This is a genomic window from Streptomyces sp. NBC_00178 (genome assembly GCF_036206005.1).
In the GTDB taxonomy this organism is placed as follows: Bacteria; Actinomycetota; Actinomycetes; order Streptomycetales; family Streptomycetaceae; genus Streptomyces.
The window spans coordinates 3,997,501-4,218,334 of sequence record NZ_CP108143.1; the positions used below are offsets into that span (position 1 = coordinate 3,997,501).

Annotated in this window: 225 protein-coding genes, 1 tRNA gene, 2 rRNA genes, 2 pseudogenes and 1 riboswitch (2 of these 231 running past the window's edge); of the genes and pseudogenes, 110 read left to right on the forward strand and 120 right to left on the reverse strand. The window is 71.8% G+C overall.

What is annotated here, in order from left to right; all coding sequences use genetic code 11:
* The 3 genes from OHT61_RS17305 to OHT61_RS17315 all read left to right on the forward strand — a co-directional run.
* Positions 1–1,042 (forward strand): 23S ribosomal RNA (locus OHT61_RS17305); it begins 2,084 nt to the left of the window's first position.
* 79 nt (positions 1,043–1,121) lie between these two features.
* A 5S ribosomal RNA gene (rrf, locus tag OHT61_RS17310) occupies positions 1,122–1,238 on the forward strand.
* Between the two features lie 227 nt (positions 1,239–1,465).
* Entirely contained in the window at positions 1,466–2,014 is a 549-nt protein-coding gene (locus OHT61_RS17315) for a GNAT family N-acetyltransferase (RefSeq protein ID WP_329039447.1), read from the forward strand.
* 24 nt (positions 2,015–2,038) lie between these two features.
* On the opposite strand, the gene OHT61_RS17320 is transcribed toward OHT61_RS17315, so the two are convergent.
* The 11 genes and pseudogenes from OHT61_RS17320 to OHT61_RS17370 all read right to left on the reverse strand — a co-directional run bounded on the left by OHT61_RS17320 (position 2,039) and on the right by OHT61_RS17370 (position 15,437).
* On the reverse strand, positions 2,039–3,562 hold the full coding sequence (locus OHT61_RS17320; RefSeq protein ID WP_329039448.1) for a type IV secretory system conjugative DNA transfer family protein: 1,524 nt from the start codon (positions 3,560–3,562) through the stop codon (positions 2,039–2,041).
* Between the two features lies 1 nt (position 3,563).
* Entirely contained in the window at positions 3,564–4,982 is a 1,419-nt protein-coding gene (locus OHT61_RS17325; protein ID WP_329039449.1) for an ATP-binding protein, read from the reverse strand.
* A gap of 18 nt (positions 4,983–5,000) precedes the next feature.
* Entirely contained in the window at positions 5,001–6,551 is a 1,551-nt protein-coding gene (locus tag OHT61_RS17330; RefSeq protein WP_329039451.1) for an SCO6880 family protein, read from the reverse strand.
* On the reverse strand, positions 6,548–7,882 hold the full coding sequence (locus OHT61_RS17335; protein WP_329039453.1) for a hypothetical protein: 1,335 nt from the start codon (positions 7,880–7,882) through the stop codon (positions 6,548–6,550). The genes OHT61_RS17330 and OHT61_RS17335 overlap by 4 nt, the downstream gene beginning before the upstream one ends.
* A complete protein-coding gene (locus tag OHT61_RS17340) occupies positions 7,872–8,747 on the reverse strand; it encodes a hypothetical protein (protein WP_329039455.1) in 876 nt (291 codons plus the stop codon). The genes OHT61_RS17335 and OHT61_RS17340 overlap by 11 nt, the downstream gene beginning before the upstream one ends.
* A 183-nt stretch (positions 8,748–8,930) precedes the next feature.
* Entirely contained in the window at positions 8,931–9,239 is a 309-nt protein-coding gene (locus tag OHT61_RS17345) for a hypothetical protein (protein WP_327122284.1), read from the reverse strand.
* A gap of 355 nt (positions 9,240–9,594) precedes the next feature.
* On the reverse strand, positions 9,595–10,227 hold the full coding sequence (locus tag OHT61_RS17350) for a DUF402 domain-containing protein (protein WP_329039457.1): 633 nt from the start codon (positions 10,225–10,227) through the stop codon (positions 9,595–9,597).
* Entirely contained in the window at positions 10,224–11,123 is a 900-nt protein-coding gene (locus tag OHT61_RS17355) for an aldo/keto reductase (protein ID WP_329039459.1), read from the reverse strand. The genes OHT61_RS17350 and OHT61_RS17355 overlap by 4 nt, the downstream gene beginning before the upstream one ends.
* Before the next feature lie 119 nt (positions 11,124–11,242).
* Positions 11,243–11,743, reverse strand: a pseudogene (locus tag OHT61_RS17360) (AAA family ATPase); the annotation flags it as partial.
* Between the two features lie 88 nt (positions 11,744–11,831).
* A complete protein-coding gene (locus tag OHT61_RS17365) occupies positions 11,832–14,414 on the reverse strand; it encodes a polysaccharide lyase family 8 super-sandwich domain-containing protein (RefSeq protein WP_329039461.1) in 2,583 nt (860 codons plus the stop codon).
* Between the two features lie 177 nt (positions 14,415–14,591).
* Positions 14,592–15,437, reverse strand: a complete 846-nt coding sequence (locus OHT61_RS17370; protein ID WP_329039462.1) for a helix-turn-helix domain-containing protein — start codon at positions 15,435–15,437, stop codon at positions 14,592–14,594.
* Between the two features lie 204 nt (positions 15,438–15,641).
* On the opposite strand from OHT61_RS17370, the gene OHT61_RS17375 reads away from it, so the two are divergent.
* The gene (locus OHT61_RS17375; protein ID WP_329039464.1) at positions 15,642–16,106 is read left to right on the forward strand and encodes an ATP-binding protein; all 465 of its coding nucleotides are present in this window, start codon (positions 15,642–15,644) and stop codon (positions 16,104–16,106) included.
* 79 nt (positions 16,107–16,185) lie between these two features.
* Here the strand turns inward: OHT61_RS17375 and OHT61_RS17380 are convergent, their stop codons facing one another.
* The gene (locus OHT61_RS17380) at positions 16,186–16,812 is read right to left on the reverse strand and encodes a histidine phosphatase family protein (RefSeq protein ID WP_329039467.1); all 627 of its coding nucleotides are present in this window, start codon (positions 16,810–16,812) and stop codon (positions 16,186–16,188) included.
* A 208-nt stretch (positions 16,813–17,020) separates the two neighbouring features.
* Between OHT61_RS17380 and OHT61_RS17385 the strand changes: the two genes are divergently transcribed.
* From OHT61_RS17385 to OHT61_RS17405, 5 genes are all read left to right on the forward strand, one after another.
* The gene (locus tag OHT61_RS17385; RefSeq protein WP_329039468.1) at positions 17,021–17,398 is read left to right on the forward strand and encodes a hypothetical protein; all 378 of its coding nucleotides are present in this window, start codon (positions 17,021–17,023) and stop codon (positions 17,396–17,398) included.
* Positions 17,395–19,170: an alpha/beta hydrolase gene (locus OHT61_RS17390; RefSeq protein WP_329039469.1), complete on the forward strand. Its 1,776-nt coding sequence runs from the start codon at positions 17,395–17,397 to the stop codon at positions 19,168–19,170. Before OHT61_RS17385 ends, OHT61_RS17390 begins: the two co-directional genes overlap by 4 nt.
* Before the next feature lie 648 nt (positions 19,171–19,818).
* Positions 19,819–20,808, forward strand: a complete 990-nt coding sequence (locus OHT61_RS17395) for a bifunctional lytic transglycosylase/C40 family peptidase (protein ID WP_329043299.1) — start codon at positions 19,819–19,821, stop codon at positions 20,806–20,808.
* Between the two features lie 299 nt (positions 20,809–21,107).
* On the forward strand, positions 21,108–21,839 hold the full coding sequence (locus OHT61_RS17400; RefSeq protein WP_329039471.1) for a phosphatase PAP2 family protein: 732 nt from the start codon (positions 21,108–21,110) through the stop codon (positions 21,837–21,839).
* Between the two features lie 340 nt (positions 21,840–22,179).
* On the forward strand, positions 22,180–25,113 hold the full coding sequence (locus tag OHT61_RS17405) for a tetratricopeptide repeat protein (protein WP_329039473.1): 2,934 nt from the start codon (positions 22,180–22,182) through the stop codon (positions 25,111–25,113).
* Between the two features lie 130 nt (positions 25,114–25,243).
* On the opposite strand, the gene OHT61_RS17410 is transcribed toward OHT61_RS17405, so the two are convergent.
* On the reverse strand, positions 25,244–25,453 hold the full coding sequence (locus tag OHT61_RS17410; protein WP_329043459.1) for a hypothetical protein: 210 nt from the start codon (positions 25,451–25,453) through the stop codon (positions 25,244–25,246).
* 153 nt (positions 25,454–25,606) lie between these two features.
* On the opposite strand from OHT61_RS17410, the gene OHT61_RS17415 reads away from it, so the two are divergent.
* Positions 25,607–26,488, forward strand: a complete 882-nt coding sequence (locus OHT61_RS17415; RefSeq protein ID WP_329043302.1) for a hypothetical protein — start codon at positions 25,607–25,609, stop codon at positions 26,486–26,488.
* 271 nt (positions 26,489–26,759) lie between these two features.
* Positions 26,760–27,002: a hypothetical protein gene (locus OHT61_RS17420; protein WP_443049466.1), complete on the forward strand. Its 243-nt coding sequence runs from the start codon at positions 26,760–26,762 to the stop codon at positions 27,000–27,002.
* A 15-nt stretch (positions 27,003–27,017) separates the two neighbouring features.
* On the opposite strand, the gene OHT61_RS17425 is transcribed toward OHT61_RS17420, so the two are convergent.
* Positions 27,018–27,365 (reverse strand): metal-sensitive transcriptional regulator, encoded by a 348-nt coding sequence (locus OHT61_RS17425; protein WP_329039477.1) that lies wholly within the window; start codon positions 27,363–27,365, stop codon positions 27,018–27,020.
* A 221-nt stretch (positions 27,366–27,586) separates the two neighbouring features.
* On the opposite strand from OHT61_RS17425, the gene OHT61_RS17430 reads away from it, so the two are divergent.
* Together OHT61_RS17430 and OHT61_RS17435 are read left to right on the forward strand one after the other, a co-directional pair.
* Complete coding sequence (locus OHT61_RS17430; RefSeq protein ID WP_104787723.1) at positions 27,587–28,207, forward strand: DUF47 domain-containing protein; 621 nt, start codon at positions 27,587–27,589, stop codon at positions 28,205–28,207.
* A 5-nt stretch (positions 28,208–28,212) separates the two neighbouring features.
* A complete protein-coding gene (locus OHT61_RS17435) occupies positions 28,213–29,211 on the forward strand; it encodes an inorganic phosphate transporter (RefSeq protein WP_329039481.1) in 999 nt (332 codons plus the stop codon).
* A 171-nt stretch (positions 29,212–29,382) separates the two neighbouring features.
* On the opposite strand, the gene pstB is transcribed toward OHT61_RS17435, so the two are convergent.
* The 13 genes from pstB to mshD all read right to left on the reverse strand — a co-directional run bounded on the left by pstB (position 29,383) and on the right by mshD (position 42,426).
* Positions 29,383–30,159, reverse strand: a complete 777-nt coding sequence (pstB, locus tag OHT61_RS17440) for a phosphate ABC transporter ATP-binding protein PstB (RefSeq protein ID WP_329039484.1) — start codon at positions 30,157–30,159, stop codon at positions 29,383–29,385.
* 26 nt (positions 30,160–30,185) lie between these two features.
* Positions 30,186–31,274 (reverse strand): phosphate ABC transporter permease PstA, encoded by a 1,089-nt coding sequence (pstA, locus tag OHT61_RS17445; RefSeq protein ID WP_329039486.1) that lies wholly within the window; start codon positions 31,272–31,274, stop codon positions 30,186–30,188.
* Positions 31,271–32,263, reverse strand: a complete 993-nt coding sequence (pstC, locus tag OHT61_RS17450; protein WP_329039489.1) for a phosphate ABC transporter permease subunit PstC — start codon at positions 32,261–32,263, stop codon at positions 31,271–31,273. Before pstC ends, pstA begins: the two co-directional genes overlap by 4 nt.
* A gap of 135 nt (positions 32,264–32,398) precedes the next feature.
* Positions 32,399–33,538 (reverse strand): phosphate ABC transporter substrate-binding protein PstS, encoded by a 1,140-nt coding sequence (gene pstS, locus OHT61_RS17455; protein ID WP_329039492.1) that lies wholly within the window; start codon positions 33,536–33,538, stop codon positions 32,399–32,401.
* Between the two features lie 293 nt (positions 33,539–33,831).
* Positions 33,832–34,017, reverse strand: coding sequence for a hypothetical protein (locus OHT61_RS17460; RefSeq protein WP_329039493.1), 186 nt, complete (start codon positions 34,015–34,017; stop codon positions 33,832–33,834).
* Positions 34,018–34,316: 299 nt separating this feature from the next.
* Positions 34,317–35,099, reverse strand: a complete 783-nt coding sequence (map, locus tag OHT61_RS17465; RefSeq protein ID WP_329039494.1) for a type I methionyl aminopeptidase — start codon at positions 35,097–35,099, stop codon at positions 34,317–34,319.
* Positions 35,100–35,211: 112 nt separating this feature from the next.
* Positions 35,212–35,622 carry an NUDIX hydrolase gene (locus OHT61_RS17470; RefSeq protein ID WP_329039496.1) on the reverse strand — a complete coding sequence of 137 codons (411 nt, stop codon included), beginning with the start codon at positions 35,620–35,622 and terminating at the stop codon, positions 35,212–35,214.
* A complete protein-coding gene (locus OHT61_RS17475) occupies positions 35,619–36,611 on the reverse strand; it encodes a CHAD domain-containing protein (protein ID WP_329039498.1) in 993 nt (330 codons plus the stop codon). The genes OHT61_RS17470 and OHT61_RS17475 overlap by 4 nt, the downstream gene beginning before the upstream one ends.
* On the reverse strand, positions 36,598–38,844 hold the full coding sequence (locus tag OHT61_RS17480) for an RNA degradosome polyphosphate kinase (RefSeq protein ID WP_329039500.1): 2,247 nt from the start codon (positions 38,842–38,844) through the stop codon (positions 36,598–36,600). Before OHT61_RS17480 ends, OHT61_RS17475 begins: the two co-directional genes overlap by 14 nt.
* A 276-nt stretch (positions 38,845–39,120) precedes the next feature.
* On the reverse strand, positions 39,121–40,113 hold the full coding sequence (locus tag OHT61_RS17485; RefSeq protein ID WP_329039502.1) for a hypothetical protein: 993 nt from the start codon (positions 40,111–40,113) through the stop codon (positions 39,121–39,123).
* A complete protein-coding gene (locus OHT61_RS17490; RefSeq protein ID WP_329039504.1) occupies positions 40,110–41,003 on the reverse strand; it encodes an ABC transporter ATP-binding protein in 894 nt (297 codons plus the stop codon). Before OHT61_RS17490 ends, OHT61_RS17485 begins: the two co-directional genes overlap by 4 nt.
* A complete protein-coding gene (locus tag OHT61_RS17495; RefSeq protein ID WP_329039506.1) occupies positions 41,003–41,410 on the reverse strand; it encodes a GntR family transcriptional regulator in 408 nt (135 codons plus the stop codon). Before OHT61_RS17495 ends, OHT61_RS17490 begins: the two co-directional genes overlap by 1 nt.
* Positions 41,411–41,502: 92 nt before the next feature.
* Positions 41,503–42,426, reverse strand: a complete 924-nt coding sequence (gene mshD / locus OHT61_RS17500; protein WP_329039507.1) for a mycothiol synthase — start codon at positions 42,424–42,426, stop codon at positions 41,503–41,505.
* Positions 42,427–42,677: 251 nt separating this feature from the next.
* Between mshD and OHT61_RS17505 the strand changes: the two genes are divergently transcribed.
* Positions 42,678–44,501: a bifunctional metallophosphatase/5'-nucleotidase gene (locus OHT61_RS17505; RefSeq protein ID WP_329039508.1), complete on the forward strand. Its 1,824-nt coding sequence runs from the start codon at positions 42,678–42,680 to the stop codon at positions 44,499–44,501.
* A gap of 177 nt (positions 44,502–44,678) precedes the next feature.
* Positions 44,679–45,572: a phosphatidylinositol-specific phospholipase C gene (locus tag OHT61_RS17510; protein WP_329039509.1), complete on the forward strand. Its 894-nt coding sequence runs from the start codon at positions 44,679–44,681 to the stop codon at positions 45,570–45,572.
* Between the two features lie 73 nt (positions 45,573–45,645).
* Here the strand turns inward: OHT61_RS17510 and OHT61_RS17515 are convergent, their stop codons facing one another.
* The 7 genes from OHT61_RS17515 to OHT61_RS17545 form a co-directional block, all read right to left on the reverse strand.
* A complete protein-coding gene (locus OHT61_RS17515) occupies positions 45,646–45,861 on the reverse strand; it encodes a hypothetical protein (protein WP_329039511.1) in 216 nt (71 codons plus the stop codon).
* Between the two features lie 205 nt (positions 45,862–46,066).
* The gene (locus OHT61_RS17520) at positions 46,067–47,488 is read right to left on the reverse strand and encodes a sensor histidine kinase (protein WP_329039512.1); all 1,422 of its coding nucleotides are present in this window, start codon (positions 47,486–47,488) and stop codon (positions 46,067–46,069) included.
* The gene (locus tag OHT61_RS17525) at positions 47,485–48,216 is read right to left on the reverse strand and encodes a response regulator transcription factor (RefSeq protein WP_329039514.1); all 732 of its coding nucleotides are present in this window, start codon (positions 48,214–48,216) and stop codon (positions 47,485–47,487) included. The genes OHT61_RS17520 and OHT61_RS17525 overlap by 4 nt, the downstream gene beginning before the upstream one ends.
* A 75-nt stretch (positions 48,217–48,291) precedes the next feature.
* Positions 48,292–48,471, reverse strand: coding sequence for a hypothetical protein (locus tag OHT61_RS17530; RefSeq protein WP_329039515.1), 180 nt, complete (start codon positions 48,469–48,471; stop codon positions 48,292–48,294).
* Between the two features lie 12 nt (positions 48,472–48,483).
* Positions 48,484–49,584 (reverse strand): S1C family serine protease, encoded by a 1,101-nt coding sequence (locus OHT61_RS17535; RefSeq protein ID WP_329039516.1) that lies wholly within the window; start codon positions 49,582–49,584, stop codon positions 48,484–48,486.
* Between the two features lie 98 nt (positions 49,585–49,682).
* Positions 49,683–50,726, reverse strand: a complete 1,044-nt coding sequence (locus OHT61_RS17540) for a LacI family DNA-binding transcriptional regulator (RefSeq protein ID WP_329039517.1) — start codon at positions 50,724–50,726, stop codon at positions 49,683–49,685.
* Between the two features lie 24 nt (positions 50,727–50,750).
* On the reverse strand, positions 50,751–51,554 hold the full coding sequence (locus OHT61_RS17545; protein WP_329039519.1) for a response regulator transcription factor: 804 nt from the start codon (positions 51,552–51,554) through the stop codon (positions 50,751–50,753).
* A gap of 296 nt (positions 51,555–51,850) precedes the next feature.
* Between OHT61_RS17545 and OHT61_RS17550 the strand changes: the two genes are divergently transcribed.
* From OHT61_RS17550 to OHT61_RS17580, 8 genes are all read left to right on the forward strand, one after another.
* Positions 51,851–52,768: an alpha/beta hydrolase gene (locus OHT61_RS17550; RefSeq protein WP_329039521.1), complete on the forward strand. Its 918-nt coding sequence runs from the start codon at positions 51,851–51,853 to the stop codon at positions 52,766–52,768.
* Between the two features lie 41 nt (positions 52,769–52,809).
* Positions 52,810–53,064, forward strand: a complete 255-nt coding sequence (locus OHT61_RS17555; RefSeq protein WP_329039523.1) for a MoaD/ThiS family protein — start codon at positions 52,810–52,812, stop codon at positions 53,062–53,064.
* A gap of 10 nt (positions 53,065–53,074) precedes the next feature.
* On the forward strand, positions 53,075–54,337 hold the full coding sequence (locus tag OHT61_RS17560) for a hypothetical protein (RefSeq protein ID WP_329039525.1): 1,263 nt from the start codon (positions 53,075–53,077) through the stop codon (positions 54,335–54,337).
* Positions 54,338–54,492: 155 nt separating this feature from the next.
* A complete protein-coding gene (locus OHT61_RS17565) occupies positions 54,493–55,188 on the forward strand; it encodes an LmeA family phospholipid-binding protein (protein WP_329039526.1) in 696 nt (231 codons plus the stop codon).
* 250 nt (positions 55,189–55,438) lie between these two features.
* The gene (locus tag OHT61_RS32530) at positions 55,439–55,519 is read left to right on the forward strand and encodes a putative leader peptide (RefSeq protein ID WP_350310325.1); all 81 of its coding nucleotides are present in this window, start codon (positions 55,439–55,441) and stop codon (positions 55,517–55,519) included.
* A 141-nt stretch (positions 55,520–55,660) separates the two neighbouring features.
* The gene (locus OHT61_RS17570) at positions 55,661–56,500 is read left to right on the forward strand and encodes a sulfurtransferase (protein ID WP_329039528.1); all 840 of its coding nucleotides are present in this window, start codon (positions 55,661–55,663) and stop codon (positions 56,498–56,500) included.
* A gap of 48 nt (positions 56,501–56,548) precedes the next feature.
* Positions 56,549–56,836: a DUF1416 domain-containing protein gene (locus OHT61_RS17575; RefSeq protein ID WP_014154938.1), complete on the forward strand. Its 288-nt coding sequence runs from the start codon at positions 56,549–56,551 to the stop codon at positions 56,834–56,836.
* Positions 56,837–56,954: 118 nt separating this feature from the next.
* Complete coding sequence (locus tag OHT61_RS17580; RefSeq protein ID WP_329039531.1) at positions 56,955–57,215, forward strand: DUF3099 domain-containing protein; 261 nt, start codon at positions 56,955–56,957, stop codon at positions 57,213–57,215.
* Positions 57,216–57,234: 19 nt separating this feature from the next.
* Here OHT61_RS17580 and OHT61_RS17585 read toward each other — a convergent pair whose 3' ends face one another.
* Positions 57,235–57,597, reverse strand: coding sequence for a DsrE family protein (locus OHT61_RS17585; RefSeq protein ID WP_329039537.1), 363 nt, complete (start codon positions 57,595–57,597; stop codon positions 57,235–57,237).
* A gap of 123 nt (positions 57,598–57,720) precedes the next feature.
* On the opposite strand from OHT61_RS17585, the gene OHT61_RS17590 reads away from it, so the two are divergent.
* The 6 genes from OHT61_RS17590 to ygfZ all read left to right on the forward strand — a co-directional run bounded on the left by OHT61_RS17590 (position 57,721) and on the right by ygfZ (position 62,572).
* Positions 57,721–58,494: a hypothetical protein gene (locus OHT61_RS17590; protein WP_329039539.1), complete on the forward strand. Its 774-nt coding sequence runs from the start codon at positions 57,721–57,723 to the stop codon at positions 58,492–58,494.
* Positions 58,491–59,315, forward strand: coding sequence for a hypothetical protein (locus OHT61_RS17595; RefSeq protein WP_443049467.1), 825 nt, complete (start codon positions 58,491–58,493; stop codon positions 59,313–59,315). The genes OHT61_RS17590 and OHT61_RS17595 overlap by 4 nt, the downstream gene beginning before the upstream one ends.
* Positions 59,312–60,223, forward strand: a complete 912-nt coding sequence (locus tag OHT61_RS17600; RefSeq protein WP_329039541.1) for a hypothetical protein — start codon at positions 59,312–59,314, stop codon at positions 60,221–60,223. The genes OHT61_RS17595 and OHT61_RS17600 overlap by 4 nt, the downstream gene beginning before the upstream one ends.
* 253 nt (positions 60,224–60,476) lie before the next feature.
* Positions 60,477–61,049, forward strand: coding sequence for an FABP family protein (locus OHT61_RS17605; RefSeq protein ID WP_329039543.1), 573 nt, complete (start codon positions 60,477–60,479; stop codon positions 61,047–61,049).
* Between the two features lie 65 nt (positions 61,050–61,114).
* Complete coding sequence (locus tag OHT61_RS17610) at positions 61,115–61,576, forward strand: Fur family transcriptional regulator (RefSeq protein ID WP_329039545.1); 462 nt, start codon at positions 61,115–61,117, stop codon at positions 61,574–61,576.
* Between the two features lie 30 nt (positions 61,577–61,606).
* Entirely contained in the window at positions 61,607–62,572 is a 966-nt protein-coding gene (ygfZ, locus tag OHT61_RS17615; RefSeq protein ID WP_329039547.1) for a CAF17-like 4Fe-4S cluster assembly/insertion protein YgfZ, read from the forward strand.
* 39 nt (positions 62,573–62,611) lie between these two features.
* On the opposite strand, the gene dtd is transcribed toward ygfZ, so the two are convergent.
* Positions 62,612–63,061 carry a D-aminoacyl-tRNA deacylase gene (gene dtd, locus OHT61_RS17620; protein WP_329039548.1) on the reverse strand — a complete coding sequence of 150 codons (450 nt, stop codon included), beginning with the start codon at positions 63,059–63,061 and terminating at the stop codon, positions 62,612–62,614.
* Between the two features lie 115 nt (positions 63,062–63,176).
* On the opposite strand from dtd, the gene OHT61_RS17625 reads away from it, so the two are divergent.
* The 3 genes from OHT61_RS17625 (at position 63,177) to OHT61_RS17635 (ending at position 66,209) form a co-directional block, all read left to right on the forward strand.
* Positions 63,177–63,845: an RsiG family protein gene (locus tag OHT61_RS17625; protein WP_329039549.1), complete on the forward strand. Its 669-nt coding sequence runs from the start codon at positions 63,177–63,179 to the stop codon at positions 63,843–63,845.
* 53 nt (positions 63,846–63,898) lie between these two features.
* Positions 63,899–64,876 (forward strand): asparaginase, encoded by a 978-nt coding sequence (locus OHT61_RS17630; protein WP_329039551.1) that lies wholly within the window; start codon positions 63,899–63,901, stop codon positions 64,874–64,876.
* A gap of 79 nt (positions 64,877–64,955) precedes the next feature.
* Entirely contained in the window at positions 64,956–66,209 is a 1,254-nt protein-coding gene (locus OHT61_RS17635) for a GNAT family N-acetyltransferase (RefSeq protein ID WP_329039553.1), read from the forward strand.
* A 25-nt stretch (positions 66,210–66,234) separates the two neighbouring features.
* Here OHT61_RS17635 and OHT61_RS17640 read toward each other — a convergent pair whose 3' ends face one another.
* From OHT61_RS17640 to OHT61_RS17655, 4 genes are all read right to left on the reverse strand, one after another.
* On the reverse strand, positions 66,235–66,510 hold the full coding sequence (locus OHT61_RS17640) for a DUF6510 family protein (RefSeq protein WP_327116238.1): 276 nt from the start codon (positions 66,508–66,510) through the stop codon (positions 66,235–66,237).
* A gap of 61 nt (positions 66,511–66,571) precedes the next feature.
* Entirely contained in the window at positions 66,572–67,276 is a 705-nt protein-coding gene (locus tag OHT61_RS17645) for a ferredoxin reductase (protein ID WP_329039556.1), read from the reverse strand.
* Positions 67,277–67,279: 3 nt separating this feature from the next.
* Positions 67,280–67,879 carry a molybdopterin-dependent oxidoreductase gene (locus OHT61_RS17650; protein ID WP_329039558.1) on the reverse strand — a complete coding sequence of 200 codons (600 nt, stop codon included), beginning with the start codon at positions 67,877–67,879 and terminating at the stop codon, positions 67,280–67,282.
* A 354-nt stretch (positions 67,880–68,233) separates the two neighbouring features.
* A complete protein-coding gene (locus tag OHT61_RS17655; RefSeq protein WP_329039559.1) occupies positions 68,234–68,398 on the reverse strand; it encodes a hypothetical protein in 165 nt (54 codons plus the stop codon).
* Positions 68,399–68,658: 260 nt separating this feature from the next.
* Between OHT61_RS17655 and OHT61_RS17660 the strand changes: the two genes are divergently transcribed.
* The 4 genes from OHT61_RS17660 to OHT61_RS17675 all read left to right on the forward strand — a co-directional run bounded on the left by OHT61_RS17660 (position 68,659) and on the right by OHT61_RS17675 (position 72,409).
* Entirely contained in the window at positions 68,659–69,588 is a 930-nt protein-coding gene (locus OHT61_RS17660) for a GntR family transcriptional regulator (protein ID WP_329039560.1), read from the forward strand.
* 51 nt (positions 69,589–69,639) lie between these two features.
* On the forward strand, positions 69,640–70,419 hold the full coding sequence (locus OHT61_RS17665) for an HAD family hydrolase (RefSeq protein ID WP_329039562.1): 780 nt from the start codon (positions 69,640–69,642) through the stop codon (positions 70,417–70,419).
* Between the two features lie 69 nt (positions 70,420–70,488).
* Positions 70,489–71,589: a phosphotransferase gene (locus tag OHT61_RS17670; RefSeq protein ID WP_329039564.1), complete on the forward strand. Its 1,101-nt coding sequence runs from the start codon at positions 70,489–70,491 to the stop codon at positions 71,587–71,589.
* Between the two features lie 187 nt (positions 71,590–71,776).
* Complete coding sequence (locus OHT61_RS17675; protein WP_329039565.1) at positions 71,777–72,409, forward strand: TetR/AcrR family transcriptional regulator; 633 nt, start codon at positions 71,777–71,779, stop codon at positions 72,407–72,409.
* A gap of 26 nt (positions 72,410–72,435) precedes the next feature.
* Here the strand turns inward: OHT61_RS17675 and OHT61_RS17680 are convergent, their stop codons facing one another.
* From OHT61_RS17680 to OHT61_RS17695, 4 genes are all read right to left on the reverse strand, one after another.
* Entirely contained in the window at positions 72,436–72,783 is a 348-nt protein-coding gene (locus OHT61_RS17680; protein WP_329039567.1) for a deoxyxylulose-5-phosphate synthase, read from the reverse strand.
* A gap of 138 nt (positions 72,784–72,921) precedes the next feature.
* A complete protein-coding gene (locus tag OHT61_RS17685; protein ID WP_329039568.1) occupies positions 72,922–73,266 on the reverse strand; it encodes a hypothetical protein in 345 nt (114 codons plus the stop codon).
* A gap of 96 nt (positions 73,267–73,362) precedes the next feature.
* The gene (locus OHT61_RS17690) at positions 73,363–73,731 is read right to left on the reverse strand and encodes a hypothetical protein (protein ID WP_329039570.1); all 369 of its coding nucleotides are present in this window, start codon (positions 73,729–73,731) and stop codon (positions 73,363–73,365) included.
* Positions 73,731–74,324, reverse strand: coding sequence for a DinB family protein (locus tag OHT61_RS17695; RefSeq protein WP_329039572.1), 594 nt, complete (start codon positions 74,322–74,324; stop codon positions 73,731–73,733). Before OHT61_RS17695 ends, OHT61_RS17690 begins: the two co-directional genes overlap by 1 nt.
* A 156-nt stretch (positions 74,325–74,480) precedes the next feature.
* Between OHT61_RS17695 and OHT61_RS17700 the strand changes: the two genes are divergently transcribed.
* Complete coding sequence (locus tag OHT61_RS17700; RefSeq protein ID WP_329039574.1) at positions 74,481–75,023, forward strand: HAD domain-containing protein; 543 nt, start codon at positions 74,481–74,483, stop codon at positions 75,021–75,023.
* Positions 75,024–75,733: 710 nt separating this feature from the next.
* Here the strand turns inward: OHT61_RS17700 and OHT61_RS17705 are convergent.
* Positions 75,734–76,255, reverse strand: a complete 522-nt coding sequence (locus OHT61_RS17705; protein WP_329039576.1) for a hypothetical protein — start codon at positions 76,253–76,255, stop codon at positions 75,734–75,736.
* Between the two features lie 193 nt (positions 76,256–76,448).
* Here OHT61_RS17705 and OHT61_RS17710 point away from each other — a divergent pair, with 193 nt between their 5' ends.
* The 3 genes from OHT61_RS17710 to OHT61_RS17720 all read left to right on the forward strand — a co-directional run bounded on the left by OHT61_RS17710 (position 76,449) and on the right by OHT61_RS17720 (position 78,226).
* On the forward strand, positions 76,449–76,952 hold the full coding sequence (locus OHT61_RS17710) for a helix-turn-helix domain-containing protein (protein ID WP_329039577.1): 504 nt from the start codon (positions 76,449–76,451) through the stop codon (positions 76,950–76,952).
* A gap of 27 nt (positions 76,953–76,979) precedes the next feature.
* Positions 76,980–77,654: a hypothetical protein gene (locus OHT61_RS17715; RefSeq protein ID WP_329039578.1), complete on the forward strand. Its 675-nt coding sequence runs from the start codon at positions 76,980–76,982 to the stop codon at positions 77,652–77,654.
* A 236-nt stretch (positions 77,655–77,890) separates the two neighbouring features.
* On the forward strand, positions 77,891–78,226 hold the full coding sequence (locus OHT61_RS17720; RefSeq protein ID WP_329039580.1) for a DUF2516 family protein: 336 nt from the start codon (positions 77,891–77,893) through the stop codon (positions 78,224–78,226).
* Here the strand turns inward: OHT61_RS17720 and OHT61_RS17725 are convergent.
* From OHT61_RS17725 to OHT61_RS17735, 3 genes are all read right to left on the reverse strand, one after another.
* Entirely contained in the window at positions 78,208–79,545 is a 1,338-nt protein-coding gene (locus OHT61_RS17725; RefSeq protein WP_329039582.1) for a PP2C family protein-serine/threonine phosphatase, read from the reverse strand. The genes OHT61_RS17720 and OHT61_RS17725 overlap by 19 nt on opposite strands.
* Before the next feature lie 360 nt (positions 79,546–79,905).
* Positions 79,906–80,973, reverse strand: a complete 1,068-nt coding sequence (locus OHT61_RS17730; RefSeq protein ID WP_329039583.1) for a C40 family peptidase — start codon at positions 80,971–80,973, stop codon at positions 79,906–79,908.
* Between the two features lie 260 nt (positions 80,974–81,233).
* Positions 81,234–82,019, reverse strand: a complete 786-nt coding sequence (locus tag OHT61_RS17735) for a class I SAM-dependent methyltransferase (RefSeq protein ID WP_329039584.1) — start codon at positions 82,017–82,019, stop codon at positions 81,234–81,236.
* Positions 82,020–82,203: 184 nt separating this feature from the next.
* On the opposite strand from OHT61_RS17735, the gene mshA reads away from it, so the two are divergent.
* From mshA to OHT61_RS17750, 3 genes are all read left to right on the forward strand, one after another.
* The gene (gene mshA, locus OHT61_RS17740) at positions 82,204–83,553 is read left to right on the forward strand and encodes a D-inositol-3-phosphate glycosyltransferase (protein WP_329039587.1); all 1,350 of its coding nucleotides are present in this window, start codon (positions 82,204–82,206) and stop codon (positions 83,551–83,553) included.
* Positions 83,554–83,752: 199 nt separating this feature from the next.
* A complete protein-coding gene (locus tag OHT61_RS17745; protein ID WP_329039588.1) occupies positions 83,753–84,259 on the forward strand; it encodes a YbjN domain-containing protein in 507 nt (168 codons plus the stop codon).
* A 347-nt stretch (positions 84,260–84,606) separates the two neighbouring features.
* Positions 84,607–85,389: a hypothetical protein gene (locus tag OHT61_RS17750; RefSeq protein ID WP_329039590.1), complete on the forward strand. Its 783-nt coding sequence runs from the start codon at positions 84,607–84,609 to the stop codon at positions 85,387–85,389.
* 144 nt (positions 85,390–85,533) lie between these two features.
* Here OHT61_RS17750 and OHT61_RS17755 read toward each other — a convergent pair whose 3' ends face one another.
* Both OHT61_RS17755 and OHT61_RS17760 read right to left on the reverse strand, forming a co-directional pair.
* Positions 85,534–85,776, reverse strand: coding sequence for a hypothetical protein (locus OHT61_RS17755; RefSeq protein ID WP_329039592.1), 243 nt, complete (start codon positions 85,774–85,776; stop codon positions 85,534–85,536).
* A complete protein-coding gene (locus OHT61_RS17760) occupies positions 85,773–86,021 on the reverse strand; it encodes a hypothetical protein (RefSeq protein WP_329039594.1) in 249 nt (82 codons plus the stop codon). Before OHT61_RS17760 ends, OHT61_RS17755 begins: the two co-directional genes overlap by 4 nt.
* Before the next feature lie 266 nt (positions 86,022–86,287).
* Between OHT61_RS17760 and OHT61_RS17765 the strand changes: the two genes are divergently transcribed.
* Positions 86,288–86,569 carry a ribosomal protein L7/L12 gene (locus tag OHT61_RS17765; protein WP_329039595.1) on the forward strand — a complete coding sequence of 94 codons (282 nt, stop codon included), beginning with the start codon at positions 86,288–86,290 and terminating at the stop codon, positions 86,567–86,569.
* Positions 86,570–86,666: 97 nt separating this feature from the next.
* Here the strand turns inward: OHT61_RS17765 and OHT61_RS17770 are convergent, their stop codons facing one another.
* Positions 86,667–87,428: a phosphoglyceromutase gene (locus tag OHT61_RS17770; RefSeq protein WP_329039597.1), complete on the reverse strand. Its 762-nt coding sequence runs from the start codon at positions 87,426–87,428 to the stop codon at positions 86,667–86,669.
* Between the two features lie 197 nt (positions 87,429–87,625).
* On the opposite strand from OHT61_RS17770, the gene OHT61_RS17775 reads away from it, so the two are divergent.
* Positions 87,626–89,026 (forward strand): MDR family MFS transporter, encoded by a 1,401-nt coding sequence (locus OHT61_RS17775; protein ID WP_329039599.1) that lies wholly within the window; start codon positions 87,626–87,628, stop codon positions 89,024–89,026.
* Between the two features lie 73 nt (positions 89,027–89,099).
* Here OHT61_RS17775 and OHT61_RS17780 read toward each other — a convergent pair whose 3' ends face one another.
* The gene (locus OHT61_RS17780; RefSeq protein WP_329039601.1) at positions 89,100–89,240 is read right to left on the reverse strand and encodes a hypothetical protein; all 141 of its coding nucleotides are present in this window, start codon (positions 89,238–89,240) and stop codon (positions 89,100–89,102) included.
* Positions 89,241–89,643: 403 nt separating this feature from the next.
* Positions 89,644–90,321, reverse strand: a complete 678-nt coding sequence (gene phoU, locus OHT61_RS17785) for a phosphate signaling complex protein PhoU (RefSeq protein ID WP_329039603.1) — start codon at positions 90,319–90,321, stop codon at positions 89,644–89,646.
* A 199-nt stretch (positions 90,322–90,520) separates the two neighbouring features.
* Between phoU and OHT61_RS17790 the strand changes: the two genes are divergently transcribed.
* On the forward strand, positions 90,521–91,789 hold the full coding sequence (locus tag OHT61_RS17790; protein ID WP_329039605.1) for a sensor histidine kinase: 1,269 nt from the start codon (positions 90,521–90,523) through the stop codon (positions 91,787–91,789).
* The gene (locus OHT61_RS17795; protein WP_327116183.1) at positions 91,786–92,466 is read left to right on the forward strand and encodes a response regulator transcription factor; all 681 of its coding nucleotides are present in this window, start codon (positions 91,786–91,788) and stop codon (positions 92,464–92,466) included. The genes OHT61_RS17790 and OHT61_RS17795 overlap by 4 nt, the downstream gene beginning before the upstream one ends.
* Before the next feature lie 88 nt (positions 92,467–92,554).
* Here the strand turns inward: OHT61_RS17795 and OHT61_RS17800 are convergent, their stop codons facing one another.
* Positions 92,555–93,217, reverse strand: coding sequence for a DUF461 domain-containing protein (locus OHT61_RS17800; RefSeq protein ID WP_329039607.1), 663 nt, complete (start codon positions 93,215–93,217; stop codon positions 92,555–92,557).
* Between the two features lie 750 nt (positions 93,218–93,967).
* Here OHT61_RS17800 and OHT61_RS17805 point away from each other — a divergent pair.
* From OHT61_RS17805 to rlmB, 9 genes are all read left to right on the forward strand, one after another.
* A complete protein-coding gene (locus OHT61_RS17805; RefSeq protein WP_006380568.1) occupies positions 93,968–94,450 on the forward strand; it encodes a CarD family transcriptional regulator in 483 nt (160 codons plus the stop codon).
* Positions 94,451–94,818: 368 nt separating this feature from the next.
* Entirely contained in the window at positions 94,819–95,583 is a 765-nt protein-coding gene (gene ispD / locus OHT61_RS17810; protein WP_329039608.1) for a 2-C-methyl-D-erythritol 4-phosphate cytidylyltransferase, read from the forward strand.
* On the forward strand, positions 95,573–96,088 hold the full coding sequence (gene ispF / locus OHT61_RS17815) for a 2-C-methyl-D-erythritol 2,4-cyclodiphosphate synthase (protein WP_329039610.1): 516 nt from the start codon (positions 95,573–95,575) through the stop codon (positions 96,086–96,088). The genes ispD and ispF overlap by 11 nt, the downstream gene beginning before the upstream one ends.
* 151 nt (positions 96,089–96,239) lie before the next feature.
* Positions 96,240–96,860: a GNAT family N-acetyltransferase gene (locus OHT61_RS17820; protein WP_443049620.1), complete on the forward strand. Its 621-nt coding sequence runs from the start codon at positions 96,240–96,242 to the stop codon at positions 96,858–96,860.
* Positions 96,861–96,957: 97 nt separating this feature from the next.
* Entirely contained in the window at positions 96,958–98,475 is a 1,518-nt protein-coding gene (locus OHT61_RS17825) for an ABC transporter substrate-binding protein (RefSeq protein ID WP_329039615.1), read from the forward strand.
* 4 nt (positions 98,476–98,479) lie between these two features.
* Complete coding sequence (locus tag OHT61_RS17830) at positions 98,480–100,192, forward strand: ABC transporter permease subunit (protein ID WP_329039617.1); 1,713 nt, start codon at positions 98,480–98,482, stop codon at positions 100,190–100,192.
* Positions 100,189–101,448, forward strand: coding sequence for an MFS transporter (locus tag OHT61_RS17835; protein WP_329039619.1), 1,260 nt, complete (start codon positions 100,189–100,191; stop codon positions 101,446–101,448). The genes OHT61_RS17830 and OHT61_RS17835 overlap by 4 nt, the downstream gene beginning before the upstream one ends.
* A 60-nt stretch (positions 101,449–101,508) precedes the next feature.
* Positions 101,509–102,909, forward strand: a complete 1,401-nt coding sequence (gene cysS / locus OHT61_RS17840) for a cysteine--tRNA ligase (RefSeq protein WP_329039622.1) — start codon at positions 101,509–101,511, stop codon at positions 102,907–102,909.
* A gap of 106 nt (positions 102,910–103,015) precedes the next feature.
* Complete coding sequence (rlmB, locus tag OHT61_RS17845; protein WP_329039624.1) at positions 103,016–103,972, forward strand: 23S rRNA (guanosine(2251)-2'-O)-methyltransferase RlmB; 957 nt, start codon at positions 103,016–103,018, stop codon at positions 103,970–103,972.
* 30 nt (positions 103,973–104,002) lie between these two features.
* On the opposite strand, the gene OHT61_RS17850 is transcribed toward rlmB, so the two are convergent.
* Both OHT61_RS17850 and OHT61_RS17855 read right to left on the reverse strand, forming a co-directional pair.
* On the reverse strand, positions 104,003–104,626 hold the full coding sequence (locus OHT61_RS17850; protein WP_329039627.1) for an NUDIX hydrolase: 624 nt from the start codon (positions 104,624–104,626) through the stop codon (positions 104,003–104,005).
* 29 nt (positions 104,627–104,655) lie between these two features.
* On the reverse strand, positions 104,656–106,137 hold the full coding sequence (locus tag OHT61_RS17855; protein ID WP_329039630.1) for a hypothetical protein: 1,482 nt from the start codon (positions 106,135–106,137) through the stop codon (positions 104,656–104,658).
* 163 nt (positions 106,138–106,300) lie between these two features.
* On the opposite strand from OHT61_RS17855, the gene OHT61_RS17860 reads away from it, so the two are divergent.
* On the forward strand, positions 106,301–107,941 hold the full coding sequence (locus OHT61_RS17860; RefSeq protein ID WP_329039632.1) for a DoxX family membrane protein: 1,641 nt from the start codon (positions 106,301–106,303) through the stop codon (positions 107,939–107,941).
* 147 nt (positions 107,942–108,088) lie between these two features.
* On the opposite strand, the gene OHT61_RS17865 is transcribed toward OHT61_RS17860, so the two are convergent.
* The 3 genes from OHT61_RS17865 to OHT61_RS17875 form a co-directional block, all read right to left on the reverse strand.
* Positions 108,089–108,808 carry a nucleotidyltransferase family protein gene (locus OHT61_RS17865; protein ID WP_329039634.1) on the reverse strand — a complete coding sequence of 240 codons (720 nt, stop codon included), beginning with the start codon at positions 108,806–108,808 and terminating at the stop codon, positions 108,089–108,091.
* A 36-nt stretch (positions 108,809–108,844) separates the two neighbouring features.
* The gene (locus OHT61_RS17870) at positions 108,845–109,258 is read right to left on the reverse strand and encodes a hypothetical protein (RefSeq protein ID WP_329039636.1); all 414 of its coding nucleotides are present in this window, start codon (positions 109,256–109,258) and stop codon (positions 108,845–108,847) included.
* Between the two features lie 226 nt (positions 109,259–109,484).
* A complete protein-coding gene (locus tag OHT61_RS17875; protein ID WP_099174120.1) occupies positions 109,485–110,621 on the reverse strand; it encodes an ABC transporter ATP-binding protein in 1,137 nt (378 codons plus the stop codon).
* A gap of 176 nt (positions 110,622–110,797) precedes the next feature.
* On the opposite strand from OHT61_RS17875, the gene OHT61_RS17880 reads away from it, so the two are divergent.
* Positions 110,798–110,871, forward strand: a tRNA-Thr gene (locus tag OHT61_RS17880).
* Between the two features lie 103 nt (positions 110,872–110,974).
* Here OHT61_RS17880 and OHT61_RS17885 read toward each other — a convergent pair.
* The 6 genes from OHT61_RS17885 to OHT61_RS17910 form a co-directional block, all read right to left on the reverse strand.
* Positions 110,975–111,109 (reverse strand): hypothetical protein, encoded by a 135-nt coding sequence (locus OHT61_RS17885; protein ID WP_329039640.1) that lies wholly within the window; start codon positions 111,107–111,109, stop codon positions 110,975–110,977.
* A 381-nt stretch (positions 111,110–111,490) separates the two neighbouring features.
* On the reverse strand, positions 111,491–112,537 hold the full coding sequence (locus OHT61_RS17890) for a CU044_5270 family protein (protein ID WP_329039641.1): 1,047 nt from the start codon (positions 112,535–112,537) through the stop codon (positions 111,491–111,493).
* Positions 112,534–113,172, reverse strand: a complete 639-nt coding sequence (locus OHT61_RS17895) for an RNA polymerase sigma factor (protein ID WP_329039643.1) — start codon at positions 113,170–113,172, stop codon at positions 112,534–112,536. The genes OHT61_RS17890 and OHT61_RS17895 overlap by 4 nt, the downstream gene beginning before the upstream one ends.
* Before the next feature lie 475 nt (positions 113,173–113,647).
* Positions 113,648–114,013 (reverse strand): hypothetical protein, encoded by a 366-nt coding sequence (locus OHT61_RS17900; RefSeq protein ID WP_329039645.1) that lies wholly within the window; start codon positions 114,011–114,013, stop codon positions 113,648–113,650.
* A 76-nt stretch (positions 114,014–114,089) separates the two neighbouring features.
* Positions 114,090–114,776, reverse strand: a complete 687-nt coding sequence (locus tag OHT61_RS17905; protein ID WP_329039647.1) for a TNT domain-containing protein — start codon at positions 114,774–114,776, stop codon at positions 114,090–114,092.
* A gap of 353 nt (positions 114,777–115,129) precedes the next feature.
* A complete protein-coding gene (locus OHT61_RS17910) occupies positions 115,130–116,530 on the reverse strand; it encodes an NAD(P)/FAD-dependent oxidoreductase (RefSeq protein WP_329039650.1) in 1,401 nt (466 codons plus the stop codon).
* A gap of 63 nt (positions 116,531–116,593) precedes the next feature.
* On the opposite strand from OHT61_RS17910, the gene OHT61_RS17915 reads away from it, so the two are divergent.
* Both OHT61_RS17915 and OHT61_RS17920 read left to right on the forward strand, forming a co-directional pair.
* On the forward strand, positions 116,594–117,502 hold the full coding sequence (locus tag OHT61_RS17915) for an aminoglycoside phosphotransferase family protein (RefSeq protein WP_329039652.1): 909 nt from the start codon (positions 116,594–116,596) through the stop codon (positions 117,500–117,502).
* Between the two features lie 39 nt (positions 117,503–117,541).
* Positions 117,542–118,018 (forward strand): GNAT family N-acetyltransferase, encoded by a 477-nt coding sequence (locus OHT61_RS17920; protein WP_329039654.1) that lies wholly within the window; start codon positions 117,542–117,544, stop codon positions 118,016–118,018.
* Between the two features lie 99 nt (positions 118,019–118,117).
* On the opposite strand, the gene OHT61_RS17925 is transcribed toward OHT61_RS17920, so the two are convergent.
* Complete coding sequence (locus tag OHT61_RS17925) at positions 118,118–119,317, reverse strand: FAD-dependent oxidoreductase (protein ID WP_329039656.1); 1,200 nt, start codon at positions 119,315–119,317, stop codon at positions 118,118–118,120.
* A gap of 99 nt (positions 119,318–119,416) precedes the next feature.
* On the opposite strand from OHT61_RS17925, the gene OHT61_RS17930 reads away from it, so the two are divergent.
* Positions 119,417–120,115, forward strand: a complete 699-nt coding sequence (locus tag OHT61_RS17930) for a pentapeptide repeat-containing protein (protein WP_329039658.1) — start codon at positions 119,417–119,419, stop codon at positions 120,113–120,115.
* A 47-nt stretch (positions 120,116–120,162) separates the two neighbouring features.
* Here OHT61_RS17930 and OHT61_RS17935 read toward each other — a convergent pair whose 3' ends face one another.
* The 3 genes from OHT61_RS17935 to OHT61_RS17945 all read right to left on the reverse strand — a co-directional run bounded on the left by OHT61_RS17935 (position 120,163) and on the right by OHT61_RS17945 (position 122,683).
* The gene (locus OHT61_RS17935) at positions 120,163–120,660 is read right to left on the reverse strand and encodes a hypothetical protein (RefSeq protein WP_329039660.1); all 498 of its coding nucleotides are present in this window, start codon (positions 120,658–120,660) and stop codon (positions 120,163–120,165) included.
* 122 nt (positions 120,661–120,782) lie between these two features.
* The gene (locus OHT61_RS17940) at positions 120,783–121,430 is read right to left on the reverse strand and encodes a response regulator transcription factor (RefSeq protein ID WP_329039661.1); all 648 of its coding nucleotides are present in this window, start codon (positions 121,428–121,430) and stop codon (positions 120,783–120,785) included.
* Positions 121,427–122,683: a sensor histidine kinase gene (locus OHT61_RS17945; RefSeq protein WP_329043304.1), complete on the reverse strand. Its 1,257-nt coding sequence runs from the start codon at positions 122,681–122,683 to the stop codon at positions 121,427–121,429. Before OHT61_RS17945 ends, OHT61_RS17940 begins: the two co-directional genes overlap by 4 nt.
* A 353-nt stretch (positions 122,684–123,036) precedes the next feature.
* On the opposite strand from OHT61_RS17945, the gene OHT61_RS17950 reads away from it, so the two are divergent.
* Together OHT61_RS17950 and OHT61_RS17955 are read left to right on the forward strand one after the other, a co-directional pair.
* A complete protein-coding gene (locus OHT61_RS17950) occupies positions 123,037–123,594 on the forward strand; it encodes a GlcG/HbpS family heme-binding protein (RefSeq protein ID WP_329039665.1) in 558 nt (185 codons plus the stop codon).
* A 115-nt stretch (positions 123,595–123,709) separates the two neighbouring features.
* Complete coding sequence (locus OHT61_RS17955; protein ID WP_329039668.1) at positions 123,710–125,128, forward strand: M1 family metallopeptidase; 1,419 nt, start codon at positions 123,710–123,712, stop codon at positions 125,126–125,128.
* A gap of 44 nt (positions 125,129–125,172) precedes the next feature.
* Here the strand turns inward: OHT61_RS17955 and OHT61_RS17960 are convergent, their stop codons facing one another.
* Both OHT61_RS17960 and OHT61_RS17965 read right to left on the reverse strand, forming a co-directional pair.
* Positions 125,173–126,750, reverse strand: coding sequence for a M4 family metallopeptidase (locus tag OHT61_RS17960; protein ID WP_329039671.1), 1,578 nt, complete (start codon positions 126,748–126,750; stop codon positions 125,173–125,175).
* A gap of 206 nt (positions 126,751–126,956) precedes the next feature.
* Complete coding sequence (locus OHT61_RS17965) at positions 126,957–127,532, reverse strand: TerD family protein (protein ID WP_329039674.1); 576 nt, start codon at positions 127,530–127,532, stop codon at positions 126,957–126,959.
* Between the two features lie 173 nt (positions 127,533–127,705).
* On the opposite strand from OHT61_RS17965, the gene arfB reads away from it, so the two are divergent.
* Positions 127,706–128,140 carry an alternative ribosome rescue aminoacyl-tRNA hydrolase ArfB gene (gene arfB, locus OHT61_RS17970; protein ID WP_329039677.1) on the forward strand — a complete coding sequence of 145 codons (435 nt, stop codon included), beginning with the start codon at positions 127,706–127,708 and terminating at the stop codon, positions 128,138–128,140.
* Positions 128,141–128,182: 42 nt separating this feature from the next.
* Here arfB and OHT61_RS17975 read toward each other — a convergent pair whose 3' ends face one another.
* Entirely contained in the window at positions 128,183–128,689 is a 507-nt protein-coding gene (locus tag OHT61_RS17975; protein WP_329039679.1) for a flavin reductase family protein, read from the reverse strand.
* Positions 128,690–129,036: 347 nt separating this feature from the next.
* Between OHT61_RS17975 and cdgB the strand changes: the two genes are divergently transcribed.
* Together cdgB and OHT61_RS17985 are read left to right on the forward strand one after the other, a co-directional pair.
* Positions 129,037–130,674: a diguanylate cyclase CdgB gene (cdgB, locus tag OHT61_RS17980; protein ID WP_329039681.1), complete on the forward strand. Its 1,638-nt coding sequence runs from the start codon at positions 129,037–129,039 to the stop codon at positions 130,672–130,674.
* Between the two features lie 133 nt (positions 130,675–130,807).
* A complete protein-coding gene (locus OHT61_RS17985; RefSeq protein ID WP_329039684.1) occupies positions 130,808–131,827 on the forward strand; it encodes a carbohydrate-binding protein in 1,020 nt (339 codons plus the stop codon).
* Positions 131,828–131,942: 115 nt separating this feature from the next.
* Here OHT61_RS17985 and OHT61_RS17990 read toward each other — a convergent pair whose 3' ends face one another.
* From OHT61_RS17990 to OHT61_RS18000, 3 genes are all read right to left on the reverse strand, one after another.
* The gene (locus OHT61_RS17990) at positions 131,943–132,875 is read right to left on the reverse strand and encodes a 1-phosphofructokinase family hexose kinase (protein ID WP_329039685.1); all 933 of its coding nucleotides are present in this window, start codon (positions 132,873–132,875) and stop codon (positions 131,943–131,945) included.
* 163 nt (positions 132,876–133,038) lie between these two features.
* Entirely contained in the window at positions 133,039–134,193 is a 1,155-nt protein-coding gene (gene nagA / locus OHT61_RS17995) for an N-acetylglucosamine-6-phosphate deacetylase (RefSeq protein WP_329039688.1), read from the reverse strand.
* Positions 134,193–135,125 (reverse strand): ROK family protein, encoded by a 933-nt coding sequence (locus OHT61_RS18000; RefSeq protein WP_329039691.1) that lies wholly within the window; start codon positions 135,123–135,125, stop codon positions 134,193–134,195. The genes nagA and OHT61_RS18000 overlap by 1 nt, the downstream gene beginning before the upstream one ends.
* A gap of 197 nt (positions 135,126–135,322) precedes the next feature.
* On the opposite strand from OHT61_RS18000, the gene OHT61_RS18005 reads away from it, so the two are divergent.
* The 3 genes from OHT61_RS18005 (at position 135,323) to otsB (ending at position 137,768) form a co-directional block, all read left to right on the forward strand.
* On the forward strand, positions 135,323–136,588 hold the full coding sequence (locus tag OHT61_RS18005; RefSeq protein WP_443049469.1) for an ABC transporter substrate-binding protein: 1,266 nt from the start codon (positions 135,323–135,325) through the stop codon (positions 136,586–136,588).
* A 10-nt stretch (positions 136,589–136,598) separates the two neighbouring features.
* Complete coding sequence (locus tag OHT61_RS18010) at positions 136,599–136,832, forward strand: DUF3263 domain-containing protein (RefSeq protein ID WP_327116123.1); 234 nt, start codon at positions 136,599–136,601, stop codon at positions 136,830–136,832.
* 87 nt (positions 136,833–136,919) lie between these two features.
* On the forward strand, positions 136,920–137,768 hold the full coding sequence (gene otsB / locus OHT61_RS18015) for a trehalose-phosphatase (RefSeq protein WP_329039696.1): 849 nt from the start codon (positions 136,920–136,922) through the stop codon (positions 137,766–137,768).
* A gap of 91 nt (positions 137,769–137,859) precedes the next feature.
* On the opposite strand, the gene OHT61_RS18020 is transcribed toward otsB, so the two are convergent.
* Together OHT61_RS18020 and OHT61_RS18025 are read right to left on the reverse strand one after the other, a co-directional pair.
* Positions 137,860–139,236: an alpha,alpha-trehalose-phosphate synthase (UDP-forming) gene (locus OHT61_RS18020; RefSeq protein ID WP_329039699.1), complete on the reverse strand. Its 1,377-nt coding sequence runs from the start codon at positions 139,234–139,236 to the stop codon at positions 137,860–137,862.
* A gap of 128 nt (positions 139,237–139,364) precedes the next feature.
* Positions 139,365–140,315, reverse strand: coding sequence for a glucosyl-3-phosphoglycerate synthase (locus OHT61_RS18025; RefSeq protein ID WP_329043306.1), 951 nt, complete (start codon positions 140,313–140,315; stop codon positions 139,365–139,367).
* Positions 140,316–140,468: 153 nt separating this feature from the next.
* Positions 140,469–140,596: riboswitch (SAM riboswitch) on the forward strand.
* Positions 140,597–140,614: 18 nt separating this feature from the next.
* Here OHT61_RS18025 and thrC point away from each other — a divergent pair.
* From thrC to OHT61_RS18055, 6 genes are all read left to right on the forward strand, one after another.
* Entirely contained in the window at positions 140,615–141,913 is a 1,299-nt protein-coding gene (gene thrC / locus OHT61_RS18030) for a threonine synthase (RefSeq protein WP_329039701.1), read from the forward strand.
* A gap of 29 nt (positions 141,914–141,942) precedes the next feature.
* Positions 141,943–142,218: a MoaD/ThiS family protein gene (locus tag OHT61_RS18035; RefSeq protein ID WP_329039703.1), complete on the forward strand. Its 276-nt coding sequence runs from the start codon at positions 141,943–141,945 to the stop codon at positions 142,216–142,218.
* A gap of 464 nt (positions 142,219–142,682) precedes the next feature.
* Positions 142,683–142,889 carry a cold-shock protein gene (locus OHT61_RS18040; RefSeq protein ID WP_003967346.1) on the forward strand — a complete coding sequence of 69 codons (207 nt, stop codon included), beginning with the start codon at positions 142,683–142,685 and terminating at the stop codon, positions 142,887–142,889.
* A gap of 319 nt (positions 142,890–143,208) precedes the next feature.
* The gene (gene groL / locus OHT61_RS18045; RefSeq protein WP_329039707.1) at positions 143,209–144,831 is read left to right on the forward strand and encodes a chaperonin GroEL; all 1,623 of its coding nucleotides are present in this window, start codon (positions 143,209–143,211) and stop codon (positions 144,829–144,831) included.
* Between the two features lie 229 nt (positions 144,832–145,060).
* The gene (locus tag OHT61_RS18050; RefSeq protein ID WP_329039710.1) at positions 145,061–145,570 is read left to right on the forward strand and encodes a DinB family protein; all 510 of its coding nucleotides are present in this window, start codon (positions 145,061–145,063) and stop codon (positions 145,568–145,570) included.
* A gap of 252 nt (positions 145,571–145,822) precedes the next feature.
* Positions 145,823–147,847, forward strand: a complete 2,025-nt coding sequence (locus tag OHT61_RS18055) for a glycosyl hydrolase family 28-related protein (protein WP_329039712.1) — start codon at positions 145,823–145,825, stop codon at positions 147,845–147,847.
* 26 nt (positions 147,848–147,873) lie between these two features.
* Here OHT61_RS18055 and OHT61_RS18060 read toward each other — a convergent pair whose 3' ends face one another.
* The 5 genes from OHT61_RS18060 to OHT61_RS18080 form a co-directional block, all read right to left on the reverse strand.
* A complete protein-coding gene (locus OHT61_RS18060; protein WP_329039715.1) occupies positions 147,874–148,308 on the reverse strand; it encodes an ATP-binding protein in 435 nt (144 codons plus the stop codon).
* A 258-nt stretch (positions 148,309–148,566) separates the two neighbouring features.
* Positions 148,567–149,349, reverse strand: a complete 783-nt coding sequence (locus tag OHT61_RS18065) for an anti-sigma factor (protein WP_329039718.1) — start codon at positions 149,347–149,349, stop codon at positions 148,567–148,569.
* Positions 149,346–149,927: a sigma-70 family RNA polymerase sigma factor gene (locus OHT61_RS18070; protein WP_329039721.1), complete on the reverse strand. Its 582-nt coding sequence runs from the start codon at positions 149,925–149,927 to the stop codon at positions 149,346–149,348. Before OHT61_RS18070 ends, OHT61_RS18065 begins: the two co-directional genes overlap by 4 nt.
* Positions 149,928–150,208: 281 nt before the next feature.
* Positions 150,209–151,198 (reverse strand): hypothetical protein, encoded by a 990-nt coding sequence (locus OHT61_RS18075; protein ID WP_329039723.1) that lies wholly within the window; start codon positions 151,196–151,198, stop codon positions 150,209–150,211.
* Positions 151,199–151,453: 255 nt separating this feature from the next.
* The gene (locus OHT61_RS18080) at positions 151,454–152,092 is read right to left on the reverse strand and encodes a TetR/AcrR family transcriptional regulator (protein WP_329039725.1); all 639 of its coding nucleotides are present in this window, start codon (positions 152,090–152,092) and stop codon (positions 151,454–151,456) included.
* 59 nt (positions 152,093–152,151) lie between these two features.
* Here OHT61_RS18080 and OHT61_RS18085 point away from each other — a divergent pair, with 59 nt between their 5' ends.
* Both OHT61_RS18085 and OHT61_RS18090 read left to right on the forward strand, forming a co-directional pair.
* Complete coding sequence (locus OHT61_RS18085; RefSeq protein ID WP_329039727.1) at positions 152,152–153,105, forward strand: NAD(P)-dependent alcohol dehydrogenase; 954 nt, start codon at positions 152,152–152,154, stop codon at positions 153,103–153,105.
* Between the two features lie 195 nt (positions 153,106–153,300).
* Positions 153,301–154,026 carry a DUF4232 domain-containing protein gene (locus tag OHT61_RS18090; protein WP_329043307.1) on the forward strand — a complete coding sequence of 242 codons (726 nt, stop codon included), beginning with the start codon at positions 153,301–153,303 and terminating at the stop codon, positions 154,024–154,026.
* 29 nt (positions 154,027–154,055) lie between these two features.
* On the opposite strand, the gene OHT61_RS18095 is transcribed toward OHT61_RS18090, so the two are convergent.
* Positions 154,056–154,265, reverse strand: coding sequence for a DUF397 domain-containing protein (locus tag OHT61_RS18095; protein ID WP_329039730.1), 210 nt, complete (start codon positions 154,263–154,265; stop codon positions 154,056–154,058).
* Positions 154,246–155,088 carry a helix-turn-helix domain-containing protein gene (locus OHT61_RS18100; protein ID WP_329039732.1) on the reverse strand — a complete coding sequence of 281 codons (843 nt, stop codon included), beginning with the start codon at positions 155,086–155,088 and terminating at the stop codon, positions 154,246–154,248. Before OHT61_RS18100 ends, OHT61_RS18095 begins: the two co-directional genes overlap by 20 nt.
* A 115-nt stretch (positions 155,089–155,203) precedes the next feature.
* On the opposite strand from OHT61_RS18100, the gene OHT61_RS18105 reads away from it, so the two are divergent.
* The 3 genes from OHT61_RS18105 (at position 155,204) to OHT61_RS18115 (ending at position 156,306) form a co-directional block, all read left to right on the forward strand.
* Positions 155,204–155,446: a hypothetical protein gene (locus OHT61_RS18105; protein WP_329039735.1), complete on the forward strand. Its 243-nt coding sequence runs from the start codon at positions 155,204–155,206 to the stop codon at positions 155,444–155,446.
* Positions 155,436–155,672, forward strand: a complete 237-nt coding sequence (locus tag OHT61_RS18110) for a hypothetical protein (protein ID WP_329039737.1) — start codon at positions 155,436–155,438, stop codon at positions 155,670–155,672. Before OHT61_RS18105 ends, OHT61_RS18110 begins: the two co-directional genes overlap by 11 nt.
* Positions 155,673–155,949: 277 nt before the next feature.
* The gene (locus OHT61_RS18115; protein WP_329039738.1) at positions 155,950–156,306 is read left to right on the forward strand and encodes a hypothetical protein; all 357 of its coding nucleotides are present in this window, start codon (positions 155,950–155,952) and stop codon (positions 156,304–156,306) included.
* A 289-nt stretch (positions 156,307–156,595) separates the two neighbouring features.
* Here OHT61_RS18115 and OHT61_RS18120 read toward each other — a convergent pair whose 3' ends face one another.
* The 5 genes from OHT61_RS18120 to OHT61_RS18140 form a co-directional block, all read right to left on the reverse strand.
* Complete coding sequence (locus OHT61_RS18120; RefSeq protein ID WP_329039740.1) at positions 156,596–156,949, reverse strand: PRC-barrel domain-containing protein; 354 nt, start codon at positions 156,947–156,949, stop codon at positions 156,596–156,598.
* Between the two features lie 212 nt (positions 156,950–157,161).
* Entirely contained in the window at positions 157,162–157,332 is a 171-nt protein-coding gene (locus OHT61_RS18125) for a hydrophobic protein (protein WP_327116081.1), read from the reverse strand.
* A 233-nt stretch (positions 157,333–157,565) separates the two neighbouring features.
* Entirely contained in the window at positions 157,566–159,080 is a 1,515-nt protein-coding gene (locus tag OHT61_RS18130) for a PTS transporter subunit EIIC (RefSeq protein WP_329039743.1), read from the reverse strand.
* A gap of 36 nt (positions 159,081–159,116) precedes the next feature.
* Positions 159,117–160,076, reverse strand: a complete 960-nt coding sequence (gene murQ, locus OHT61_RS18135; protein WP_329039745.1) for an N-acetylmuramic acid 6-phosphate etherase — start codon at positions 160,074–160,076, stop codon at positions 159,117–159,119.
* Between the two features lie 71 nt (positions 160,077–160,147).
* Positions 160,148–161,065: a MurR/RpiR family transcriptional regulator gene (locus tag OHT61_RS18140; protein WP_329039747.1), complete on the reverse strand. Its 918-nt coding sequence runs from the start codon at positions 161,063–161,065 to the stop codon at positions 160,148–160,150.
* A 137-nt stretch (positions 161,066–161,202) separates the two neighbouring features.
* Between OHT61_RS18140 and OHT61_RS18145 the strand changes: the two genes are divergently transcribed.
* Both OHT61_RS18145 and OHT61_RS18150 read left to right on the forward strand, forming a co-directional pair.
* Positions 161,203–161,571, forward strand: a complete 369-nt coding sequence (locus OHT61_RS18145; protein ID WP_329039749.1) for a hypothetical protein — start codon at positions 161,203–161,205, stop codon at positions 161,569–161,571.
* Positions 161,568–161,840, forward strand: a complete 273-nt coding sequence (locus tag OHT61_RS18150; RefSeq protein ID WP_329039751.1) for a DUF4031 domain-containing protein — start codon at positions 161,568–161,570, stop codon at positions 161,838–161,840. Before OHT61_RS18145 ends, OHT61_RS18150 begins: the two co-directional genes overlap by 4 nt.
* Here the strand turns inward: OHT61_RS18150 and OHT61_RS18155 are convergent.
* Positions 161,791–163,020, reverse strand: a complete 1,230-nt coding sequence (locus OHT61_RS18155) for a Cmx/CmrA family chloramphenicol efflux MFS transporter (RefSeq protein WP_329043308.1) — start codon at positions 163,018–163,020, stop codon at positions 161,791–161,793. The two genes, OHT61_RS18150 and OHT61_RS18155, sit on opposite strands and share 50 nt — an antisense overlap.
* Before the next feature lie 120 nt (positions 163,021–163,140).
* A complete protein-coding gene (locus OHT61_RS18160; protein WP_329039754.1) occupies positions 163,141–163,785 on the reverse strand; it encodes an HD domain-containing protein in 645 nt (214 codons plus the stop codon).
* 91 nt (positions 163,786–163,876) lie between these two features.
* On the opposite strand from OHT61_RS18160, the gene OHT61_RS18165 reads away from it, so the two are divergent.
* The 5 genes and pseudogenes from OHT61_RS18165 (at position 163,877) to OHT61_RS18185 (ending at position 169,487) form a co-directional block, all read left to right on the forward strand.
* Positions 163,877–164,626 (forward strand): LamB/YcsF family protein, encoded by a 750-nt coding sequence (locus OHT61_RS18165; RefSeq protein ID WP_329043309.1) that lies wholly within the window; start codon positions 163,877–163,879, stop codon positions 164,624–164,626.
* Positions 164,623–165,258 carry a 5-oxoprolinase subunit B family protein gene (locus OHT61_RS18170; protein WP_329039755.1) on the forward strand — a complete coding sequence of 212 codons (636 nt, stop codon included), beginning with the start codon at positions 164,623–164,625 and terminating at the stop codon, positions 165,256–165,258. Before OHT61_RS18165 ends, OHT61_RS18170 begins: the two co-directional genes overlap by 4 nt.
* Positions 165,255–166,115 (forward strand): biotin-dependent carboxyltransferase family protein, encoded by an 861-nt coding sequence (locus tag OHT61_RS18175; protein ID WP_329039757.1) that lies wholly within the window; start codon positions 165,255–165,257, stop codon positions 166,113–166,115. The genes OHT61_RS18170 and OHT61_RS18175 overlap by 4 nt, the downstream gene beginning before the upstream one ends.
* Positions 166,116–166,312: 197 nt before the next feature.
* Positions 166,313–167,002: a copper homeostasis protein CutC gene (locus OHT61_RS18180; protein WP_329039760.1), complete on the forward strand. Its 690-nt coding sequence runs from the start codon at positions 166,313–166,315 to the stop codon at positions 167,000–167,002.
* Between the two features lie 159 nt (positions 167,003–167,161).
* A pseudogene (locus OHT61_RS18185) lies at positions 167,162–169,487 on the forward strand (MMPL family transporter).
* Positions 169,488–169,536: 49 nt separating this feature from the next.
* On the opposite strand, the gene OHT61_RS18190 reads toward OHT61_RS18185, so the two are convergent.
* The 3 genes from OHT61_RS18190 to OHT61_RS18200 form a co-directional block, all read right to left on the reverse strand.
* Positions 169,537–169,848 (reverse strand): hypothetical protein, encoded by a 312-nt coding sequence (locus OHT61_RS18190; protein ID WP_329039761.1) that lies wholly within the window; start codon positions 169,846–169,848, stop codon positions 169,537–169,539.
* Between the two features lie 653 nt (positions 169,849–170,501).
* The gene (locus tag OHT61_RS18195) at positions 170,502–171,323 is read right to left on the reverse strand and encodes a pentapeptide repeat-containing protein (RefSeq protein WP_329039762.1); all 822 of its coding nucleotides are present in this window, start codon (positions 171,321–171,323) and stop codon (positions 170,502–170,504) included.
* Between the two features lie 299 nt (positions 171,324–171,622).
* The gene (locus OHT61_RS18200; protein ID WP_329039764.1) at positions 171,623–173,683 is read right to left on the reverse strand and encodes a HelD family protein; all 2,061 of its coding nucleotides are present in this window, start codon (positions 173,681–173,683) and stop codon (positions 171,623–171,625) included.
* A gap of 390 nt (positions 173,684–174,073) precedes the next feature.
* Between OHT61_RS18200 and OHT61_RS18205 the strand changes: the two genes are divergently transcribed.
* Complete coding sequence (locus tag OHT61_RS18205) at positions 174,074–174,265, forward strand: hypothetical protein (protein WP_329039765.1); 192 nt, start codon at positions 174,074–174,076, stop codon at positions 174,263–174,265.
* Between the two features lie 31 nt (positions 174,266–174,296).
* Here OHT61_RS18205 and OHT61_RS18210 read toward each other — a convergent pair whose 3' ends face one another.
* Positions 174,297–175,940, reverse strand: coding sequence for a DNA repair helicase XPB (locus OHT61_RS18210; RefSeq protein WP_329039767.1), 1,644 nt, complete (start codon positions 175,938–175,940; stop codon positions 174,297–174,299).
* A gap of 157 nt (positions 175,941–176,097) precedes the next feature.
* Here OHT61_RS18210 and OHT61_RS18215 point away from each other — a divergent pair, with 157 nt between their 5' ends.
* A complete protein-coding gene (locus OHT61_RS18215) occupies positions 176,098–176,895 on the forward strand; it encodes a uracil-DNA glycosylase (RefSeq protein ID WP_329039770.1) in 798 nt (265 codons plus the stop codon).
* Positions 176,896–176,918: 23 nt separating this feature from the next.
* On the opposite strand, the gene OHT61_RS18220 is transcribed toward OHT61_RS18215, so the two are convergent.
* Entirely contained in the window at positions 176,919–179,405 is a 2,487-nt protein-coding gene (locus OHT61_RS18220; RefSeq protein WP_329039772.1) for a helicase-associated domain-containing protein, read from the reverse strand.
* Positions 179,406–179,468: 63 nt separating this feature from the next.
* Here OHT61_RS18220 and OHT61_RS18225 point away from each other — a divergent pair, with 63 nt between their 5' ends.
* From OHT61_RS18225 to OHT61_RS18235, 3 genes are all read left to right on the forward strand, one after another.
* Complete coding sequence (locus tag OHT61_RS18225; protein WP_329039774.1) at positions 179,469–180,590, forward strand: hypothetical protein; 1,122 nt, start codon at positions 179,469–179,471, stop codon at positions 180,588–180,590.
* Positions 180,591–180,676: 86 nt separating this feature from the next.
* Positions 180,677–181,258 (forward strand): sugar O-acetyltransferase, encoded by a 582-nt coding sequence (locus tag OHT61_RS18230; RefSeq protein ID WP_329039776.1) that lies wholly within the window; start codon positions 180,677–180,679, stop codon positions 181,256–181,258.
* 7 nt (positions 181,259–181,265) lie between these two features.
* Positions 181,266–181,811: a TetR/AcrR family transcriptional regulator gene (locus tag OHT61_RS18235; protein WP_329039778.1), complete on the forward strand. Its 546-nt coding sequence runs from the start codon at positions 181,266–181,268 to the stop codon at positions 181,809–181,811.
* A gap of 61 nt (positions 181,812–181,872) precedes the next feature.
* On the opposite strand, the gene OHT61_RS18240 is transcribed toward OHT61_RS18235, so the two are convergent.
* The 4 genes from OHT61_RS18240 to OHT61_RS18255 all read right to left on the reverse strand — a co-directional run bounded on the left by OHT61_RS18240 (position 181,873) and on the right by OHT61_RS18255 (position 185,556).
* Positions 181,873–182,754: an ABC transporter ATP-binding protein gene (locus OHT61_RS18240; RefSeq protein ID WP_329039779.1), complete on the reverse strand. Its 882-nt coding sequence runs from the start codon at positions 182,752–182,754 to the stop codon at positions 181,873–181,875.
* The gene (locus tag OHT61_RS18245; RefSeq protein WP_329039781.1) at positions 182,751–183,836 is read right to left on the reverse strand and encodes a FecCD family ABC transporter permease; all 1,086 of its coding nucleotides are present in this window, start codon (positions 183,834–183,836) and stop codon (positions 182,751–182,753) included. The genes OHT61_RS18240 and OHT61_RS18245 overlap by 4 nt, the downstream gene beginning before the upstream one ends.
* A complete protein-coding gene (locus OHT61_RS18250; RefSeq protein ID WP_329039782.1) occupies positions 183,833–184,843 on the reverse strand; it encodes a FecCD family ABC transporter permease in 1,011 nt (336 codons plus the stop codon). The genes OHT61_RS18245 and OHT61_RS18250 overlap by 4 nt, the downstream gene beginning before the upstream one ends.
* A gap of 161 nt (positions 184,844–185,004) precedes the next feature.
* Positions 185,005–185,556, reverse strand: coding sequence for a hypothetical protein (locus OHT61_RS18255; RefSeq protein ID WP_329039785.1), 552 nt, complete (start codon positions 185,554–185,556; stop codon positions 185,005–185,007).
* A gap of 88 nt (positions 185,557–185,644) precedes the next feature.
* On the opposite strand from OHT61_RS18255, the gene OHT61_RS18260 reads away from it, so the two are divergent.
* Positions 185,645–186,262, forward strand: coding sequence for an HAD family hydrolase (locus OHT61_RS18260; RefSeq protein WP_329039786.1), 618 nt, complete (start codon positions 185,645–185,647; stop codon positions 186,260–186,262).
* 121 nt (positions 186,263–186,383) lie between these two features.
* Here the strand turns inward: OHT61_RS18260 and OHT61_RS18265 are convergent, their stop codons facing one another.
* Positions 186,384–186,620: a hypothetical protein gene (locus OHT61_RS18265; RefSeq protein ID WP_329039788.1), complete on the reverse strand. Its 237-nt coding sequence runs from the start codon at positions 186,618–186,620 to the stop codon at positions 186,384–186,386.
* Between the two features lie 165 nt (positions 186,621–186,785).
* Here OHT61_RS18265 and OHT61_RS18270 point away from each other — a divergent pair, with 165 nt between their 5' ends.
* Positions 186,786–187,169 (forward strand): cold-shock protein, encoded by a 384-nt coding sequence (locus OHT61_RS18270; protein WP_327116033.1) that lies wholly within the window; start codon positions 186,786–186,788, stop codon positions 187,167–187,169.
* Between the two features lie 34 nt (positions 187,170–187,203).
* On the opposite strand, the gene OHT61_RS18275 is transcribed toward OHT61_RS18270, so the two are convergent.
* Genes OHT61_RS18275 through OHT61_RS18290 form a run of 4 tightly spaced genes read right to left on the reverse strand, consistent with a single transcriptional unit; the run spans position 187,204 to position 190,763 of the window.
* Entirely contained in the window at positions 187,204–188,100 is an 897-nt protein-coding gene (locus OHT61_RS18275) for a 1,4-dihydroxy-6-naphthoate synthase (protein WP_329039792.1), read from the reverse strand.
* Positions 188,081–188,791, reverse strand: a complete 711-nt coding sequence (locus OHT61_RS18280) for a futalosine hydrolase (protein WP_329043310.1) — start codon at positions 188,789–188,791, stop codon at positions 188,081–188,083. The genes OHT61_RS18275 and OHT61_RS18280 overlap by 20 nt, the downstream gene beginning before the upstream one ends.
* A 28-nt stretch (positions 188,792–188,819) precedes the next feature.
* Entirely contained in the window at positions 188,820–189,302 is a 483-nt protein-coding gene (locus OHT61_RS18285; RefSeq protein ID WP_329039794.1) for a DUF2771 domain-containing protein, read from the reverse strand.
* 27 nt (positions 189,303–189,329) lie between these two features.
* Positions 189,330–190,763 (reverse strand): MFS transporter, encoded by a 1,434-nt coding sequence (locus OHT61_RS18290; RefSeq protein ID WP_329039796.1) that lies wholly within the window; start codon positions 190,761–190,763, stop codon positions 189,330–189,332.
* Positions 190,764–191,206: 443 nt separating this feature from the next.
* Here OHT61_RS18290 and OHT61_RS18295 point away from each other — a divergent pair, with 443 nt between their 5' ends.
* The 3 genes from OHT61_RS18295 (at position 191,207) to OHT61_RS18305 (ending at position 196,547) form a co-directional block, all read left to right on the forward strand.
* Complete coding sequence (locus tag OHT61_RS18295) at positions 191,207–192,139, forward strand: DUF3027 domain-containing protein (RefSeq protein WP_329039799.1); 933 nt, start codon at positions 191,207–191,209, stop codon at positions 192,137–192,139.
* Between the two features lie 212 nt (positions 192,140–192,351).
* The gene (locus OHT61_RS18300) at positions 192,352–195,528 is read left to right on the forward strand and encodes a sacsin N-terminal ATP-binding-like domain-containing protein (protein ID WP_329039800.1); all 3,177 of its coding nucleotides are present in this window, start codon (positions 192,352–192,354) and stop codon (positions 195,526–195,528) included.
* A 149-nt stretch (positions 195,529–195,677) separates the two neighbouring features.
* Positions 195,678–196,547, forward strand: a complete 870-nt coding sequence (locus tag OHT61_RS18305; RefSeq protein WP_329039802.1) for a DUF5707 domain-containing protein — start codon at positions 195,678–195,680, stop codon at positions 196,545–196,547.
* Positions 196,548–196,571: 24 nt separating this feature from the next.
* Here OHT61_RS18305 and OHT61_RS18310 read toward each other — a convergent pair whose 3' ends face one another.
* Complete coding sequence (locus OHT61_RS18310; RefSeq protein ID WP_329039804.1) at positions 196,572–198,980, reverse strand: HAD-IC family P-type ATPase; 2,409 nt, start codon at positions 198,978–198,980, stop codon at positions 196,572–196,574.
* 128 nt (positions 198,981–199,108) lie between these two features.
* Positions 199,109–199,396: a DUF2530 domain-containing protein gene (locus tag OHT61_RS18315; RefSeq protein WP_329039807.1), complete on the reverse strand. Its 288-nt coding sequence runs from the start codon at positions 199,394–199,396 to the stop codon at positions 199,109–199,111.
* Positions 199,397–199,572: 176 nt separating this feature from the next.
* Here OHT61_RS18315 and OHT61_RS18320 point away from each other — a divergent pair, with 176 nt between their 5' ends.
* Entirely contained in the window at positions 199,573–201,024 is a 1,452-nt protein-coding gene (locus OHT61_RS18320; protein WP_329039809.1) for an NCS2 family permease, read from the forward strand.
* 40 nt (positions 201,025–201,064) lie between these two features.
* Here OHT61_RS18320 and OHT61_RS18325 read toward each other — a convergent pair whose 3' ends face one another.
* On the reverse strand, positions 201,065–201,280 hold the full coding sequence (locus tag OHT61_RS18325; protein ID WP_329039811.1) for a hypothetical protein: 216 nt from the start codon (positions 201,278–201,280) through the stop codon (positions 201,065–201,067).
* A gap of 134 nt (positions 201,281–201,414) precedes the next feature.
* Between OHT61_RS18325 and OHT61_RS18330 the strand changes: the two genes are divergently transcribed.
* The gene (locus tag OHT61_RS18330) at positions 201,415–201,855 is read left to right on the forward strand and encodes a MarR family winged helix-turn-helix transcriptional regulator (protein ID WP_329039814.1); all 441 of its coding nucleotides are present in this window, start codon (positions 201,415–201,417) and stop codon (positions 201,853–201,855) included.
* A 94-nt stretch (positions 201,856–201,949) separates the two neighbouring features.
* A complete protein-coding gene (locus OHT61_RS18335; RefSeq protein ID WP_329039816.1) occupies positions 201,950–203,284 on the forward strand; it encodes an MFS transporter in 1,335 nt (444 codons plus the stop codon).
* A gap of 54 nt (positions 203,285–203,338) precedes the next feature.
* Here OHT61_RS18335 and OHT61_RS18340 read toward each other — a convergent pair whose 3' ends face one another.
* Entirely contained in the window at positions 203,339–203,920 is a 582-nt protein-coding gene (locus OHT61_RS18340) for a Uma2 family endonuclease (RefSeq protein WP_329039818.1), read from the reverse strand.
* Between the two features lie 99 nt (positions 203,921–204,019).
* Here OHT61_RS18340 and thpR point away from each other — a divergent pair, with 99 nt between their 5' ends.
* Positions 204,020–204,592, forward strand: a complete 573-nt coding sequence (gene thpR, locus OHT61_RS18345) for an RNA 2',3'-cyclic phosphodiesterase (protein WP_329039820.1) — start codon at positions 204,020–204,022, stop codon at positions 204,590–204,592.
* Positions 204,593–204,737: 145 nt separating this feature from the next.
* On the opposite strand, the gene OHT61_RS18350 is transcribed toward thpR, so the two are convergent.
* The 4 genes from OHT61_RS18350 to OHT61_RS18365 all read right to left on the reverse strand — a co-directional run bounded on the left by OHT61_RS18350 (position 204,738) and on the right by OHT61_RS18365 (position 208,294).
* Entirely contained in the window at positions 204,738–205,733 is a 996-nt protein-coding gene (locus tag OHT61_RS18350) for an aldo/keto reductase (RefSeq protein ID WP_329039823.1), read from the reverse strand.
* 46 nt (positions 205,734–205,779) lie between these two features.
* Positions 205,780–206,754 (reverse strand): prolyl aminopeptidase, encoded by a 975-nt coding sequence (pip, locus tag OHT61_RS18355; RefSeq protein ID WP_329039825.1) that lies wholly within the window; start codon positions 206,752–206,754, stop codon positions 205,780–205,782.
* An 11-nt stretch (positions 206,755–206,765) separates the two neighbouring features.
* Entirely contained in the window at positions 206,766–207,596 is an 831-nt protein-coding gene (gene nadE, locus OHT61_RS18360; RefSeq protein WP_329039828.1) for an ammonia-dependent NAD(+) synthetase, read from the reverse strand.
* A gap of 116 nt (positions 207,597–207,712) precedes the next feature.
* A complete protein-coding gene (locus OHT61_RS18365) occupies positions 207,713–208,294 on the reverse strand; it encodes a DUF7010 family protein (RefSeq protein WP_329039829.1) in 582 nt (193 codons plus the stop codon).
* Positions 208,295–208,640: 346 nt separating this feature from the next.
* Here OHT61_RS18365 and OHT61_RS18370 point away from each other — a divergent pair, with 346 nt between their 5' ends.
* On the forward strand, positions 208,641–209,132 hold the full coding sequence (locus tag OHT61_RS18370) for a hypothetical protein (protein WP_329039832.1): 492 nt from the start codon (positions 208,641–208,643) through the stop codon (positions 209,130–209,132).
* A 113-nt stretch (positions 209,133–209,245) separates the two neighbouring features.
* Here the strand turns inward: OHT61_RS18370 and OHT61_RS18375 are convergent, their stop codons facing one another.
* On the reverse strand, positions 209,246–209,734 hold the full coding sequence (locus OHT61_RS18375; protein ID WP_329039834.1) for a MarR family winged helix-turn-helix transcriptional regulator: 489 nt from the start codon (positions 209,732–209,734) through the stop codon (positions 209,246–209,248).
* A 227-nt stretch (positions 209,735–209,961) separates the two neighbouring features.
* On the opposite strand from OHT61_RS18375, the gene OHT61_RS18380 reads away from it, so the two are divergent.
* Positions 209,962–210,810: an alpha/beta fold hydrolase gene (locus OHT61_RS18380; RefSeq protein WP_329039837.1), complete on the forward strand. Its 849-nt coding sequence runs from the start codon at positions 209,962–209,964 to the stop codon at positions 210,808–210,810.
* 132 nt (positions 210,811–210,942) lie between these two features.
* On the opposite strand, the gene OHT61_RS18385 is transcribed toward OHT61_RS18380, so the two are convergent.
* On the reverse strand, positions 210,943–211,221 hold the full coding sequence (locus tag OHT61_RS18385; RefSeq protein WP_329039839.1) for a metal-sensitive transcriptional regulator: 279 nt from the start codon (positions 211,219–211,221) through the stop codon (positions 210,943–210,945).
* 120 nt (positions 211,222–211,341) lie between these two features.
* The gene (locus OHT61_RS18390) at positions 211,342–212,085 is read right to left on the reverse strand and encodes a class I SAM-dependent DNA methyltransferase (RefSeq protein ID WP_329039840.1); all 744 of its coding nucleotides are present in this window, start codon (positions 212,083–212,085) and stop codon (positions 211,342–211,344) included.
* A gap of 210 nt (positions 212,086–212,295) precedes the next feature.
* Between OHT61_RS18390 and OHT61_RS18395 the strand changes: the two genes are divergently transcribed.
* Together OHT61_RS18395 and OHT61_RS18400 are read left to right on the forward strand one after the other, a co-directional pair.
* The gene (locus OHT61_RS18395) at positions 212,296–212,721 is read left to right on the forward strand and encodes a hypothetical protein (RefSeq protein WP_329039842.1); all 426 of its coding nucleotides are present in this window, start codon (positions 212,296–212,298) and stop codon (positions 212,719–212,721) included.
* 160 nt (positions 212,722–212,881) lie between these two features.
* Complete coding sequence (locus OHT61_RS18400; RefSeq protein WP_329039844.1) at positions 212,882–213,943, forward strand: hypothetical protein; 1,062 nt, start codon at positions 212,882–212,884, stop codon at positions 213,941–213,943.
* Between the two features lie 76 nt (positions 213,944–214,019).
* On the opposite strand, the gene OHT61_RS18405 is transcribed toward OHT61_RS18400, so the two are convergent.
* Both OHT61_RS18405 and OHT61_RS18410 read right to left on the reverse strand, forming a co-directional pair.
* Entirely contained in the window at positions 214,020–214,901 is an 882-nt protein-coding gene (locus tag OHT61_RS18405; protein WP_329039846.1) for a DUF4429 domain-containing protein, read from the reverse strand.
* A gap of 80 nt (positions 214,902–214,981) precedes the next feature.
* Complete coding sequence (locus OHT61_RS18410; protein ID WP_329039848.1) at positions 214,982–215,443, reverse strand: ArsI/CadI family heavy metal resistance metalloenzyme; 462 nt, start codon at positions 215,441–215,443, stop codon at positions 214,982–214,984.
* A gap of 79 nt (positions 215,444–215,522) precedes the next feature.
* Between OHT61_RS18410 and OHT61_RS18415 the strand changes: the two genes are divergently transcribed.
* The 4 genes from OHT61_RS18415 (at position 215,523) to OHT61_RS18430 (ending at position 218,318) form a co-directional block, all read left to right on the forward strand.
* Positions 215,523–215,894 (forward strand): ArsR/SmtB family transcription factor, encoded by a 372-nt coding sequence (locus tag OHT61_RS18415; RefSeq protein WP_329039850.1) that lies wholly within the window; start codon positions 215,523–215,525, stop codon positions 215,892–215,894.
* A 5-nt stretch (positions 215,895–215,899) separates the two neighbouring features.
* Positions 215,900–217,000 carry an ACR3 family arsenite efflux transporter gene (gene arsB / locus OHT61_RS18420; protein ID WP_329039852.1) on the forward strand — a complete coding sequence of 367 codons (1,101 nt, stop codon included), beginning with the start codon at positions 215,900–215,902 and terminating at the stop codon, positions 216,998–217,000.
* Complete coding sequence (locus OHT61_RS18425; RefSeq protein ID WP_329039853.1) at positions 216,993–217,409, forward strand: arsenate reductase ArsC; 417 nt, start codon at positions 216,993–216,995, stop codon at positions 217,407–217,409. The genes arsB and OHT61_RS18425 overlap by 8 nt, the downstream gene beginning before the upstream one ends.
* Positions 217,410–217,676: 267 nt before the next feature.
* On the forward strand, positions 217,677–218,318 hold the full coding sequence (locus tag OHT61_RS18430; RefSeq protein WP_329039855.1) for a TetR/AcrR family transcriptional regulator: 642 nt from the start codon (positions 217,677–217,679) through the stop codon (positions 218,316–218,318).
* 33 nt (positions 218,319–218,351) lie between these two features.
* Here OHT61_RS18430 and OHT61_RS18435 read toward each other — a convergent pair whose 3' ends face one another.
* Complete coding sequence (locus tag OHT61_RS18435) at positions 218,352–219,254, reverse strand: endonuclease/exonuclease/phosphatase family protein (protein WP_443049472.1); 903 nt, start codon at positions 219,252–219,254, stop codon at positions 218,352–218,354.
* 206 nt (positions 219,255–219,460) lie between these two features.
* Complete coding sequence (locus OHT61_RS18440) at positions 219,461–220,219, reverse strand: GDSL-type esterase/lipase family protein (RefSeq protein ID WP_329039861.1); 759 nt, start codon at positions 220,217–220,219, stop codon at positions 219,461–219,463.
* On the opposite strand from OHT61_RS18440, the gene OHT61_RS18445 reads away from it, so the two are divergent.
* A protein-coding gene (locus OHT61_RS18445; protein WP_329039864.1) for a WD40 repeat domain-containing protein crosses the window boundary here: on the forward strand, positions 220,218–220,834 show its 5' portion. The gene runs 367 nt beyond the window's last position; 617 of the gene's 984 nt are visible here — the first part of the coding sequence; its start codon is at positions 220,218–220,220; its stop codon lies beyond the right edge, outside the window. The two genes, OHT61_RS18440 and OHT61_RS18445, sit on opposite strands and share 2 nt — an antisense overlap.

Here is a 220,834-nt window from a genome sequence, read left to right on the forward strand (position 1 = left end):
TGCACTTTCGGGTGTGCGAAGCTGAGAACTTAAGCGCCAGTAAACGGCGGTGGTAACTATAACCATCCTAAGGTAGCGAAATTCCTTGTCGGGTAAGTTCCGACCTGCACGAATGGCGTAACGACTTCTCGACTGTCTCAACCATAGGCCCGGTGAAATTGCACTACGAGTAAAGATGCTCGTTTCGCGCAGCAGGACGGAAAGACCCCGGGACCTTTACTATAGTTTGATATTGGTGTTCGGTTCGGCTTGTGTAGGATAGGTGGGAGACTTTGAAGCAGCCACGCCAGTGGTTGTGGAGTCGCCGTTGAAATACCACTCTGGTCGTGCTGGATGTCTAACCTGGGTCCGTGATCCGGATCAGGGACAGTGTCTGATGGGTAGTTTAACTGGGGCGGTTGCCTCCTAAAGAGTAACGGAGGCGCCCAAAGGTTCCCTCAGCCTGGTTGGCAATCAGGTGTTGAGTGTAAGTGCACAAGGGAGCTTGACTGTGAGACCGACGGGTCGAGCAGGGACGAAAGTCGGGACTAGTGATCCGGCAGTGGCTTGTGGAAGCGCTGTCGCTCAACGGATAAAAGGTACCCCGGGGATAACAGGCTGATCTTCCCCAAGAGTCCATATCGACGGGATGGTTTGGCACCTCGATGTCGGCTCGTCGCATCCTGGGGCTGGAGTCGGTCCCAAGGGTTGGGCTGTTCGCCCATTAAAGCGGTACGCGAGCTGGGTTTAGAACGTCGTGAGACAGTTCGGTCCCTATCCGCTGTGCGCGTAGGAATATTGAGAAGGGCTGTCCCTAGTACGAGAGGACCGGGACGGACGAACCTCTGGTGTGCCAGTTGTCCTGCCAAGGGCATGGCTGGTTGGCTACGTTCGGAAAGGATAACCGCTGAAAGCATCTAAGCGGGAAGCCTGCTTCAAGATGAGTATTCCCACCACCTTGAGTGGTTAAGGCTCCCAGTAGACGACTGGGTTGATAGGCCAGATGTGGAAGCCCGGTAACGGGTGGAGCTGACTGGTACTAATAGGCCGAGGGCTTGTCCTCAGTTGCTCGCGTCCACTGTGTTAGTTCTGAAATAACGAACGGCCGTGTTGTGTTCCGGTGTTGGTTAATTTCATAGTGTTTCGGTGGTCATTGCGTTAGGGAAACGCCCGGTTACATTCCGAACCCGGAAGCTAAGCCTTTCAGCGCCGATGGTACTGCAGGGGGGACCCTGTGGGAGAGTAGGACGCCGCCGAACAATTTTTCCGGGAAAGCCCCGTGCCCTTGTGGCACGGGGCTTTTCTGCGTTCCCGGGCAGTTGTATCGCTGGAGCCGGCCAGTTCAGTGAGGGCAGGGCGTCAGCTGCTGCCGGGTGGGTTGGTCAGTCGGTGCCCACCTGGTGTTCGGCCCCGCCTGGAACGGGACGGCAGGCCGGCGCGTTCCAACTCGGTTGCCCGGCGGGGGACTGCGGGGCACCATCGGCGCATGGACTATGAGATTCGCGGTGTGCGGGCGGGGGAGTGGGAACCGGCCCGGGAGATCCGTCTGGCGGCACTGCGGGACCCGGTGGCGCCCATCGCCTTTCTGGAGACGTACGAGCGGGCGGTGGCCAGGCCGGACGAGTTCTGGCAGCAGCGGACCGCCGACGCCGTCGAGGGCCGGCTGTCGCGTCAGTTCATCGCCGAGGCGCCGGACGGCAGTTGGGTGGGGACGGTGTCGGTCCTCGTCGAACGTCCCGCCGACGAGCCGGGGTTCGGAGAGGCCGCGGAGTGTGACCAGACGCATCTGGTGGGTGTGTTCGTGCGGCCCGGGCACCGGGGCCACGGAGTGCTGGACGCACTCTTCCGTGAGGCCGTCGAATGGTCCTGGGCGCTGTCCGGACCGCCGGTGGAGCGGGTGCGGCTGTATGTCCATGAGGCCAACGCGCGGGCTGCGGCCGCCTACCGCCGGATCGGCTTCGTTCCGACCGGGCGCAGCGTGCGGCTGGAGGGTGATCCGGGCGCGTTGGAGCTCGAGTTCGAGATACGCCGCTAGCCGCCCGGCACGCGGGGACCCCGGTCAGTGTGTTCGCGGTGCGGGCAGTTCCTCCTGCCAGCGGGCCCGGGCCTGCTCGGGCGAGCGGAGCAGGACCAGGGTGGGCATTCCGCAGCTCTGGCCGGCCGCCAGGAGCTCGGGGAGCTGCGGCAGCGGAGCGACGGCGGCGACGTCGTCGAGGACGAGGGCCATTGGTGGGTCGAGCCGACCGTCGGTTGACCGTGCGGCCATGCGGCGGCCGTGCTCGACCACGTGCGAGGCGAGTGCGGTGAGCAGGGGCATCGCACCGGGGTGGTGGCGGGGATCCTCGATGGGTTCACCAACCACATAGAGCGTTCCCAGTTCGCGTGCAAAAGATTCCAGTGTGAGCGCATCAGCTCGGTTGGGCGTGCAGGCTTCCCGGATGTGGACGGACGAGAGGGCGGCGAAGGCACGGACAGTCAGTTCCTGTGCCATCTCCCGGCGTTCGGGGTGGGCGGTGAGCGCGGACTCCAGGAGCCCGGCGAGCCCGGAGGCCGCCTTCGGGTGGGTACGGAGCAGACGTACCGCTTCCTGGCCACCGCCCCCCGACGCCCAGCGGTGCACCTGGCGGAACGGCCGCCCGTCCACCGCGGCGGCGTGCAGCCAGCACTGCAGGAGGGTGTTGGCCGTGTCGGCGACCGCGGCGTCGGCCCTGGCCGTGGGGCGTACGGGGGCGAGCAGCGCGGTGGCGCGGGCGGCCGCCACGGCGGGGTCCTCGCACCCGGCCGTGGGTGACCAGTGGAGCCTGGCCGGGGTGTCGCAGAGGTGACCGGGGTCGTAGACGAGGACGGGACCGAGCTTGCTCCGGGCGTCCTTCGTCTCGGCCCAGACTGTGGGGTCGGAGGTCACGATCAGTGCGGGCCCCTCCGCGTCCCTGATGGCCTGGACGACGGTGGGGCGGCGGGCCGCGGACACGCCGTACACGACCTGAGGGGAACGGGGTGTGGGGAAGGAGGGGGGCGTCGCCCCGGGTGCGTACGCCGCGGCTGGTGGTGCCGAGGCGGGCTGGGGCGCCGGGGCTGCGGGGGCCGGGAAGCGCGTGTCGGCCGGGTGGTACTCGTGGACGGTGGGGTGCGGGTGCGCGGACTGCGGTGCGGGCTCCGGGTGCGTGGTCCGCCCCGCGGGGGCGTACGCCTCGGGATCGATGGCGCGCCGCTTCCTGACCATGCGCCAACGGGTGATCACACCCGCCGCGAACACGGTCAGGACCAGCAGGACCATCACCTCGCCGATGAACAGGCCCCAGAACAGGCCGTGCCCGGACAGTTCGCCGGCCGGGGTGTCGGGCCACGCGTGCGGCAGGTCCGTGGGCCGTCCGGCCAGGGCCCGCAGGGCGAGCGGCGTACGGGTGAAGGTGACGGCGTGGGGCCAGGAGCCGTGGGTGAGGAGCCCGGCGAGACCCGTGGCCGTCCACGCCAGGACCGTCAGCCCGAAGAGGAAGGCCAGGAGGCCCACGAGCAGGCCGTCCGGGATGCCGCCCTGCCGGTCTTCGCCGCGCCCCGCGCCGGGTGGTGCCTGGCGTGCCATGTCAGGCGACCGTTGACTCGGAGGACTCGCCGACGCGCTGTTGGTACTCGATATGGGCCGCTCTCTGTTCCGCCTCCAGTTCCGCGGCCCGTACGTCCTCGGGGAGCAGGTCCGACGCGGACCCTTCGGTCATGGCCCTGTCGGTGAACACCAGGGGGCGTTCCGCCTCGGTGATCAGGTGTTTGACGACTTGAACGTTGCCGTTGACGTCCCACACGGCGATGCCGGGTGTCAGCGTCGGGATGATCTCGACGGCCCACCGGGGCAGGCCGATGACCTTGCCCGTGGCTCTGGCCTCGTCGGCCTTCTGGGCGTAGATGGTGCGCGTGGAGGCCATTTTCAGGATGGCGGCGGCTTCCTTCGCGGCTGCGCCGTCGACGACGTCGCTGAGGTGGTGGACGACCGCGACGAAGGACAGTCCCAGTCGGCGTCCGAACTTCAGCAGGCGCTGGAAGAGCTGGGCGACGAAGGGTGAGTTGATGATGTGCCAGGCCTCTTCGACGAGGAAGATCCGCTTCTTCCGGTCGGGCCTGATCCAGGTGTGCTCCAGCCAGACGCCGACGATCGCCATGAGGATCGGCATCGCGATGGAGTTGCGGTCGATGTGCGAGAGGTCGAAGACGATCAGGGGGGCGTCGAGGTCGATGCCGATCGTGGTCGGACCGTCGAACATGCCCCTCAGGTCACCGTCGACGAGGCGGTCGAGGACGAGGGCGACGTCCAGGCCCCAGGCCCGTACGTCGTCTATGTCGACGTTCATCGCCTCGGCGGATTCGGGCTTCGGGTGGCGCAACTGCTCCACGATGTCCATCAGCACGGGCTGGCGGGCGGTGATGGTGTCGCTGACGTACGCGTGGGCGACCTTGAGTGCGAAGCCCGAGCGTTCGTCGAGCCCATGGCCCATGGCGACCTCGATGATCGTGCGCAGCAGGGCGAGCTGGCCCGTCGTGGTGATCGAGGGGTCGAGCGGGTTGAGCCTGATCCCGTCGTTCAGCGCCGCCGTCGGGTCGAGCCGGATGGGCGTGATGCCCAGCTCCTCGGCGATCAGGTTCCATTCGCCGACGCCGTCCTCGCCCTGGGCGTCCAGGACGACGACCTGGCGGTCGCGGAAGCGGAGCTGGCGCAGGACGTAGGTCTTCTCCAGTGCGGACTTGCCGTTGCCGGACTCGCCGAGGACCAGCCAGTGCGGGGCGGGGAGCTGCTGTCCGTACAGCTGGAACGGGTCGTAGATGTAGCCCTTGCCCGAGTACACCTCACGCCCGATGATCACGCCGGAGTCCCCGAGGCCGGGCGCGGCGGTCGGCAGGTAGACGGCCTGGGCCTGACCGGTGGACGTGCGCACCGGCAGGCGGGTCGTCTCGACCTTGCCGAAGAGGAAGCCGGTGAAGGCATCCGTCAACGCGGACAGCGGATCTCGCATGGCGTGACTGCCCTTTCGTTAACGTCGGATACCGGTGGCGAACGGCAAGGTGTTCACGAAGGCGCGGTGGTGCTCCCGGTCGCACCACTCCAGCTTCAGATACGACTTGCCGGCCGAGGCCCGGATCGTCCGCTTGTCGCGGGCGAGGGCTTCGGGGGACCGGGACGACACGGTGATGTACCCCACGAGGTTCACCCCGGCCGCGCCGCTCGCCAGATCTTCACCCCGCTGGTCGAGCCGGCCGTGGGCGGCGATGTCGCGCGGGTCGACCGTGCGGTTCATCTTGGCCTGGCGGCTCGCCTCGGCGTCGTCGTTGGTCTTCTCGGTCAGCATCCGCTCGATGGCGATCTCGGTCGGTTCGAGGTCCATGCAGACGGCGACCGTGCGGATCACGTCGGGGGTGTGAACGAGGAGGGGCGCCAGGAAGTTCACGCCGACCGGGGTCATCGGCCATTCCTTCACCCAGGCCGTGGCGTGGCACCAGGGGGCGCGGGTGGTGGACTCGCGCGTCTTGGCCTGCAGGAACATCGGCTCTACGGCGTCCAGTTCGGCCGGCCAGGCGTTGCGCTTGGTCATTGCCTGGATGTGGTCGATGGGGTGGTCCGGGTCGTACATGGAGTGGACGAGGGAGGCCAGGCGGCTCTGTCCGAGCGGTTGGCGCACCCGGATGTCGGCCTCGGCGAGCCGGGCGCAGATGTCGGTCAGCTCGCGTGCCATGACGACGGCGAGGCCGGCGTCGCGGTCCACCTTGCGGCCGCCCTGGGGGCGGATGGCACGGGCCATGGCGTTGGCCTCGGCGGCCAGGTCACGGCTGTAGTGCATGCAGGCCACGAGGTACGCGCGGTGCTGCTCGCTGGAGGTGGAGACCATCGACTGGAGTTGGTCGTAGGAGTCCTGGAGCCAGCCGGGTGCGTTCCGGTCGCCGCGCTGGGCGACGTCCTTCGCGTGGGCGTCGGGGTCGGCGGGGAGGGTGCGGGCGAGCATCTGGAGGCGCGTCACGAAGCCGTCGCCGTTGGCCACGTGCTTGAGGAGGGTGCCGAAGCGGTCGACCAGGGCCTCCTGGTCCTCGCTGTCGCGCAGTCCGACGCCCGGGCCCTCGATCTCGATGGCCGCGGTGACGGTACGGCGGTCCGCGTGCAGCAGTACGGCGATCTCGTCGGGGCCGAACGGTGCGGCGAGCCAGCTGATCCTGCCGATGCCGGGCGGCGGTCCGATCTCGACCTCGCGGCCGTCGGCGCTCACCCCGGCCTCCATGGCCGCGGAACGGTAGGCGGTGCCCCGGCGCAGGGTGCGCTTGAAGCTGCGATTGATCTCGAACCACTTGTAGAAGGTGCGGCCCTTGTAGGGGACGTACACGACGGCCAGGGCCAGCATCGGAAAGCCCACGAGGGACACGATGCGCAGGGAGAGGGCCGGGACGAGGAGGCCGCTCATCATGCCGAGGAACGCCCCGGCGATGATCAGCGCGATCTCGCCCGTCTCGCGGTTCTTGCCGACGATCGCGTTCGGCCGGGCCCGGCCGATCAGATACGTGCGGCGGGGCGCGATCGTGTGGGACTGGATCGTCAACGCCCTCCACCTCCTGTGCTCGTGCTGCCTGTGCTGCCTGAACCGCCCCCGCGCGGGGAGCGGCTGCCGTGGGGTGTGCCGGAGGTGGGTCCGGAGCCGCTGCGGGGCGAGGGTGCCGCGCCCGGCTGGTTGCGGGAGCTGTGGGCGGCGACACCGCCGCTGACCTGGTTGGCCGGGCGTGCGCCGCCTCCGCCTCCGCCTTCGCCGCCTCCGCTCCGGCCGCTGTGGGTCTTGATGCCCTGGGAGACGAGTGCGGCGGGGGAGCTGATCAGTGCGGCGGCCTGCGAGCCGTCGGTGGCCTGCTTGCGGTTGGTACGGGCGCCCTGGATCTCGTCGCCGAAGCCCGGCACGAAGCGGTAGATCATGGCGGAGGCGAAGATGGCCAGCAGGATGATCGCGAGCCCGGACACGACTGCGGAGAACGCGTTGGGCCCGTCGTCGGCCGAGAGGGCTCCGGCGAGCCCCAGCACGATGACGATGACCGGCTTCACCATGATCACCGCGATCATGATGCCCGCCCAGCGGCGGACGTGGCCCCACATGTTCTTGTCGACGAGCCCCGAATACACGACGACGCCGAGCAGCGCGCCCACGTAGAGCAGGGCGGCCCGGATGACGAGCTCCAGCCACAGGATGCCGGCGGCGAGGATCGAGACCAGGGAGACGACGATCAGCATGATCGGCCCGCCGCCGATGTCCTTGCCCTTCTTGAGGGCTTCGGCGAACGACCCGAAGAACACGTCGGTCTGCCCGCCGGTCGCGGTCGAGATGACCTCGGTGACACCGTCGGTCGCCGACACCACCACGTACAGGATGAGCGGCGTGAAGGCCGAGGCCAGGACGGTGAGCCAGAGGAAGCCGACGGCCTCGGAGATCGCCGTCGTGAACGGCACGCCCCTGATGGCGCGCTTGGCGACGGCGAAGAGCCACAGGACCAGGGTGAGGATGGTGGAGGCCGCGAAGACCACGGCGTACTGGGTGCGGAACGTGGAGTTGGTGAAGTCCACGGTCGCCGTGCTCTCCACGGCCTCGCTGAGCTTGCCGACGATGTAGGCGGCGGCGTCGGCGCAGCCGCGGGCGAGGGAGGAGAGGGGGTCCAGGGCGTCGTCGGTGACGGCGGGCGTACTGCGGGGGGAGCCGCCTCCGCCGTCGCAATAGTCACGTGCCGGGCCGGCGATCAGCTGGCAGGGGTCGGTGCTGCCGGAGGGTGACGGAGTAGGGGTGGGGCTGGGTGCTGCGACTGCTCGGGCCGCGAACACGATCACCGACGCCTGAAGGGCGCCGAATACGGCGGCGACGGAACGCAACTGGCTTCGGCGACTACCGGGCATAGGTGAACCCTCCGAACTCGTTCACTGCGTCGGCGATCTCATCGGATCCGGAGACGGGGTTGTCGCCCGTCACCGGGGTGGGACCCTCTGTCTGGCGGGTCTCCAGAACCTTCCAGTCGGTCCCATCCCACTTCAGTGTCATCGAAACGGTGAACCAACCGTTGGTCACCGGCTTCGTTGACTTCTCGCCGGTCAGCCCGAACAGGCCGGAACACCAGACGTCGACCTGGGCAGTGGACCCTGAGTACGCCTTCGTCTTCGTACCGGCGGGGATGGTGCGGTTGACGAAAGTCGATCCTGCAGGGGCGCTGCCGTCAGTGTTCAGCCCGATTTGAGCAATGAACTGATCGGAGTAGTCGGCATCGAACCCCGCCTGCAGTTCGTTGACCTTGCCGGCATCGGCGATCGATCGAACGATGGCGCCGCGCGTCTCGGCGTTGAACATGCCGTCCGACCCCAGCGCCACCGCGTAGTTCGCCGCGGCGCTCTGTGCCCCCTGCTCGTCGTGGGCGAAGCCGAAGGCGATGGTGCCGTTCCTGCCCTGGACGGGCTTGGTGCCCGTGGCCGTCGTGGGGGCCGCGCCTGCGGCGTCCGGCTGCTTCGCCTTGCCGGTGCCCCCGTCGTCGCCCCCGCTCCCGCCCTGGTTCGCGAACGCGATCGCCGCGATCAGCAGCACCACGACACCCACGATCATGACCAGGGACCGCGAGTTCCGGGCGGGCCGGCGGCCGTAGCCGTCGGTGTCCTCGCCGCCTCTGTGCATGCGGGTGCGGGTCTGGCGCGTCCCGCCGAGGGTGCTGTACGCGTCGTCCGACCGGCCACCCGGCTCGCTGCCGCCGTAACCGCGCTCGTCGCCCTGGCTCATGCCGCGTACGCCCCCTCAGCCGTCTGCAGTTCCGCGTGGTACGACGGTAGCGCTGCTGGTTCCCGCGTGGACGCGGTGTGGTGACTCGACATCAGGGGACGCAACCTCTGCCGGTGGGCACGACGGACGGATGGTGTGGGAGGGGCCGGGGGGCCGCAGTCGGAACGGTGTGCCGACGGCAGGTCAGACGGCCATCCCGTACACGATGGTGAACAGCGTGCCGAGCGAGCCGATGATGAAGACGCCGGTCAGACCCGCCACGATCAGGCCCTTGCCCTGCTCCGCGCTGAAGGTGTCGCGCAGGGCCGTCGCGCCGATGCGCTGCTTCGCCGCACCCCAGATCGCGATGCCGAGGCAGAGCAGGATGGCGACGGCCATCACCACCTCGATCATGATGCGCGCCTCATTGCCCAGGGTCCCGAACGGCCCCCAGTTCGGGGCGATTCCCCCGATGATGGTGGTGATATCGCCCTTTTCCGCTGACAGGATCATGTAAGTCACCGCCCCTGTTGGGTAGTTCGCAGCCCGCACCGTGCGGCGCGGGTCGGTCTCTATCTTCGCTGATGAAACCGGCATCGCACGACGCCTTCCGGGGTCTCTTTACCCGGATCTCGCACGTTTGACCGGCAGAGCCGCCCTGACCTGCGGCTCGTGTCAGGATCTGCGCGCATATGCATGGTTACTCTGTGTATCACGGGGTGTGACCGCTAGCAACGACGGTGGCCATGGTTCCGGGTGCGGTCGATGCGTTCACGGGCCGAGAAGCGTTCGTACGCGCTGTTCGAGAGCCGTGACTGCGCCGGTGGCTTCCGGCCGACGCGTCGTCAGATGTGCGGCGGGGAAGACGTCACGGGCCCGGATGCCTGAGCACGGTTCGTCCGGGCGGCTGCGGCCGTGGTGGGACCGGCCAGTGCGAAGGTGGCTCGAAGTCGCACCAGGAGCCGTCGAAGGGGAAGGCTCTCGCCTCGGCCAGGCGCACCACGCGTTCGCCCTCGGCGCGTATCGCCGCGGCCTCGGCCTGTGACCAGTAGGCGGGATGCCCGGTCTTCTCGTCGAACGACCGCTCGTCCTTCCATCGCCATCCGTGGTTCCGGGCGACGGTGATGTCCAGTTCGTGGTCGGCGACGTCGATGTCCTCGCCGTGGTGGCGGCGGTGTTCCAGGTTCACGTACCAGCCGCGGAACCTCTTCCTTCGCCCGAAGAACCAGAACACCGCGTGCCCGGCGGCCGTCGGCTGGTGGATGAGGGCGCTGCCCAGGGACCACCGGCCGGCCTTCAGCGGGTAGCCGTCCGCGGGCCGTTCCTCCGGGGGGATGTCCCGGAGGTGGGCGCCGCCGGGCAGTTCCGTGCGCCACATGGGCGTGCCGGTCTCCAGCCACAGCAACTGGCCTTCGTCCGTGCGTTCGACGAGGCGTACGGGTACGGAGGAACTCAGGTGGCCGCCGATGAACAGGTTCCAGCGGAGGATCCCGCCGTTCACGGGGTGAGGAGTGCCAGGTCGTCGGCGGTGAGCCGCAGGGAGGCCGCGGCCACGTTCTCGTCGAGGTGGTCCGGGTTGCCGGTGCCGGGGATGGCCAGGACGTGAGCCCCCTGGTGGAGCGTCCAGGCGAGCCTGACCTGGGCGGGCGTCACGTCGTGGGTGCGTGCGACGGCGCTCACCTCGTCCGGCTCGGGGCCGGCGGCACCGTTCTCGCGGCCCCTGCCGACGATGGCGAAGAACGGCACGAAGGCGATGCCCTCCTCGCCGCAGTGCCGAAGGAAGGCGTGGTCCTCGGCCGGGGAGTCGATGCCGTACGCGTTCTGTACGCAGACGACGGGGGCGATGGCCCGCGCCTCGGCCAGTTGCTCCGGTGAGGTGTTGGACATGCCCAGGTGGCGGATGAGGCCGGCGTCGCGGAGTTCGGACAGGGCCCCGAAGTGCTCGGCGACGGATGCGTGGGCGTTGCTCGGTGCGAGGCGCAGGTTGACCACGTCGAGGTGGTCGCGGCCCAGCTGGCGCAGGTTCTCCTCGACCTGGCCGCGCAGCTGCTCGGGCGTGGCCCAGAGCCAGGCGCCCGAGGGGTCGCGGCCCGGGCCGACCTTGGTGGTGATGACGAGGTCGTCGGAGTACGGGGCCAGCGCGCTGTTGATGAGCTCGTTGGCGGACCGCAGTGAGGAGAAGTAGAAGGCGGCCGTGTCGATGTGGTTGACGCCGAGCTCGACGGCACGGCGCAGGACGCCCAGGGCGCGCTTCCGGTCGCTGGGGACTCCGTCGGCGAACACGGCGCCGTCCTGGGTGAGGCGCATCGAGCCGAAGCCGAGCCGGTTGACGGTCAGATCCCCGAGCTGCCAGGTGCCGGCCGATGATGCGTTGATCGTTTCCACCGATGAAGTCATCGTCGGATTCTGTCATTGCCCGTCTGCGTGACCCCGGTCGTCTGCGGAGCTGCGCCTGCCTGCCTGGCCCCGGCCGTATGTGACGGAACGTTCGGAGCTGTGCGGGCGAGGTGCTCGATGATGAGTTCCGCGACCCGGGAGGGCGGTATGCCGGTGCTGTCGACGACCTGCGCCTCGCGGCGCAGCCAAGGGAGCGCGTCGCGGTGGGCGGGGAGGTGGCCGAGGCGCCACTGGCCCGCGTTGCGGCTTTCCGGCTTGGTGTCGGTCGTGATGCGGTGCGTGAGGGTGGCGTCGTCGGTGGTCAGGACGAAGTGGTGGACCGGGATTCCGGCTTCGGCGAGCCCGCCGCCGATCTCCCGCCAGTACTCCTGCCTCAGGACCGTCTGGGTGACGACGAGCGTCCCGCCGACGAAGTCGAGCAGCTGCCGTGCCGTCTCCACGACGAGTCCGCGCCACGGCTGCCAGTCCTGGAAGTCCCGTTCCGGCCGGCCGAGCACGTGTCCGAGCATCTCCCCGACCTTCTCCGCGTCGAAGAGCCGGGATTCGGGGATGCGCGGGATGAGTTCTCCCGCCGTGGTGGTCTTCCCCACGCCGAAGGTTCCGTTCAGCCAGATGATCACACCAGTGAGGGTATGCGGCGGCCGGTCCGCCAGGGCGGCGTCGCCGAGGGGTGCATGCGCGCCGCCTGACCGGATGCATGAGGGAGCGTCAGGACCTGTCCGCCAGTACCGCGGTGAAGCTGCGGCCGTAGGCGCGGTCGGTCGTGACGTCGAGGCGGGTGCCGCCGGGGACGTGGCGGACCCGGACCCCGGCGTCCGCGGAGCGGGTCCGCAGCGGTCTGCCGTGCAGGGTGACGGAGACCGTGCGGCGCGTCGTGGTGGGGTCGGACACCGAGATCGCGCAGGTGCCGTCGGGGCTGCGCCGCAGGAGGACGGACGCGGGGCCGTCGACGGACAGTCCGCTCACGTGGTGCGTGCCGGAGGAGAAGGTGTTCGCGGCCAGGATGCCCAGGCCGGCGTGGGCGACGGCCTGGAGGCGGACCGTGTTGGCGCGCACGGCCGGCGCGTCGCGACGGTAGGACGCCAGCTGCGCCTCGGAGGCGTTCGGCACGATGAGGTGGGCCATGGAGGCCGGGAGGTCCGCGGCCGTTCGGTCGTAGGACAGGGTGAAGACCTGCTTGGTCACGGTGGTGTCCGGGTTGGAGACGCGGACGAGCCGCCGGCTGCGGGTGACCGTGTCGAGCGCGACCGTCGGGGCGGGGCCGGTCAGGAAGACGTATCCGACGGCCGTCCCCTGCCCGGCGTCGGCGTACCGCAGCCAGGCCGGAGGCGCGGTGCCGGTGCGTTGCCAGGGGGTTCCGTCGTGGAGGGCGCCGCTGAGGGTGACGGTGGACGAGGGGTCGGCGATACGGGTGTCGACGGTGGTCGTCACCGCGCGGCCCGAGTGGCCGGTCACGCCGGCGGTGAGCACGACGATCTCGTCGTCGAACATGAACCACGAGGTGGTGGCGCCGGCTGACCGGTAGGCCACGAAGCCGTCCGGGAGTTCGCCGGCCTGCTGCGCGGCGTGGGCGGCGTCGTCGGTCAGGACGTGTCCGGCCACGCCGTAGGCGCCGAGGCGGGCGCCGCCGGAGAAGGCGCCGGTGCCCCGGGGGAAGTACACGTAGGTGTTCTGCGCCTCGGAGGACGAGGTGAAGCCCCGTTCCGGGTTGTCGTACCAGAGGGTGCCGTAGAGCTCGGGGACCGTCCGGCGGTGCTCCACGGGGGCGGTGACGCCCGCGAGGCGGTGGGGCGGGACGGCGGTGAAGTGGTCGAGGCCGTACGCCTGGCGCTGGTCCACCCCGGAGAGGTAGAGGTAGTGCGCGCCGGTGCCCTGGAACCAGGGCATCAGGTTCTCGCCGTTCATGTACTCGTAGGTGCTGATGCGGTCCGAGCTGCGGGCGAGCGCGAAGGCGTAGCCGGGCCGTCGGTGGACGGTACGGTCCATGGCGTTGAACGCCGTGTGGGAGGCGGCGGGCCCGAGGTCCTTCGCCGGAGTCGCCGAGTTCAGGATGTCGGCGTAGTGGGCGATGCTGACGGGGGAGACGAAGGAGACGGGGTCCAGGCCTGCTCCGGACGTCTCGTGGACGTGTGTGACGTAGCCGGCCAGCGCCGCCGCGTCGTCGCCGGTCATGTGGGCGGAGAGGTCGACGACCGCCTCGACGACCGCGGTGGCGTCCGCGTAGCCGGTGGCGGGGCGCGAGACCGCGCGGCCTTTGACGATCTCCATCATCCAGCCCTCGAAGACCAGCGGGGCGAAGCCGTCGGTCACCCAGGTGTGCACGGCTCCGGCCAGGTCGTCCGCGGGCACGTAGCCGGTGCCGTCGAGCATCTTCAGGGTCTGCACGATGCGGGTGAGCAGGCCCTTGCCGTAGGACCCCGTGTACGCGACGGAGGCGTGCTGGACGAACGAGCCGTCCGCGTAGAACCCGTCGGTCACTCCGTGCCGCAGGTCGTAGGGGTCGATCGTCGCGAAGACGGTCAGGTGGTCGGCGACGGCCTTCGCGATGCGGGCCCCGTCGCCGAGGACGGCTCCCTGGAGCATCCGGTTCGTCGTGATGTCGGCGAGGTTGGCGCCGGTGTGGAAGCGGGAGTCGAGGTCGACGTCACCGCCCTTGCCGTTGCGGAGGTACGCGTCCATGGAGGCCGTGTAGGCCGCGGGGAGGTCCGGGCGCCGTTCCGCGATGTCGTCGCGCAGGAGCACCAGGGTCCTGCTCACGTGACCCGGGATGCCGATCTCCCAGTGGAACCAGTTGCCGTAGTAGCCCTTCGCCTGGTCGCCGAAGTACGTGTCGAGCAGCTCGGCCAGTGCGTCGACGACCCGCCGCCGCACGGCCGGGCTGTTGCGCAGGTCCGAGTCGTCGGTGCCGGGGAGGCAGGTGGCCAGGGCCGTCTCGTAGAGGTACTGGTACGTCGTGTTCAGCGCGGTGTCGCTGGTGCCGAGGGGCAGTCCGGCGAAGAGTTCGCCGGGGCCGGCGGCGTCCATGGCCGCGAGACGGGCGTACGCCGTCGCCCGCAGGGCCGCGATCTTCGGGGCGACTTCGGGACGGGCGTTGGACTCGGCGGTACCGCCGAAGATCGCGGCGGTGTTGCGCATCAGCGTCCCGGCGCCGTCCGCCGGGGGCTCCGCGACGCCCGCGGCCGACGGGGCGGAGCCCGGCGGGGGCGCTGCCCCGGCGCGGGCCGACGCCGACATGGCCCACAGGGCCGCCGCCGGTATCGCGGACAGTGCGGATCGACGCGAGAACTCCACCAGTACGCTCCAAGGTCCGGTAAGCGCTTACCCACCAGTCGAGCAACGAGGCCGGGGCGCTGTCAACGGTGCGGAGTCCGGGATCGGCGGGCTCGGCGGGCACGGCGGGATCGGCGGGCTCGGCGGGATCGGTGGGCTCACGGAGACGGGGATCGATCCCCGCGGGCTCCGGACCTCTCACAGGCTCCGGATGACGTCGTTCACGAAGTCGCGGGACGCGTCGGGAGCGAGTGCGATGGCCTCGATCCGGTTCAGCAGGACGCGGTACTTCTCCAGCTGCGCCTCCGTGTCGAGGAAGGCGGGGCCGTGCGCCTGGTCCAGGTTGACGCTGTCGAGCTGCGGCACCGGCCCGTGGGCGTAGTAGATCGACTGCCCCGACCCGGCGAGGGTTCCGGCGGAGAACGGGATCACCTGGAGCGAGACGTGCTCGCGCTCGCTCATCTCCAGGAGGTGCGCGAGCTGCCGGCGGGCCACCTCGGGACCGCCGAACCGCATCCGCAGGGCGGCCTCGTGGATGACGACCCGCTGGGTCGTGGGCGGGTCGCGGAAGAGGACGGCCTGGCGTTTGATGCGGAACGAGACGCGGTGCTCGACCTCGGGTGGAGAGAGTTCCGGCACGTCCTGGCGGAGCACTTCGCGCGCGTGCTCGGGGGTCTGGAGCAGTCCCGGGATGTGGACGGTGACCGCCGTGCGCAGGTGCACGGCATGGTGTTCGATCTCGGCCAGGTCGAGGAGGGGGGCGGGCAGGATCTCCCGGTACTCCTCCCACCAGCCGCGGGTGCGGTCGGCGGTCATGTTGCACAGGGCCCGGATGACCCCCTGGTCCACGTAGGCGTAGTGGTCCGCCAGTGCCCGTACCCGGTCGGGGCTCACGCCCACCCGTCCGGCCTCCATGTTGCTGATCTGGTTCTGCTTCACGCCCAGGAGCGCACCGGCCTGCGTCGCGGTCAGGCCGGCGCGTTCACGGAGCTTGCGCAGCTCGCTGCCGAGGCGGAGTTGACGACCTGTCGGGCGGGTTCTCACCGGTTGATTCGCCTCTCTGAGCGCCTCATCACCCACACGAGTGGAAGTTCACTCATTACTCGTCTTTCGGCTAATTCATTAGTCAAGCCTGGCTACCTTGGGACTCTGGCCACCTGCCCGGAAGTACCCCGCTCGACGGAGCGGCCTCGTCACCGGGTCATGCGACATGCACATCCCAACTCTGCTCCGCGAACGGAGACTTCCATGACCCACGCCACCGTATCGCCGCCCTGGGCGTACACCCTCCAACTTCCGCAGGATCCCCGTGGACCCGGTATCGCGCGCGCGACGCTGCGCACCGTGCTCGTGGTGCACGGGATAGGGGATCTGGTCGAGACCGCTGAACTGCTGGCGAGCGAACTGGTCACCAATGCCTACCGGCACTCCACCGGGCCCTACTCGCTCCGGCTCCGCGGGGCGGGGAGGAACAGGGTCCGGGTCGGGGTGTGGGACAGCAACCCGGAGATCCCGGCGCCGTTCCGCGGCGGGGAGACGCACGAACCCGGCGTGCTGGAGGAGCGGGGACGCGGGCTGCGGCTCGTACGGCAGTGCGCGGACAGCTGGGGTGCGTACCCGGTCCGGGGCGGGTTGCCGGGCCAGGGCGGCAAGGTCCTGTGGGTCGAATGCACGGGGAAGACGCCGTGTCCGTGGAGTGATCCGCCGGAGTGACGACGCCCCGGGCGGGCGGCCCCCGCACACGTCGGGCCGCTCGCTCGCCCGCTCGCCCGTCGCCCGAAACCCCGCCCGTTCAGATGCGCAGTTCCGGAGGGAACCCGGTCCAGCGCAGTTCCTCCGGGAGGTGCCCCATATCGTTGACCATGACCAGGGCGGCGGGCCTGCCGGGGGTGTACCGGATCACCGTCAGCGCGGCGTTGGAGTGGTTCAGCCCCAGCCAGCGCCACGCGGGGGCGTCGAGAGCGTCGCGCACCAGCCAGGCGGCCAGGAACGCGTGTGTGACGACGAGTTCGTGGCGCGCCTCGCCCCCCTCCACGCACCCGGTGAACCTGGCCATCGCCTCGCCGGCCAGCTCGGGGCCGCGGGTGCGCTCCTCCTCCGGCACCTGCGCCACGAACGCCAGCAGCCGGTCCGCCGACTCCTCGGGAAGCTCCTCGCGCCGAGGGACGTACGGGACGTAGTCCCCGGCAGGCTCCGCGACCTGGAGCGGCACGTCCCCCCGGAGCTGTTCGTGGACCAGCCGGGCCGTCTGCGCGGCGCGGGGCAGCGGGCCGTGGTGGACGGCGGCGAACGGTACGGCTCGCAGCCGGTCGCCGAGCAGGAACGCCTGACGCCTGCCGTTCTCCGTCAGCTCGGTCTCGTCGGCGGACGCCTCGCCGTGCCGGGCGACGTAGAGGTAACGAGTGGCAGAGCTGGTCATGGGCGACCCCTTTTCGGCTGGTCATGCGGACGCCGACGGGGACGGTGTGCGCCCCTGGCCCGGTTCCGGGTCGCGCGTTCGGGTGATCTCGATGCGGAGCGTTCCCTGCGGAGGCGGGGCCACGGCCACACGACGCCGGTCCGCTCGGCGTGTCGGGTACGCCGGATTTGGCACAGTGCCGCTCCATGATCCGGAAGCGGGGAGCGGCATGGCTGCGGTGGAGAGTCTGAGCGAACTGGCGGGGCCGAGGGGCGAGGGGGAGCCGGGCGGCGTCCTGAACCACAGCGACGGGCCGTGGCTGCGAGCGGCCAGGGGAGCGGACGAACTCGTGGCCCATCTGGGGCCGGTGCCCGGCGAACTGGCGGCCGCGCACGAGGGGCTGGTGCACGGTGCCGGCCAGCTGTCCGCCCTCGCGGAGCTGGCGGCGGTACGGGAGTCCTGGGAGCGCCGCATCCAGCTGGCGCGGGGCGAGTGCGGCAGTCTGGCGGGCAAGCTGCGAGCCGTCGCCCGAGCCCAGGGTTCCACCGACGAGGCCGTCCGTGCGTCCTTCGCACCCCAGGCGGGTCACGAAGGTGAGCAGCGGTGACACCGGCCCTCACCTGGGCCCGGTTACAGGACCTCGACTGCACCGAGCTGGAGGGTGCCGCCGACGGATGGGGCAGGTCGAGCAACCGGGCCGACGCCGCGCGCGACCGCATCGACCAGCAGCTGCTGACCGGGCTCCGGGCCGAACAGGAGGGCGAGGCGGCCCGGGCGGCGGTCGCGCGGCTGCGCCGACTCGGGCGGAACCTCCAGTACGTCTACACCGAGTGCGGGCTGCTGCGTACGACGCTGAACTCGCTGGCCCACGAGATGAGGCTGCAGCAACGGGCCCTGGCGGAGGCGCTGGACGACGCGGCGGCGCTGAAGTTCACCGTGCACGCGGACGGATCGGTGACCTACCCGGCGGCGGGCGAGGGCCTGGTCGACGGTGCACCTCTGCGGGGTGGCACCGCCACATCGAACGGAGCCCCGGCGCTGACCCCGCCCTCGGGCCTCGTCGCCCCGAACCCCCACACGGCGAAGGCGCAGGACATCGCGGACCGGGTGACGAGAGCGGTGCGAACGGCCGCCGAGATCGACTGGCGGTACGCGGGGATCCTGCGCCGGCTGAAGGCGGAGGAAGGCCTCAAGGTCCCCGACTCCACCTGGAAGGACGCTGCGGGAGACGCGGGCGCGGTCAGGGAGGCGGCGGGCGCGTACCTGGCGGACGCCATCCCGTCCGACGCGACGCCGGCCCAGCGGCGCGACTGGTGGGCGGGCCTGACGCAGGAGCAGCGCGAGGAATACCTCGCGGTGTACCCGGACCGCATCGGCAACATGGACGGCATCCCGGCCCTGGTCCGGGACGCGGCCAACCGGGACAACCTGCAGCTGCTGATCGGCAAGCTGGAAGGCCGGGACGACGATCGGTCGGTCACGCAGCTGGCGGGACTGCGGGAGATCGACCGGCACTTGGGGGCGGGCACGCGACCGCCCATGTTCCTGCTCGGCATCGGGGACGAGGGTAACGGAAGGGCAATCGTCTCGTTCGGCAATCCCGATACGGCGAAGAATGTTGCGGCTTATGTGCCGGGGCTCAATACGGCTTTGGATGAGGATTTCGCTAAAAATGACTTGAAGCGGGCTCGGGATACTGCAATCGCCACCCGGGAGATTGATCAATCGAGTGCCACGGTCGCTTGGCTCGGATACGACGCGCCGCAGTTCCCGGATGGGATGGAGAGTCTCTCGGTGATGGGGGATGAGCGGGCGGTGGCTGGTGGTCGCTCCTTCAATGGCTTCATAAGCGGTGTCGCTGCAGCAAATGCTCACAGTGATCCACATCTGGTTGCAATCGGGCATTCGTATGGATCGCGCACGGTCGGTGCGGCCACTCAAGAAGGCGATGGTTCGCCTGGTGTAGACGACATTGTGCTGATTGGTAGCCCAGGGGTCGGAGTTGATCGTGCGGAAGACCTCGGTGTGGGCTCTGGTCACGTATTTGTCGGAGCAGCCGAAAATGATGTTGTCACTAAGGCGTCGTCGAAGTTGCAGGCGGGTTTCGGCGCGCTCGGTGGGCCCCATGGGTATGCGGTGGGGAGCTTGATCGATCGTGATGACCACCTTTGGTTTGGCAGAGACCCCGCCAGCGAGGCCTTCGGGGCTACGCGTTTTCGCTCTGCGGAGGGGCCTCCGCTGGTGGGCCTCAAAGGCCTTTCCTTCGCTGCGCACTCTCAATATTTCGATCGAGAAGGTGCGGACACGGTTTCGGCAGACAGCATTGCGCTCATCGCGGCAGGGCACTCTCATAGAGTCAAAGTGGAGGAACCTCGTTGAGGCGCCGTTGGATTTTCCTGGCAGTGATGTTGGGCCTCTCCCTGAGCGGGGGATGTGGGTTCGTGGAGGAAGATAACGTGAATATGCAGGAGGCTGCGCAGCGCTCTGATCAGATGCTAGATGGCGTCCTGGGCGCAATTCAGCCGCAGGTGCAGTGGACTCACGGCCCCACTACTGTCGGCAGCTGTGAGGTGTCTAGAAGGCGGACGATTATGACGGTTATCTCTGCGCAGCGGAGAGGTAGTTTTCTGGGTATCGTTGATCGACATATGCGCAAGAGTGGATTCAAGATCAACGCCGCGAACAATGATCCGGAGTTTCCGGCTATCTATGGACAAACGAAAGATGGTTATACCGTGAGCCTTCGATTCGGTGGTGCGGGGCAAGCGTTTCTGCGTGTCGACACCCCCTGCGTAGAGGAGTCCGAGGTGGCCGAGTCCACCACCGAGGCGACCGCGCCCACCTACGAGGGGCAGGAGCACATCCCCCGCCCCGACATCCGATCCGCCTTCTGGTCCGCCGGCGCCCCCTGACCCCGCGCAGCCGCCCCTGACGCCCCCTCATGCTCCGTTCCACCCGTACACACCAGCGAATCACGACGTGAACCGCGCCCGAATGGGGGATGGTTGGGGGGTGCGGAAATACTGGGTGTTCCTCGGCGGTGGGATCGGGCTGGGCCTGTGCTTCATCGCGCTGCTCGTCGTCGGTACGTACTCCGCCGCAGCCGGGATCTCCGGGGCGAAGGGGGCCGTCGGGCTGGCCAAGGGGGCCGTGCCGGCGCGGTACCAGCCGCTGGTCGAGCGGTGGGGCAATCTCTGCCCGGCCATCAACCCCGCACTGCTGGCCGCCCAGCTGTACCAGGAGAGCGGCTGGAACCCCCGTGCCCAGAGCCCGGCCGCCGCGCAGGGCATCGCGCAGTTCATTCCCGGGACCTGGGCCACGCACGGCATCGACGGGGACAAGGACGGGGACCGGGACGTGTGGGACCCGGCCGACGCGATCCCGTCCGCAGCGTCGTACGACTGCGAGATCGCCGGTTACGTCAAGAAGGTGCCGGGGGATCCGACCGACAACATGCTCGCGGCGTACAACGCAGGGGCCTATCGGGTGATCCAGTCCGGCGGGGTCCCGGCGATCAGGGAGACGCAGAACTACGTCAAGATCATCCGGTCGCTGGAGAAGAGCTTCGCCCGGCCCGTCGGCCGGGTGCAGCCCTCGCAGCAGGCGGCCGGGGCGATCTACTTCGCGCAGAAGAAACTCGGTACCCCGTATCTCTGGGGCGGGAACGGGACCGCCGACCAGGGCGGCCGGTTCGACTGTTCCGGGCTGACCCAGGCGGCGTACCGCACGGTCGGCATCGAGCTGCCGCGAGTCGCGAACGATCAGTACAACGCGGGGCCGCACCCCTCGCGGGATGAGCTGCTGCCGGGCGACCTGGTGTTCTTCTCCGACGATCTGAACAACTCCCGCGCCATCCACCACGTGGGTCTCTACGTCGGCGGCGGCTACATGATCAACGCGCCGTACACGGGGGCGGTGATCCGGTTCGACAAGATCGACACGCCGGACTACTTCGGCGCCACCAGGGTCACGAAGGACGGTGCCGCGGCGCTCCCGACCGCGCTCCCCGGGAGCTGACGGTCAATCGGCCGTGGCTGGAACTCTCCGTGAAGCCTGGGCCCTGAGCTGCGACGACGAGTCACTCTTCGATAACGTCATGGTGATCATTCGGTGGAGAGCGGAACGTGGACGGCGTTCAGACCGTTCCCTGGACTGGGACAGCATGTGCACCGACCATGCGCGCTGTCCGGGGCAGCCGTGCGGCAGGGCATCATGGCGCCCGGCGGCACCGATTCCGTACCGACCACGGGGGTCCGACCAAGGCGACGTACACCGGTGTGCGTCGCAGCAGCAGACAAGGCAAGGGGCCGCAGCAGATGGCTGGACTCGCACTCGATGGGTCGAACCCCGACGTCAGCCTGCTCTACGACATCAACGGGCTGGCGAAGGCAGCTCCGACCTGGTTCGACCGGGTCATGGAGTTCGTCGGTGAGTACGGGATCATGCTGGGCATGGTCCTGGCGGTCCTGTGGTGCTGGTGGAGCGTGCGCCGGCGCGGGACGACCGAGGACTCGGTGACGGCGGTCGCCGGGCTGGTGTGGGCGCCCCTGGCCGCCGGTATCGCCCTGCTCATCAACATCCCCATCCGGGGTTTCGTGGAGAGGCCGCGTCCGTTCCTCGATCACCAGGGGCTCGACGTCCTGGTGGCGGGGAAGACCGACTTCTCGTTCGTCAGCGACCACGCGACGATGGCCATGGCGATCGCCGTGGGTCTCTTCGTGGCGAACCGGAAGTTCGGGATCGCGGCCATCGCGCTGGCGCTCCTGGAGGGCTTCTGCCGCGTCTACATGGGGGTTCACTACCCGACCGACGTGATCGGCGGTTTCGCCCTCGGCACGGCGGTGGCCCTGCTGCTCGCGCCGCTCGCGATGATGCTGCTGACGCCTCTGGTGGGTGCGGTGGCCCGGGCGGGTGCCGTCGGCAGGCTCGTCCGTTCGGCCCGGCCGGTCGCGACCGTCGGCCGCCCCGGGGAGCCCCGCGGGATTCCCGAGCCCCGTCCAGGTTCGGGCCGTGGCGGTGCGCCCGGCGAGAAGGATCTGGCTGCCTGACCGACGAGTCCGGCGACCTGAGGGGGTGTCCCGCTGGGGGCACCCCCTCACGCATGTCCGGTGGCCGCGCGCGTTCACCACGTTCACCATGCTCATCGAGCTCCCGGCGTCCGTGAGGCGGGCGACGTGTGTGTGACGTCCGTGAGGCGCGCGACCCGCTCAGCGGAGGCACCCTCCGCGGCGGCCCCCTCCGCGGTGAGCGCGCCTCGCCGGCGGCCGCCCGGCCCCGCGCACCCGCCCGCGCTCGAATTTCCGAGAATGGCTGAGTCCGATCGTTCGGAGTGCCTGTTCGCACCCCTGATGACGGGGCATCATGTGCGGGGATCCGGGGGTGGTGGGTGTGGCTGGGCGGCGGCCGACACGGCAGGAGGTCAACCGGCGGGGCGGGCGGGCGGGGTTCGTCGGGCGCAGGGGTGAGCTCGCCGTCTTCCGGGAGACGTTCGCCCGTGACCCCGAGGACGCCGATTTCCCGTTCCTGTTCCACGTGCGGGGCAACGGGGGCGTGGGCAAGTCGACGCTGGTGCGCCAGTGGGAGACCGCCGCGCGTGAGCAACCCTCCGTGGTGACGTCGTACGTGGACGACGAGGTGCACGACGCGATCGAGGCGATGGAGGCGGTCAGCGCGCGGCTGGGCCGGCAGGGGCACCCGCTGAAGCGGTTCGACCGGCAGCTGGCCACCTACCGCCAGCGCAGGCACCAGGCCGAGAGCGCGGCGCCCGGACTCCAGCCCCTCCCCGGTGCGCCCGAGACGGGCGGGATCGCGCCGCCCTCGCCGTCCAGTACGGTCGCCGCGCAGCTGGGGCTGGCCACGATCGGGCTGGTGCCCGGGGCGGGCCCGTTCGTGGGGGCGGTCGATCCGCAGCAGGTGGCGCTGGGGGCGGACAGGCTGCGGGCGATGCTGAACACGCGCCTGCGCAGCCATGACGACGTTCACCTGGTGATGCATCCGCTCGCGGCGCTGGCCCCGGTGTTCCTCGACGACCTGGCCGAGGTCGCGGAGCGGTGCGAGCGGGTGGTGCTGTTCTTCGACGTGTACGAGCGGACCGGGCCGGTCCTCGATGCCTGGCTGCGGACGATCGCGTTCGGGGAGGAGTACGGCAGTCTGCCCGTCAACGTGCAGATCGTGCTGTCCGGGCAACTGCGTCTGGACCAGCGGGTCTGGGGGGAGTGGCTGGGCCAGGTCACCGAGGTGTGCCTGGAGGTCTTCTCCGAGGAGGAGGCCCGCACGCTGCTCGCGACCCACGGGGTGACGGACGGGGCGAGCGTCGAGCTGGTGCTGCGGCTCTCGGGCCGGCTGCCCCTGCTGGTCGACATGCTGGCGCGGAGCGACGGGCGGGCGGGCGACGGTTTCGGGGACCCGTCGGAGACGGCGGTCGAGCGGTTCCTGAAGTGGGAGCCCGATCCCGGGCGCCGTGAAGCCGCTCTGGCCTGTGCGCTGCCCCTCCTGGTCGACGAGGACATCTACAGCGCGGTCGTCCCGGGGGCCGCGGCGGACGGCTACGCCTGGCTCCGCGCTCTGGCCTTCGTGTCGCCGCAGGCCGGGCGCTGCCGCTATCACGACGTCGTGCGCGCGGCGATGCTGCGGTTGCAGCGGACCCGGTCCCCCGAGAGGTGGCAGCGGGCGCACACGCGTCTGGCCGAGCTGTTCGAGCGGGGGCGTCTGGGTGCGGAGGCGGAACTGGGCGGCGACGCGGATGCCTGGTGGGGTGACGCCGTGTGGCGCGAGCACCGGTTGAACGAGACGTACCACCGGCTGTGCGCTCACCCGCGTGGCGCGTTGCCCGGGGCTCTCCTGCAGACCGTCCACGCCGTCGGTCTCGATGTGGCCACGCACCGGCGCTGGGCGCAGACGCTCGGTCGTGCCGGGGTCGACGCCGATTCGGCGGCCCTCATGGCGTGGGGTGGTCGCCTGGAGTCCGCGGCGGACGAGGAGGAGTCCGGGGCGGGTGCACTGACGCTCCTGCTGGCCGCTCCCGAACTCGGCCCCGCTGGGCGGGCGTTGGCCTACAGCGTTCGTGGCAGGGAACATCGGGTCGCGGGTGATCACGAGAGGGCGCTGGCGGACTGCACGGCGGCCGTCGCCCTCGCGCCGGACACGGCACTTTGCCATGCCGGGCTGGGGGAGACGTATCGGGCCCTCGGCCGTCACGAGGAGGCCGTCGCCGCGTGCACGCGGGCGATCGAGCTGGACCCGGGTGACGCGTGGACCGCCGGCAGCCGGGGGGAGGCGTACCGGCTGCTGGGCCGGTACGACGAGGCGCTCGCCGATTTCTCCCGTGCCGTGACCCTCGACCCGCTGTACGCGTGGGCGTTCGGCAGCCGGGCGCAGACGTACGAGGCCCTGGGGCGGAAGGACGACGCCCTCGCCGACTACGACCGCGCCCTCGGCATCGACCCGGACTACGAGTGGGCCGTGGGGAGCCGGGCGCAGCTCCTGGAGGCGATGGGCCGTCCGGAGGAGGCGCTGGCCGACTACACCCTGGCCATCGCGATCGATCCGCAGTACGCCTGGGCGGTGGGGAGCCGGGCGCGGCTGTTCGGGCGGATGGGCCGTCATGAGGAGGCGCTCGCCGATTTCTCGCGTGCGGTGGAGATCGACCCGCTGTACGCGTGGGCGTTCGGCAGCCGGGCGCAGACGTACGAGGCCGTCGGGCGGTACGAGGAGGCCGTCACCGACTACGGCCGGGCCCTCGCCATCGATCCGGGGTTCGGCTGGGCCCTCACCGGTCGTGGTGAGCTGCACGAGCGGATGGGCCGTCATGAGGACGCCGTCGCCGACTACGGCCGGGCCCTCGGGGCCGGGCCGCCGTCCGACTGGACCTTCGCCGCGCGGGGCCGTGCCCTGCTGAGCCTCGGGCGGCACGAAGAGGCGCTGGCCGACTGTGCCCGGGCCGTGGAGCTGGATCCGGACGACGCCTGGAACGAGCTGACGTACGCCCTCGCGCTGCTCGTCGGCGGTGGCGGGCGGCACGAGGAGGCGACGGCCCGCCTCGACCGGGCGGGCCGCGGTTTCGCCGCCGCCGTCGAGTCCGCGGCCGGGGCGGGGGAGGATGCCGCCGACGCCTACGAGGGGCTGCTCGTCCTGCACTGTGTCCTGCTCGACGGGGACGGGGCGGCCGTCCAGTGCGAGGCGCTGGCCGGTCTCGAACGCACGGAGGGTGCGGTCCGGGAGACCCTGGACGCGCTGGCGTTCGTGCGGAGGGTGCTTCCCGCGGCGGGGCCGGCCGTCGAGCGGGCCGAACGCCGCCTGCGCGGGGCCGACGGGCCGCACTGACGGGCGGAGGCGGGCGTACGCCGGGTGACGGCGGCCGGCTCGCTTCTCCACGGCGGCAGTCCTGCTTCCCGTGGGCGGCGGGGGCGACGGCGGCCGGCTCACTCCTCCCGGCCGGCCGGGAGTACGGCCCTCAGTGCTCCTCTGCCGTGGTCAGGTGATCCGTGGCGTCGGTGCGGGCCCGGTCGCGGGAGCGTCTCGCAGGGCCGGTCCACCCGCATGAGCAGCGCGCCAGGCAGAACGAACCGCGTTCGACCGTGGTCGTGGTGTGCGCCCCGCCCTGGCTCTGCGGGGGAAGGAGCACGGGGGCTTCGACGAGGGGGTCCGAGGAGTCCTGATGCACCCGTCCACGGTACTGGGACGCGGCCCGGAGCAGCGGGGTGTGGGCCGATCGGCTTGCGGCGGAGCCCTCGCGGCGTGACGGGGCGCGCCGACCGTCGTTAGGCGAAGCGGGCGGGAACCGGGTCGGGTGGACGTCGTTGGGGGTTGGCAGGCGATGGTGGTGCGGCAGCAGAGATGCGGAGGCGGGGCACTGGCTGTGTGCGCCCTGGCCGTCGCCGGCGTGATGACGGTGGCCACCGGGTGCTCCGGTGACGGCGGCGGGGAGGGCGCCGGGGAACGGGCCGTGACCCGGGAGGGCCCCGCCGGGAGCCCGGCCGACGCGGTGCGGGGGGCGGCCGACGAGCTGGTCCGCGCGGGCAGCGCCGAGACGCGTACGTCGATGGAGACGGCGGCCGGCGGGACGAGGGTGACGATCCGGGGCGAGGGTGCGTACGACTTCCGCGGTCGACTGGGGCGGATCAAGGTGGTCCTGCCGAAGGACGCGGCCGGGGCGGACGGGCACCGGCCGATCACGGAGCTGCTGGCCCCCGGGGCGCTGTACATGAAGAACCGTGGCGCCGGGGTCCCGGACGACAAGTGGGTGCGGATCGACACGACGGCCCTGGAGGACGGCAACCTCGTCACCGGTGGGGTGACCGACCCGATGGCCGCGGCCGAGCTGCTGCGGGGCGCGGCGGACGTGACGTACGTGGGGCGCACCGAGCTGGCCGGGGTCCAGGTCAGGCACTACCGGGGCACGGCGGACATCGGGAGGGCGGCCGGGGCGGCCTCGCGGGAGTCGCGCGGTGCGCTGAGTGCCGCGGCGAAAGGGTTCAGCACGGACACGGTGCCGTTCGACGCCTATCTGGACGACGAGGGTCTGCTGCGGAAGGTGCGTCATCACTTCACGTTCGCGACCGAGGGGCCCGCGGTGGCGGTGGTGTCGACGACGCTGCTCTACGGCTTCGGGGCGCCGGCCTCCGTGGAGCTGCCCCCGGAAGCGGATCTCTACACGGGACGGGTCCAGCAGGGGCGCAGTGGCCCGGAAGCGCCGTAGGGAGGGGGCCGAAATGGTCCGTCCGTGCCATGCGCGGTGCGTGCTCCGGTCCCTACGCTGAGGGATGTCCCGTGACCCGTGGCGGATCGGCGCACGGCGTCGGATGCGGTGCGCCGCACGGCTGAGGGACGTTCGCACACTGGTTGTATTCGGGCGTCGCGGCAACGCGGCGAGGTGTCGTGGCTGTCGTCGCGCGCCCGCCGGGGATGACGGGGCGGCCCTCGGGCAGTCGGTGCGCCGGAGCCGGCGACGGCAGAGAGAGGTGACGCAGGTGGTGACGCTCAGCGCTCCGAACGCTCAGGACCATGTGGCCCTCGCCGAGATCGAACTGTGCGGTGAGCTCATGATCGCGGCCTCGGACGCGCTGGAGGACCGGCTCAGTGCCGACCGGATCGACGAGGTGCTCAAGGTCGGGGCCGGTCGCGGGCCCGACGAGGTGCTCGACGTCAGGGCCGGTCGCGGGCCGGCCGAGCAGCCGCCCGCCATCCCCCGGCAGGGCCGCCACCGGGGATGACGTGCCCGGCCGCCCTCATGTGCGCAGCAGGCGGGCGATCGCCTTCGTGGCCTCCTCGACCTTCGCGTCGATCTCGTCGCCTCCCTTGACGGCGGCGTCGGCGACGCAGTGGCGCAGGTGCTCCTCGAGGAGCTGGAGCGCGAAGGACTGCAGGGCCTTGGTGGAGGCCGACACCTGGGTGAGTATGTCGATGCAGTAGACGTCCTCGTCCACCATCCGCTGGAGTCCGCGGATCTGCCCCTCGATGCGGCGGAGGCGCTTGAGGTGCTCCTCCTTCTGGTGGTGGTACCCGTGGATACCGCGGTCGTGGTCGGTGACGACCGCGTCGGAACCGGCTGCGTCAGCGGCCTCGGTGGTGGTCATGGGGTCCTCCCGTTGTCCTCGTGCCCCGCGGGGTCCGTGCCGTTCTGCGCCGTCTGCATACCCCTGGTGGGTATATGGTAACGAATCCTGCCGAAACGTGACCGGGGGTCCGTGCTGATCACTGTGCCTGATGCGCGACACTGAGGAACGCCGGTTAGCCGTGGCCGGATGATGCGCCTAGCATCAGCCTGACCGAATCCAAAGCACCCCGAGGACCCCACGTGCGCTTTCGTCTGACCCCCAGGGAGACGAGCTTCTACGACATGTTTTCCGCATCCGCGGACAACATCGTCACGGGCTCGAAACTCCTGATGGAACTGCTCGGGGCGGATTCTGCCTCCCGAGTCGAGATCGCGGAGCGTATGCGGGCAGCGGAGCACGCGGGGGACGACGCGACCCACGCGATCTTCCACCAGCTGAACTCCTCCTTCATCACGCCGTTCGACCGCGAGGACATCTACAACCTCGCGTCGTCGCTCGACGACATCATGGACTTCATGGAGGAGGCCGTCGACCTGGTCGTCCTGTACCAGATCGACGAGCTCCCGAAGGGTGTCGAGCAGCAGATCGAGGTCCTGGCCAGGGCGGCGGAACTCACCGCCGAGGCCATGCCGAGTCTGCGGACCATGGACAACCTCACCGAGTACTGGATCGAGGTCAACCGCCTGGAGAACCAGGCCGACCAGATCCACCGCAAGCTGCTGGCCCAGCTGTTCAACGGCAAGTACGACGCCATGGACGTGCTGAAGCTCAAGCAGATCGTGGACGTGCTGGAAGAGGCGGCTGACGCGTTCGAACACGTCGCCAACACCGTGGAGACCATCGCGGTCAAGGAGTCCTGAACCTCGTGGACACCTTTGCGCTGGTCGTGACCATCGGGGTCGCGCTCGGCTTCACGTATACGAACGGCTTCCACGACTCGGCGAACGCCATCGCCACCTCGGTCTCCACCCGGGCGCTGACCCCGCGTGCGGCTCTGGCGATGGCGGCTGTGATGAACCTCGCAGGCGCCTTCCTGGGCCAGGGGGTCGCCAAGACCGTCAGTGAAGGCATCATCGCCACCCCTCAGGGCCAGAAGGGGATGGGCATCCTCTTCTGCGCGCTGGTCGGCGCGATCATCTGGAACCTCATCACCTGGTACTTCGGCCTGCCCTCCTCCTCCTCGCACGCCCTGTTCGGCGGCATGGTCGGGGCGGCGCTCGCCGGGGGCACCGACGTGATCTGGTCCGGGGTGGTGGAGAAGATCGTCATCCCGATGTTCGTCTCCCCGGTCATCGGCCTCGTGGCCGGCTACCTGGTGATGGTCGCCATCCTGTGGATGTTCCGGAAGGCCAACCCGCACAAGGCCAAGCGCGGCTTCCGCATAGCCCAGACCGTCTCGGCCGCCGGCATGGCGCTCGGGCACGGACTGCAGGACGCGCAGAAGACCATGGGCATCGTGGTGCTGGCCCTGGTCATCGCCGACGTCGAGGGTCCGAACGACGAGATCCCGATCTGGGTGAAGTTCGCCTGTGCGGCGATGCTCTCCCTCGGTACGTACGCGGGCGGCTGGCGCATCATGCGCACCCTCGGCCGCAAGATCATCGAGCTCGACCCGCCGCAGGGCTTCGCCGCCGAGACGACCGGCGCGTCGATCATGTTCGGTTCCGCCTTCCTGTTCCACGCGCCCATCTCCACGACCCACGTGATCACCTCGGCGATCATGGGTGTCGGTGCGACGAAGCGGGTGAACGCGGTCCGCTGGGGCGTGGCCAAGAACATCATCCTGGGCTGGTTCATCACGATGCCGGCCGCCGCGCTGGTCGCCGCGGCGAGCTACGGGATCGTCTTCCTGTGCTTCGGGTGACCGGAGCCGGTCGCCCTGTGCTCCGGATGACCGGAGCAGGCGCCGCGGGGTGAGACCCGGCGGTTCCACGAGGACGTGAAAAGGGTCCGCCCCCGCTCTCCACAGGAGAGCGGGGGCGGACCCTTCGCCTTGCGGTGGCACCGCCATGCAGCACCCCAAGGCCGTCTGTGGTTATCCGAAGCGGCCGGAGATGTAGTCCTCGGTGGCCTGGACGGACGGGTTGGAGAAGATCCGCTCCGTGTCGTCGATCTCGATGAGGCGGCCGGGCTTGCCCACCGCCGAGAGGTTGAAGAACGCCGTGCGGTCCGAGACGCGCGCCGCCTGCTGCATGTTGTGCGTCACGATGACGATCGTGAAGCGCTCCTTCAGCTCACCGATCAGGTCCTCGATGGCGAGGGTCGAGATCGGGTCGAGCGCCGAGCACGGCTCGTCCATCAGCAGCACGTCCGGCTCGACCGCGATCGCGCGGGCGATGCACAGGCGCTGCTGCTGGCCGCCGGAGAGGCCGGAGCCCGGCTTGTTCAGGCGGTCCTTGACCTCGTTCCACAGGTTGGCGCCCTTGAGGGACTTCTCGACGATGTCCGACAGCTGGCTCTTGCGGTACGAGCCGTTGAGGCGCAGGCCCGCCGCGACGTTGTCGAAGATCGACATGGTCGGGAAGGGGTTCGGGCGCTGGAAGACCATGCCGACCGTGCGGCGTACGGCGACGGGGTCGACGCCGGGGCCGTAGAGGTTCTCGTCGTCGAGCAGCACCTTGCCCTCGACACGGCCACCGGGGGTGACCTCGTGCATGCGGTTCAGGGTGCGCAGGAACGTGGACTTGCCGCAGCCGGACGGGCCGATGAAGGCGGTCACGGAGCGGGGTTCCACGGTCATCGAGATGTCCTCGATGGCCTTGTGGGATCCGTAGTAGGCGGTGAGGCCGCCGATGTCGATGCGCTTGGCCATGTGAATCAGCTGCTTTCTGCGTGGCCTCAGCGGCCGGACTTCGGGGCCTTCCAGCGGGCGATGCCGCGGGCCACCAGATTGAGGATCATGACGAAGGCGATCAGCACCAGGGCCGCTGCCCAGGCGCGGTCGTAGGACGCGGCCTCGCCGACCTTGTACTGCTCGTAGATGTAGAAGGGCAGCGAGGACTGGGCGCCTTCGAAGGGGTTCGTGTTGATCAGCTGGCTGCCGAAGACCAGAAGGATGATCGGTGCCGTCTCTCCCGCGATACGCGCGATGGCGAGCATGACGCCCGTCGTGATGCCGCCGATCGCGGTGGGCAGGACCACCTTCAGGATGGTGCGCCACTTGGGGATGCCCAGGGCGAGCGAGGCCTCGCGGAGCTCGTTCGGGACGAGCTTGAGCATCTCCTCCGTGGAGCGGACCACGACGGGGATCATCAGGATGGACAGGGCGAGCGCGCCCATCAGGCCGGACGGCTCGATGTCGGCGATCAGCATGATCGACAGGATGAAGAGACCGGCGACGATCGACGGGATTCCGGTCATCACGTCGACGAAGAACGTGACGGCCTTGGCCAGCCCGCCCTTGCCGTACTCGACCAGGTAGACCGCGGTCAGCAGTCCGAGCGGGGCGGAGATCACCGTGGCGATGCCGACCTGCTCCAGGGTGCCGATCAGCGCGTGGTAGACGCCGCCGCTGTTCTCCGAGCCGAGGACCCCGGCCATGGAGTGGGTGAGGAAGTACAGGTCGAGGCGCTCGGAGCCGCGGCTGACGGTGGTCCAGAGCAGCGAGGCGAGCGGGACGATCGCGACGAGGAAGCACACCCAGACGACGCTGGTGGCGAGGCGGTCCTTGGCCTGGCGCTGGTTCTCGACCACGGTCGTGGCGACGTACGAGATGGTGAGGAACAGCAGCGCGGAGATCAGGCCCCACTGGACGCGGCTCTCCCAGCCGGCGGCGACGCTCACGCCGATGCCGAGCGCCACCGAGACGGCGGCGAAGCCGAGCGGGGACCAGCGGGGGAGGCTGCGGCTGCTGAGGCCGGCCTTCCGGCGTTCCGGCGAGGTCCGCGGACGGTCGTCCTGGACGTCGGTGGTGGTGGCGTGGCTCATGCGTTGGCCCCCGAGTACTCCTTGCGGCGGGCGATGATGAGCCGGGCCGCGCCGTTGACCAGCAGGGTGAGGACGAAGAGGACGAGGCCCGAGGCGATCAGGGCGTCGCGCCCGAACTCGTTGGCCTCGCCGAACTTGGCGGCGATGTTCTGCGCGAACGTCCCGCCGCCGGGATTGAGCACGTGCAGCGAGATGAGGAAGCTCGGGGAGAGGACCGTGGCGACGGCCATCGTCTCGCCGAGCGCCCGGCCGAGGCCCAGCATCGACGCGGAGATGATTCCGGAGCGGCCGAAGGGCAGGACCGAGAGCCGGATGACCTCCCAGCGGGTGGCCCCGAGGGCGAGCGCCGCTTCCTCGTTCATCTTCGGGACCTGGAGGAAGACCTCGCGGCTGACGCTGGTCACGATCGGCAGGATCATGATCGCGAGCAGGACGCCGACGGTGAAGAGCGAGCGGGCGACGCCCACCTCGGTCTTCTCGAAGAGGTAGGTCCAGCCGAAGAACTGGTCGAGCCAGAGGTTCAGGCCCTCCATGTACGGCACGAGGACCAGGGCGCCCCAGATGCCGTAGACGATGCTGGGCACCGCGGCGAGCAGGTCGATCACGTAGGCGATCGGGGCGGCCAGCCTGCGCGGCGCGTAGTGCGAGATGAACAGGGCGATGCCGACAGCGATCGGAACCGCGATGAGCATCGCGATGATCGAGCTGACGACCGTGCCGAAGAGGAGGACCGCGATGCCGAAGACCGGCGGGTCACCGGCGGGGTTCCAGTCGAAGGTGGTGAGGAAGTTCCCCTCGTCCTTCGAGACGGCGATGACGGCGCGGTAGCTGAGGAACAGGGCGATCGACGCCATGATCACGAGCAGCAGGATGCCGGAGCCCCGTGAGAGGCCCAGGAAGATCTTGTCGCCGGCGCGCCCGGTGGACTTGGGGCGGCCGCGCGTGGCCGGCTGAGCCGGCGGGTGGTCGAGCGGTGTGGTGGAAGCCATGGTCTTTCCGGTCTGTGTGGGGGAGCGGCGAGCTCCCCTGGCGGCGGTGCACCGGATGGGGTCGGTGGCGTGGGCCGGTCCGGAGGGGTGCGCCGGACCGGCTCGCCTGTGCGTGCGTGTCGTACGTGGAGCGGGTTACGAGAGGGCGGCGACCGTCTCGCGGACCTTGGCGTTGATCGCCTCGGGGATCGGGGCGTAGCCGGCGTCGACGAGGACCTTCTGGCCCTCCTCGGAGGAGGTGTAGGTCAGGAAGGACTTGACCGAGCCGAGGGTGTCGGCCTTGTTGCCGGTGTCGCAGACGACCTCGTAGGTCACCAGGACGATCGGGTACGCGCCCTCGGCCTTGGTGGTGTAGTCGAGGTCGAGCGCCAGGTCCTTGCCGGTGCCCTTGATCTTGGCGGCGGCGATGGCCTTGGAGGCGTTCTCCGAGGTGGCCTTCACCGGGGCGGAACCGCCGGTGTTGATGTCGACCGTGGAGATCTGCTGGGAGGAGGCGTAGGACAGCTCGAAGTAACCGATGGAGCCGTTGACCTGCTTGACCTGGGCGGCGACGCCCGCGGAGCCGGACGCGGCCTGGCCACCGGGGGCCGGCCACTTCTTCTCGGCCTCGTACTTCCAGTCGCTCGACGCCGCGGCGTTCAGGTACTTGCCGAGGTTCTGCGTGGTGCCGGAGTCCTCGGAGCGGTGGAAGGGCTGGATGGCCGTGTCCGGGAGCTTGACGCCGGTGTTGAGCTTGGCGATCGCCGGGTCGTTCCACTTCTTGATCTTCGTGTCGAAGATCTTGGCGAGCGTGGGGGCGTCCAGCGTGAGGCTGTCGACACCCTCCAGGTGGAAGCCGATCGCGATCGGGCCGCCGACCATCGGGAGGTTGATGCCCTGGCCGGTCTTGCAGATCTTCTTCGACTCGGCGACCTCTTCGGGCTTCAGCGCCGAGTCGGAGCCGGCGAAGCCGACGGTGCCCTGGTTGAACGCGACGATGCCCTCACCGGAGGACGAGGAGTTGTAGTTGACCTCGGCGCCGGAGCAGGCGGCCATGTAGTTCTTGACCCAGAGGTCCATCGCGTTCTTCTGGGCGCTGGACCCGGAGGCGCGCAGCTGGCCCTGGGCGCCGTCGCACTTGATGTCCGACGCGGCGGCGGTGGTCTTCGTGGCGCCGCTGCCAGTGTCGGCGCCGCTGTTGTCGTCCGAACCGCACGCCGTGAGGACCAGGGCGCTGGAGACGGCGAGGGCACCGAGCGCGGTGGCACGAAGCCGGTTCTTGCGCTGAAGCTTCACTTTCGGGGTGTTCCTTCCAGGAGCCGCCGCGGCTGTGTGGTGCGAGGCGGCGTGCGATGAGGAGTGGTGCGCCGGCTTGTCGCCGTGCACCGTGTACGTCCGAAATTAGGCAGAACAGGTGAAGCGCCCTACGGGGCAGAGTGAACGGCAGGTGAACCGTGCGGGGCGGGCTGGTTCCGCGGCGCGGCGCCGGTGGCCGGGGGCGTCACGGCGTGCCTGCGGGGCGGCGGAGCCGCGGTTGTGCGCGGTCGGTTCGGGCGGAGCGGGGCGAGCGGGGTACGGGTCCGGCGGGGTCAGGTCCGGCGGGGCGGGGCCGAACGCACGGGACCCCGCCGCCCGGAGGCGGCGGGGTCCCGTGACTGCGGCAGCGTCACGTCCCGGCCGGCGAAGTCCTGGTTCGCGCCGGACTCCCAGGACTCCCGGTCGGCGCGGGTCGGGATGCCGCGCAGCCTGTACTTTCCGGCCTCGGACGTGGTCACGACCGAGGCCTGCGGCTTCGCCTCGCGCTCGGCCTGGACGGTCGAGTACTGGGGGAGTACTGGGTGACCGTGCTGGAGGCGGCGTCGACCGCGACGTTCCCGTCGTCGGCCGGACGGTTGCGCGGCAGGACTTCCGGCGGCTCGACGGGGACGGTGCCGTGGCAGGTGACGGTGTCGGCGCCCGCGGAGTGGCAGCCGACGTTCTGCCGGTCGCCCGGCAGAGAGGCGCCCCCGGCCCGCCGGCCCGCCGGCCCGCCTGCTCGTGCGGGGGCCGGGCGCGGGCCGGGGTGGTTCCGGCCTCAGGGGTGCGCGTGCCGCGGCAGGGTGAGGATGTCGGCTCCGTCGTCGGTGATGGCGATCGTGTGCTCGGTGTGTGCCGTCCGGCAGCCCGTCGCACTCCGGAGTGTCCATCCGTCGGCGTCGGTGACGAGTTCGGCCGTGTCCGCCATGACCCACGGCTCCAGTGCCAGCAGCAGTCCGGGGCGGAGCGTGTATCCGCGGCCCGCGCGGCCGGTGTTGGGGACGTGCGGGTCCTGGTGCATCGTCGACCCGATGCCGTGCCCTCCGAACTGGGTGTTGACCCGGTATCCGGCCTCGCCGAGGACCGTGCCGATCGCGTGCGAGATGTCCCCGATGCGGGCCCCGGGTCCGGCGGCGGCGATGCCCGCGGCCAGTGCGCGTTCGGTCGCGTCGATCATGGCGAGGCTCTCCGGGTCGCGTGTGCCGCCGACGATGAAGCTGATGGCGGCGTCCGCCGCGATCCCGCGCAGGGAGACGGCCAGGTCGAGTGTCAGCAGGTCGCCGTCGCGCAGTGCGTAGTCGTGCGGCCGCCCGTGGAGGACGGCGTCGTTGACGGCCGTGCAGATGTGGTGGCCGAACGGACCGCGGCCGAAGGAGGGGGCGTAGTCGACGTAGCAGGACTCGGCCCCGGCCTCGTCGATCATGGCCTTGGTCCAGCGGTCGATGTCCAGGAGGTTCGTGCCGACCGTGCTGCGGTCCCTCAACGTCTGCAGGATGTCGGCGACCAGGGCGCCCGTGTCTCCGGCCCTGGCCAGCAGGGTGGGGTTCAGGATCTCGATCATGGGGGCCCTTCGCGCGCGTTCCAATAACTATACCGGCCATACTATACCGGTATGAGTATTGGGGCGGTGCGCGGACGCGTGGCGGAGGAACCGGAGTCGGCTTCTCCGTCCGTCAGGTGCCGGGCCTGAGCGTCCCCATGAACGCGTCCAGCTGGACGCGGTCGCCGGGCCGGGTCAGGAGCGCGCGGGCGGAACCGGGAGGAAGCCAGGCCAGCCGGTCCACCTCGTCGTTGGGCACGAAGGTGCCGTCGGCCGCCTCCGCCGCCCAGTAACTGACCTCCTTCGGCCGTCCGTTGGCCACGTAGACGGCCGTGGGCAGGGCGGCGCCCGGCTCGCACCGGTGGCCCGTCTCCTCCTGTACCTCCCGCAGGGCGCCCTCCAGCGCCGTCTCGCCGCGCTTGAGCTTGCCCTTGGGGAACGACCAGTCGTCGTACCGCGGGCGGTGGACGAGGCAGATCTCCGTACCGCCCTCGGGCGCCCGGCGCCACAGCACGCAGCCCGCCGCGAGCACCGGGCCGCTCATCGCGCGGTCACGGCCGTCGCGCGGGGCCAGGCCTCGCGGAACACCGCACGCGCGGCCGCCACCTCGTGCCGCTGGTCGGCGTGCAGGACGCCCAGGGCGTACGCGGTCGCCGGGGCGATCCTCGGGGTGCGCGCCGCCTCCGCCGCGGCCGCCGCCGCCTCCGCCGCGTCCCGGTGCAGTTCGAGAGCGTGCCCCGGCCCGGTGAGCGCCGGGTCGGGGGCGCCCCGCAGCACCTCGTGGGCGTACCGGTGCAGCCGGAGCAGCAGCCGGGCCTGGTGCCAGAGGGCGTCGTGGGCCTCGTTGTACGGCTCCACCGCCTCGTCGGGCGGCAGGGCGGCGACCGCCGCCAGCATCCGCTCCTCGGCCAGCCCGGCCGGGTCGTGCAGCACCCCGGCGGCCGGTTCGGCGGCCGCAGGCGACAGGGGGACCTCCGAGGCGAGCAGGGCGACGCCGTCGGCGACCGCGTGGAAGCGGGAGGAGCCGATGGCCTGGAGGGCCGCCGAGTGTGCGCGGGTCCTGGCGAGGGTCAGCCGGCGTTCCAGGAGGGCGCCCGCCCGCGCGGCACCGACGTCGAGGGCGGCCCGCTCCTTGGCGGCCTCCGTGGTGTCCGCGTCTCCCGAGGCCCTGGCGGCCGGCAGCGAGGTGCCGGAGAGCTGGTGCAGGGCGTCCAGCAGCCGCCCGAGCCGGGTGGCGTAGGCGTGCTCACGGGCCAGGGTGCCGGAGAGCCAGGCCAGTTCCGCCCGGAGGTGGTCGGCCCAGGCGGGTTCCAGCGCTCCCCGGAAGGTGTGCAGGGTGGCGCTCATGCGGCGGGCGGCGTGCCGCAGTGCGCGGGCCGCCTCGTCGGCGCCGTGCGTGCCCGCGTCCGCCGGGGCGCTGTGCTCGCGGTGCAGGCGCAGGCCCCGCAGGAATCCGGCTGCCTGTTCGCGCAGGTACGGCGCGAGGACCGATCCGGCGGAGAGGGTCGTCGTCGGGTGGTCAGGGCGTCGCACGCCTACGCCTCCGGGCATCGATGAGCATCTCTTGTACATGCCGCAGGGGCTGGCCGTCCGCGTCCGTGGAGTGCCTGGTCCAGTTGCCGTCGGGGCCCAGGTGCCAGGAGGACGTGGTGTCGGACATGCCGGTTTCCAGGAGCCTGCTGAGCGCGGCTCGGTGCGCGGGGTCGGTCACGCGGACCAGTGCCTCGATCCGGCGGTCGAGGTTGCGGTGCATCATGTCGGCGCTGCCGAACCAGACTTCGGGCTCGCCGCCGTTGCCGAAGGCGAAGAGCCGGGAGTGTTCGAGGAAGCGGCCCAGTATCGAGCGGACCCGGACGTTCTCGGAGAGGCCGCTGACCCCGGGGCGGATCGCGCAGATGCCGCGCACCCAGATGTCGACGGGAACCCCGGCCTGCCCTGCCCGGTAGCAGGCGTCGATGACCGCTTCGTCGACCATCGAGTTGACCTTGATGCGCACGTAGGCGGGCCGCCCCGCCCGGTGGTGGGCGGCCTCCTTGTTGATCCGCGCGATCAGCCCGTCGCGCAGGGACTTCGGCGCCACCAGCAGCCGGCGGTAGGTCTCGCGGCGGGAGTAGCCGGAGAGCCGGTTGAAGAGGTCGGAGAGGTCGGCCCCGACCTGCGGGTCGGCGGTGAGGAGCCCGAGGTCCTCGTACAGCCGGGCCGTCTTGGGGTGGTAGTTGCCGGTGCCGACGTGGGAGTAGCGGCGCAGCGTGTCTCCCTCCTGACGGACCACCAGGGAGAGCTTGCAGTGGGTCTTGAGCCCGACGAGGCCGTAGACGACGTGGCAGCCCGCCTCCTCCAGCTTGCGGGCCCACTTGATGTTGGCCTGCTCGTCGAAGCGTGCCTTGATCTCGACGAGGACGAGGACCTGCTTCCCGGACTCGGCGGCGTCGATGAGGGCGTCGACTATCGGCGAGTCGCCCGACGTCCGGTAGAGGGTCTGCTTGATCGCGAGGACGTCCGGGTCGCCCGCCGCCTGTTCCAGGAAGGCCTGGACGGAGGTGGAGAAGGAGTCGTACGGGTGGTGCAGCAGTACGTCGCGTTCACGGAGGGCGGCGAAGATGTCGGGCGCGGAGGCCGACTCGACCTCGGCCAGGTCGCGGTGGGTGCCGGCGACGAACTTGGGGTACTTCAGCTCGGGCCGGTCCAGCGAGGCGATCCCGAACAGGCCGGTGAGGTCGAGCGGGCCGGGCAGCGGGTAGAGCTCGGTCTCGGAGATCTTCAGCTCGCGCACCAGCAGGTCCAGGACGTACGGGTCGATGGACTCCTCGACCTCCAGGCGGACCGGCGGGCCGAAGCGGCGCCGCATGAGCTCCTTCTCCAGCGCCTGGAGGAGGTTCTCGGCGTCGTCCTCCTCGACCTCCAGGTCCTCGTTCCTGGTGACCCGGAACATGTGGTGGGCCAGGACCTCCATGCCCGGGAAGAGCTCTTCGAGGTGGGCCGCGATGATGTCCTCTATCGGGACGTAACGCTGCGGGGACGCCTCCAGGAAGCGCGTGAGCAGCGGCGGCACCTTGACCCGGGCGAAGTGGCGGTGCCCGCTCACGGGGTTGCGCACGACGACGGCGAGGTTGAGCGAGAGCCCCGAGATGTACGGGAAGGGGTGGGCCGGGTCGACGGCCAGCGGGGTCAGCACCGGGAAGACCCGCTGCCGGAAGAAGGTGAACAGGCGGGCCTGTTCCTTCTCGGTCAGGTCGGGCCAGCGGACCAGCTGGATGCCCTCGTCGGACAGGGCGGGGGCGATGTCCTGCTGGTAGCAGGCGGCGTGCCGCGCCATGAGTTCCCGCGAACGGGTCCAGATCAGGTCGAGCACCTCGCGGGGCTGCAGCCCGGACGCGGACCGGGTCGCGACGCCGGTGGCGATACGGCGCTTGAGACCGGCCACCCGGACCATGAAGAACTCGTCCAGGTTCGACGCGAAGATGGCGAGGAAATTAGCCCGTTCGAGTAGCGGTGTGCCGGGGTCCTCGGCCAGTTCCAGGACGCGTTCGTTGAACGCGAGCCAACTGCGCTCCCGGTCCAGGAACCGGCCCTGCGGCAGTTCGTCGCCGTCCGCCTCGGGCTCGTAGGCGTCCGCGTCGTTGTCCAGATCGGGATCCAGGTCGGCGGCTGTGGACAGACCTGTGGGCACCCCGCCGGCGACGGCGTGGGGCCGGTGCGCGGCGAGGGAGCCCACCGACGGCTGGGCGGGCTGGACCGGGACCTCGGAGCTGGGCTGCTGGCTCATGGACCTATTCTTCCGCGCGTTCGGCTCCTCAGGCGCGTCGGAGGCGAGAAAGATCGCGGAAGAAAGGGGGCCGGTCCGTTTCGCGGGGTCGTTCCCGTTGCGGGGGGTGGGCAGAGCTGGCTGCATCCCGTGAGGGTCGCAAGCTCTTCTGAATGGCCGGTAACGGCGACATGACGTACAGGAAGCGGTGTGGCTGCGGTGCTGTCGTCGGTCACGGAGAGTCAGCCCCCCGTCCGGGCTCCCGTCGGGGCGCGGACAGGGGGCTGCTGCCGGTTCTCAGCCGCTGCGGCGGCGCAGGACGCGGAAGGCGAGCGCGAGGGCCAGGGCGGCGAGGGCCAGCGCGATGCCGGTCTCGACGAGCTGGAGCGGCCAGAAGTGCGAGGCGGGGTGGTAGTCGGCGTACTCGCCTGTGACCGCCCGCCCGGCGAGGCAGGCGGGCCGGTCGGCGACCTGCTCCCAGCAGTCTTCGACGGAGTGCCGTACGCCGTCGTCGGTGATGCGTCCGGTGTCGGTGATCCAGGAGCCCCGGGGCAGAGAACCGGTTTCGTCTGTCGCGCTCACCAGAGTCCTCGGAGGCCACAGCAAGGGGCGCAGCGCGGTCAGGGCGATGACGGCGGCGACGGTGACCAGGGCCGAGAGCGCCAGCGCGGGGACCGTGCGGCGGACCAGGAGTCCGACGAGCGCCCCGGCACAGAGGCCGAGCAGGACGTGGGCGATCGGTACCGTGCCCGTGGTGGCGAAGACGTAGGGCGTGGACCACTCGGACGTGTAGGAGACCGTCAAGCGGGACCGGACCCAGTGGAGCACCGCTGAAAGCACGGCGGTCACAGTCACGAGCAGCACAGCGGGCACGGCGAGTTTCGCGGCGAGCCAGCGAGCGGGCGACATCGACTGGGTCCAGGACAATTTGAACGTGCCGCTCTCCAGCTCCCTGCCGATCATCGGGCCGGCGACGAATCCGCTGAGGAGGGCCGGCATCGCCATCAGGACCGTGGCGATGAGGTTGAAGGTGTTGTCGTACCTGAACATGCTGACCGCGTAGTTGCGGGCTGTCTGGTTGCAGTGCCGGCCCGCCCCTCCGTCGATCGGACACCCGCTCGTCAGGAAGACCTGGGTGACGTGCGACGACCGCAGGGTGACGGCGATCAGGGCGAGGAGCACGGCCAGGGCGAGGCCGCCCCCGATCCACAGTGTCGTGCGGTGCTGCCGCACCACGACGCGCACCGGCCCCCGCAGTGAGGGGCGGGGCCGGGTGAGGGTGGTGCTCATATCGCCGCCACCGCCTCGGCGTTCTCGGCGCTCGGGGTGAGCAGGGGCGGGGCCTCCGGAGAGCGGAGGTGGGCCAGCAGAAGTTCCTCCAGGGACGGTTCCGTGACGTCCCAGGCCGCGGTGTCCACCGGGCCCTCCTTGCGTACGAGTGCGGTGAGCTGACGGCCCGTCGTGCGCGACTCGACGACCGTGTGCGGGGCGAGGTCGCCGACCTGGCCGGTGAGCACGGCGTGCGCGGCCACGATGTCCTCGCTCTCGCCGCCGAGGCGGACCCGGCCGCCCTCGACGAGCAGGAGGTAGTCGCAGGCGCCCTCCAGTTCGGTGAGGATGTGCGACGACATCACGATGGTGGTGCCGTGCTCGGCGGCCTCCGCCATCAGGACGCCCATCAGCTGGTGCCGGGCGAGCGGGTCCAGGTCGGCCATCGGCTCGTCCAGCAGCAGGAGTTCGGGCCTCTTGCCGAGGGCGAGGGCCAGGGCCAGCCGGGTGCGCTGGCCGCCCGACAGTGTGCGGACCTTCGCGTCCTGGGGGAGCGGGTCGGCGACCCGGCGGGCGGTCGCCGGGTCCCAGGTGCCGGGGTTGAGCTCGGCCCCGGCCCACAGGGTGCCGGCCACGGTGAGCTGCGGGAACAGCGGCTTGTCCTGGGCCACGTACGCGATACGCGGACGCGCGTCGGCGGGGGTCGAACCGAGCACCCGCACCGATCCCCGGGTGGGCCGCAGCAGGCCGGCCGTGAGGGAGAGCAGGGTGGACTTCCCTGCGCCGTTGGGGCCGACGAGGGCGCATATCCGTCCGGCGGGGAGCCGGAACGAGCAGTCGCTCAGCGCCCGTCGCCCCCGCCTCCCGTAAGTCATGCCGAGGCCGTTCGCCTCGATCGCGGCGCCTGTCATCAGTGCGGGTCTCCCTTGAACGTGCTGTCCAGTACGTCGGTGAAGAGTGCGCTCACGTCGTCCTTGTCCAGACCCGCGGCGCGAGCCCTGCGGGTCCACTCGGCGAGCTCGGCGCGCAGCGGCGGATCGGTCGTGACCGCCGCGCTGCCCAGGGTGCGGCGGACGAAGGTGCCGAGGCCGCGGCGGGCCTCGACGAGTCCTTCGCGCTCCAGTTCGCGGTAGGCCTTGAGCACCGTGTTCGGGTTGATCGCCGTGGCCTCGACGACTTCGCGGGCCGTGGGCAGACGGTCACCGGGCTCCAGCACACCGAGGCGGAGTGCCTGCTTGGTCTGCTGCACGATCTGGAGGTAGGTGGCGACGCCGCTGCGCCGGTCGATACGGAACTCGACCGCTGCGGACTCTGCCATGTGCACCACCCTTTCACTAATTGAGTAGTGAAAGGGTGGCCTAAGGGAGGGGCGACGTCAAGTCACGCCGCCCCTCAGGGTGTTGGTGCTGCTCAGGACTCCGTGCGGTACATCAGGTCGACCTCGTGCGTGGCGAAGCCCATCCGCTCGTACACCGACAGCGCGGCCGGGTTGTCCGCGTCGACGTAGAGCATCGCCGTCGGCAGGCCCCGCGCGGCCAGGTGGCGCAGGCCGATCGCGGTGAGGGCCTTGCCGAGGCCGCCGCCCTGGGCGTCCGGCCTGATGCCGACGACGTAGACCTCGCCGAGGTCCTCCTCGACGTGCACCTTCGTCCAGTGGAAGCCGATGATCTCGCCGTCGCGCTCGGCCAGGAAGAAGCCCTCGGGGTCGAACCAGGACTCGGCCTTGCGGTCGTCGAGGTCCCGCTGGGTGAGGGATCCCTGCTCGGGGTGGTGGGCGAACGCGGCGCTGTTCACGGCGAGCCAGGCGGTGTCGTCCCGGCCCGGCACGAAGGTCCGGACGGTGACGCCCGGCGGGAGGGCCGGCTCGGCGATGTCGAGGGAGTCCAACGGGCGCCGCAGCTGGCGCAGTTCGCGGAAGAGCGAGAGGCCGAGGACCTGGGCGAGGTGTCGTGCGGCCGCCTTGCCGCCGTGCGCCCAGACCCGCAGCCGCTTGCCGGTCGCGCCGAGGAGGGCGGATCCCAGGGCGCGGCCGTGTCCCCGGCCCCGGTGGGAGGGGTGCACGACCAGCTCCGCGGCCGGTGCCTCCACGGGGTCGGTGTCCTCCAGTTGCGCGTATCCGGCCAACTCGCCGTCCACCCCGAGCAGGAAGTGCCGGACACCCTCGCGGTGCCCGCCCCTCAGCTGCAGCCGCCCCTGCTCGGAGACGGCCTGCCGCCCGTCGGTCGCGGCGGCCTCGCCGAGGAGGGCGAGGACGGCGTCGGCCTGCTCGGGGGTGAGCACGTCGAGGGTCTCGATCACGCGTCCGGGGGCGGGGAGGGGTGCGTCAGTCGTCATGGGTACGAGCGTACGGGGACGGGACCGGCGTCCGGGGGCACGGCGGCGCAGGGTCGCCCGAGGGCCCCGGGGCCCTCCCTGTCCGCATATGTACGCCCTGCGGGTGATCGACCCCCTTGCGACCGCACGGCAACCAGTTCGTAACCCCCTACACCTGTCGCGCTACGCGCGTTGACCCTAGGCTGCGGCAGCAGGATTCCAGGCGTGTCACCGCCACTCACCACCCTCCCGCTGAACTCACAAGGGGAACGATGTCAGCGACTTCGCAGAAGAACCGTGCCTCCCGGCGGGTGCTCTCCGCCGCGGCCGGACTGGCCGCGGCGGGCGCACTCGTCGCCGCCCTGCCGGCCGGTGCCCAGGGCCACGGACACGGCCACGGACACGGTCACCACCAGCCCCGCACCGTCGACGTGCAGCTGCTCTCCTTCAACGACCTCCACGGCAACCTGGAGCCGCCCGCCGGTTCGGCCGGGACGGTCGCCGAGAAGCAGGCCGACGGCACGGTGAAGTCGGTCCCGGCCGGTGGCGTCGAGTACCTCGCGACCTCGCTGCGCACCGCGCGCAAGGGGCACCCGTACTCCGTCACGGCGGCCGGCGGCGACATGGTCGGCGCGAGCCCGCTGCTGTCGGGTCTCTTCCACGACGAGCCCACCATCGAGGCGCTCAACGGGCTCGACCTCGACGTGACGGCCGTCGGCAACCACGAGTTCGACGAGGGCGCGACCGAGCTGGGGCGCCTGCAGAACGGCGGCTGCCACCCCGTCGAGGGCTGCTACGAGAAGGGCAAGAAGTTCAAGGGCGCGGACTTCCCCTACCTCGCGGCCAACGTGACGAGCGAGAAGTCCGGCAAGCCGATCCTCAAGCCGTACACGGTCTGGAAGAAGAACGGCGTCAAGATCGGCTTCATCGGGGTGACCCTGGAGGGCACGCCGAACATCGTCACGGCGAACGGCGTCAAGGGCCTGAAGTTCCACGACGAGATCGAGACGGTCAACAGGTACGCCAAGGAACTGGACCGGCAGGGCGTCAAGTCGATCGTGGCGCTGATCCACGAGGGCGGTGCCCCGGCCTCCTCCTCGTACAACTACGACTGCGACAGCCCCGGGGCCGGTGACGGCATCTCGGGACCGATCGTCGACATCGCCAAGGGCATCACGTCCAAGGTCGACGCCCTGGTCACCGGCCACACCCACCAGGCGTACGTGTGCACGGTCCCGGACCCCTCCGGCAAGCCGCGCATGGTCACGTCGGCCTCGTCGTTCGGCAAGCTCTACACGGACACGACGCTCACCTACGACCGCCGCACCAAGGACATCGTCCGCACGTCGGTGAAGTCCCCGTCGTCGGCGAACCACATCGTCAGCCGCGACCAGGCCAAGGCCACGGACATGACCGCGCTGATCGCCCGCTGGAACACGCTGGCCGCGCCGATCGCGAGCCGCCCCCAGGGCTTCATCTCCGCCGACATCAACGGTCGCGGCTCCACCGCCCCGGAGAAGCCGCTCGGCAACCTGATCGCCGACGCCCAGCTGGAGGGCCTGGCCCCCGCGGACAAGGGTGGCGCGGTCGTCGCGTTCATGAACCCGGGCGGTATCCGCTCCGACCTCGTGTACGCGGCCTCGGCGGGTGAGGGCGACGGAGTGGTGACGTACGGCGAGGCGTTCACCGTCCAGCCGTTCACCAACATGATGAACGTCGTCGACCTCACCGGAGCGCAGCTCGTCGCCGCCCTCCAGCAGCAGGTCAGCGGCTCCAACGCGGCGTCCCCGAAGATCCTCCAGGTCTCGAAGGGCCTCACCTACACGCTGGACATGACGAAGGCCGGCGCCGACCGCGTGGTCACCTCGTCGATCCTGCTGAACGGTGTCGCGATCGACCCGGCGAAGACGTACCGCGTCGCGATGAACGAGTTCCTCGCGGGCGGCGGCGACGGCTTCGCGGCTCTCGGCCAGGGCACGAACAAGCTGGTGGGCCCGTCGGACCTGGACCTGTTCAACGCCTACCTGGCGGCGCACTCCACGGCCTCCGCGCCGCTGGCCCCGCCCGCCACGGACCGGATCACGGTCGTGCAGTAGGCGCGGGACGCGGGACAGGGCGGAGCGGGGCGGCGGGCCGATCGGGCCTGCCGCCCCGCTCCGGCGTTTCCGGTGGCCGGACTCCGGCCGCGTACGGGCATGCCCTGTTCCGCTCTTGATGCGTGCGCGTCATAATCCCGGAGCCACCCCCCACCACGGCCGTCGGAGGCATTGCCCATGACCCCGTACACCTCCACCCGCCGGACCTTCCTCACCGGCTCGCTCGCCGCCGCCGCCGGAATCCTGCTCGGCGGGGCACCGGCGTCCGCCGCCCCAGCCCGGGTCCTCGGCACGCAGGACTGGATGGCAGCCTTCGCGGATGCCACCCCGCTGCGGCGGCTGACGATCCCGGGCACCCACAACTCCGGTGCCCGGTACGGCGGCCCTTGGACGGAGTGCCAGAACACCACGGTCGCCGCCCAGCTCGACAGCGGCATCCGGTTCCTCGACGTACGCTGCCGGATCAGCGGCGACGCCTACGCGATCCATCACGGTGCCTACTACCAGCACCTGAACTTCGACGACGTCCTCGGCGCCTGCCGGGCCTTCCTCGCCGCGCACCCCTCCGAGACCGTGCTGATGCGCGTCAAGCAGGAGTACTCGACGGAGAGCGACGACGCGTTCCGGCGGATCTTCGACATCTACCTCGACGGCAAGGGCTGGCGCCCGCTCCTGCGCCTCGACCCGGCGCTCCCGGACCTCGGTTCGGCCCGGGGCAAGGTCGTGGTCCTGGCCGACAACGGCGGCCTGCCCGGAATCCGGTACGCGGACCCGGCGCTCTTCGACATCCAGGACGACTACATGGCTGAGCCGTTCGGCAAGTACCCGAAGATCGAGGCGCAGTTCCGGAAGGCCGCGCAGCAGCCGGGGAAGCTCTTCATGAACTACGTGAGCACGGCGGCCCTCATGCCGCCGCGCTGGAACTCCGACCGTCTCAACCCGCAGGTCCAGTCCTTCCTCGACGGTTCCGCCACGGCGGGCTGGACCGGTCTCGGCATCGTTCCGCTGGACTACCCGGCGACCCGGTCCGGCCTGGTCGAGTCGCTGATCCGGCACAACCCGGTGGGGTGAGCCGCCGTCCTGGGCGCTCAGGACCAGGGGGTTCGTGCGGCCCGCCCGACGGTGTAGGCGCACAGCCGGTTCCCTAGAGGTCCGGGGCGTCGTCGGGGTCCTGGCCGTAGTGGGCGGCCACCTCGTGCCCCCGGTCCTGGGCGAGGACGGCGGTGATGTACGCGGCAGGCCGTGCGGGGCGCCAGCCGACGGCCATGCCGATGAGTTCGGCCGGGATGCGGAGTCCTTCCCACTGGGTCCAGCCGACGAGCGGCCGGACCTGCCGCGCGATGCTGATGTCGCGGGCCACCTGCCACGGGCTCCGGGGCGGCGGGCCACCGCCCCTCCTGGCTCCCCCGGTGTGTCGGTTCGCCCGCGAGGTGTGGTTCATCCCGTGTACGCGCGACCCGGGAGCCGTAGGTCCCTCTTCGTGCCGCGCCTTCCTCGGCGGGGCCGAGGAGGGCGAGTTCGACGACCTGGCCCGAGTCGGCGTTCAGGCGTGTGGGGAATCCGGTTCACACCCCGGGCGGCGGCTGAGGAGCTCCCGGCAACCGGACCGAGGCGATCGTGCCGGTGCCGCCGTCCGCCGGGGTCAGGGTGATCGTGCCGCCCGCCTGCTGGACCGTGCGGGCCACGATGGACAGGCCGAGGCCGGAGCCGGGGAGCTGGCGGGCCGAGGGGGAGCGCCAGAAGCGGTCGAAGACGTGCGGCAGGTCCTCGGCGGGGATGCCGGGGCCGTGGTCCCGGACCGTCAGCTCGCCCCGGTGCAGGACGACCTCGACCGTGCCGCCGGCCGGGCTGAACTTCACCGCGTTGTCCAGGACGTTGACCACGGCGCGCTCCAGGGCCGCCGGTTCGGCGCGGACGTACCAGGGGGCCAGGTCGGCCGTGATGGTCAGCTCGGGGCCGCGCAGCCGTGCGCGCCGCAGCGCGGTACGGGTGATGTCGTGCAGGGCGACGACCTGGAGCGGGCCGGGCTGGGCGGCGTCGGGGCGGGAGAGCTCCTGGAGGTCGCCGATGAGGGCGGCCAGCTCGGTCATCTGGGCCTTCACCGAGGCCATCAGGGCCTTGCGGTCGTCGGGAGGGATGGCCCTGCCCGTCTCGTCGCTGCGGACGAGGAGTTCGATGTTCGTGCGCAGGGAGGTGAGCGGGGTGCGCAGTTCGTGGCCGGCGTCGGCGATGAGCTGCGCCTGACGGTCGCGGGAGATCGCCAGGGAGCTGGTCATCGAGTTGAAGGACCGGGAGAGCCGGGCGATCTCGTCCTCGCCCTCGGCGGGGATGCGTACGGTCAGGTCCTCGGTCTCGGCCACGTGCGCGACGGCGTGCGCGAGGTCGTCGACCGGGCGCAGACCGGTACGGGCGATCCACAGCCCGGCGGCCCCGGCTCCTACGACGCCGATACCGGCGACGAGGACGAGCACCCAGGCGAGGGTGGAGAGCGGGTCGGTGACCTCGCTCATGGGGCGGGCCACGGAGACGGCGAGCGTGGCGTCCGGCCCGGGCCGGCGGTCCAGCCGGATCTGGCGGGTGTAGACACGCAGCTTCTTGCCGTCGGTGTCCGTCACGGTGTGCAGCACGCTTTCCCGCTGCCCGCCGGCGACGGAGATGTCGAGGCCGGTCGTGGGGAACGCGCGGTTCGGCGGAGCCGGGCAGGGGTCACCGGTGGTCGCGATGATCTGGACCCGGAACGATCCGGGGTCGGGCTGCTGACCGACGGCGGTGCCCGCGCAGGTGTTGAGCAGGTTCTGGACGTAGGTGTTGTCGACGGTGTTCGACGTGGTCAGCGAGTCGTCCAGCTGGTGCTCCAGCTGCTCCCGCGTCACGAACCAGCAGGAGGCCGCGACCGCCGCGACCGCGACCGCCACCGCCGCCGCCACGAGCAGTGCGAGCCGGGAGCGCAGCGGCAGGGCGCGGAGCCGGCGCGGGAGGGGGGTCACCCGTCACCGCCGCCGGAGCGCAGGGCGTAGCCCACGCCGCGCACGGTGTGGACCAGGCGCGGTTCGCCGCCCGCCTCCGTCTTGCGGCGCAGGTACATCACGTAGACGTCCAGGGAGTTGGAGCTGGGCTCGAAGTCGAAGCCCCATACGGCCTTGAGGATCTGTTCGCGGGTCAGCACCTGCCGGGGGTGGGCCAGGAACATCTCCAGCAGGGTGAACTCCGTGCGGGTCAGCTCGACCCTGCGGGTGCCCCGGGTGACCTCGCGGGTGTTGAGGTCCATGCGCAGGTCGGCGAAGGACAGCACGTCGTCGTCGGGGAGCGGGCCGCCCGCCGCGACGGCGTACGAGCTGCGGCGCAGCAGGGCCCGGATGCGGGCGAACAGCTCGTCGAGTTCGAAGGGTTTGACGAGGTAGTCGTCGGCGCCCGCGTCGAGGCCGGTGACCCGGTCGCCGACGGTGTCGCGCGCGGTGAGCATCAGGATGGGCGTGGTCGATCCGGTCGACCGGATGCGGCGGGCGGCGGTGAGGCCGTCCATGCGGGGCATCTGGATGTCGAGGACGATCAGGTCGGGGGCGTACGACTCCGACTTGGCCAGGGCGTCGTAGCCGTCCACGGCGACCTCGGTGCCGTAACCCTCGAAGGCGAGGCTGCGCTGCAGGGCCTCGCGTACGGCGGGCTCGTCGTCGACGATCAGGACGCGCTGCGGATCGTCTTCGGCGGGGCTCATCGCTTCTTCGTCCTCTTCCTGTCGAACGGGTCCGTCGTGCGGGGTCCTGTGGCACGGGGTCCGTGGCCGGGGCTCTCAGCCTCGCACGGCGGCCCGGCGGCGTCGCGCGGCACGGCGCCCGGTGCCGGCGCCGCCGCGGATCTCGGCCGGCCCGGCGGCGGCCGGGGCGGGGGCGGCGGCCGGTTCGGCGGCGAGGGCGAGGGGCAGGGCGAGCCCGGAGGGGCCCACCGCCGAGGGGTCGGTTCCGGGGTTCACGGGGCCTCCTCGTCAGGAGCCGTCGCCGGCGCGCAGGGTGTTCAGGTCGGCCTTGACGGTGTCGACCGGGATGGCGAAGCCGAGGCCCACGCTGCCCGCGGCCGAGCTGCCCGTGGAGCTTGCCGAACTGGGCGAGTACATCGCCGAGTTGATCCCGATGATCTCGCCGTTCATGTTGATGAGGGCGCCACCGGAGTTGCCCGGGTTGAGCGAGGCGTCGGTCTGCAGGGCCTTGTACGTCGTCTTGGACGAGCCCGTCTCACCGTTGAACTGCTGCCCGCCGAACTCGAACGGCCAGCTCTCGCCGCCCTGCTGCTGTTGCTGCTGGTCCTGCCCGTCCTCCTTGGCGACCGTGACGTCGCGGTCGAGCGCGGAGACGATGCCGCTGGTGACCGTGCCGGTGAGGCCCTCGGGCGAGCCGATGGCGACGACCTGGTCGCCGACCTTCACGGAGTCGGAGTCGCCGAGGGTGGCCGTCTTCAGGCCGCTCGCGCCGTGGAGCTCGATGAGCGCGAGGTCCTTGCCGGGGTCGGTGCCGACGACGTCCGCGGTGTAGGTCTTGCCGGTGCTGAGCGAGACCTCGATCGTGGAGGCACCGGAGACGACGTGGTTGTTCGTGACGATCTCGCCGTCCGAGGTGATGACGACGCCGGACCCCGTGGCCTGGCCGGCGGAGGAGGACGCCTTGATCTCGACGATGGCGGGCGACACGGCGGCGGCCACGCCGGAGACGGTGCCCGCGCTGCTCTGCGAGACCGTGGTGCCGTTCACGACACCGCCGGAGGCCGAGGGTGTGGAACCGCCGCCCGCGAACTCGCCGATGAGGGTGGCGGTGCCCCCGCCGATCGCCGCGGCGGCGATCGCGACGGCGGCCAGCAGCGCGACGGGCCGCTTGACCCGGCGTTCGGACCGGGGGGCGTCCTGGCCGGGGCCGGCCGGGGCGGGCTGGGGCGCCGGGGCCGGCCAGGCGTGAGCGGCGGGGATCTCGGCGGTGTGCCGCTCGGGCTCGTAGGCCGGCGGCGGCGGGTAGTCCGCCTCGCCGCCGCCGTACGAGCCGTTGCCGTTCGAGGGGTCCATCGGGTACTCGCCGCTCGGGCGGTGGCTGTCGGTCATGTCTACGAGAGTGGGCGGCGAACATGAGAGCAGCCTGAGTACGTCCTGAGAAGCCCGGCAGAACCGCGTATGCCCGATATAAAGGGCGGGACGGCCGCCTACCGGGCGGTGACGGTCGGTTCCCCGCAGCCGCACGAGCGGCGTACGACGAGCGCGGACGGGAACTGCTTCAGGCGCTCGCGCCGCGACCCCGAGACGCGCAGCGAGTCGTCGAGGACCAGGTCCACGGCCGCCCGTGCCATCGCGGGCCGGTCGGAGAAGACGGTCGTCAGCGGCGGGTCGGTCAGGCCCGCCTCCTTCACGTCGTCGAAGCCCGCGACCGCGAGCTCCTCCGGCACGTCGATCCGCAGCTCGCGGGCGGCCCGGAGTACCCCGATGGCCTGGTCGTCCGTCGAGCAGAAGATCGCCGGGGGCCGGTCGGGCCCGGAGAGCAGCTTCAGGGCGACCTGGTAGGCGTCGTACCGGTTGTACGGGGCGTGGAAGAGGCGGCCGTCGGTCGAGCGCCCCGCCTCGTGCATGGCCCGGCGCCAGCCCTCGATGTGGTCGGCGACCGGGTCGCCGACCACGGGGGTCGACTCGGTGCCGCCGAGGCACGCGACGTAGGCGTAGCCGTGTTCCAGGAGGTGGCGGGTGGCGAGCTGGGCGCCGCCGATGTCGTCGGTGACGACCGCGACGTCGTCGATCGCCTCGGGGCGCTCGTGGAGCAGCACGACCCGCGCGTCCCACGCCTCTATCTCGGCCGCGGCCCGTTCGCTGGGCCCCTGGCTGACGAGGATGAGCCCGGAGACGCGCATGCCGAGGAAGGCCCGCAGGTAGTGGACCTCGCGCTCGTCGCGGTAGTCGGAGTTGCCGACGAGCACCATCTTCCCGCGCTCGGCCGCGGCCTGTTCGACCGCGTGGGCCATCTCCGCGAAGAACGGCTGCCGGGCGTCCGGCACGATCATTCCTATGAGGTCGGTGCGCCGCGACGCCATGGCCTGGGCGACCCGGTCGGGCCGGTACCCGAGCTCCTTGATCGCGGCGAGCACCCGCTCGCGCGTGGCCGGGGCGACCGGCCGGGGTCCGTTGTTGATGACGTAGCTGACGACCGCTGTCGAGGTCCCCGCTAGTCTCGCCACATCGTCCCGCGTCACCTTGGCCACGCGCGGCAGTCTACGCGGATCGACCTACCTCTCGGCAGGCCGGACCGGGGCTTCTTCCGCAATCCGGGGATCGGCCGAATGCTCCGAACGGGTGAGGGCCTCACCCGCCTGCCGCGAAGCCGTCCTGGCCTTGGCCTCCTCGGCCGCCCGCTCCACCTTCTCGGGGGTGACGAAGCGGTAGCCGACGTTGCGGACGGTGCCGATCAGCGACTCGTGCTCGGGGCCCAGCTTGGCGCGCAGCCGGCGCACGTGGACGTCGACCGTGCGCGTGCCGCCGAAGTAGTCGTAGCCCCAGACCTCCTGGAGCAGCTGGGCGCGGGTGAAGACCCGGCCCGGGTGCTGCGCCAGGTACTTGAGCAGTTCGAACTCCTTGAAGGTCAGGTCGAGGACCCGGCCCTTGAGCTTGGCGCTGTACGTCGCCTCGTCGACCGACAGGTCGCCGTTGCGGATCTCCATCGGGGAGTCGTCGGCGGTGATCTGCTGGCGGCCGGTGGCCAGCCGCAGGCGGGCCTCGACCTCGGCGGGGCCCGCGGTGTCCAGCAGGACGTCGTCGATGCCCCAGTCGGCGGTGACGGCCGCGAGGCCGCCCTCCGTCACGACGAGGATCAGCGGGCAGCCGGGGCCGGTGGACCGCAGCAGCTGGCACAGCGAGCGGACCTGGGGGAGGTCGCGCCGCCCGTCGATGAGGATGAGGTCGGCACCCGGGGTGTCGACGAGAGCGGGTCCCTCGGCGGGGGCGACCCGCACGCTGTGCAGCAGGAGGCCGAGGGCGGGGAGCACCTCCGTCGACGGTTGGAGGGCATTCGTCAGGAGCAGCAGTGAACTCATCGCCGCCCACCTGCCTGGGTCGTCGGTCGGTCGTGCACGGTTCGCTCGCCCATTACGTCGGTCCTCCTCGTTCCCTGCGAGAGGGGCACTCCCGGGTCGGACCCGGGGGAGTATGCGGCACTGCTTCGTACTCCCGTACGTCCATCACCTGCGACGGCGTCATACGGTTCTTACCGTGCGGTCCCGCGCCCGGGGGCCGCTGAGCTTGTGGAAACGCTGCCGTAACAACGCTCCTAAAGCACAAAAGGACCCGGGGGCTGCTTTGCCCGGATCCTCTTCGCAGCAGAATAGCCCACATGAGTTCTGTGTCCGAGGGCAGATTCCCGAGATCCTCCGTTCCCTCGATCACCGGCGCCCCCCGGCGTACCACGTTGCTGACCGGTGACGGGGTTCGTGTCGAGGCGGTGTACACCCCGTGTGCGGCGGGCTCGGATGAGGGCGGAGGCGATGGTTCCGGGGGGACGGCGATCGTCCTCGCGCACGGTTTCACCGGCTCCGCCGACCGGCCGGCCGTGGTGCGTGCCGCCGGGGTGTTCGCCCAGCGTGCGGCCGTGATCACGTTTTCTTTCCGGGGTCACGGAAAGTCCGGCGGGCGGTCCACGGTGGGCGACCGGGAAGTGCTCGATCTGGCCGCCGCGGTCGCCTGGGCGAGGTCGCTGGGACACCGCCGGATCATTACGGTCGGCTTTTCCATGGGCGGCTCCGTGGTGCTCCGGCACGCCGCTCTGTATACGGCTCCGGATTCCGGCGAATTCGCCGGGCAGGATCAGCGTGCGCCGGGGGCCGAACGGGTGGGAGGGCGCACTTCGGCGCACGAGGGGCGTACGGGGGCGCATACGGACGTGGTGGTCGCCGTCAGCGCACCGGCCCGCTGGTACTACCGGGGCACCGCCCCGATGCGCCGGCTGCACTGGGTGGTCACCCGCCCCGCCGGCCGGCTCGTCGGCCGCTACGGCTTCCGCACCCGCATCCACCGCGAGGACTGGAACCCCGTGCCGCTCTCGCCGGTGGAGGCCGTCCCGCTGATCACCGCGCCGCTGCTGATCGTGCACGGCGACCGGGACCCGTACTTCCCGGTCGACCACCCCCGGATGCTGGCCGGAGCCGCGGACGGCCGGGCGGAACTGTGGCTGGAGCACGGCATGGGACACGCCGAGAACGCCGCCGACGAGGACCTGCTCACCCGCATCGCCGACTGGACGGAGTCGGCGTGATGAATGATGGACAGCCGGAGCACGACGAAAGGGGTGCAGTCATGGCAGCGGGGACGATCCGCTACTGGGCCGCGGCCAAGGCCGCCGCGGGAACCGCGGAGGAGCCGTACGCGGCGGACACGCTCGCCGAGGCGCTGGCCGGGGCGCGCGAGCGCCATCCCGGCGAACTGACACGCGTACTGCTCCGCAGCTCGTTCCTCATCGACGGGAATCCTGTCGGGACGCGCGGGCATGAGACCGTACGGCTTGCCGAGGGCGGCACGGTCGAGGTGCTCCCGCCGTTCGCAGGAGGGTGAACCGCAGACCATGAGCGACAACGATCAGCAGTATCCGTACGACCCGTCGTACGGGCAGCAGCCGTACGACCCGGCCCAGGCGTACCAGCAGCCCGGGTGGGACGACCGGCAGCGCCCGCAGGCCCCGGGGCAGCAGCCCCACGACCCGGCGGCGTACGGACAGCAGCCGTACGACCCGGCGTACGGGCAGCAGCAGCCGTACGACCCCGCCTTCGGGCACCAGCAGCCCGCGGCCCGTCCGCAGCAGGGCGGTGCTCAGGGGTACGCCGACCAGGGTGCGACACAGACCTGGCAGGGGCAGACCTGGGACACCCAGTACCAGCCCACGGTCCAGCCGCAGCAGCCGCAGCCCCAGCAGCCCGCGGTCCACGCGCAGGGGCACGCCCCGGCCGGCCGCCCGCTGCCGCCCGAGGCTCCCGCGGTCCCGTCGGCTCCGGCCGTTCCCGCGGCCGCCCCGGCCCCCGCGGCCGACGGCGGCCCGGAGTTCAGCGCGCCCACCACCCTGGGGAACGCCCGGATCACCGACGCGCAGCGGGCCCGCGCCGAAGGACGGTCGCCGATCATCGCGCCGGGGATGCAGCCCGCCGCGATCACGGCGGCCCTGGGTCTGCTCCTGTCCCTGGGCGCGGCGGTCGGCGCCTACGCGCTGCTCGTCCCGCTGGTCCTGCTCCAGGCCGTGACCGCGGCCGGCTGGTTCCGGCTCAACGGCATGTGGCCGGCCAGGCAGGGCATCGCGCTCGCCTTCGCGGGCGGAGCCGTCGCGGACGTCGTCCTGCTCGCGGCCGGGCGGGAGAACGCGCCCGCCGCCATCCTCGGGACGCTGGGCGTCTGGGTGCTGCTCACCCTCGTCCTCCAGCTCCGCAGCCACGCGGGAGCCGACGAGCGGATGTACGGCCTGACGGCCACCGTCGCGTCCGCCGCTCTCGCCGTCCTGGCCGCCGGGCACCTGGCAGCCGTGCCGGACGCCGTGACCGTCGGCGGGATCGCCGTCGCCGTCGCGGTGCTCGTCCGGGCGCTTCCGCTGCCCGGTCCGCTCTCGGTCGTCCTCGCCCTGCTCGCCTCCGCGGGCGCCGGACTCGTCGGCGGGGCCGTCACGGACTTCGGGGCGTCCGCGGCGCTCCTCGGGTTCGCCGCCGGCGGCTGCGCGCTGATCGGACTGCGGGTCGCGAGCTACGACTACCCGTCGCGCTTCGTGCACATGACGGCGGGAGTGGCGCTGCCGCTCACCGCGGCGGCCCCCGCCGTGTATCTGATCGGCCGGGCGCTCGCCTGACCGGACGGACGTTTTCGGCCGTCTCCCGGCCGGCCCGCACACGGCGGGAACCGGCCGGGCACCCCACTCGTCGATCACCTCGGGTGTACCGCACCGCGGCAGTACGCTCACATGCTGCAGAGGTCCGGCCCGGTCCGAGTGGGGGAACAACAGGCATGCGCGCACTGCGAATACTGCTGATCATCGCCGTGGTCCTGGGCGGCGTCTTCGTCGCCGCGGACCGTGTCGCCGTGCACTTCGCGGAGTCCGAGGCCGCGGACCGGGTCGGTTTCGGCGGTGCGGAGGCGGGTTCGACCGACGTGTCGATCAAGGGCTTCCCCTTCCTGACCCAGGTGGCCGACTCCCGGCTCGACGAGGTCGACGTGAAGGTGAAGGACATCCGGGCCAGTGCGGCGGGCCGGGACATCCGGATCAGTGAGATCCGCGCCCGGCTGCGCGACGTGACGCTGGGCGCCGGCTACACGAGCGCGACGGCGGCCCGGGCGACCGGGACGGCCGTGCTGTCGTACGCGGCGCTCACCGAGGCGGCCGACGAGGGCGTCACGGTCGCCTACGGCGGCGACGGCAAGGTCAAGGTCACGGGAAGCGTCCGGATCCCGCTGGTGGACCGCACCGTCACGCGCACGGTGCTGTCCAGCGTCACCCTGGTCGACGGGGACACCGTCCGGGTGCGCGCGGACGAGGTCCCGGGTGAGGGCATCCCCGGCCTGGAGGGCCTGGTCAGGAAGAAGACCGACTTCGAGCGCGGGATCGGCGGACTGCCGGGCGGCCTGAAGCTGGAGAAGATCGAGGTCGCGCCCGGCGGTCTGGAGATATCGATGAGCGGCGCCGACATCCCGCTCGCGGGCTGACCGCGCCGGCCGCCTCCCCGCACGGGTGGGGAACGGCGGCCCTGGGTAGGGGTCCGTGGAGGCGGGCGGACGGACGATCCGGATGATGAGACGGACGCGTCCGGTCCGCAGATCACCGGAGGGCCGTGGAGGCCGCCGGAGCGGGCGCGGGGCGGGTTCACCCCTCTCGCGTCCCACTCGGTGGACGATCGCGTCTCATCATCCGACACGGCGGTGACATCTCCGCCCGTACCTCCCTACGATCGGACGTATGAAGCGACAGGCGGACCTCACGAAGCGGCGGGCAGTAGACCTGTGCCGCGTCGCCGCCATGCTCTGTCGCACCTTCTGAGCGGGACCTCTCCCGTTTCCCCGGCCCTTCGACTTCGTCAGGGCCACTCCCGTGCCTCCCGTACGCGCCCCGCCGCAGGCACTCCGCGTACCTCTCGCACACCGCACCACGCCGCCGCAGACTGCCCCGGAGGAGAAACGCATGAGCCGCGCAGACGTTCTGGTCGACGCCGACTGGGTCGAGGCCCACATCGACGACCCGCAGGTCGCCATCGTCGAGGTCGACGAGGACACCTCGGCGTACGAGAAGAACCACATCAGGAACGCGATCCGGATCGACTGGACCCAGGACCTCCAGGACCCGGTCCGCCGTGACTTCATCGACCAGGCCGGCTTCGAGAAGCTGCTGTCGGAGAAGGGCATCGGGAACGACACCACGGTCGTCCTCTACGGCGGCAACAACAACTGGTTCGCGTCCTACGCGTTCTGGTACTTCAAGCTCTACGGCCACCAGGACGTCCGGCTGCTCGACGGCGGCCGCAAGAAGTGGGAGCTCGACTCCCGCGACCTGACCGACGCCGTCCCGGCCCGTCCGGCCGCGCAGTACAAGGCCAAGGCCCAGGACGAGTCGATCCGCGCCTACCGCGACGACGTCGTGAAGGCCATCGGCAGCCTGAACCTCGTCGACGTGCGCTCGCCCGACGAGTTCAGCGGCAAGCTGCTGGCCCCGGCGCACCTCCCGCAGGAGCAGTCGCAGCGTCCCGGCCACGTGCCGAGCGCCCGCAACATCCCGTGGTCGAAGAACGCCAACGACGACGGCACCTTCAAGTCGGACGACGAGCTGCGGGCCCTCTACGAGGACGAGCAGGTCGACCTGGCGAAGGACACCATTGCCTACTGCCGCATCGGTGAGCGCTCCGCGCTCACGTGGTTCGTCCTCCACGAGCTGCTCGGCCAGGAGAACGTCAAGAACTACGACGGTTCGTGGACCGAGTACGGCTCCCTCGTGGGCGTGCCGATCGAGCTCGGCGCCAACAAGTAATTCCGCAGGACCCGATCAGCAGGACCCCGACCAGAAGGACTGAACACCATGTGTGGAGCACAGGCCGGCGGCCCCGACGCTTCGACGATCAAGCCGGGCGAGACGACCATCCAGGGCAGCGTGACCCGCGACGGCGAGCCGGTCACCGGCTACGTCCGGCTGCTGGACTCGACCGGTGAGTTCACCGCGGAGGTCCCGACCTCGGCGACCGGTCAGTTCCGCTTCTACGCGGCCGAGGGCACCTGGACGCTCCGCGCCCTGGTTCCGGGCGGCACCGCCGACCGTACGGTCGTGGCGCAGACCGGTGGCCTCGCTGAGGTCGCCATCGCCGTGTAGTCCGCGCGCGCATCCGGCCGGAGGGCCGCACCCCAGGGGGTTGGACGCCACCTGGACAGGGGTGCGGCCCTTCGCGCCGTCCGCGGCCTTCCCGCGCCCCGGGTCCTACGCTGGAGTCATGTACGCGCGGCGCAAGCGCACCTATTTCCTGATGATGGGCGGCTGCATCGTCCTCTTCGTGTCCGCCTGGGCCTTCGTGCGCCTGTGGTCGGTGCCCGCCGCCGTGGCGATGTGCGTGGTCGCGGCCGTCATCCCGCCCGCCGCGGCGGTGATCGCCAACCGCCGGGGCCCGGACGACCGTTGGTGGGACGACCCCTCGGGCGATCCGGAGTCGGACGACTGGTGGGACGAGCTCGACGGCAGGAAGCGCCGCGGGTGAACACTCCGGGCCGGCCGGGTCAGTAGACGAGCGCCTGCGTCCCGTCCGCCACGGCCTCCTGCACGAAGACCTGGGCCCCCGCGATCCGTACGCCGTCCAGGACGTCCTTCTCCGTGATGTCCCGGCGGGCCGCGCACTGGGTGCAGAGCGTGATCCGCCCGCCCGCCAGGATCGAGTCGACCAGGTCGGGCAGCGGCGCGGCGTGCGGGAGTTCGAACTCCGCGGCACGCCCCGGCAGGGCGAACCAGGCGGACTCGCCGGTCAGCCAGAGCGACACCTCGACCCCGCTGGCGACGGCGACGGCCGCCACGGTGAAGGCCTGCGAGCAGCGCTCGGGGGAGTCGGCACCGGCAGTCACCTTGATCACGAGCTTCTTCGACATGTATCGAACTGTAATCCTTCGCCGTGCAACCTCCCCGGTGATCTGTGGGTCAGCTGTGTGTGCGGGTAACGGAACCTGCGCCTCAGGTCTCATGGGGGGACCCTTTTGGAACAGAACGACACCATGGACGACACGCCGGCCGGCCCGCCGGCCGTCGTGGTGCACCCGCGCCGGCGCGGCCGCACGGCCCTGCTGATCGGCGCGGCCGCCCTGCTCGGCGTCTCCGTCGGCACGGCCGTGGGCTACGGCATCCAGGCCGAGCGGCCGCCGACGCGGCTGCCCGCGCTGTCGCAGGCGGAACTCGCCTACCCGGCGAAGGCACTTCCGGTGGACAAAGCCCCGGCGCCGCTGCCGGCCTCGCAGGACCGCCAGGTGCGGACGGGCGGTGATCTGCGTGAGCTGGTCATGAAGCGGCCGGCCGGCTGGAGCGACGACGAGGACGCGGGCTCGCTGGACGACGGCTGGATGAGCGTGGACGGTTACGCGCGCGAGTTCGACGAACCGGACTCCCACCTCGAATACCTCCTGGAGTCCGACATCCGCCGGGTCGCGGGCGCCGCCTGGAAGAAGGGCGCCTACCGCCAGGCCGACGTGCGGCTCGTCCAGTTCCGCTCCGGTGCGATCGCCGAGGCGTCGTCGTACGCCGACGGCCAGCGCTCGTACATGCCCTGGACGAAGGACGGCGCGGGCAACGAGGGGGATCCGGTCAAGGGCAGCGGCAGCGGTCGCTACTACCTGTACCCCGTCGAGCGGAAGGCCGGTTACATGCCGTCCTACCGGGCCAGGGCCGTCATGCACCGCGGCGACATCATGGTCGACATCAACGTGTTCGACACCGAGCCGATCGCCAAGAAGGACATCCGGACGCTGGCCGAGCGACAGCTGGAGCTCCTGTGAACGACGTCATCCCGCCCGCCGCCGACGCGTCCGCGGCCCCCGAGGTGCCCGGGACGCCGCCTGTCGCCCCGGCGCGCCCGGGGAAGGCCCGCCGGATCCTGCTCACCGCGCTTCCGGCGGTCCTCGTGATCGGCGCCGTCGCCGGCGCGGCCGTGTACACGACGATCACGGTCGACGGTGCGGACCGGACCGTGGCGACGGAGGTCTACGACGTCGCCGAGCACCCGCCCGTCAAGGACCCGGCCGACGGCATCGAACGGGGCCGGACCGACACCGAGCTCAGCAAGCTGCTGCTGCCCGTCCCCGCCGACTACCGGCTGGGACCCGACGCCGAGGAGCTCGGCAACGACGGCGAGGTCGGCGGCAAGGAGGCCGTCGCCGCGATGAAGCAGTCCAACCGGGGGCTCGCCGGCAAGCAGCGCCGGGAGTTCGACAAGCGGGTGGACAAGCTCCGCGTGCAGGGCCTCGCCGCCCGTTCGTACGTGTCGGACACCAACGACCTGGTCGTGACCACCCAGATCGTGCGGATGAAGGACAAGAAGGCCATCCGGGATCTCCACACCTTCCGGACGGAGCTGTTCGACGCCGTCGGCGTCTTCCGCGAAGGCCCGAAGATCAAGGGCCATACGCGCAACGCCCGTTGCTTCCTGATGCCCAAGGACGGCAAGAGCGGGATCGAGAACATGCTCTGCTCGGCGTACGACGGTGAGCTGGGCATCACCCTCTCGGCGGCCGGCGTCAAGCCCTTCGACAAGGGGGCCGTCGCCGAGCTGCTGAAGGACCAGCTGGATCACATCACGTCCCCGGGGGAGTACGTATGACCGAGAAGACGGCGGAACAGACCGGCGAGGCCGCCCTCGTCGCGGAACTCCCCCCGCCGCCCCCGCCCCCCATGCCGCAGGACCCGCCGAGGGAACCCGGGCACGGCGATCTCCCGCAGACCCCGCCCCGGCCGCCGCGCCGGGCGCTGCGGGCGGTCGCCCGGTGGACGGCGGCGGTGCTGGTCCTCGGTGGTCTCGGTGCCGGCACGGTCGCGGGCATCACCTCGATGTCGCGCACCGACGTACCCGGACTCGCCACCGAGGACGACGGGCGCTGGGACTACCCCCGGCTGACCCTGCCCGCCCTGCCGGCCGGTGCGCCCCGCCCCTTCGGCGACGCCAACGAGGCGGAGGTCCACCACGCCGACCTGCGGCGCCTCCTGCTGCCGGCCCCGGCCGGGGCGAAGGTGGATGCCAAGGCCGACGGCTGGGTCACCACCGCGCAGTACGTCTCCGAGTACCCGAAGGGCGACCGGGCGGCTCTCACCCAGCGGCTGAAGGACTCCGCGCTCCGGCACATAGCGGCCCGCGCCTGGACCATGCCGGACGGGACGTCCTCCCGGGTCTACCTGCTCCAGTTCAACTCGGTGGCGTTCTCCACCGAGTTCCAGGACCAGTTGTTCGGCGACGACCAGCAGATGTTCACGAACAGCGTGTACCCGCAGCCGCTCGCCGGGATCACGGACATCGCCAACGACGACGACTGGCCGGCGACGGGCGGGGTGGAGTACACCACCCCCCGCGTGTACAGCGAGGCGAAGCCGTACGGAGCGGAGCAGGTGCGGCACGCCTACGTGCTGGCCGGGGACACCGTCGCCCTCGTCGTCCACGCGCGGAAGGGCGCGGCGGGCACGGAGGCGGTCCCCTTCCATCAGACGCTGATCCTGCAGAACCAGCTGCTGGGCTGACCGCGCCCGGGGAAACCCCCGGCCGCCGTGCCGGGCCCCCACCCATTAGGCTGGGGGCCCGGACGCGTACTGCCGTCGTGTCGTTCGTTTCGAGGAGCTCCCGTGCTTGAGGCTTTCTTCTCCGCCCTGCTGGTCCTGGTCTGCGTCGGCGTTCTCGCCTTCGCGGCGGTGACCGTGAAGAAGCTGTACCAGGGCCAGCGCTGACCCTCGCCGAACTCCTTCCGTACACCCTCACAGATCGTCTGAGCCGCTCATGATCGAGATTCCGTCCGACCTCCACCCGGACCTCGTGCCGCTGGCCTTCCTCCTCGGGAACTGGGCGGGCGCGGGCGTGTCCGACTTCCCCGGTGCCGAGAAGTGCAACTTCGGGCAGGAGGTCACGTTCAGCCACGACGGCCGTGACTTCCTGGAGTACGTCTCGCACTCCTGGGTGCTGGACGCCGAGGGCAACCAGGTCAAGCCGCTGGAGACCGAGTCCGGCTACTGGCGCGTCGACAAGGACCGCAACGTCGAGATCGTCATGGTCCGCGACCAGGGCGTCGTCGAGGTCTGGTACGGCGAGCTCGCGAAGCAGAAGCCGCAGATCGACGTGGTCACCGACGCGGTGGCCCGCACCGCGGCCTCCGGCCCGTACAGCGGCGGCAAGCGGCTCTACGGCTACGTGAACAGCGACCTGATGTGGGTCGGCGAGAAGGCCACCCCCGACGTGGAGATGCGGCCGTACATGTCCGCGCACCTGAAGAAGGTCGTCACCCCGGAGGAGGTCGCCGAGATGGCCAGGGGCCTCGGGGACCTGCCGGACGACGGCATCGCCTTCTTCAAGTAGCCGGTCCCGGGCCCCGTTCCGGAAGGATCCGTGGGCCCGTGCCCGAGCAGCCCTACACTGGGGCTGTGGTGAGCACCGACTGGAAGACGGACCTTCGGCAGCGCGGCTACCGGCTGACGCCTCAGCGACAGCTTGTCCTGGAGGCGGTCGACACGCTGGAGCACGCGACGCCCGACGACATCCTCGGCGAGGTGCGCAGGACCGCGGCCGGGGTGAACATCTCCACCGTCTACCGGACCCTGGAGCTCCTGGAGGAGCTGGGTCTGGTCAGCCACGCCCACCTGGGCCACGGCGCCCCGACGTACCACCTGGCCGACCGCCACCACCACATCCACCTGGTCTGCCGGGACTGCACGGACGTCATCGAGGCCGATGTCGGCGTCGTGGAGGACTTCACCGCCAAGCTGCGGGACACGTTCGGCTTCGAGACCGACATGAAGCACTTCGCGATCTTCGGCCGCTGCGCCGCCTGCACGGCGAAGGCGGCCCAGGACCGTCCGCCGCGGGACACCGGCGGCGAGCGGTAGTCCGGTCCGTACGAGTCGTACGCTGGTCGCATGAAGAGCCCCCTGCTGTCCCTGCCCGGCGCCGTCCCCGCCGAGGGGCGTGACGAAGGCGTCGCCGCGCACTACGGCGATCTGTTCCGTGAGCAACGCGCACTCGCCGACGGCAGCGGTCTCGTCGACCTCTCACACCGTGGCGTGGTCACGGTCACGGGCGACGACCGGCTGGCCTGGCTGCACCTGCTGCTCACCCAGCACGTCAGCGACCTCGCGCCCCACCAGGCCACCGAGTCCCTGATCCTCTCCGCGAACGGGCACATCGAGCACGCCCTCTACCTCGTCGACGACGGCACGACCGTGTGGATGCACGTCGAGCCGGGGACCCAGGGCGACCTGATCGCGTACCTGGACTCGATGAAGTTCTTCTACCGGGTGGAGGTCGCCGACCGGACCGAGGACGTCGCCGTCGTCCACCTGCCGGCCGGTTCCATCGCCGAGGCCCCGGACGCCGCCGCCGTGCGCGAGACCGCGTACGGCCGCGACCTGTTCCTGCCCCGGACCGGTCTGGAGGCGTTCGCACAGGCCCACGGCCCGGCCGTGGGCATCCTGGCGTACGAGGCGCTGCGGATCGAGGCGCACCGGCCCCGCGTGGGCTTCGAGACCGACCACCGGACCATCCCGCACGAGCTGGGCTGGATCGGCACCGCGGTGCACCTCCAGAAGGGCTGCTACCGGGGCCAGGAGACGGTCGCCCGCGTCCACAACCTGGGGAAGCCGCCGCGCCGCCTCGTCTTCCTGCACCTGGACGGCAGTGAGGTCCACCTGCCGGGGCACGGCACGCCGGTCCGGCTCGCGGCCGACGGCGAGGAGGGCCGCCAGCTCGGTTTCATCACGACGTCCGCCCGCCACCACGAACTGGGGCCGATCGCCCTGGCGCTGGTGAAGCGGAACGTCGCCGTGGACGCGGAACTGATCGCGGGTGACACCGCGGCCGCACAGGAGACGGTCGTCGAGCCGTAGAAGTCCTACGCGCGGCCGTCCAGCCGGAGCGGCCGCGCGCTACACCTCGACCAGCACGGTGAACGGGCCGTGATTCGTGAGCGTGACGCGCATGTCCGCTCCGAACCGGCCCGTCTCCACCCGGGCGCCGAGTGCCCGCAGTTGCGTCACCACCTCGTCGACCAGCGGTTCGGCGACCTCGCCGGGTGCGGCGGCGTTCCACGTGGGCCTGCGGCCCTTCCTGGCGTCCCCGTAGAGAGTGAACTGCGAAATGACCAAAAGCGGTGCATTCACGTCCGAGCAGGACTTCTCGCCCTCGAGAATCCGCAGGGTCCACAGCTTGCGGGCGAGCTGCGCCGCCTTCTCCGCGGTGTCCCCGTGAGTGACCCCCACCAGCACACACAGTCCTTCGCCGACGATCTCGCCGACCGTCCCGGAACCCGGAGCGCCGTCCGCGCCGCCCGCGACGGCGACGCTCGCGCCGTCCACCCTCTGTATCACTGCACGCATACAGACCAACCTATCTTGGGCTGAACGGGTACAGAGCACCTGCATGAACACCGTGCGTAGTGGCACCATGCACGATGTCGGTGTGCCGACGCACCGGTCGAGGGGACGGAACATCATGACCACACATGGAACCGGGCCATCACCCGGTGCCGTACCAGTGACGTGCACGGCCGGCAGCCTCCGGCCACCGGTCCAGCGGAACGGTGCTCCGACCGGCCTGTCGCCCGTGGCGCCTCCCGCGCGGCTGCCGGGCGCGGTGTCCGTGCCGGGGCAGACGGCGGGGGCGGGACTCGCCTCCGTACGCCCGCAGGAGGAGTTCGGCGGGCTGCGGCTGCCGGATCTGCGCACGCTGCGCCGTGACGCCCAGCGCGACGAGGCGGACCTCAGTTACGTACGCCGTCTGGTCCAGGGACGGATCGACATCCTGCGGGCCGAACTGGCCCGCCGCGCGGGTCCCGAGTCACCCGTCGTGGACCGGCTGTCGGAGATCCTCGCCGACACCCCGTCGGTCCACCGCTCCTCGGCCCGGCACGTCACGCTGACCACGCCGCGGAGCGACGAGTACCGGCAGCTGGCCGCCGACACGCTCGCGGAGGTCGGGCTGTCCGATCTCGACGCCCGTACGGACGAAGAGCTGCTGACCGCCATGGGACGGCTCGTGCGCTACGAGCAGCGCGTCTCCCGGCGGCGTCACCGGCTCCAGCGGACCGTGGACGATTGCAGCGCGGAGATCGCCCGCAGGTACCGTGACGGAGAAGCACAAGTAGAGGACCTGCTCGCCTGAAGCGACCCTTCCGGGGGCGGGTCACGCCCCGCCCCCGGAAGGCCACCAGCCCCATGACCTCCTTCATAGCCCCGTCGCCGTCCTCGTCCCCCGCGCCCCCGGTCCTCGCCGAGGTCGTGCGGTCCGGGTTCACCGAGGGGCACCACCGGGGGTCCCTGGTCGTCCTGGCCGCCGACGGGAGCGTGGAGCTCGCACTCGGCGACCCCGCCGCCCCGGTCTTCCCGCGCTCGTCGAACAAGCCGATGCAGGCCGCCGCGATCCTGCGCGCCGGGCTGGACCTCTCGGGCGAGCGGCTGGCGCTGGCCGCCGCGAGCCACTCGGGCGAGGACTTCCACCTCGGCCTGGTGCGCACGATGCTCGCCGAGCACGGACTGAAGCCGGACGACCTGCAGACCCCGCCCGACCTTCCGCTGGACCCCGTCGAGGCGGAGGCCTACCTGGCGGCGGGCGGCGTGCGTGAACCGCTCACCATGAACTGCTCCGGCAAGCACGCGGCGATGCTCGCGGTCTGCGTACGCAACGGCTGGGACACCGCCACCTACCTCGACCCCGCCCACCCGTTGCAGCGTCTGGTCGGCGAGGTCGTCGCGGAGTCGGCGGGCGAGCCCGTCGCGGCGCTCGGCACGGACGGCTGCGGGGCCCCGCTGATGGCCATCGGGCTGGTGGGGCTGGCCCGGGCCTTCCGCACGTTCGTGCTGGCGGAGCCCGGCTCGGCGGAGCGCAGGGTCGCGGACGCGATGCGCGCCCACCCGGAGTACGTCGCGGGCACCCGGCGTCCGGACACCTGGCTGATGCGTGAGGTCCCGGGCACGCTCTCCAAGATGGGCGCCGAGGCGGTGCAGGCGGTGGCGCTGCCCGACGGCAGGGCGCTGGCCTTCAAGATCGACGACGGTTCCACGCGGGCCCTCGGCCCGGTGCTGGCCCGCGCGCTCGGCCTCCTCGGCGTCGACGCGCCCGTGGTGGACCGCATCGGGAGCGCGCCGCTGCTGGGCGGCGCGGCCCGGGTGGGGGAGATCCGGGCCGCGTTCTGAGCGGCCCCGGCCGCGTGGGGAAGGGAGCCCGCGGAAATGCGGGCGACACGGCGGACGGCATCTGCCTAGCGTGGCGGGCATGAGCCATGATCCGCGTACCGTGACCGCCGCCGAATACCCCGACTGGCTGCGCGCCGTGGGAACCGGATTCCTCCGGGCGCCGTCGGTGCCCGGGGAGGAGGAGGTCGCCTGGCGCCTGGCCCGGACCGATCTCGCGCGCACCCAGGGGGTGTTCGACGCGGGGCGCTGCGTGGCCACCTTCCGATCGTTCGCGCAGGAGCTGACCGTCGTCGGGGGTGCGACGGTGCCGGCGGACGCGATCACGGCGGTCACGGTGACCGCCACGCACCGGCGGCGCGGCCTGCTCAGCCGGATGATGGCCGCGGACCTCGCGGCGGCCAAGGAACGCGGCGACGTGGTCGCCTCACTGATCGCCGCCGAGTACCCGATCTACGGGCGCTACGGATTCGGGCCCGCCGCCTGGGCCGCCGAATGGGAGATCGACGTCCCGCGGGCCGGTTTCGACCCGCGGCGGCGGGTCCCGTCCGCGGCGGACGGCGGCAGCGTCGTGCTGGTCGACGGCGCCGAGGTGCGCGAGCTGGGGCCTGATCTCCACGCGCGGCTCGCGGGCAGGCAACAGGGGCTGGTGTCCCGCGACGAGAGCTGGTGGAAGCGGAACACCGGCATGGACGTGCCCGGGTACGAGACGTGGACGGAGCCGTTCCACGCGGTGTACCGGTCCGCGGACGGCCGGCCCGACGGGGTGTTGACCTATCGCGCCGACGACCGCTGGGGCGACGGGAAGCAGCCCCTCAACAAGGCCACGGTGGCCGGCATGATCGCTGCGACGCCGGCCGCGGAGCGGGCCCTCTGGGAGTTCGTCTGCTCCATCGACTGGATCACCACCGTGCGCTCGGGCCACCGCGCCCCCGACGACCTGCTGCCCCTGTTCCTCCCCGACCCCCGCGCCGCCCGCCTCGTGACGCTGGCCGACTTCCTGTGGCTGCGCGTCCTCGACGTCCCGCGCGCGCTGGAGGCGCGGACGTACGGCTGCGAGGGCGCCCTGGTCCTGGAGGTGCGCGATGCGGCGGGCCTCGCGGGCGGCCGCTTCCTGCTGGAGGGCTCGCCGTCCGGTGCCTCCTGCACGCCCACGACGCGGGAGGCCGACCTCACGCTGGACGTGGCGGAGCTGGGCACCCTGTACCTCGGCGACGAGTCCCCGGTGCGGCTGGCCGCGCTCGGGCGGCTGGACGAGCACCGGGCGGGGGCGGTGCCGACGGCGGACCTGCTGTTCCGGGCGCCGCGACGGGCCTGGTGCCCGGACGTGTTCTGAGCGGCCACCGCCCGGCAGCGCCCGCTCAGAGGCGCGGGAAGCGGAACGCCCCGCCGCCGCTGCCCATCTGCAGCCAGAGGTGGTCCGGCTGCTCGACCAGGCGCAGGGCCACGGCGGCGCACCCCGGGCACCGGCCGGTCAGCCCCGGCTCCGGGCCGTAGACGCGCAGCTGGGCCAGTGAGCCCGTCAGCCCGCAGTCGGGGCAGCGCCGCCAGGCGGCGGTCGGGTCCGTCGTGAAGATCTCCGACAGCGGCCCCGCCAGGGCGTTGCCGTCGCGGTACGAGGGGGATGGCGTGTTCATGCGTGCCTCCGGATCAGGTGGTGACGCGGGGTACGGGCCGGGCGCGCCGGGGGCGGGGGCCTCATCCGAAGCGCTCGGTGCGGATGCGTCCGGGTGCGTGGCCGGCGTCGACGAGCAGCCCCGCGGCGTGCTCCACGAAGCCGGTCGGCCCGCACACGAAGCACAGGGTGGCGGGCCCGTCCGCCGGGGGCGGCGGCAGGTCGTGGGCGCCCACGCGGCCGGGCGGACGGGCCGAGCCGGGCGGAGCCTCACGGGTGTGGACGAGGTGCACGGTGGTTCCCGGGCCCTGGGAGGCGGTGAGCTCCTCGCGGTACCAGACCTGGGCGGGGTCGCGGACCGAGTAGACCAGGTGCATGGGTGCCGAGGAGTGGTCCCGGTGGTCGCGGATCATCGCCATCAGAGGCGCGATACCGCAGCCGCCCGCGACCAGCAGGACGGGATCCTCCTGCTCGGGGCGCCAGACGAACCAGCCGCCGAGCGGCCCCTTGACCTCCACCTCCGCCCCCACGGGCAGGTCCCCGGCGAGGTAGGGGGACACCTCGCCGCCCGCCGCGGCCTGTACGCCCAGTTCGATGCGGGTGCCCCTGCTCGGCGCGGCCAGGGAGTAACTGCGTACAGCCTGGTAGCCGTCGTCCGCGCTGAGGCGGACGTCCACGTGCTGACCGGCGAGGTGGCCGGGCCAGTGGGGGACGTCGAAGCGCAGCGACCGGCCCGTCGTGGTCAGCTCACCGCGTTCGACGAGGCGGGCGTTCCTCCAGGAGCCCATCGCTCAGTCGCTCCACGTGCGCTGCTCGCGCCAGGGGTCGCCGTAGTCGTGGTAGCCGACCGACTCCCAGAAACCGGGCTCGTTCTGGGGGGTGAGGGAGATGCCCTTCACCCACTTGGCGGACTTCCACAGGTAGTGCTTCGGCACCAGCAGCCGCACGGGGCCGCCGTGTTCGGGGGACAGGTCGTACCCGTCGTAGGTGTGCACGAGCCAGGCCTTGCCGTCCGTCAGGTCCTCCAGCGGGAGGTTGGTGGTGTACCCGCCCTCGCTGTGCACCAGCGCGAAGTCCGCGGAGGTCTCCACGTCCTCCAGGAAGGCGTCGAGGGACACCCCGCGCCAGGAGGTGTCGAACTTCGACCACCGCGTCACGCAGTGGATGTCGACGGTCAGGTCCTCCTGGGGGAGCGCCATCATCCGGTCCCAGTTCCAGTAGTGGCGCTGTCCGGTCTCCGTGGTGATGCCGAAGTCCCAGGAGTCCGTGAGCACCTTGGGGGTCGGTCCGGAGGAGAGGACCGGGAAGGACTCGGTGGGGTACTGGCCGGGGGGCAGGCGCCCCTCGAAGCGGTGCGTGCGCCCGTGGAAGCCCGGGGAGATGTTGTCCACGATCTGCTCACCCTCGCGTCTCGCGTCGAAGCCCCCCGCTGCCGGCCAGGCCCCGGGACCGGTCCGGACGACCGGCCCGCCGTATCCGGGAAGCGTCCGTCGGGAACCCGGCGTCCGTCGGGAACCCGTCGGACCGTGGCTCGTGCGCGGTGACACGCCTCCGGCCCGGCCTGCTTCCATCTTCCACTCCTGCGGGGCCCGCGCATCTCGACGCCGTGCCGGGGGTGGCCGGGGCCGGGAGGGCGGGGGCGGGTCGGCAGGCACCTGTCCGCGACGCGCTTCCCGCCCCGGGCGCCGCCCGGGGCGGCCCGCCGGGCGACCCGTGCCGCCGGCCCGACGGCCGGCGGCACGGTGTCAGTCGGTCGGCGCGAACAGCAGGGCCAGGATGAGGGCGCCGGCACAGGCGATGTTGGGGTTGCCGGCCTTGAGGCCGAAGCTCAGCAGGGTGACACCGAAAGTCCCCATGACGCCGTACTTCCACTGGATGATCTGCTCGAGGCCCAAGGTGAACAGGGGCATGGCGCTCACTCCTTCCCGGATGCGGGATCGGCGCGAACGCGCCGCTGAGGGGGGAGGCCGGCCGCTGTGTGCGCGACGCTGCGCAGGAACCTGACAAGTGCCGTACAAGTCCCCCGTGTTGACGTACCGTACGTATGCCCGGTGAGGTAGACATCGCAAACTTGTCTGGTTGTTCGGTTAGTTGTAGGTCTTGTGGATATTCTGAGTGTCGCGCTGTGTCGCATCTCACCGTGCGCGGTGCGGAGTTGTAGGGTTGCAGGGTGACAAGTCATGGATCTGCCCCGCGTGACGCCAAGTTCCAGTACAGGTGGGTCGCCGACGAGCTGCGCAAGGAGATCAACAGCGAGTCCCGGCAGCCGGGCGAGCGCCTGCCCACGCAGGAGGAGCTGGCCACGCGCTTCGGCGTATCGCGGGCGACGGTCAACCAGGCGCTGTCCCTCCTGCGCAAGGAGGAGCTGATCGTGACCCGGCAGGGCAGCGGTTCCTTCGTGGCGTCGGAGGCCGGGGACACCCGCCAGGTACCGAGGCCCGCCGCTCATCCCGAGGGCGACGTGTGGGCCGTCGTCTCCGAACGCGTGCCGCCCGTGCTGCTCAAGCCGTACCTCGTGGAGGCCTTCGAGGCCAACGTCGTCCGGCTCGACGTCTTCTCGATGACGACGGAGTCCCTGGCCGCCCGGGTCGTCGACCAGAAGGACCGGATCGTCGCGGGCGAGATCAGCCCGCCCCGCAGCGTCACCGCCCGCCTGCTCCTCCCGAACGCCGAGTCGACGTCCCTGGCGATCCCCCGCCAGGTGACCGGCGAGGACGACCCGCGGGTGCGCGCCCGGCTCGGCGGCATCCTGCACAGCCACGTGACGATGCTGCGGTCCGCGCTCTACGAACTCCGCCGGCTCAAGCTGGTGGAGGAGGTCGACGTACAGGTGCGCCTCGTGCCCTTCTCGCCGCAGATGAAGCTGTACATCCTGAACAACCGCGTGGTGCTCCAGGGCTTCTACATCCCCGAGGAGGGCACCGCGACCCTGCCGGACGGGGAGGACGTCGCGACGTACGACGCCTACGGCACCGGGGCCACGCTGTATCCCTTCCGGGCCTCGGCCGACTCCACCCCCGAACAGGCCGGAGTGGTACGGGCGGCGCGTAAGTTCTTCGACGCCACGTGGGACAACCTGGCCACGAAGGCGCCCTTCTGACCGTGCCCGGCACGACGACCCGGTGACGGCCCTGGTGAACGGATCGACTGCATGAGCGTTCGGCGCGATGCCACCCCCGACGGTGCCTCGGCGTCCGGCCCCGCCGCCCTGCTCGCGGCGGCGGAATGTGTCCTCTTCGACTTCGACGGCCCGCTGTGCGACCTGTTCGCCACCCGCCCGGCGACCGGGGTGGCGACGCGGCTGGCGGCGGAACTGCGCAGGACCGGCTGCGACCCCGAGGTCGCCGCGTCCGGCGGGGGCGACCCGCTGGCCCTGCTCCAAGCGGTCGGCGCGCACTACGGAGCCGGGGAGAGGACCGAGCACGCCGAGCGCTGCCTCGCCGAGGAGGAGATCGCGGCGGCCACCGGCGCCCCGCCGACGCGGCACGCGCTGGAACTCATCGGAGCCCTGGACGCCGGCGGCTGGAGGCAGGCGGTCACGACGAACAACTCCCCCGGCGCCGTGCTCCGCTTCCTCGACCGGTACGGGTCCGCGGCGCCGGCGGGCGAGCACATCCACGGACGTACGCCGGATCTCGCACTCCTGAAGCCCGATCCGCACTGCCTGGTCCGGGCCCTGGAGTCGACCGGCTGCGCCGACCCGGCGGCCGCCGTCATGATCGGGGATTCCCCCGCGGACTGGTTCGCGGCGAGGGCGGTCGGTGTACCGTTCATTGGCTATGCGGTGAACGCCCGCAAGCGCCGTGCCCTCGAGGAGGCCGGGAGCCGGTGGGCGGTGGGTTCACTGCGGGGCCTGGTGGAAACGGCACGCGGGCGCGTGCCGTCGGGCGCGCCGGGAATGGGACAACTGACGGCCGGCGTACGCGGATAGAGGCGGACGCCCGCAGCGGAAGCCGCTCGGCGGGCGCACCCGGGCCCCTCATGGTCGAAGGAGCGGGCGGTGACGGTCGACACCCCGGTGGACGTGCGCGGAGTTCCGGCGGGCCGCCAGGGCCCGGGCGGTGACGCGACGGTGATCGAAGGGCCGTTCAGAGGCCACTACCGTGAGACGTACGTCTTCGCGCTGCCCGACGGGCCGTTGCGGTGCAAGGTGCACGAACCGCGCTCCGAGCTGTTCAGGTTCGACCGCAGGTGCTTCCTGTCCGAGGACCGGCTGCTGCTGGACCTGCGCGGCCGGGTGAGCCGGATACCGGGAATCCTGGTCCTCGACGAGCACGTCCTCCTCCAGTGGTTCATCGAGGGCCGCACGCTCGGACGCGGCACGGCGGGGGCGCTGTCGGCGCGGCACGCCGCACAGCTGGGCCGCCTCTTCGGCGAACTCGTGGCGCTGGATCCCGCCTCCATCGGCGCGCCGCGGCTCTGCGCCCCGGCGGACCATCCGGGCGACGGTGACTCCGCGGCTTTCCTGGAGAGCCTGATCGACTTCACCGAGCACGAGGTCCACGGCCGGCACGCCGGACGCTTCGGCTCGCTGCTGCGCGAACTCGGGGTGCGGGACGGCGCGCTGGACGGCGTCAGGAGCCGGGCGCGGGGCCTCACGGACCGGCCGTTCACGCTCGTCCACGGTGATCTGCACCGGCTGAACTTCGTCGTGGACGACGCCGGGGACCTGTGGACCATCGACTGGGAGCTGTCCATGGTCGGTGATCCGCTCTACGACCTCGCCACCCATCTCCACCTGATGCGCTACTCCGCCCGGGAGACAGAGCGGACCGCCCTTCTCTGGGCGGCCGCGGTAGGGGGCGTGCGGCCCGAGTGCGCGAAGGGGTGGCGCGAGGACCTGGACGTCCTCCTGGCGTACAAGCGCGCCCAGTCCGTCTACACCGATGTGATCCGCGGCGCCATCGCGCTGGAGCAGCCGGGCGCCGGACCGGCCTGGAGCCGGCTGCCGGTGACCGCCCACCGGGTACGGGAGGTGCTGGAGCGGGCGCGGGAACCCCTCGGTCTGGACGCCGTACCGTCGCTGCGCGAGGTCATGGCCGCCTACACCAGGTGGCTCCGGGGCCGGGAGGCGGCCGGTATCACCGCGGCGGTGACCTGAGCACCGGGCGCCGGGGCGGCGGTGGAGCACGGGCGCGGTGCCGCGGCGCACCCCCTTCTGCGTATGTTGTACGGGCGGGCCGGAGGAGCCCGGCCACGCGTTCGTGCCGGGCGGCGTACGCCCGCCGGGCGGGGCCGGGGCGCGCGCCGGCGTCATACGGAGTCGTGAGCACAGGGGAAGCGGAGTCATGAGCACGGAGCAGCCCGGCCTGCGCGAGCGCAAGAAGCGGCAGACGTACCAGGCCGTCTCGGACGCGGCCATCTCGATGTTCCTGGAGCGCGGCTTCGACAAGGTCTCGGTCGCCGAGGTGGCCGCCGCGGCGGACATCTCGAAGCCGACGCTGTTCCGCTACTTCCCGGCCAAGGAGGACCTGGTCCTGCACCGGTTCGCCGACCACGAGGACGAGCCGGCCCGCGTCGTCTCCGGCCGGCCGTCCGGCACGGCCCCGCTGGACGCCCTGCGCCGCCACCACCTGGACGGCCTGGAGCGCCGCGACCCGGTGACCGGCCTGTGCGACGTCCCCGCGGTGCTGGCCTTCCACCGGCTGCTGTACGGCACCCCGTCGCTCGTCGCCCGCCTGTACGGCTACCAGAGCCGGTCCGAGGACGCGCTCGCCCGTGCGCTGGACCCCGCGGCCCCGGTCGCGGCGAGGCTCGCGGCGGGCCAGATCATCGCCGTCCTGCGGATCCTGGCCGAGGAGAACTGGCGTCGGATCGACGCGGGGGAGAGCGCCGGGCAGGTCTACGACGACGCGGTGGCGGCAGCCGGGGCCGCCTTCGCCCAGCTGGCGGACGGCCTCGACGGAGCCGCGCCCCGCTGAGCCGAACGGCCGCGCGCGGGCGTACGTCAGTGGGGCAGTTCCGCCCTGACCAGGGCGCGTGCGAACGGTTCCCCGGTGGCCTCGGCGTACGCCATCCGCTCCTTCACCTCGCGCAGGGTGCGCGGCCGGTAGCCGGGGCCGCCGCAACAGCTCTTGTGGAAGCGGACGCCCGCGTGGAGCAGCACCGAGAGCGTGCGCCAGGCTGCGGTGTCCCGTCGGCGCGGTGCGGCGAACGCCGACCCGACGTGGATCAGCGCCCCCGCGCACCGCGGGCACACGTGCCGGCGCAGGCCCTTCTCGTGGTGCGCCTCGTAGCGACGCTTGTACGAGGCGCGGCACGGCAGGCACACGTACGAGGTGTTGGCATGGGACATGAGGCCAGGGTAGGGACGCGTGGGCGTCACTTCGACCGGATTTCCGGGTGCCGTCACCGGCGCGAGTACGGACGCCCGGGGCCGACGCCTTGGCGCCGGGGCGCCCTGCCCCGGTACGCGGTCGAGGCCGCGCGGGCCCTATGCGTCCCCGGGGCGGCGCATGCGCCAGGGACGCCCGAGGCGGCGGCGGAACCCCGGCCGCACCCGTCGCGGGCGTCGCCACGTCGGGTGCACGCCGTCACGCCCGCTCTCCCACGGGCGGTCGGGGGAGAGAAGCGGTGCCCTGCGGTCGGCCTGCGCCCGGATCTCGTGGTGGGCGTCGTGCGCGGTGACGCGGAACGCCTCGTCATAGGCGGCCATGGCGGCGGTGACGGCCGCCCCGGCGGTACCGCGCCGCCGGACGTGGGAGGCCAGCCACGTGAAGAAGCCCGCGACGACGGCGAGCGCGCCGAGGAGGACCAGGAGCGGCAGGAGGTCACTCATACCGCCGACGCTACGTGAACGGACGCGCGTTGTTCAGGGCCGGTCCGGTCAGGGCCGGTCCGGTCAGGGCCGCCGGGGGTCGGGCCGGCCGGGGGTTCAGACGGCCGTCTCGCACAGCAGATCGCCGTCCTCGCCGTACATCTCAAGGCTGAAGCGCGGTCCGAATTCGGCGAGGAGCGTGGCGAGGGCGTCGAACATGGCGGGATCGACGAGGCCGTCCAGCAGGGTCGCGGGGCCCTCGATCGGGTCGAGGTCGATGCGGCACCAGCTCGTCTCGACCTCGTATCCGTACCAGGAGGACTTGCGTGACCGCCATCCGGCGCTGACGAAGGCGGCGGCCACGGAGGGGGTGCTGGGCGGCGCGTGCAGGACGCCGCAGACGGTCTTCCCCGCCTCCGCCCATTCCGGAGCCAGACCCGGGCCGGTGGTCGAGAGGTCCAGGTCAGCCGCCTGCCGGCCCGCCACTACGCCCGGCCCTCGGCTTCCCGGGCGGCGCGTTCCAGGCGGTCGCGGTGCTTCTCCCAGTAGTCGGGGCCGCCCGGCGGCATGCTGCCGTTGGTCTCGCCCATCCCGACCGACCCGTCGAGGAGTTCGCGGACGATGTCGGCGTGCCCGGCGTGCCGGTGCGTATCCGCGATCACCCGGATCGCGGCATGATGCACCGTCACTTCCGCGCGATGGTCCGGCCACCACGGAACCCTGCCGACCGTGTCCAGGGCGAGCGCCCCGATCGTCGCGTCGGAGTGCGCCCACGCCCGGTGGTAGAGCGCCACGATCTGCGCCCGCGACTCGTCGGGGGTGGCCCACATGTCCGCGTTGGGCTCGGCGTCCGGCTCCACCCAGGGCAGCGCCTCACCGGACGGGCGCCCGAAGGTGTCTCCCAGATAGCCCAGTTCGATGCTCGCCGTGTGTTTGACCAGCCCCAGGAGGTTCGTCCCGGTGGGCGTCAGCGGGCGGCGGACGTCGTACTCCGAGAGGCCGTCGAGCTTCCAGAGCAGCGCGTCGCGTGCCGACTGCAGGTAGCGGCGGAGGTCGGCCTTGGCATCCGGTGAGGTCATGGCGTCCAGTCTGCCGCCCGGGCGATCTCCGGTCGTGGGAATTCTCCGCCGTCCCGCCCGCGCGACCGGGACGAGCGCCGCTGCGTCAGGCCGGCCGTTCCCCCGGGCGGCCATCACAGTAGGGGCGATCCGGCCGGGGGCGGCTACCGTGCACGCGTGACCGGTCCGCATCAGCGCCCTCTGCTCTTCCTCGACGTCGACGGCCCCCTCATCCCGTTCGGGGCGACGCCGCAGCAGCTCCCGCAGGGCTACCCGACGTATCGACCCGCCTCCGGCGGACCGTCGTCGGGAGCGGGCAATCCGCTGGTCGCCCGGATCGATCCGGCGTTCGGGCCCAAACTGGCGGCGCTGGGCTGCGAGCTGGTGTGGGCGACGACGTGGCTGGACAGCGCCAACGAGTGCGTCGCGCCGTGGCTCGGGCTGCCGGCCCTCGCGGTGGTGGAGTGGCCGGAGGACCCTGAGGACCTGGTGCGTGGTCTCCACTGGAAGACGGCTCCCATCGTCGACCGGGCGGCGGGGCGCCCCTTCGTATGGGTGGACGACGAGATCTCCGCCACCGACCGGGCGTGGGTGGCCGGCCGCCACCCGGGCAGGGCGCTGCTCCAGCGCATCGACCCCCGCATCGGCCTCACGGACGCGGACTTCGCGGCGATCCGGGCGTGGCTGCGTACGGGGGAGGGGGGCGCCGTGCCGATGTGACCGACACAGGGCATCCTCGGCCACAGGTGTCCTGCTCGGATGGCGAACATCCTGCTCAGCCACAGTGAGCCGGGGCAGGACAGCGGGAGCCGGCGTGGTGTGGTGACCTGAAGGTTCTGACCTTGCGGGACACGTTTGTTGGCACCGTCGGGTCACGCTTCTTGCAACTTGCGGTGGATTGCCCTTCGTGCCGGAACCAGTTCCGAGCGGTCCCGGGATAGCGGCGTCCGTGCCCGCACTCCTGCCGACCTCTCCTGGCGCACCGCCGGATCCGCAGCTGACCTTGAGGTCCTCCGGGGACTGCTAACGATCGACGTCGACGGGAAATCCACGCATCTGCAGCCGGGCCTTCAGGAACTCCATCTCCGACAACGTCCCCACCAGACCATGGTGGGTCAGTTCCCCGGCCAGCTCACGAGCCCGTGACAAGGAGGCCGCCGAAATCTCTCGAAAGACTCTCAACGCTGGAACGAGACCGGGAACCGAACCGACCAGCCGCAGCCTGACGGACCCATGCGCTGAGAGGAGAGCCTCCCGCACATCATCAGGTGCTGGTCCCGGACCAGCGTGTTCGCACAGGTATGTGCCGCAAGACTCGCAAGTGAACTCCGAGTCCCACCACAACTCATCGTGGAGGATGAACTGGTTCACCTGTCGCACCGCCATGCTGCCGCACTCGCACGGCGACGCGATCTTCGCGGTCTGACCAGTCACGCGGGCTCACCGACGTTCCACTCCCGCGGCAGGTCCTCGCCGCAGAAGACGCATACGAAGTCCTTCTCCCGCACGATGTTGAGCTCCCGGCAGGAGGGGCATCGGCGAAAGACCACCTCGTGCGTGAATCCGGGCGGCCGATGGATCCCGATCCGATCCAGAGCCTCGGATACGGCGGGCCATGAGCTGACGTCCGGGCAGTAGCCGGTCGACTGGTTGCTGACCTCCTCGACCGCCCACCGCCCGGACTCCTTGCGGAAGCTCATCTCACCGGCGCTCAGAACCTCTCCGCCGCCGGCACACACCACGTGCTCGCTGCGGCGCGGAGCCAGTCGCAGCACCCCGCCACCATCGACGACGAACGTGAACGGCTCGGCCAACTCGGCCATGGTCAGCGCCGGGATCCACTCGTCCAAGTCTGCCGCCGAGTGGATGCTCCGACCCTCACTCCCCGTCCGGACGAGCTCCTTCAGCTCAGCCGGACCCACATACCGATACCTCTGCCCCCGTGTCTCCACGCACACCAACCTAATGGCTCACACAGCCAGGGCCTGGGGGATTACCGTTCGGCGGCTACGGGCGACTGTTGACAGAAAACCCTGCGAAGTGACATCTACGGCTGCGAGTCACACGGGCCCGGCCCCGCATGAGGTGGAACACTTTTGCAAGCAGGCGCTTGCAAAAGTTAGCAAGGGTCGGCAGTATCGAGGCATGGCATCACTCAACGTCGGCAATCTCGGCGAGTACCTGCGTGAGCAGCGGCGTACCGCGCAGCTCTCCCTGCGGCAGCTCGCCGACGCCGCCGGAGTGTCCAATCCGTATCTCAGCCAGATCGAGCGAGGTCTGCGCAAGCCGAGTGCCGAGGTGCTTCAGCAGGTCGCCAAGGCCCTGCGGATCTCGGCCGAGACGCTGTACGTGCGGGCCGGGATCCTCGACGAGCGGGAGCGGGAGGAGCTGGAGACGCGAGCGGTCATATTGGCCGATCCGTCGATCAACGAGCGGCAGAAGAACGTACTTCTGCAGATCTACGACTCCTTCCGCCGCGAGAACGGATTCGATGTCGCGTCCGACACCGACGCCGGGAACCACGGTGCCGCCGCCGCGGAGAGCAGAATCGACGCGGAGAGCGGTGCCGGCGACACGGACGGCGCCGGTACGGACGACCGCGGCCCCCGCACGGCCGGCGGCAGTGATGCAGACCCACCCCTCAACTGACTTCGATGATCCGGGAGGACCACAGTCATGGCCATCACCGATGACCTGCGCAAGACCCTCACCGACCCGACCCCCCTCTACTTCGCCGCCGGCACGGCCGATCTCGCCGTGGAGCAGGCGCGTAAGGTCCCGGCCCTGATCGACCAGCTGCGGGCCGAGGCGCCCGAGCGGATCGAGGCCGTGCGCAACACCGACCCCAAGGCTGTCCAGGAGCGGGTCACCACGCAGGCCAGGGAGGCCCAGGCCACTGTCAGCGCGAAGGTGAGCGAGGTCTTCGGGTCGCTGGACACCGACCTGAAGAAGTGGGGCGAGAGCGCCCAGGACCTGGCTCTGCGCAGCGTGGGTGTGGCCGCCGAGTACGCGGTCCGTGCCCGTGAGACGTACGAGAAGGTCGCCGAGCGCGGTGAGCTCACCGTGCGCACCTGGCGCGGCGAGACGGCCGACGAGATCGTGGAGATCGCCGCCGTCGTCGAGGCCGAGCCGAAGGCCGTGCCGAAGCAGAAGTCCGAGACCGCCGTGAAGACGACGCCGGTGAGGGCGACGCCCGTCAAGCCCGCGCCCGCGAAGCCGGTGGCTCCCGCCGCGAAGAAGCCCGCGCCGAAGGCCACCGAGTCGAAGGCCGCACCCGCCGCGTCCGCGAAGAAGCCCGCGCCCGTGCGCAAGCCCGCGGCCAAGAAGGCCACCCCGCCGTCCGCGAAGTAGCAGAAGCGGTTCCCCGGGCTGCCGGCGGACGGCCTGCCGGCAGGCGGGCCGCTGGACGGACCCGGTCCCGGCAGAGCGGGTGGCCGGGAGAACGGGTAGCCGAGAGGGAACGGCAGAGCGGGTTGCCGGGAGAACGGGCCGGGCACCTTTGAGGGTGCCCGGGTCGTTGTCCCGGTACCTTGACGTCCCGGTACCTTGGCCGCGAGGGCTCATCCATTGATTAGGCGGTGCTCACCGTGTTGCTCGAAGCATTCGGCTCGATCCTCCAGATGCTGTACCTGGCCATGCTCGTCCTGGCCGTGGTCGCGCTGGTCTTCGCTCTGACGGCGCGCGAGGACGCCTACCGCGCCGCGGACAAGCAGAAGAAGTCCTTCTGGCTGATCATCCTCGGGATCACCGTGTTCGTGAACCTGGTCATCCCGATCCTCTTCCTGCAGATCGCGGGCGTGGTCGCGTCCATCGTCTTCATGGTGGACGTGCGGCCGGCGATCAAGGCCGTGTCGGGCGGCGGCGGCCGTCGCGGCGGTTCGAGCAGCGACGGGCCGTACGGTCCCTACAACGGCGGGCGCTGAGCGCCCGCGGGCGAAGCCCTACCGGGGCGGGAGCGCACGGCGCTCCTGCCCCTCCGGCGTATCAGGGCCTCGTCGCGCTCCAGCAGGAGGACCGCGACGTCGTCGGTGAGCTCGCCGCCGTTCAGCTCCTGGACCTGGGTGACAGCGGCCTCCAGCAGCGCCTCGCCGCCGAGGCCCTGGTCGAGACGCCCGTTGATCATCGCGACCATGCCGTCCTGGCCGAGCCGCTGGGTCCTGTCGAGTCCGACGCGGCCCTCGATCAGCCCGTCGGTGTACATCATCAGGCTCCAGGAGCCGCCGAGTTCGACCTGCCGGCGTGGCCATCGGGCGTGCGGCAGAAGGCCGAGCGCGGGGCCGCCGTCCTCGTAGGGCAGCAGGTGGGCGGCCCTGCCCTGGCGGGCGATCAGCGGCGCGGGGTGGCCGGCGATGCACAGTCCGGCGCGGCGGCCGTCGGGGGCGATGTCGACGGTGCACAGCGTCGCGAAGATCTCGTCGCTCTGCCGCTCGTGCTCCAGTACCTGCTGCATCGTGGACAGCAGGGCGTCGCCGCAGAGCCCGGCCAGGGTCAGCGCACGCCAGGCGATGCGCAGTTCGACGCCGAGCGCAGCCTCGTCGGGGCCGTGTCCGCAGACGTCGCCGATCATCGCGTGGACCGTGCCGTCGGGGGTGCGCACCGTGTCGTAGAAGTCGCCGCCGAGCAGGGCGCGGCTGCGGCCGGGACGGTACCGGGCGGCGAAGGAGAGGTCGGAGCCGTCGAGGAGCGGGGTGGGCAGCAGTCCGCGTTCCAGCCGGGCGTTCTCCTGGGCCCGCAGCCGGGACTCGGTCAGCTGGCGCTGCGCGATGTCCGCACGCTTGCGCTCCACGGCGTACCGGATGGCGCGGCTGAGGAGGCGGCTGTCGAGTTCATCGCGGAAGAGGTAGTCCTGGGCACCGACGCGCACGGCCTCGGCGGCCCGCTCCGCGTCGTCCTCCGCGGTGAGGGCGAGGACGGCGTGGCGCGGTGCGATGCGCAGGACGTGCTTGAGCGTGGCCAGCCCGTCGGGCTGGGTTCCGGCGTCCTCGCGTACGCCGGCGGGCAGCGTCGCGGACTGCAGATCCAGGTCGAGCAGGATGCAGTCGACGTCGTCGGTGAGGAGCCGTCCGGCCTCGGTGAGGTTGCGCGCGGTCCGGACGCGGACCCGGGCCCCGGTGGTCGACGACAGCTCGGGGACGGTGAAGGTGCCCGCAGGGTCGTCCTCGATCACCAGCAGGGTGAGGTCGGCGCCGTGAGTGGTCTCCGCAGCGGGAACGGCACGTTGCTGCGGTACGGGTACGGGCATCGGTTCGGGTTTCCTTCCCTCCCCCCGAGGGCGCGGCGGGACGACGATCGACGACCCGCCGACGGGGACGATAGCGGTCCGCGACGGGTGAACGGAATGCCGCAGGGTGATCTTCCCGTGTCATATGCGCGGCCATAAGCCGCGTCCCACCACGGATCAGGCGTGATGGGCGCACATGAAACGGACATGAAGCCATGACGAACATCACGCCTCGCACACACGGTCCGCGCGTGGCCGTCGGGCTGTGATGCGGTGTGGGTCACGCGTCCGCCGGCGCCGGTGGTCTCCCGGGCCGGACGGCTACTCGCCGGATGGCCACGTGTCGGAGGGCCACGTGTCGGAGGGCTGCGTATCGGACGGTTACTTGTCGGGGCGGACCACTCCGAGGATCTGCATCGAGCCGGCGCCCGCGAGCGTGACGTTCCTGCCGGGCCGAGGGGCGTGCACGATCGAGCCGTCGCCGACGTACATCCCGACGTGGCTGGCGTCGCTGTGGTAGATGATCAGGTCGCCCGGGCGCATGTCGTGGATGGGGATGTGGGGCAGGCGGCGCCACTGCTCCTGGGACGTCCGGGGGATCGGCCGCTTCGCCGCCGCCCAGGCCTGCGAGGTCAGCCCCGAGCAGTCGTACGACCCCGGGCCCTCGGCTCCCCAGACGTACGGCTTGCCGATCTGGGCGGTGGCGAAGGCGAGCGCCGCCTTGCCGCTCGCGCTCGCCTCACGGTCGATGTCGTCGAGCGCGCCGGAGGAGAGCCAGGCCGCCTGGGCCGTGGACGCCGCGTCCTTCTCCAGCTGGAGGAGCCTGGCCTGCTCCTCCTTGGCGAGCTGCGACTCGATCTTCTTCGCTTCCGCTATCTGCGCGTCGATGCTCTTCTTGGCCTTGGCCTGCTTGACGCGGCCGGCTTCGAGCTTCTCCCAGTTGAGGTTCGCGTCCTGGGTGTAGGTCTCCAAGTCCTCCTGGGCCTGCTCCAGTTCGGTCAGCATGCCCTTCGTGGCCTGCTGGCCCTGCCGCGCCTGGTTGATGCCGTCCAGGAAGAAGTAGGGGTCGCCGCTGAGCACGAGCTGTGCGCCCGGGGGGAGCCCGCCGCTGCGGTACTGCTCGCGGGCCTGCGCGCCGGCCCGGTCCTTCAGCTCGGCGATCCTCGTCCGGCCCTCGGTGATCGCCTTGGTCAGCCGCACGATCTCGCCGGACTGCTTCTCGGCCTGCTCCTCGGCGAGGTTGTACGCGTCCGTCGCCGCCCCGGCCTTGCGGTAGAGGGTGTCGATCTCCTGCCGCACCTCTTCGAGGGTCTTCCCTCCGGCGGTGGGCGCCGAGGCGGTCGGCGTGGGCTCGGGTACGGGGGCGGCCATGGCCTGGACCGGCGCGGTCAGCAGGGCCAGTGCGCAGACCAGAGTGATCGCGGCAGCGGCACAGTGGCGTCGGTTCACGAGCTCCCCCTCCGGGCGAACGGCAACGAAAGCCATATCGCGTACATCTGACTTACCATCAGTAACTTCTGGGTGACGACGCGATCGTGCCATGTCGCCCCGTGAAGCAACAGAGGTCCGCCGTGCCGGGCCCGTCACATGGGTGACGAACGGTGATCCACCGGGGTTCCCGGATCCGGCCGCCTTCCACCGGCTCCGGCCGTCCGAGGCGAGGTGTCATCCGCTCCCGGCCGGGCGTTTCGCCGGTGTTCGAGCGGAGTTCAGGGTGACCCGGGGCGCAGCGCGGACCAGAGGACCGTGATCTCACCCTGCCGCCACCGGCGTACCCCGTCCGTCAGGGGCCAGTCGGCGGACACGGTGCGGGCGGTCGCGATCCAGCGCTGCCGCGCGCCGAGCGACGCGTAGGGGGACGCCGTGGCCCACGCCCGGTCGAGGTCGCGCAGGAAGGCGTGGACCGGCTCACCCGGGACGTTGCGGTGGATCAGGGCCTTGGGCAGGCGCTCGGCGAGGTCGGAGGGGCGGTCCAGGGAGCCGAGGCGCGTCGCGAAGGTGACCGTGCGCGGCCCCTCCGGTCCGAGCGCGACCCACACGTGGCGGCGGCCGATCTCGTCGCAGGTGCCCTCGACCAGCAGGCCGTCCGGGGCCAGCCGGGCGCAGAGCCGCCGCCAGACCGCGGCGACCTCGCCCTCGTCGTACTGGCGGAGCACGTTCGCCGCGCGGATGAGGGTGGGGCGGCCGGGCAGGGGGATCTCGAAACCGCCGTGGACGAAGGTGAGGCCCTCGCGTTCGTAGGGCCGGGCCGCGGCGACCCGCTCCGGGTCGATCTCGATGCCGGTGACAGTGGTGCGCGGGTCGGCCGTGCGCAGCCGCTCCAGCAGCTCGACCGCGGTCCAGGGGGCCGCGCCGTAGCCGAGGTCGACCGCGGCCGGGGCGTCGCTGCGGCGCAGGGCGGGGCCGTGGGTGGCGGCGATCCAGCGGTCCATACGGCGCAGCCGATTGGGGTTGGTGGTCCCGCGGGTCGCGGTGCCGACGGGGCGCTGGTGCATGGAAGGGAGCGTATGCGAAGCACCGCCGGGCAGACGTGCCACGAGTGGCGGGCATCGCGGCACGCCGACCGAATCGCAATGATTTGGCAAAGCGGAAATGAACGGGCCGGTTCCGCTGTTCTGGTCCACCGAAGGGGTCGTGTGCCCCGTACGTGTCATGCCCCGAGCGAGGAGGAGCGGACCCGTGAGCCAGTACGTCTCCCGGCTCGGCAGCGGCCGTGCGACACCCCGGATCCGCTTCCCCGGCGGCTTCGCGGGCGGCCACCGCAAGCCGCGCCGCGTCGCCATGCTCTCCGTCCACACCTCGCCCCTGCACCAGCCCGGCACGGGCGACGCGGGCGGAATGAACGTCTACATCGTCGAGCTGGCCAGGCGCCTCGCCGCGATCGGCATCGAGGTCGAGATCTTCACGCGGGCCACCACCGGCGGGCTGGCGCCGACGGTCGAGCTGGCGCCCGGCGTCCTGGTCCGCCACATCGACGCCGGACCGTACGAGGGCCTCGCCAAGGAGGAGCTGCCCGCACAGCTCTGCGCCTTCACGCACGGTGTGATGCAGGCCTGGGCGGGCCAGCGTCCCGGCTACTACGACCTCGTCCACTCGCACTACTGGCTCTCCGGCCAGGTCGGGTGGCTCGCCGCCCAGCGCTGGGGCGTGCCTCTCGTCCACGCGATGCACACCATGGCGAAGGTCAAGAACGCCGCGCTCGCCGAGGGCGACACCCCAGAGCCCGCCGCGCGCGTCATCGGCGAGACCCAGATCGTGCGTGCCTCCGACCGCCTCATCGCCAACACGGCGGGTGAGGCGGACGAACTCATCCGCTTCTACGACGCCGACCCGGCCTCGGTCGCCGTCGTGCACCCCGGGGTGAACCTGGACCGTTTCAGCCCTGCCGACGGGCGCGCCGCGGCCCGGGCCCGGCTGGGGCTGCCCCAGGACGCCCTGATCCCGCTCTTCGCCGGCCGCATCCAGCCGTTGAAGGCACCGGACGTGCTGCTGCGCGCGGTGGCCGTACTCCTCGACCGCGACCCCTCGCTGCGCTCGCGCATCGTCGTTCCCGTGGTCGGAGGCCCCAGCGGCAGCGGCCTCGCCAAACCCGAGGGGCTGCAGAAGCTGGCCGCCCGGCTGGGCATCGCCGACGTCGTCCGCTTCCACCCGCCGGTCTGCCAGGACCAGCTCGCCGACTGGTTCAGGGCCGCCTCGGTGCTGGTCATGCCCTCCTACAGCGAGTCGTTCGGCCTCGTCGCCATAGAGGCACAGGCGACCGGTACGCCGGTGCTCGCCGCGGCCGTCGGCGGCCTGCCCGTCGCGGTCAAGGACGGCACCAGCGGCTTCCTTATCCCGGGCCACGACCCCGAGTCGTACGCCGAGGCGCTCGGCCGGTTCGCCGGGAGCCCCGAACTGGCCGGACGGATGGGGGCGGCGGCCGCCGTCCACGCCCAGTCGTTCGGCTGGGACGCGGCCGCGTCGGCCACCGCCGACGTCTACACGGCCGCGATGCAGCACCGGCGGCGCGCCCGGGCGCACCACCACTGAGCCGACCGTCCCCCCGCGCGTCGGACCGTCGCCGCTGCCGCCGCTGTCAACCTGTCGCCCTGCCGACCGCGGCGGAGTCCGGCCGTCGGAACCGCGGGCCGTCGGAACTGCGGACTGCCGGAACAGCGGACTGCCGGAATCGTCCGGCCGTCGGAACCGCGGCCGGGGCTCCCGCGGTGGCCTGTCGTACGCTCGGACCATGGCTGACGTATCCGGTGGGACAGCAGCGGCGCAGGTCATCGAGGCGACGCTGGACGACGCCGCGCTCGAATGGGAGAGCCCCGAGCCCGGCTCGTACGTCGTGACACTCCCCGGGACGCGCAAGCTGTCCACGACCTGTTCCCTGCGCGTCGGGCAGCACTCCCTCTCCCTCAACGCGTTCGTCATCCGGCACCCGGACGAGAACGACGCCGCCGTGCACCGCTGGCTCCTGGAACGCAACCTCCGTCTCTTCGGTGTGAGTTACGCGATCGACCAGCTCGGCGACATCTATCTGACCGGACGCCTCCCGCTGTCCGTCGTCACCCCCGAAGAGCTCGACCGGCTGCTCGGCGTGGTCCTCGAAGCGGCGGACGGTGCCTTCAACCCGCTGCTCGAACTTGGCTTCGCGAGCGCGATCCGCAAGGAGTACGCCTGGCGGGTGGAGCGGGGGGAGTCCACCCGCAATCTGGACGCCTTCGCACACCTCACCCAGCGCCCCTCCTGAGCAGCCCGAGCTCCCGCGCCGCGTAAATAGGGCCCGTGCGCAGCGGTCGTCACTCCGGGGCGCTCGTCACGGCGGGCACTTCGTCGAGCGCCTCGACGAGCCACTGAAGGTGGTCGACGGACACGGGCGGATCCCCTCCGGGGCGCTTGCGCGGATCGACCGCCCCACAGCGCCTTCACAGGGTGATCACGGCAGAATCACGATCACGTCCCGTGGCACTGCGGAACGGCTGCCTGAGAGGCGGTCGATCGTACTGTGTTCCGTACCGCGACAACCCGCCCGAGAAGCCGCTGAAACACGGGCCTGGGAACGGGCGTTGCTCCTTCGTACCGAGAGTTGAACGAATCATGCGCGCCACCGCCGTACGCCGCACCGCCCTCGCCGCCTCCGCCGCGTGCCTCGCCCTGCTCGCCACCGCCTGCGGGGGTTCGGACTCCGGAGACAAGGGCGGCAGCGCCGCGCCGGGCTCCCAGGGCGGCGACGCGGGTAAGTCCGCGATCAAGGCCCTCACGACGGCCGAGCTGGAGAAGGCGTCACTGGAGCAGGGCGACGTCGACGGCTACAAGGTCTCCAGGACCGGACCGGAGGACATCGCCTCGCCCGAGGCCGTGACCGTGGACAAGAAGGAGTGCGAGCCGGTCGGGTTCGCGTTCTACGGCGTGAAGCGCGGGACCCCGGTGGGCAACGCCGGACGCAAGGTCGTCGAGGAGCCCAAGAAGAAGAAGACCGCCCCCGGCGACCTGAAGGACGCCATGACCGGCGCACTCGACATGACGTCGTCCCTGGTCACCCTGGCCTCCTACGACGGTGACGGCGCCGAGAAGAACCTCGCCGAGCTGCGCGAGTCCGCCGCCGCGTGCGCGACGGGCGGGTTCGGCCTGTCGATGAAGGACACGAAGCAGACGATCACCTCGATCACCGAGGAGAAGGTGACCGGCGGCGACGAGGCCGTGGCCTGGCGGGTGCAGATGGGGAAGGGCGAGTCCGCCGTCCCCTTCAAGCTTGTGGTCCTCCGCAAGGGCGGCACCGTCGCCACGTTCTTCTCCTTCAACCTCGGTGCGACGGGCGAGAAGTCGGACTTCGACAAGCCGACCGCGGTGATCGACGCGCAGGACGGGAAGCTCGGCTGATCCTGGGGCGGTGCTGAGGCTCGGGCCGCAGTCGCGAGGTTGTGCGGGCGCGGGGCTGTGCGGGGCGGGGCCGGCAGGATGGCCTCCGCCCTCGTACGGCTCTCGCCTATGTGTGGCTCTCGCCTTGTACGGCGAGTGGCCGGCTTACGGCAGGGGGACGAGCCGGACGACCGTGACCGTCAACACGGTGCCGGAGACGTAGTAGAGGACGATCGCCCCGCCCACGGTGGCCTCCCGCCGGTCGCGTTCGAGCTTGACGGCGCTGGAGGCGTGTCCGTAGGGATCGAGGCCGAGGGTGCGCGCCATCTCGCCGCGGAACGAGTCGGCGTCACTCATCTTGGCCAGCGTGTCGTCGGCGGGCGGGGCGTAGGAGATGCGGAAACTCAAGCGACGTTCCGCCTCTCGGCCTCGTCCTGAGCCAGTCTGTCCAGGATCTTCTCGGCCTCGGGATCGGGGACGGCCTCGAGCATCCAGTGGCGCATCACCGCGTGGATCTCGCGCACCCCGGCCTCGTTGATCGCGCTGTCGAACTCCGCGCGTCTCTCTTCGGGAAGCGCGGCACGGATCGCCGGGATGCTGTTGGGTACCTCGACCTCGGTCCCGCCGACGAAGGTCTTCAGAGACTCGCCCATGATGGTTCTCCCCGATCTCCTTGCTCTCCGCGCCCCGCCCGCCCGTCCGTCCGCCGCGGGGTGTGCACCCCGGTAACGGGCAGGTGTGGGGGTCACGTTAGCGGGTGGGGTACCGGACGAGGTGCGAGAAAGCGACCGTGTTCTGAAGGGGGCGAGCCCAACTGGATTCTGGGCAAGGGCTAATGGCTGGCGGGGGTGCCATGCCGCATGCCGGCGGTGAAGTGCCGGGCCGGCACGACGTAGCAGGCCCCCAGTCCGCAACTGCGATGGGAGTCGCATCCGTTGTGCTGGTGTGCGAGGACGTACCCCACGACGTCGTACTCACCGATCCCGGCTTCCGCCTGCGGGACGTCACTCACGTCGTACGCCGTGCGACCGGGCTGAGCCTCTGGCGCAGCAAGGTGCTGGCGACTGACGCTCCCGTTCTGATCCTCGTCGGCGTACCGCAGGAAGTGGCCGTAGCGACAGTCACGACGCTGCGCGCCGCGGGCGCGTCGGCAGAGGTCAGGGAACGGCCGGAGCCGGACTTCCTGAAATCCTCGGGGTGAACCGATCGACCGGGCGAGGGCCCAGCCAGGCCTCGGCGCACCGAAAAGCCCCCCACCACGTGGAAAACCAGCAGGTAGGGGGCTACTTCAGCTCTGCTTACTTCTTCTTGCCCTGGTTCTTCACAGCCTCGATCGCAGCCTTCGCCGCGTTCGGGTCCAGGTACGTGCCGCCCGGCTTCAGCGGGCGGAAGTCGGCGTCCAGCTCGTAGGAGAGCGGGATGCCGGTCGGGATGTTGAGGCCCGAGATGGCGTCGTCGGAGATGCCGTCCAGGTGCTTCACCAGGCCGCGGAGGCTGTTGCCGTGGGCGGCGACCAGGACGGTCTTGCCGTCGAGGAGGTCCGGGACGATGCCGTCGTACCAGTACGGCAGCATGCGCTCGACGACGTCCTTGAGGCACTCCGTGCGCGGGCGCAGCTCCGTCGGGATCGTCGCGTAGCGCGGGTCGGCGCTCTGCGAGAACTCGGCGCCGTCTTCGAGGGCCGGCGGCGGGGTGTCGTACGAGCGGCGCCACAGCATGAACTGCTCCTCGCCGAACTCGGCGAGCGTCTGGGCCTTGTCCTTGCCCTGCAGCGCGCCGTAGTGGCGCTCGTTCAGGCGCCAGGAGCGGTGGACGGGGATCCAGTGGCGGTCCGCCGCCTCGAGCCCGAGCTGGGCGGTGCGGATCGCGCGCTTCTGGAGGGAGGTGTGCACGACGTCGGGGAGCAGGCCGGCGTCCTTGAGCAGCTCACCGCCGCGCACCGCCTCCTTCTCGCCCTTGTCGGTGAGGTCTACGTCCACCCATCCGGTGAACAGGTTCTTCGCGTTCCATTCGCTCTCGCCGTGGCGGAGGAGGATCAGCTTGTACGGTGCGTCGGCCATGGGTCCGAGCGTAATCGAACCCGTACGGGCTCCGCGCGCCCGGCCAAGGGGCGGACCACGGCGGCCGTGGGGCCGTGACGATTGACGTGTGGCGTCAATTGGGTGGCGGCCCGAGATTTCACCTTCGTAATGTTCGGACAGCTGCGGTACCGCTTACAGGCCCGCGTCCATTCCTTACGTCCCTGGGGGGAGCTCCTATGTCCGTCGCTGGTCTCAGAAAGGCGGCACACGAGACGGTCGCCGGCTTCCCCAGGGAGTTCTGGTGGCTGTGGACCAGCACACTGGTCAACCGTCTCGGCGCCTTCGTCGCCACGTTCATGGCGCTCTATCTGACCCTGGACCGGGGTTACTCGGCCTCGTACGCCGGCCTCGTCGCAGCCCTCCACGGGCTCGGCGGGGTCGTCTCGTCGCTGGGTGCCGGGGTGATGACGGACCGGCTCGGCCGCCGGCCGACGATGCTGATCGCGCAGCTGTCGACCGCGGTGTCCGTCGCCGTGCTGGGCTTCATGGTGCACCCGGCGGCCATCGCGGGCGTGGCGTTCGTCGTCGGCATGGCGAGCAACGCGTCGCGCCCCGCCGTGCAGGCGATGATGGCCGACATCGTCCGCCCCGAGGACCGGGTGAGGGCCTTCTCGCTCAACTACTGGGCCGTCAACCTGGGGTTCGCCGTCTCGTCGGCCGGTGCGGGGTTCATCGCCGAGTACAGCTACCTCGCCGGCTTCATGGGCGAGGCCGCGCTGACCCTGTTGTGCGCCGTCGTCGTCTTCCTGAAGGTGCCGGAGTCGAGGCCGGAGCAGACGCCCCTGGTCGCCGGGGTCCGCCCGCCGGACGACGTGAGGCTGACCACGGTCCTGCGCGACGGGCGCTACATGGGCGTCGTCGGGCTGTCGTTCCTCGTCTCGCTGGTCTTCCAGCAGGGGTACGTCGGACTGCCGGTGGCCATGGGCGCGGACGGGCTGTCCGCCTCGGACTTCGGCACGGCCATCGCCGTCAACGGGCTGCTGATCGTGGTCCTCCAGATCCCCGTGACCCGCTTCATCCAGCACCGCGACCCGCGCCGGCTGCTGATCATCTCGTCCGTGCTCGCCGGGTACGGGTTCGGGCTGACGGCCTTCGCCGGATCCGTCGGGGTGTACGCGCTGACGGTCTGCGTGTGGACCCTCGCTGAGATCGTCAACGCGCCGACGCAGACGGGCCTCGTCGTACAGCTGTCCCCGTCGCACGGCCGTGGCCGGTACCAGGGGATGTACACGATGTCCTGGTCGGTGGCGGCGCTGGTCGCCCCGCTGATGTCCGGGTTCGTGATCGACCACTACGGCGCCGCCTGGCTCTGGGGCACCTGCGCGATTCTGGGCACCGTGGCGGCGGCCGGTTACTGGCTGCTCATGCGGAACCTCGAACTGCCGGGTGCGATGACGTCCTCGCAGGCCGCTCCCGTCGTACCTGCTGGGCCCTCCGCGCCTGCCGCTCCCGTCGCGCCCTCCGCGCCTGTGGTCCAGGCGTCAACGGCCGCACCGGCCGTCACCGACACGCACGAGGTCGCGCCCGCCGGGCCGGCCGTCGCGGCGGGGCCCGGGGGCACCGGCCCGGCCCACTGAGAGCGCGACGGCGGTGCCCCGGGACGGAACGTCTCCGTCGCGGGGCACCGCCGTCGCGCTGTCGGGTCCGGGGTCAGCCGCCGCACTGGCAGGGAGCGCCGGACTGGCAGCCGCACCCGCAGCCCGAGCCGCAGCCGCAGGCCCCCAGCACGGTGAGATGCACCACTTCGGTCGGCGGATCCTGCTGGGGTTCGGTCACGGGGGAATCGGCCATGGTCCCTCCTCAGGGAGTACGACTGGACGTCCGACGGGCGTGCGAGTCGACGGCGTACGGCACATGCGCGTCGCGTGGCGCGTCGTGCTGGGCGCGCACATGACGACTACGGGGGATGTGGATGTACGGCATGGCGCGCCGCCCCCGCACCCATTGCATGCCCCGTAAGGAGGGCGCATCAACGGCGCACGAAAGGGAACGGGCGTACGGGCGCGGTGGACGCCGCGCCCTTCGCGCCCCCTTCATGGGGGTCGGAGCCCCCGATCGGCCCCGCTGAAGCGAAGTTCGAGCCCGAAGCCCGAAGCCCGAAGCCCGAAGCCCGAACCCGCTCCTCGGTGGACGGGCCGGAGCCGGAACCCGCTCGCGGACCCCGGACCCGGCCCCGAAGCCCGAACCGTGAGCCCTACGCCCCGTCCACCGAGGCCGAGGACTGCATCTCGTCCGCGTGCTCACCCGTGACCAGGTAGACGACGCGCTTGGCGACCGACACGGCGTGGTCGGCGAAGCGCTCGTAGTACCGGCCGAGCAGCGTCACGTCCACGGCCGTCTCGATGCCGTGCTTCCAGCGGTCGTCCATCAGGTGCTGGAACAGCGTGCGGTGCAGGAGATCCATCTCGTCGTCGTCCTGCTCCAGCTGGAGTGCCAGGTCGACGTCCTTGGTGATGATGACCTCGGCGGACTTCGCCATCAGCCGCTGGGCGAGCTGGCCCATCTCCAGGATGGTCGCGTGCAGGTCGTTGGGCACCGCGGTCGCCGGGAAGCGGAGCCGCGCCAGCTTGGCGACGTGCTGGGCGAGGTCGCCCGACCGCTCCAGGTCGGCACTCATCCGCAGCGAGGTCACCACGATCCGCAGATCGGTGGCGACCGGCTGCTGGCGGGCGAGCAGTGCGATCGCGCGCGCCTCCAAGTCGTGCTGCAGGTCGTCGACCTTCTGGTCCGCGGCGATCACGCTCTCGGCGAGCTTGAGATCGGCGTCGAGCATGGACGTCGTCGCCCGTCCGATGGCCGAGCCGACGAGGCGGGCCATCTCGACCAGGCCTTCGCCGATCGAATCGAGTTCCTCGTGATAAGCGTCGCGCATGGAAGTCCCTCTCCAGATCCTTGCTGAGGCCGGGGTCACTGGGCCGACCCCCACGCTGCCACGGTGCGGCCCCAACGCGTCGGGATCCGCCCTCCTAAGTGAACCGTCACTATCCCCTTGGTGAACTCTGGGCGACGAGTGTTCGAGATAGCACTCGGATGGCTGGGAGAGTGTCGGCGACCCCGCATAACCTTGAAGCATGGACGTGAACGCGGCGGTCGCCGCAGCTGCCGCGATCGCCGGGCTCTGTACCGGTGTGATCGCCGTGCTGGCGTTCCGCTGGAGCGAGCGCGAGCAGAAGCGGCCCACACGCACGTCCGTGCGGCCCGACAGCAACGGTCCGCTGCCCCCGGGGGTCGACACCGTCCTCTCCGTGCTCAGCTCGTCCGCGGTCGTGCTCGACGAGAGCGACAGCGTCGTCAAGGCCAGCTCCGCCGCCTACGCGCTGGGGCTGGTCAGAGGCGGTCGCCTCGCCGTGGAGCCGATGCTCCACATGGCCAGGGACACCCGGCGGGACGGCGAGATACGCCAGGTGGAGCTGGATCTGCCGCGCCGGGGCACGGGTCGCGGCGAGGCCCTGGCCGTTTCCGCCAGGGTGGCTCCGCTGGGGTCACGGCTGGTCCTGCTGCTGGTCGAGGACCTCACGGAGGCGCGCCGCATAGAGGCGGTCCGCCGTGACTTCGTCGCCAACGTCAGCCATGAGCTCAAGACCCCGGTGGGCGCGCTCTCGCTGCTCTCCGAGGCCGTCATGGACGCCTCCGACGACCCGGAGGCGGTGGAGCGGTTCGCCGGCCGCATGCAGATCGAGGCGACCCGGCTGACCAACCTCGTGCAGGAGCTCATCGACCTCTCCCGGGTGCAGAACGACGACCCGCTGGAGGACGCCGAGCCCGTACGCGTGGAGGAACTGGTCGTCGAGGCCATCGACCGGTGCCGCCAGCAGGCCGGTTCCAAGCAGATCACCATGGCGTCCGGCGGCACGGAGGAGCTCTTCGTCTGGGGCAACCGGGGCCAGCTCGCGGCCGCACTCGGCAATCTCGTGGAGAACGCCGTCAACTACAGCCCCGCCCGTACGCGCGTCGGTATCGCCGCACGCCGGCTCGCCGCGCCCGGCGGGGACCTCATCGAGATAGCCGTGACCGACCAGGGCATCGGCATCTCGGAGAAGGACCGCGAGCGGGTCTTCGAGCGGTTCTACCGCGTCGACCCGGCCCGCTCACGGGCCACCGGTGGCACCGGTCTCGGCCTCGCCATCGTCAAGCATGTGGCCGCCTCGCACGGCGGGGAGGTCACCGTCTGGAGCTCCGAGGGACAGGGCTCCACGTTCACCCTGCGGCTGCCCGAGTCGGGCGTCGTCAGGGGTCGTACCAACGGCGGACCGTTCGTCCTCGACGACGCAGTCGACGACGAGGGGCCGTACGAGACCGATTCTTTTGAACCATTTCCTGCCCCGGAGGCTCTTCCGTGACCCGAGTGCTTGTCGTCGAGGATGAGGAATCCTTCAGCGACGCCCTGTCCTACATGCTGCGCAAGGAAGGCTTCGAGGTGGCCATCGCGGCCACCGGCCCGGACGGTCTCGACGAGTTCGAGCGCAACGGTGCCGACCTCGTCCTCCTCGACCTGATGCTGCCGGGCCTGCCCGGTACGGAGGTCTGCCGCCAGCTCCGCGTCCGGTCGAACGTTCCGGTGATCATGGTCACCGCCAAGGACAGCGAGATCGACAAGGTCGTCGGCCTGGAGATAGGAGCCGACGACTACGTGACCAAGCCCTTCTCCTCGCGGGAGTTGGTGGCGCGCATCCGCGCCGTCCTGCGCCGCCGCGGCGAACCCGAGGAGATCACGCCGGCGGCCCTGGAGGCCGGCCCGGTCCGGATGGACGTGGACCGTCACGTCGTCACGGTCTCCGGCGGCAAGGTGGACCTCCCGCTGAAGGAGTTCGACCTGCTCGAGATGCTCCTGCGCAACGCCGGCCGCGTGCTGACGCGCATGCAGCTGATCGACCGGGTGTGGGGCGCGGACTACGTCGGGGACACCAAGACCCTGGACGTCCACGTCAAGCGGCTCCGGGCGAAGATCGAGCCCGATCCGGGGGCGCCGCGTTATCTCGTGACCGTGCGCGGCCTGGGCTACAAGTTCGAGCCGTAAACCGGCGCGGACAGTGTCGTGGGGGGTGTCTCCGGCCGGAGACACCCCCCACGCGTGTGCGCCCGCCGTGAGGGCGGGCGCACGCGTGTCACTCGGAGGCGGACGCCTCGCCCGACGGGCTGGCCGATCCGTCCGCCGGCGCCGACGGTTCGCCGGACGCGGACGGGCTGCCGGACTCGGCACCCGGGGTCTCGGACGCGTCGTCCGAGGGGGTGGGCGTGGGCTTCGGCTTCGGCAGCGTGCTCGGGCCGAACTTCTTGAAGAAGCTGGTCGCCGGCACGACGGAGGCGCCGAGCTCGATGTCCCCGGTCTCGCTGAACGTGAAGGCCACGTTCTGCACGCTTCCGTCGGCACCGACCTGGCGGCCGTTCTCGATCACGGCGGAGGCGTTGTTCTTGCCGCCGAGGACGAGCCGTCCGCCGGCCGGGATCACGAGCGGCCCCTTGCCCTTGGCGGGCTGGAGCTTCACCGTGGCGTTGCCGCCGGGCAGCGTGATCTTCTCCAGGACCTCACGCTTCGTGGTGTCGTTGAAGAGGGTGGCGCTGATGACGGCCGGGCCCTCGGCCTCGTGGTCGGGCTGAGTGATCACGTTGAGGTTCTGGATCTTGATGCCGTCGACAGCGGTGGCTGCGTTGTCCGGCCTGACCTGGAGCGTCTGCGCGTTGTTGCCGGCACCGCAGGCGGACAGGGTGGCGATCGAGAACACGAGGGCAGTGGCGGCGAGGGCGCCGTGTCGAAGGCTGCGGCTCACGGCGGCGGCAACTCCTTGAACGTTCGGACTGCGGACTTCGGACTCTGCGGACAGGAAGGCCCGAGCGGCCGTAAAGCCGCCCTAAGTGTGTGTCAGCGGGCTTCAGGTTACCGAGCCGTGGTCCCGCGCCCGCACCCGACCCGCCCCCCGGGGCGGTCGGACTGCGGGCCGTGCGCGCCGGCGCGGCAGGCCGGGGCGGGCGACGCGCCCGGCGCGCAGCAGGCCGGGGCGGATCCGCGAGGTGTTCCGTCCGGTCCCGGCGGTGCTTCCGCCAGGCACGCGCCGCTGCGGCCACGTGGTCCCGGCGGCGCAGCGGCCACGTGGATTCGCGCCGCGTCGCATAAGGCCCCCGGACGGCGTGTCGGGCATCCGGTGATCCAATTTCCCGGGGTGGCGTATTTCCCTCGCATAATCCGCCCGGCCGGCGGCGTTGATCAATTTCATTGACCATGGAGCTAAGGCCCGTACGAGTGATCGATGTCCGAACGGAGCAGGCAAAGTTCACCATCCGGAACGCGACAAAACGGGACGTTCGGCCCCTTCTGGAGGACTTCCGGGTCGTGTGACGGGCACGTTTCAGCTCGCCCGTACGCCCGCTCCGACCTGCGAATATCGCCTTCCGGAAGGCCTCCGAAGCACGTTCGTGTTGCAGTTGTCAAGCCCCGAGATATGCCCTGACCTGCGAAAACGCCATTCAGGAGAAGCTGTTCTCGTGTTACTCTGGATAGCCACGGAAGGGGTACCTGTCACATGACGTTCAAGGTTGGCGACACCGTGGTCTATCCCCATCACGGGGCCGCGCTGATCGAGGCTATCGAAACTCGCCAGATCAAAGGCGTGGACAAGACCTACTTGGTGCTCAAGGTCGCCCAGGGCGACCTGACGGTTCGTGTGCCGGCGGACAATGCGGAGTTCGTCGGTGTGCGTGACGTGGTCGGGCAGGAAGGCCTGGACCGGGTCTTCGAGGTGCTGCGCGCACCGTACGCCGAGGAGCCGACGAACTGGTCCCGACGCTACAAGGCAAATCTCGAGAAGCTCGCCTCCGGCGATGTCATCAAGGTCGCCGAAGTGGTTCGTGACCTGTGGCGTCGCGAGCGCGAGCGCGGTCTCTCCGCAGGTGAGAAGCGCATGCTCGCGAAGGCCCGCCAGATCCTGGTGAGCGAGCTCGCCCTCGCGGAGAACACGAACGAGGACAAGGCCGAGGCCCTTCTCGACGAGGTCCTCGCGTCCTGATCCGGACGACACCGATGACCGGATGACACCGGCGCGAAGTGTCCGGTCTGTGCATACGTGCCGCGGTGCCCGCTGACAAGCCGTCTGTACGGCGAGTCGTCGGGCGCCGCGGCATGTTTCGTCTCCCGGGCGGCGCGAAGCCGACGGGAGCAGCCTTCGGTGGCGGGATCCGGGAGACCCACCCCGGCCGCGTCCCGGTGGCGTGTCGCTCGGTAATCTCGCACCCTCTTCAAGCCCTGGCGGCGGCCCGGCCGACCAGGGGTCACGGAAGGGGTCCCGGTCAGGTCGAGGCGTTGAGCCCGGCTCACTGGGCCCACTACCCATGTCGGCCGTGGAAACAAACCTGCCGAAGCTTCGGAGTGCAACCGATGTCACCGATGTCCCCGTCGCCCGCTGAACCGAGTACCGGCCGCACCGCGGCGGTGATCCCCGCGGCCGGCCGCGGGGTGCGGCTCGGCCCGGGTACACCCAAGGCGCTGCGCGCCCTCGGCGGTACCCCGATGCTGATCCACGCCGTACGGGCCATGGCCGCGTCCCGCGCCGTCTCGCTGGTCGTCGTGGTCGCGCCGCCGGAGGGTGCGCCCGAGGTCAAGAACCTCATCGACGGTCACGCGCTGCCCGAGCGCACCGACTACGTCGTCGTCCCCGGCGGTGCGACGCGCCAGGAGTCCGTGAAGCTGGGCATCGACGCCCTGCCGGAGGACGTCTCCGTCGTGCTCGTCCACGACGCGGCCCGGCCGCTCGTGCCCGTCGACACCGTGGACGCCGTCATCGAGACCGTGCGCGACGGGGCCCCCGCGGTCGTCCCCGCGCTGCCGCTCGCCGACACGGTCAAGGAGGTCGAGCCGGGGGAGCCGGGCGCTCCCGAGCCGGTCCTCTCGACTCCCGCAAGGGCGCGCCTGCGAGCCGTGCAGACGCCGCAGGGTTTCGACCGGGCGACGCTGGTCCGGGCCCACGAGCGGGTGGCCGTCGACGGGGACGGGGCGACCGACGACGCGGGCATGGTCGAGCGGCTGGGGGGGACCGTCGTCGTCGTGCCCGGCCACGAAGAGGCGTTCAAGGTGACCCGCCCGCTGGACCTGGTCCTGGCCGAGGCCGTTCTCGCACGCCGGAGGGCGAACGATGGGTTCTGAAGCAGCACGTGAGCAGCCCGTGCCCGTGATTCCGCTCGTCGGGATCGGCACCGACATCCACGCCTTCGAGGAGGGCCGCGAACTCTGGTGCGCCGGTCTGCTCTGGGAAGGCGAGGGGCCCGGTCTGGCCGGGCACTCGGACGCGGACGTCGTGGCCCACGCCGCCTGCAACGCCCTGTTCTCGGCCGCCGGACTCGGCGACCTGGGGCAGCACTTCGGCACCGGCCGCCCCGAGTGGTCCGGAGCCTCCGGGGTCACCCTGCTCACCGAGGCCGCCCGGATCGTGCGGTCCGAGGGCTTCGGGATCGGCAACGTCGCCGTGCAGGTCGTCGGACTCCGTCCGAAGATCGGCAAGCGCCGGGACGAGGCGCAGAAGGTGCTGTCCGACGCGGTCGGCGCGCCCGTCTCCCTGTCGGCGGCCACCTCCGACGGCCTCGGGTTCACCGGCCGGGGCGAGGGGATCGCGGGCATCGCGACCGCGCTGGTCTACCGCACCACGGGCTGACCCCGGAGCCCGGGCCGCGCCACGCCGGCGGGCCCGGGTGCAACCGCTGCGCGCTCTCGCGCGGAACGGCAGCCGCGGTGCGGCACCCCTGGCCCTCTCCTGCACATTGATTGCACGTACGCTGGTTCCGCAGGAGATGGCCGCGGGTGCGATGCGCCGCGGAACCGGGAGCGAGGACGGTGGCGTGGCGGGTACGACCGCGGAGGTGGTGGTGGAGCCGGCGGCTTCGGCCGCGTACGTGCTGCGCACGGCTACCGCACGGGACCTCGGCGGAGCGCGCGCCGTGATGCTGGACACGGTCTACCGCGACCTGCGCTCCGGATACGTGCCCCGCTGGCACGCCGACGTCATCGACCTCGAGGGCGCCTATCTGACGCCCCCTCGCTGCACGCTGCTGGTCGCCGAGTACGGCGGCGAGGTCGTGGCGACCGGAGCGGTCCGGGACCGGGGCCCGCAGTCCCCGCCGAATCCGCGGTGGGTCGCCGACCGGTTCCCGTCCGGCTCGACGGCGCAGCTCTGCCGGATCTACGTGCGCCCCGAACACCGCAGGCACGGTCTGGCGCGCGAACTGGTGCGCCGGCTCGGTGACTTCGCCGCGCGTGCGGGCGGCTACACCTCGCTCTACCTGCACACCGATCCGGCGGTACCGGGTGCCGAGCCGTTCTGGCGGTCCATGGCGGACGAGGTCTGCGACGAGCGGACCCTCCCGGGCGGCGGCCAGGGCATCATCCACTTCGAGCTGCCGATGCCCGGCGCGGATGTCCCCGCCTGAGTGTCCGGAGCTGCCCGTCCGGGCTGAGTGGGACCCGTCCGGGCTGAGTGGGGCCCCGGCTGTCACATGATAATCGTTTTCATATAGGCTCTTCGTCATGCCTACGCCCCGGAACCGCCGCGTCCCGCTGCCGGTGCTCGCCGCCGCCACCGCCCTGCTCCTCCCGCTCGCCGCCTGCTCCTCGTCGAGCGGCACCGGAACGTCGGGGGACGCGCAGCGGCTCCGGGTCGTCATGGCCTTCCCGCCCGCCCAGGCCATGTCGCCGTACGGGGACGACGCGGTCACCCTCAGCCGTCTCGCGGTCGTCGAAGGGCTCACGACCCTCGACCGGAACGGCGCCGCCAAGCCCTCGCTCGCCACGTCCTGGAAGCGGGACGACGCCACCACCTGGTCGTTCACCCTGCGCGACGCCGTCTTCCAGGACGGCTCGAAGGTCGGTCCCGAAGACGTCGTCCGGTCGCTCACGGCGGCGGGCAAGGCGTCCCCGCTGCCCCGCGTCCTGTCCGACACCACTCTCCGGGCGACGGCCGAGGGCCCGGACACCGTACGGATCGTCACCGGGGCCGCCGACCCGCTGCTTCCCCAGCGACTCGCCAACCCGTCCCTCGCCATCCTCTCCGCCCGCGCCTACAAGGGAGGGAAGGCGAACCCCGCAGGGCACGCGACCGGCCCGTTCACGCTGACCCGCGTCAAGGGCGCGGTCGCCGCCACCCTCGAACGCAACGCGGACTACTGGGGCGGCAAGGCCAAGGCCCCGGGCGTCGACGTCACCTTCGTCGCGGACGGCACCGCCCGCGCCAACGCGCTGCGGACGAAGGCCGTGGACGTCGCCGAGTACGTGCCGATCTCCCAGGCGTCGCTGCTCGGGAACTCCTACGTCCACGAGTTCCCGTCCGCCCGCACCAACGGCCTCTCGCTGAACACCGCGCACGGCGTCTTCGCCGACCCCGCCATGCGCGCCGCCGCCCGGGAGGCCATCGACTCGAAGGCCCTGGTCGACGGGGTGTACGAGGGCCGGGCCGACGCCGGACAGGGTCTCCTCGGCCCCGGTGTCCCGTGGGCGGCCGGCAAGCGCACCGCCCCGACGGGCAGGGCCGCGGCGGCGGGCCGCGACGAGGTGGCGAAGACCGTGGAGATAGTCCTCGCGACCTACACCAACCGCCCCGAACTCCCCGAGGTCGCCACGCTGGTCCAGCAGCAGCTCGAGAAGCGCGGCTTCACCGTCAAGCAGGTCGTGCGCGACTACGCGCAGCTGGAGGCGGACGCGCTCGCCGGCGAGTACGACGCGTTCATCCAGGCCCGCAACACCCTGCTGGACACCGCCGACCCCGCGTCCTACCTCGCCTCCGACTTCACCTGCGACGGCAGCTTCAACATCTCCCAGCTCTGCGACAAGCGCGTCGACACCGCGATCGGCAAGGCCGCGTCGCCGGTCGGCACCGACGAACGCCACCGCGCCGAGATGACCGCAGAGGCCGCGGTGCTCGGCACCGACGCGCTCGTGCCGCTCGTGCACGAGCGCTTCGTCCAGGGCTACGACGACGCACGCGTCCACGGTGTAGCCCTCGACCCGATGGAGCGCACGCTCATCACCGCCGACACCCGCCGGGGCTGACCCGGTGAAGCACCTGGCCGGCCGGCTCGGCGCGCTCCTGGCCGTCGCCGCCGTCATCGGGCTGCTGCCCAGGCTGACCCGTACCGACCCGGCGCTGACCATCCTCCACGCGCGGTACGCGGACCGGCCGCCGACGCCCGCGGTCCTCGATGCCATCCGCGCCGACACCGGGCTGGACGGAGGCCCGCTGCACGTCCTCGGCGGCTGGGCCGCGGGAGTGGCGCGGGGCGACCTGGGGGAGTCCTGGGTCTCCGGGCAGCCCGTCGGCCCCGACGCCGTATCCGCGCTCGGCGTCTCGCTCACGCTCATGGGGGCCTCGCTCGCCGTCGCCCTCCTCCTTGCGTTCGCCCTGGCCGCCGGGACCCTGCGGAGGGGGGCCCGGCGCAGGCTGGACACCACCCGCGCGGGCGTCGGCGCCGCCGGGCTCGCCGCGCTGCCCGAGTTCCTCCTGGCCTCCGTCCTGGCGACCGTCCTCGCCGTACAGCTGGGCTGGCTCCCCGCCCTCGGATGGGGCGGGGCCGACCAGCTCGTACTGCCCGCCGTCGCCATGGGCGTCCCGGCGGGTGCCCTGCTCGGCAGGCTGCTGGACGACGCGCTGCCTGCCGCCTTCGCCGAGCCCTGGGCACGCGCGGCCGCGGCCAACGGCCTGCCCCCGCACCGGACAGCGGCGCACGCCCTGCGCCGCGCCCTGCCCGCGCTGCTGCCCCAGCTCGGCCTGGTGGTCGTCGGGCTCACCGGCGGCGCGGTCGCCGTGGAGACGCTCTACGCCATACCCGGGCTCGGCGGCACCGCTCTGGCCGCCGCCCTCGCCCAGGACCTGCCCGTCCTCCAGGCGTGCGTGCTGCTTCTGCTGCTGCTCGGCGCCGCCGCCGGGTCCGCCGCCCGTCTCGGCTCCCGGATGCTGCTCGGGCCCGCCCGGACGGACGACGCCCTCCCGCCACTGGTCCCCCCGTCCCTGCCCGCCCGCCGCGCGGTGGCCGCCGCCGCCGTGGTCCTCGGGGCGCTGCTCGTCGCCGTCACCCTCGCGGGCCTGCTGCGCGACCCCCTGGCCGCCGATGCCACCGCCCGCCTCGCCTTGCCGTCGGCGGCCCACCCGCTGGGGACCGACTCGCTCGGCCGCGACGTCCTCGCCCGACTGGGCCACGGCGCCGCCACGACCGTGCTCACCGCCGTCGCCGTCAGCGCCGTGACCCTGCTCCTGGGGCTGCTCGCCGGCCTCGTACGGGCCGGAGCGCTCACCGAGACGGCCAACGCCCTGCCCGCCGTGCTGGCCGGACTCGTCGTCGCGGGGGTCGTGGGCCCCGGGCCCTGGGGCGCGGCGGCGGCCGTGGCCGCCGTCGCCTGGGCGCCGCTCGCCGCGCACACCTCGGCGCTGTACGCGCAGGAGCGGGCCGCACCGCACGTCGCCGTGGCCCGCGCTCTCGGTGCCGGACGCGCCCACCGGCTGCGGCGCCACATCCTGCCGGGCGTCCTGCCGCCGGTCGTACGCCACGCCGTCCTGCGTGTCCCGGCCGTCGCTCTGGCACTCGCCTCCCTCGGCTTCCTCGGCCTCGGGACAGCGCCCCCGGCCCCGGAGTGGGGCCGCATGCTCGCGGAGAACATGCCCTACGCGGAACGAGCCCCCTGGGCCGTCCTCGCCCCCGCCGCCGCCCTCGCCGTCCTCGGCGTGCTCGCGGTACTGACCTCGGCGGCCGTACGGGGCAGGGGCCGCCGGTGACGACGTACGCGGAGGGCGCCCGGACGGGCAGGGACTCCCAGGGGCTCAAGCCCTACCTCCGGCTGCTGACCGCCACCCAGTTCGCCTTCAACACGGGCTTCTACGCGGTACTGCCCTATCTGGCCGCCCACCTCGGCGACGGGCTGGGCATGGCCGGATGGCTCGTGGGGCTCGTCCTCGGGCTGCGCACCTTCAGCCAGCAGGGACTCTTCGTCGTCGGGGGCTCGCTCACCGACCGCTACGGCCCCCGGCCGGTCGTCCTCTCCGGGTGCGTCCTGCGCGTCGCCGGGTTCTGCTGGCTGGCGCAGGCGGGGTCGACCGCCACCGTCATCGGGGCCGTGCTGCTCATCGGCTTCGCCGCCGCGCTCTTCTCACCCGCCGTGGAGTCCGAGACCGCCCGCACGGCCGTCGCGTACGAGAAGGCGACGGGGACGCCGCGCACGCGGGTGCTGGCCGTGTTCTCCGCCGCCGGCCAGGCCGGTGCGTTCGCCGGCCCGCTGCTCGGCAGTCTGCTGCTGCTCCTGGGGGGCGGCTTCCGGGCGGCGTGCCTCGCCGGGGCCGCCGTCTTCGTCGGCGTGCTGGCCGGTCACGCCCGGCTCATGCCCCGCGGGCCGCGCCGCCCGCGGATCCGGGGGGAGGGCGCCGGGTCCTCCCGGCAGGTCTTCGCGAACCGGCCCTTCCTCGTCCTGTGCCTCGTGTACAGCACGTATCTCGTCTCCTACAACCAGCTCTACCTCGCCCTGCCCGCGGAGGTGGAGCGGGCCACCGGGTCGCAGGGAGCGCTCGGCGGGCTCTTCACGCTCTCCTCCCTGCTCGTCGTCGGCGCGCAACTGCCGCTGGCACGCTGGTCCGCCCGCCGCGTCACGCCCCGGACCGCCCTCGTCTCCGGGCTCGCCGTCGTCGCCGCCGGCTTCGCCGTGGTGCCCGTCCTGCCGGGCGGGCCGGCGGGGCTCCTCCCGGGGGCGGTGTTCGTGGTGCTGCTCACGCTCGGCCAGATGCTGCTGGTCCCCGCGGCCCGGGGGCTGGTGCCCGACCTGGTCGACGACCGGCGGCTGGGGCTCGCCACCGGCGCCATGTCCTCCCTGTCCGGTGTCGCGGTCCTCGGGGGCAGCGCCGCCGCCGGGACGCTCCTCGGCGCACCCGTACCCGTCCTGTGGACCGTCCTCGCCGCCGTGCCCCTCGCGGGCGCCGCGATCGCCCTGACCCTGCCCACCGGAGGGGACGCGCGGGAACCGGGAGCCACCGTCGCCCATTAGTTGTGACACGTTTTCCACAGGGGGCGCTGGGCACTGGTGCGGGCCCACTACCCTTGAGGCGTGACTATTCGCCTGCACGACACCAACGCCCGGCAGATCCGTGACTTCACCCCGCTCACAGCGGGCTGTGTCTCGATCTACCTCTGTGGCGCGACTGTCCAGGCCGCCCCGCACATCGGTCACATCCGGTCGGGGCTGAACTTCGACATCATGCGCCGCTGGTTCGAGTACCGCGGCTACGACGTCACGTTCATCAGGAACGTCACCGACATCGACGACAAGATCATCAACAAGTCGGCCGAGCAGGGCCGCCCCTGGTGGGCCATCGGCTTCGAGAACGAGCGGGCGTTCAACGCGGGTTACGACACCCTGGGCTGCCTCCCGCCGACGTACGAGCCGCGTGCCACCGGCCACATCACCGAGATGGTCGAGATGATGCGCGGCCTCATCGAGCGCGGCCACGCCTACGAGGCCGACGGCAACGTCTACTTCGACGTGCGCTCGTTCGAGGGATATCTGGAGCTGTCCAACCAGGACCTCGACGACCTGCGCCAGCCCTCGGGGGACAACGAGACCGGCAAGCGCGATCTGCGGGACTTCGCCATGTGGAAGGCCGCCAAGCCCGGCGAGCCGTCCTGGGAGACCCCGTGGGGCCGCGGCCGGCCCGGCTGGCACCTGGAGTGCTCGGCGATGGCCCACAAGTACCTCGGCAGCGCCTTCGACATCCACGGCGGCGGCATCGACCTGATCTTCCCGCACCACGAGAACGAGATCGCCCAGGCCAAGGCGTTCGGCGACGAGTTCGCGAAGTACTGGGTGCACAACGGCTGGGTCACCATGTCCGGCGAGAAGATGTCGAAGTCGCTCGGCAACTCCGTCCTGGTCAGCGAGATGGTGAAGGCCTGGCGCCCCATCGTCCTGCGGTACTACCTCGGCACCCCGCACTACCGCTCCATGATCGAGTACAGCGAGGACTCCCTGCGCGAGGCCGAGTCGGCCTTCGCACGCATCGAGGGCTTCGTCCAGCGCGTGGTGGAGAAGGCCGGGGGGCCGGTCGAGGCCGCCGCCGAGGTGCCGCCCGCGTTCGCCGAGGCGATGGACGACGACCTGGGCGTCCCGCAGGCGCTCGCGATCGTCCACACCACCGTCCGGCAGGGCAACTCCGCCCTCGCGGCCGACGACAAGGAAGCCGCTGTCGCGCGCCTCGCCGAAGTGCGAGCGATGCTCGGCGTCCTCGGTCTGGACCCGCTCGACCCGCACTGGGCGGGCGAGAGCGACCGCGGTGAGGACCTGCACGGCGTGGTCGACACCCTCGTACGGCTCGTCCTCGACCAGCGGCAGTCGGCACGCGAGCGCAAGGACTGGCCCGCCGCCGATGCCATCCGCGACCAGCTCAACCAGTCCGGCCTCGTCATCGAGGACAGCCCCTCGGGGCCGCGGTGGACGCTCGGGCCGCGCTGAGCGGGTCCTCGCACCATGCGTGAGCAGCGCAAATGTGCCGCCCGGCCGTCCGGGCGGCACACTTTCACTTGACGACGTTTTTCTGAAGCAACGAAACAGGTAGGTCATGGCCGGGAACAGCCAGCGCAGGAACCGCCGCACGTCCAACAAGAAGGGCATGCAGGTCGGCAGCGGCGGTAACCGACGCCGTGCTCTCGAAGGCAAGGGACCGACGCCGCCCGCCTCCGCCCGCAAGGGACACAAGAAGAACAGGGTGGCGAACGCCCAGGCCAAGCAGGCCGCGGCCCGCCGCCCCGCCCCCCGCCGTGGCGGCGTCAAGGGCACGTCGGAGATGGTCGTGGGCCGCAACCCGGTCTTCGAGGCGCTGCGCGACGGCGTCCCCGCGGTCACGCTCTACGTCCAGCAGTACATCGACAACGACGAGCGGGTCCGCGAGGCGCTGCAGCTCGCCGGTGAGCGCGGCAACATCAACCTCATGGAGGCCCCGCGCCCCGAGCTCGACCGGATGACGAACGGCCTGAACCATCAGGGCCTCGTCCTCCAGGTCCCGCCGTACGAGTACGCGCACCCGGAGGACCTCACCGCGGCCGCGTACGACAACAACGAGGACCCGCTGATCGTCGCGCTCGACGGCGTCACCGACCCCCGTAACCTCGGCGCGATCGTGCGCTCCGTCTCCGCCTTCGGCGGCCACGGCGTGGTCGTCCCCGAGCGCCGGGCGGCCGGCATGACGGCCGGGGCCTGGAAGTCCTCGGCCGGCACCGCCGCACGCACCCCCGTCTCGCGGGTCACCAACCTGACCCGTGCCCTGGAGGGCTACCAGAAGGCGGGCCTCACCGTGGTCGGCCTCGCCGCCGACGGCGAGCACACCGTCGAGGACCTGGAGGAGCTGGCGGGCCCCGTCGTCATCGTCATCGGCAGCGAGGGCAAGGGCCTCGGCCGCCTCGTCGGCGAGACGTGCGACTACCGGGTCCGGATCTCCATGCCGGGCGGTGCCGAATCGCTGAACGCCGGTGTCGCCGCGGGCATCGTGCTCTACGAGGTGGCCCGCCGCCGGGCATGAGGTGCGGTGGGCGGGGCGGGCCGACGGCTTTCAGCCGGTCAGGCCCGCCAGCCGCGCCCTCATCAGGACCGCGATCGTGAAGGCGTCGGTGATCCGGCCGTCGCCGACCATCGCCTCCGCCTCGGCGAACGGCACGGTGAGGTGGGTGCGGATCGCTTCGGCCTTCTGCAGGGTGCCGATGCGGTCGATCCGCGCCGCGAACAGGGCCACCCGGTCGGCCGTCGTGCCCGAGTCGGGATGCACATCGCCGAGCGGGATCACCTCGCGCGCCTCCGCTCCGATCTCCTCCCGCAGCTCCTTCGCGGCGTTCTCCGGAGCGGGCAGTCCCGGGGTGCCGAAACCGCGCGGTACCTCCCAGTGCCACGAGCGCGTCGCGTGCCTGAAGTGCTCGATCAGCACCACCCCGCCGTCGAGCAGCGGGAGCACCACACAGCCCGGCTCCGGCGTGGCGCCGATCGAGCGTATGTACGTCCCGGTGGAACCGTCCGGGAAGCGCACGGGGTCCCGGAGCAGCGTGACGTAAGGGTCGCTGTACATCACCCCGCCGGCCTCGGCGACGGCCTCCGGGTCGCAGAGGATCTCGATGCCGCCCGGTTCGTTGCCGAAGAGTTCAGGGCGCTCCGCCCGCAGCCGCTCGTAGTGCTCGGTGTCCATCTGGAGTGTGTTCCCGTACCCGGCCGTGATCAGACATGGGGTGACTGCTGATCGGCCTGGGACCGCCGCGGGTCCGCGCCGGTCTCCACGACCCGGCCGCCGTAGGACTTGAGGATCTCCTCCCAGTCCTTCCTGACGTTGCGCAGCTGGAGAGAGGGCAACGTGAGCGAGTGTCCGAGCCCGCTGCGCGCACCTCGTCCCTCACGGTCGAAGAACTCCAGCCGCACACTGAGTGCCCCGGCGAGTGCCGTGGCCATCTGGAGCGAACCGGCCAGCAGCGACACCTCCTCCCCGGCCGTCACCTGGAGGGCGATGCCGGCGGATTCCAGGACCAGTGCCACCTTCATCTCGCGCTGGAAACCCTGCCGCGTCCGGCTCGACCGGCGGGCGGCCCCCAGCATGCCGCGGTGCAGCCTGGCCACGTCGCCCGTGCCGGCACGGAACTCCTCCGGCGTGGGCACCCGGCCGTCCTTGAAGCTGCCCCGGACGAACGTGTCCAGGGCGTTCACGTAGCCGTACCATTCCTCGGTCGTCCGCAGGCGCGTGATGTCGGACAGCGACAGCGAACCGTACGAACGGGGTCCGTCCACCGCCCGGTGGAGGGCGTCGGCGAACACGTCACGCAGCAGCAGGCCGATCTGCTCCGGGTCGTCGGGACGGCTGCGGACGTCGTCGCGCAGTTCCTGGAGCGCGGACCTCGGGGGTGAGCCGGGAGGAGTCAGCGCGGTCACCCCGCTCGCCTTGGGTACACCCAGGTTGTACAGAAGGTCGATCAGCTGCTTCGCGGCGACGACGTGCTCGCCCTCCCTCAGCAGCCCCTCGTGCACCTCGGTGCCCGGCCGGGTCAGGAACTCCTTGTAGACGGCCTCGCGCGTGATCGTCGCGTACAGATCCTGTCGGGTGGCCCAGACGGCGAGGTCGGTGAGGATGCCCTCCTTCATGGCACGGGCCTGGTCGAGCGAGATGCCCAGGTGCTTCTTCAGCGGCGCCTCACGGAGTCGCATGAGGGTGGTCAACCGGCTGGAGAAGAAGTGGTTGATGTCGTCCGTGGCCTCGCGGTTGGCGTCGTCGTCCCAGTCGAAGCGGACGAGTGCGGGTTCGGCGTCGTCGCTGAGCAGCCGCTGCCAGGCGCGGTGCACCTGCGGGTCACTGGTCCAGCCGTACTCCGCCGCGGGATCCCGCTCGGAGTACAGGAAGGGGACGAGCGCGCGTCCGTTGAGGAGGTCGATGAATGCCTGGCGTTCCGACGGCTCCGCAGTGGGCAGATAGTTGGCCGAAACCGCCTGGTTGTTGATGAAGTACGCCCGGTTGACCACCAGAGTGCCGCTGTTGACCAGCGCACGGCGCAACTCCGCGGAGGATGCCGCCACGTGGTCGGGCAGACGTCCGGACGGTGCGTTCGCGTGCTGCCTCGCCGCAGCGAGATCGCTCGGGAGCCACTGGTTGTCCAGCGCCTGGGCGATGACCGGATAGCGGGCGAGATCCCTGAAGATGAGTTGCTGACCGGCCACCGTGTCCCATTCCCCCTGCGCTCAATGTCCCCGAAAGCTGTGCTGGTTGACGTTCGGCAGGCGCACGAAAGTTCCCGGGGGAAGCAGGGTGGCCGGATTTTGACGGGTCTCGGACACTTCCGATGCGTCAAGGCAGTGTCCTAATCACACATCACTCGGTTAGATGAGTGTGGACACCAGAACGCCTCGGTTCGACGACCAACCCGCCCTGAGCATGACGAAGGTGGACAGTGACCCCGCGCAGGTCATCGTCAGCCACGCCAGCTTCCGGGTGCAGCTCGCCCCGGGCCAGCGCACACGTCTGCGCCCCCTGGGCTCGGCCGGGCCGGCGAGGATCCCCGCCATGAGCGGCGCGGGGGCCCGCAGGCGCGCTCCCGTCGTCTGGAGCGGCAGGTCGGAGCCGGGCGACCCCGGTGCGACCGGACTCCTGCAGGCCGTACGGAACTCCACCGCCGGCCACCTCGGCACCCGCCCCGGCGGCGACTTCGGCGCGGGCCACGACGACGCGGGCGGCGGCACCCAGGTCATCCCGCGCCTCGACGAGACCCAGCCCAACCCCGTGGTCCCCGCACCCCACCAGTACGGCGGGGGCCGCAGCGGCCCCCTGCTGCCCCCCATGCGGCAGGCCGTCGGCGCGTACGACTCCGCGGGCACACCGCCGCACGACGGATACGACACCGGATACGGAGACGATCCCCGCGACGGCGAGGACCGTGACGGCGCCACCACCGGGGAGCGCCGCCAGGCCGGTGACAACGTCCGGCACGCCTACTACCCCGACCGCCGGATGAACCTCGGGGTCGTGCTCCTCCCGTTGCGCGTCCTGCTCGGCTTCATCTCGATCTACGCGGGCATGGGCAAGCTCTGCGACCCCGCCTACTTCGAGGGCGGCGACCGGGGCTCCATGGTCAAGTACCTGTCCTCGCTGCACCCGTGGTCCGCCGCGGAGCCGCTGCGCGACTTCGCCCTGTCCCACCCCGTCGGCGCCGGACTCCTGGTCGCCTTCCTCCAGGTCGTCGTGGGTGTCCTCACGGTCCTCGGCCTGTGGCAGCGTGTCGCCGCCGCCTTCGGCGTCCTGCTCTCCGCCGCGCTCCTGGTGACGGTCAGCTGGCGGAGCGTCGGCACCTACGGCGTCTCGGACATCATCCTGCTGGCCGCCTGGAGCCCGCTCGTCATCGCGGGTGCCCCCGTCTACTCCCTGGACGGGCGCCTCGCGGGCGAGGCGTGGCGCACGCTGGGCCCGCGCTCGGAGGTCCGGGACCTCCGCCGCCGGGTGCTGCGCCGGGGCAGCGCGGTGGCCACGGTGGTCGTCGGTCTGACCCTGCTCGTCGGTTCCATGCTCGGCGGAGCGGTCCGCTCCAGCGAGGTCGTGACCGTGCCGGGTCCCGACAGCTACCCGACCAACCAGCTGCCCGGCTCCCCGCTCCCCGGCGAGTCCAAGGCCAAGAAGCGCAAGCCGTCCAGCAGCCCCGAGCAGCGCCGGCCGGAGGCGTCGCCCTCCAGCGCCCCCGGTACCCCGTCGGCCGAGGAGTCCACCCCGGGTTCCGACTCCTCGCGTGACTCGGGTCCGACCGCGGGAGCCAGCACGGGACAGCCCAGCCAGACCCAGGGCACCGGCCAGGCTCCGCCGCAGGAGCCGGAGCCGCAGGAGCCGCCCGCCGGGGACCCGGGCCCCAGCTCCTCCGGTTCCGGCAACTCCGGCGGTGCCACCGGTGGTTCGGACGGCGGCGGTTCGGACGGAGGCTCCGGTGGCGGTTCGTCCGGCGGCGCCGGCCAGAACCCGATCGGCGGCCTGCTCGGCTGACCGCCGCACCCCACGCCGTGAGGGCGGCCACCGGATGTCCGGTGGCCGCCCTCACGCATGGACCGGGGTGCTGGGCGCGCCAATCAGGTATGGACCAGGGTTGCGGGGAGCCTCGGCCGTCCGCGCACGGACCGGGGCTGTGGAGCCTCAGCCGCCCGCGTGGGCGCCCAGTTCCTTCGCGGCCTCGGTGAGGTCCTTCGCGGTGTCGATGGCCCGCCAGTAGGCGCCCTGCGGCAGCGGGTAGCCGGCCAGCCGGCGTTCGCGGGCGAGCCTGGGAAACGTCGTGCGCTCGTGGTCGCCCCGGTCCGGCAGCATCGCCGTGAAGGAGGGCGCGAAGACGTACACGCCGGCGTTGATCAGATACGGCGACGGCGGGGACTCGATGAAGTCGGTGATGTGTCCGAAGGCGTCCGTCTCCACGGCGCCCCACGGGATCCGAGGGCGGGCCAGCGCGAGTGTCGCGGTGGCGTCCCGCTCCGAGTGGAAGGCGGCCATCTCCCGCAGGGAGAAGCGGGTCCAGATGTCGCCGTTCGTGGCGTACCAGGGCTCCGACGGGTCGGGGAGCCGCGTGGCGGCGTGCTTGAGACCGCCGCCACGGCCCAGGGGCTCGGTCTCGACGACGGTCGTGACACGCAGGGGGAGTACGGCGGAGTCCAGCCATTCCTGCAGGACTCCGGCGAGATGGCCGCACGAGATCACGGCATCGGTGACGCCCTCGGCGGCCAGCCAGGACAGCTGATGGCCGATGATCGGAGTCCCGGTTCCGGGGATCTCGACCATCGGCTTGGGGCGGTCATCGGTGTACGGGCGCAGCCGTGACCCCTGGCCACCCGCCAGGATCACGGCCTGCGTCGGATACGTATGCATGCCAGGCACGATATGCCGTGCCGGGACATGCCCGGCTCAGCTGAACTGTGCGACCCCCGAGGCGAAGGAGGTGTCGCAGACCGGACGGGAGAAGCGGTGGGCGCGGGTCGGGCCGTACTGGTCGACGGCCGCCTTGCCCAGGGCCTTGGCGATCGACATGCAGTGCCTGGCGAGCGACGGGCGTCCCTCGACGGAGCGCTGGAGGCTCGTGAGGGCGACGCCCGGGTCCTTCTCGCGGAGTTCCAGCAGGAGCTTGTCCCGCAGGATGTCCTGCGGTGCCCGTGCCTTGGCCTGCTTCGACACGGTCTCCGAGGCGGCGGTCAGCAACTGGGTCTCGGTGTCCTGCCCCGACCACTGCACACGGGTGACCGCGAGGGTCCCGGACAGGACCATGACGACGGGCAGTACGAAAGCTAGGGTTCGGCCGATTCGGCGCGCGGTGTGGGTCACGCAGGCGAGCGTAGCGGGCAGTGATGACTCGGCGACATTTCGTCACCCTTGCGAGGGATGGTTCGACGAGGCTTTTCGAATCACACGTTGACGTTCTGGGGTGAAATACCCTTTCTGCCGGGGTATTTGGCACCCCGTTGATGCGAAACCCCGGGACGCGACACGACACGCGAACGGCCCCGGTTCCTCGGAGGGAACGCGGGGCCGCGGCGGGATGATCAGGTGATCAGTCGGTCAGGCGCTCACCGGTCGAGGTGGCGAAGACGTGCAGCTCGTCCGGGCGCGGCACGACGTGCAGCTCGGTGCCCTTCTCCGGGACGGCGCGGCCGCCGACACGGACGACCAGGTCCTTGTGCTCGCCACCGACCTGCGCGGCACCGTAGACGAAGCCGTCGGCGCCGAGCTCCTCGACGACGTTGACCGAGACGGCCAGACCGGCCGGGGCGTCGGACGAGGCCTTGGAGAGGCCGGTCGCGGCGGCGCCACCGTGCTCGACGATGTCGAAGTGCTCCGGGCGGATGCCGACCGTGACGGTGGTGTCACCACGGTTCGCGGCGGCGGTGAGCGCCTCGCGGGAGACCGGGACGACGCTGTTGCCGAACTTCACGCCGCCGTCGGTGATCGGGACCTCGACGAGGTTCATCGCGGGGGAACCGATGAAGCCGGCCACGAAGAGGTTCGCGGGGCGGTCGTACATGTTGCGCGGCGAGTCGACCTGCTGGAGCAGACCGTCCTTGAGGACCGCGACGCGGTCGCCCATGGTGAGGGCCTCGACCTGGTCGTGGGTGACGTACACCGTGGTGATACCGAGGCGGCGCTGCAGCGAGGCGATCTGCGTACGCGTCGACACGCGGAGCTTGGCGTCGAGGTTCGACAGCGGCTCGTCCATGAGGAAGACCTGGGGCTCACGCACGATGGCGCGGCCCATGGCCACACGCTGGCGCTGGCCACCGGAGAGCGCCTTCGGCTTGCGGTCCAGGTAGTCGGTGAGGTCCAGCATCTTGGCGGCCTCTTCGACCTTCGCCCGGATCTCGGTCTTGTTCACACCGGCGATCTTGAGGGCGAAGCCCATGTTGTCCGCGACGGACATGTGCGGGTAGAGCGCGTAGTTCTGGAACACCATGGCGATGTCCCGGTCCTTCGGGGGCAGGTGCGTGACGTCGCGGTCACCGATGCGGATCGCGCCGCCGTTGACGTCCTCGAGACCCGCGAGCATGCGCAGGGAGGTCGACTTGCCACAACCGGAGGGACCGACGAGGACGAGGAACTCGCCGTCCTCGATGTCGATCTCGAGCTGGTCCACAGCCGGCTTCGTGGAGCCGGGGTAGACGCGGGACGCCTTGTCGAACGTGACACTGGCCATGGCAGTACTTCTCCTCACCGGCAGGAACGTGCCGGACGATCCGAGTAATGGAGTGGTGTGGTCCACCGGAGTGAACCTGAGGTGACGCTACCTGGGGATTCCGGATCTGTCAGTAGTCCAAGGTCCCGAATATTGGGCGTGACCAGGCCGTGAGGTTGGTTAGACTGCTCCGGCACGCCTCCTTAGCTCAGCTGGCCAGAGCAACGCACTTGTAATGCGTAGGTCATCGGTTCGAATCCGATAGGGGGCTCAGCGGAAAGCCCAGCTCAGATGCGCTCTGAGCTGGGCTTTCGTCGTTCGCCGGTACGCCGGTTCTGCGGCCGGGGTCCGAGGGCGTCCGTATGCCGGCCGTCTTATCGCCGGTGGCGTCGCACCAGGACGGCACCGCTGATCACGAGGACCGCGACGACGAACGCGGCGACGCCGCCCAGTGCCGCCACGGGAATGCGTTGCTCGGTGATGGCCATGACGAGGGGGTGTGTCTGCACGGTTGTCCTCTTCGTATAGGTGCCCGCCACCGCTCGGAAGTCCTGGTCCGCGGGCGGCGCTCGGTGTGGTGGTCTTCGTAGTGACCTGTTCGCGACGGAGGAGGAGTTCCCGTGACGCCGGTCACATCGCTCACGTGGTGGTGCGAGAGGCGTTGTGGATCGTCTGGGTCAGGGTGTTGCCGCAGCGGTGGCCACCGCTGTCCGGCGCCACCGTTTTCCGACCCGCATGCGAAGTCCTTCCGAGAACGGGCCGCCCGGACGCGGCCACACCTCTACCTGGCCGCAGCCGCGTCCGAGTTCCCCGTCATCCGGGAGGCTTCGGGAAGAACCGGCGTTACTCCGGTCGCACGGGAACGCGTCCGAGCGGCGGGAACACGAGGGTCACGCCTTGCGGCCGGAAGGTACCTGGCCGGTCTTGTCGGCCACCCCCCGGTCGAGCACGGCGGTGATGCCCGTCAGCTGGCCCGCCTTGCCGGCATCGCCGGCCTTGACCAGGTAGCTGCGTTCGCCGAGGTAGGTGTGCGTGGCCCTGTCGAAGATGTACTCGGAGCGTTCGCCGAGGGACTCGAAAGCCAGAGCCTCGCCGTGCCTGCCCGCGGCGTCGACGGCGTCGTGCACGACCTGTACGCCGGGGATCTTCCCGGCGGCCAGCCAGATGGCCGCTTCCACTTCCGGCGGGACGATGGCCTCGCCGATCGTCTCGCCGACCCAGTCGAAGGCCGCGGCGTCACGGCCGGGTGCGCTGCCCTCGGTGACGGCGTAGATCTTCTTCAGCAGGACCTCGGGGTCGGTGGGCAGCGCGGCCACCTGGGCGTACGGCGTGTTGCCTGCGCCTGCGGTGGTCGGAGTGCCGCCGTCGAGCACGGCCGTGCCACCGCCGCCGAGGCTTTCGTCCTTGCCGCCTTCCCGGATGAGCCCGGGGCGGGTGGGGTCCTCCGGCAGCCAGACCTCGCGCTCGTGGACGGCGTCGAGCTTCACCGGTCCGTCCATGGTGCGTTGACGGATCTGGCGGCTGAAGCCGACCTCGCTCCTGACGTAGACGTACTGGTCGGCCCGGATCGTCAGCGGCCGGCGGCGGCTGGTGGCGGCGGCGATCTGCTGCACCAGCTCGGGGGTCCCCTGGGCCGAGGCGGGCAAGACCTTCACGACGGGGGACAGGGCGGTCGCCGGCGCGGCAGGCGAGGTGGAGCCGGTGGCGTTCAGCACCACGGCGGTGGCCGCGGCGGCTACGGCGACCGGTATGACCGCCAGCCGCCAGAGGGGGCGGCGGGGGGCCGCGGGAGCTTCGGTACGAGTGATCTCGCGCATCAGGTGTTCCTCGAGAAGTGCCGAACGGGCGGAGGAGAGGCCGTGCGTCGCGGAAGCCGGAAAGTGATCCGCCATGGCCTGGCGTTCGGTCTCTCCACCCCGCTGCGGGAAGGCGTTCATTGGACTGTCTCCTGTGTCGACCGGACCGCGGGAGCGCGGTCACCCCGTATCTGTTCGCGGACGGCGGGCGGTTCCCCGGGTCTTCCCGGTTTCTTCAGTTCCTCCTCGGTGAGCTCGTGCAGCCGTTTGCGAGCGCGGGCCAGCCTGGAGCGGACCGTGCCCACGGCTATGCCGAGCGCCTGCGCCGCCTCGGCATAGCTGAGGTCGGACCACACGCAGAGCAGGAAGACCTCCCGGTCGTTCTTGCGCAGCCGGGCGACGGCGGCCTTGACTGCGTCGAGTCTCCGGTCGGCGTCCAGGCGTTCGGCGACCTCGTCGGAGAAGTCGGGGGCGGTCTCGAGCGCCGGCATGCGGTACATGGCGCTCCTGTGGCGGCGCGCCGCGCGGCCACGGTTGCGCAGTACGTTCGTCGCGACGCCGTACACCCATGGGTGCACGCTGTCGTCATTGGCATCCAACTTCTCCCGAAGCCGCCACACCTCGAGGAACGTGAGTGACACGACTTCCTCGGCGGCCGACCAGTCGCCGGTGGCGCGCATGGCATGCCGGTGCACCGCTTGCGCGAGTTCCTGGAACAGTTCCCGGAATGCCTCCGGGTCGCCTGCCCGGAGCCGGGATCGTAGAGATACGTTCACGCATTTACCTGTTCGGAAAGGGTGCACGGGTTCCCGTGAGCCGCGTCACATGTGAGGCCGGTGGCGGACGTACGGCAGGCCGGGGATACGTGTGCGGTGCGGGGAGGCGGTCCGTCACGTGTGCGGTGTCCCGCACCGGGCGGGGCGGTCGGCCCTGGCCGGACGCTCTCCTCGGATCGTCCAAGGGTGCCACGCGCATATCGGCCAATAGGCTGATCAATGAGGTGATGTGTGCCGCAGTGGTCGACGTGTGCCGGTGGCGCCGCCCACGTCTCACCCCGTGTCCGCCTCGGGCCAGGCTGTCCGCGTGGGGGCTCCGCCTTCCGGCGGGAGCGGGGGCACCCGGCTTCGTGCGGGTGAATCCGGGAGCAGGCGGGCGCGGTTCACGGCCTCGGAGGCGTGGCTTCCGGCGGCGCAGGATTCGATGAGCGTCCGCGGCCGGTGGCCGGATGCCGCTGGACACGGCAGACGAGGTTCAGACGCCCGGACGGTCGTCGCCCTCCGCCCCGGGGGCCCGTTCGAAGTCCTCCTCCGCCCGGCGCTGGATGTCGTCGGCGTCGGCCAGGAGCCGGTCGACCCGTTCCGCGCCGCCGGGTACGGGCGGGGGCACGTCCGTGAGGGTGGCGTACAGGTAGCGGCACGCCTCCGCCTCGGTGCCGAAGCGCTCGATGACGCTCTCCTCGCCCCGTTGGCGCATGAGGACGGGCCACGCGTCCGCCTCCTGGCGCAGGACGTAGTAGGCGTCCAGTTGGAAGGGGACACCGTGGACGCCCGGGATCTCGTACAGCGCGTCCGGGACCCCCTCGCGGCGGAGGCGTTCGGTGAGCTCGGCCCTGTTCATCGGGTCGGTTCCCCCTTGCGTGCGCCCGGGCGGGCTCCGGCCGTGCCGGAACCCGCCCGGGGGAGTGCGGTGGCGATCAGTTCAGGGCTTCGAGCTTCTGGGCGGTGACCAGCTCCGAGACCCGTTCCGTCGTCTTGTACTGGATTCCCAGGCCGGGCTGCCCGAACCAGGGCCGGATGCGGCCGGCCTGCACCGTGAACGCCTCCTTCACCCGGTACAGGTGGTAGCTGTAGGGGTAGTCGTCGGTGTACCGGACGAGGTTGCTCGGCGGGATGGCGCGCTTGGCGTACGGCGTGCCGGCGGGGGCGAGGAAGTTTCCGCGTCCGCTCCCGAAGAGGTCGACGAGCTGGCCGACGCGGAGGGTCAGCGGCTTCTGCACAGGGTCGCCCGCACGGTCGAGGACGAAGCCGTCGTGGTCCGGGTACCACCAACCGGACTCCCCGGTCACGGGGTTGGTCTGCCAGTAGCACCCGAGGAACCAGTACGCCGACGTCGGACCCGTGCGGTCGTAGCCGCGCAGCATCCTGCCGATGGCGCCGGTCCTCGGCAGGACGCGGGGGCCGAGCCGCCAGTCGTCGAGGTAGTACTGCTCCAGGGCCGGGTTGGGCGCTCCGTTCGTGCCGCGCGTCCGGCCGTCGGTCGGGCACTGGGCCTGGGGGCGGACCCTGTCACCGGTGTCGGCGTGGGCCGCCGTCGGCGCCGGGCCGACGAGGAGGAGCAGCGAGGCGATCGCACCGAAGGCGATATTCCGCAGCACCCGCATAGAGATGGTCCCTTCCCATGGCCCGCGCAGGCCAGGGGCAGGCGGGCGTCGAGGTCGCGCGGAGGCGCCCCGGGGGAGGGCGTCCGCGATGTGGTGACCCTCAGTCAATTCCGCTTGTGGCGCGGGGTACGGGCAGGGATACGCGCCGTCACCCGTACGGAGCTGGACGTTCTCCTGATCGGCCTAGGGGCGGGCGCCCGTTCCGGTTGCCCGGGGTGCGGGGTCGGGCCCGGTGAGGTACGGGAGACCGGGGCCGGCCGCGAAGGCGCGGCGGCCGGCCGGCGAGCCCCGGAGCCGCCCGGGCGTCCTGGGTGGTGAGGCGGGGCGGGCTGCTCGGGGGCTTCTCGCGGCCCTCAGTGGCGGCCGGAGATGCGGTCCGCCACCTTCGCGATCCGGTCGGTGCCGGCCCGGGACGACGCTGCCTCGCGGCGGTCGGCGCCGCGGTAGGCGGCATAGAGGGTGTGGACGCCCAGCCAGCGCAGGGGTTCGGGTTCCCACCGGCGCACCTTGTGGTTCACCCAGGGCAGGGTGGTCAGTTCGGTCGGGCCCGCCTGGCCGGAGTCCTGCTGGATCAGGTCGCGCAGGGTGCGGGCGGCGAGGTTGGCGGTGGCGACGCCCGAGCCGACGTAGCCGCCGGCCCAGCCGAGGCCGGTGCTGCGGTCCAGGGTGACGGTGGCGCACCAGTCGCGGGGTACGCCGAGCACCCCGGACCAGGCGTGGTCGATGCGGGTACCCGCCGTGGTGGGGAAGAAGCGGATCAGCAGGTCGCGCAGGGCCTCGATCGTCGCGGGCTGTGTACGGCCGTCGTTGTCGGTGGCGGAGGCGTAGCGGTAGGGGACGCCCCGGCCGCCGAGGGCGATGCGGCCGTCGGCGGTGCGCTGGGCGTACATGTAGGCGTGGGCCATGTCGCCGAGGGTCTCGCGGCCGTCCCAGCCGATCGTGTCCCACACCGCGTCGGGCAGGGGCTCGGTGACGATCATGGAGGAGTTCATGGGGAGCCAGGTGCGGGCGTGGCCCTTGAGGCCCGCGGTGAAGCCCTCGGTGCAGCGCAGGACGTAGGGGGCGCGCACCGTGCCGTACGGGGTGACGGCGTGCTTGGGCTTGATCTCGGTCACGGGGGTGGACTCGTGGATCGTGACGCCGAGGGCTTCCACGGTGTCGGCGAGGCCCTTGACCAGCTTGGCCGGGTGCAGGCGCGCGCCGTGCGGGGTCCAGCTGGAGCCGACGGCCCCGTTGACGCGGATGCGCTCGGCGGTCTCGCGGGCGCCCCGGAGCACGCGGTCCGTCTCGCCGAAGGCGATCTCGACGGAGTGGAAGTCCTTGAGGCGGGCCAGCTGGGCCGGGGTGTGGGCGACTTCGAGGACACCGCCGTGGTGGATGTCGGCCTCGATGCCCTCCTCCCCGGCGGTGCGGACGACCTCGCCGACGGTGTCGTTCATGGCGCGCTGGAGGCGTACGGCGGCGTCGTGGCCGTGGAGTCTCGCGTAGCGGTCGCGGCCCGCGATGCCGTTGTAGAGCCAGCCGCCGTTGCGTCCGGAGGCGCCGTAGCCGCAGAACTTGGCCTCCAGCACGGTGATGTTGAGGAAGGGCACCGCCTTCTTCAGGTAGTACGCCGTCCAGAGCCCGGTGTAGCCGCCTCCGACGATGCAGACGTCGGCGTTGCCGTCGCCGGGCAGGGGCTCGCGGGGGGAGGGGATGCCCTCGTGGGCGTACCAGAACGAAATGCCGCCGTTGACGGTACTGACGGTGCTCATGAGTCCCCTGCTTGTCCGTGTGCAGCCGATTCGCTGGAGGGACGGTACCCCTAGGGTCGGGGTGTGATCGAGGTTCCGGACGAGCTGGTCGAGAGTCTTCGGGTCCATGGCGGCTCGAGGGGACGGGAGTTCGCGGAGGCGCTGCCCGCGCTGGCCGCGCGGTTCCTGGAGGAGTGGGAGCTGCGGCCCGACGGCCGCGCGATGTACGGGATGTGCGCGCTGGTGGTTCCCGTGGTGCGGGAGGACGGCACGCGGGCGGCGCTGAAGCTCCAGGCGCTGGACGAGGAGACCGCGGGGGAGCCCGTCGCGCTGCGGGCGTGGGGTGCCGCGGGCGCCGGTGCGGTGGGTGTCCTGGAGCACGACACGGCGACCGGGTCGATGCTGCTGGAACGGCTCGACGAGAGCCGTCCGTTGGCCGGTGTCGCCGACGTGCGCGAGTCCGTGCGCATCCTCGCGGGGTCCCTGGCCGGGCTCGTCGTCGTACCGGCTCCGGCGGGGATGCGGCGGCTGGCGGACGTGGCCGCCCGGATGGTGGACGCGGCGCCCGGGACGGTCGCCGGGCTGGCGGCCCAGGACGAGCGGCGGCTGCTCCTGGACTGTGCGGCGGCGGTGCGGGAGGTCGCCGGGGAACCCGGGGACCGACTGCTGCACTGGGACCTGCACTACGACAACGTCCTCGCGGGCCGCGCGGAGGACGGGCGGGCCGACGAGTGGGTCGTGCTGGATCCGAAGCCGCTGGCGGGCGATCCGGGGTTCGAGCTGTTCCCGGCGCTGGACAACAGGTTCGACGCCGGGGAGGTGCTGTGGAGGTTCGATCTGCTGACCGGCGTGCTGGGCCTCGACCGGGAGCGGGCCCGGGCGTGGACACTGGGGCGGGTGCTGCAGAACGGGCTGTGGGCGGTGGGCGAGGGGCGTACGGCGCTTTCGCCGGACCACGCGGAGATCGCCCGCAGGCTGCTGGGGCGGGAGTGAGGGGGCGGGCGCCTGCGACGGCTTGTCTACGCTGCCCCCATGATTCGTGAAGCAACCCCCGCCGACGTCCCCGCGATCCACACCATGATCCGTGAACTGGCCGACTACGAGAAGGCGCTGGATGAGGCGAAGGCCACCGAGGAGCAGTTGCGCGACGCGCTCTTCGGCGAACGGCCCGCCGCCTACGCGCACATCGCGGTGTCGGACGAGGACGGCGAGGTGGTCGGCTTCGCGCTGTGGTTCCTCAACTTCTCGACGTGGCGCGGGGTCCACGGGGTGTATCTGGAGGACCTGTACGTGCGCCCGGAGCGGCGGGGCGGAGGCCATGGCAAGGCGCTGCTCGCCGAGCTGGCGCGGATCTGCGTGGAGCGCGGCTACGGGCGCCTGGAATGGTCGGTGCTGGACTGGAACGCGCCGTCCATCGCGTTCTACGAGTCGCTCGGCGCGCGCCCGCAGGACGGGTGGACCGTGTACCGGCTGACGGACGGCGCGCTGGAGCGGCTCGGCGGCGCCTGACGGATCTGCCGGCGGGCCGTCCTCGGGCAACGGGCATCCCTCAGCAGACGAGCACGGCCTTGCCCACCGCGCCCCTGGTCTCCAGTGCGCGCCGGGACCTCACGTGCTGTCGAGGTCCACCCCGGGGGTGGTGCGACCGGTCCGTCCCAGGAGGCGTACGGCCACGACGGCGGCGGCGATGCCGCTGTTGAACGAGACCTCACTGAGGAGCCCCGGGGCGGCGACCATGTCGCCCGCCAGCAGGAAGCCGTCCCCCCGGTCGACGGCGGGGCGGTCGCGCCAGCTCGTGCCCGGCGGGTCGACGGCGCCCGTGCGCCCGGAGGCCAGTGCCTCCCGCCGCCAGGTGGTGCGTTCCCGCCAGCCGGGGAAGCCGAGATCGAGCATGTCCTCGGCCCGTCGTACGGCTTCGCCGCGTGGCGCGCCGGGGGCGAGGGGGATCTGCGCCTGCACGAGCTGTTCGCCCGCCGGTGCGAGGGTGGGGTCCTGGGCCGTGAACCGTTCGATCCAGCCGGGGGCGTCGAGGTCGGACACGACGAACGGGTCGCCCCGGCGGGTCCTGAAGGACACGTCGAGAAGCGCGGTACGGCCGCCGGTCCAGGTCAGGGAGGCGTCGTCGAGCAGGGACCGGGCCGACTCCAGGTGCGTGGCGACGATCACCGGCCCGTCGCTCCGCAGCCCGGCCAGATCGCCGGGGCCGACGCGGGCTGCGGTCTCGACGCGTACGCCGATGTCCCGGGCCCGTGACGCCATCCGGTCGACGAGCCGGCCCCAGCCTCCGACGGGGTAGCGGGCTTCGGGCGGCAGCGCGGCGGCCCTGCGGAGCCGTTCCTGCACGAAGGCGGCGGACAGCGACCCCGGGTCGTGGTGGAAGAGCGCCACCCCCATGTAGTGCGCCGCCGCCCGGGCACCGTCCTCACCGACCTGCCCGGTGGCCCAGCCGAGGAAGTCGCTGCCGACCGGGGCCCGGTGGGCGGCGCGACGGGCGAGGCGGAGCATGGCGAGGGGCGGGGTCCTGCGCAGGACCCCGCCCCGGCGGAAGAAGAAGCGGGTGCCCTCGACCGGTGGCACGGAGGCGAGCGGGCCGAGGAGACCCCGCTGTTCGAGCCAGGTCCGGTGCGGGCCGCCGTGGTAGAGCGCGTGGGGGCCCTCGTTGGTGAGGTAGGGGCCCTGGGCGGTCCTCGCCCGTCCGCCCAGGATGTCGTGTGCCTCGTGGAGGGTGACCGGGGCCCCGGATTCGGCGGCGGTGATGGCGGCGGTGAGTCCGGCGAGCCCGCCGCCGACGACGTGGATGCGCTGCATGGCTGGTCTCCTTGCGATCGGCGCTTCTGCGGGGGTGACGGATCGGAGTGCCTGTCCCGTGACACCGCGCCGGGGGCGTTGTCAGTGGTGTGCGTCACGATGGGGGGCATGGCACGTACAGGCAACAGGAGCAGGGGCGCGAAGGACGGGGTGGCGGAGGCGAGGCGGCCGGAGGTGCGGCTGCCTCCGCTCGTGGAGTACGACGGCGCGGGACTGGAGCCGGATGGGGACTACGACGGGGTGCGTTTCGAGGGGACCGACCTCGCCGACGCGGCGGGGCCCGGTGCCCGCTTCATGGACTGCGAGCTGCGCGGCTGCGCCCTGGACCGGACGGAGCTGGTGCGTGCCCGGTTCATCGACTCGGTGCTGACGGGCGTGCGGGGCGTGGGCACCGATCTCGCGGGGGCGTCGCTGCGGGACGTGGAGGTCGTGGACGCGCGGCTCGGCGGGGTGCAGCTGCACGGCGCGGTGCTGGAGCGGGTGCTCGTGCGCGGCGGGAAGATCGACTACCTGAACCTGCGCAAGGCGCGGCTGAAGGACGTCGTGTTCGAGGGCTGTGTGCTCTCGGAGCCGGATTTCGGCGAGGCCCAGCTGGTGCGGGTGGAGTTCCGCGACTGCGTGCTGAAGCGGGCGGACTTCTCCGCCGTACGCATGGAGTCCGTCGATCTGCGCACCGTCGCGGAGCTGGACATCGCGCGGGGCGTCGAGCGGCTGGCGGGGGCGGTGATCAGCCCGGCACAGCTGATGGAGCTGGCCCCGGCGTTCGCCGCCCAGATCGGGGTGCGGGTGGAGGCGTAGCCCCGGTCGCCGCGCGGGGCTCGGAGTCCGCGCGTCCCGCCGGTCGTTCAGAGGCGGGGGAAGCGGGCCTGCAGGTCCCAGACGACGGGGTTGTCGGCGAGGCCCTCGTGCATGTCGGCCAGGTCGGCGACGAGGTCGTGGAGGAAGTCGCGGGCCTCGCGGCGGAGCAGGGAGTGGCTGAAGGTCAGCGGGGGCTCGTCGCCGGGCATCCAGTCGGCCTCGACGTCGACCCAGCCGAAGCGGCGCTCGAACATCATGCGGTCGGAGGACTCGGTGAAGTCGAGTTCGGCGTACTGCTGGCGGTGCGAGCGGTTGCCTCGGGGGTCGCGGTCGATCTGCTCGACGATGTCGCAGAGTGCCCAGGCGAAGTCGAGCACGGGGACCCATCCCCAGGCTGTGGACAGTTCCCGGTCGGCCTTGGTGTCGGCCAGGTAGACGTCCCCGGAGAACAGGTCGTGCCGCAGCGCCCGGACGTCCGCGCGGCGGTAGTCGGTCTGCGGGGGGTCCGGGAAACGCCGGGAGAGGGAGTAGCCGATGTCGAGCACGGTTCGATGGTGTCATGCCGCACGGACGCCCCGCGCCGGGCGGCCTCCGCGGTCGGGGCGGGCAGGCCGTCCCCGGCGGAGCAGGGACTTCGGCGGGCCGGAGTCTCGGCGGACCGGGGCCCTCAGCGGAGCAGCCGCTGTTCCTTGGCGACGGCGACCGCGCCCGAGCGGGTGTCGACGCCGAGCTTCTCGTAGATCCGGCCCAGGTGGGTCTTGACCGTCGCCTCGCTGATGAAGAGGGCCCGGGCGATGTCGCGGTTGCCGAGCCCCTGGGACAGCTGACCGAGGATGTCGAGTTCGCGGTCGGTGAGGGTGGGCCGGGGGCTGCGCATCCGGGCCATGACGCGGCCGGCGACGGGGGCCGAGAGCGTCGTGCGGCCCTGCGCGGCTGCGCGGATGGCGGCGAACAGTTCCTCCGGGCGCTCGGCCTTCAGCAGGTAGCCGGTGGCTCCCGCCTCGATGGCGCGGGTGATGTCGGCGTCGGTGTCGTACGTGGTGAGGACCAGGACGTGAACGGCGGGACCGGTGCCACCGGTCCCGCTCGCGGCGGCGATGCGCCGGGTCGCCTCGACCCCGTCGATGCCGGGCCCGAGCTGGAGGTCCATGAGGACCACGTCCGGGGTGAGCCGGGCGGCGAGGGCGACGGCCTCCTCGCCGCTGCCGGCCTCGCCCACCACCTCGATGTCCGGTTCACCGCCGAGGAGGGCGAGCAGGCCGGCGCGCACGACGGCGTGGTCGTCGCAGAGCAGGATCCGTACGTGCGGGGTCATGCGCGGTCCTCCGTGACGGGGTGTGCGGTGGTGTGGGGCAGGGGCACGGCGGCCGACAGGACCGTCCCCTCGCCCGGTGCCGACTCGACGGTCAGTGTCCCGCCGAGCTGCCGCACCCGGGCACGCATCGCGGGCAGCCCGTGTCCGCGCACCCCGTCGGGCGCACCCTCCGCGGAGCCGAAGCCCCGGCCGTCGTCGGCGATGTCGAGGACCACACGGTCGTCCAGGTGGGTCAGGGTCAGCGCGGCGACGCTCGCCCCGGAGTGCTCGGTCACGTTCGCCAGGGCCCCCTGGGCGATCCGCAGCAGCGCCGACTGCACCCGGTCGGGAAGGGCGGCGGCGGGGGCGCCCTCCACATGGCAGCGGACGGTGAGGCGGCCGCGCGCCTGGGCGGTCTCACGGTCGGCGAGGGTCCGCAGGGCGGCCTCCAGACCGCCTCCCTCCGCCAGGTCGGCCGGAGCCAGGTCGTGCACGAAGCGGCGGGCCTCGGCGAGGTTGCGTTCCGCGATGCCGGTCGCCGTCAGGACGTGCCGGCGCGCGGTGGCGGGGTCGGAGATCCAGGACCGGTCGGCGGCCTGGAGCAGCATCTGCTGACTGGAGAGCCCCTGGGCCAGGGTGTCGTGGATCTCCATGGACAGCCGCTGCCGCTCGGCGAGGGTCCCTTCCCGGCGTTCGGTGGCGGCCAGTTCCCGGCGTGTGCGCAGCAGGTCGTCGATCAGCTCGCGCTGGCGCACCGCCTGGCGCTGCATGTGGACGAAGACGGCGGTGGCGACCGCTGCGACCGCGGGCGGGGCCAGCACGAGATTGGGGTCGAAGCCGGTGGCGAGCCGGAGCTGAGCGGCCACGACGAACACGGTCAGGAGGGCGACCAGCGCCAGGGCCGCCCGTGGCGGCAGGATCCGCAGGCCCGTGTAGAAGAGCGGCACGGCACACCAGGCGAAACTGGGCGCGAGGACGACCAGGACCATCCAGACGGCCACGAGGACGCCGAGCCACGTCAGCCGGCGGGGTGTGGGGCGGGATCCGAGCACCGGGCCGAGGAGGTACAGCGCGGCGAGCACGGCCGACAGGGCGATGATCCACGGGGTGCGGGTCTCGCCGGGGTGGCGCATCAGGAAACGCGCGAGCGAGGCGCCGAGCAGCAGGAAGAAGGCGGCGTGCATGAGCAGGGACAGCCGGCGGTCGTCCGGGCCGTCCGCCGCCGGGCCTGTTACGGTGCTCCCGGCCGGACCCGTCCGGCCCGGGTCCGGCAGGCTCGGGTCCGTCGGGTCCGGGTCCGTCGGGTCCGGACCCGTTCGCTCCGCGTCCGGTCCGGTTCCGTTCCGCCGCACCTCGCACCTCGCGTCTCCCTCGGGCCCGTGGACCTGTCGTCCCGTCGCCTCCGCCGCTGACCTGCGCGGACACCCCATGGTCACCCCGCCGGGCCACCCGCGCATCAACCGATCGGCCGACAGGGCGGTCGGCCGACGCGCCACCCGCTTCCACCCGGTACGCCGACGGTACGGCCCCGGATCCGGCCGGAGGATCGATGACGGAAGCAGAAAGGCTCGATCCGGGCCGATCGATCCGAGCGAACGATCCGACGAAACGATCCGAGGAGTCCCCCATGAAGAAGATGTCGCTGCGCACCCGAGTCCTGACCGGTGCCGTCGCCGCAGCCGCCCTCGGTGCCGGGACCTTCGGCGCGATGTCCGCGAACGCCTCGACGCCCGCCGCCGCGCCGGCCGCGGCCGTCCAGGCCGGCACCGCCGACCGGAACCTTCAGCAGACCACCCACCTGACCGTGTCCGCCGCCACGAAGGCGGCACAGGCCGCCCTCGACGCGGCGAAGAAGGAGAACCAGCGCGTGTCGGTCGCCGTCGTCGACCGTGACGGCAACACGGTCGTCACCCTGCGCGGGGACGGTGCCGGTCCGCAGTCCCCCGAGTCCGCCGTGAAGAAGGCGTACACCGCGGTCTCCTGGAACGCGCCGACCTCCGAGCTGGTGAAGCGGCTGCAGCAGGCCCCGAACCTCAAGGACATCCCGGGCACCCTGTTCCTGGCCGGTGGCACGCCGGTGCAGGTCAAGGGCGCCCCGGTGGCGGGCATCGGCGTGGCCGGCGCACCGAGCGGCGACCTCGACGAGAAGTTCGCGGCGGCGGGTGTCGCGGCCCTCGGCCGGTAGCCGGTACCGCTCGCCGGTCGCCGGTCGCTTCACGGGACGGCCCGTCGACGACGCCGGGGCCCGCGGCGCGCCCCGGGTGCAGCCGCGGCCCCCGGCGCGTATCTAGGATCGCGGGGTGGACGAGCGAACCGTGCCCGCGCGGCGTACCGCGCCCGGCGCCGCCCTCCTGCTGGCGGCGGTCGTGCTGGTCACCGCGTGCACGGACGGCCGGGGCGCGGTCGTGGGGACGCCCGGTGCGGCGGGTGTGCGCGACCCGTACTTCCCCCGCCTCGGCAACGGCGGGTACGACGTCACGCACTACGACCTGTCGGTCGCGACGGACGCCCGCGCGGGACGGATCAGCGGCACCGCGGTGATCACCGCCCGGGCCACCCAGGACCTCAGCGCGTTCAACCTGGACCTCGCCGGGCTCGACGTCCGCTCGGCCACGGTCGAGGGGCGCCCGGCCGCGGTGAACCGGGCGGGCTGGGAACTGACGCTGCGTCCGGCGGCCGAGGTCGCGGACCGGCTGCGCGCGGGCCGGACGTTCCGCACGGTGGTGCGCTACGCCGGTCCGCCCCGCACCGTCACCGACGCGGACGGCTCGGAGGAGGGCTGGCTGCGGACCGCGTACGGTGCGGTGGCTCTCGGGGAACCGGCCGGCTCCATGACCTGGTTCCCCGGCAACCACCACCCGGGCGACAAGGCGTCGTACGACATCCGGGTCACCGTCCCCGAGGGGCGAAGCGCCGTCTCCAACGGTGAGTTGGCGTCACGCCGCACGGCGGGGGGCAGTACCACGTACCACTGGCGGGCCCGGGAGCCCATGGCGAGCTACCTCGCGACCGTCGCCGTCGGCCGGTTCACGGTGCGGCGGACCGTCACCGGCACCGGACTCGCGGTGGTCACGGCGGTCGATCCCGGCTCCGCCGGGGCGAGCGCACGCGTGCTGGCCCGGATTCCCGAGATGGTCGCGTGGGGCGAGGAGAAGTTCGGGCCCTACCCCTTCTCGTCGGCCGGGGCGATCGTGGGCCGGCCCGACGACGCCGGGTACGCGCTGGAGACGCAGAACCGGCCGTTCCTCCCCGGCCCGCCCGACCCGGTGCTGCTCGTCCACGAACTGGCGCACCAGTGGTTCGGGAACTCCGTCACACCCGCGAGCTGGCGCGACATGTGGCTCAACGAGGGCTTCGCGACCTACGCGGAGTGGCTGTGGAGCGAGGACCACTCCGGCCCCACCGTCCAGGAGAGTTTCGACGAGGCCTACGCCGACGAGGCGAACTGGGCCTTCCCGCCGTCGCGTCCGCCGGGCCCGGCCGACCTGTCCGGGCCTCCGGTGTACGGACGCGGCGCGATGGTCGTCCACCGCATCCGCCGGGCGATGCACGACGACCCGGCGTTCTTCCGTCTCGTCAGGGGCTGGCTGGAGGAGTACCGGCACGGCAACGCCTCGACCGCCGACTTCACCGCGTACGCCGAGGAGGCGTCCGGCAGGGACCTGACGGAGATCTGGGACACCTGGCTCGACGGCAGGAGCCGGCCCGCCCGAGGCTGACCGGCTCCCGTGCCGTGCGTGGGGGTGACCCGGCGTGCGTGGGACTACTTGACGTTGACCCCGGTCCACGCGGCGTCGACGGCCGCGAGTTCGGTGCTGCCGGCCCCGAACAGGTCGGTGGCCGCCTTCTCGGTGGCGACGCGGGCTCCGGCGTAGTCGGTGCTCGACGTCATGTAGACGGAGAGCGCCTTGTACCAGATCTGGTAGGCCTTCTGGCGGCCGATGCCGGTGACCTTCGAGCCGTCGGAGGTCGGGGAGTCGTAGTCGACGCCGCCGATGGTCTTCGCGCCGCTGCCCTCGGCCAGCAGGTAGAAGAAGTGGTTGGCGACACCCGAGGAGTAGTGCACGTCCAGGTCCCCGACGCCGGCGTCCCAGTAGTCCGCCGAGCCGCCGTCCTTGCTGGGCTTGTCCATGTAGCGCAGCGGGGTTCCGTCGCCGTTGATGTCGATCTTCTCGCCGATGAGGTAGTCCCCGGCGTCGGTGGTGTTGTCGGCGAAGAACTCGACGGAGGTGCCGAAGATGTCGCTGGTCGCCTCGTTGAGACCGCCCGACTCGCCCGCGTATTCGAGGTTGGCGGTGGCGGCGGTCAGGCCGTGGCTCATCTCGTGGCCCGCGACGTCGATGGCGGTGAGCGCGCTCTTGTCGTCGGCCCCGTCGCCGTAGGTCATGCAGAAGCAGCTGTCGTCCCAGAACGCGTTGACGTAGGCGTTGCCGAAGTGGACGCGGGAGTAGGCGGCCCGGCCGTCCCCGGCTATCCCGTCGCGGCCGAGCTCGGACTTGTAGAAGTCCCAGGTCTTGGCCGCGCCGTAGTGGGCGTCGACGGCGGCGGTCTGGCGGTCGTCGCCGGTGCCGTCGCCCCAGGTGTCGTCGGCGTCGGTGACGAGGGCGCCGGTGCCGGCCTGGCCCTGGTTGAGGTCGTAGGTCTTGTGGCCGCCGCGCTCACCGTCGGTCAGCTCGAAGCCCGAGGCGCCCTTGGTGGTCGAGAGGGCCACCTCACCGCTGTACTGGCTGTTGCCGGTGCCGGTCTCCACGGCCTCGAAGCTGTGCAGCTTCTTGCCGGTCGTGGCGTCCGTGATGATGTGGAGCCTGCTGGGTGTGCCGTCCTTCCGTACTCCCGTCCGCACGGACTCGAAGGCGAGGACCGGCTTGCCGCCGCGCGCCCAGACGACCTTGCGGGCGCTCGCCGCCGACTTCACCTCGGGCCGGGTCGACGGCACGGATATGCGCGCCGCGGCGGCCTTGTCCACGCCCTTGGACGTTCCGTCGGCGGCGGTGTGGGTGATCAGATCGCCGCCGAGGACCGGCAGCCCGGCGTAGGTGCGCTCGTAGCGGGTGTGCACGGTGCCGTGGGCGTCCTTGACGACATCACGGACGATCAGCTTCTCCTGGCTGCCGAGTCCGAGGGCTGCCGCGGCGGCCGGTGCGTCGCTCTGTGCGGCGCGCAGGGCGGTGGAGCGCAGCGCCGCGGTGTTCACGCCGAGGGCGGTGGCGCCGGACGAAGAGGCCTTGCCGTCACCGGCGTTGGGACCGGCCGAGGCGGTACCGGTCTGCACGCCGACGACGACCATCGCGGCAACTGCGGCCAGGGCGGCGGCGCGACGGGTGTTCATGTGGGGGGTCATGCCTTCTCCGTTGCTCGTTCCTGTGGGGGTTACGAGCGGAGAGCGTGCCACCGAATGAACGCAATTGACGGGACGCCGACAATTACCTCACAAGTTTTTGACCACTTCTTGTCCGACTGGAGTGCGCGTGTGTCCGCTATGTGACGCACGGGAGCCCCCGTCCGAACGCGCTCGGACGGGGGCTCCCGGTGGGCGGATTCCGTGCGTCAGAGGTTGACGCCGAAGTCCTGGGCGATGCCGCGCAGGCCCGAGGCGTAGCCCTGGCCGACCGCGCGGAACTTCCACTCGGCGCCGTTGCGGTAGAGCTCGCCGAAGACCATGGCGGTCTCCGTGGCGGCGTCCTCGCTCAGGTCGTAGCGGGCGATCTCGGTGCCGCCGGCCTGGTTGATGATGCGGATGAAGGCGTTCCGCACCTGGCCGAAGTTCTGGCTGCGGGCCTCGGCGTCGTAGATGGAGACGGGGAACACGATCTTGTCGATGTCCGCCGGGAGGCCCGCGAGGTTGACGTTGATCTGCTCGTCGTCGCCCTCGCCCTGGCCCGTGATGTTGTCACCGGTGTGGACGATGGTCTGGTCCGGCGTCGCCTTGTTGTTGAAGAAGACGAAGTGGCCGTCGGAGTAGACCTTGCCGGCGTTGTTGACCGCGATCGCCGAGGCGTCGAGGTCGAAGTCGGTGCCGGTGGTGGTGCGGACGTCCCAGCCGAGGCCGACCGTGACGGCGGTCAGGCCCGGGGCCTCCTTGGTGAGCGAGACGTTGCCGCCCTTGGACAGGCTTACAGCCATGGGAAGTCCCTTTCCTCGTCGTGTGCGGGCTTTCGTGCCATCACGAAAGCTACCGTCACCCGTCCTAACGCAGACAAGAGACCACGAGGTTCCTGCTCGCTTTACTTTCTTTGCCGAACTTCTGGCCGAACGCTCGCAAAACAAGGTGACGGACGGGCCGCGGGCCGGGGAACATGGGTGTCATGTCCGGGCCCTATGTCATCCGCGGTTCGGTCTCCCTCCCGGAGGCCGAGCTCATGTGGCGTTTCTCGCGGTCCTCCGGGCCCGGCGGGCAGCACGTCAACACCAGTGACTCCCAGGTGGAGCTCCGGTTCGACCTCGCCGCGACCGAGTCGCTGCCCGAGGTCTGGAAGGCGCGCGCGCTCGAACGTCTCGCGGGCAGGCTGGTGGGCGGGGTGGTGTCCGTACGGGCCTCGGAGCACCGCTCGCAGTGGCGCAACCGGGAGACGGCCGCCGTGCGGATGGCGGCTCTGCTGGCGGAGGCCACCGCGCCGCCGCCCAAGCCGCGCCTCAAGAAGAAGATCCCGCGCGGGATCAACGAGCGGCGCCTGCGGGAGAAGAAGCAGCGCGGCGACACGAAGCGCGGACGCTCGGGCCGCGACTGGTAGGCGCCGGGCCGTGCGCCCGGACCGGCCGGGGAGGCCGGGCGGTCAGCCCAGCTTGCGGTAACGGCCCTTGAAGTAGGCGAGGGGCTCGGCGTCCGCGTTCGGCAGGGACGCCGTGAGCACCCGGCCGATCACCAGCGTGTGGTCGCCGGCGACCACGCTCTGCTCGGTGCGGCACTCCAGGGTGGCGAGCGCTCCGGAGACCAGGGGCGCGCCCGTGATCCCGCCCCGTATGAAGGGCAGGTCCGCGAACAGCAGCCGGTCGCTGATCCTGCCCTTCATGGCGAACCGGCCCGCGATCTGCCGCTGGCTCTCCGCCAGTACCGACACCGACCACAGGGGCTGCTCGGCCAGCAGGTCGTCCATCCGCGAGTCGTTGCGCAGGCTCACCATCACCAGCGGCGGGTCCAGGGAGACCGAGACGAACGAGGTCGCCGTCATGCCGACGTCCTCGCCGCGGCCGTGCTCGTCGAGCGGCGGTTCCTGGGCGGTGACGAGCACCACCCCGGCGGCCAGGCGGGAGAGGGCGGCGCGGAATTCGTCGTTGCTCACCCCCTCAGGATGGGGGACGGCCTCGGGACGTGGGGTGGGGGGAGTCTTCTGCAGCACACCGGGCACGCTAACGCCACGGGAAGGGCTCCCGCATCGGGCCAGGGGACCAGCCGGGTCCTAGGACCGGGGACCGTCCGCCCGGATGCGCGTTCCGCGAGCGTCGGGGGTGCCGGAGGGCGTGGGCGGGATGCCTTTACCATGTGTTGTGACTTGAGTCACAGAGAGCAATATTTGTTGACCCTGTGTACCGAGTGCGCAGCTCACTGTGATTCAGTGGCGGTGACACTGCGATAAGTACGTCGATATGACACCTGGAGTTGCTGTCGAGGTCTCAGGGAGTGCGAGCAATGGAGGCCGAGTCGGAGCCGTACGTCCGTCTTGCGACCATGCGGCAGCTGCACCAGGCGGTCGCTGATCTCAACACGGCGCGGAGCCTGGCGGACACGCTGCAGAGCGTGGCCGACGGCATCGTCGCCGGGCTCGGCTACGAACTGGGCTGCGTGAACCTCGTCCGCCCCGACGGCGATCTCGTGGTCGCCGCGTTCGCCGGCAACACCGCCGCCGAGGCCCTGATCACCGGCCGCGTCGGCTCCCGCGCGTCGTGGGAGCGCAGGCTGTCGATGGGTGAGGCCTGGGACGACCTCCGTTTCATACCCCACACCGAGGGCTGGGTGCTCCTCGACGACGACGTGCCGCAATGGCACACCGAGGGGCCGGAGCCCCGCTTCGAGGACGAGTGGCACCCCCTCGACCGCCTCTACGCTCCCATGTACGCCTCCGGCGGAGGTCTGGACCTCCTGGGGGTCATATCCGTCGACGGGCCGCGCAACGGCCGCCGCCCGGGAGCCTGGGGCCGGGAAGCCCTCCAGATGTACGCCTCCCAGGCCGCCATCGCGATCGGCAACGCCCGCCTCCGGGCGAACATGCAGCGCGCCCTCGTCCGGCTGGAGCGCGAGCAGCAGGCGCTGCGGGCCAGTGAGGAATCCTTCCGCCAGGCCTTCGAGTACGCGCCCAGCGGCATGGCGATCGCCGAGATGGGCGGTGACCAGCACGGCAGGCTGCTGCGCACCAACGACGCGCTCTGCCGCCTCCTGGGCCGCCCGGCGTCCGTCCTGCGCCGCTACTCCTTCGCCGACCTCGTCCATCCCGAGGACATCGGCACCCTGCTCCGCACGTCCGCCGAGGGCGGGCGGGCCGAACTGCGTCTGGGCCGCAGGGACGGCACGTACCTCTGGGTCTCGCTGCGCAACTCGGTCGTCGCCGACACCACCGACGGGCCCCGCTTCCTGCTGACGCACGTCGAGGACATCGAGGAGCGCAAGCGCAACGAGCTGCACCTCGCGCACCGGGCCTCGCACGACGCGCTGACCGGTCTGCCCAACAGCGCGGAGCTGCGCTCACGGCTCGCCGCGCGGCTGTGTGAGAGGCCTCACTCCTCGGCCACCTCCAGTGCGGTCGAGGCCCTCGACGCGGCGTACGGCGGCGGCTCCCCGGTGCACGGGTACGAGCCCGAGACGATGGCGGGTGTCGGCCCCTACGACCACCACGTGCACGCCGTGGCACCCGACGCGGAGCGCGACGACGGGACCAAGGGGCTCGCGGTGCTCTTCTGCGACCTCGACGGATTCAAGTCCATCAACGACCGCTTCGGGCACCACGCGGGTGACGCGGTTCTCATCGAGGTCGCCCGGCGCCTCACGACCTGCGTGCGGGACGGCGACACCGTCGCGCGGCTCGGGGGTGACGAATTCGTCGTCCTCGCGGACGGTCTCGGGGCCGCGGATGCCGCGGACCTGGCCGTACGCTTGCGTAACGCCATCATTCCGCCCATCCGGGTGGACGGCCGGGCCGTCAGGGTCGGGGCGAGTTTCGGGATCGGCTGGGCCGAGTGCGGCATGACCGGGGAAGAGGTCCTGCACTCCGCGGACCAGCGGATGTACATGGAGAAGCGGTCCCGTTCGAAGGTTCACCGCAGGGCCGGCTGACGTTCACGCCCTTGCGGTGCCCGTACCCCGTCCGGTTTTCCCGTGCGGCCGACGGCAATTCGACGTGTGCTCCGTTCGGGGTAGGCTCGGCCGGTCGGCGACGGCTGGCGACATGGTGAGGAGTGACCCAGGGATGACGGCCGGAAACAACGGCGCGAGCAAGCCCGAGGACGACGATCCGTTCGGCTATCTGTACGCGGACGGGCAGGCGGCGGGCGCACAGCCGCCCGGGCAGGGCGGCTACGGCTACCCGGGTCCTGCCGCACAGCCCGGCAGGCCGAGAACGTCGTACAACCAGGTGCGGGCGGTGGGCGAGCGCCAGTACGGGCAGGTCCCGCCGCAGCAGGCGTACGGCCAGCAGCCCCAGCAGTACGGCCAGCCGAACCAGCAGTACGGCGGTCAGCCGAACCAGCAGTACAGCCAGCCCAGCGCGCAGTACGCGGCGCCGGAGACCTACCCGGGTGGCGCGGTCACCGCGCAGCACGGGTCGGTACCGCACGGCGGCGGAAGGAGCGGCGGCCCCGGACGTGGCGGTCCCAACACGAAGGCGCTGCTGATCGCGGCCGTCGCCGTGGTCGCGGTCGTGCTCATCGGCATCGGCGCGGCGCTGATGACGGGCGACGACAGCGACAAGAAGAAGGACCAGGCGGGCACGTCGACGGGTGCGGCCGGCGAGGTGTCGGAGTCCCCGAAGCCGGAGAAGTCCGACAAGCCGTCCAAGGAGCCCGTCGAGCTGCCCAAGCAGGACGCGGCGACGCTGACGCTGGGCGGCACGGCCTCGCTGGACAACTCCGTCAAGGGTGCCAAGGGTGCCAACGGCCAGTACATCAGCCTCAACGAGGTCGGCCGGTCGGCGACCTGGACGGTGGACGTGCCCGACAAGGGCGCGTACACGCTGTTCGTGACCTACGGCGTGCCCGGCAGGGACGCGAAGACCTCCCTGACGGTCAACGACGAGGCGCCCCGGTCCATCAACATGAAGAACTTCGCGAACGCGGCGGAGGGCGACCTGGAGAAGGGCTGGACGACGACGTTCGCCTACGTCCAGCTGAAGAAGGGGTCGAACACCCTGATGCTCTCGTGCAACGAGGGTGACTCCTGCGACGCCAACCTCGACCAGCTGTCGCTGAAGTCGGGCCACGTCGAGAGCTGACCGCGCACGAGCTCGTCAGTCACCGCGGAGCTGTTCCACCGTCCCGGTCGTCGCACGGCGATGACCGGGACGTGGTGCTTTCCGGACCGCGTCCCCCGGGCTCCCGCCCGGCGCGTCAGGCGGCCGGGGCGTGCGGTTCGACGGCGACCCGGGTCAGCAGGTCCTCGTAGGCGGCGCGGTCGAACTCGCCTGCCGCCGGGGCCATGACCGTCGCGGTCGACAGGGCCACCGCCCGGCCCAGCCGCTCCCGCCAGCCCAGCCCTTCCGCGAGGGCGGACAGCAGACCGGCCACGGCGGAGTCGCCCGCACCCGTGGGGTTGCCCCGCACCGCTGACGGCGGTGCCGCGCGCCAGATGCCGTCCGGGGTCACGGCGAGGAGGCCGTCCGGACCGAGCGAGGCGACGACGCTGCGCGCCCCGCGGCGGCGGGCGTCGCGGGTGGCGCGCAGGGGCTCGCGGGCCCCGGTGAGCCGCGCCAGTTCGTCCGCGTTGGGCTTGACGAGGTCGGGACGGGCGGCGATGCCGCGCCGCAGGGGCTCCCCGTCGGTGTCCAGGAGCACGGGTACGCCCGCGGCGCGGGCGAGCCGTATCAGCTCCGCGTACGCGCCGACGTGGATACCGGGCGGGAGGCTGCCGCAGAGGGCGACGGCGTCGGCGCCGGTCAGCAGATCGCGGTAGGTGCCCAGGAGGACGGCCCACTCGTCGGAGCCGATGTGCGGCCCCGGCTCGTTGAGCTGGGTGGTTTCCCCGGTGGTGCGGTCGACGACGGCGAGTGTGCGGCGGGTGTTCCCGGCGACGGTCACGAGCGCGTCGGTGGGGCGGTTCGGGAGGGCGCCGAGGAGTTCGCGCAGCACGGTCCCGTTGGAGCCTCCGGCGAAGCCGGTGACCACGGCGTCGTGGCCGAGTGAGGAGAGCACCCGGGCGACGTTGACGCCCTTGCCGCCGGGCCGCTCGGTCACCTCGCCGACGCGGTGGGTGGTGTGCGGGACGAGGGCGGGGACGGCGTACGTCAGGTCGAGTGCCGTGTTCAGCGTGACGGTCAGTATCACCCGTACCGGCCCCCGCTTCCTTGGTCGTCCGTGCCCGTGCGCCGTCCCCCCGCGGCGCTGTCCTCGGTGATCATGCCAAAGAGGCGGCGGCCGTCCCAGGTTTCCGGGACAACCGCCGTCTCTTCGTTACGTGTTCAACCCGCCGTCGGCCGGTGACGGGCCGTCATCCCTCGCGGGGGTCGACGATCCACTCGCCGCGGCGCATGACGCCCCTGAGCGCGAAGTCCGCGTCCAGGACCACCAGGTCGGCGTCCTTGCCCGGCTCCAGCGAGCCGATCCGGTCGTACATGCCGAGAAGCCGTGCCGGGGTGGCGGAGATGGACTGGACGGCGTCCTCGACGGGGATCCGGTCGATTCGGACGGCCCTGCGGAACGCGGTGTCCAGGGTGAGGGTGGAGCCCGCGATGGACCCGCCCTCCACGAGGCGGGCGACCCCGTCCCTGACCTCGACCGCGAGCGGGCCGAGCTCGTAGTGGCCGTCGCCCGCACCGGCCGCGTCCATGGCGTCGGTGATCAGCGCGACCCGGTGCGCCCCCGCGTGGTGGTAGGCGAGTTCGAAGGCGGCCGGGTGCAGGTGGGTGCCGTCGTTGATCAGCTCGACGGTGACCCGCTCGTCCTCCAGGAGGGCCGAGACGGGACCGGGCGTGCGGTGGCCGATGGCGGGCATCGCGTTGTAGAGGTGCGTGGCGACGGTGGCGCCGGCGTCGATCGCCTCGACGGTCTGCTCGTACGACGCGTCGGTGTGGCCGACGGCCGCGATCACGCCGTGTTCGGCGAGCAGGCGTACGGACTCGATGCCGCCGGGGAGTTCGGTGGCCAGGGTGACCATCCGGGCCGTCCCGCGGGCCGCGTCGAGCAGCTTGCGCACCTCGGCCGGGTCGGGGTCGCGGAGCAGTCCCTCGCTGTGGGCGCCCTTGCGGCACGGCGAGATGAAGGGACCCTCGAAGTGGATGCCGGCGAGCTCGCCCTGTTCGACCAGTTCGGAGAGCAGGCCCGCCTGCCGGGCCAGGAAGTCCATCTCGCCGGTGACGGTGGAGGCCACGACGGTCGTCGTGCCGTGTGCGCGGTGCGCCCGTACCCCGGCCAGGACGTCCTCGGCCGAGCCGGTCGCGAAGGACGCGCCGCCGCCGCCGTGGTTGTGGATGTCCACGAATCCGGGGACCAGCCAGTGGCCGGTGAGGTCGACGGTCCGGGCGCCCTCCGGCGTGCTGCCGGCGATCCGGGTGCCCTCGACGATCACCCGGCCGTTCTCGACGGTCCCGGTGGGCAGTACCACCCGGGCCCCTGCGAGGACTGTGCTGTCTGCGCGTCCGGCCATCAGGCGGAAACCTCCGTGGAGAGTAGATCCCAGGCGAGCAGCCCTGCGCCCAGGCATCCGGCGATGTCCCCGAGGGCCGCCGGGACGATGTGGGGCAGCTTCTGGAACGTGACCCGTTCCTCGACGGCCGCACGCAGTGGTGTGAACAAGGTTTCCCCTGCCTCGGCGAGACCGCCACCGATGATGAGCGTGCGGGGGTCCAGCAGAGTGAGTGCCGTGACCAGTCCGGCGGCCAGCGCGTCGACGGCGTCCTGCCACACGCCGACGGCCGCGGGGTCGCCCGAGGCCACCGCCTTCGCGCAGTCCGCGGCGTCGGCGTCGGGGTCGCCGGAGGCGGCGGCCCAGGCCCTGGACACCGCCGAGGCGGAGGCGAGGGTCTCCAGGCAGCCGCGCTGTCCGCAACCGCAGTCCGGGCCGTCCGGCCGGACGACGACGTGGCCGATCTCGCCGGCGTAGCCGTGTGCGCCCGCCTCGATGGTGCCGGCGATGCCGATGGCGCCGGCGATCCCGGTGCCCAGGGGGACGAAGAGGAAGCGGTCGGCGCCCCGGCCCGCGCCGATCCGGCCCTCCGCGAGGCCGCCGGTCCTGACGTCGTGGCCGAGCGCCACGGGAATCGGGCCGAGCCGCTCGCCGAGGAGCTTCCGCAGGGGCACGTCGCGCCAGCCGAGGTTGGCGGCGTACACGGCGATGCCGCGCTCCGCGTCGACGATGCCGGGCACGGCGACACCGGCGGCGACGGCACCCTCGCCGAACTGCTCGCGGCCGTGGGCGTACAGGTCCGCGGCGAAGCCGAGGATGGTCTCCACGACGGCGTCGGCGCCGCGTTCCCTGCCGGTCGCGCGGCGTGCTTCGTGGAGCAGCGTGCCGTCGGCCCCGACCAGGGCGGCCTTCATTCCTGTGCCGCCCACATCGAGGGCGATGACGTGTCTCACGGAAGACAGTTTCGCCCGCCGACCCCTAAAAGGTCTAGTCCACTAGCGCGGTTTGTTGACCATCCATACAAAACGGCCCTGCTAGATTGCCGAATCGATACTCCGGGTGGTGTAGACCTCCACGCCGGACCTGAGGCAGGATCGCGGGTCACCGCTCGTGCGGTGGACCCGGCAACCAATGTAGGGATGGACAGGCTGTGCAGCGGCGCTTTGTGGGTCTGACCGCGGCGGTTGCCGCACTCGGCATGACGGCGACGTTGTCGGGATGCGGTTCGGACACGGGGGGCGGTGACGTCACTCTGAAACTGGTCGCGGCCGACTACGGCACCGGCGCGGAGAACAGCTCCCAGCACTACTGGGACGACGTCGCGGCGAAGTTCACGCAGAAGAACCCCGGGATCAAGGTCGACGTCGCCGTCTACTCCTGGAAGGACGTCGACCGCAAGGTCGCCGAGATGGTCGAGGCGGGCGACGCCCCCGACATCGCGCAGATCGGCGCCTACGCCGACTACGCCGAGGCGGGCAAGCTCTACACCGCCGACGAGATGATCACGATCCGTACGGGAGCCAACTTCCTGCCCTCGCTCACCGACGCGGGCAAGGTCGACGACAAGCTCTACGGCCTGCCGTTCGTGGCCAGCACCCGCCTGCTCTTCTACAACAAGAAGATGTTCACCCGGGCGGGCATCACGGCCCCGCAGACGTGGGACGACATCCGCGACGACGCCGCGGCCCTCAAGCAGCGCGGGGTGAGTTACCCCTTCGCGCTGCCCCTCGGCGAGGAGGAGTCCCAGGCCGAGACCCTGATGTGGCTCCTCAGCGGGGGCGGCGGCTACACCGACGAGGTCGGCAACTACGACATCGACTCCCCGGCGAACATAGCCACCTTCAAGTGGCTGAAGTCCAACCTCGTCGACAAGGGCCTCACCGGTCCCGTGTCGCCCGGCAAGCTGGACCGGGCCCAGGCCTTCGAGGCCTTCACCAAGGGCGACGTGGGCATGCTCAACGGCCACCCGACGCTCATGCAGGAGGCCGAGAAGAAGGGCGTCGAGGTCGGTATGGTCCCCCTCCCGGGGAACGACGGCCCCACCGAGGGCTCGATGGGCGTGGCCGACTGGATGATGGGCTTCAAGGAGCACGGCAACCGGGCCGCGATCGGCAAGTTCCTCAACTTCGCCTACGAGGACGAGAACGTGCTGGCGTTCGCCGACCAGTACGACCTGCTGCCCGTCACCGGCACCGCCTCCGAGGCGATGGAGGCCGACGACAAGCACAAGCCGCTCCACGCGTTCCTGGAGGCACTGCCGAACTCGCAGCTGCCCCCCTTCGGCAAGACGTCCTGGGCGAAGGCCAGCGAGACGATCAAGAAGGAGATCGGCACCGCGGTCGAGCCCGGCGCCAACCCGGAGGCCGTGCTCGTGGACATCGCGACCAAGGCCCGGCAGGCGGAGAGCGCGGAGTAGGTTGGCCGACATGACCGCCGACCCGCTCTCCGACCAGGCGCGCGCGGTGCTGGCCATGGAGCGGCGCTCCTGGCCCGGCCCCGGGGCGAAGGAGCGGGCCATCCGAGAAGAGCTCGACATGTCTCCGGTCCGCTACTACCAACTGCTGAACGCGCTCCTGGACGACCGCCGCGCGCTGGCGGAGGACCCGGTGACGGTCAACAGGCTCCGCCGGGTCCGCGACGCGAGGCGGGGCCGCCGCTGAGCGCGGCCGCGGGGGCGTCGCCTTCCGGCGCGGGCGGCCCCGAGGGGGACCGCGCGGCCGGGGGGTCCGCCCGCTACGCTCGGCCGCATGGGCACTCAGGACCACCCCCTCCCGACCCCGTCCACCCAGGCCGGCCGTGACGGCCTCGCCGCGCTGCTGGCCCGGCCCGGGCGCGCGGTGATCGCGCTCGACTTCGACGGCACGCTCGCCGACATCGTCCCGGACCCCGAGCGGTCCCGCGCCCATCCGGACGTCGTCCCGGCCCTGTCGGCGCTCGCGCCGCGGGTCGCCGCCGTCGCGGTGATCACCGGGCGCCCGGCCGGCACGGCGGTGCGCTTCGGAGGCTTCGCCGGGGCGCCCGGCCTCGACCACCTCGTCGTACTCGGGCATTACGGCGCCGAACGCTGGGACGCCGCCGACGACCGCGTCCACGCACCCGCACCCGACCCCGGCGTCGAGGCCGTGCGCGCCGAACTTCCCCGGGTGATCGAGGAGGCCGGGGCCGGGGAGGGCACCTGGATCGAGGAGAAGGGCCGCGCGGTGGCGGTCCACACCCGCCGCGCCACGGACCCGCAAGCCGCGTTCGAGGCGCTGCGTGCGCCGCTGAGCAGCCTCGCGGCCCGCCACGGCCTGATCGTCGAACCCGGCCGCCTCGTCCTGGAACTGCGCCCCGCCGGCATGGACAAGGGCGTGGCGCTGGAGGAGTTCGTCCGGGAGACGGGGGCGGACACCGTCCTCTACGCGGGTGACGACCTGGGCGACCTCGCCGCCTACGCCGCCGTGGAGAAGCTGAGGGCCGGAGGCGTCCAGGGCCTGCTGGTGTGCAGCGGCTCGGAGGTGCCCGAACTCGCGGAGCGGGCCGACCTGCTGGTGTCCGGCCCGGCGGCGGTGGCGGGTCTGCTGCGGGCCCTGGCCGGACAGGCCGCCCGGGACTGACCGCCTGCGCGACGTGGGCCGCCTGCGCGACGGGGTCCGGGCCCGCCGGGCCCGGACCCCGGGGTCGAGCGCGGCCGGGCCCGGCGGAGGTTCAGGCCCGCAGCGCCTCCAGCTGGTCCAGGAACCACTGCTGCGGCGGCAGCGCGGTCGCCGCGGCGGCGAGGCGCTTCGAGCGCGCCGACCGCTCGTCGGACTCCATGGTCAGTGCCTCGTGCAGCGCCCGCGCCGTGGCCGACACGTCGTACGGGTTGACCACGACGGCGTCCTCGCCCAGTTCCTCGTAGGCGCCCGCCTCCCGGGAGAGGACCAGCGCGCAGCCGTCGTCGGAGACGACGGGGACCTCCTTGGCGACCAGGTTCATGCCGTCGCGGATCGGGTTGACGAGGGCGACGTCGGCCAGCCGGTACGCGGCGAGCGAGCGGGCGAAGTCGTCGTCGACGTGGAGCAGGACCGGCGTCCAGCCCTCCGTGCCGAAGTCCGCGTTGATCGCGTCGGCGACCCGCTGGACCTCGGCCGTGTAGTCCCGGTACACCGCGAGGTCCTGCCGCGAGGGGTAGGCGAAGGCGATGTGCACCACCCGCTCGCGCCACTCGGGGCGCTCCTCCAGCAGGGCCCGGTAGGCGTGGAGCCCGCGGACGATGTTCTTGGAGAGCTCGGTCCGGTCCACGCGCACGATGGTGCGCCGGCCCGCGCCCACCTGCTCCCGCAGCGTCTCCATGCGGTCGTCCACGTCCGACTCGCGGGAGCGGCGGCGCAGGAAGTCCGCGTCCGCCCCCAGTCCGTGCACACCGATCCGGGTGCGCCCGGTGCCGCCGAGGATCTCCGTGCAGCAGCCGATGAAGGCGTCCGCCCAGCGGCGCGTCAGGAAAGCGGCGCGGTCGGCGCCGAGGATGCCCTTGAGGAGCTGCTCGCCGATGTCGTCGGGCAGCAGGCGGAAGTAGTCGACGGGGGCCCAGGGGGTGTGCGAGAAGTGCCCGATCCGCAGGTCGGGGCGCAGCTCGCGGAGCATGCCGGGGACCAGCGAGAGGTGGTAGTCCTGCACGAGGACCGCGGCGCCCTCGCCCGCCTCCTCGGCCAGTGCCTCGGCGAAGGCCCGGTTGTACGCCTCGTAGGACGCCCACTGCCGGCGGAACTCCGCGTCGAAGACGGGCTCCACCGGCGTCTGGTAGATCATGTGGTGGACGAACCAGAGGACGGAGTTCGCGATGCCGTTGTAGGCGTCCTCGTGGACCCCGGCGTCGATGTCGAGCATGCGCACGCCGGGCTCGGACACGCCCCTGCGGACCGCCTCCCGGTCGCCGTCACCGAGAGCGGCGCACACCCACAGCTTGTCGTCGACGGCGCTGAGGCCGGAGACGAGCCCGCCGCCACCGCGCTTCGAGTCGAGCGTGCCGTCCTCCCGCAGGGCGTACGACACCGGGCCGCGGTTGGACGCGACGAGGACCTGGGCAGCGTGCTCGGAGACCATGTACCCGAACCTAGCCCGTGGGGGAAGGTGCCAAACGTGAGGAACGGCGGGAGATCCGGAGCGCGGAGGCGGTGGCCGGAAACCGCTGAGGGCTGTCCCGCAATCCCCGGCGGATCACGGGACAGCCCTCAGGCGGCGTTCCGGGAGGCGTACTCCGCGATCTCCCGCATCGGCGGCCGCTCCTCCGTGTCCACCGCGTGGGTGCGCGGGACGAATCCGCCGGGCCCCCGCTCGAACTGCGTGATCTCGGGGCGCACGAGCGGGCCCCGGGACAGCCTCAGCTGCGCCGTCCGGTAGATCGCCGCCGCCATCCGTCCGAGCGCCTGGCCGTCCTGGTGGCGGTGTCTGCGCACACCGACGTCGACCTGGGCCAGCGCGTCCAGGCCCACCGTGTGCAGGGCGTCGACCAGCAGGCCCAGCTCCACTCCGTAGCCGACCGGGAAGGGGAGCTGTTCCAGCAGGGAACGGCGCACCGCGTACTCGCCGCCCAGCGGCTGCACGAATCCGGCCAGCCGGGGCCAGTGGAGGTTGAGCAGCGGGCGGGCCACGAGTTCGGTGACGCGTCCGCCCTGGCCCGCGGCCTCGCCGAGCGGGCGGTCGTACATCGCCTTGACGAACTGCACCGAGGGGTCGGTCAGCAGGGGGCCGACGATGCCGGACACGAAACCGGCCGAGAAGTCCCTCAGGTCGGCGTCGACGAAGCAGACGATCTCGCCGCTCGTCACCAGCAGCGAGCGCCACAGGACCTCGCCCTTGCCGGGCAGGGCGGGTATCCGGGGGAGTACGGAGTCCCGGTGGACGACCCGGGCGCCCGCGCGGCGCGCGACCTCGGCCGTGGCGTCGGTGGAACCGGAGTCGATCACCACCAGCTCGTCGACGAGCCGGACCTTCTCCATCAGCTCGCGGCGGATCTCCGTGACGATGGCGCCGACCGTCGCCTCCTCGTTCAGCGCGGGCAGGACGACGCTCACGCGGGCGCGGCGCGGATCCCTCGCCCGCGCGGCCGTGAGGCGGTCGAGCGGGCGGTCGTCGGCCGACCAGGAACGCCTGGTCAGCCAGCGTTCCACCTCTTCCAGCACGGTCGATACTCCCTGTGTGTGATCCATCTCGCGGTTCGGACGACCCTCTCGGCCGACCGGTGCTTCGGTTACAGTCTTGAACAACGCGGATGGCCCTCGCATGTCGGGGTGGCTCCGCCGATAAACGCCCGGATCGCTGGTCCGGTGCCATAGCGCTCATCCAGAGGGACTGAGGGAACGGCCCGTTGAAGTCCCGGCAACCCTCCTGCCGACCGCGAGGTCACGGTGGGGAAGGTGCCAATTCCGTCTTGTGGCGAAATACGTCGCAAGGAAGATGAGGAGAAAGGGCCTCCGCCATCATGGCCGTGCAGACAGTTGCAGCAAACACCAATTCTTCCGCCGTGGATCTCGGTCCCGCCGCAGCGCTTTCCTGCCGCGAATGCGGTGAGCGTTTCGAACTCGGCCCCCTTTTCGCCTGCGCGTCCTGTTTCGGGCCGCTCGAAGTGGCGTACGACCTGCCGAGCGGCTCCCCCGAAGAGCTGAAGAAGCGCATCGCCGAGGGACCGGACAACATCTGGCGTTACGCGCCGCTGCTCCCCGTCCCCGCCGACGTCGCGGACAAGCCCAACATCAACCCCGGTTTCACGAAGCTCGTCAAGGCCGACAACCTCGCCCGCGAGCTGGGCGTGACCGGCGGCCTTTACGTCAAGGACGACTCCGGCAACCCGACGCACTCCTTCAAGGACCGTGTCGTCGCGATCGCCGTCGAGGCCGCCCGCGCCTTCGGCTTCACCACGCTCTCCTGCTCCTCCACCGGCAACCTCGCCGGTGCGGTCGGTGCCGCCGCGGCCCGCGCCGGTTTCCGCTCGTGCGTGTTCATCCCGCACGACCTGGAGCAGGGCAAGGTCGTCATGGCCGCGGTGTACGGCGGCGAGCTGGTCGGCATCGAGGGCAACTACGACGACGTCAACCGCTTCTGCTCGGAGCTCATCGGCGACCCGCTCGGTGAGGGCTGGGGCTTCGTCAACGTCAACCTGCGTCCGTACTACGGCGAGGGGTCCAAGACCCTGGCGTACGAGATCTGCGAGCAGCTCGGCTGGAAGCTGCCCGACCAGCTCGTCATCCCGATCGCGTCCGGTTCGCAGCTCACCAAGATCGACAAGGGTCTCCAGGAGCTGATCAAGCTCGGCCTCGTCGAGGACAAGCCGTACAAGATCTTCGGCGCCCAGGCCGAGGGCTGCTCCCCGGTCTCCACCGCCTTCAAGGCCGGCCACGACGTGGTGCGGCCGCAGAAGCCGAAGACGATCGCGAAGTCCCTGGCCATCGGGAACCCGGCCGACGGCCCGTACGTGCTGGACATCGCCCGCCGGACCGGCGGCGCGGTGGAGGACGTCGACGACGAGCAGATCGTGGACGCGATCAAGCTACTGGCCCGCACCGAGGGCATCTTCGCGGAGACCGCGGGCGGTGTGACGGTCGGCGTGACGAAGAAGCTGATCGAGGCCGGCCTGCTGGACCCGTCCCTGACCACCGTCGTCCTGAACACCGGTGACGGACTGAAGACGCTGGACGCGGTCGCCCCGACGACCGGCCTGTCGGCGACGATCCGGCCCAGCCTGGACGCGTTCCGCGACGCGGGCCTCGCCGCCGCCAACTGACCACCCGAGACCCGAAGGAAGGCACCGACATGAGCGTCAAGGTCCGCATCCCCACCATCCTCCGCACCTACACGGGCGGTCAGGCCGAGGTCCAGGCCGAGGGGGCGATCCTCTCCGAGGTCATCGCGTCGCTGGAGCAGAACCACCCGGGCATCGGCGCCCGCGTCCTGGACGACCAGGGCAAGCTGCGCCGCTTCGTCAACGTGTACGTCAACGACGACGACGTGCGCTTCGAGGGCGGCCTGGACGCGGTGACGCCGGACGGTGCCGGCGTCTCGATCATCCCGGCCGTCGCCGGAGGCTGATCCCCGGCACGGACGCGGACGGGGAGTGACGGCCCCGGCCGGGTGTCCGGCGACTCCGCAGCGTGAGCACGATGGCCCTCTCCGCAAGAGAAGCGGAGGGGGCCATTCTGCATGGTTGAGCGCGGTAGAGTTGGGGAAGTCCCCGCCGCTGCCCGTGCCGCCCGCATATGAGAATGCGCCCGGCCGCGACAAGAAGCAGCCAAAGTGCGTGAGTCTCTTGAGGCATAAGTGGCCTTTGCCTGGCCCGACTTGCCCAGGAATCCTCCTGTTCATACCTGTCCGGGTGTTCCCGCGCGCCCAGAATTCTCGTCCGATTGCCCTGTTGCAGAGGGCAGTTGGGCAGATACATTCAGCCGCGGTCGACGCGTTCCGGCGCACGCCACCCTCTCCTGTCGGAGGGTGAGTTCTGACCCGGGACCGCGAAGTGCGGTCTCGTGCAAGGGCCAGTAATAGGGGAGTTGGGCATGGCTCAGGGCACCGTCAAGTGGTTCAACGCGGAGAAGGGGTACGGCTTCATCGCGGTCGACGGTGGTGCGGATGTTTTCGTCCACTACAGCGCGATCCAGATGGACGGGTACCGCACCCTCGAAGAGGGTCAGCGAGTTGAATTCGAGATCTCGCAGGGCCAGAAGGGGCCGCAGGCGGACATGGTCAAGCTCGCCGTCGGCTGAGCTCGGCGCGGTCGGCCGATACGACACCACTCACGCACGTAGGGCCCGTTCCTCCGCAGGGGGACGGGCCCTACGCGCGTCCGCATGCGCCCCCGCGCCCCCTCCGCCCAGCGAGCCGCCGCCGAAGGCGCTTGCACTCGAGGGGGTCGAGTGCTAATCATTGGCGTTAGCACTCTCCAGGTGAGAGTGACAGAACTTGGACCGGGCCGGTGAGGCCCGCAGGCCCGGTGGGGCAAGGAACCACCGAGCACGCTGGCCGTCCGTCGCGGGCGCCTCTCGGTCCGGAGCAATCCACCCCTGTCCGGGAGGACCACTTCACATGGCCAAGATCATCGCGTTCGACGAGGAGGCACGGCGCGGTCTCGAGCGCGGGATGAACCAGCTCGCCGACGCCGTCAAGGTCACCCTCGGCCCCAAGGGCCGTAACGTCGTCCTCGAGAAGAAGTGGGGCGCGCCCACGATCACCAACGATGGTGTTTCCATCGCCAAGGAGATCGAGCTCGAGGACCCGTACGAGAAGATCGGTGCGGAGCTGGTCAAGGAGGTCGCCAAGAAGACGGACGACGTCGCCGGCGACGGTACGACCACCGCCACCGTTCTCGCTCAGGCGCTCGTCCGCGAGGGCCTGCGCAACGTCGCCGCGGGTGCCAACCCGATGGCTCTGAAGCGTGGCATCGAGAAGGCCGTCGAGGCCGTCTCCGCCGCCCTCCTGGAGCAGGCGAAGGACGTGGAGACCAAGGAGCAGATCGCTTCGACGGCCTCCATCTCCGCTGCTGACACCGAGATCGGCGCCAAGATCGCCGAGGCTATGGACAAGGTCGGCAAGGAAGGCGTCATCACCGTCGAGGAGTCCCAGACCTTCGGTCTGGAGCTGGAGCTCACCGAGGGTATGCGCTTCGACAAGGGCTACATCTCGGCGTACTTCGCCACCGACATGGAGCGCATGGAGTCGTCGTTCGACGACCCGTACATCCTGATCGTCAACTCCAAGATCAGCAACGTGAAGGACCTCCTTCCGCTGCTCGAGAAGGTCATGCAGTCGGGCAAGCCCCTGCTGATCATCGCGGAGGACGTCGAGGGCGAGGCTCTGTCGACCCTGGTCGTCAACAAGATCCGTGGCACCTTCAAGTCCGTCGCCGTCAAGGCTCCGGGCTTCGGTGACCGCCGCAAGGCCATGCTCGGCGACATCGCCATCCTCACCGGTGGCACCGTCATCTCCGAAGAGGTCGGCCTCAAGCTGGAGAACGCCGGCGTCGACCTGCTCGGCACCGCCCGCAAGGTCGTCATCACCAAGGACGAGACGACCATCGTCGACGGTGGCGGCGACAGCGACCAGGTCCAGGGTCGCGTCAAGCAGATCCGTGCCGAGATCGAGAACTCCGACTCGGACTACGACCGCGAGAAGCTCCAGGAGCGCCTCGCGAAGCTGGCCGGCGGCGTGGCCGTCATCAAGGCCGGCGCCGCCACCGAGGTGGAGCTCAAGGAGCGCAAGCACCGCATCGAGGACGCGGTGCGCAACGCCAAGGCCGCCGTCGAGGAGGGCATCGTCGCCGGTGGTGGCGTGGCTCTGCTCCAGGCCTCGGCCGTCTTCGAGAAGCTCGACCTGACCGGTGACGAGGCCACGGGCGCCAACGCCGTGAAGCTCGCGCTGGAGGCCCCGCTCAAGCAGATCGCCGTCAACGGTGGTCTCGAGGGTGGCGTCATCGTCGAGAAGGTGCGCAACCTGCCGATCGGTCACGGCCTCAACGCCGCGACCGGCGAGTACGTCGACATGATCGCCGAGGGCATCATCGACCCGGCGAAGGTCACGCGCTCCGCTCTGCAGAACGCCGCGTCCATCGCCGCGCTCTTCCTCACCACCGAGGCCGTCATCGCCGACAAGCCGGAGAAGGCCTCTGCGGCCGCTCCGGGCGGCATGCCGGGCGGTGACATGGACTTCTGATCCTCGGATCAGCAGCTCCAGGCGGTACCCGCAGTATCCGTACGACGCCGGCCCCCGGGATTCGTCCCGGGGGCCGGCGTCGTACGTGCGTCACCGGGCGGGCGGCGTGGCGGCGGTACCGGCGCGGCACCCCGTAGTACCTCCTGCCCGGTGGGCACTCCCGCGTCCCCCGCCGCGAAGTGGAGCCGGATACTGAACACTTCCGTCCCATCGTGAAGGAGTGTGACCGGTGACCACCGACGTGCGTACGGGGCCGCCCACCGCGGGTGACGAGCGCGAGACGCTGCGGGCCTTTCTCGACTACCACCGGGCCACTCTCGCCATGAAGTGCGAGGGACTGGACGACGAGCAGCTGCGGCAGCGGTCGATGCCTCCCTCGACGCTCTCGCTGCTGGGCCTGGTGCGGCACATGGCCGAAGTGGAACGGGCCTGGTTCCGCCGGGTGTTCGACGACAACGAGGCCCCGATGGTCTGGTCGGACCGGATCGACTTCCAGGCCGCGTACGACGCGAGCGCGTCGAACCGGGCCGAGGCGTTCGGCGCCTGGGAGACGGAGGTCGAGAACTCCCGCCGCATCGAGCGGGAGGCCGTCTCCCTGGACCTGACGGGTCGCCAGCCGCGCTGGGAGAAGGACGTGTCGCTGCGCATGGTGATGGTGCACGTGCTGCTGGAATACGGGCGCCACAACGGCCACGCGGACTTCCTGCGCGAGGGCGTCGACGGGACCGTGGGCGCGTGAGGCGCGTATGTCGGCCGGTCCGGGGCTGGGGCTCGGGCCTCGCCCCGGAGGCGGGGAGGGCCGTGACGCCCGTGCCGCCCTCCGCGCACCGCCGCCCGGCCGACGGCGTTCGCCGCGTGAACTTCCCGCGCAAAAAAATGACGTGGACTTGCATGCACTGAGCAGCAAGGTGAAATGTTCTCGCACGCCTCTTGTGGTGATGGTTCCGCGCGCCCTAACGTCGCCTCACCTTCCGAGAGAAACGGGCATGCGATGTCACGTCACATCACGGTCGCCGCGCTGACGGCCGCCGTTGTCGGACTGGGGGCGCTGACCGGCGTTCCCGCGGCCCAGGGCGCGGAGGGGAAACCGTCAGCGCCGTCCGCGCCCGTCGTGACGCGCGCGGGCCTCGCCCCCGCGCTGGTCGCCGGCCGCGGTGCCGAGGTCCCCTTCGCCGAGCAGGAGGCGGAGAACGCCGCGACGAACGGCACGGTCATCGGCCCCGACCGTGCCGCGTACACCCTGCCCGCCGAGGCCTCGGGCCGTAAGGCGGTCCGGCTGGTGCCCGGCGAGCACGTCGAGTTCACGCTGCCGGAGGCGGCCGACGCGATCACGGTGCGCTACAGCATCCCGGACGCCCCGGGCGGGGGCGGCATCACCGCGCCCCTCGACGTCGCGGTCAACGGCAAGAAGCGCTCGACGATGACGCTGACCTCGCAGTACTCCTGGCTGTACAACCAGTACCCCTTCACCAACGACCCCGGGGCCGGGCTGCTCCAGCCCGGCTGGTGGATCACCGAGTGCGCCTGCGTGCCCAGCGAGACGACTCCCGCGCCGGTGATCTCCAAGCCCTTCCGGCCGAGCCACTTCTACGACGAGCAGCGTCTGCTGCTGGGCAAGCGGTACGGAGCGGGTGACACCGTCCGCCTGACGGTGCCGGCCGGCAGCCGCGCGGCGTGGACGGTCATCGACGTACTCGACTCCGAACTCGTCGGCCTGCCCCACGTCGAGCTGAAGGCCGCCAACGTGCTGCTGTTCGGGGCCGACCCCTCGGGGCGCAGGGACTCCGCGGGCGCCCTGGACCGTGCGATCGCCTTCGCCCAGCGCAAGAACCTGCCGGTGTACGTCCCGCCGGGCACCTACCAGGTCAACCGCCACATCGTCGTCGACGACGTCACGATCCGGGGTGCCGGGAGCTGGTACACGAAGTTCAAGGGCCGCGAGGTGGCGCTCGGCACCCCGGCGCCGGACGGCTCGGTGCACACGGGAGTCGGCTTCTACGGCAAGGACGCGGCGGACGGCGGCAGCCGCGACGTGCACCTGTCGGGATTCGCCATCGAGGGTGACGTGCGCGAACGCGTCGACACCGACCAGGTGAACGGCATCGGCGGGGCGATGAGCGACTCCTCCGTCGAGGGCCTGCACATCCGCCACACCAAGGTGGGCATGTGGTTCGACGGCCCGATGTCGAACCTGCGGATCACGGGCAACGTCATCGTCGACCAGATCGCCGACGCCATCAACTTCCACGGCGGTGTCACGGGTTCGACCGTCAGCCACACCTTCGTACGCAACTCGGGTGACGACGGCCTGGCGATGTGGTCGGAGAAGCGCGCCAACACGGGCAACACCTTCGCCCGCAACACCGTGCAGAGCCCGGTCCTGGCCAACGGCATCGCGATCTACGGCGGCACGGACAACACCGTGTCCGGCAACCTCGTGGCCGACCCCGTCCGCGAGGGCAGCGCGCTGCACGTGGGCGCCCGCTTCGGTGCGGAGGCGTTCCGGGGGCGGCTCGATCTGACCGACAACACGACGGTCCGGGCGGGGACGTACGAACTGAACTGGCGGATCGGGCTCGGCGCCATCTGGTTCTTCGCCCTCGACCAGGACATCGACGCGGACATCCGGGTGACCCGGAACCACTTCCTCGACAACACGTACAACGCGATCATGCTGGTCACCGACTGGCCCGTGAAGGACACGTACAAGATCCGGGGCGTGCACTTCAAGGACATCAGGGTGGACGGCACGGGGACGTCCGTGGTCAGCGCGCGGGCGGCGGGGTCGGCGACCTTCGAGAACGTGGACGCGCGCAACGTCGGTGCCGTGGGCGTCAACAACTGCGGGTCCTTCAACTTCACGCCCGCCGGCTCGGAGTTCGCCCTGGTCGACCTCGGTGGCAACGACGGTGGCGGTACGACGGGGGACTGGCTGGCGCCCTGGCTGCTGCCGAACACGATCACATGTGACGACCGTCCGCCGGTGGTCGCCCCGCCCGCGCCGGGAGCCTGGTGACGGGACGGTCCCAGGGGGCCGGGTTCTCAGCAGCCGCCGAACGCCGCGTGCACGCACTTGCCTTCGGTCAGCGCCTCCGTGAAGATCCGGCCCCCGAGGTCCTCGGCGATGTGCAGGCCCATGCCGCCCGTGCCGTCGCTGAGGTCGGGGGGCCTCGGGGCCGGCAGGGTGCGGGAGCGGTCGGTCACCGCGATGTCGAGGGTGCCGGGCGCGGTGGTCAGGGTCAGGGTGCTCGGTCCGGGTGCGTGACGGACGGCGTTGGTGACCAGCTCGGACACGATCAGCAGGAAGTCGTCGCAGCGGTCCCGGTCGAGGGAGGGCCAGGACCGCTGGAGGAAACCGGCGGCCGCACGGCGGGCGCGCGAGGGGGCCTCCGGCCCGGCGGGCAGGGGGACGCGGAGCCGGTCCACCGCGAGGGGCTGCGGTGCCGGTGAGGACGGTGGCGCGGTCGTGAGGGTCATGATGCTGTCCCGAAGAGGGTGCTGAGCGGGTGTCGCACAGGGGATTCGGAGGCACCCGGAGGAAGGTTTGGGGTGATCGGGAGAAAAGCTGCGGAACGGTGCGACGCGCAGGACCTGCGGGCAGCCCGCAGGTCCCTGAGCAGGGACCTGGGGGCACGGGCCCGCAGGCGTCCGGGCAGGGACCTGCGGGTGCGGGCCCGTAAATGCGTGCATGGTCCCGCCCGTGCGTACGTCCCTCTCAGGTCGGCAGGGGCACGCTCAGGTCGGCAGGGGCACGGCGCCCAGCGGAACCGTGGTGGGGCTGGTGGAGCCGCCGGCGGGCTCGACGGACAGGGCGACCGCCGACGCGTTGTCCAGCGTCCCCTTGAGCAGGGTCACCTGACGTCCGGGGTCCCTGCTGAGCAGACCGGCCGGGACGGGCGTCCCGTCGTCCATGAACCATGCCTCGTAGGTCCGGCCCTCCGGAAGTCTCGGCAGTCCTGACACGGCGAGCGTGGCGGTGTCCTCGCTCCGGGAGAAGGTGACGGAGGCGGTGGCGCCCTCGACCAGGCCCTGTGACGCCAGGCGCACGTCCGGCGCCGTGAGCACCTTGGTGAGGTTCGCCTGCCGCTGTTCGTAGTGCCGCGCCGACGCCCTCGCGTCCGATGCCTCGCGGTGCTGCCATCCGGCGAGCCCCAGACACACCAGGATGACCGCCACCGAAGCGGCCAGGGCCAGCTTGAGGGCCCGCACGGGGCTGCGGCGGCCCGGCCGTCCCGTCCCGGCGCGCGGACCGGGGTCCCGCGCGGCGCCGGTGCCCGGGTCCGGCTCCGGGTCCTGCGGAGTGGTGGCCACCTGGCCCAGGACACGCGCGCGCAGCGCGTCGGGCGGGGTCTCGGCGGTCGACCGGCCGATGAGTGCGGCGGTCTGCCGCAGGTCGGCGACCTCCCGGCGGCAGGACTCGCACTCCGCCATGTGCGCCTCGAACTCCCGGCGTTCCTCGTCGGGCAGGGCGTGCAGGACGTAGGCGGCCGAGGACTCGTGCGGGTCGGTGGTGATCACGCCTTCACTCCCAGGCAGTCGCGGAGGCGGATCATCCCGTCCCGCAGTCGGGTCTTGACCGTCCCCAGCGGCAGGGACAGGGACTGCGCGATCTCCTTGTAGGTGAGGCCGCCGTAGTAGGCGAGGACGACCGACTCGCGCTGGATGTCGGTGAGCGCGTGCACGCAGCGGCGTACCCGCTGCCACTCCAGGCGGGTCTCCACCTGCTCGCTCACCTCGTCGAAGGGCGTGTCCGAGCTCAGCGCCGCCGCCCGTCGCTCCCGGTCCTGGCTGGCCTGCGAGGCGCGTACGCGGTCGACGGCCCGCCGGTGGGCGAGCGTCATGATCCAGGTCATCGCGCTGCCGCGTTCGGGCCGGAAGCGCTTGGACGTGCGCCACACCTCCAGCAGCACGTCCTGCGTGACCTCCTCCGACTGTGCGGAATCCCTCAGGACCCGGCGCACCAGGCCCATGACCGGCCCGGCCACGGTGTCGTACACCTTGGCGAAGGCGTCCCGGTTGCCTCCGGCGGCGGAGACCATCAGCTGGTCCAGGTCCGGCTGACGCCGGACGTCCTCTCCGCTGTCGACGGAATGCACCGGGAGTCCTCGCTGACTTCTCGACGTTGCGAGCGCCGCGACGGGCCGGGCGGCGACGTGGGGCACGGATCACACGGCCGAGGGGGCGGCCGTCTGTCGAATGTAGGCACCGGGGCTCCGACCGGGCCTCATATGGGCATCCAAACGGTGGGTACCGGCCGGGTGCGCGGACCGCTGCCGCTCAGGACCGCCGGTGCCGTGCGGGGACCGCCCGCTGCCATTCAGGACCGCCCGGTGCCGTTCAGGTCCGACAGGTGCCGTTCAGGTCCGACAGGTGCCGTTCAGGACCGACCGGTGTCGGGCGCTTTCCCGTCCGCCGGTGTGCTGTCGGCGTCGGGTCCTTCCGCACGCGCTCGCCTCCGGACCCCCTGGGAGGGCCGGGTGGTCCCGCGCGCGTGAACCGTCCGCTCCGAGCGTGGGATGAGACCCGCGCGCACGGTCGCCATCCGCCCCGGGACTCCCTCGGTGGGGACGGTGCCGTGCGGGCGGGCCGCCTCGCCGGCGCCCGCCTCGCCCCGGCAGATCCCGCAGAGCCCGCCGCGCAACGCCTCGGGGCTTCCGGGGGCCCGGCACTCTCCGCATTCCAGTGTGCGCAGGACGACGGCCCTCGGTGCCTGAGCCGGAAGCTCCGGCGGCAGCTTGTCGACGAGCCGCCGCCGGACGAGCGAGGCCGCGTGGTGCACGGGCGTCGGCAGGCCGTGGGTGAGGGCCCGCAGGGTCTCCGTCTCGGTGGCGCCCCGCTCGAACCACTCGGCGACCAGCGGTTCCAGGCTCAGGCAGTCCGCCGCCGACAGGCTCAGCGACGGCGCGGTGCGGCCGAGGGCCGCCAGCAGGACGAAGGCCCGGGAGCGGGTGGGCCGTTGAGGTTCCCGTGGCACGTCACCCCGGCTGAACGCCGCCCACCAGCCGTCGTCCCGCGCGGTGCGGGAGAAGAAGGTCCGGGTCACCCAGAGCATGACCGCGTCGGTGGCCACACACTCGCTGCCCCGCCGCAGGTGCCCGGCGGTCTGGAGGCGGTTGAGGGAGGTCCGCAGGGCGCACTGGCCGTACGGCAGCCACTTGGCCAGCGTCTTCACGGAGATGTCCGAGCCGTCCGGCAGCCGGTCGATGTAGGCGGCGACGGCGGCCTCGCGGGGCGGCAGATGGGAGAAGTCGCGGGCGTCGCGCGGACGCTGGTCCGGGGCGGATCGCTTGCCGTAGCCCGGGTTCGCCATGGGGTGCGGGGGCTCGTACGGGGTGCGGGGGGCAGCACTAAGCTGTTCGACAGCCATCAGATCGCCTCTGGATCTCGTTGGTCAGACCCTCGTCCGGTGTTGGCGCACCGACGGGGGTCGTCTGTTGTCCGGCACGCTAGAGCGTCACGACACTCCGTTGCAAATCGCTCACGCCGGGTCAACTTTCCAGGTAGGGAGGGTGGGTGGGCACGGTCCCTCCACCCATTCCTGTGAAAGAGCGCTCGGAGTCCAGGGCTTGAGCTCCGGGCCGCGCGGCCTGGCCGTACAGGCGGGAAGGGGCGCCGTCGACGCCTACGCGTGGATGCGGTGGAGCCCCAGCGGTGCGGCAGGTGGGAGCGGGGCCGTCGCTCCCGCCCGGAACGACTGGAGCAGGTAGGCGACCAGCCGCCGGGACGCGGCAGGGGCATGGTCGCCCGCCCCGGCGGTGGCGCCGCTGTTGGCCAGCATGAGCAGCGTGATGTCGTGCACGTCGAAGTCCTGCCGCAGCTGCCCGCAGTCCTTCGCCCGTCCGATCAGCCGGACCAGGCCTTCCTCGGCGCGGCCGCGCTCCGCCGCGTAGGCGGCGTGGTCGGGGAACTGGGACAGGAACGCCTGGGTGAAGCCCCGCTCCGTCGCCTGCATCATGCAGACCCGCTCGACGACCGAGCAGAAGCCCCGCCACGGGTCGGGATCGGCCAGACCTTCGTCCAGCACGGCCACGCAGTGCGCGAGCTGCTCGGCGAAGGCTTCGGACACGAGCGCGTCCCGCGTGGGGAACCGCCGGTAGAGCGTGGCGACCCCGACCTTCGCGCGCCGGGCGATCGCCGCCATGGGCACGTCGATCCCGTGGAGCGCGTACGCCTCACGGGCGGCGGTGAGGATGCGCTCGCGGTTCTCCCTGGCGTCGGCACGCAGGGTACCGGGAGGTTTCCGAGAGGGCTGAGCAGGCATGTTTCTCACTTCCGTTCAAATGGAGGGGATCATCCACTTACCCGTTTAGCGTGGGACGCATGGACGATATGCGAGCGGCGCTCTACGACCGGTACGGCCCTCCCGAGGTGCTCTACGAGGGCCGGGTCCCCGTGCCGGTGCTGCGGGAGGGCGAGGTGCTGGTCCGCGTCCACGCGGCGAGTGTCAACGGCGGGGAGCTGTACGGCCGGGCCGGACGCGTCCGCCTCGTGACGGGCCGACGCTTCCCCCTGCGTACGGGAATGGACTTCGCCGGTGAGATCGCCCGGGTGGACGGTGCCGTGAAGGGCCTGCGCGAAGGCGACCGGGTGTGGGGCCTCCTCGGGCGCACGTTCGGCAGCGCCGCCGAGTACGTCGCGGTCCGGCCACGCCAACTCTCCTATGCCCCCGAGAACATCGGCCTCGTCGAAGCCGCGTCACTGCCCGCCGGGACGACCGCCATCACGGCGCTGGAGGCCAAGGCGCACCTGAAGGCCGGTGAGCGGCTGCTGGTACGGGGCGCGGCGGGCGGGATCGGCAGCGTCGCCGTACAGCTCGGCAAGGCGCTGGGCGCGCACGTGACCGCGCTGGCCGGCGGGAAGAACCTCGACTTCGTCCGCGAGCTGGGTGCGGACGAGGCGTATGCCTATAGGACGACGGGACCGGACGACCTGGGCTCCTTCGATGTGGTCCTGGATACCGTCGGCACCGAGCACCGGGCCTTCCGGCGGCTGCTGGCCCCCGGCGGACGCATGGTCTCCATCGCCTTCGACATCGATCACCCGGCGGCGAGCCTCTTCTACCTGCTGGCCTCCACCGCCCACGGCCCGCGCCGGGTCCGCTTCTTCAGCGGCAACCCCAAGCACGACCTCTTCGCCCGGCTGGCCCGCTACGTGGAGAGCGGCGCGATCCGCCCTGTGGTGGACACCGTCCACCCGCTCTCGGAGATCGCCGTCGCGCACCGGGCGCTGGAGGCGGGAGGTGTGCGGGGAAAGCACGTGATCCGGGTGGTCTGACTTCCGACCGGCGGGCGGTGGGCATCCGTCAGAGACGTGTAGCAGACCGAAAACCGCAGCAACTCGGCGGAGATTGATGGAACCGATCCGCTGATACAGGACCTGGACATTGCGGGCATCATTTGAAGATCGACCCAGCTCTAGAGTCCTCCGTGTCAGCAGGAAGCGCCGCAACCACAACCGCTGGAGATCATGATGCGCTCGCGTCTCGCCGCCCGTTCCACCCGTCTCGTCCTGGCCGCCGCAGTCATGACGGCCCTTGCCGCCACCACCGCCTGCGGGTCCCAGAAGCCGACGGCGACCGGTGACTCCACCGCCCTCGTCGCCTCCTCCTCGTCCGCCCGCAGCGGGAGCGAGGCGCCCTCCGGCGACGGCTCCTCCAGCGACGGCCCGTCGACCGGTGGCGTTACTCCCGCCAAGGGATCCAGCGGCGGCAGCTCCAGCGAGAAGAGCGGCTCCGGCTCCGCCGGCAAGGGCGGCTCGGACCAGGGCGGCAAGAGCGGCTACGGACAGTCCTGCGGCACCAACGACCTGAATTTCACGGTGACCTGGGTGCACGAGCCCGAGATCGACGGCTACTACCTCGTCGCCGCCAAGGCCAAGCCCGGAATCACCTGCTACCTGGACGTCAACACTCCCAGCGTTTCCTTCGGGTCGGGCGCCGACGGCGTCGCCTCTCCCGTCGGACAGGGCGGCGAAGACCCCATCAAGCTCACCGGTTCCGCAACGGCGTACGCCGGCATCGACGTCAAGACCACCGAGGGCGAGGGCGGCACGGAGTTCGGCAACGTCATCATCGCGGTCACCGAAGACGACCCGAACCCGGCCGAGCTCGAGCTCCCCGACATGGCCACCGTGGACAAGCCCGTCGTCACCAACTGGTCGCCTCAGCGCGACGAGGTCGTTCCCCGCATCATCTGACTGCGACTCCGTCGGGAACGGGACAGCCCTCAGCTCCGCTTGAGGCTGGTGATAAAGAACGACCAGGTGGTGGTCCGGAACACCAGTACCGGGCCGCCGGTCGCTTTGGAGTCGCGGACGGGGACGGCGTCGGGGTGATCGGTGACTGCTTCGAGGCAGTCCCCTCCGTCGCCGCCGCTGTACGAGGACTTGTGCCAGACCGCCGAGGCGAAGTCGTATTCAGAGCTGCTCATCGTCATGGGCGTAATCCTCCGCCACGGACTCCATCAGGACCAGGGAGGCATCAGGTGGCAAGGCATCAGCCACCAGCAGCTCGTAGGTAAGTGCATATCGAGCGACGGTTGCTGGGTCGTCCTGGAGTCTGCCCATTCCCAGGCCGTCCACATACGCGAGCGGTGGTGCGTCCGTGAATGACATGAGCTTCACTCCTCCGTCCAAGGCTGCATGTGCCCCTACCGAGAAGGGCAGTACCTGCCCGATCACCCGATTCTGCCGGGCCAGGCCCACGATGTGCCGTAGTGCCGCTGCCATGACTGCGGAACCGCCGGACCGTCGGCGCAGTACCGCCTCGTCCAGGACCACCCACAACAAGGGTGTTGTTGGATCTGCCAGGATCTGTGCCCGCTCCAGGCGAGCCGACACGAGTTGGTCGATCAATTCCTCCGTGGCCGTCGGCTGGTACGCGCGGAACACAGCTCGTGCGTAGGCCTCGGTCTGCAGTAGTCCTGGGATGAGAAGAGGCGCGTACTGCTTGATGGTCGTGGCGACGCGCTCCGCCTCCGCCGCCTCCGCGAAGTGGTCCGGGTACTTCGACTGTTTCAGGGCCGCGCAGTTCCGTACGAAGAAGCCGTCCGCGCCCAGTGCCTCGTCGAGCCTCTGGGCCTGGTCCGCCTGCATGCGCCGCGTACCCGCCTCCAGCTGTCCGATGAACGAGCCGCTGACGAACAAGGGTGCGCCCAGGTCGTCCTGCGACAGGTCCGCGGCCTCCCTGCGGTGGCGGAGCTCGGCTCCCAGAAGGGCGCGAGGAGAAGAGGAAGGGTCGAGCTTCTTCGGTCCGGGCATGGCGGCTCCCCGTGGGACACGTGCGGGTGTTGGATCTGCACCCCTTCCACGCTAGTCGCGAATTGGCCACGCTGAGTAGGCATACCCACTACTCAGCGTGGAAATGGGGAAGATCATGAAGACGGCTACGGAACGGCGCAGAGAAGCGGCTGACAGGGTGCGTGCTGCCGAGGACGCGGTGGTCCGGCTGAAGGCCGGGCTCGCCGGGGTCGGCGTGAAACTGCCGTCGCTGCGCATCGACCCGGTGTCGTGCGCGGGTGAGGAACCGGTTCCGCTCGTCGACCTCGGCCGCTGCACGCTCGACACGGCGCTGCGGCTGAGCGTGCAGCTGGAAGCGGCGGCTCACCATGACGGTTGAGGGCCTGGAGCCGTGTACGCCGGAGCCCGGGACGTTCGCGGTGGACGGCCGTGACGGCAGGGTGGGCCGGGTGATGGGCCGCGTCGGGCCGTACGTACAGCTGCGTCCGCCGGGCGGCGGGGCGGAGTGGGACTGCCCGCCGGACGTCGTCCGGCCGGCCTCTCCGGGGCTCGTGCTGCGGGCCAGGGTCACGGAGATCAACCGGGAGGGTCAGCTGCCGCGGTGACGGGGCGTCATTGATGATGCCGCGGCAGGCCGACCAGTCGCGAGGGCCACCCCTGAGCTCGCCCGCCGGACCGCGCGGACGCGGTTCCGGTGTGGGCTGGGGCTGACCGTCCAGACGGGTCGAGGCGCAGGAGCGGAGGCTCCCACAGGCCAAGACCTTGCCTGGTCAATCAATTGGTATAATTGACCAGTCAAATATAGTCGCGCGGACCGCAGTTCATGGCGATCCCTCGGAAGGCGCTCTGGACGCGGCTCATCTCGAGGAGTCGAAGAGAATCATGAAGACCATCGCCAGGTCCGCGATCACCATGGCGGCCGCCGCCGCCATCGGAGTGGGCGTTGCCGCCTCGCCGGCCTCCGCCGCTTCGACGGGCACTGTCTGGGGAGCGCGGGGCCAGTCCGACAACAATCCCGGCAACGGTGCACAGAGTTGGGTCTGGGCGTACACCGGAGACAACGATCAGGCGCGCCTCACCTACCAGTTCTACGACAACTCCAAGGGCGATTTCTACGTCTGGGGCAAGGGGCAGAGCGCCAGCACGAACCTGAGCAAGGACGTCTGGCGGATTCAGGTCTGCGTCCCGTCTTCGGTGGGAGAAGCGGTCTCCTGGGTCTGCACGGGGTGGGCCTCCTGAGGCTCCAGGTCACGGGCGTACCTGACGAGGCGTCCGCCGGTATCTCCGGCCGGGCGGTCCTGGTCGGCGTCGCCGACGTCGGTCCGGCCTGACTGCAGTCGGCCCGTGGTGCCGCCCGGGTGGCAGTACGAGTACGGCTCCGGGCCGACGGTGTAGGTACCTGACTCCACGAGTGCCGGAAGCTGGACCCCTTCCCGTGTTGGGTTGGGTGCGGAGCGCGCAGGGCACGCGACAGCGGGGCCGGCTCCGTCGAGGAGCCGGCCCCGCCTCTGATCGCGGTGCGCGGGGATCACATGATCCGGTAGCTGTCGTAGTAGCCGCCGATCTGGGCGTGATAGCCGGGATCGCCCGCGTGCTTGTGCTTGTCGAACTCGGGGGAGTCCTTGATCTGGTCCTTGGTCAGGTCGACGAACACCGTGCGGTGTTCCGTGTCGATGCCCTTGACGGTGCCTGCCGGGAGCAGGACGTCCTTGCCGAAGATCCAGACACCGGTGTCGACGACCAGATAGGCGGAACCCACCTCGTCGGAATGCTTGTCGACCTTTCCGATGCTCCCGTCCGTCGCCTCGACCGAGTATCCGGTCAGGTCGGCGCCCGCGGTGTGCCCGGTAGAAGGCTGGTAGCCCCACAGGTCGTTGCTCATCATTGGCTCCTTCCTCGACGGTTCGTCCGGCGCGGCATATCTCATCGAAATGAGGATGAGTGCCGCTCGGTATATCGGCTGCCCGCACTTTTCCGGTCCATGCATCGGATGTTCCCGCACGGCGCGTCGAAGGTGTGGTGTGCGCCGGAAAACGCGGGTGGCGCGGGACCAGAAGGTCCCGCGCCACCCGCGTCGGTGCTGGTAGAAGGCGTCTACCAGCGGTACCAGCGGCCACGCTTGCCGCCGCCGGAAGCCGGCCGGACAAAGAATCCGACGAGCCACACCACAAGGACGATCACCGCGATCCACCACAGTGCCTTGAGTGCGAAACCGGCACCGAAAAGAATCAGGGCGAGAAGAAGAACGAGAAGCAGGGGAACCATTGTTATCAACCTCCGAAGCATCTGGTGCCCGGCAATCCCGCGCCTACACACAGATGTTCGTACGGAAAAAATCTTCGGCATTTCTCGTGGGCCAGGAGTGCCTGGCGCCCCTGCCGGCGCAGGTCGGAGCGCGTTCCGGGCGCGGACCGGAAGGAGCCGGGAGACGGAAGGACCGGCGCCCCCGCACGGTGTGTGCGGGAGCGCCGGTCCTAGTGCCGGGGGGGGGGAGGCGGTCAGACGCCGGCGGGTTCCTTCGCGGGGTTGTCGCCCGCACCGGTCGCCGTGCCCCTGCCGGTGGCCGCGACGGTCGAGGCCGCCGGTTCCTGGGAGACGTTGAACTCGGCGAGCAGGGACGTGCTGAAGCCGAAGAAGTACGTCGCGACGAAGCCCGCGACGTAACCGGCCAGCAGGCCGCCCGCGTAGATCGCGATCGTGGAGCCGAGGCCGTGGTTGCCGTCCAGGAGCGGGAACAGCGCCCAGCCGGACGGGCCGATGGCCGTGGAGCCGACGGAGTCGCCGAGCTGGTTGAACAGGCCCACGAAGCCGCCGCCGAACGCGCCGCCGACGCACGCCGTGATGAACGGGCGGCCCAGGGGAAGGGAGACGCCGTAGATCAGGGGCTCGCCGACGCCCAGCAGGCCCGCCGGGAGCGCGGACCTGATGGTCCGGCGGATCGACTCGTTGCGGGGGAGGCGGAGGTAGACCGCCGCTGCCGCGCCGACCTGGCCGGCCCCGGCCATCGCGAGGATCGGGAGCAGCACCGTGAAGCCCTGCTGCTCGATCAGCGTGGTGTGGATCGGGATCAGGGCCTGGTGCAGGCCCAGCATCACCAGCGGCAGGAAGAGGCCGCCCAGCAGGAAGCCCGCGCCGGCGCCGCCGGTGGAGAGCAGCCAGTCGGCGAACGTACCGATGGCGCTCGACACCTCACCGGCGACGTACATCAGGCCGAAGATCGTGACGAGGCCGGAGATCAGCACCGTGAGCGTCGGGGTGACCAGGACGTCCAGGGCTTCCGGCACCCAGCGGCGGCACCACTTCTCGACGTACACCGCGAGGACCGCCGCACCCAGCGCGCCCAGGACGCCGCCCTGGCCGGGGGAGAGCGTCTGGCCGAAGGCGTGGATGTTCGCCACACCGGGGAAGACGATGATCGCCGCGACCGCGCCGCCGAGGATCGGCGTGCCGCCGAACTCCTTCGCCGTGTTGTAGCCGACGAAGACCGCGATCAGCGCCATGAAACCGGAGGCCATCGCAGCCAGGGCGGGGGTGACGGACGGCAGCCAGCCGAGGTTCACCAGCAGGCCGTTGAGCCCGGCGATGATGCCGCAGCCGATGAGGGCGGGGATCAGCGGGACGAAGATGTTCGCGATCTTGCGCAGGAACATCTTGAACGGGGTGGCGTTCCTGGCCTTCTGCTGGGCCTTGAGCGCGGCACCCTTGTCCGCGAGCTCCTCGGCCGTGTGGACGGCCGGGGCCTCGGAGGCGCGGCCCTCCTCGACGAGCTGCTCGAACTCCGGTGTGACCCGGGCGACCGTGCCCGGGCCGAGGACGATCTGGTAGGTGTCGTCCTCGACCACGCCCATGACGGCGGGGACCGCCTTCAGGGCTTCGTCGTCGACGAGGGAACGGTCGTGCAGGCCCAGCCGGAGCCGGGTCATGCAGTGGGCGATCGAGCCGACGTTCGCGGCGCCACCGACGAGCGGCAGGATCGCGGCGGCAGTGGCGCGGTTCTTGTCTTCAGCAGTCATGGTGCGTGGTGCCTTGCTGTGCGGGGAAGTGGTGCGTCAGGTGGTGCGGACGGCCGCGAGGGCGGCGCGGAGGTGGCCGTCCGTCTCGGCCAGGAGCGTGGCGGCGGTGGGTCCGTCGACCGCGCCGAGGATGGTGAGGATGGCGTTCTTCACCTCACCGCCGGTGGCGGCGAGTGCCGTCTCGATCTCCTCGTCGGAGGCGCCGGTGGCCAGGGAGACGATCCGGCGGGAGCGGGCGCGCAGCTTCTCGTTCGACGCGCGCACGTCGACCATGAGGTTCCCGTACGTCTTGCCGAGCCGGATCATCGTGATGGTCGAGATCATGTTGAGGACGAGCTTCTGCGCGGTGCCCGCCTTGAGGCGGGTGGAGCCGGTCAGCAGCTCGGGGCCGACGACGATCTCCAGGCCGTGTTCGGCGGCGGCGGCGAGCGCCGAGTCCGCGTTGCAGGAGAGGCCGAGGGTGAGCGCACCCAGGCTGCGGGCGTGCTCGACGGCGCCGATGGCGTACGGCGTGCGGCCGGACGCGGAGATGCCGACCACCGTGTCGTCGGCGGTGAGGCCCAGCGCGTCGAGGTCGGCGGCCGCCAGCTCCTTGCTGTCCTCGGCGCCCTCGACGGCCTTGACCATGGCGGAGGGGCCGCCCGCGATCAGGCCGATGACCTCGGAGGGGTCGGTGTTGAAGGTGGGCGGGCACTCGCTGGCGTCGAGCACACCGAGACGGCCGGCGGTGCCGGCGCCCGCGTAGATCAGCCGGCCGCCGCGTCCCATGCGCTCGGCGGTGGCGTCGATCGCGGCGGCGATCTGCGGGAGCTTGTCGGCGACCGCGGCCGGGACGGTGGCGTCCTCGCCGTTCATGATGCGGGCTATCTCCTGCGTCGGGAGCTGGTCGATCTCGGCGAGCTCCGGGCGGAAGGCCTCGGTGGTGAGGGTGGCGAGCTGGGCGCGCAGCTCGCCGTAGCCGTCGGCGGCGGCGTTCGCGTCGGTGGTGGAGGTCATGGACAGCGGCTCTGCTTTCTCGGTCTCTTACGGTTCTACGGGTGCGGGTGCGGGTGCGGGTGCGGGCCGGGTCAGCGGCTGCGCGGGGTGTGGCGGTGGGCGAGCGCCTCGTACGAGGCGGACAGCGCGGGCGCGGCCGTCTCGTAGGTGCGCTGGGCGACGCCTATGAACAGGCAGTCCACGACCAGCAGCTGGCTCGTGCGGCTCGACATGGCGGCGGGCCGGAGCTCGCTCTCGCGTGCGGTGGAGGTGGTCAGCACGTGGTCGGCGTACTGCGAGACGGGTCCGTCCGGGCGGCCGGTGATCGCGATCGTGGTCGCGCCGCGGTCGAAGGCCACGCGCAGCGGCTCGATGACGTCACCCGTGGAACCGGAGTGCGTGATCGCGATGGCCACGTCGCCGGAGCGGAGCTGCACCGCGTTGGTCACGGCGAGGTGCGGGTCCATGTGGGCGTGGGCTATCAGGCCGATGCGCAGCAGCTTCTGGGCCAGGTCCTGGCCGACGAGCGAGGACGCGCCGATGCCGTAGATGTCGATGCGGCGGGCCGTCGCGGCGGCGGCGACGGCCGCACCGAGCTGCACGGTGTCGAGACCGGCCGCCGTGTCCGCGAGGGTCTGCTGCTCGTCGTAGGCCAGCTTCGTGACGACGTCCGCGATGGGGTCGTCGACCGCGATGTCGGCGGTGACGGCGGGTGCCCGGCCCGACTGCTGGTGGGCGGCGAGCCCGGCGAGGGCCAGGCGCAGATCGCGGTATCCGGGGTAGCCGAGGAGACGAGCCGTGCGGACGACGGTGGCCTCACTGGTGCCGGTGAGCTCGGCGAGACCGGTGACGGTGAGGGCGGCGCACCCGGCAGGGTCTCCCGCGACGGCTTCGGCGACCCGCTGCATGGAGCGGGTCATGGACGGGGCGAGGGTCCGCACCTTGGCCGCGAGGGCGGCGGGCGCGGGCGGGGATTCGCCGGTGAAACTTTCCTTCACGTCTTGGGTCACATTTGAAAGATATTTTCAGTACGGAATCCCGTCAACCCCCCTTTTGTCCCCGCCTCGGAAGGATCTCGGAAGGATCGAGCTCGGAAGGATCTCGGAGGGACCGAGGCCGGGTTTGCACGGCGGGGGACAATGGACGCATGGAGTTGAACAGCCTGGAGCAGGAGCTGCACACCGCGCGTGCGCTCGTGATGGCCGATCTGGTCGCCGGTGACGTCGCCGAGGCGCAGATGGTCTCGATGGTCGAGGACGCGGTGACCCACCGGCGCTGGTGGGTGGAGCAGTGGCCCGAGGGAGCGTCCTTCGTCACCGGACTGGTGGCCCAGGACGTCCAGGACGCGCTCCTGGAGGAGTACGGACGCTGGCCGTTGTGCCCGGTCTGCACGGGGGAGGCCCCACACGCCCTGGACGTCGAGCCCGAACTCGGCCCCGATCCGCACTGGGTCTGCACGAAGGCGACCGTGTCCGTCGCGCCGGTGGGCAGACTCGCCGGGGTGCTCGGCCGGTGACCGTCTACATCGACCCGCCGACCTGGCCGGGGCACGGGCGGATGTGGTCCCACCTGGTCAGCGACGTCTCGTTCGAGGAACTGCACGCGTTCGCCGCGGCGATCGGCTGCCCGCCGCGCGCGTTCGAGCGCGACCACTACGACGTGCCCGAGGAGCGCTACGCGGACGCGGTGCGCGCCGGGGCACGGGAGGTCGGGTCGAAGGAGATCGTGCGCCGGATCACCGAAGCGGGCCTGCGGAGGCCGAAGGGGCGTCCTGCTCCGCGCTGACCCGCGCCGGTGCCCCCGCGATCCGCTTGGACGGCCTGCCGTTGTGGAGCCGCATCGAGACCACCACGGTCGCCAGACCGGCCACCAGCATCGCGGCGCCCGCCCAGGCCGTCGCGCGGAACCCGAGGCCGGCGTCGATCACCGTGCCGCCCAGCCACGGCCCGCTCGTGTTGCCCAGGTTGAACGCTGCCGTGGTCGTCGCCCCGGCGAGCGTGGGTGCGACACCGGCCACGTTGAACATCCGGGCGTTGAGCGCCGGGGCCGTGTAGAACGCCGACAGGCCCAGCAGGAACGCAAGGGCGATCACGGCGACCTGGTTCGAGGCGAACAGGGCGAGCGCCACCAGGAAGACCGTCGAGGCGGAGATCCCGCTCAGCAGCACACCGAAGAGGTGGGCGTCCGCGACGCGGCCGCCGATCGTCGTGCCGATCAGCGCGCCCACGCCGAACAGGGCGAGCACCCACGGCACCCAGCCCGAGCCGAGGTCCGCCACATCCGTCAGGAGAGGCGCGAGATAGCTGAACGCGCAGAACACGCCGCCCGCGGCGAGCGCGGTGATGACGATGGACAGCCAGACCTGCCGGTCCCGGTAGATCGCGACCTCGCGCCCGAGCTGCGGCTTCTCGTCCGGCAGCGGGATACGCGGGATACGGGTGACGACGCCGGCCAGGGCCACGGCGGACGCGGCGCCCACCGCCCAGAACGCCGAGCGCCAGCCGAGACTCTCCCCGAGGAACGCGCCCAGCGGCACGCCCAGCACATTCGCGATCGACAGCCCGCCGATCATCACGGCCATCGCCCTGGCGCGGGCGTTCACCGGCACCATCGCGATCGCGACCGCCGCGCCGACCGCCCAGAAACCGGCACACGCCAGGGCGCTCACCACCCGGGAGACGAACAGCACCTCGTACGTCGGTGCCAGGGCGCCGGCGACCTGGCCGAGCCCGAAGACCGAGATGAGCGCGATGAGCGTCGTCCGGCGGGGCAGCCGCAGCGTGGCGACCGCCAGCAGTGGGGCGCCGACCACCATGCCGATCGCGAAGGCGGATATGAGGAGCCCGGCCTTCGGGATCGACACGTTCATGTCGTCGGCGATGGGCGGCAGCAGCCCGGACAGCATGAACTCGCTGGTACCGAGGGCGAACACCGAGAGGCCGAGGATGTAGACGGCCATGGGCATGCGGGGACGGCTGGGGACGGAATCGGGCATGACAGTGGCCAACAGCGATGTCGTCCCCGACATTCCCCCGTCCCAGTGGGTGGACGGGCGCCCGCGGCGGGTGGGCGGGCGCCCGCGGCCTCACCGCGTGAGCAGCTCCAGCTCGGTCGTCAGGTTCTGCCGGGCCCTCGGCTCCCACTCCCCCGACCCCAGCGGGGTGCGGAACAACCGGGGCAGCTCCAGCAGCTGTCGCAGGACGGCGGCCCGCCCTTCGCGGAACGCCTCGTCGGGGACGAAGCCGTACTCCTCCCGTACCTGGGCCGCGTACGCCGCGTACTCCTTGGGGGCCGACGCCAGGATCGCGAGGTCCGCGTCGCACAGCGCCTCGCCGTTCGTGTCGCCCGGGGCCGGGTCGTGGGTGACGGTGAGCCGGACCAGGCGGGCGACCTCGGCCGTCGCCGCGTCCGGGAGCCCGGCCTCCGGCAGGGCGCGTTCGGCGAGGGCCGCGCTGCGTTCCTCGTTCTCGGTGCGGTCGGGCCGGTAGACCGCGTCGTGGAACCAGACGGCGAGGCGCACCACGTCCGGATCGGCGGCGTGCCCGGCCAGGGCGTCGACCCGGTCCAGAACCTGCGCCAGGTGCGCGGTGGTGTGGTAGCGCCGCTGGGGCTCCGCCCAGCGGCCCAGGAGGTTGTCGGCGTACGGCAGGGGGTCGGGGCCGGGAGCGGCGCCCCGGACGGCGACGAGGGCGTCCTGCCAGCGGGTGCGGAGCGCGGTGGCGTCGGTCATACGGCGACTGTAGAGCGGGCGGTCCTTGTCGCGCGGGGCGCCCGGTCGCTAGCGTGCGAGCGTGACGGAACGGGCGGAACCCACGCATCCCATCGACCTCAACGCGGACCTGGGTGAGGGCTTCGGCCGCTGGACCCTCACCGAGGACGACGCGCTGCTCACGTGTGTCACCAGCGCCAACGTCGCCTGCGGCTTCCACGCGGGCGACGCCTCCGTGATGCGGCGGGTCTGCGACAAGGCGGCCGAGCGGGGCGTGCGCATCGGCGCCCAGGTCTCCTACCGCGACCTGGCCGGCTTCGGACGGCGCGCCATGGACGTGCCGGCGGACGAACTCACCGCCGAGATCGCCTACCAGATCGGGGCCCTGCGGGTCTTCGCCGAAGCGGCCGGGTCCTCGGTGTCGTACGTCAAACCGCACGGCGCCCTCTACAACCGCGTCGTCCGGGACGACACCCAGGCCGCCGCCGTCGTTGCGGGTGCGGTGCTCGCCGGCGGATCCCCGGCCGTGCTCGGGCTGCCCGGCTCGCGGTTGCTCGCGCACGCCGGGGCGGCGGGCCTGACCCCCGTCCCGGAGGCCTTCGCCGATCGCGCGTACACCCCGCAGGGCACCCTCGTCCCGCGCGGCGAGGAGGGCGCCGTGGTGGACGACGCGGACGAGGTCGTGCGCCGCAGCGTCCGCATGGCCGTGGAGGGGGCCGTCACCGGGGTGGACGGCAGCCGCATCGCGGTCGCCGCCCGCTCGCTGTGCGTCCACGGGGACACCCCCGGGGCCGCGGCGCTCGCGCGGCGGGTCAGGGCCGCGCTGGAGGAGGCGGGCGTCCCCGTCCGGGCGTTCGCGTGAGCGGCGTCCGGGTGCTGGCCGCCGGTCCCCGCGCCCTGCTCGTGGAACTCGCCTCCGGCGAGGAGGCGGAGGCGTTCCACGCGGAACTGCTGCGCCGCCGGGCCGCCGGGGAACTCCCCCCGGTGCGCGAGATCGTCCCCGGCGCCCGGACCGTGCTCCTGGACGGCGTCGACGACCCCCTGCTGGCCGGACGGCTGCGCTCGTGGACCGTGCCCCCGCTGCGCCCGGGCACCGCCGGGACGGTCGAGCTGTCCGTCGTCTACGACGGCCCGGACCTCGCCGACGTGGCCGAGGCGTGGGGCGTGGGCGTCGACGAGGTGTCGGACATCCACGCCCGTACGGAGTTCCGGGTCGCCTTCTGCGGCTTCGCGCCCGGCTTCGGGTACCTCACGGGGCTGCCCGGACACCTGACCGTCCCGCGCCGCGCCACGCCCCGCACCCGGGTGCCGGCCGGGGCCCTGGCCCTCGCCGGGCCGTACACCGGCGTCTATCCGCGCCCGTCGCCCGGAGGCTGGCAGCTCATCGGCCGGATGACCGGACCGGAGGTCCTGTGGGACCCGGGGCGCGAACCGGCGGCGCTGTTCCGGCCCGGCATCCGGGTCCGCTTCGTGGCCGAGCGGGCGCACCGATGAGCCGGGGGCTCGAAGTGGTCCGGGCCGGTGTGCTGACCACGGTGCAGGACGAGGGCCGGACCGGCTGGGCGCACGTCGGAGTGCCCAGGGCCGGGGCTCTGGACGGGCCCTCCCTGCGGCTGGCCAACCGGCTCGTCGGCAACACCCCCGGCGCGGCGGTGCTGGAGACCACGCTCACGGGCTGCGCGGTCCGGCCGCTCGGAGCGGGGCCGGTGCTCGCCGTCGTCGGCGGCGCGGGCTGCGCCGTCACCGTCGACGGACGCCCCGTCGCCTGGGGCGCGCCGGTGCGCGTGCCCGCGGGCGCCGTGCTGGAGGCCGGGCCGGCGCTCCACGGGCTGCGCGCCTACCTGGCGTTCGCCGGCGGGCTGGTACCCGAGCCCGTCCTCGGCAGCAGGTCCACCGACCTGCTCTCGGGGCTCGGGCCGCCGGTCCTGCGCGACGGCGACGTCCTGCCGCTCGGTGCCCCGGGCGGCGCGCCGGCGGCCGACACCGTGCCCTGGCCCGGTGCGCCCGCCGAACTGGTCCTGCCGCTGCACCCGGGCCCGCGCGACGACTGGTTCACGGGCCCGGCCCTACGCACGCTCACCACGGCCGTGTACCGCGTGTCGGAGCGCGGCAACCGCATCGGGCTGCGCCTGGAGGGCCCGGCCCTGCGGCGCGCGCGGGACGGCGAACTGCCCAGTGAGGGGATGGTGCTGGGGGCCGTCCAGGTGCCGCCGGACGGACGGCCCGTGGTGTTCCTCAACGACCACCCGACGACGGGCGGTTACCCGGTCGTCGGGGTGGTCGCGGAAGCGGCCCTGGCGGGGGCGGCGCAGGCGGCGCCGGGGACACCGGTGCGGTTCGTACGCGCCTGACGGGCACAGCGGCGAGGGCGCCGTCCGGCCCTGTCACCGCGAGGTCCGCGGCGCGCCCGGTCCGCGGATGCCGGCGCCGTCTCGCGTATCTTCACGCTTGCGTTCACATCTGGAGCTGCGCGGCCGGGTGGCTGACCCGTAGTCTGGTTATTGGACTAGACCTGTAGTCCGCAGCCGCTCCGAGGGAATGGAACACCATGAGCAACCGTGCAGTCCTGGAGGTGATCGCCCTCGACGCCGAGGACGCGGTCGCGGCGCAGGCGGGTGGTGCGGACCGCCTCGAACTGGTCACCGACATGGCGGCCGACGGCCTCACCCCGTCCCTGGGGACCTTCGCGGCGATCAGGGCCGCCGTCCGCATCCCGCTGCGCGTCATGCTCAGGGTGGCCGACGGCTTCGACGCCGGTGACATCGACGTCCTCGTCGCGAAGGCCCGCGCCATGCGCGCGGCGGGTGCCGAGGAGTTCGTCCTCGGCTTCCTCGACCAGGACGGGCACGTCGACCTGGTGGCCGTCGAGCGGATCGTCGCCGAGCTGAACGGCTGCTCCTGGACCTTCCACCGTGCCATCGACCGGGCGCCCGACCGTGACGCGCTCCGCAAGCACCTCGCGGACCTGCCGGGCCTGGACACGTACCTCACGGCGGGCTCGCCGGACGGCGTCGACGCGGGCATGGACGTCCTGCTCGCCGAGGCGGGCCGGGCGGACCTGCCCGGCTACGAGCCGCAGATCATGGTCGGCGGCGGCCTCCGCCTGGACCACCTGGCCCGGCTGCGCGAAGCGGGGGTCGAGGCCTTCCACATCGGGGGCGCGGCACGGCCGGGAGGCTGGGACGGCCCGGTGGACACGGCCGCCGTACGCCAGTGGCGCGAGGCGCTCGACGCCTGACGAAGGGCCGGCGGACCGGTCCGGTGTCACCCGTTCCCCCCCACTCCGGAGTGCCGGGGGCGGTGTCACCCGTTCCCCCCACTCCGGAGTGCCGGGGGCGGGCGGCCGATCCATGCTGAACTCCCTGAGGTGTCCGGCCCAGCCCCGCGCGGAGTCCACATGTCATTGCCGCAGCCCGACCGCGCCGCCGCCACGGCGCGTCGCCGCCCGGGAACACTGCACAGGACCGGGGCGTGGTGCGCGCGTCACTTCGTGGTCGTCATCGTCCTGTGGCTGGCCGCGCTCGCCGCCCTCCAGGTCCTGAACCACGCCTACGGGGGCGACTACTCCGACGACTTCTCCATCTCCGGGACGCAGTCGCAGGACGGCCTCGACGTACTGCAGGCCCACGCCCCCTCGGCAGGCGGCTACAGCAGCAACGTGGTCGTCCACGACTCCGACGGCGCGCTCACCGCGCTGAGCAGCCAGATGTCCACGGTCGTCGGCAGCCTCCAGAAGCTGCCGGACGTGCTGTCCGTGACGAACCCCCTGACGACCGGCACCAGCACCAGCAGCCCGAACGTGGGGCCGCTCTCCACGGACGGGAAGACGGCCTACATCACCGTCCGTTTCAGCGTCCAGCCGTCCACGCTCGGGTCCGGCTACCTCGACGGGGTGGACTCCGCCGTCAAGCCGCTGCGGTCCGCCGGAGCCGAGGTGGAGTACGGCGGCTCGCTGGGCGAACTGGCCAGGCCCTCGGCGAACGACCGCGTCAGCGAGGCCATCGGGTTCGGCGTGGCCATCCTGGTGCTGCTCATCGGCTTCGGCAGCCTGGTGGCCGCGGTGGTCCCGCTGGTCACCGCCCTGATCTGCGTCATCTGCGGCCTGGGTCTCCTGGCGCTGCTGGCCGCCGCCACCACCTTCGCGACGGTGTCGCCGACGCTCGCCACGATGATCGGGCTCGGCGTCGGCATCGACTACGCCCTGTTCCTGGTCACCCGGCACCGCCAGAACCTCATGGACGGCGCGGACCCCGTCGCCGCCGCCGGTTCGGCCGCGGCGACCAGCGGCCGTGCCGTGCTGCTCTCCGGCTGCACCGTGATCATCGCCCTCTGCGGCCTGTGGGTGTCGGGCATCAGCTTCATCGGCAAGCTCGGCGTCGCGGCCGCGGTCACCGTCGTCACCGCCGTGCTCGGGGCGCTCACGCTGGTGCCGGCGATCCTGGGACTGGTCGGACGGCACATCGACCGCATCCACGTCCGTACCCCGATCGCGGAGGTCGAGGGCGGCCCGTCGGACGAGGGCGGCGCGGTGGGCGCCGGTGGTACGCCGGGCGCGGTGGGCGACGGCCGTCCCGGGGGACGCGGCGCACGGCACCTGGCACCGGTACGCGCGACGGGTGGAGCGCAGGCCGTGGTGGTTCCTGGCCGGCGGCGTCGTCGTCCTGGCCGTCCTCGCGTTCCCGCTCCTGTTCATCCAGCTCGGGCACATCGGGGACGGCGCCGACCCGAAGTCGTTCACCGACCGCCGGGCCTACGACCTCATGTCCTCGGCGTTCGGGCCGGGATCGAACGGGCCGCTGACCCTCGTCATCGACCAGAGCGCGGTGCCCCAGAGCGACCGGTCCGCCCTGAAGACCCAGGCCCAGCAGTCCCTGACGAAGGTGCCGGACGCGGCCGCCATCACCCCGCTCACCGCCACGTCGGACGGCGACGTCCTCACGGCGACCGCGTACTCGGTCGCCGCGCCGCAGGACGAGCGGACGACGAGCCTGGACAACCACCTCAAGGACGACGTCCTTCCCGCCGCGGTCTCCGGCACCGCCGCGAAGACCTACGTGACCGGCACGACGGCCGCCCAGGTCGACTTCCTGGACATCGTGTCGAGCAGACTGCCGCTGATCATCGCCGTGGTGGTCGGGCTCGCGTTCCTCGTGATCCTGGCCGTGTTCCGGGGCGTGCTGGTCGCCGTCAAGGCCGCCCTGCTCAACGTCCTGTCGATCGCGGCCTCGTACGGCGTCGTCGTGGCCGTCTTCCAGTGGGGCTGGGGCGGGCCCGCGCTCGGGGTCTCGGGCGACGTCCCGATCGAGAGCTACGTGCCGATGATGATGTTCGCCATCGTCTTCGGCCTCAGCATGGACTACGAGATCTTCCTGCTGTCGCGCATCCACGAGGCGTGGCTGGCCACCAGGGACCCCAAGGCGAGCGTCGCGCACGCCCTGGAGATCACCGCGCGGGTCATCACGTGCGCCGCGCTCATCATGGTCAGCGTCTTCGCGGCGTTCATCATCAGCGACAACATCGTGGTCAAGATGCTGGGGCTCGGCCTCGCCGCCAGCGTGCTGATCGACGCCACCGTCGTACGCCTCCTGCTCGTGCCCGCCGTGATGACCCTGCTCGGACGCGCCGCCTGGTGGACACCTCGGTGGCTGGACCGGATCCTTCCGCACCTCGACCCGGAAGGATCCGAGGACCGCGGAACTCCCGCCACCACGGTCCGCCCCTGAAGGGTGTCCGGCGGCCCATCAGGTAACGATGGCCGTCGACGCGTCCAAATCAGCCGAACCAGTGCCAACCGCTGCAGTGATTGGTCCAACTGCCAGAAATGAAGTCGCTGTAACAGGCTTTGAAACCCTTTACAGGGGTGCTGGTGTAGGCAGAAGCGGTCTGTCCTCCCCATGCGTCCAGCTCATAGGTCTTACCGTCGAACAGCTGGTAGACGATGGCCCCGCCGGACGTCTCGGCGTGGGTGGTGCCGTACACCCAGACCCATCCCGGAGCCCCATTACCCGGATTGTTGTCGACTGCGGCGTGCGTGCCCCACCAGTAGAGATCGGTCTGGGCGGCGGATGCAGGCTGCACAGCCATGAGGCCCAGGGAAACAGCGGCTGCCGCCACGACGGCAGCCCTTTTTGCGATCCTCTTCAACGTTTCCTCGATTTCATGTGAATGCGAGCGCGGAGCGTCTCGGGAAATAAGTGCGGTGCGGACATTACGCCCTGACTGATTGTCGCGTCAATAAACGTCACGGTTTAATGAATTGTTCACCTCGGTCGGCTTGATTGTTTACTTCCCCATTCCGGTGCCCCGCCGTGACCGGGCCGGCGGCACGTGAAGGTCCCGCCCGGCACCCGCCCGGGCGCGCGGGGCGAGGTGGTCGCCCCGTCCGGCGGCGATCATCGATGAGGGGCCGAGGAAGCCTATGCGTTCTTGACGACATGAAGCCGTTAAAACGCACGGATCCGCGATGCGTCGTGTTCTGCGATCAATATGCAGAAGTTGATGCCGGGCTTCCGGGTGCGGGCGATCGATGTTCGGAGGGGAGTTCGGGGCCCGTCTTTTTTTGCGACCAAAGAACTGAATTCTTTTGAGTCCTTAGGCCGTGAGGTATGCAGATCAAACCTCGATCCGTCCGCGGTGCGGGCGAACGCTTTGCCGCGCCACCGACACGAACGCGGCATCCGCCTTCCGTAGGCGGCCCCCCGGCCGGGGGGCTACGCGCTCCGAACCCGTGCTCCCGCTCAGAAGTGAGCGGCGTGCTGAAACGTGGGTGCCTCGAAACCGGGGTAGTCCTCGAAAGCCACCGCGGTGACGGGTGCCCCCTGGAGGGTCGCTCCGTCGAACCGGGCGTGGCCCTGGAAGGCCGCCGCTCCGAATCGGGTGTCGCGCTCGAAGACGGCCTCCGCGAACGAGGCCGTGGCTCTGAAGGTCGTCTCCTCGAAACGGGCGCTGTCCCGGAAAGCTGCCTTCTCGAACCAGGCGATGCCGTTGAAGATCACCGACGTGAGTTCGGCGGGGCCGTCGAAGGCCGCCCTGACGAACACGGCCTTGCTGTCGACGGTTGCCGACGCGAAGTGTGCGGTGCTCTCGAAGACCGCCTCCTGGAATACGGCGTGGCCCTCGAAGAGGGCGTCTTCGAACGACGCAGTGTCCTCGAATGCAGCCGCATGGAACGCGGCTTCGTGTCGGAAGGTCGCCGACGTGAACAGAGCGGGGCCCGTGAAGGTCGCCTCCTCGAACCAGGCGGTGCCTTCGAAGACGGCCGACTCGAAACGGGCCGTGCCGAGGCAGGGATGTCCTGTTGTGCGGTGGTCGCGCAGGGCGTCCAGAAGTGAGTGGAACAAGCGGTCGGAGAAGGTGGTGCCGCGATGGTCGATGTCGGCCCCGGCGGCCAGCCCGGCCAGGTATACCTTGCGCTCGGCCTCCCCCAGGTGGGCGAGACACGACGTGTGCCGGGGAACGTGGACGCCCCGGCAGCCGACCGGATCCCCGGCAGTGGCACCGTGACCGCAATGCGGCCAGGAGGGCGGGGCGGTGGAGGGGCCAGGAACTGGCTGTGTCATACCTGGTGGACGAGTGAACCCGGCCGAAAAGTTGCGCGCCCTCCTCGCCCGACAGACCGAGCGGGTCGCTCAGGCCCCGGAAACAGGCGAAGGCGGTGCCGACGCGACCTGGTTCCGCATACCCGGTACCGGGCTCGGGTCCCGGAACGCGAGGTCCGACGGAGCTCCCGGGCGCGTGGTCTTCCGGCGGCGTGGGCAGGGCCTCTCGGTAGCTCGGAGACGCGAATCGCACCGAGCGAGGCAGGGAGGCCCTGCCGCCGTACGCGCACCCGCCTGTGACTCCGGGCGGGATCCGGCCCTCAGCCGAGCTGTTCGGGCAGAGGGGCCGCATGCAGGACGACGAGCCCGGAGACGGCCCGGGTGAGGGCGACGTACAGGCGACGCAGACCGGTGCGCTCGTCGGGTTCGCCGTCCACCACCGCCGCGGGCTCGTCCAGCACGACGTAGTCGTACTCCAGGCCCTTGGCCAGCGAGGCCGGGACCAGGGTCAGGCGGGACTCCGCCGTCGTCTCCTCACCGGGGGAGAGACAGACGTGGCCCGCCCCGGCGAGGGCGGACGCGAGGGCCGGGATGCGGGCGTCGGCGGCGATCAGACCGATGGACCCCTCATGGCGCAGCGACTCCTCGCACGCCGCGACCACCGCCGCGTCCAGCCCGCCCGCGTCGGGCACCTCACGCACCGAGAGCGATCCCGGGGTCTCACGCACCGACTCGACCGGGGCGAGGCCGGGGGAGATCGCGGGGAGCAGCCGGGACGCGTAGGCGATCACCTCGCGCGGTACGCGGAAGCCGGCCGTCAGCTCCTCCACCACCGCGTCCGCCTTGCCCAGGTGGAAGAGCGCCTGCTCCCAGCTCTGCGTGGACCACGGGGTCGTGCCCTGGGCCAGGTCGCCGAGGACCGTCGCCGAACCGGTCGAGCAGCGGCGTCCCACCGCGCGGTACTGCATGGGGGACAGGTCCTGGGCCTCGTCGATGACGACGTGCCCCAGCGAATGCGTCCGGGCCACCAGGTCGGCGGCCTCGTCGATCAGGACCGCGTCCGCCGCCGTCCACCGCGCCGACTTCACGCTGCGCGCCGGCTTCTCCATCAGGATCCGCTTCTGCTCCTCGTCGGTGAGCGTCCCCGCCGCGTGGGCGGCCAGGAAGTCCGCGTCGGTCAGCAGCCGCAGCACCAGCTTCGCCGGATCGACCGCGGGCCAGATCGCCTTCACCGCAGCCTTCACCGCGGGATTGCGGGCCACCGCGTTCTGCACGCGGTCGTCGGGGGCCTCGCCCGCCTCCTCCATCCGGACGAGGACGGCGTGCGCGATGCGCTGCGGAAGGGCCTCGTGCGCCGCGCCGTAGCGCATGTCGCGGGCCAGCAACTCGGTGACCATCTCGGCGATCTCGTACGCCGGGACCCGCCAGCGGCGCGAGCCCCGCACCACCATGACCGACTCCGTCGGAGGGGTGACGTGCGAGCGGACCGCACGCCGCAGGACCTCCGCCATCCGGGCATCGCCCTTGATCACGGCGGCGGGGGCCTCGTCCGTGCCGCGCACCTCGACGCGGGCCGTCACGAGGTCCTCGACGGTGGCCTGCTTCACCTCCAGCTCGCCGAGCGCCGGCAGGACCTGCTCGATGTAGTGCAGGAACGACCGGTTCGGGCCGACGACCAGGGTCCCGGTGCGGGCCAGCCGCTCGCGGTGCGCGTACAGGAGGAACGCGACCCGGTGCAGGCCCACGGCCGTCTTGCCGGTGCCGGGGCCGCCCTGGACGCAGACGGTCCCGCCGAGCCCGCTGCGGACGATCTCGTCCTGCTCGGGCTGGATCGTCGCCACGATGTCACGCATCGGACCGACACGGGGCCGCTCGATCTCGGCCTGGAGCAGCTTGCTGGTCTGCTCGGTCTCCGACGGGTCGTCGAGGTGCTCGTCCTCGTACGCGGTCAGCTCGCCGCCCGTGTAGCCGAAGCGCCGGCGGCGGCCGACGTCCAGCGGGTTGTTCCTGGAGGCCTGGTAGAAGGGCTGGGAGACGGGGGCGCGCCAGTCGATGACCATCGGATCGCCGTGGGCGTCGTGGACGTGCCTGCGCCCGATGTAGAACTGCTCCCCCTCCGAACCCTCCGCCTTGTCCGCCCCCACCACGTGCAGGTAGTCGAGGCGGCCGAAGAACAGCGGGGTGTGGGCGAGATCGGCGAGTGCCTTGATGCGGTCGTCGATCTGGGCCTGCAGGACGGCGGCGTTGACCCAGTTCGCCGTGACGTCGCGGATGTCGAGCGACTGCACGTCCTCACGCATGGCACGCAGGGCGGCACGGGACGCGGCGAGGTGCGCCCGCTCCCTGACCAGTGGATTGCTTGACTCTTCGTGCGCGGGCACGGTGTTGCCTCCGGCTTTTCGACGCAGGACGGCGGACAGGGCCGGCCGCCCTGTCCGCTCGGGGACGTACTCACAGGGAAACGCGCACGCGGGTGGGCGCGTGCGGCGGTTGTCGGCCGGTTTCCGTCCGGTCGGCGGCGCTCCCCCGGCTGCCGGCCGCCGGAAGGGCGGGCCGGTACCACGGTGCGGGAGGCGGGCAGACCGGCGAGTGTATCGAGCGTTTCCCGCGGGGGCGAACGAATTCGGAGAACATCACCCGCGGACCAAAGCCCCGTACGCCCCGTAGGGGACGGCCCGCGACGGCGTGCGACCTGCGGCCGACGGGGGTCCACCCGTACGTCCGTCCGTGGGCCGATGCCCGGCCGGGGCGGGCGGCGCACCATGGAATGCATGAGCACCGTTCATCTGGACCCCCGCAGAACCGGCCCCGCGCACGGCGCGACCGCGGCGACCGGCCACCCCCGCGGTCACCGCGTCGGGAACGCGGTGCGGGCCGTCGCGGTCTACGTCCGCGCCGCGTTCGGCGTGGCCGTGCTCGGTGAGTACGCCGAGGAGGCCGGCGTCGTCCGCCGCCACCGCTGAGCCCGGCCCGCGCCGCGCTCCACCGCAGCCGTCAGTTCCCGGCGAGCAGCTCGTCCGCGTCGACGATCCGGTACGCGTACCCCTGCTCGGCCAGGAACCGCTGGCGGTGCGCCGCGAAGTCCTGGTCGATCGTGTCGCGGGCGACCACCGAGTAGAACCTGGCCTCGTGCCCGTCCGCCTTCGGCCGCAGCACCCGGCCGAGCCGCTGCGCCTCCTCCTGACGCGAGCCGAACGTCCCCGAGACCTGGATCGCGACGGTCGCCTCGGGCAGGTCGATCGAGAAGTTCGCGACCTTCGACACGACCAGCACGCTGATCTCGCCCTCGCGGAACGCGTTGAACAGCTTCTCGCGCTGCGCGTTGCTCGTCTCGCCCTTGATCACCGGGGCGTCCAGGTGCTCACCCAGCTCGTCGAGCTGGTCGATGTACTGACCGATGACGAGGGTCTGCTCGCCCTGGTGCTTGCGGACGAGTGCCTCGGTGACCTTCCGCTTCGTCGCGGTCGTCGCGCAGAACCGGTACTTCTCCTCGGCCTCGGCCGTCGCGTACGCGAGGCGCTCCGAGTCCGTGAGGTTCACGCGGACCTCGACGCAGTCGGCGGGCGCGATGTAGCCCTGCGCCTCGATCTCCTTCCACGGCGCGTCGAACCGCTTGGGGCCGATGAGCGAGAAGACGTCGGACTCGCGCCCGTCCTCGCGCACGAGCGTCGCGGTGAGCCCGAGGCGGCGGCGGGCCTGGAGGTCGGCCGTGAACTTGAAGACCGGTGCGGGCAGCAGGTGCACCTCGTCGTAGATCACGAGCCCCCAGTCGCGGGAGTCGAACAGCTCCAGGTGCGGGTAGATCCCCTTACGCCGGGTGGTCAGCACCTGGTAGGTGGCGATCGTGACCGGACGGATCTCCTTGCGCGTCCCGCTGTACTCGCCGATCTCGTCCTCGGTCAGCGAGGTCCGCTTCACCAGCTCGTGCTTCCACTGCCGGGCCGAGACGGTGTTCGTGACCAGGATGAGCGTGGTCGCCTTGGCCTCGGCCATCGCACCGGCCCCGACCAGGGTCTTCCCGGCACCGCAGGGGAGGACGACGACGCCGGAGCCGCCGTGCCAGAACCCCTCGACGGCCTGCTTCTGGTACGGGCGGAGCGCCCAGCCCTCCTGGTCGAGCTCGATCGGGTGCGCCTCGCCGTCGACGTATCCGGCGAGGTCCTCGGCGGGCCAGCCCAGCTTCAGCAGCGTCTGCTTGATCTGCCCGCGCTCGGAGGGGTGCACGGCCACGGTGTCCGGGTCGAGGCGCGCCCCGACCAGCGGCTGGACCTTCTTCGAGCGGAGGATCTCCTCCAGCACGGGCCGGTCGTTGGACGTCAGCACCAGCCCGTGGACGGGGTGCTTGGAGAGGGTGAGACGGCCGTACCGCGCCATCGTCTCGGCGATGTCGACGAGCAGCGCGTGCGGCACCGGGTAGCGGGAGTACTCCACGAGGGCGTCGACGACCTGCTCGGCGTCGTGCCCGGCGGCGCGGGCGTTCCACAGGCCGAGCGGGGTCAGCCGGTAGGTGTGGATGTGCTCGGGGGCACGCTCCAGCTCGGCGAAGGGGGCGATGGCACGACGGCAGGCGTCGGCCTGGTCGTGGTCGACTTCCAGGAGCAGCGTCTTGTCGCTCTGGACGATGAGAGGTCCGTTCACGCGCGTCGGCCCTTTCTGTTCCGCTTCTGCCCTGCTGCTGGGATCCGCCGCCGGGACGGCCGCGAACGGCCAAACGTCCAGTGTGCCGCATCCGGGGCGCAACCGGGCGGGCGCGCGGCTGCGCGGTCCGGGCGGGCCGGGCCCGTAGCGTGGGCGGATGGACGAGACGGAGCCCGCGGGCGGGCTGCCCGGACCCGACGACGCCGGGTTCCCGGCGCACCACGCGCCGCGTGCCGCGGGGATGGCGGAGCTGGACGGCCTGGTGACCCGGTGCCGTGCCTGTCCCCGGCTGGTGGCCTGGCGGGAGGAGGTCGCCGCGGTCAAGCGGGCGGCCTTCCAGGACTGGGACTACTGGGGAAGGCCCGTGCCCGGCTTCGGGCCGGCCGACGCGTCGGTGGCAGTGGTGGGGCTGGCGCCCGCGGCGCACGGGGGGAACAGGACCGGCCGGATGTTCACCGGTGACGCGACGGGCGACTTCCTCTTCAGGGCCCTGTACGAGGTGGGGCTGGCCTCGCAGCCCACCTCCGAACACGCCGACGACGGGCTGCGCCTTCGCGGCGTGCGCCTCGTCGCGCCCGTCCACTGCGCGCCGCCGGCCAACAAGCCGACGCCTCGGGAACGCGACACCTGCCGGCCGTGGCTGACCAGGGAGCTGGCCCTGCTGAACCCCGGGCTGCGCGCGATCGTCGTCCTCGGTGCCTTCGGCTGGCAGGCCCTGCTGCCGGTGCTCGCGGAGTCCGGCAGGACACTGCCCCGACCGCGTCCGGTCTTCGGCCACGGCGCGCACGTCGTGCTGCCCGCCACGGAGCACGGGCACGAACTGCACCTGCTCGGCAGCTACCACGCGAGTCAGCGCAACACGTTCACCGGCCGGCTCACCATGCCCATGCTCACCGACGTGCTCCGGGAGGCCGCCGTCCTGGGCGGGCTCGGACCCGCGGGCCCCGGCGGCTGACCCGTCGGCGGCGCGGCGGTCCGTCAGGTCGTCTGTTCGTCCGCCAGTTCCGCGACGCCCGTGATGCGGTGCAGCGGGTAGGTGCGTACCTCGTCGGCGGTGTGGTCGTAGCCCGTGACGAAGCCGCCCTCGACCTTCACCGGGGCGATCACGCGCTGGCTGGCCGCACCGTCCGCGTTGACGTAACCGATCCAGACGGCCGAGCCGGTCATGGCCGCCGCCTGCACCGTGGCCAGCGTCTCGGCGGGTGTCGTGCGGGGGAGCGAACCGGACGCCGTCGTGTCCGGCGCCTCCCTGTTGACGGCCCTGGCAGCCGTGTCGCCGGCCCTGATGGCCCGTACGGCGGCGGTCAGCAGAGTGGCGTCCGGGACCGGCGGACCCTCGGGCACCGGCGCGGGAGGTGTGCGCGGCGGGGTGCGGCGGGCCCCGGCCCGGGTGATCAGGACGTCGCCCTCGGCGGATTCGGCGGCGGGGGCGTACCCCATCTCGCGCAGCCCTTCGAGGAGCGAGCCCGGGTCGGCCTGGGCTGCCAGCACGGTCGGGGCGAGGCGGCGCAGGCGCAGGGTCGCCGAGCGCTTGTCGGCCAGGATCTCGTTGAGCACGGCCTCGTCGTCGCAGCGTACGTACGCGGAGGCGGCCCCGATGCGGAGGTGGCCGTGGCGGCGGGCGACGTCGTCGATGAGGTAGCTCAGCGGCTGCGGCACCGGGGTCCGGCTGTGCGTGGCCAGGAACGCGTGCAGGTCGGACGCGGCCCGGCCGGCGTCGAGTGCGCGGCGTACGGAGCCGGGGGTGAAGCGGTAGACCGTAGCGCCGCCCTTGGACTCGATGTCGGCGAGCACCGAGAGCATGTCGGCGAGCGGGCGTTCCAGCGGGCCGGGGGCGACGGCGGTCAGGTCGGCCTGGAGCAGCACGTGGTCCAGGGGCTCCGGGATCAGCGGGGCGAGCCGGGCCGCCGCCGCGTCGGGGCCCTCGTCGAGCAGTGCGCGGGCCTGGGAGGAGAGCGCCCCGCGTCCGGTGATCCCGATGAGTTCGGCTTCGTTGGCGGTCCACAGGGCGATGCGGGACCGCAGGTCGGAGGTGTCGCCGGACGGCTGCCCCGAGGCGGGTGACCCCGCGGTGGGCCCGCCGGGTCTGGACGTCCGCAGCGGGCGCTCCCAGCGGAGGCGGGCCAGCAGGGTCTGCGGATCGGGGGCCGTGCCCGGGGGCAGTGAGGCGAAGAGCTCCAGGACCCGGTGGCGCACCTCGGGCGCGGCCGAGCGGTCCAGGTCGGGGCCGAGTGCGGACAGGGCCCTGCCCTTGGCGTCCTGACCGCCGATCAGGCCGGAGGTGCGGGTGGCGGCGAGCCAGGCGGTGGCGAGGTGGGTCCAGCGGTCCTGGGCGGGGAGGTCGAGCCATTCGTCGGCCGCGGGGGTGGGGGCGTAGCGCTCGTCGGTCTCGCCGTCGGGGGCCAGCAGGCCCGCCGTGTAGGCGAGTTCGATCCAGAAGGCGGCGGTGTTCTCGGGGACGTCCAGGGAGCTGGCGGCGCGCTTCAGTTCGCGCACACTCAGGCCGCCGGCCCGCAGGATGGCCGGGCCGCCGTTGTTCCAGAGCTTCAGCAGTTCCTCGACGGTGGACAGTGCCGTGAAGCCCTGGCCGGCCGCCGCCCTGTCCACAGCCTGGGGATCGCGTTCGGCCGCCGCCGCGATCTCCGGTGCGACCGGCTCGGGCACGCGGTGGGCGCGCCCCGCCCGCAGGTGCAGCGCCGCCTCGCGCGGCAGGACGACGGTGCGGGTCGACACGGGCAGCAGCAGTCCGCGGTCGCGCAGCCACTGGACCGGCGGTGCGGGGTTCGGGGTGACCTCGCCGTAGGGCGGGCCCCAGACCAGCCGGTCGAGGACCGACAGCGCCTCGACCGGGGCGGTGTCCAGGAGTTCCGCCATCCTCGTCCGGTCCGTGAAGAGTCCGGACAGCGCGGTGACGGCCGACACGGGGTCGTGGGTGGCCGGGAGCCCGGCCGCCGTCAGGATCTCCTGCAGCCGGCCCGGCGACATGCCGGCCGTGGCCTCCGCGACCGTCGGCCCGAGGCCGGTGGGTGAGGGGTGCTGCGGCGACGGGGCGAGGAGTTCGCGCGCGGTGCGGACGAGGTGGAGGCGGGCGTCCTCGCCCCAGACGAGGGCCTGTTCGCGCAGCGTCGTGAGCGCCGCGGGCAGCGCTGCGGTGACGGCCGCCGCGCCGTCCCGCCCTTCGCCCTCACCCTCGCCGTCACCGGTGAGCAGGGCGAGCAGCGTGTCGTACGGTGCCGGGTCCGGCGCCACCGCCAGCGCCTCCGCGGTCTGCAGCGCGAAGCGGTCGAGGTGCTCCAGCGCACGGACGACGGAGGCACGGGTGCCGGCCCGCGTGGCCAGCTGGGTGATGTCGTTCGGCACGGGGCTGAGCAGGTCGGGGCGGGCGCGCAGAAGCCCTGCCAGCGATTCGTCGCCCCGTGCGCGCAGAGCCTCGGCGAGCGTGCGCGGTGGTGTGGTCGTCCCCATCCGTCCCACGGTAGCCCCTGGAACGCTACCGTCGGGGCAGGGCGGTAGAGGGAGAACGATCGCGTGGGGATCGAGAGCGACCAGCTTGTCTACGACTATCTCAGCCGGGTCGGTGACCTGGCCCAGCAGCGGCAGCTGCCGTCGGGGGCCCGGATGAGGCTCGTGTCGACGCTGCGCGGCGAGATCGACCGGCAGCGCGGCACGGACGGCGCGGACTCTCCCGCAGCGGTCCGGCGCATCCTGGGGCGGCTCGGGGCCCCGGACGAACTCGTCGCCGCCGCCGCCGGATCGGCCGACGGCGCGGTGCCGCTGCCGTCGCCCCGGGAGGCCCCGGGCGCGGGTGACGAGGGGCCGTCCGGGGTGCCGAGGACGCGGCGCGGAGTGCTGCGCAAAGACGCGTTCGGCAAGGGCGCGTCGCAGGGGCCGGCGGAGTCCGTCCCGAAGGAGCCGGGGCCTCCGGGTGCTCCCGCTCCCGGCTGGCCCTCCGCGGACGCGCCGCACATGGCCGGGCTGGACCGGGCCCCGGCCGGGGGCGAGCCGGAGTGGTGGCGGATCGAGCCGGGGCCCTTCGGTGAGGGCGCGCGGGGCCCGGTCGCGCCGGGTACCGATGTGCCGGGGTTCGTCGGCGGTCTGGAGAGCCCCGAGCTGTTCCGTCCCTCCGGGCCGCCCGTGGCGGTCACCCCGGAGGAGGCGGAGGCGGCGAAGGCGGCCGAGGCGCTGAAGGCGGCGCAGGAGAAGCCCGCCGCCCCGGACAGGCCCGCGGTCGCCGTACCGGCGCCCCGCAGGGGTCTTCGTCTGCGCCGCCCCGGCCCGGCCGCCGCGGCGGCGGACGTCGTCGGGAGGCCGCGCCTCGCCAACCCGCTGCTGCTGCTCGCCGCCGCGTTGCTGGTGGCGGGCGCCGTGCTGGGTTCGTGGCTGGCGCTCGCGGGCGGCTGGCTCCTGGCGTACAGCTCGCGCAGGATCTCGCGCGCGGAGGCGAAGTGGGTCGCGCTGGGGCTTCCGGGTGTGGTCGTGGCCGGTGCCTTCGTCTGGCTGTGGGGCCGGATGGAGGGCCGTTGGGGCACGCCCATCGCCGAGGACGCGATGGGCGACGCGATGACGGACGTCTGGCCGGTGGTGGTGCGCGTGGCGGCGGTGGCGTCGGCGCTGTACCTCGTGTGGCGCGCGCGGAGGCTGCCCGGCTGAGGGCCCACGCGCCGGCGGGGCTCGGGGGGCCGCACCGGACCCGTGGAGCGTACGTTCGTACGCCTCGGGGGTGTACCGTCGTCCGCATGCCCACGGACTACTTCGCCGACGATCCGCGCACCCCCATGGAGCGCATGCGCGCGGGAGACCTCTACATCGCCGACGACCCGGAGATCGCCCGGGAGCAACGGCGGGCCATGCGGCTCGCCGCCCGCTACCAGGCGCTCCACACCGAGGACGCCGACGCCGCCCGGACGGTCCTGGCAGAACTCCTCGGCTCCGTGGGCGAGGGCGTCGACCTCAGGCCGCCGCTCTACGTCGACTACGGCAGCAACATCCACATCGGGGCCCGTACCTTCGTGAACTACCACCTCACGGCACTGGACGTCGCGACGGTCACCATCGGCGAGGACTGCCAGATCGGCCCCAACGTGCAGCTGCTGACCCCGACGCACCCCGTGGAGCCGCAGCCCCGCCGGGACAAGCTGGAGGCCGCGCGGCCCATCACCATCGGCGACAACGTGTGGCTGGGCGGCGGAGTCATCGTGTGCCCCGGCGTGACCATCGGGGACGACTCCGTCATCGGTGCCGGGTCGGTGGTCACCCGGGACATCCCCGCCGGTGTGGTGGCGGTGGGCAATCCCGCCCGCGTCGTCCGGGACGTCTGAGCGCCCCGTGGCCACCGGACGCACGGACCCGCAGCGGCGTGAGCGCATCATCGCCGCCACGCTCGACCACATCGCCGACGAGGGGGTCGCGGGCGTCTCGCACCGGAAGATCGCCGTCCGCGCCGATGTGCCCCTGGGCTCGATGACGTACCACTTCACCGGCATCGACGACCTGTTGCGCGAGGCGTTCACGCGGTTCGCCGACCACATCGTGGCCGTGTTCGAACTGCATCTGGGCCGCGCGGGCAGTCCGGACGAGGCCCGTGAGGCCGTCACCGACCTGATCCACGTGCTCTCCGAAGGGCCCCGCCGGGACCTCGTCCTCACGCAGGAGCTCTACACGCTGGCGGCCCGGCGCGACGAGTACCGCGAGCTCACGCACGCGTGGATGAACCGCAGCCGCCGCCTCCTGGAGCAGCACTTCGACCCGGACACCGCGCGGCAGCTGGACGCCCTGATCGAGGGCACCTCCCTGCACCGGTCCCTCGACACCGAACCGCAGGGCCGCGAGCTGACGCGGCAGGCGGTGGGGCGCATCACGGGCAGCCCCTGAGGGCCGGCCGTACCCGGACGGCCTGTGGGGCGCGGACCTGACCCCGCGCCCCACAGGCGTGTCAGAGGACCTTCGCGGCCGTGTCCTGAGCGGGCGTCCAGGGCGCACCCGGCACGACGAGCGGCGAACCCGTGACCGGGTCGGGGACGACGACCGCTTCCAGCCCGAAGACCTCGCGGACGAGGTCCGCCGTGACGACGTCCCCGGGCCTGCCCTCGGCGACGATCCGGCCCGCCTTCATGGCGACGAGGTGGTCGGCGTAGCGGGCGGCCTGGTTGAGGTCGTGGAGCACGGTGACCACGGTGCGGCCCCGGGTGCCGTCCGCCGCCGGTGTGGCGAGCCGCCGCACCAGGTCCAGGACCTCGACCTGGTGCGCGATGTCGAGATAGGTCGTCGGTTCGTCGAGCAGCAGCAGGTCGGTGTCCTGGGCGAGTGCCATCGCGATCCACACGCGCTGGCGCTGACCGCCGGACAGCTCGTCCACCGGCCGGTCGCCGAGCGCGGTGACGTCCGTGCGCTCCATGGCCTCGGCCACCGCGCGCTCGTCCGCCTCCGACCACTGCTGCCACCACCGCTGGTGCGGCTGCCGGCCACGGGCCACCAGGTCGGAGACGGTGATCGCCTCGGGTGCGACGGGCGTCTGCGGAAGCAGCCCCACCGACTGCGCGATGGTGCGCGTCGGTATGCGGGAGAGTTCCGTGCCGTCCAGCAGCACCGCCCCGCCCGCCGGTTTCAGCAGCCGCCCCATCGCCCGCAGCGTCGTCGACTTGCCACAGGCGTTGGGGCCGACGATGACCGTCACCCGGCCGTCCGGGACGGCCAGGTCGAGTTCGTGCACGACGGTGCGGTCCTCGTACGCGAGCGTCAGGGAGCGCGCCGTGAGCCTGGAGGTGGCCGGGGGCGCGTCGGTGGCCGGGGAGTCCGTGCGGCCGGTCGTGGTCATGCGTTGCCTCCATTGCGGCCGCGGTGACCGCGGATGATCAGCCAGATCAGGTACGGGGCGCCGACCGCGGCGGTCAGCACGCCCACGGGGAGTTCGACGGGGGAGAAGAGCCTGCGCGCCAGCAGGTCGGCGAAGACGACGATCACCGCGCCCAGCAGCGCCGAGCACAGCAGCGGGATCTGCGCCGTACGCGTCATCCGGCGGGCGATCTGCGGAGCGAGGAGGGCCACGAAGTCGACGGGCCCCGCCGTCCCCGTCGCCACGGACGCCAGGACGACCCCCAGGGCGACGAGCCCCAGGCGTACGCGGCCCAGGCGCACGCCGAGCGCCGTCGCCGTGTCGTCGTCCATCGACACGGTGCGCTGCGCCCGCGCCGCCCACAGCACGGCGGGCAGGAGGGCCAGCAGCGCCCAGCCGATCGGGGCCGCCTCGCTCCAGCCGCGGCCGTTCAGCGAACCCGTCATCCAGATCTGCGCCTGCTGGGCGACCAGGTAGTCGCCCTTCGTCAGGAAGAGCGTCGTCACGGAGCGCAGGGCGATCGCGAAGCCGATACCGATGAGGACGAAGCGGGTCGCGTGGAGCCCGCCGCGCCAGGCGAAGACGTACACCAGCGCCGCTGCGGCGATCCCGCCGGCGACGGACAGGTAGGGCAGGACGGTGTAGGAGGTGAGGCCGAAGGTCATGGCGCCGACCGTGAGCGCGCTCGCGCCCTGGCTGATGCCGATGATGTCGGGGCTGGCGAGCGGGTTGCGGGCCACCGTCTGGATCAGCGCGCCGGCGATCCCGAACGCCGCGCCGACGAGCAGCCCGACCACCATCCTGGGCATCCGCAGCGTGCCCACGACCAGTTCGTCGGGCGACGGCCGGCCGAGGACGACCTTCACGACCTCACCCGGCGCGACGAAGCTCTCGCCGACGCAGAGGTACGCGACACAGACGGCCGCCAGCACGACGAGGAGGGCCGCCGCGACGAGCGACGCCCGCCGGTGGACCAGGAAACGGGCCCGCTTCCCGATGCGTACGACGCCGTAACCGGCAGGGCGGACCGGGGGGCGTACGGGCACTGCCGTGTCCGCGCTCATGCGGGGGCCGCCTTCCGGCGTACGAGGGTGACGAGGAAGGGCACACCGATCAGCGCCGTCATGACGCCTGCCGGGACCTCGCCCGGCGGGAGCAGCACCCGCCCGACGACATCGGAGACGAGGAGCATCACGGGGCCCAGGAGGGCGACCATCGGGAGCACCCAGCGGTGCCCGCCGCCGACGATCGCGCGGGCGATGTGCGGCACCGCGAGGCCGACGAAGGCGATCGGCCCGGCCGCAGCGACCCCCGCCCCGGTGAGCACGGTCGCCCCCACACCGCCGACGATGCGGACGGCCGCGACGTTCTGCCCCAGGCCCTTGGCGACGTCGTCGCCGAGCGCCAGGGCGTCGAGACCTCGCGCCACGGACACCACGAGGATGGTGCCGACCAGCAGGAACGGCCAGATCCGCTCGGCGACCTCGGCCTCCCGGCCCGAGATCGACCCCACCTGCCAGAAGCGGAACTCCTCCAGCGCGGACGCCTTGGTGGTCAGCACCGCCATGGTCACCGACACCAGCAGCGCGTTGATCGCGGCCCCGCCCAGGGCGAGCTTCACGGGGGTCGCGCCGCCGCGCCCCCGTGAGGCGATGGCGTAGACGGCGACCGACGCGACGGCGGCGCCCGCGAACGCGAACCACACGTAACCGGTGAGGGTGTGGATCCCGGCGTACGCGATGGCCAGCACCACCGCGACGGAGGCGCCCTGGCTGATGCCGAGGATGCCGGGGTCGGCGATGGGGTTGCGGGTGATGCCCTGGAGCACCGTGCCCGCGAGGGCCAGGGCGGCACCGACCATCAGGCCGATCAGGGTGCGCGGCAGCCTCAGCTGCCGGATGACGTCGGCGGCCTCGGTGTGCCCGCCGTGCAGGAGGGCGTCCACGACAGCGGACGGGGCGATGGTCCGCGCCCCCACGGCCAGGCTGAGCAGGACGGACAACATGAGTGCGAGGACTGCCACGGCCATCGCGAGCGCGCGTCGGGACAGGCGGGGTGCTGCGGCGGCCATCGGAACCAATCGGGGAGCGGGCCAGGGGAGGGGAGGAACGCGATTACAGGTAAGGCTTGGCTAAGTCTATGCGTGGCCCACGCACCCGGGCAGCGGGCCTCCGCCCCCGGCCGATGCACCCGGGCAGCGTGCCTCCGCCCCCGGCGGTGCGCGGAGGGTTCTCAGGCGCGCGCCGTGCGCATCGCCACCTCGGCGGCCGTCACGGGAGCGGTGATCCCGTACACGTCTCCGGGCCGCAGATGCGCGGGCGTGCCGTACGCGTCGCGGACGGCGACGAAGGTGACCGCCGTCTGCGAGGCGGGCTGCCAGAAGGTGCGGTAGTGCGGTGCGTTCCCCGCGTACTCCGGGATCTCGACCAGCGGGACCCCGCGCCTGTCGAGCAGGCCGCGCAGTTTCCCGAAGCGGAGCCGGGACGCGAAGCGCCCGTACCGGTCCTGGAGCACCGGACCCGGCAGACCGACCGGGCCGAGGGCCAGGCGGTGCACCTGGAGGCTGAAGTGGTGGCCCGCCCACGGGTCGCCGGGGCGGCCGCGGTGGAAGTGGAACTCGGCGAGTCCGTAGTCGCGGAACATCGTCCGGCCGCCGGTGGCGTCCTCGGCGAAGCCGGTCCCCAGGACCGCCGCGACCTGGTCGGGCGAGTCGGTGGGGCGGGCGTCGAGCACGGTGCCGGTGGTGACGGTGTGGACGTAGAAGGCCAGGGAGTGCGGGGTCAAGGGGGGTTCCTGGGGCCGGGAGGGGGCGGGGGACGGGTGCGAGGGGCGGGCCGGATTTCGTGGGCGGGGCACTCGGCACAATGGCCTCATGCCCTCACACACCTTGACGGTCGGCTTCGACCTCGACATGACGCTCATCGACTCGCGGCCCGGGATCAGGGCCGCCTACGAGACCCTGGCCGCCGAGACGGGCGTGCACATCGACATCGATCTGGTCGTCAGCCGGCTCGGGCCGCCCCTCGAGGACGAGATGGCCAACTGGTTCCCGGCCGGGGCGATAGCGGAGGCCTGCGACCGCTACCGCGCGGTCTACCCGGACCGGGCGATCACCCCGACCACGACGATGCCCGGCGCCCGGGAGGCGGTGGAGGCGGTCCAGGCGCTCGGCGGGCGGGCCATGGTCGTCACCGCCAAGTACGAGCCCAACGCCAAGCTGCACCTCGCGCACCTCGGCATCGGCGCCGACCTGCTGATCGGCGGGCTCTGGGCGGAGGGCAAGGCGGCCGCGCTCCTGGAGCACGGCGCCGGTGTCTACGTCGGCGACCACACCGGGGACGTGCGCGGGGCGCACGCCGCGAACGCCCTGTCGGTCGGTGTGACGACCGGGCCGTGCGACGAGACGGAGCTGCGGGAGGCCGGGGCCGAGGTGATCCTGCCGGACCTCACGGCGTTCCCCGACTGGCTGCGGACCTTCGCGGCGTCCTGACGGACCGCCGCCGGCGCGTACCGCCCGAGGTGACGGGGGAGCGGGACGGCCCGATTCGCGCCAATGTCCCGCGGGTGCGCGGCCTTCTCCCGGAGCCGGTGTCCGGAGGGGTTCCGGCCCGCTACCTCGCGGCGGCGCGCTTCGGCGAGTTCTTCCACACCGACCGCACCACCCCCGCGGCGGCGATCAGGAAGCCCAGTCCCATCAGCATGCACACCGCGTAGGCGGCGGACGGGAAAGGGTCGGTGCCGAGGAACAGCGGGGCCACGGTGACCAGTGTGGCCAGCGCGCCGATGAAGAAGACGATCGCGCCGACCTGTACGAGCCGGTCGCCTGCGCCGGAAGGAGTAGTAGTCACCCGGCCAGGGTAGTTCCCAGCTCGGTGGAACCGTTCCGCGACGCCTTGTGCCCGGCCTCCGGGCCACTAGCCTGGGACACGGCGGGTCCGGGACCCGCCGTACCGCTATTCGGAGCCGGTTCGCGGCTCTCCCGCACACCGACGAGTTCGAGGACGAGGACAGACGTGCCCACGGGTAAGGTCAAATGGTTCAATTCGGAAAAGGGCTTCGGCTTCCTTTCGCGCGACGACGGCGCGGACGTCTTCGTCCACTCCTCCGTGCTCCCGGCCGGCGTCGAGGCCCTCAAGCCGGGTCAGCGCGTCGAGTTCGGCGTGGTCGCCGGCCAGCGCGGTGACCAGGCGCTCTCCGTGGTGATCCTGGACCCCACCCCGTCCGTGGCAGCCGCGCAGCGGCGCAGCCCCGACGAACTCGCCTCCATCGTGCAGGACCTGACGACGGTCCTGGAGAACATCACGCCGATGCTGGAGCGGGGCCGCTACCCCGACAAGGCGTCGGGCGCGAAGATCGCGGGCCTGCTGCGGGCGGTCGCCGACCAGCTCGACGTCTGACGTACGGCCGGGCCCGTGCGGCCCGGCCGCACCGTCAGCGGCCGGTGAAGGCCAGGGCGTCCGGGCCGAGCGCGGGCACGAGCCCCTCGGCCGCCGCGCGGGTCAGCAGGCCGCGGACCGCCGCGTAGCCGTGCTCGCCGAGGTCGGCGGTGAATTCGTTGACGTACAGCCCGATGTGCTGGTCGGCGACGGCGGGGTCCATCTCCTGGGCGTGCTCCAGGACGTACGGACGCGATTGCAGCGGGTCGTCCCAGGCCATGCGCACCGAGGTGCGGACCGACTCCGCGAGCCGCTTCAGGGTCTCGTCGCCGAGCGAGCGCTTGGCGATGATCGCACCGAGGGGGATCGGCAGACCGGTGGTGAGCTCCCAGTGCTCGCCCATGTCGGCCAGGTTGTGCAGGCCGTAGTTCTGATAGGTGAAGCGGGCCTCGTGGATGACGAGTCCGGCGTCCACCCGGCCGTCGCGCACCGCGGGCATGATCTCGTCGAACGGCATGACGACGATCTCGCCGACACCCCCCGGCACGACCTCGGCGGCCCAGAGCCGGAACAGGAGGTACGCCGTGGAGCGCTCGCTGGGCACGGCGACGGTCTTCCCCGTGAGGTCCGTGCCCGGCTCCCTGGTGAGGACGAGCGGACCGCAGCCGCGCCCCAGCGCCCCGCCGCACGGCAGGAGGGCGTATTCGTCGAGCACCCAGGGCAGGACGGCGTAGGAGACCTTCAGCACGTCGAACTCGCCGCGCTCGGCCATGCCGTTGGTGAGGTGGATGTCGGCGAAGGTGACGTCGAGGGCCGGCGCGCCGGGGACCCTTCCGTGGGCCCAGGCGTCGAAGACGAAGGTGTCGTTCGGACAGGGCGAGAAGGCGATCCGGAGGGCCGGCTGCGAAGCGCCGTCGGGGTCGGGCGCGGTGTCAGTCACTGTGTCGGTCATGCCGGTTCCAACTTTCCACTACGTGTGCGGTCTTCCCGAACGCCTCGGTGAGCGCCGTCAGGGCGTCCCCGATCCGCCAGGCCGCGCGGTCGCGCGGCCCCACGGTGTTCGAGACGGCCCGGAGCTCCAGGGCCGGTACGCCGAGTCCGGCTGCGGCCTCCGCGACGCCGAAGCCCTCCATGGCCTCGGCGACGGCTCCTGGGTGCGCGGCCAGCAGGGCCGCGGTACGGGCCGCGCTGCCCGTGACGGTGGACACCGTGAGCACGGTGCCCGTGACGGCGCCCGTGGCCGCGGCCACCTCGCGTACCAGCGTGTCCGGCGGCAGGAAGGTGTCCCTGCCGAATCCGAGACCGGTGACGGGCACGAAGCCGTCCGGGGTCTCGGCGCCGAGGTCCGCGGCGACGATGCGGGCCGCGACGACGAGGGAGCCCACAGGGGCGGCGGGTGCGAAGCCTCCGCCGATGCCCGCCGACACGACGAGCGCGTACGGCTCGGACGCGGGGGCCGAGGCGAGGGCGAAGGCGGTGACGGCCGCCGCGGCCGCCGGGCCCGCACCCCCCGCGACGACGTCGAACGGCCCGGCGCGGTGCAGCCGGGCGCCGGGCACGTCGAGGACTTCCGGGTCACCGCCGAAAGCACGCGTGACCGCGTCCCGTTCGGCCGGGACGGCGGTCACGACGAGCACCCGCACGGTGGTGGTCCTGGAGGTCACAGGGTGATCAGGAGGTCTTCTTGAGCTCGAAGTGCCAGACGCCGGTGAGCTTCTGGCCCTTGGTCTCGACGATGCTGATCTGCGTCTTGGACGCGGTGGTCTCGCCCGTCTGGCTGGCGAAGAAGGCGCTGCCCGGGATCGACCGGTAGGTCTTCTTGTACGGCTCCTGCTCGGCCTGCTGGCCGTTGATGAACAGGGTCCAGCCGTGGTCCGCGATCTCGGGGTCGACGCCGAAGCGGACCTTGTCGTCCATCGCGACCTCGACGGATTTCTCCGCCTTCTTGTTCAGGCAGCCCTGGATCTCGGACTCCTTGAGGGCCTTGCCGTCGTTGTAGCAGGCGGCCTCGGTGCTCACCGAGTTGTCGCCGACCGTCACGGTGGCGAGCGGCGTCGGCTTGTCGCAGGCGGACAGGACAAGGAGTCCCGCGGACACGGCACCGAGGGCGACGCCGATTCGGCGGCCCCTACCGGAGAAGAACGCAACGGTCATGGGCCGAAGGTTATCGGTCGGCGCCGCTCACGCCACGCGGGGGTGCGGTGAGCCGCGCCGCGCGGCCGTCAGGAGACCCCGTACGGAGGCGGAGGCGCCGAGGGCGAGGAGCCCGGCGGCGACGGACATGCCGAGTACGCCGTTGAGGGGGAGGGCGATGCCGATCGCGCCGCCGACGACCCAGGACATCTGCAGCAGCGTCTCCGACCGGGCGAAGGCCGAGGTGCGCACCTCCTCCGGCACGTCCCGCTGGATCATCGCGTCCAGCGACAGTTTCGACAGCGCCTGGGTGAAGCCGGCGACCGCGGTGAGCGCGGCGACCATCACCGTGCTGAAGAACACCGCGGCGAGCACGGCGGCGGCCAGGGCGAGCCCCAGCACCGTCGCGACGATCACCTCGGGACCGCGGGCCCGGAGCCACGACCCCACCGCCGTACCGAAGGCGTTCCCGGCGCCGGCGGCGACGCCGACGATGCCGAGGGAGACCGCGGCGCTCTGGCCCGCGAGGGGGTGCTCGCGCAGCAGGAACGCCAGGAAGAAGATGAGGAACCCGGAGAGCGCGCGGTGCGCGGCGTTCGCCTGGAGGCCGTGCAGGACGGACGGCCCGACGGACCGCAGTCCCGGCGGTTTCTCCCGGCCCTTCCTGTCCGTTCTCGTGCTGCCGGTCCACCGCCCCCGCTTCCTGGCCTCCCGCGGGGGAGCGGGGCGGGCCGGCTCCCCGTACGGCGGGACGAGGCGGGCCTTGCGCTCGCCCTTCGCGGAATCGACCTTGGGGGGCAGGGTGAAGGCGAGGACCGTCCCGCCGAGGAAGATCACGCAGGCCCCGTACAGCGGCCAGGGCGACCCGACGGCCTGGAGCCCCGCCCCGATGGGCGCGGCGATGCCCGTGGCCAGCAGACCGGCCAGGGTGACCCGTGAATTGGCCTTCACCAGGGAGAAGCGGGGCGGCAGGAGGCGGGGCACGACGGCGCTGCGGACCACGCCGTACGCCTTGGAGCAGACCAGGACCCCGAGCGCCGCCGGGTAGAGCTCCAGCCCTCCCGTGGCCACCGCCCCGGACATCGTGATCGCGAGTACGGCCCGTGCGAACATCGCGCCGGCCATCGCGGCGCGGCGGCCGTGCGGCAGCCGGTCGAGGAGCGGGCCGACCACCGGCGCGAGCAGGGTGAAGGGGGCCATGGTGACGGCGAGGTAGAGCGCGACGCGCCCGCGGGCCTCGTCCGTCGGTACGGAGAAGAAGACCGTGGAGGCCAGCGCCACGGTGATCATGACGTCGCCGGCGCCGTTGACCGCGTGCAGCTCGATCAGCTTGCCGAGCCCGGACTCCCCGGCCCCGTGGGCGTGCGTCGCCTTGCGGATACCCCGTGCCGTGCCGGTGAACGGCGCCCGCAGGGCACGGCCCATCGCCCGGCCCGCCCTGCGGAGCGGGCCGGATCCGTCGGACGACCTGGCGGCGGCCACGTGGTCATAGTGCCCCACCCCCCGCCGTCACGAACCCATGATCGGCCGGGGCGCGGCGACGGCCGCTCCGTCGGGTGAGTCCTTCGGGGGTGGCGGAACGGCCGCCATGTGCCGTCGGTCCCTTACGGATCCCGACCGCTGCCGGTGCCGGTCCGAGACGGGTCCTGAACTGTTGCGTTCCTCTTTTGGGACGGGCAGGTGGGCGTGGGGCGGCGGAGAGGGTAGCGTGCACTCACGCGCCACCGGCGGTTGTTCTTGGCCGCGCGCCGCTCCGCGATCCCGCAGAATGGGTTGCAGAAGGCGCGCCCGAGGCAGGCACAACGGGTGTGGACGTCGACGCGGCCCCCAGGTCCGCTCCGTCCACGACCGTCATGGCCGAAATCGGACATCGATGCCGGTCGCTGGCGCGCTCGTGAGACGGCGTATGGAGAGAAGCGAGACCTGTGAGTGCTGCGACGACGCGAAGCCGTACGGCCCGTACCCCCGCCCCCGACCGTCTGTGCGCCGAGGCGGTAGACCTCGCACGCGCGGCGGCGGAGGAAGCCGCCGCGCCCGGGGTGGTGGGTGAGCATGTGGCCGTGGTCTCCGAGGGGGACCGGGTCGTCACCCACTACTTCGAGTCCAAGGAGCCCGGCTACCGGGGCTGGCGCTGGGCGGTGACGGTCGCCAGGGCATCCCGCGCCAAGAACGTCACGCTTGACGAAACGGTGCTGCTGCCCGGATCCGACGCGCTCCTCGCCCCCGAGTGGGTGCCCTGGAGCGAGCGGCTCAGGCCCGGCGACATGGGGCCGGGCGACCTGCTGCCCACCGAGGCGGAGGACCCCCGTCTCGAACCGGGCTGGACCGGCGAGGACGAGCCCCTGCCGAACTCCGCCGTCTCCGACGTCTCCCAGGAGCTCGCCGCCCTGGTCGACGCGGAGGACGCGGAGCTGACGACGCGGCCCGGGACGAGCCGCGGCTCGATCGCCTCGGTCGCCGACGAGCTCGGCACCCGGCGCGCGCGGGTGCTGTCCCGGTACGGCCTGGGGCTGGCCGCGGACCGGTGGGACGAGGAGTTCGGCGCGAGGACACCGATGGCGCAGGCGGCGCCGGCGTCGTGCGTCACCTGCGCGTTCCTCGTGCCTATGGCGGGCTCCCTGCGGCAGGCGTTCGGCGTGTGCGCGAACGAGTTCGCCCCGGCGGACGGCCGCGTCGTCTCGTTGTCGTACGGCTGCGGGGGTCACTCCGAGGCGGCCCTCATGCCGAAGCCGGTGAGGCCCGCACCGCACGCCCTGGACACCCTGCGCGTGGACGACTACGCGCTGCGGCCGCCGGAGGACTCCGGTTCGGTCCCGGCCCGGGCGGACGGCACGACCGAGGACCTCGGCCACTCCTGAGGCACCCGCGCACCAAGGGGTCCGGCGCCGCGCGCCGGGCCCGTGCGGCGTGCCCGTGACGCGGCGGGGGGACCGCCGGCCCGTCCGAGGCGCTCACCTCGCGCGGACTCCGGCCCGTGACCGGGCGGCGATCACGGTCTTCCCGGTCGCGGTACCTTCGGGCGCACACTTGGCGTCACGGGTCACCGGAAGAGCGGAGTACGAGCGTGGGCATGAATGCGACCGAGGGGGCCGATCCGTTCGGGACGGCGCGACTGCGGCGCGGCGTGCTCGACGCCTGGGGTTCGGGCCCCGCCCGTTTCCGGGAGGACGCCAACGCCGAGGAGGACCTGGTCCTCGGCGGCTACCGCGACCGGCTCGTCGTCGAGCTCGCCCAGAACGCCGCCGACGCCGCCGCCCGCGCGGGCGTCCCCGGCCGTCTCCGGCTCACCCTGCACGCGGCGTCCGGTGACGGTCCCGCCGTCCTGGCCGCCGCCAACACCGGCGCCCCGCTCGACGCGACCGGTGTCGAGTCGCTGAGCACCCTGCGGGCCTCGGCCAAGCGCGAGGGCCACGAGTCGGCCGTCGGCCGCTTCGGCGTCGGTTTCGCCGCCGTGCTGGCCGTCAGCGACGAGCCCGCCGTCATCGGGCGCCACGGCGGTGTCCGCTGGTCCCTCGCGGAGGCCCGCGACCTCGCCCGGCAGGCGGCCGTCGGCAGCCCGGGCCTCGGCGACGAGCTGCGCCGCCGCGACGGTCACGTCCCGCTCCTGCGGCTGCCGCTGCCCGCCGAGGGCGGCGCCCCCGACGGCTACGACACCGTCGTCGTCCTCCCGCTCCGCGACGGCGTGGCCGAGGACCTCGTCGGCAGGCTGCTCGACGGGGTGGACGACGCGCTGCTCCTGACGCTGCCGGGCCTGGACGAGGTCGTCGTCGAAACCGCGGACGGCGTAAGGACGTTGGGCCGCTCGCAGCACGGGCCGTACGTCCACGTCGACGACTCCGCGCACGGTCTCCACCGCTGGCGCACCGTCGCCGCGAGCGGGCCCCTGGAGCCCGCGCTGCTCGCCGGCCGGCCCGTCGAGGAACGGCTGCGGCCCCACTGGTCCGTGACGTGGGCCGTGCCGGTGGACGACGACGGAGCGCCCCAGCACCCCCGTACGGCACCTGTCGTGCACGCGCCGACGCCCACCGACGAACCCCTCGGGGTCCCGGCGCTGCTGATCGCCTCGCTGCCGCTCGACACCACCCGGCGGCACCCCGCGCCCGGTCCGCTGACCGACTTCCTGGTGGAGCGCGCGGCCGACGCCTACGCCCGGCTGCTCGCCGAGTGGGAGCCCGTGTCCGTCGCCACGATCGCGCTGGCCCCGGGCGTGCTCGGCAAGGGGCAGCTCGACGGCGCGCTGCGCGCCGCGATCCTGGAGCGGCTGCCGCGGGTCGCGTTCCTGGAGCCCGCCGCGCCCCGCGACCCCTCCGAGTCCGCGGCCCAGTGGGACGACTGGGACGGGGGCGGCGCCCCGCACCGGGGGACGACCGCGCTGCGGCCGGTGGAGGCCGAGGTGGTCGAGGGCGTGGGCGCCGAGACCGTGCGGGTCCTCGCCGAGGTCCTGCCCTGCCTGCTGCCCGCCGGGCTGGAGCGCCGTGCGGAGCTGCGCACGCTCGGCGTCGCCCGGGTTCCGCTGACCGAGGCCATCGACCGGCTGGCCGGGCTGGAGCGCGAACCGGACTGGTGGCGGCGGCTGTACGACAGCCTGGGCGGCGTCGACCCCGACCGGCTCACCGGCCTGCCCGTCCCGCTCGCCGGCCCGGAGGACGTGCCGCGCACCACCATCGGGCCCCGCCAGGTCCTCCTGCCGCTGCCCGGCGCGCCGACCGGGCCCGTGCTCGGCCGGCTGGCCCGGCTCGGACTGAAGGTGGCCCATCCGGACGCCGCGCATCCGCTGCTGGAGAAGCTGGGCGCCCTGCCCGCCACACCCCGCGCGGTCCTGGGGACCCCGCAGGTCCGGGCCGCCGTCGCGGGTTCCCTGGACGCGGGCGAGGTGTGGGACGAGGACGCGCTGGACGGCGACGAGCTGGCCGAGACCGTCCTCACGCTCGTGCGGGACGCGGACCTCGCTCCCGGTGACGAGCCCTGGCTGGGCGCGCTCGCCCTGCCCGACGAGGACGGCGAGCCCGCGCCTGCCGGTGAACTGGTCCTGCCGGGAAGCCCGTTCGCGCAGGTGATGCGCGAGGGCGAACTCGCCCTGTGCGACGAGGAACTGGCCGGGCGCTGGGGCGAGCAGCCGCTGACCGCCTGCGGGGTCCTGGCCACCTTCGCACTCGTACGGGCCACCGACGTCGTCCTGGACCCGGACGAACTGGAGCCCCGCGACGGCGACTTCGCCGAGCCGGACGACGCCGGGCTGCTCGACGCCGTCGACGTGTGGTGCGAGGACGTCCTGGACCAGCTCCCGGACACCCCGGTGCCGCCGGTCGCCACCGAGCTCGTCGCCGTACGCGACCTGGACCTCGTCGACGACGACGCCTGGCCGCAGGCCCTCGCGATGCTCGCCGAGCCCCCGCTGCGCGACGCGCTGACCCAGCCGGTCCGGGTGCTGCTCCCGGACGGCACCACGCGGTCCGTGCGCCCCTACACGGCCTGGTGGCTGCGCGACCACCCCGTGCTGGACGGCCGCCGGCCGGCCGGTCTGCGGGCGGCCGGCGGCGACCCGCGCCTGGCGGGCCTCTACGACTCCGTGGACGCGACGGGCTTCGACGACGCGCAGGTGCTGCGGGCGCTCGGCGTGCGGACCTCGGTGGGGGCGCTCCTGGACGAGCCGGGCGGCGCGGCGGAGCTGCTGGCGCGCCTCGCGGACGAGGAGCGTCCCGTGGGGCCCGTACAGCTCCACTCGCTCTACACGGCGCTCGCCGGGATGGACCCCGAGCAGGTCACGCTGCCGGACGAGTTGCGGGCCGTGGTCGACGACGAGGTGCGGGTGGTCGACGCGGCGGACGCGGTGATCGCGGACGCCCCGGACCTGCTGCCGCTGACCGGCGGACTCCCGCTGCTGCCGGTCGCTCCGGCGCGCGCGGCCGAACTGGCCGAGATGCTCCAGGTGCGGCGGCTCGGCGAGAGCGTGGAGGCCGGTGTGACGACGGAGGGCGAGGAGCACCGGGTGCCCGACTCCGTGCGCATCCTGCTCGGTGCAGGGACCCCCGAGGCCTACGTCGAGCACTCCGAACTGCGGGCCGGGGGCGCCGAGCTGGACTGGCGCCGCACCCCGGACGGTGTGGTGCACGCCGCCACGCTGGAGGGAGTGGCTGCCGGGCTCGCCTGGGCGGCCGGCCAGTGGCCGCGCCGCTTCGAGGTGGCCGCGCTGCTGGAGGACCCGTCCCGGACCGAGGAGCTGGCCCGCGACCGCTGGTTCGACTGAGTCATGTGATCTTCACAGAAAAGTCGCCCAGTCGTACAACCATTCACATGCGAAACCTGTCTGGTCTGTCGAGTCACCAGACTCGCAGACCACACGGGGACCGCCGGTCGCACGACTGGCCACGGGCCCCCTTCTCCACTGGGGAACACATGCGTATTCGCGCCACTGTCGCCGCGGTTTCCGGCGCCCTGGCCTTGTCCGCCCTCGCCGTCCCGGCGGCACAGGCGGACGGCAATGCCGTTCCGAACCTGCACAAGCCCACCGCGTCCGACGTGTTCGGTATCGGTGCCAACAAGGCCCCCCGCGCGTCCGCGCGTGCCGCCGAGGCGCTGCCGGTGATCTCGAAGGTCGTCGTCAACGGCGGCAAGGACATCGTCGTCGGCACGACGGCCGCGAAGAAGTTCACCGTCTCCGTCACCGCCTCGCACGCGTCCGGCGTGTCCGACGCCTACGTCGACCTGTGGCACGGCACGAACGTCGACGACGACATCGACGGCCTGCTGATGCCCAACGAGGACGTGGCGTCCTGCAAGAACGCCAGCGCCACGACCGCCACCTGCACGCTGACGATCACGGCCTACCCGGGCGACGACCTGTACAAGAACGCCCTGGCCGGCACCTGGCACGTCTCCGCGGGCGCGCTCGCGGCCGACGAGAGCGCGGTCGCGTACACGGACTTCTACTCCACGGCCCGCGTCCAGCGCCTCTCCAAGGTCACCGTCAACGCCGCTCCGGAGCCCGTCAAGAAGGGCAAGACCATCACGGTCACCGGCAAGCTGTCGCGTGCCAACTGGGAGGACTTCGCCTACCACGGCTACGCGGGTCAGCCCGTCAAGCTGCAGTTCCGCAAGAAGAGCAGCAGCACCTACAGCACCGTCAAGACCATCAAGACGAGCAGCACCGGCGCGCTGAAGACCACCGTCAAGGCGTCGGTCGACGGCTACTGGCGCTACAGCTTCGCCGGCACCTCCACCACCCCGACCGTCACGGCCGCGGGTGACTTCGTCGACGTGAAGTAACCCACGGGCGACACCCTCGCGGATCTACGTGGGGAAGCGGCGGCCGACCAGTCTCCAGGCCACCTCGAGCACGGCCGCCGCTGCCACCGCGATCCCGACCGCCGTCCACGGCGTGGTCATGCCCACGAGCCGCAGCGCGAAGAAGTCCTGGAGCCACGGCACCGACAGCACGACCAGGAAGCACAGCCCCATCGCGGCGACGAGGACGACCCGCCACCAGGTGTACGGGCGGGCGATGATCGCCAGGACCCACATCGAGACCAGGAACAGCGTGACTGTGGCCGCACTGGTCTCCGCCTCCAGAGCCCCCGGCCCTCGGTACATGTGCCGGGCCACCAGATACGTCGCGAAGGTGGCGGCCGCGGCGATGATCCCGGACGGGATCGCGTACCGCATGACCCGGCGTACGAAGTGCGGCCGGGCCCGCTCCTTGTTGGGGGCGAGCGCCAGGAAGAACGCCGGGACGCCGATGGTGAGCGTCGAGAGCAGCGTCAGGTGGCGCGGCAGGAACGGGTACTCCACCTGGAAGCACACCACCAGGATCGCCAGCAGCACCGAGTAGACGGTCTTCGTCAGGAACAGGGTGGCGACCCGGGTGATGTTGCCGATGACCCGGCGGCCCTCGGCCACGACCGAGGGGAGCGTGGCGAAGCTGTTGTCGAGCAGCACGATCTGGGCCACTGCCCGGGTCGCCTCGGAGCCGGAGCCCATGGAGACCCCGATGTCGGCGTCCTTCAGGGCGAGTACGTCGTTGACGCCGTCGCCGGTCATCGCGACCGTGTGCCCCCGTGACTGGAGCGCCGCGACCATGTCGCGCTTCTGCTGCGGGGTGACCCGGCCGAAGACCGCGTTGCGTTCGATCTCCGCGGCCATGGCGTCGCGTTCGGCGGGCAGCCGGCGGGCGTCCGAGGGGTGCTCGGCGCCGGGCATCCCCAGCTTCTGGGCGACCGCTCCCACCGAGACGGCGTTGTCACCGGAGATGACCTTGGCGTCGACGTTCTGGTCCGCGAAGTAGGCCAGGGTCTCCCCGGCGTCCGGCCGCAGCCGCTGCTCCAGGACGACGAGCGCCGTGGGCACGGCCCCCGCGGCCGGGTCGGGGGCGCCCAGCTCGCCGCCCGCCCGGGCGAGCAGCAGGACCCGCAGGCCCTGTTCGTTGAGCCGGTCGGTGTCCGCCAGGGCCGGGTCGCCGTCGGGGAGGAGCACGTCGGGCGCGCCGAGCAGCCAGGCGGACGCCCCGCCGCCGGCCTCGGTGAAGGCCGCCCCGCTGTACTTGCGCGCCGAGGAGAACGGCAGGGCCTCGGTGACGCCCCAGTCCCCGGCGTCGGGATGGGCGTCGATGATGGCCTGGAGGCTGGCGTTCGGGCGGGAGTCGGAGGCCCCGAGCGCGGCCAGGACGCGGTGGACGTACGCCTCGTCGGACCCGTTCAGCGGGCGGACCTCGGTGACGTCCATGCCGCCCTCGGTGAGGGTGCCGGTCTTGTCCAGGCAGACCACGTCGACCCGGGCCAGGCCCTCGATGGCCGGCAGTTCCTGCACGAGGCACTGTTTGCGGCCGAGCCTGATGACGCCGATCGCGAAGGCGACCGAGGTGAGCAGGACCAGCCCCTCGGGGATGATCGGCACGATGCCGCCGATTGTGCGGGCGAGCGAGTCCTTGAAGTTGTCGTTCTCGACGACCAGCTGGCTGATGATCAGCCCGGTCGCCGTCGGCACCATCATCCACGTGACGTACTTGAGGATGGTGCTGATGCCGCTGCGCAGCTCGGAACGGACGAGGGTGAAGCGGGACGCCTCCTCGGCGAGCTGCGCGGCGTAGGCCTCGCGGCCGACCTTGGTGGCGGTGAACGCCCCGCCGCCCGCGACGACGAAGCTGCCGGACATCACGGGGTCGCCCGGCCGTTTGATCACGGGATCGGCCTCGCCGGTCAGGAGCGACTCGTCGATCTCCAGGCTGTCGGCCTCGGCGACGGTGCCGTCGACGACCGCCTTGTCCCCGGGGCCGAGCTCGATCAGGTCCCCGAGGACGATCTCGGAGACGGACACCTCGGCGGAGACGCCGTCGCGCCGCACGGAGGGCCTCGCCTCGCCGATCACCGCGAGACCGTCCAGGGTCTTCTTGGCCCGCCATTCCTGGATGATGCCGATGCCCGTGTTCGCGACGATCACGTAGCCGAAGAGGCTGTCCTGGATCGGCGCGACGATGAGCATGGTCACCCAGAGCACGCCGATGATCAGGTTGAACCGGGTGAGGACGTTGGCGCGGACGATCTCGCCGACGGACCGGGACGAGCGGACGGGTACGTCGTTGACCTCGCCCCGGGCGACCCGTTCGGCCACCTGGGCCGTCGTCAGGCCGCCCGCCGGGGCGGACACCTCGGAGGCAGGTACGGGTTCCGGTTTCTCACCGGAGGAGTCGAGTGCCCGCTGAGTCATGACTCCGACCGTACGGGCGGAACGCGTGATCCACCCGCCGGGCGGCGGAGGATGCGGCAGAGGGGCGGGTCGAATCGTCCCGTGGTCGTACGGGAAGCCCTAGGGGGCGCGGGGGCGGGGGCCCGGCGTCAGTGGTGGGCGGGGTCCGCGCCGGCGGGGCCGGTGCCGGTCCGTGCGGCGGCCCGCTTGATCGCGGCGTCACGTCCCCGGACGTACCAGATGCCGATCAGGCCCAGCCCGGCACCGGCCAGACAGACCCAGATCCACCAGGCGTGGCCGCGGTCGTCGAACCATCCGTAGAAGGGGACCTGCACGAGGAAGAGGACGAACCAGAGGATCGTGCCGCCGGTGATGGTGGCCACGACCGGGCCCTCCAGGGGCTCGGGCGCCTCGTGCTTCGGAGTCCACTTCTGCATGCGGCCAGTCTAGCCGGGCTGCTACGGGGCCAGTCGGCGCAAGGGTCTACGCGCGGAGATAGCGATCTTTGCCTCATGTATTCATACTGAATCTGCTTATGGATGACTCAATTCATTCGTGTGAACATCCAAGTTTGACTGTATTTACCCCATCGATGCACGACTGAAGGTCATACATGTCCTCCTCGGCCACCGCTCCGGTCGGTCAGCCTGAGGTGCCGCAGCAGCCGCGCGGTTCCCTCGATCGCTACTTCAAGATCTCCGAGCGGGGGTCGACGGTCGCCCGCGAGATCCGTGGCGGTTTCGCCACGTTCTTCGCCATGGCCTACATCATCGTGCTGAACCCGATCATCCTCGGCAGCGCGAAGGACATGTACGGCCACCAGCTCGAAGGGGGCCAGCTCGTCACGGCCACCGTGCTGGCGGCCGCGTTCTCCACGCTCCTGATGGGCGTCATCGGCAACGTGCCGATCGCGCTCGCCGCCGGTCTCGGCGTCAACACCGTCGTCGCCCTCCAGCTCGCCCCCCGGATGAGCTGGGCCGACGCCATGGGCATGGTCGTGCTCGCGGGCATCGTGGTGATGCTGCTGGTCGCGACCGGGCTGCGGGAGCGCGTGATGAACGCCGTGCCGCGGTCGCTCCGCAAGGGCATCGCGATCGGCATCGGCCTGTTCGTGCTGCTGGTCGGTCTGGTCGACTCGGGCTTCGTCTCCCGCATCCCGGACGCCGCGCACACCACGGTCCCGCTGCAGCTCGGCAACGACGGCCACCTCCACGGCTGGCCCGTGCTGGTCTTCATCCTCGGCACGCTGCTGACCCTCGGCCTGATCGTGCGCAAGGTGTCCGGCGCGATCCTGATCTCCATCGTCGCCATGACGGTGGTGGCGCTGGTCATCGACGCCGTCGCGGACCTGCCGGCCGAGGCCTGGGGCCTGACAGTCCCGAAGTGGCCCGGCAATCCTGTGTCGTCCCCGGACTTCGGCCTGATCGGCCACGTCAGTCTGTTCGGCGGCTTCCACAAGGTCGGGGTGGTGACCGGCGTCCTCTTCGTCTTCACCGTGCTGCTGTCCTGCTTCTTCGACGCGATGGGCACCATCCTCGGTGTCGGCGACGAGGCGAAGCTGATGGACAAGGACGGCAACTTCCCGGGCATCAACCGGGTCCTGCTGGTCGACGGTGTCGCCGTCGCTGCGGGCGGTCTGAGCTCCTCCTCGGCGTCGACGTGCTTCGTGGAGTCCACGGCGGGCGTCGGCGAAGGGGCCCGTACCGGGCTGGCGAGCGTGGTGAGCGGGCTGCTCTTCACGGTGGCGCTGTTCCTGACGCCCCTGGCGACGATGGTTCCCTCGCAGGCGGCCACTCCGGCCCTGGTCGCGGTCGGGTTCCTGATTCTCGCGGGCAATGTGCGGGACGTGGACTGGAGCGACATGACGCTCGCGGTCCCGGCCTTCCTCGCGATGCTGATGATGCCGTTCACGTACTCGATCACCAACGGCATCGGCATCGGCTGCATCGCCTTCAGCGTGATGCGCCTGGTGGCGGGACGCGGGCGTGAGGTGCCGGTCGCCATGTACGTGGTGTCCGCGGTCTTCGTCTTCTACTACGCGATGCCGGGGCTCGGCCTCACGTAGGCGCGTGCGGACGCGTCCACCCCTACGGGGCGGAACTCCGTCAGGTGACCCGGTCGGCCGGGCCCGGGTGACGGGGGTCCGCCCCGTAGAACTTCTCCGTCTCGTCGACGGCCGCGTGGAAGCGTTCGTCGAAGTCGTCGCGCACGAGCGTCCTGACCACGTAGTCCTGGACGGTCATGCCGCGTCTGGCGGCGTGCCGGCGGAGCCGCTCGAGCAGCTCACCGTCTATGCGCAGGCTGAGCACTGTCGATCCCATGCCAAGCAGGGTCGCGGCACGGATGGCCGTTCCGGGGCGGTTTCCGGCCCATACTCACTCGTTCGGGTGATCAGTTTCTCGCGCGTGTACCACCGGTTGGTATTTAGCAGAGCTAATGAGTTACGCTAATGAACATGCCTGACCTGATCCACGACGGCGAAAGTGCCGCCGCCGTGAGCTCCCTTCGCTCCGCCGTGATGCTGCTGGGCCGTCGCCTGAAGCACCAGAGGGTCGACGAGTCGCTGAGCCCCACCGAGATGTCGGTGCTCGGCACCCTGGCCCGTTGCGGATCGGCCACTCCCGGTGAGCTGGCCCGCAAGGAGCACGTGCAGCCCCCGTCGATGACCCGCATCGTCGCGCTGCTGGAAGCCAAGGGCCTGGTCAGACTGGAAGCGCACCCCGACGACCGTCGGCAGAAGATGGTCAGCCGGACCGAGCAGGCGGAAGCCATGCTCGCCGAGAGCCGCTCCAAGCGGAACGCCTGGCTGGCCAACCTCGCCGAGGGCCTGGACGAGGAGGAGTGGGAGACGCTGCGGGCCGCCGCGCCCGTGCTGGAGAAGCTCGCCCACCTGTGATCCCAGGCGTGACCCCCGGGCCGGCAGCCCGCGGTGCCCACGTCCACATCCCCGTCAGTCCGTACGACGTATACGCCCGAGGAGGCGAACCCTTTTGAGTACGGGATCCGGAGCAGACTCCGCCCCCGCACCGACATCCGCCCACGAGAGCAAGACCGGCGGGACCTTCTCGTCGCTGAAGATACGCAACTACCGCCTGTTCGCCACGGGCGCCGTGATCTCCAACACCGGTACCTGGATGTCCCGCATCACGCAGGACTGGCTCGTCCTGAGCCTCACCGGGTCCGCGGCCGCCGTCGGTATCACCACGGCCCTCCAGTTCCTCCCGATGCTGCTCTTCGGCCTGTACGGAGGCGTCATCGCCGACCGGCTCCCGAAGCGGCGGCTGCTGCTCATCAGCCAGGCGGCGCTCGGCCTGTGCGGGATCGCGCTCGCCGCCCTCACCCTTTCGGGCGTCGTGCAGGTCTGGCACGTCTACCTGATCGCGTTCCTGCTCGGCATGGTGACGGTCGTCGACAACCCCGCACGCCAGTCGTTCGTGTCCGAGATGGTCGGTCCCGCGCAGCTGCGCAACGCCGTCAGCCTGAACTCGGCCAACTTCCAGTCGGCCCGGCTCATCGGCCCCGCCGTCGCGGGCGTCCTGATCACCACCGTCGGCAGCGGCTGGGCCTTCCTGCTGAACGGCCTGTCGTTCGCGGCGCCGCTCGTCGGACTGCTGATGATGCGGACGAGCGAGCTCCACCCCTCCGTCACCGTCAAGCGCGCCAAGGGACAGCTCCGTGAAGGGCTGCGCTACGTCTCGGGCAGACCCGAGCTGGTCTGGCCCATCGTCCTGGTCGGCTTCGTCGGCACGTTCGGCTTCAACTTCCCGATCTTCCTGACGGCCTTCGCGGACGACATCTTCCACGGCGGCGCCGGGATGTACTCCTTCTTCAACATCCTCATGGCCGCCGGTTCCCTGGCCGGAGCCCTGCTCGCCGCCCGCCGCCGCTCCTCGCGGCTGCGGATGCTGGTCGGAGCGGGCACCGTGTTCGGTGTCCTGGAGGTCGCCGCGTCGCTGTCGCCGTCCGTCTGGCTGTTCGCGCTGCTGCTCGTCCCGATCGGCATGATCGGCCTGACGACCAACATCAGCGCCAACACGAGCGTCCAGATGGCCGCGGACCCGGAGATGCGGGGCCGCGTGATGAGCCTCTACATGATGGTCTTCGCCGGGGGTACCCCGGTGGGCGCCCCGATCGTCGGCTGGATCAGCGACACCTACGGCGCCCGGACCGGCATGGCGGTCGGCGGGACGATCTCGCTGCTGGCCGCGCTCGGTGTCGGCTTCGCCCTGACCCGCGTCGGCGGCCTGCGCCTCAAGGTCGACCTGCGCCCGGGCCGCCCGCACGTGCGGTTCGTCCCGCGCGAACAGCTGGCCACGGCCGCCTGAGCACCGCCCTCGTACGCCGCCCCCTCCCCGCCGGAGGGGGCGGCGTTCTCGCGTTCAGTCGCGGGGGAAGCCGCCCGTCTCCAGCGTGAGGCCCACGACCGTGCCGGTGAGATCGACCGCCGAGCCGAAATCCAGGCTCAGCAGACTGCGGTATTCGTCGTCCTTGGGAAGCGTGTGAAGGTGCCACGTGCCGGTGTACGGGTCGGCGATGAGGTACACCGGCACGCCCGCGGTGGCGTATGTGGCTTTCTTGGAGCCGTAGTCGTTGGCGGCCGTGTCCTTGGAGATCACCTCGGCGACGAACTCGATGTCCTGGTAGCGCCAGTGGCCCTTGGCATCCTTGACCGCGCCTTCCGAGAGAGCCACCACGTCGGAGGCGAACCCGTTGAGACGTCCCGGGAAGTCGATCCGCACGTCCGTCTTCAACTGCTGTCGCGCATAGGCGGTGCGCAGTTGCTCCAAGAGGTCGAAGATGATCTCCCAGTGCGTGTCCCGCTGCGGCGACATGTAGATGTTCCCCTCGACGATCTCTACCTTGAATCCCTCGGGGGTGGGCTCAAGCCACTCGAACATCATGTCCAGGGTGCGCTCGTCGCTGGTGTCGGCCATCTCGATCCTGTCGTCGACGACGGTCATCGTGCCGCTCCTCCCCGCTGCCGCACGGCGCGGGCAGCCGCGTAGTACAACGATAGGCCCGGCCCCCCGGACACGTCGGGACGCTGGGACACTCGCCGCATGAGCTGCCAGAGACTCTTCGCCGCCGTCCTGCCGCCGGAGCCCGCCGCCGACGAACTGGCCGGGGCCGTCGCCGCGCTGCACGCGCTGCCCGGGGCCGGGGACCTGCGCTGGACGGCCCGTGCGGGGTGGCACTACACGCTGGCCTTCCTCGGGAACGTCGACGAGGAACTGCTGCCGGACCTCCTCACCCGGCTGGAGCGCGCCGCGCACCGGACCGAGCCCTTCCCGCTCCGGATCCGGGGCGGCGGACGCTTCGACGGGCGGGCGCTGTGGGCGGGAGCCGCCGGCGGCCTCGACACGCTCCGGCTGCTGGCCGGACGCGCCCATGCCGCCGCCCGCAAGGCCGGGGTGGCGATGGAGGAGCACCGGCACTACACCCCGCACCTCACCCTGGCCCGCAGCCGGGTCAACGCCGACCTCACTCCGTTCGCGGCCGCGCTGGAGGACTTCGAGGGCGTGCGGTGGGAGCCCGCCGAACTCAGTCTCGTACGCAGCGATCTGCCCGTGGACGGGGTCCCCGGGGAGCAGCCGCGTTACGAGGTGGTGCGGGCCTGGCGACTGGGGCGGTGAGCGGGACGGCTAGGCTCCTCGCGTGGACCCGAAGACCAGAAACCGCATCATGGCGGCCGTGCTCGTGCTGATGTTCGTCCTCGTCGCGGCGGCGGCCGCCCTGGGGGGCTGAGCCCCGCCAGGACGGCCGTGCGCCCGAAGCGTCCTACCAGGCGAAGTTCTCCGGCGACGGGCCCGGGCCCGGGAAGATCTCGTCCAGGGCGGACAGCACCTCGTCGGACAGCTCCAGTTCCACCGCGCGCAGGGCGGAGTCGAGCTGTTCGCGGGTGCGCGGGCCGGAGATCGGTCCGGTGACGCCGGGCCGCGTCAGCAGCCAGGCCAGGCCGGTTTCGCCCGGCTCCAGGCCGTGCTTCTCCAGCAGGTCCTCGTAGGCCTGGACCCGGGCCCGCACCGCCGGGTCGGCCAGCGCGTCGGCGGACCGGCCTGAGGTGGACCGGGCGCCGCCGCCCTCGCGCTCCTTGCGGAGCGCGCCGCCGAGCAGCCCGCCGTTCAGCGGGGACCAGGGGATGACCCCGAGGCCGTATTCCTGGGAGGCCGGGATGACCTCCATCTCGGCGCCGCGCTGCATCAGGTTGTAGATGCACTGCTCGCTGACCAGGCCGTAGCTGCCGCGCTGCCGGGCCCGTTCGTTGGCCTGGGCGATCTTGTAGCCCGAGAAGTTGGACGAGCCGGCGTAGAGGATCTTGCCCTGCTGGATCAGGACGTCGATGGCCTGCCAGATCTCGTCGATCGGGGTGGACCTGTCGACGTGGTGGAACTGGTACAGGTCGATGTGGTCCGTCTGCAGGCGCTTGAGGCTCGCGTCGACGGCCCGGCGGATGTTCAGGGCGGACAGCTTGTCGTGGTTGGGCCACGCCTCGCCGTCGGCCCCCATGTTGCCGTAGACCTTGGTGGCGAGCACGACCTTGTCGCGGCGCTCGCCGCCCTGCGCGAACCAGGTGCCGAGGATCTCCTCGGTGCGGCCCTTGTTCTCGCCCCAGCCGTAGACGTTCGCGGTGTCGAAGAAGTTGACTCCCGCCTCCAGGGCGGCGTCCATGAGGGCGTGGCTGTCGCTCTCGTTGGTCTGGGGGCCGAAGTTCATCGTCCCCAGGACGAGGCGGCTGACCTTGAGTCCGGTGCGTCCGAGCTGCGTGTACTTCATGGGGCACAACCCAACTCCTTCGAGCGGGCTCGAAGCAAGGGGGGTTTCACGTCCGCACGGCGAACCGGTCCAGGGCGGCCAGGACCGCTCGCGAGGTCGCCGCGCCGCCGAGGTGGCCCGCGTCGGGGATCACGGTCAGCTCCGCGCCGGGCCAGGCCCGGGCCAGTTCCCACGCGGTGACGAGCGGGCCGCCCAGGTCGAAACGGCCGTGGACCAGGACGCCCGGGATGCCCGCCAGGCGCCCCGCGTCGCGGATCAGCTGCCCTTCCTCCAGCCAGGCCCCGTGCGAGAAGTAGTGCGCGCAGATCCGGACGAACGCCTGCCGGGCGCGGTCCGGTCTGCCGCTGTACGGCGCCGGGCCGGTGTATGTCTCCGTGGACAGCACCGCGTCCTCCCAGGCGCACCAGTCGGCTGTGGCCTTCGCCCGCACCCGGGGGTCCGGGCTCTCCATCCGCCGGGCGTACGCGGTGACGAGCGCGTGCGGGCCCTCGGCCTCCGGGACACCCGCGCGGAACAGGTCCCAGGCCTCGGGGAAGATCTGCCCGGCGCCCCGGTAGAGCCAGTCGATCTCGCTGCGCCGGGTCGTCGTCACCGCGCTGATCACGATCTCGGAGACCCTGGCCGGGTGCTCCTCGGCGTACGCGAGGATCAGGGTGGAGCCCCACGAACCCCCGTACAGCAGCCACTTCTCGATGCCGAGGTGGATGCGCAGGCGCTCCATGTCGGCGATCAGATGGGCCGTCGTGTTGTGCCGCATGTCCGCGGCGGGGTCGCTCGCGTGCGGGGTGGAGCGGCCGCAGTTGCGCTGGTCGAAGAGCACGACGCGGGAGAGGTCCGGGGCGAAGTACTGCCGGGGCCGTGCGGTGCACCCCGAGCCGGGGCCGCCGTGCACGACGAGTGCGGGCTTGCCGGCGGGGTTGCCGCAGACCTCCCAGTACACGAGGTTGCCGTCACCCACGTCCAGCAACCCGTGGTCGTACGGCTCGGGCGGCGGGTACTTCTCGTCGGGCTTCCGGTCCATGGCGGCGGAGCCTACGGGGCGATGGGAAGCCGGCGCTTGTGGTCGGTGAGGCGGAAGCGGGCGAGGATCGTCTCGAAGGCCCGGTCGTCGACCGGCTTGCCTTCGAGGAAGTCGTCGATGGTGTCGTAGGTGACCCCGAGGGCGTGTTCGTCGGCCTTGCCCGGGTCGAGCGTCTCCAGGTCGGCCGTCGGGACCTTGCCCACGAGCTCGGCGGGCGCGCCCAGTGCCTCGGCGACCGCGCGCACCCGGCGCTTGGTGAGGCCGGTCAACGGGACCAGGTCGGCGGCGCCGTCCCCGAACTTGGTGAAGAAGCCGGAGACCGCCTCGGCGGCGTGGTCCGTGCCGACGACCAGGCCGTCGTGCGCCCCGGCCACCGCGTACTGGGCGATCATGCGCTGGCGCGCCTTGATGTTGCCGAGCACGAAGTCCTCGTGGTGGGAGTCGCGGAAGCTGACGTCGGCGGCGAGCGCGGCGGCGAGCGCGGCGTCGCTCGCGGGCCTGACGTCCACGGTCAGCACCTTGTCGGCGCGGATGAAGGAGAGCGCGAGCTGGGCGTCGTGCTCGTCGGCCTGGACGCCGTACGGGAGCCGCATCGCGTAGAACCGCGACTCGTGGCCCGCCGCGCGCGCCCGCTCGACGGCGAGCTGGCACATCCGGCCGGCGGTGGTGGAGTCGACACCGCCGCTGATGCCGAGCACCAGGGAACGCAGGCCGGTGGACGTCAGCCGCTCGGCGAGGAACGCCACACGGCGTTCGATCTCCTTCTCGGCTTCGAAGGTCTCGGCGACCTCGAGCTCGCGGGCGATCTCCTGCTGAAGGGCGATGGCCGCCGACTCGCTCACGTCTGCTCCCGGTTCCGGTTCACGATGGGTGTCGCGCCCAGCCTACCCAGGGGCTTCGCGGCCCGCGGGGCCCGGTCGGCGGGGGCTGCGGGCGATGTCGCGCGTCGCCGTACGGGTCAGCCCCTGACGGCCACGTGGTACGCGGACGCCCACAGGGTCGCCGCGGCGGCCAGGCCCACCACGGCGCGCACGACGCCGTCCGGCAGCCCGGCCGTGGCGAGCACGAGTCCCACGACCGCGACGGCGCTCAGCACGCCTCCGGTCACCTTGTACTGCCACTGGTCGTAGAGGCGGGCGAGCGGGAGGAAGTGCAGGCCCACCACGAGTGCGACGGCCGGCGGGATGAACCCGGGGTGGCCGGAGGCGTGGGAGACGGCGACGGCCGCGAAGACCGCCGCCAGCTCGACGACGTTGACGACGCCGACCGAACGCGCCCAGTTCTCCGGCAGGTTCACCGTGCGCGGCGAGGGCGCGGCCCCCTTGCGGTAGGCGAGGAAGACCGCCGCGACGGCGAGCGGCACGGCGGCGGTTTCGACGGCCAGGGCGAGGCCGGGGGAAGCCAGGCCCGACGCTCCGGCGAAGGCCCACACGAGGGCGAACACCGACAGGACGACCGTGCCGCGGCGGCGCAGGGTGCGGGTGAGCGCCGCGCACTCGGCGTCGGGGACGGCGGGAACCGAGGGCGTGGGCTGAGTCATCCGGCCGACGGTACAGCGGTCGCCGGGGCCACCCGGAGGTTTCGCCAGGCCCGGGGGACCTCTCCACTTCCGGAGGCGCCCCGTCCGTCCGGGCGCTCCGGTCCGGGGGTTCACGGGTTCGCGGTTTCGCGGGCTCGTGGTTTCGCGGGGACCGCGCGGCGCCGGGCCGCAGGCGCTCCCCACCGCCGCGGCGGGGCGGGTTACGCTCCCTCGGTGAGGGACGCCCGGCGATGCGCGCGGGGCCGACCGCCCGCAGGACCGGAGGCAGAAGGACCATGTCGACCCGTATCCCGGCTCATTCCGGCCGGGGCCAGGCGGCCGGTGGGCAGCACGGCGAGGTGACCGCGTGAACGCCGCGCCGAAGGTGCTCGCCGTCCTGGACGAGATCCTCGCCTCCGTCGCTCCCGGCGAGCGTGGCGCGCTGTGGCATCTCGCCGAAGAGGGGCGGGAGCTGGACGCCAACGTCGTCCACCTGCCGCCGGACGCGACGGTGGGCGAGCACCAGGAGGACGTCCTGGACGTGTTCCTCGTGGCCCTCGCGGGCAGCGGCGTGCTGCGGACGGGCGGCGGCGCCCTCGGCCTCGCCCCGAGCACGGTCCTGTGGCTGCCCCGCACCTCGCGCCGCTCGCTGGAGGCCGGGCCCGAGGGGCTGACCTACCTCACGGTGCACCGCCGCCGCCCCGGTCTCACCGTCACCCCGGCCGTGCGGGCCGGGGCGCACGAGGGCGGTGAGGCTCCCTGCATGCTCGACCTGGTGTGCCCGGAGTGCGGCCGGCTGTCCGCGGACCGTGCGCCGAAGTTCTGCAGCGCGTGCGGAGAGGAGTTCCCGGAGCGCTGAGGGGCGGGACGGACCCGGCGAATCAGGCCGGGGAGCGGTCCCCGGCCCCGCTCCTGAGGCCGGGCCGGGCGGTCCGCGCCCGGCTCACGCCTGCATCACGTCCTCCGGTCCCCTTACTTCTTCGCCGTCGGGACGCCTGTGGTGTGTCCGTCGATGTTGGCGGTCAGCCGGCGTGCCAGGTTCTGGAGTGTGGTGACCTCGTCGTACGTGAGTCCCGCGGCCTCCGCGATGACGGGTGGGACGTCGGAGAGGCGTGTGTGCAGGGCGAGACCGTCGTCGGTGAGGGCGACGTGGACGACGCGTTCGTCGTCGGCCTGGCGCCGGCGCTGGAGCAGGCCGTTGGCCTCCAGGCGCTTGATCAGCGGTGTCACGGTGCCGTAGTCCAGTTGCAGGAGCGCCACCAGCTCCTTGACGGTCAGGGACCCGTGCTCGCCGAGGGTGATCATGACGAGGTACTGCGGATAGGTCAGCCCGAGCGGTTCGAGCAGGGGCCGGTACGCGCCGGTGATGGCGCGTGAGGCCGCGTACAGGGTGAAGCACAAGTGCTTGTCCAGCAGCGGGATGGGCGGGCGCGGCTCGGTCGCGGGGGTCTCGTCACTCATCGCTGGTCTCACCTTCCGGTCGGGGCCGCCTGCGTCACGCATGGCATTTCGGCCATTACCGCATCTTTTACGGCATCTCTAAAGAGCACTATACGCTCGCCTTCATTTATCTCGTGCACAAGTAACTTGTGCACGAGGTGAAAGCGCGCTAGGTTTCTGGTGTCGCCACCGGACAGGGCACCTTCCGGCGGCGGCCCGGCATCCGCCCATAGACCTGAGGAGTTCTCATGAACGTTTCGACCGCCTTCCGTTCCTCCCGCAAGACCATCGCCATCGCCGGCGCCGTGGCCGGAGTCGCGGCACTCTCCCTGGCCGTCACCTCGCCGGCGGGTGCCACGGGCGGGCACTCCGCCGAGGCGGGGAAGCCGACGGTCGTGCTGGTGCACGGCGCGTTCGCCGACTCCTCCAGCTGGAACGGTGTGATCCAGCGCCTGCGGCACGACGGGTATCCCGTCGTCGCCCCGGCCAACCCGCTGCGCGGCCTGACCGGCGACGCCGACTACCTGAAGAGCTTCCTCAAGAGCGTCAAGGGTCCCGTCGTCCTCGCCGGCCACTCCTACGGCGGCGCGGTGATCAGCGAGGCCGCCGCCGGCAACCCGAACGTGAAGGCCCTCGCCTACATCGCCGCCTTCGCCCCGGAGAAGGGCGAAACCGCGCTGGGGCTGTCCAACAAGTTCCCCGGCAGCACGCTCGGGGACGTCCTGAACCCCGTCCCGTTCCCCGTCGCCGGAGGCGGGACCGGCACGGACCTGTACATCAGGACCGACGCGTTCCACCACCAGTTCGCCGCCGACGTCCCCACCCGGACCAGCGACCTGATGGCCGCCACCCAGCGCCCCGTGGCAGCCTCCGCCCTGGAGGAAGGGGCCACCGCGGCGGCCTGGAAGACCATCCCCTCCTGGAACCTGATCACCCGCCAGGACCTCAACATCCCGCTCGCCGCCCAGCGGTTCATGGCGCAGCGGGCCCACTCCCACACCACGGAGATCAAGGCCTCCCACGCCGTCACGGTCTCCCGTCCGGACGCGGTGGCCCGTGTGATCGAGCAGGCGGCGCGCGCCACCGACGGCCGCTGATCCGGAAGCGGGCCCGGACGGGTGCCGGGGCCGCTCCGGCCGCCGGACGCCTCCCGGGCCGCCGGATGCTCCCGGGCCGCCGGATGCTTCCGGGCCGCCGGGTGCACCGGGAGGGCCGCTCCGGCCGGCAGTTCAGGCCAGCGAGAGGAAGAGCTTCTCCAGGCGGGCGCGCATCCGGTCCCTGTCGGCGGGGGACTGCCCCTCCTGCGTCAGGCACTGTTCGAGGCCCGTCGCGATGATGGAGAAGCCCGCCCGGTCCAGGGCCCGTGAGGCCGCGGAGAGTTGGGTGACGACGTCCTCGCAGTCCCGGCCCTCCTCGATCATCCGCACGACCCCGGCGATCTGCCCCTGGGCCCGGCGCAGCCGGTTGAGGACGGACTTCAGCTCGTCGTCCGCCATGTCGAGTTGCATGCTTCCTCCCGCGTTCATACATACCCCTAGGGGTATGTTACGGGCGCCCCGCCCCCCGGAGGCGAGATGCGGTACACGCCGGCCGCGGGTGGGCGCTACGGCCCCACCCGCCAGGGGCACCTACGCCGGCTTCTCCCAGACCGAGACGTGCCGCCCGCTCTCGTTCGTGAACGGCTCCCGTCCCCAGTCCTCCCAGCGCTCGCGCAGCCGCAGACCCGCGATCCGGGCCATCAGGTCCAGCTCCGCGGGCCACACGTAGCGGAAGGGAATCGACCGGAAGGAGCCCCGGCCGTCCTGGACCTCGATGTAGTTGGAGCTCATGGCCTGGGTGGCCACGTCGTACAGGTCGTACGCCCAGCGCGTCGGGGTCATCCGGAACGGCACCGCCGTCTGGCCGGGCGGGAGCTTTCGCAGCTCCGGGACGACCACCTCGATGACGAAGCAGCCGCTGGGGGCGAGGTGCGCGGCGACATTGCGGAAGCACTCGACCTGCGCGTCCTGGGACGTGAGATTCATGATCGTGTTGAAGACCAGGTAGGCGAGGGAGAACTCCCCGTCGGCCCTCGTCGTCGCGAAGTCGCCGATGGTGACGCCGATGTCGTCCGCGCCGCCGCCCGGCTTGGCCCGCAGCCTCCGCACCATCGCGCGCGACATGTCGATGCCGTGGACCGGTACCCCGCGTGCCGCGAGCGGCAGGGCGATGCGGCCCGTTCCGATGCCCAGCTCCAGCGCTCTGCCGTCCCCCGCGAGTCCGGCGAGGAAGTCCGCCGTTGCGTCCACGACGGCGGGCCGGAACATCTCCCCGTCCGGCTCGTCGTACGTCGCCGCCGCCTGTTCTCCGAAGTAACCGTCGTCGTTTTCCACCGCAGGACCGTACTGCTGTGGACGGTCGGATCGCGCCTGAATTTCGCGGGGCAGCCGCCCCACCGCAGTGGGGCGGCGAGGGCGGCGGCCGTCCTCTCGATACCACTTCCGGGTTCACCGGAGTGTGCAACTCCGCTCCCGATGTACACGAGAGTGCGCAGTCGGCCTGTGACGCTGGTCACGGTCCGTGTCCGCCGTCAGGCTTCGTCCATGGATCAGAGAAGTTCACTGGACCCGGCGCCCTGCTGGGTTCCCGTGTCCGGGCACGCACTCCGGCACACCGGTGTCCACTTCGACGCCGTGCGCATCGCCGGACCGGCCGGCGACGAAGTGGCGTACGAGCTGATGCAGTTCACCGACTTCCGGGCGGGTCCGATCGTCCGTTCGAGGGTCGGGGAACGCAGTACCCATTTCCTGCTGGCGCCCCACTCCGCCGGTGGGTACCGGTGGCCGGCGGGGGCGCGGCTGATGGGGCGGGGGGTGTGCTGCGACGTGTTCGTGGGAGTTCCCGCGCTGGAGGGGCGGACGTGGCCGCTGGACTGGCGCTCGCGGCCCACCGAGAAGTCGCCGTTCGTCGACACGGCGCTGCTCCACGAGGTGGCGGTAGCGGTCCTGACGGGCCGAGTCGACCCCTGACGGTGCTGCGGGGCGTGCGGGAAACGGACCTCGCACGGTGCGGTACCGTGATCGCGTCATTACGTACCGTGCGCGCGTGTCGCGCGCGGGCGGCCCCCGGGGGTGCTACCAACACCGACCCGAGGGCCTTCACCCACGAGTGGATCGGAAGTCCACCGAGATGCTTCGGCATGTTATCGCGCCCTCCCGGCGCTATACGAAGGCTTCGCACGACGTCGTACGGCACACGCGGCTGAACAGCGACGCGAAGATCCTGCTCCTGGCCGTACAGGGGCTCCCCGACGGACAGGCCGCCCAGGCGCTGAGCGAGCACGCGCGGAAGCTCGGCATCAAGGGGCGGGCGTACCAGAAGTCCAAGGCCCAGCTGATCGCGCACGGTTACGTCCACGAGTGGCGCGGCCAGGGCGTGCGCGGGCACTGGAGGACGGAGCAGCTGTTCTCCAGCGTGCCCCTCACGCCCGAGGAGGCGGCCCTGCTGCGCCGGGGGGCTTCCCAGGAGCAGCCGAGTGCGCGGGAACCGGCGGTCGGCCGGCCGACCGCTCGGGTGGCCGGTCGTCACCTACCGGTGGAGGAAGAACTGGGGAAGACCATTCCCCACCCACCCTCCGAAGCGGACCCCCGGGTCGCGCCCGGCCCCGAGCCCGAGGCCGGGCAACGGCCGGAGCCCGGTGGCGTGGAGGCGGCGGATGCCGATGCGGCCGATGCGGAGCAGCAGGTGGAGGCAGGACCCGGCCCGGGGCCGGAGTTCGCGCAGGGGGAGCGGGTCCTGCTCTCGCTGCGGCACGCGCGGCGCGAGTTGTACCTCGGGGCGGGGGAAGCCCGGTCACTTGCCGGGCTTGCCGCTCGCTGGCTGCTGCGCGGGGTGTCGGAGGCCGAGCTGCGTACCGTGCTGACCAGCGGACTTCCGGACGACGGTGTGCGGTCGGCAGCCGGATTCCTGCGCTTCAGGCTGCTGCACAAGATGCCGCCGGAGCTGCCGTCCGAGGCATCGGGACAGCCTGTCGCGCCGCCGCCCGTCGCGGAGTTGACGACCTGTTCGGCCCCGGGGGAGGAGCACGTCTTCCGTCCCCTCGGCGACGAGACCGAGTGCGGGGAGTGCCGCCGACAGGCGGCGCGGGCGCACTGGGAAGCCCAGTGGGCCGCGGCGGAGGCCGTCACGGACGACCCGCTGCCCTGGCGGGAACGCTTCGCGCGACTGGGGGACGTCGCCACCCCGGGGTGAGCTTCGGCCCGGTCTACGGCGGGCCCGGTGAGCGGTGGGACCGGTGGGCGGCGGGTGGTACGCGGCGGGGTGGGGATCAGAGGCGCTTCAGGACGGCCTGCTTGGCGGTGCTGAACTCCTCGTCGGTGAGGACGCCCGCCCGGTGCAGTTCGCCGAGCTCGCGCAGCCGTCGCAGCAGGACGTCGTGGTCGTCGGCGGCCGGGGAGGCGTCCTGGGCGGGGGCCGTGAGGACCTTCGGCGGCGTGCCGGGTGCGAGCCGCCGGGCGGGCGACGGCAGCCGCACGAGCACGGCGGCCGCGACGAGCACGGCGGTGTACTCCCGCTTGGACAGTCCCCACAGGTCCAGGGAGTACGGGTCGTACTTCGGCTGCGTGGCCGCGGTGACTCCCGCGCGGTCGAAGCGGAGGGAGCCGTTCTCCAGTCCGATGGCCGGTATCCAGCGCACACCCGTGATGTCCGGCAGCGGGAGGGTGACGGTGCCGCCGGTGGTCTTCGACTCCTCGGCCTTCCAGTTCCAGGCGAGGCGGACGTCGTGTCCGTCGAAGGACGCGGTGCCGTCCCCGCCCCCGCCGGACACGGGCACCGACGGCCCCGGCAGCAGGAAGCGGTCCACCGGCCCGTCCGGCACCTGCTCGATCAGCAGGGCGTTGCGGATCTCGTCGACGAGGTACTCGGCCACGCCGGTGCGGTCCTTCTCCACCAGGAGCTGGTACGGGTCGGCGGAGTCCCGCAGCCTGCCGTCCGCCGCGCGCTGCACCGGGCAGGCGCCGGTCCGCAGCCGGAGACGCAGGCGGCCGCCCTTGCGGTCGGGTTCGAAGGAGGCGCCCGCCACGGCTTCGAGCGGCACGGCGAGTTCGCCGAGATCCTGCCGCACGGGGTGCACCTTGCCGCCGGGGACGATGCGTACCGTCCCGCCGTCGAAGCTCCATGTGCCGTCGCGCGTGATGATGTCCGCCATGGGGCGGATTCTGCCAGCCTCCCCTCCGCCTGCGGAGGGGCCGGAGGTGACGGCCTCTCCGCAGGCGTGGCGGGACCGGCTCAGGTGCCGCAGGCGCAGCCTGCGGCGGGTGTCGTGTCCCCGGCGGAACCGGCAGGGGCGTCGGCGTCCGGGGCGGAACTCCTCTGGAGGTGTGCGGCGTCCGCCTTGACGACGTAGACCTCCCACGGCTCCTTGCCGGGGCCGTGGACCCAGACCTTGTCCTGGAGGGCGTAGCAGCAGGAGGTGTCGTTCTCCTCGAAGGTCGCGAGGCCCGCCTCCCTGAGCCGGGTGGCGGCGGCGGAGACCTCCTCCGTCGTGCCGACCTCGACGCCGAGGTGGTCCAGGCGGGTCTCCTGGCCCGGCTCGCCCTGGATCAGGACGAGCTTGAGCGGCGGGGTGGCGATCGCGAAGTTGGCGTAACCGGGGCGGCGCTTGGCGGGTTCCACGCCGAAGAGCCTGGAGTAGAAGATCACCGATGCTTCGAGATCGGCGACGTTGAGTGCGAGCTGGGCACGGGACATGACCATCCCTCCATCAGGTTGGATTGATGTTCTTCAATTCAAGGTTGCGCCTTGATTCGAAAAACGTCAACATAGAAGCATGTCGAAACAAGAGCTCGTGGTGCTCGGGCAGGACGACCCCGAGGGCTGCTGCCCCACCCTGCTCACCGCACCCCTCGACGAGGGCGGGGCCGAGACGCTGGCGAAGGTCTTCAAGGCCCTGGGCGACCCGGTCCGGCTGCGGCTGCTCTCGATGATCGCCTCGCGGGCGGGCGGGGAGGTGTGCGTCTGCGACCTCACGCCGGCGTTCGACCTCTCCCAGCCGACGATCTCCCACCACCTGAAGCTGCTCAGGCAGGCGGGGCTCATCGACTCGGAGCGGCGCGGGACCTGGGTGTACTACCGCCTGCTGCCGGAGATGACGGACCGTCTGGCCGCCGTCCTCACCCGCCCCGCCGGAGTCGCCGGGTGAGCGCCGTGGCCACGGAGCCGGTCGCGCGACGGCTTTCGTTCCTGGACCGGTTCCTCGCGGTGTGGATCCTGATCGCGATGGCTGCCGGGCTGGGCCTCGGGCGGCTGGTCCCCGGACTCGGCGGCGTACTCGCGGAGACCACCGTCACCGGTGTCCCGCTGCCGATCGCGCTGGGCCTGCTCATGATGATGTACCCGGTCCTCGCGAAGGTCCGCTACGACCGCATGCGGACGGTCACCGGCGACCGGCGGCTCCTGATCCCTTCCCTGGTACTGAACTGGATCGCCGGGCCTGCGCTCATGTTCGCGCTCGCCTGGCTCCTGCTGCCCGACCTGCCCGAATACCGCACCGGTCTGATCATCGTGGGCCTCGCCCGCTGCATCGCCATGGTGATCATCTGGAACGACCTCGCCGGCGGCGACCGCGAGGCCGCCGCCGTGCTGGTCGCCCTCAACTCGGTCTTCCAGGTCCTCGCGTTCGGGCTGCTGGGCTGGTTCTACCTCTCGGTGCTGCCCGGATGGCTCGGGCTGGAGCGGGCGGCGCTCGACGTCACCGCGTGGGAGATCGCCCGGTCCGCTCTGCTCTTCCTGGGCATCCCGCTCCTCGCCGGATTCCTGACCCGGCGGCTCGGCGAGAAGGCGCGGGGCCGCGCGTGGTACGAGACGCGGCTCCTGCCCAGGATCGGCCCGTTCGCCCTCCACGGCCTGCTGTTCACGGTCGTGGTCCTCTTCGCGCTCCAGGGCGGCGCGATCACCTCCAAGCCCCTCGACGTGGTGCGGATCGCCCTCCCGCTGCTGGTGTACTTCGCCGTGATGTGGACGGGCTCGATGGCCGTCGGGCGGGCGGCCGGGCTGACCCACCCGAAGGCGACGACGCTGGCCTTCACCGCGGCGGGCAACAACTTCGAGCTGGCCATCGCGGTCGCCGTCGCCACCTTCGGCGCCGCCTCCGGCCAGGCGCTCGCCGGCGTCGTCGGCCCCCTCATCGAGGTCCCCGTCCTGATCGGGCTGGTCCATGTCGCCCTGGCCGCCCGCCGCTTCTTCCCCGCTCCCGTCACGGTGACCGCCGCGACGGCCGGCACCCCGGAGGGTTCCGCCCGTGTCTGAGCACCTGCCGTCCGTCCTGTTCGTGTGCGTCCACAACGCCGGCCGTTCGCAGATGGCCGCGGCCTTCCTCGCCCATCTCGCCGGGGGGGCCGTCGAGGTCCGCTCGGCGGGATCGGCCCCGGCGGACGCCGTGAACCCGGCCGCGGTCGAGGCGATGGCGGAAGTGGGCGTCGACATGTCCGCGAGCAGGCCGAAGCCGCTGACCGACGACGCGGTGCGGGCCTCCGACGTGGTCATCACCATGGGCTGCGGGGACACCTGCCCGGTCTTCCCGGGCAAGCGGTACCTCGACTGGCGCCTCGACGACCCCGCCGGGCAGGGCGTCGCCGCCGTACGGCCGATCCGTGACGCGATCGAACAGCTCGTCCGCGGCCTGCTCGCCGAACTCGGCGTCGTCGTCGCGCCGTAGCGGCGGCCGTCCTCCCCGCCGCGCCCCTCCCCGCCGCGCCCCGAACGCCCTTCGGCCCGGCGTCCGACGGCGGCTGTACTGGTGTGCGAGCGCTCACCGGTCCTGGCGGTCTATGGGCCCGGCGGCGTGCCGAAGGGTGCGCACGGCCGGACGAACCGGGACAATGGCGCACGCGCCATCCAGAGGCGACCGAGCCCCCACCGGCCCGCGCGGATCCGCTCAACCGCAGCCGCGAGCACCGGGGATGTGGCAGACCAAGGAGGACCCGTGGTGGATGTCCCGGTGGACCAACCGACCGGAACGGTCGACGGCAGGCGCACCCGGGCCCGTGCGCAACTCCTCGACGCCGGCCTGGAACTGTTCGGGGTGTACGGCTACGCGGCCACGTCCGAGCAGGCCCTGTGCGAGGTGGCCGGGGTCCCGGAGGAGATGCTCTGGGAGGAGTTCGGCTCCCGGGAGGGCGTGCTCATGGCCCTCCACAACCAGATCACGACCAGTGGGCTCCGCGCGGCCGAACAGGCCCTGCTCTCCGAGGGCATGGACGACTGTCCGGTCGCGGAGCGCTTCCGGCGGCTCTTCGACGCGTACGTGTCGGCCGTGACCCGTGACCTGCGCGAGGCGCGGATCACCTTCGTCGAGGTGCTGGGTGTGAGTCCCGCCGTGGACGCCCACTGCAAGAAGTGGCGCGACCTGTGGGGCGACTTCCTCACCGGCGAGGCCGAGCGCGCGGCGGTGCGCGGCGAGGCGGAGGAACGCGACCACCGTGTCGTGGTCATGGTGATGGTCGGTACGGTCCACGAGCTCATGGCCCATCACGCCCGCCGCCCCCGCAGGGCCAGGCCGGACGAGGTGTCCGAGGAACTGACCAAGCTGGGGCTCGCGATGCTGGGCGTCGAACTGGTCGGCTGACCCGAGCCGCCCGTACGGCGCGCACCCGGGCGCCTACAGGACGACGCGGGCCGCTACCGGCAGGTGGTCGCTCCCCGTCGCGGGCAGGGACCGGACGTGGGTGACCTCCGCCGACCGGGTCAGCACCTGGTCGATCCTGGCCACCGGCAGCGAGGCGGGCCAGCTGAACGCGAAGCCGGGCCCCGGTGGCTCCATGAGCGAGGTCACCGGGTCCAGGCCCCGGTCGTCCACCGTGCTGTTGAGGTCGCCGAGGAGGATCACCCGGTCCAGGGGCTCGGCGGCGAGGGCCGCACCGAGGAGCGCCGCGCTCTCGTCGCGTCTGCCGGAACTGAACCCGGCCGACGGGCCGATGCGCACCGAGGGCAGGTGGGCGACGTACACCGCGACCTCGCCGTGCGGTGTGCGGGCGGTCGCCCGCAGGCCCCGGTTCCAGCCCGCGCCGACGCCCTCCGGCCGGATGTCCACGGGGCGTATCGCCGTCAGGGGGTGCTTCGACCAGAGGCCGACCGTGCCGCTGGCCGCGCGGTGGGGGTATCGGGACGCCAGAACCCGCTCGTACGCGGGCAGGGCCGGGGCCGTCAGCTCCTCCAGGGCGATCAGGTCGGCGCCCGTGCGGGCCAGCGCGCCGGCGGTGGCGGCCGGGTCCGGGTTCACGTCGCTGACATTGTGCTGGACGACGGTGAGACCGCCCTCGGGGGTGCTTCCCGGGAACAGCAGGCCGGCGAAGAGGATCAGCCAGGCCAGGGCCGGCATCAGCAGGGAGACCAGGGCGATCCTGGATCTGCCGAGGAGCGCGGGGACCAGCAGGACGGGCACGGCCACGCCGATCCAGGGCAGAAAGGTCTCCAGGAGACTGCCCACGTGGCCGGGGCTGTTGGGGACCGCGCCGGGCAGGACCAGCAGGAAGGTCACCAGGGCCGACGACACGGCGAGCACACGGCCGAGGGTCCGGCGCCCGCCGCGCCCCGAAGCCTCTCCCCGCGGGACACCGCTCGACGGCCCCGTGCCCGGCTTCCTTCTCGTCCGTGCGTACTTCATCCGCCCGTGCTCCAGTTCCGGACATTCCGCGCCGCGCCGCGCGGTGCCGTACGGGACGAGGACGTGGGACCGAAGCCGCGCGGTTCCGGACACGGGGCCGGGGATCAGGCCGCGGCCATGACTCCCGCGTAGGCGCCGCCCACGCCCCAGGCCTGGTGCATCGCGTCGGCGAAGGCGCCGGCCAGCTTGTGTTCGCCGGTGGGGCCCGGGTGCGTGCCGTCGTAGGTGTCCGTACGGATGTCGTAGCCCACCGGACGCGAGGCCAGCAGCACCGGGGACGACGGGGTGTCGAGATCGGCGACGGCCTTCGCGAGGAGCACGTTGAAGCGGTCGCACTCCGTGGCGAACGGGACGTCGGACTCGGCCCGCACATTGGGTATCACGGGAAGCAGCACCAGCCTGATCCGCGGGTTCGCGGTGCGGGCCGCGGCGACGAAGGCCCGCGCGTTCGCGGCCGTCTGCTCGCTGTTCGTGTAGAACCCGAGGTCTATCAGGCCGAGGGAGACGAGCAGGACATCGGCGCGGGTCACCGTGACCGTGTCCGCGATGACGGGCGCCATGTGGAGCCAGCCCTCGCCCCACCCGGCGAGGTGCCGTCGCGCGGGCGCGGGGAAGTCCGGGTCGCCGTAGGCGTGGGAGAGCGGGGCGTTCGCCTCCGTGTCGTACACCTCGGTGCGCGGACCCGTGATCGCGTAGCCGTCGCGCCCGACGGTCGCCTCCAGGTGCTGCCACATCCGGTAGCGCCAGGTGAAGTCGCCGGAACGCCCGATCGTCATGGAGTCGCCGACGAAGAGAAAACGCATGGCGACATCATGGCGGATCACCGCTCCGGCCTGCGACGTGACAGTGGACACTTGTGCCATGAGATCGCTGTTGACCCTTTCCGCCGCCGCCGTCCTCCTGTTCCTCACGGGGGCGGCGCCCGCAGTCGCGGACGACGGTGACGGGGCGGACCGCACCTTCACCATCGAGGACCCCCGGATCACCGAGTCCAGCGGCCTGGCCGCCAGCCGTATCCACCCCGGCGTCTACTGGACGCACAACGACAGCGAGGACGGGCCGTACGTCTACGCCGTCGACTCCCGGACCGGCAAGACCGTCGCGACGATCACCATGAAGGGGGTCGGGGAGCCCCGCGACGTCGAGGCGATCTCGCTCGGGCCCGACGGGAACCTCTACGTCGGCGACATCGGGGACAACCTCGACGGTTCCTGGGACCACGTGTGGATCTACCGCTTCCCGGAACCGGAGAAGCTCGCGGACGCCACGGTGCGGGCCACCCAGTTCGACGTGAAGTACGCGGACGGGGCCCGCAACGCCGAGGCGATGATGGTCCACCCCGTGACGGGGCGGGTGTACATCGCGTCGAAGAGGGAGGGCGGCGGGGGACTCTACGAGGGCCCGGAGAAGCTGACGGCCGGCGGGACCAACGTGTTCCGGCGGGTGGGCGAGGTTCCGTGGGTGACGGACGGCGCGTT

Bases quoted from the DNA above. Each gene is read 5' to 3' on its own strand.
- OHT61_RS17685 (WP_329039568.1), bottom strand. From the start codon at position 73,266: ATGAGTGACCTCCTGCCGCTCCTGGTCCTCCTCGGCGCGCTCGCCGTC.
- groL (WP_329039707.1), top strand. From the start codon at position 143,209: ATGGCCAAGATCATCGCGTTCGACGAGGAGGCACGGCGCGGTCTCGAG.
- OHT61_RS17710 (WP_329039577.1), top strand. From the start codon at position 76,449: ATGGCATCACTCAACGTCGGCAATCTCGGCGAGTACCTGCGTGAGCAG.
- OHT61_RS17535 (WP_329039516.1), bottom strand. From the start codon at position 49,584: ATGACCGACAGCCACCGCCCGAGCGGCGAGTACCCGATGGACCCCTCG.
- OHT61_RS17890 (WP_329039641.1), bottom strand. From the start codon at position 112,537: ATGAACGCCTTCCCGCAGCGGGGTGGAGAGACCGAACGCCAGGCCATG.
- OHT61_RS17505 (WP_329039508.1), top strand. From the start codon at position 42,678: ATGTCAGCGACTTCGCAGAAGAACCGTGCCTCCCGGCGGGTGCTCTCC.
- OHT61_RS18410 (WP_329039848.1), bottom strand. From the start codon at position 215,443: ATGTCCCGTGCCCAGCTCGCACTCAACGTCGCCGATCTCGAAGCATCG.
- OHT61_RS18105 (WP_329039735.1), top strand. From the start codon at position 155,204: ATGAAGACGGCTACGGAACGGCGCAGAGAAGCGGCTGACAGGGTGCGT.
- OHT61_RS18040 (WP_003967346.1), top strand. From the start codon at position 142,683: ATGGCTCAGGGCACCGTCAAGTGGTTCAACGCGGAGAAGGGGTACGGC.
- OHT61_RS18320 (WP_329039809.1), top strand. From the start codon at position 199,573: ATGTCCTCCTCGGCCACCGCTCCGGTCGGTCAGCCTGAGGTGCCGCAG.
- OHT61_RS17960 (WP_329039671.1), bottom strand. From the start codon at position 126,750: ATGACCCCCCACATGAACACCCGTCGCGCCGCCGCCCTGGCCGCAGTT.
- OHT61_RS17600 (WP_329039541.1), top strand. From the start codon at position 59,312: ATGACCGAGAAGACGGCGGAACAGACCGGCGAGGCCGCCCTCGTCGCG.
- OHT61_RS17715 (WP_329039578.1), top strand. From the start codon at position 76,980: ATGGCCATCACCGATGACCTGCGCAAGACCCTCACCGACCCGACCCCC.
- OHT61_RS17745 (WP_329039588.1), top strand. From the start codon at position 83,753: ATGGCTGACGTATCCGGTGGGACAGCAGCGGCGCAGGTCATCGAGGCG.
- OHT61_RS17770 (WP_329039597.1), bottom strand. From the start codon at position 87,428: ATGGCCGACGCACCGTACAAGCTGATCCTCCTCCGCCACGGCGAGAGC.
- ygfZ (WP_329039547.1), top strand. From the start codon at position 61,607: ATGAAGAGCCCCCTGCTGTCCCTGCCCGGCGCCGTCCCCGCCGAGGGG.
- OHT61_RS17760 (WP_329039594.1), bottom strand. From the start codon at position 86,021: ATGGGCGAGTCTCTGAAGACCTTCGTCGGCGGGACCGAGGTCGAGGTA.
- OHT61_RS18010 (WP_327116123.1), top strand. From the start codon at position 136,599: ATGACCGCCGACCCGCTCTCCGACCAGGCGCGCGCGGTGCTGGCCATG.
- OHT61_RS17655 (WP_329039559.1), bottom strand. From the start codon at position 68,398: ATGCCCCTGTTCACCTTGGGCCTCGAGCAGATCATCCAGTGGAAGTAC.
- OHT61_RS17355 (WP_329039459.1), bottom strand. From the start codon at position 11,123: ATGACTTCATCGGTGGAAACGATCAACGCATCATCGGCCGGCACCTGG.
- OHT61_RS18305 (WP_329039802.1), top strand. From the start codon at position 195,678: ATGCGTATTCGCGCCACTGTCGCCGCGGTTTCCGGCGCCCTGGCCTTG.
- OHT61_RS18215 (WP_329039770.1), top strand. From the start codon at position 176,098: ATGGACGAGACGGAGCCCGCGGGCGGGCTGCCCGGACCCGACGACGCC.
- OHT61_RS18300 (WP_329039800.1), top strand. From the start codon at position 192,352: ATGAATGCGACCGAGGGGGCCGATCCGTTCGGGACGGCGCGACTGCGG.
- OHT61_RS18275 (WP_329039792.1), bottom strand. From the start codon at position 188,100: ATGACCGACACAGTGACTGACACCGCGCCCGACCCCGACGGCGCTTCG.
- OHT61_RS18080 (WP_329039725.1), bottom strand. From the start codon at position 152,092: ATGCCTGCTCAGCCCTCTCGGAAACCTCCCGGTACCCTGCGTGCCGAC.
- OHT61_RS17645 (WP_329039556.1), bottom strand. From the start codon at position 67,276: ATGGGCTCCTGGAGGAACGCCCGCCTCGTCGAACGCGGTGAGCTGACC.
- OHT61_RS17925 (WP_329039656.1), bottom strand. From the start codon at position 119,317: ATGCAGCGCATCCACGTCGTCGGCGGCGGGCTCGCCGGACTCACCGCC.
- OHT61_RS18190 (WP_329039761.1), bottom strand. From the start codon at position 169,848: ATGGCTGTGCAGCCTGCATCCGCCGCCCAGACCGATCTCTACTGGTGG.
- ispF (WP_329039610.1), top strand. From the start codon at position 95,573: ATGGGTTCTGAAGCAGCACGTGAGCAGCCCGTGCCCGTGATTCCGCTC.
- OHT61_RS18380 (WP_329039837.1), top strand. From the start codon at position 209,962: ATGAACGTTTCGACCGCCTTCCGTTCCTCCCGCAAGACCATCGCCATC.
- OHT61_RS18395 (WP_329039842.1), top strand. From the start codon at position 212,296: ATGGATCAGAGAAGTTCACTGGACCCGGCGCCCTGCTGGGTTCCCGTG.
- OHT61_RS18035 (WP_329039703.1), top strand. From the start codon at position 141,943: ATGAGCGTCAAGGTCCGCATCCCCACCATCCTCCGCACCTACACGGGC.
- OHT61_RS18155 (WP_329043308.1), bottom strand. From the start codon at position 163,020: ATGCCCATGGCCGTCTACATCCTCGGCCTCTCGGTGTTCGCCCTCGGT.
- OHT61_RS17900 (WP_329039645.1), bottom strand. From the start codon at position 114,013: ATGAACAGGGCCGAGCTCACCGAACGCCTCCGCCGCGAGGGGGTCCCG.
- OHT61_RS17965 (WP_329039674.1), bottom strand. From the start codon at position 127,532: ATGGCTGTAAGCCTGTCCAAGGGCGGCAACGTCTCGCTCACCAAGGAG.
- OHT61_RS17490 (WP_329039504.1), bottom strand. From the start codon at position 41,003: ATGACAGGCGCCGCGATCGAGGCGAACGGCCTCGGCATGACTTACGGG.
- OHT61_RS17605 (WP_329039543.1), top strand. From the start codon at position 60,477: ATGATCGAGATTCCGTCCGACCTCCACCCGGACCTCGTGCCGCTGGCC.
- OHT61_RS17570 (WP_329039528.1), top strand. From the start codon at position 55,661: ATGAGCCGCGCAGACGTTCTGGTCGACGCCGACTGGGTCGAGGCCCAC.
- OHT61_RS18310 (WP_329039804.1), bottom strand. From the start codon at position 198,980: ATGACTCAGCGGGCACTCGACTCCTCCGGTGAGAAACCGGAACCCGTA.
- OHT61_RS18020 (WP_329039699.1), bottom strand. From the start codon at position 139,236: ATGGTCTCCGAGCACGCTGCCCAGGTCCTCGTCGCGTCCAACCGCGGC.
- OHT61_RS17565 (WP_329039526.1), top strand. From the start codon at position 54,493: ATGCGCGCACTGCGAATACTGCTGATCATCGCCGTGGTCCTGGGCGGC.
- OHT61_RS17385 (WP_329039468.1), top strand. From the start codon at position 17,021: ATGGCTGCGGTGGAGAGTCTGAGCGAACTGGCGGGGCCGAGGGGCGAG.
- OHT61_RS17850 (WP_329039627.1), bottom strand. From the start codon at position 104,626: ATGGACACCGAGCACTACGAGCGGCTGCGGGCGGAGCGCCCTGAACTC.
- OHT61_RS18285 (WP_329039794.1), bottom strand. From the start codon at position 189,302: ATGACCGTTGCGTTCTTCTCCGGTAGGGGCCGCCGAATCGGCGTCGCC.
- otsB (WP_329039696.1), top strand. From the start codon at position 136,920: ATGGGCACTCAGGACCACCCCCTCCCGACCCCGTCCACCCAGGCCGGC.
- OHT61_RS17545 (WP_329039519.1), bottom strand. From the start codon at position 51,554: ATGAGTTCACTGCTGCTCCTGACGAATGCCCTCCAACCGTCGACGGAG.
- OHT61_RS17585 (WP_329039537.1), bottom strand. From the start codon at position 57,597: ATGTCGAAGAAGCTCGTGATCAAGGTGACTGCCGGTGCCGACTCCCCC.
- OHT61_RS18250 (WP_329039782.1), bottom strand. From the start codon at position 184,843: ATGGCCGCCGCAGCACCCCGCCTGTCCCGACGCGCGCTCGCGATGGCC.
- OHT61_RS17625 (WP_329039549.1), top strand. From the start codon at position 63,177: ATGACCACACATGGAACCGGGCCATCACCCGGTGCCGTACCAGTGACG.
- OHT61_RS32530 (WP_350310325.1), top strand. From the start codon at position 55,439: ATGAAGCGACAGGCGGACCTCACGAAGCGGCGGGCAGTAGACCTGTGC.
- OHT61_RS17780 (WP_329039601.1), bottom strand. From the start codon at position 89,240: ATGGCCGATTCCCCCGTGACCGAACCCCAGCAGGATCCGCCGACCGAA.
- OHT61_RS18365 (WP_329039829.1), bottom strand. From the start codon at position 208,294: ATGACTCAGCCCACGCCCTCGGTTCCCGCCGTCCCCGACGCCGAGTGC.
- OHT61_RS18085 (WP_329039727.1), top strand. From the start codon at position 152,152: ATGGACGATATGCGAGCGGCGCTCTACGACCGGTACGGCCCTCCCGAG.
- OHT61_RS17820 (WP_443049620.1), top strand. From the start codon at position 96,240: ATGCGCCGCGGAACCGGGAGCGAGGACGGTGGCGTGGCGGGTACGACC.
- OHT61_RS18220 (WP_329039772.1), bottom strand. From the start codon at position 179,405: ATGGGGACGACCACACCACCGCGCACGCTCGCCGAGGCTCTGCGCGCA.
- OHT61_RS18055 (WP_329039712.1), top strand. From the start codon at position 145,823: ATGTCACGTCACATCACGGTCGCCGCGCTGACGGCCGCCGTTGTCGGA.
- OHT61_RS18400 (WP_329039844.1), top strand. From the start codon at position 212,882: ATGCTTCGGCATGTTATCGCGCCCTCCCGGCGCTATACGAAGGCTTCG.
- OHT61_RS17560 (WP_329039525.1), top strand. From the start codon at position 53,075: ATGAGCGACAACGATCAGCAGTATCCGTACGACCCGTCGTACGGGCAG.
- OHT61_RS17470 (WP_329039496.1), bottom strand. From the start codon at position 35,622: ATGAGCGGCCCGGTGCTCGCGGCGGGCTGCGTGCTGTGGCGCCGGGCG.
- OHT61_RS18340 (WP_329039818.1), bottom strand. From the start codon at position 203,920: ATGACCGTCGTCGACGACAGGATCGAGATGGCCGACACCAGCGACGAG.
- OHT61_RS18145 (WP_329039749.1), top strand. From the start codon at position 161,203: ATGGAGTTGAACAGCCTGGAGCAGGAGCTGCACACCGCGCGTGCGCTC.
- OHT61_RS17680 (WP_329039567.1), bottom strand. From the start codon at position 72,783: ATGTCCCATGCCAACACCTCGTACGTGTGCCTGCCGTGCCGCGCCTCG.
- OHT61_RS17930 (WP_329039658.1), top strand. From the start codon at position 119,417: ATGGGGGGCATGGCACGTACAGGCAACAGGAGCAGGGGCGCGAAGGAC.
- OHT61_RS18385 (WP_329039839.1), bottom strand. From the start codon at position 211,221: ATGCAACTCGACATGGCGGACGACGAGCTGAAGTCCGTCCTCAACCGG.
- ispD (WP_329039608.1), top strand. From the start codon at position 94,819: ATGTCACCGATGTCCCCGTCGCCCGCTGAACCGAGTACCGGCCGCACC.
- OHT61_RS18330 (WP_329039814.1), top strand. From the start codon at position 201,415: ATGCCTGACCTGATCCACGACGGCGAAAGTGCCGCCGCCGTGAGCTCC.
- OHT61_RS17790 (WP_329039605.1), top strand. From the start codon at position 90,521: ATGGACGTGAACGCGGCGGTCGCCGCAGCTGCCGCGATCGCCGGGCTC.
- dtd (WP_329039548.1), bottom strand. From the start codon at position 63,061: ATGCGTGCAGTGATACAGAGGGTGGACGGCGCGAGCGTCGCCGTCGCG.
- pstB (WP_329039484.1), bottom strand. From the start codon at position 30,159: ATGGCCAAGCGCATCGACATCGGCGGCCTCACCGCCTACTACGGATCC.
- OHT61_RS17320 (WP_329039448.1), bottom strand. From the start codon at position 3,562: ATGGCACGCCAGGCACCACCCGGCGCGGGGCGCGGCGAAGACCGGCAG.
- OHT61_RS18405 (WP_329039846.1), bottom strand. From the start codon at position 214,901: ATGGCGGACATCATCACGCGCGACGGCACATGGAGCTTCGACGGCGGG.
- OHT61_RS18175 (WP_329039757.1), top strand. From the start codon at position 165,255: ATGAGCCGGGGGCTCGAAGTGGTCCGGGCCGGTGTGCTGACCACGGTG.
- OHT61_RS17940 (WP_329039661.1), bottom strand. From the start codon at position 121,430: ATGACCCCGCACGTACGGATCCTGCTCTGCGACGACCACGCCGTCGTG.
- OHT61_RS18350 (WP_329039823.1), bottom strand. From the start codon at position 205,733: ATGAAGTACACGCAGCTCGGACGCACCGGACTCAAGGTCAGCCGCCTC.
- OHT61_RS18240 (WP_329039779.1), bottom strand. From the start codon at position 182,754: ATGACCACGACCGGCCGCACGGACTCCCCGGCCACCGACGCGCCCCCG.
- OHT61_RS18205 (WP_329039765.1), top strand. From the start codon at position 174,074: ATGAGCACCGTTCATCTGGACCCCCGCAGAACCGGCCCCGCGCACGGC.
- OHT61_RS17485 (WP_329039502.1), bottom strand. From the start codon at position 40,113: ATGAGCACCACCCTCACCCGGCCCCGCCCCTCACTGCGGGGGCCGGTG.
- OHT61_RS18260 (WP_329039786.1), top strand. From the start codon at position 185,645: ATGCCCTCACACACCTTGACGGTCGGCTTCGACCTCGACATGACGCTC.
- OHT61_RS17775 (WP_329039599.1), top strand. From the start codon at position 87,626: ATGTCCGTCGCTGGTCTCAGAAAGGCGGCACACGAGACGGTCGCCGGC.
- OHT61_RS17765 (WP_329039595.1), top strand. From the start codon at position 86,288: ATGGGAGTCGCATCCGTTGTGCTGGTGTGCGAGGACGTACCCCACGAC.
- rlmB (WP_329039624.1), top strand. From the start codon at position 103,016: ATGGCCGGGAACAGCCAGCGCAGGAACCGCCGCACGTCCAACAAGAAG.
- OHT61_RS17805 (WP_006380568.1), top strand. From the start codon at position 93,968: ATGACGTTCAAGGTTGGCGACACCGTGGTCTATCCCCATCACGGGGCC.
- OHT61_RS18095 (WP_329039730.1), bottom strand. From the start codon at position 154,265: ATGACGATGAGCAGCTCTGAATACGACTTCGCCTCGGCGGTCTGGCAC.
- OHT61_RS17695 (WP_329039572.1), bottom strand. From the start codon at position 74,324: ATGACCTCACCGGATGCCAAGGCCGACCTCCGCCGCTACCTGCAGTCG.
- OHT61_RS17985 (WP_329039684.1), top strand. From the start codon at position 130,808: ATGACGGCCGGAAACAACGGCGCGAGCAAGCCCGAGGACGACGATCCG.
- OHT61_RS17950 (WP_329039665.1), top strand. From the start codon at position 123,037: ATGAAGAAGATGTCGCTGCGCACCCGAGTCCTGACCGGTGCCGTCGCC.
- OHT61_RS18415 (WP_329039850.1), top strand. From the start codon at position 215,523: ATGTCGAAACAAGAGCTCGTGGTGCTCGGGCAGGACGACCCCGAGGGC.
- OHT61_RS17415 (WP_329043302.1), top strand. From the start codon at position 25,607: ATGGTGGTGCGGCAGCAGAGATGCGGAGGCGGGGCACTGGCTGTGTGC.
- OHT61_RS18100 (WP_329039732.1), bottom strand. From the start codon at position 155,088: ATGCCCGGACCGAAGAAGCTCGACCCTTCCTCTTCTCCTCGCGCCCTT.
- OHT61_RS17750 (WP_329039590.1), top strand. From the start codon at position 84,607: ATGCGCGCCACCGCCGTACGCCGCACCGCCCTCGCCGCCTCCGCCGCG.
- OHT61_RS17640 (WP_327116238.1), bottom strand. From the start codon at position 66,510: ATGAACACGCCATCCCCCTCGTACCGCGACGGCAACGCCCTGGCGGGG.
- nagA (WP_329039688.1), bottom strand. From the start codon at position 134,193: ATGGCCGGACGCGCAGACAGCACAGTCCTCGCAGGGGCCCGGGTGGTA.
- OHT61_RS17920 (WP_329039654.1), top strand. From the start codon at position 117,542: ATGATTCGTGAAGCAACCCCCGCCGACGTCCCCGCGATCCACACCATG.
- OHT61_RS17725 (WP_329039582.1), bottom strand. From the start codon at position 79,545: ATGCCCGTACCCGTACCGCAGCAACGTGCCGTTCCCGCTGCGGAGACC.
- OHT61_RS17340 (WP_329039455.1), bottom strand. From the start codon at position 8,747: ATGAGCCAGGGCGACGAGCGCGGTTACGGCGGCAGCGAGCCGGGTGGC.
- murQ (WP_329039745.1), bottom strand. From the start codon at position 160,076: ATGACCTCCACCACCGACGCGAACGCCGCCGCCGACGGCTACGGCGAG.
- mshD (WP_329039507.1), bottom strand. From the start codon at position 42,426: ATGACGACTGACGCACCCCTCCCCGCCCCCGGACGCGTGATCGAGACC.
- OHT61_RS17480 (WP_329039500.1), bottom strand. From the start codon at position 38,844: ATGAGCCAGCAGCCCAGCTCCGAGGTCCCGGTCCAGCCCGCCCAGCCG.
- thpR (WP_329039820.1), top strand. From the start codon at position 204,020: ATGAGCTGCCAGAGACTCTTCGCCGCCGTCCTGCCGCCGGAGCCCGCC.
- OHT61_RS17675 (WP_329039565.1), top strand. From the start codon at position 71,777: ATGAGCACGGAGCAGCCCGGCCTGCGCGAGCGCAAGAAGCGGCAGACG.
- OHT61_RS17325 (WP_329039449.1), bottom strand. From the start codon at position 4,982: ATGCGAGATCCGCTGTCCGCGTTGACGGATGCCTTCACCGGCTTCCTC.
- OHT61_RS17860 (WP_329039632.1), top strand. From the start codon at position 106,301: ATGAGTGTGGACACCAGAACGCCTCGGTTCGACGACCAACCCGCCCTG.
- OHT61_RS17580 (WP_329039531.1), top strand. From the start codon at position 56,955: ATGTACGCGCGGCGCAAGCGCACCTATTTCCTGATGATGGGCGGCTGC.
- thrC (WP_329039701.1), top strand. From the start codon at position 140,615: ATGGCCGTGCAGACAGTTGCAGCAAACACCAATTCTTCCGCCGTGGAT.
- OHT61_RS17510 (WP_329039509.1), top strand. From the start codon at position 44,679: ATGACCCCGTACACCTCCACCCGCCGGACCTTCCTCACCGGCTCGCTC.
- OHT61_RS17495 (WP_329039506.1), bottom strand. From the start codon at position 41,410: ATGGCAGAGTCCGCAGCGGTCGAGTTCCGTATCGACCGGCGCAGCGGC.
- OHT61_RS17315 (WP_329039447.1), top strand. From the start codon at position 1,466: ATGGACTATGAGATTCGCGGTGTGCGGGCGGGGGAGTGGGAACCGGCC.
- OHT61_RS18115 (WP_329039738.1), top strand. From the start codon at position 155,950: ATGAAGACCATCGCCAGGTCCGCGATCACCATGGCGGCCGCCGCCGCC.
- OHT61_RS18090 (WP_329043307.1), top strand. From the start codon at position 153,301: ATGCGCTCGCGTCTCGCCGCCCGTTCCACCCGTCTCGTCCTGGCCGCC.
- OHT61_RS18060 (WP_329039715.1), bottom strand. From the start codon at position 148,308: ATGACCCTCACGACCGCGCCACCGTCCTCACCGGCACCGCAGCCCCTC.
- OHT61_RS17525 (WP_329039514.1), bottom strand. From the start codon at position 48,216: ATGAGCCCCGCCGAAGACGATCCGCAGCGCGTCCTGATCGTCGACGAC.
- OHT61_RS17865 (WP_329039634.1), bottom strand. From the start codon at position 108,808: ATGCATACGTATCCGACGCAGGCCGTGATCCTGGCGGGTGGCCAGGGG.
- OHT61_RS17575 (WP_014154938.1), top strand. From the start codon at position 56,549: ATGTGTGGAGCACAGGCCGGCGGCCCCGACGCTTCGACGATCAAGCCG.
- OHT61_RS18375 (WP_329039834.1), bottom strand. From the start codon at position 209,734: ATGAGTGACGAGACCCCCGCGACCGAGCCGCGCCCGCCCATCCCGCTG.
- OHT61_RS17665 (WP_329039562.1), top strand. From the start codon at position 69,640: ATGAGCGTTCGGCGCGATGCCACCCCCGACGGTGCCTCGGCGTCCGGC.
- OHT61_RS17555 (WP_329039523.1), top strand. From the start codon at position 52,810: ATGGCAGCGGGGACGATCCGCTACTGGGCCGCGGCCAAGGCCGCCGCG.
- OHT61_RS18230 (WP_329039776.1), top strand. From the start codon at position 180,677: ATGCCCACGGACTACTTCGCCGACGATCCGCGCACCCCCATGGAGCGC.
- phoU (WP_329039603.1), bottom strand. From the start codon at position 90,321: ATGCGCGACGCTTATCACGAGGAACTCGATTCGATCGGCGAAGGCCTG.
- arfB (WP_329039677.1), top strand. From the start codon at position 127,706: ATGGGTGTCATGTCCGGGCCCTATGTCATCCGCGGTTCGGTCTCCCTC.
- cdgB (WP_329039681.1), top strand. From the start codon at position 129,037: ATGGAGGCCGAGTCGGAGCCGTACGTCCGTCTTGCGACCATGCGGCAG.
- OHT61_RS17425 (WP_329039477.1), bottom strand. From the start codon at position 27,365: ATGACCACCACCGAGGCCGCTGACGCAGCCGGTTCCGACGCGGTCGTC.
- OHT61_RS17875 (WP_099174120.1), bottom strand. From the start codon at position 110,621: ATGGCCAGTGTCACGTTCGACAAGGCGTCCCGCGTCTACCCCGGCTCC.
- OHT61_RS17590 (WP_329039539.1), top strand. From the start codon at position 57,721: ATGGACGACACGCCGGCCGGCCCGCCGGCCGTCGTGGTGCACCCGCGC.
- OHT61_RS18315 (WP_329039807.1), bottom strand. From the start codon at position 199,396: ATGCAGAAGTGGACTCCGAAGCACGAGGCGCCCGAGCCCCTGGAGGGC.
- OHT61_RS18125 (WP_327116081.1), bottom strand. From the start codon at position 157,332: ATGGTTCCCCTGCTTCTCGTTCTTCTTCTCGCCCTGATTCTTTTCGGT.
- OHT61_RS17335 (WP_329039453.1), bottom strand. From the start codon at position 7,882: ATGCCCGGTAGTCGCCGAAGCCAGTTGCGTTCCGTCGCCGCCGTATTC.
- OHT61_RS18440 (WP_329039861.1), bottom strand. From the start codon at position 220,219: ATGGCACAAGTGTCCACTGTCACGTCGCAGGCCGGAGCGGTGATCCGC.
- OHT61_RS17380 (WP_329039467.1), bottom strand. From the start codon at position 16,812: ATGACCAGCTCTGCCACTCGTTACCTCTACGTCGCCCGGCACGGCGAG.
- map (WP_329039494.1), bottom strand. From the start codon at position 35,099: ATGATCGAGATCCTGAACCCCACCCTGCTGGCCAGGGCCGGAGACACG.
- OHT61_RS17905 (WP_329039647.1), bottom strand. From the start codon at position 114,776: ATGCGGGTGCTGCGGAATATCGCCTTCGGTGCGATCGCCTCGCTGCTC.
- OHT61_RS18180 (WP_329039760.1), top strand. From the start codon at position 166,313: ATGAGCAACCGTGCAGTCCTGGAGGTGATCGCCCTCGACGCCGAGGAC.
- OHT61_RS17910 (WP_329039650.1), bottom strand. From the start codon at position 116,530: ATGAGCACCGTCAGTACCGTCAACGGCGGCATTTCGTTCTGGTACGCC.
- OHT61_RS18120 (WP_329039740.1), bottom strand. From the start codon at position 156,949: ATGAGCAACGACCTGTGGGGCTACCAGCCTTCTACCGGGCACACCGCG.
- OHT61_RS18245 (WP_329039781.1), bottom strand. From the start codon at position 183,836: ATGAGCGCGGACACGGCAGTGCCCGTACGCCCCCCGGTCCGCCCTGCC.
- OHT61_RS17635 (WP_329039553.1), top strand. From the start codon at position 64,956: ATGAGCCATGATCCGCGTACCGTGACCGCCGCCGAATACCCCGACTGG.
- OHT61_RS17550 (WP_329039521.1), top strand. From the start codon at position 51,851: ATGAGTTCTGTGTCCGAGGGCAGATTCCCGAGATCCTCCGTTCCCTCG.
- pstC (WP_329039489.1), bottom strand. From the start codon at position 32,263: ATGGCTTCCACCACACCGCTCGACCACCCGCCGGCTCAGCCGGCCACG.
- OHT61_RS18130 (WP_329039743.1), bottom strand. From the start codon at position 159,080: ATGACTGCTGAAGACAAGAACCGCGCCACTGCCGCCGCGATCCTGCCG.
- OHT61_RS18075 (WP_329039723.1), bottom strand. From the start codon at position 151,198: ATGGCTGTCGAACAGCTTAGTGCTGCCCCCCGCACCCCGTACGAGCCC.
- OHT61_RS17345 (WP_327122284.1), bottom strand. From the start codon at position 9,239: ATGATCCTGTCAGCGGAAAAGGGCGATATCACCACCATCATCGGGGGA.
- OHT61_RS17735 (WP_329039584.1), bottom strand. From the start codon at position 82,019: ATGCACCAGCGCCCCGTCGGCACCGCGACCCGCGGGACCACCAACCCC.
- OHT61_RS18110 (WP_329039737.1), top strand. From the start codon at position 155,436: ATGACGGTTGAGGGCCTGGAGCCGTGTACGCCGGAGCCCGGGACGTTC.
- OHT61_RS17825 (WP_329039615.1), top strand. From the start codon at position 96,958: ATGCCTACGCCCCGGAACCGCCGCGTCCCGCTGCCGGTGCTCGCCGCC.
- OHT61_RS18160 (WP_329039754.1), bottom strand. From the start codon at position 163,785: ATGACCGACGCCACCGCGCTCCGCACCCGCTGGCAGGACGCCCTCGTC.
- pip (WP_329039825.1), bottom strand. From the start codon at position 206,754: ATGGACCGGAAGCCCGACGAGAAGTACCCGCCGCCCGAGCCGTACGAC.
- OHT61_RS18195 (WP_329039762.1), bottom strand. From the start codon at position 171,323: ATGACACAGCCAGTTCCTGGCCCCTCCACCGCCCCGCCCTCCTGGCCG.
- OHT61_RS17400 (WP_329039471.1), top strand. From the start codon at position 21,108: ATGGCTGGACTCGCACTCGATGGGTCGAACCCCGACGTCAGCCTGCTC.
- pstA (WP_329039486.1), bottom strand. From the start codon at position 31,274: ATGAGCCACGCCACCACCACCGACGTCCAGGACGACCGTCCGCGGACC.
- OHT61_RS18325 (WP_329039811.1), bottom strand. From the start codon at position 201,280: ATGGGATCGACAGTGCTCAGCCTGCGCATAGACGGTGAGCTGCTCGAG.
- OHT61_RS17630 (WP_329039551.1), top strand. From the start codon at position 63,899: ATGACCTCCTTCATAGCCCCGTCGCCGTCCTCGTCCCCCGCGCCCCCG.
- OHT61_RS17375 (WP_329039464.1), top strand. From the start codon at position 15,642: ATGACCCACGCCACCGTATCGCCGCCCTGGGCGTACACCCTCCAACTT.